Below are 217,910 nucleotides of genomic sequence, written 5' to 3' on the forward strand. Positions count from 1 at the left end.
ATCCCGTCAAATTGGAAGTACTTACCGTACCCGCTGATACTGTGCTAGTCACCGACAGGTTGCTCAGTTGTCCAACTTGTGTAATACCAGCTTGTGTGCCGTTTGACAAACTGCCACTGAATGTTCCACCCTGGATGGTACCGCTTACGCTTAAGTTAGCTAACTGACCAAGGTTAGTGATGTTAGCATTCGTAATATTAGCCGTTGTTGCAGTGATCGTATTTACACCGGCGATATTGGTGAGGTTCGCATTTGTTGCACTTACTGTACCCGCATCAACCGTTCCGGTTACAGACAGATTGTTCAGACCAGTCAGGTTAGAAGTACTTACCGTGCCTGCCGACACTGTGTTCGTAACAGATAAATTAGTTAATTGACCGACTTGCGTAATACCAGCTTGGGTGCCATTTGACAGACTGCCGCTAAACGTTCCGCCCTGGATGGTACCGCTTACACTTAAGTTACCAAGTTGGCCCAGATTCGAGATGTTGGCATTCGTGATATTAGCCGTTGTGGCCGTGATCGTATTTACTCCTGCAATGTTGGTGAGGTTAGCATTCGTTGCACTTACTGTACCCGCATCAACAGTTCCGGTTACAGAGAGATTGTTTAGACCGGTCAGGTTGGAAGTACTTACCGTACCCGCTGACACCGTATTCGTAACAGATAAATTGCTCAATTGGCCAACCTGTGTAATACCAGCCTGTGTGCCGTTTGACAAACTGCCACTGAACGTTCCGCCCTGGATCGTGCCACTCACACTTAAGTTAGCTAACTGACCAAGGTTTGTAATGTTGGCATTCGTGATATTAGCCGTAGTTGCAGTGATCGTATTTACTCCTGCAATGTTGGTGAGGTTAGCATTCGTAGCGCTTACCGTACCCGCATCAACCGTTCCGGTTACAGAAAGATTGTTCAATCCGGTCAGGTTGCCGATATTAGCAGTGGTCGCCGTCAGCGTAGCAGTGCTCACTGCACCGGCTGCAACGGCTCCACTCACCGCCAGACCCTGCAGACCGGAAAGATTCGTAATATTTGCACTCGTAGCCGTTAATGCAGCCGTACTGATCGTTCCTGCGGTTACCGCTCCGGTTGCACTTAGCTCCGTTCCACTGAACTTGCCGCCACCGATCGTACCACTGACATTCAGATTCGCAAAATTACCCGTCGTTGCCGTTACCGTATTCGCGGCAACCGTTCCGGTTACCGTCAGGCCCTGCACACCTGTCAGGTTGGTAATATTTGCATTCGTGGATGTCAGCGTAGAAGTGCTCACCGCACCTGCTGCAACGGTTCCGCTCACCGCCAGACCCTGCAGACCGGAAAGATTCGTAATATTTGCACTCGTAGCCGTTAATGCAGCCGTACTGATCGTTCCTGCAGTTACCGCTCCGGTTGCACTTAGCTCCGTTCCACTGAACTTGCCGCCGTTGATCGTGCCGGTTACATTCAGATTCGAAAAATTACCTGTCGTGGCCGTTACCGTATTTGCTGCGGCCGTACCGCTTACCGTCAGGCTCTGTAAACCCGCAAGATTGGTAAAATTCGCATTGGTGGCACTTACGGTATTGGCAGTCGCCGTTCCCGCTACCGACAAATTATTCAACGTTCCCAGTTGCGTTATAAAAGGCTGGTTCTGGGTGGTGATCGTAGCACTCAGGGTATTGGCAGAAATATTATTGGTGACCGTTAAGTTGGCAAGTCCGCCAAGATTCGTTACCCTGGCCGTATTCACACTCAGTATATCCGCCTGTACGGTGCCCGTCACCGATAAATTGCCAAGCTGTCCCAGCGCAGTGATGTTTGGCTGCACGGCAGTTGTGATCACACCACCCAATGTGGTTGCCGTAACAGCTCCGGATGCAACCACCGATTTGGGTGTGATATCACCCAGACCGATATACAAAGTGGGCGCACTCGTAGGACTCACCACTGTGGCCGAAATACCATTTGAAGGAACAACAGACAAGGCAGAAAGACTGTTTTTACGCATATAACCGCTCAGCATCTGCGCGGTATCGCTCAGTTTTAACAACCCGCTCAGCATACTGGCCGTATCGCTCACAAACAGGATATCGTTAGAGGATATTTTCCGCAGCGAACCGTTCACGATCGTTACCAGCGAATCGGTGCGCGCACCGGTTACCACATTGAAATTAAGATTGGAGGAAGGCACTTTCCGCAACACACCGTTTACAATCGTTACGATCGAATCGGTTGACTGTCCGTCACCGATATTGTACGAAAGACTGCCGGCCGCCACTTTACGCAGCGTACCGTTTACGGTGGTTACCACCGAATCCATCGGGCTTCCGTTACTCAGCACAAAGTTGAGGTTATTGGCGGGCGCCCATTCCGTTCCGTTCCATTGAAGCACCTGGCCGGTGGTGGGCACGGTATTCGAGAGCATTCTTCCCATCAGCCGGTTGGCATTCCACATGGCAGAATCGTAGTTGGCCTTTACCTGCCATTGCGTTCCGCCCGTATTCGTTACAAAAATGCTCCGGTTAGCATCACTGCCGATCTGTATATCGCCTACCTGGCCGTTCAGCGTGGTCACACCTCCGTTAAACGTGCCGAAAGTGATCCATTTGTTGGCCTGGCGGAAATAGAAAGTATTGTTGTTCTTACCATAGATCAGCATACCGTTTACGGGCGACACAATCTTTGTAGTGTCATCCACCCTCGATATCAACAAAGCCCTGGCCGCGGCATCAATCTGCAAGGCAATGCTGGTGTCATTGAGCAGTTGACTACTTCCGATGATAATGCCTTTCGCATTAACGATATAATTATTCTGCATACGCAGGGTATCCTTGGCCTGGTGCGTGCCCAGACCATCACCCAACCGCTGGGCGCTGGCATTGAATACGAACGAAAGGACTATACCCGCCACCAGCAGGATACGTTTTCCAAACTTTCTTTGTGTGTTGATGTGTGCCACTTGGATATTGTTAAATCAGTTAATGCGAATTCCGTAAAAGCGAAAAATGTTATTCTAGTTCTATTTGATCACGATAATCTTGTATTCACTCCCCTTCACATCCACCGGCTGCTCCGTGAAATTGGCAAACCGGATCTTTACCGTACCCGCTACGGAAACCCAGGCATTGTACACAGCCCAGTTCCGGTAATCGCCCTGCGCAGTCACCACGATCGGATCACCCGGCATCACACCGACTACCTGTACATCCACCACCGCCGTGGTATTGGGCTGTATGCTCAGGTTATTACCCGTTGATGTGGTTAAACTGAAATTGGTGACATTGGTAACCGTCTGGTTGGCGGCCTGGGGCAATGCCCAGTTCACATTGCCAAGACTGTCTGTTACCAGGAAGGTGTTCTTGGGGCCCGCCGTAATACTCGTATTCACATTGGTTACGCTGGCATTGCCGGCAAACAAAGCATAGGGTACACTCATCAGCTGGTTGGTGCCAATGTCTACATAGTTATTCGCCGCCACCCACCAGGATGCCGGAATAGAAGGAGACACAGCAATCTGCACATTGACAAAGAACGGACCGTTGGCCCAGTCCAGATCGCCAAGCGTTCTGGCAGGCTGCGTTGCCGCAATGGAACCAAGCCCGATGTTAACGGTATAGATCCCGTCTTCATTCGTGGTGGTTTCAAACGATTCGTTCCATACCCTGGTACCGTTGATCCTTCCCTGGATAAGCGCCACTTTTACAAACACTTTCCTGTTCTTGGCGGGATTGCCCACATTGTCTTTGGCAACCGCCTGAAAAGGCATTGCGGCCGGTGGCTGTGCAACCAGGGTTCCTGCCAGTAACAACAACGGCAGGATCAGCAGTTTTTTGATGGCATTTGTTTTCATGTTTGTGTTTTTAGGAATGCAGGGCATTCCGGTTAAATGGTTTTTCATAGGACACTGCTTTCAAAAACAGGTTTTTCATAGGATAAGGCTTCTAAAACTGTTTACCGGAACAGTGATGGGTTTTCATAGGACACTGCTTTCAAAAACAGTTTTTCATAGGATAAGGCTTCTAAAACTGTTTGCTGAAACAGCGATGGGTTTTCATAGGACACTGCTTTCAAAACAGTTTTTCATAGGATAAGGCTTTCAAATCAACCCGGCAGGTAGCCTCCTGCCTGCATTCCCGGCGTAACCGAACCCGATGCCAAGATGCTATTAAATATGTTGCTGATACACCTGAACTTAACCGAAAAATAAGTAGTGAATCAACTACAGATTTTTCACTACATGCTTCGGGCCGCCCCCTTCTTTCCTACATCTTCATCAGCTTCAGGCTGTATCGCTGGTTCATGAAATCTATCAACACCGCGTAGGTACCCACCGCATAGCTGGCCGCATTTACCTGGTAGCCCGCTTTCAGCTCTTTTATCGGCACCATCTTGCTGAACATCATCTTGCCATCCATACTGATAATGCGTATCTGGCAAGACAGGTTCTCATCAAACTGACCGCTGCATTTGATGGTAGCAGGACCATGTGTCGGGTTGGGATAGATATTCAATGAAATGGAAAACTCTTCGATAGTGGCAACCGGCGGCGTTTCCTTGCAGCCGTCGTTAAATGCACCCTTGCCGCTGTTGGCAACCATCATGGCAGAAAGACCCGAGCTGCTTACCACACATTTACCGCCATCCACAATGATCGGGTTGCTCGAAAACGTGGCGCCGTTAGACGACCCGGCCATCGGTACCATGCTGAATACCATCTGTGTCTTGCCATGTACAGCGGCAAGCACCAGGATCAGGATGATATAGACAGCTTTGTTAATACGCATTGTACAGCTCTTCCACTTTCGCGTTATTCTGCACGTAGTACAGGTTCAGCGTATTAGCAGTTAATGTGATGATGGTGTAATCGCGGTAGCCAAAACCCGTTCCGCCAATCTGCTGAAAAGTTTCCTGCAGGGCAGCAGCGCCTTTCATGTTCCAGTCGCCGAAATAATTATCCGAATCGGTAAAAGTGCCCTGCACTTTGCTCGGAGCGGGCATGGTGTAGGTCTTGGTATACTGAGCCTGGGTAGTGGTAAGTGTTTGGGGAATGTTATTGACTTTAACAGCTTTGAGCTTCCATACCCTGTTGCCGGTTCCGGTAAGCAATTGCGCAGCCTGCTCTTCCTTGCTGAGAGACGGACCATCGTTTTTTGTGCAGGCACTGAAGACCGCAACAATAACAAGCGCAACAATCAGATAAGCCGTTTTCATGTTTGCCTTGGGGGGCTTTGGGTTTTGACGGGATGGTCTCCCGGCGGATCGGCCTTGTGAAGGGATTTGGCTCAGAACCTTTTAGACGTTTTCCCGGAAGAGGGGTGGGAATGTCTGGATCGATCAAAAGCTGCTATACCTGACATGGCCAGCTTTCAATGGATATAGGATTTTTACACGGACAAATCTGTCCGCTGGATATGGTTGCTTCACCGGGTAGTGAATGCACTACAAATATAGGCTTAATTTTTAGGTTTGTAGTGTTTTATCTACAGATCATAGAGGTTTTACGATGTTTTGTAGACAACTTATTATTAACGCATTCATAATTAACTTATTACAAAATAAATAAAATGCTTAAAATACACTTAAAAAAACAGGAAAAACGGGGAAAATCCCGTTGCGGGATAGAATAGCAGAAAAACAGGGGCAAAAAAACAGGCCCTTTTCAAGGGCCTGCAACGGATTTGATATAGTAATTCAACTACACTTTGAAATGTGAGAAAGCCTTGTTGGCTTCTGCCATACGGTGGGTATCTTCTTTCTTTTTGAAAGCCGCACCTTCCCCTTTTGCAGCTGCGATGATCTCGTTGGCCAGTTTCTCAGCCATGGTACGACCATTGCGCTCACGGCTGTAACGGATCAGCCATTTCATGCTCAAAGAGATCTTACGGTCTGCACGAACCTCTGCAGGGATCTGGAAAGTGGCACCACCGATCCTGCGGCTGCGAACCTCAACAGCGGGTGTTACGTTCACGATCGCTTTCTTCCAGGTTTCATAACCGTCTTCGCCAGTTACCTGAGACACTTTGTCAACCGCATCGTAGAAGATGTTGATCGCAGTGCTCTTTTTACCCTGCCACATCAGGTTGTTGATAAAACGGGTAACCATTTTATCATTGAAACGGCCATCGGGCGCGAGTGGTAATTTCTTGGCTTGTGCTTTACGCATGATCTTGTATATTAATTAATTATATTATTTTTTAGCTTTCTCTTTCTTCGTACCGTATTTAGAACGGCTCTTCTTGCGGTCTTTTACACCGGCTGTGTCCAGGCTGCCCCTTACAATATGGTAACGTACACCCGGCAGGTCTTTTACACGACCGCCACGGATCAGTACAATAGAGTGCTCCTGCAGGTTATGGCCCTCACCCGGAATATAGGCGATCACCTCAACCTTATTGGTCAAGCGCACTTTGGCCACTTTACGAAGGGCAGAGTTTGGTTTCTTGGGAGTGGTGGTATACACCCTGGTACATACGCCACGACGCTGCGGACATGCATCCAGTGCCCTTGATTTACTTTTAGCCCTGATGATTTCGCGGCCTTTTCTTACTAATTGCTGTATTGTAGGCATTCTAATCCGTTTAAAAATTCGGACGGCAAAGGTAATGGCTGATTCTGAAAATCCAAAAAGTTTTCCCAAGAGTTTTCCCCTTTAACAGGGTTTTCGGCCTGTATCCGCATCAAATCTTCGTTCCTGCCAGTAAAACCCGGTCAAAAATACGCAATCCCATACCCGTTTTATGGCCGTTTCCGCGATTTCGACAGCAGTCTATTAGCCATCCCGGATACATTAGCAGCCCCCTTCACTGAAACCATTTGTTTACGAAAAACAGGCCGTTATGCTAAAATGGTTACCCCTTACCTGGATATGGGCAGGATCGATCGCCGGGCAGTCTCCGGCAGCGGCGCAGTCCGTCACCTACCAGACTGCCGGAACGGTGTATACCCAATCCTTCAACGACCTGCCATCCGCAGGCGGCCCGGCACTTTCCGGCAAGGGCCCTTTTGATCTTTCGGCCGCGCCGTTCTCCCTTGCCTCCTGCAGGGGCTGGCAGCTGTGGATGACCGCGGGCAGCAATGCCAACGCAGCATTTGCAGCAGCAACGGGTTCGTCAACCGGCAACGGCGTATACAGCCTGGGCGTTTCGGGCAGTACCGACAGGGCCCTGGGCTCCCTGTCTTCCAGCACCGGCGTCTACACCATAGGCCTGCTCCTTACCAATGCCACCGGCCAGCTGCTGAACCGTTTCCAGGTATCGTTCACCACCGAGCAGTGGCGCAGGGGCGGCTCGGGTAATAAGAACACCTGGACATTCAGCTATAAAACGGGATCGTTCACCCATATTGCCCAAAACGGAACCATCGCCAGGCCGGAACTGAATATGCAGTCGGTCATCACCGGCACAGCTGCGGGCAGTCTTAACGGCAACCTGGCAGAGAACCGTCAGCAGGTCTCGTTTACGATCGACAACATCCTCTGGAAACCCGGCGAACAACTGCTGCTCCGCTGGGATGATGCCGACGAACCCGGCAGCGATGATATCTGTGCGCTGGACGACCTGAGTTTTCGCGCAGAGCTGGTCAGCGGCCCTCCCTCGGCAGCTGCACTGCCTGCACAGTCGGTTACCACGGCTTCCGCAACCGTCTATGCAAGGGTTGACGGGCATTTTGGCGGCACAAGGGCAAAATTCATCACAGACACCAGTCGCTATTTTCTGCGACCGGATACCGCAACGGCAACGCCGGACAGCATCCCGCCCGGATCGGGTCTTACCACGGTATATGCCGATCTAAGCAGGCTGCAAACCAATAGCACCTATTATTATTTTTTACTGGCTTCCAACCAGAACGGCGTTGTACGAAGCGATACGCTCCCTTTCACCACCCGGGCAGGTCTGCCAATCGTCAGCACCCTGGCACCGGTTGCGCTAACACCGGCGATCGCCGAGGTAGGTGGCCGCCTGCTGTCAACGGGAGGAATGCCCGTAACAGGCAAAGGCATTAACTGGTGGTTCACCAACACGGCCGACAGCAACGGCAATACCCTGACGATACGCGACACAGCACCGGTCTACAAAGGAAGACTATACGGTTTGCCAAGGGGTATCGTTGTCTATACCCGGGCCTGGGCAACAAATGCAATGGGAACGGCTTACGGGCAGACAGAATCGTTTCGCATTCCACCGGACTCCATACCACCGGTTATCACGCGCATCGATCTTCCGCGCAATAAGACCTATATCGCGGGAGACAGCCTGCATTTCTGTTTTCATTTCAGTGAACCTGTTTTTATCACCCAGGCCGGAACAGCGTGCTCCTTTTCAATGACGCTTGGCTTCCGCACCAAAACAGTTATGTATGTTGCCGGCAGCGGAACCGATAGCCTGCTGTTCCGGTATATTATTCAGCCGGGAGAATCGGACGGGGACGGCATACGCATCGGCAGTCCTGTTGTCTTTGCTAACGGCGAGATCCGGGACAGTTCGGGTAACAAAGCGGTTACCAGCTACAGTTTTCCCTCTCTGGCTGGCATACGGGTAGATGCTGTAGCACCAACGGTAACAGCCGTTAAAACACCCCCTGCGGGAAATTACCTCACCGGCAATATGCTGGATTTTATTGTCGGCTACTCGAAGAAAATCTGGCTGCTTCCGCCGGACAGCAGTCTCTCCCTCTCACTGCTGATCGGCGACAGCCTGCGCAGGGCGGAATACCTAAGCGGTTCGGGCAGTACCGCACTGCTGTTCAGGTATGCTGTACAATATGAAGACGTTGATAAAGACGGCATCAAAATACTGTCTCCGCTTACCGGCAACCTGCAGCTACTCGATGAATACGGCAATAACGCATCATTTCAGTTAAACAATATAGGCGCTTTGAGTAAGGTGCTGGTTAACCCGCCCTCCATTGCTGTCACACAGGTACTGGTGCCCGATAATGGCTGGTATAAAGCGGGCGACCCGCTGCTGTTCTGCGTAAATACCAACGCACCGGTTTGGGTAACCACCGCCGGCGGAACGCCTTTGTTGAAATTTACGGCAGGCACAATGCCGAAGCAGGCTTATTACAGCGGCGGATCAGGCACTGCCGCGCTGTACTTCACGTATATTGTTGAACCCGGAGACCTCGACACAAACGGTATTGCGCTGAACACCACACTGGCATTTAACAATGGACAGGTAACAGACGAAAGAGGCAATAAGCTGCCTGCAACGCTCAACCAGGTGCCATCCACTGCCGGTATCCTGCTGGACGGCAGTAACCCGCAGGTAAAAAACGTGGTAACGCCGGCAAAGAAAACATACCGGATCGGCGACACACTTTTGTACCAGCTCATCTTCAGCGAAAACATCCTTGTGCGGAAATCGGCAGACACACCCTATCTCGGGTTGCAGGTGGGCGTCTTCAAAAAGAAAGTTTTTTACGAGTCATTTGACGGGTACGCCACGCTGCGGTTCCGTTATATCGTTGCGGATGGCGATATCGATAAGAACGGTGTATTTATCGATACCCTGCTCAGTCGCGCACCGCAATCGCTGACGGATCCGGCCGGCAATGACTGTTATCCGGTATTGCGGAATATCGCTGCGCAATCGGGTATTAAAATCGACGCTGTTGCACCCGCATTTGTTCGTGATACCGATAGCGCCGAAACATGCCAGGGGGGAGCCATTCTGCTGCAGTCGTTATTGCAGGTATCCGACAGGGAAGACAATGAAACCATCAGCTGCACAATCACCACAACCGGCAACGGGTCTGTTACCGAAAGCAGTATTACCCTGTACAGTAACGGGAATATTGTTACGCCCCGTAAACTCAGCTACACTCCCGCGCCGGGGTTTGCGGGAGTGGATTCTGTTTCTGTTGACATAACCGATGGCATTTACCGTTCGACGAAAAAGATTTTCATCACTGTGCTGCCACCGATCCGGAACAACCTTATTGCAGGCGCACAAACCATCTGCAGCAACAGCGCGCCCGATCCGCTGCAGGGATCCATTCCTGCAGGCGGTAATGGCCGTTACGGGTTTGTATGGGAATCGTCCGATAACGACAGCTCGGGGTTCAACAGGGCCACGGGTGTAAATGACACCCTTGCATTTTCGCCGGGAAGGTTATCCGCCGGCACCTGGTTTCGCAGGAAAACGATGTCCGGTCCCTGCGAAGCCGTTTCCGCGCCGTTGCTGATCACAGTACGAAAAAACGGCCTGTGGACGGGCGGCTACGACAGCAACTGGCATAATCCGAATAACTGGTGCAACAACCTGGTTCCCGACAGCGCAACGGATGTGCTGATACCTGCGCAAACGCGGTACATGCCCACCATTGCAGAACCTGCTTTTTGCAGAGATATCCGGGTGGGCGGACGCGCACAGCTGAACATCGGCCATAGCCTGTCTGTTTCTGGTAATTTACAAGCAACCAGCAGTGCACTGTCGGCAAATGGCACACTTGTTTTTACGGGTGAAACAAAGCAATGGCTATCCGGCGGTGTATTCAGCAGCAACCGGCTCGGAAACCTTATCGTGGGCAATGCCGCAGGACTGGAGATCAGCGACACCCTCGAAATAACAAACCAACTGGTTTTGCGGAACAAAGGCCTGCTGATCACCAACGACCACTTATGGCTGGGCCCCCAGGCCGTCATCGGCGGTTCGGATGAACAGTCCGGCATACTTGGCAATATTCATCTGCGTAGAAAACTGCCTGTGAAAAAAGACAGCTGGCAATTCATCGGGCATCCTTTCACGCAGGGCATCCCGCTTTCCATGATCTGCGACAGCATCGATGTTTTTGGCGATAACGGCATCGCCAACGGTTTCAGTCCTTCTGCCGCCAACCTGCCTTCCGCATTTCATTACGACCACCGCAACGGCACCGATTCAACAGGTTTTGACAATGGATGGATCGCCTTCACCGATACAAAACACACGCAGGGCAACGAATGGAGTTCTTTCTCGGGGATTCGTTTACTGACCACAACAAAAAAGCAACAGCCGCTGGCAAATGACTCGCTTTTATTTTTGTTACATGGCCCCGTCAATACCGGCCAGCAATCGGTCATACTGCCCGGAACCGCAAACGGCCATTACCATGTATTATCAAACCCCTACCCCTGCCCGATCGATCTGTCGGGCTTATCCGCAGGTTCCGCTATCAGCAACTGTTTCTGGTATTGGCATCCGGGCATTGGTGTACAGGGCGCTTATCTGGCCGTGCCATTCGGACAACCCTTTATCCTTCCGGTGCTGGGAACTTTTATCGTCAGAAGCAGCGATAGCAGCAGTAATGCCCTGTTGTTTACCGAACAGATGAAAACAACCGGCCTTCCCGATACTTCCTGGACTGTCGGCTCCTTTGCAGAACCGTTTATCGAGCTGCGTTTATTCAGCAACCGCCGCTTACTCGACCGCCTGCTGTTATGGGGCATAGACAGCGCCCGGCAGGGTTTTGACAGGATGGATGGCGAAAAATTCCCGAACCCCGGCGCCAATCTGTACAGTCTTTCGCGTGAACGAAAAAAGTTATCAGTTGATGCCAGGCGATTCTCCGGCGAACTGGTTATTCCGCTGGGCATCCAGCCCGGTCAGCCGGGAAAATACAGGATACAGATCGCTGCCATGCGATTACCGCCGACCAATGCCTGGCAGCTGCACGACCGTTACCTGAAAAAATGGGTATCGCTGCAAAAAGACAGCAGCTATGATTTTGAAACAACCATCGATACCGCCAGTTTCGGGGAACGGCGTTTTGAAATCGCTGCGTACTACCGGGAGCCGGATACCGCCACCGCAACAAGGCTTGTTATGCAGCTGTCGCCGGTTCCGGCGAATGGGTTGCTCCAAATACGATTCAATACCTGGGACAAGGGCAGCACGTTCATCCGTTTGTTTACAACCGACGGACAGCAGTTACGAAAGCAATACCTGGGTGTTACCAACCGCGGTGACATACAGATGGGTATGGCAGAGCTTACACCCGGTGTTTACCTGCTGGAACTGCGGTGCGGAGAACAGGTGGCAACACGTAGCTTCCTGAAACAGTAAAGCCGCGTACCCGTTTATAACCGGTACGCGGCTTATGCGTTTGATGGGCAGTGTTACCCGTTTACTTTTACCATCCAGCCATGCGTGTCGGCTGCCTTTCCTTCGCGGATGGCGGTGAGCCTTTTCTTGAGTTCACGCGCTGTGGCTGCGTTATCGGTATCAAAGTTCATGACATAGTCTTTGTACTTCAGTTCCTTGATCATGGAAATGGTGGCCGCGGTGCCGGTACCGAATACCTCGCGCAGTCCGCCTTTCTTATGCAGTTCTATCAGTTCGTCGACCGATATTTTTCTTTCCACCACGTCCAGTCCCATTTCCTTCAGCACCACGATCGCACTGTCGCGGGTAACACCGGCAAGAATGGTTCCGTCTTCCAGAGATGGCGTGATGGCCGTGTTACCGGCAATAAAGAACACGTTCATCGTACCAACTTCCTGCAGGTATTTGTGTTCGAATGCATCCGTCCACAACACCTGGTCGTAGCCCTGTTTTTTGGCCATAGCGGTGGCCAGCATACTGCCGCCGTAATTACCGGCGTTTTTGGCAAAACCCACGCCACCCGGAGCGGCGCGTGTGTATTTTTCTTCCACGTAAATTTTCATCGGCGCAGCATAGTAAGGACCCGTTGGACTGAGCAGTATGATGAACTTATAGCTGTCCGAAGGTTTTACCCCGATCATAGAATCGGATGCAAACATAAACGGACGGATATACAGCGAATGATCCGGCAGAGACGGCGCCCATTCCCTGTCTACATGGATCAGCATACGCATACCGTCCATAAAAATATCTTCGGGCACAACGGGCATATTCATGCGCTCGGCCGATAAATTGAACCGTTTGAAATTGTCTTCGGGTCTGAATATCGACACCTGCCCGTCTGGGCTCCTGTAGGCCTTGATGCCTTCAAAGATGGCCTGTCCGTAATGCAGCGCCGCGGTGGATGGCTCCAGCAACAGGGGCTGGTAGGGCTTGATCTCCACATTTTTCCATTCACCATTCTCATAATCGGCCTCCAGCATGTGGTCTGTGAAATGACGGCCAAAAGGAATGTTCTCCAGGTTGATGTCTTTCAGCCTGCTTGTTTCTACTTTTGTGATCGTAATGTCGAGCGCTCCTACCATAGTTTTATATTTGACGCAAATAAACGAAAAAATCGAAAGCTAACAGTTGTTATCATTGATGAACCCCGAAAAAACCATACTGCCGGATTTCCTGATCGCCGAACTGTACAAAAACAGCCTGGTGATACTTGATGGCGGGCAACCTGTTGAAGAGACAATCGTTAGGGAAGAACCTGTTTCCGTTCCGGAAAAGAAGGAAAAACAATGGTTTCTGGGAAGCAATGTACAAAAAATAACGCTTGTTGTAAACGAAAAAGAAGCGGCTTACCTGGCAGATGATTCGTTGAAATTCCTTACTTCCATTCTTGGCGCCTGCAAACTGAACCTGGGCGATGTGGCGATCGTTAACTACCGGGCAACCGCCGTTGACTATGCCCAAGTCAAAGAACAGCTGGCCCCGCGTTCGCTGATCCTGTTCGGCGTAAGCGCCCAGGCACTGCGGTTGCCGTTTACCATACCTGATTACCAGGTACAGTCGTACGACCAATGCCAGTTCCTGATTGTGCCGCCGCTCGAAAAAATGCTGGGCGACAGCCAGGAAGCCAAGCTGGAAAAAAGCAAACTATGGCTCTGCCTGAAAAAGATCTTCCATCTATGACCCACAGACAAACACTGGTATTCGCCACCAACAATGAACACAAAGTGACAGAAGCCCGCCAGGTCATCGGCGACCTGTTCCGTTTCGTTACACTCAAAGAAGCCGGTATCGATATCGATATTCCCGAGCCACATGATACCCTGGAAGCGAATGCAACAGAAAAATCGCAGACCATTTACCGCCTGACAGGACGCAACTGCTTCAGCGAAGACACCGGCCTGGAAACGGATGCGCTGAACGGTGAACCCGGCGTGAAAACCGCCCGTTATGCCGGCGATGGCCGGGACTTTCAGCAGAATATCGACAAACTGCTGCACAAACTCGAAGGGCAACCGAACAGACGCGCCCGGTTCCGCGCGGTGATCTCGCTGATACTGGATGGCAAAGAATACCAGTTTGAAGGTGTTTGCGAGGGAACGATCGCCGAAGCACAGCAGGGTCGCGAGGGTTTTGGGTATGATCCCGTTTTCATTCCCGAAGGCGCCGGTATCAGCTTTGCGGAAATGACGGTGGAGGAAAAGAACCGCTATAACCACCGGCAGAAAGCCATCACCAAAATGATCCATTTCCTGGATCAGCAGCACGCATGAACCGAATCAAAATAGAACTTCCCGGCATCTTTCATTTCTCTACCCTCATCACCATACGGATCACCGATCTGAATTACGGCGGCCATGTGGGAAACGATTCTTTTCTTTCGCTGATACACGAAGCAAGACAACAGTTCCTGCGCGCGCATGGATACGAGGAGCTGTCGCTGGGCGGCGTTGGACTGATTATGGCCGATGTGGCGATAGAATTCAAACGCGAACTGAATTATGCAGACACCATCCGGATTTCCGTTGCGGCGGACGGTTTTGACAAACTCGGGTTTGATCTCTATTACCTGCTGGAATATGTGAACGAAACAGAAACCGTGATCGCCGGAAAGGCAAAAACGGGCATGCTGTGTTTCGATTATACTACCGGCAAAAAAATGGTGACCCCCGAAGCGGTGATCCGCAAACTAGGCGGCCCGCCGGATGCCTGAACAACATAACAACGCGCAGCTTCTCTCAACCCGGTCCGCTACACCGGCTGGCTGTTCCAGATGTGCCAGCTTTCTTCCGCCTGCAGTTCCAGCATCTCCAGTCCGTTCTGTACCGTGGCCCCTTTTGCCCTGCCTTTCGCGAGGAACAGTGTTTCGGCGGGGTTGTAGATCAGGTCAAACAGGTGGTGTTCGGGGCTGATCAACTCATAGGGAATATCCGGGCATTCGGTTGTATTGGGGTACATACCCAGCGGCGTTGTATTGATCACCAGCAGGTGGGTACGCATCATGTCCGGCGTAAGCGATGTATAAGCAATGGCCTCCTCGCCTTCGCTGCGCGATACATACCGGCAGGCTATCTGCAGTTCATTCAGCACATATTCAACAGCTGCCGAAGCGCCCCCGGTTCCGAGTATCAATGCATGGGTATGTTGCGGCTTGAGGAATGGCAGCAATGACTGGCGGAAACCCACCACATCGGTGTTGTGCCCGGTTAATACCCCGTTCCTGATATCGATGCAGTTACAGGCGCCCATCTGCGAAACGGCAGGCGTCATCGCCTGCAGGAATGGCATTACCTGTTTTTTGTAGGGTATGGTAACATTCAGTCCGCGCAGGCCTTCCTGCTGCAACAGCGTACCGAGTTCGTCTATACCGGCCAGCGCATAATTTTCATATACGCAGTCGGCAATACCCTGTTTTGCAAATTTTTCCGCAAAATAGGTTTTGGAAAAAGAATGACTAAGCGGGTAACCAATCAGCCCGTAACGGCGCATGGGTTATTTTTTATTCAGGAATAGTTCAAACGTATCGCCGCGCAAACCTACGCGCATGGCTTCGAGGGGTATCACTTCGGTGGGGGCGATATTACCCAGGTTGGCATTGCAGCCGATCAGCTCCAGAAAATACAGCTGCTGCGCTTTCTGCGGCGCTTCCCAGATAATCTTCTCCGCCGGTATCTGTGTAAGGATCTCCTGCACAAGTCCCTCCCGCACTTCTCCGCTGCCGCGGTAGATGCCCACATTACCCGCCTCACGTGCTTCGGCAATCACATAGGAGGAACCGGCTTCCAGTTCAGCACGCATCAGCTCGATCCATTTGTAGGGTGGAATGATGTGCGCGGCATCTTTGCTTCCCACTTCGCTCAGCACCGTGGCATGCTGTGTGAGTTTTTCGATATAACCGCATTTCTCGGCATGCGGGATGCTGACAGATCCGTCGCTTACCTCCACGTATTTGATGCCGTAATCCTTGCAGACAGCGATATAGTCATCAAACTGGTTGCGGATCAGGAACGCTTCAAACAATGTGCCTCCGAAATAAATCGGCATGTTATACGAATGATATAATTCGATCTTCTCCCTCAGATTGGGCGTAACGAATGATGTACCGAAACCCAGCTTTACAATATCCACATGCGGGCCGCTTACACCGATGAAATTATGCACTTCGTTAATGCTGAGACCCTTGTCCATGACCATTGTCAATCCTGAAGTGCGGGGCTGCTGCGTGCGTTCGGGTATATTCGTCAGATTAAAGTTCATAGCGATACATCTAGATTTTGATCCGCGCAAAAATAAGCGAAACGAATGAAATAGGATTAGGAGAGCTGACAGGAAAGGAATACGGCTATCGACCAGGGGTACCGATTGAAGAAGTATGGATGGAAAATGGCTGCATGGTTAACTTCTCAGCATAGCCATAGAACAATACAGCCATGCAGCCATATTATCCTCATGTCTAAATCTTCCTTCCCTTCTTATACCGGGCAAGAATATCCACCACCTGGTTGTTCTGCAGGATGGACGGATTCAGCTCAAGGAATTTTTTAAGGAGACGCGGTGTTTTTGCCATGGCTTCTTCCAGCTTTATCAGCGCTTCTTTTGTTTTGCCCAGCGCAAACAATGCCGTGCTCTGGTAAAACAGGAACACGGGTTTGCCGTCTGTGGATTTCATGGCGGCCAGCGACTGCTCTACCGCTTCTTCGTATACTTCAGCTTTGAGCAGGCAGCGGATCAGCGCTTCCCATCCCGCTACGTTTTTGGGTTTGTGTCTTACCACCGTACCAAAATACTGGATGGCGTCCTTGTACTGACCCAGGTGCATCTTGCATTCGCCCATGGCCAGGTTGTATTCGGTAACGCTGCGGTGGATGCGCATGGCATTATCCAGTTGTTTGATCGCGCTCTGCCATTGCTGTTCGAGCATATAGGTAACGGCGATCTTATAATGCAGCTTGCTGTCGTCGGGATTCAGGTGCACCGCTTTTTTGTAATGAAACCTTGCCTGTGCATAATTGCCCATACGGTGGTAACAATGACCGATGGCTTCATAGATCACGTCTTCGGGCCGCGTAAGCTCCAGCACTTTTTCCAGCACTTCTATGGCTTCCTTGTATTTGCGCAAACGCAGGTAAGCATCGCCCATATTGCGGTAGGCATAATCGAATTTCTCGTCGATGGCCACGGCATACTGGTAAGCATCGATCGCTTTTTCGTACAGTTTCAGTCCCTGGTAAGCGGCGGCCAGGTTAAACCAGGCCAGTTCGCTGAAAGGAAAATCCTCGATGATCTGCTGGTGCAGGCGAATGCTTTCTTCGTTCCTGCCGGTGAAATCCGTCCAGAAACAGATCTTGTACAACGCCTCTTCGTTATTGGGTTCCGCTTCGAGTATGAGTTTGAGACAGTCGAATACCTTGTCAAATTCTTCGTAGTCGTCGTATACATCGGCCAGTTCAAACAACAGGTCGATGCGCTCTTCGCCCTCGAACGTCTGCAGTGCCGCTTCGAGCAGTTCCACCGCTTTGGGCTGCTGATCCAGCGCCAGGTAGGCGTCTGTTTTCAGGATATAGAGGTTCAGATCGGTGCTGTCGTACAATTCCGCGGTTTCCAGTACATCCAGCGCTTCGCGGTAGCGCCGGGTGGCCAGCAGCATATCCGCTTTTTTGATCATCAGCTGGGAAGAATAGGGAAATTGCAGGAGGCCGGTCTCGGCTGCTTCGAGCGCCTCGGGTATATCGTCTTTCTCATCGTAATAATCTATAATCCGCTCAAAATCATCCTCTTCTAAAAAAACATGGTTTCTGCCGTTTTTCAGATTCTGGTATTGCCGCAGCAGTTCCTTAAGCCCTTCGCGATCCTCGCGGTATTGATTTTCACGCATATTGGCTGGTGTTTATCCAATTTAGGCCAAAAAACCCGCTTTTTTTTGGGATGTGTGTAACTTTTCGGCTTTCATTAACGTCCGGTTAAGAAAATCAGAATTGTGTATTATTTAAGGAAATCTTACCTTTGTTACAGAATGAAAACAAAAGTATACATACAAAAAGCCGCATTCCTTGCCATACTGGTGCTGGGAATGCAGTTTGTATACGCTGCTTTTTCGTTCACTGGTCTTACGGGTGAGAAAGAACGAAGCAATAAATATTCGCTCAAAAACCTGAGCGCGCTTTCGCACAAAGGTTCCGTATCGATCAGTTCCATCAAATCCAATCTGCAGTACAAAGGCATGCAGCAGCTTTCTTCCAAAAACACCAATTCCGGTGTTGAGATGACTTCTTTGCTTCGCTACGAAAATGGCAACACCACGTTCGTATATCCTTACAAGTTCAAGATCAAAGTGTCTAAATTCAAGACACCCACTCCTTAATTCAGCAATCTGTAACCGCTGGTAGGTATGTCAAACCTCGAAGCCTGTACCGGGCTAAGGTTGATTTTTGTTGCGGTATAGCGTATCCGGCCCTTATCGCCTTCCTGTGATTCGTATTCGAGCACAAACCCGGGTACATCCCTGAACTGGTATTCAAACTCGCGAACGGAAGGAATGATATTGGCTGCATAGAACAACGTAAAATTACCGCCATCACGTAACTGTATCACCGCTTTCCTGCATTCATACCCGAGTATGGTACGGATTTCGCTGGGCACCAGCGTTACACTCATTCCCTCGTATTTTCTGTTCTCGGCGGCCCAGCGTGTGTTGTCCATTTTGGTCATGAATTTGTTCTGGCCGAATTCGCGAAGTATGGTGGCGGCGCCCGAAAGCTTATTATACAGGATGGTTTGCTGGTAGGTTGGGCTCACCAGGTCGCTACGGCAATCATTTGCCTTGATATAAACGGTTTTGGTGGTGGCTTTCAGCGATGCCAGTACATCCTTGTCAACACCCGCGGCGCTGTCGGCCGACATCGCATAGGTTACGGTACACTCTGCCACAACGCGCTGTTGTGCATGGGAAACGGTGATCGCCATCCCCAGGAAAAAAACAGTAAGCAGTTTCTTCATTGGTACCCGTTTGTTTGCGCTACAAGATAGGCAATCTTCTACAAAGCGCCCTGCCTAACAACGTATGGAGGGATGGCTGCCGCCTGCTCGGGTGGTGATCAACAAATCGCGGACCGGCATAAAAAACTTACGGAAGGTTTTCACACCTTCCGTAAGCCGATTCTTATTTTTTATTCTGCGTTTTGTTCTTCATATCCTGCAGTTTTTTCTGGGATTCCATCATCTGCGAATACCGTTCCTGCCACTTGCTTTGCTTTTTAGGCGCTTTCCGCTTCTCTTCTATCTTGGCAAGGATCTTATCGTGGTTGATGATATAATTCTGGATCACGAACTGCAGCGCAAGCGTGATGATATTGGATACGGTATAGTACCATGTCAATGCCGAGGGCAGCCTGTTAAAGATGAACAGCAGCATAAACGGAAAAATATACGGCATGTATTTCAGCGCCGGGTTGTCCTGCGACGGCGTCATGTTCATGTTATACAGCGAGATCAGGAAGCTTGTGAGTACGGCCGTGAGCGTGAACAGACTGATATGATCGCCGAATGCCGGTATGCTGAACGGCAGTTTTGCGATCGAGTCATATGCCGACAGATCGTGGCTCCACAGGAAAGCCTGTCCGCGCAGCTGTATGTTCGAGTTAAAGAAACTGTACAGGGCAAAGAAGATGGGGATCTGCAGCAGCGCCGGAATACAGCCACCCATCGGGTTTACGCCGGCTTCGCGGAACAATTTCATCTGCTCCATGGCAAAGCCCTGCTGGTCGCTGCCGAATTTCTTTTTCAGCTCATCCAATTCAGGGCGCAACACGCGCATCTTGGCGCCGCTCAGGTAACTGGTATAGGTAAGCGGCGCGGTCACCAGCCTGATAAACAGGGTAAGCAGCAATACCACCCATCCGAAATTGGTGACGAAACCTGCAAAGAAATCAAATACCGGTTTGATGATGTATTTGTTGATCGGGCGCACAAAAGAGTACATATCCCTTCCGAGGTTCACCATGCGATCCATTTCGGGCGCCTGGTTTTTCAGGATATTGTAATCGTTGGGACCGTAGTACATCTGCAGGGGAATGTTCGCCGTTGCCGCCATCGGCAGTTTTGCCTGCAGGGCCACATCGGCGCCGGCCAGCACACGGCTCGAATCGCTTCTTCTTACCCACTGAACCTGTCCGCCGGCAAATCCGTTCTTTGCCACCAGTGTCTGGTTAAAGAACTGCTGCACCACGCCTACCCACTGCACCGGTTTCTCGAATTTCCTTTCCGTTTTGGTCTGGATATAATCAAATTCGTTGTCTTCCGAATAACATACGTTCGACACCTGTCTTTCATAATCGGCTGTCTTTTCCTGCTGGTCCAGCTGTGCTTTCCATTGCAGGTTAAAAGCGCCCTGCGTCAGCAGTTTATCCGCACCGTTGATACCGATGTTCCAGTCGATCATAAAATCGTAGGGCCGGATGGTATACTGGTGCACGATGGTCTCGCCGTTTGCGCCGCTGAGCGTAAAACGGATGGTTTGTGCACTATCGGCATTGGTCACCGGCTGCGCCGCGGTAAAATACAGGCTTGCAGTGGAAACCGACTGGTTAGCGGAGGTATTGATATTGTAACCGATCGTATTGTTGGCTGCCAGCAATACTTTGCTGCCGGAAGGCGTGGGGTAATTTTTCAGCTCCACGGTTTTTACCTGCGCCCCTTTGTTGGTGAATACGATCTTCATCACCTTGTTCTCCACGGTAACCAGTTGTTCTGCGCCCATGCCGGCTGTGGTAAAATCGCCGGCGGCAGAGATACGTGTGGCGGAATCCCGTCTCAGCGAATCTGTTCTGAACGCCATCGTATCGATGGGTTTGCGGTTGGCGGCTTCCACCCTTGCGATGGAGTCTTTCTGTTTTTGCTGGAACGCAGCTATTTCGTGCTGCTGTTTGTTGTTGTACCAGAAATAAATAAAGAACAATGCGCCCAGCAACACAAAGCCAATGACCGTATTCTTATCCTTCATACAAGATTTTGTTGAGCCGCAAAGGTAATATTTGGAACCTAGATTGGCTGCGGCAAGTTGATAAGCCGTTAAAATAGCCATAAATCGGCCGGTATGGCTGGTGAATACCGGTTTTTCGGCTTTATTTTACGGTAGCCTCACTTCAGCCAGGGATCGTTCCAACTTCTACCCCTTAGCAGTAAAACCCAAATGTATGCCGGCAAACAGCACCCCTGTTTCCCAACGGGAAACCTATAACCCGTCCGCATGGACACGTTTTCTCTGGTGGTTGTCAACCGCCGAAAAAGAATTGCTGGCCGACTGTGTGGTCGACCGCAACCGGTACGCCATCGTGGGCATGACCGTTTTAGGCACCTGGGCCTTTGCCACGCTGGCCTGGACGTATTTTTTTACCACGGTCAGCTCCAGCCTGCTGGCAGCGGTTGCACTGGGACTGTTCATGGGCGGCATCGTGCTTACCATCGACCGTTCCCTGATCAAGGGTATCAACCGCACCAATAAGACCAGGCTGATCCCGTTGCTGTTCAGGGGTGTGCTGGCTATGACCATCGGTTTGTTTATGGCACAGCCTGCCTTATTGTACCTGTTCGATAAAGAAATACATGTACAGGTGTCGATCGACAACGAGCAAAGAAAAAAACAGAAACTGCAGCAGCAGGACTCCGTTTATTACACAGCGCGCACCGCGCTGCAGCAGAAAAAGAATGCGCTGCAGCTGCAACTGGCTGCACGCTATTCGGAAGTGGCTGCTTCACGCGATGCCTTTATCAGGGAAACCGATGGCACGGGTGGCAGCGGAAAAGTGGGTCTGAAAGATATTGCCCGGGCAAAAGAGAGCGAATACCGCAAACTCGATGCTGCCTACCAGGCTACGGAAGCAACCCTGCGCCCGCAGATCCAAAGTACAGACAGCGCACTGGCCGCGATCGATCTAACAATTCAGCAGGAGCAAAAAGCATTTGACACATTGCTGAACGACGGGTTTATTACCAGGATAGAGGCGTTGAATCACCTGGTGAAAGACAATGCCTCCGTTGCTTTCCGCTATTATTTGCTGGTGGCCATCTTCCTGCTGGTGGAGCTGATGCCCGTGATCTCGAAAATGCTGCTGCCATCCGGCAGCTATGAAGAAAAAACAATACTGAAAGAACAGTCAGAGAAAGAGCTTGCAGGAAACAACGACCGGCGCGAGCTTGCCCTCAAAGAAAATTATAACCAGACCGCTTTTGAGCAGGACATCCAGTTCATCAAAGAATTTTTCGCCGCCGCCGAGTCCGAACGCCGTGCCAAAATGCAGGAGAAATTCCAGTCCTGGAAAGAATCCCCCACCACCAGCTTCGACAGCGTCTGGGAAGAAATGAAGAAAGAGGTGTTGAGTAAGAGAGAAAATTAGGGAACAGATGAGCAAGGAACGGATGAACAAGGAGCAATAGATCGGAAGCCGATCCGATACTTTCCGATCCATTGTTCATCCGTTCCTTGCTCCTTGTTCATCTGTTCATCTGTTCCTCGCTCCTTGTTCTATTGTTCTTTCTGCCGTCCGCCCGGCGGGCACCACATTTTCAGGTAGTCGGTGTACAGTTGCTGCAGGTGCGCGGTGGTTCCTTTGCCCTCGGAGATGCCGTGGGTTCGGTTGGGATAGCTCATTAACTGGAACTGCTTGCCATTGGCGATGAGTTCATTGATAAGCATTTCGGCATTGTTGTAATGCACGTTGTCATCGCCTGTGCCATGTACATACAGCAGGTGCCCTCTCAGGTTTTTTGCGTGCGTAACCGGTGATCCGTTTACAAAATCTTCCCTGTTTTCCTGTGGCAGTCCCATATACCTTTCCTGGTAGATATTGTCGTAGGTGAGCTGGTTGCCAACGGCGGCGATGGAGATCCCTGTTTTGTATATCTCGGGGTACTGGAACATCAGTCCCAGTGTGGCAGACCCGCCGCCGCTCCATCCCCATACCGCAATGCGGGAAGTATCTACAAACGGCCATTTCATGATCTCCCTGGCACCCATCGCCTGGTCGCGGATATTGATCACACCCACTTTCCGGTAGATCGATTTGCGCCATTCCCTTCCCTTGGGGGCCGGGGTGCCGCGGTTGTCGATGGTCATGTAAATGTATCCGTCATCGGCCATACTGCCTTTGTACATCCGGTTGCTGCCTGCGCCAAACTGGTCTTTTGCATTGGCGCCGGCGGGTTCGGTATACACGAGGAACACAACGGGATATTTTTTGCTGGGATCGAAATTCGACGGTTTCGCCATCCAGCCATCCATCTCCACCCCCTCCGCTGTTTTTACTTTGAAGAACGACACATTGGATCTGGATTTATCTGCCCTGGCCACTGCATTGCTGACTTCGTTCCCGTTAAGCGATCTGTGGTCCGGCAGCGAAACCCACTCGCGCGAGGGCGCCGTATAATAGTTGGAAAAACTATGCTGCGCATAGTTACCCGTGGGCGACACATTGTAGGTATGCGTGCCGTTCTGGCTGGCGGGTGATAAACGCTCGGCACTGCCGCTTCCGTCCAGCCTGGTGCGATAGAGATAACGCTGGGTGGCATTGTCGGGAGAAGCGTAAAAATATACATACCCGCTTTTTTCATCAATGGCATTGGTTGAGATCACATCAAAATTGCCCGTGGTGATCAGGGTCTGCTTCTTCCCGTCGCGGCTGATCCGGTAAAGATGGCGCCACCCGTCTTTTTCGCTGGTGATCACAAATTCCTGTCCGTTGCTGAGCCATTCCCATGAGTCGTCGTCCACATCCACCCATGCCGGGTCTTTTTCCTGGTAGATGGAAGTTGACCTGCCGGAAGCGATATCACACAGCATGATATTGCTTTCGTTCTGCTTCCTGTTCAGGTGCTGGATGATGAGTTGGCTGTTACCGGCCGCCCACTCCATGCGCGGAACATAGGACTGCAGTACGGGGTCTGTGGGGATAGACATCCATTTTGTTTTTGCCGTGGCAATATCCGCAACGCCGATCTTGTAGGGAGACGGTGGCTCACCGGCGCTTGGGTACTCCACCGGCACCACAAAGGGATAAATGGAATCCGTGGTGTTCAGCATCAGGTAGTTCTTTGTTTTGCTTGCATCGATCTGCCAGTAGGCAATCTTCTTACCGTCGGGGCTCCACCGAAAACCGTCCCTGCAATTGAATTCCTCTTCGTATACCCAGTCGAACGTACCGTTAATGACCCTTCTGGAACCACCGGAAGTCAGCGCTGTGATTTTGCCCGTAGCCAGGTCTTCCACATACAGGTTGTACCCGCTTACATACGCCACTTTACTGGCGTCGGGCGAAAATTTCGCAAACATCATAGACGATGCGGGTTTGCCTTTGCCAAGCTGTTTCAGGCTATGGTTGTTCAGGTCGAGCACCCAGTAATCACCTTTTGTATCCTGCCGCCATACGCGTTTGGTGTTGTTGTAGATCAGTATCTTTTTATCGTCGTTCGAAAAAGTGAAATTGCGAACCGGTATGGCAGCGGAATCGCGGTGCGGTTTCAGCAGGTCCCTGGCAACAATTGTTTTTTTGGTGAGCCCCGGCAGTTCGTACAAAACGATCTCTCCGCCTTCAATGGCGAAATAACCATTGCCATCGCGGTTCCATTTCAGGCCTCCCTGTGACTGTGCAGCGGAAAAAAATGCGCAAACGGCAATCAACAGCAGGTATGCGTGTTTTCTCATGGTAAGTGATTTATTTATTGGCTTGTTATCGGTTCAAGATAAAGGCGCTGACAGCGTTAACCAGGTTTTTGTCAACCGGCAGCTGCGGGTTGTAATAAGCGGCCATATTTTCGGATTTTTCTGCGGAAACCTGTTTCAGCACATGGTTCATTTTCTCCAGCAATACCAGCTGCGCACCGGGTTTGGCCGCGGCCAGCCTGTTTGCATCGTCCACACTAACCTGGAGATCATGGGTTCCCTGCAGGATCAGAACAGGAATGGTCAGTTTCCTGATTTCAACCTGCGGATCGTACCGGAACCAGGAGATCAGGTAGGGCTGAACGCTTGGTCTGAACAGCGCTGCCAGCATGGGGTTTACAGTCACCACGGTCTTTCCCTGGCTTAGCGAATCGAGGATCGGCAGGGACAGGTCCCTTACAATAGCCGGCTGGCCGTTCATCTGTTCGCGCAGTGTTTTATCGGCCGACTGACCCGCGCCGGCGATGGATACAAACTTACCGGCATCCCGGGCAGCCATCATCCCGATCAGCGAGCCCTCGCTGTGGCCGATTACGGTAATACCGGAGAACCGGTTATCGATTCGCAACAGCGCGATCCATTGTTGTGCATCGGTAATATAATCGCCGAAACGGAGATCCGCCTCGCGTTTACCTGCACCCACGCTTTGGGCAATACCTCTTTTGTCGTACCGCAGCGAGGCGATGCCGTTTACCGCAAGCGCTTCGGCAAGTTGTTTAAGACCGTTGTTCTTCATCGCAGGAATGTTGCCATCCCTGTCTGTAGGGCCGGAGCCTGCAATAATCAGCGCCACAGGCATGCGGCCGGTTACCGCGGCGGGTACGGTAAGTGTGCCGTAAAGATCGCCGGTGGCGGTTTTAAGCACAAGCGGCGATGCCGTAAAAGCCGTATCGGCATTAGCAGCAAAAATCGGGGAGCTGTAAAACCCAAGCAAGACAACCAGTAGACAGTATCTGCGCATACGATTCATTTTTGGGTAAGGGAATACCTATCATGCTCAATAAAACAGACCCGAAAGATAACAACTCCCTCCGATCGGGCACAAACCGATTTTAACACAGACTATGCGGATTTTCACTCCGAAAAAACAAAGCCCCGTATCCACGGAACCATGGAACGGGGCTTTGTGCGATCTTGCTGTTATCAGATCAGCGCGTCCTGCAGGGGCGCTGTCTTAAAGGAGCTTTTCTTTTCGTTGTATTTTTTTGCCGCGTCGATAAAGCTGACGAACAATGGCGCAGGCTTCTCCACGGTACTTTTCAGCTCAGGATGGTATTGTACCCCGATAAAGAAAGGATGCGAGGGTATTTCGATAATTTCCACCAATCCTGTTTCGGGATTCGATCCGCTGGCGATCATGCCATTGGTTTCAAACTGTTCCAGGTAATCGCTGTTGAACTCGTAGCGGTGGCGGTGGCGTTCGCTGATATGCGTGGTACCGTAAATACGGTTGGCCAGTGTGCCGGGCTTGATCTCGCAGGGATAGGTACCCAAACGCATGGTGCCGCCCATCATCCTGATTTTCTTCTGTTCTTCCATCATATTGATCACGGCATGCTGTGTATTGGTATCCATTTCTGTTGAATGCGCGTCTTTCAAGCCGAGTATGTTTCTGGCATATTCGATCACCGCCATCTGCATACCCAGACAGATGCCGAAGAACGGCAATCCTTTCTCACGTGCATACTGAACGGCAATGATCTTTCCTTCGATACCGCGGTGGCCGAACCCCGGCGCTACGAGCAGGCCATCCAGCCCTTCGAGCTTCTCCGAAACGTTCTCACTTGTAATGAATTCGCTGTGCACATTCACCACCTGCACTTTTACTTCGTTGATGGCACCGGCATGTACAAAACTCTCGAGTATGGATTTGTAGGCATCCTGCAGTTCTATGTATTTGCCGATCAGCCCCACGGTCACTTTGCTGCGCGGGTATTTCAGTTTATCGAGAAACCCGATCCATTTGTCCAGCACGGGCTCCGAATAATGTTTGATATCGAGTTTTTTCAGGCAGATAAGATCCAGTTTCTCACGCAGCATCAGCAAAGGCACTTCGTAAATGGTGGAAGCATCCATGGCTTCTATCACCGCCTCCGGTTTTACATTACAGAACAGTCCGATCTTACGTTTGATATCGTCGTTCAGCGGCTCTTCGGTGCGGCATACGATGATATCGGGGTGCACGCCTGTTTCGCTCAGCATCTTCACGCTGTGCTGTGTGGGTTTTGTTTTCAGCTCTTTTGCCGCTTTCAGGTAGGGAATCAGCGTAAGGTGAACCACCATCAGGTCTTCTTCGGGAAGCTCCCATTGCAGCTGGCGCACTGCTTCGATAAAAGGAAGGCTTTCGATATCGCCCACCGTACCGCCTATCTCCGTAAGGATGATATCGTAATCGTTGTTCTCTCCCAGCAGCAGCATGCGGCGTTTGATCTCATCGGTGATATGCGGCACCACCTGCACGGTTTTTCCCAGAAAATCACCGGCGCGTTCTTTATTGATCACCGTCTGGTAAATACGGCCCGTGGTCACATTGTTTGCCTGTGAGGTATAGATGCCGAGAAAACGCTCGTAGTGACCGAGGTCAAGATCGGTTTCGGCACCGTCTTCCGTTACATAACATTCGCCATGTTCATAGGGGTTAAGCGTACCCGGATCCACATTGATATACGGATCGAATTTCTGGATCGTTACACGAAGTCCGCGCGCCTGCAGCAGTTTTGCCAGCGATGCGGCAATAATCCCTTTTCCTAAACTGCTCGTTACACCTCCGGTAACAAAAATGAATTTGGCCATACTGTTGTTTATTGGTTGATCTTATTATTAACCTGTTATGTAACCCTGTTACCGGCCTGCACCGCCTTAACGGGCCTGGGCGGATCAATAAAAAACAATCCCCATGCAAACTGCTTTGCGGCTGGGTACTAAAACATATGACCTGTAAATGGAATGTGGAAAATTCTCAGAGGTCGTACAAAGCTACACCAAAAAAACAAACTGCAAAAAACAGTCGGGCGCAGATCCCTTTTTCCCGCCCGGAAGTGTTAATTTGACGTGCAAATCTTTACCCTAAAATCCTTTGAAAATGAAAAAGCTGTTTTTCATTGCACTCTCGGCGCTTGCCGTGGCCGCATTTCTCGGTTACCGGTACAAAACGCCCGAACCCGAACTGCTTACCCCCGGCTGTTACCTCAGTTGCTTTAATGCCGATGTACGCGAGCAGTTTCGTCAGGAAGCCAATACCATGGCTTTTGCCGGCCTGCACCCCATACCGCTGGCATACCGGCTGCAGAACCCCAGCGGCAGGACCGTTGGTTTTAAAGCCGCCGACGGCTCGGAGGCCTCCGGTTACGAGATCAGGAGCCCGAAAAAATCCAACAAATGGATTTTCGTGATCCAGGAGTGGTGGGGACTGAACGATTATATCAAACGCGAGAGCGAAACCCTGTCGAAGGAACTGGATAATGTGAATGTGATAGCCCTTGATCTCTACGATGGCAAGGTGGCCGCCACGCCCGACAGCGCCATGAAACTGGTACAGGGGGCCAAAACCGATCGGCTGGAGAACATCATCAAAGGCGCCATTGTCTATGCGGGCGGCGATGCCCGGATCTATACCATTGGCTGGTGTTTTGGCGGTATGTGGAGCCTGCAATCTTCTATTCTTGCGGGCAAACAGGGCGCCGGCTGTGTGATGTATTATGGCCGCCCCGAGACCAATCCCGAAAAACTGAAAATGCTCAACTGCGATGTGATCGGTTTCTTCGGCAACAAAGACCGCAGCCCCTCACCCGAAATGGTCAGCAAATTTGAAGCGGATATGCAGGCCGCCGGTAAAAAACTGAGCACGCACAAATACGATGCAGGCCATGGCTTTGCCAACCCGAGCAATCCCTCCTTCAACAAAGAAGCCACCGAAGACGCACATGCAAAAGCGATTGCGTTCTTTAAAGCGCATATGTAAACCCAATTTTCAAATGGCAATCCTCAAAAGTGATGGATCCTGTCGCTTTTGAGGATTGCTTTTTTTACATATCGTTTACGATCTTCCGGTAGCTGGTTACCACCCCTTTTATCAATGAGGAACTGAAGCCCTGGTGTTCCATTTCGTTGAGACCGGCAATGGTACAGCCTTTGGGCGTGGTTACCTTATCGATCTCCTGTTCCGGATGGGTGTTCTTGGTCAGCAGTAGTTCCGCTGCGCCTTTTACCGTTTGAGCGGCGATCAGCGAAGCGGTGGCCGCGCTGAAACCGATCTCGATACCGCCCTGTATATTGGCACGTATGTAGCGCATGGCATAGGCGGTACCGCAGGCGCCCAGCACCGTTGCGGCATCCATCAGTTTTTCTTCTATGAACACAGACCTGCCCAGCTGGTCGAATAACCGGGAAGCATAACCTATCTGCTCCTGCGAGGCGTTCTCGGCGCAGATGCATGTCATGCTCTGCTGGATGGCGATCGCCGTGTTGGGCATGGCGCGGAAAACCGGTATCCTGTCTCCCACAATCTCTTTGATATCCTTGATCCATAAACCGGTAACCACACTTACCAGCACATGTTTTGCCGGGTCCAGTACGGGAAGGATTCCTGTTAACACCTCTTTTACCTGGAAGGGCTTAACGGCCAGCACCACCCAGCTGGCATTGCTTACCGCCGCTGCATTGTCGCTGCCGGTCTGGATGCCTTTTTGCTTCAGCGTCTGCAGCAATGCAGGGTTGCGGCGTGTAACGGTAATATTTTCCGCTGCTACGAACCCGCTGTCTACCAGTCCTTCTGCCATGGCGGCGCCAAGATTACCGCCGCCGATGATGGCGATCTTTGTTTTCATACGATTGCTTTGCGATGAAGTTACGGAAAAGCCGACAGTCTACTCAGGCTGTAGAATACAAATACCCGGTGGAGGGTGAGGTTTGGGGGACCAGGGGAATGGCCGACTAAAAATATTTCAGTCCAACCAGGTAATGGCGCACGTAATCCGCAATGCCTTCTTCCAGCGAGGCGAATGGCTGCGTGTATCCTGCGGATCTTAGTTTGTGCATATCGGCTTCGGTGAAATACTGGTATTTATCGCGTATGTCTTCCGGCATATCGATAAACACGATCCTGGGTTCCCTGTCAAGTCCGGCGAAAGTGGCATTTACCAGATCGGTAAACGAACGGGCTTTGCCTGTGCCCAGGTTGTAGAGGCCATTGTTAGCAGACGGCCATTGGTTACCGAGCATTTTGTCCATCATCCAGCCGATCACGCCGATCACATCCTTTACATAAATGAAATCGCGGAGCTGTTCGCCGTCTTTAAACCCTTCTTTATGGCTTTTGAACAGTTTCACGAAACCATTCTGATTGATCTGGTTGAATGAGTGCCAGATCACGCTGGCCATCCTTGCCTTGTGGTATTCGTTGGGGCCGTAGACATTGAAAAATTTCAGACCAGTCCATGCAGGCGGCGCTTCTGTCTGCCGCAGGGCCCATTTATCGAATTCGTTCTTGCTTACGCCGTAAGGGTTCAGCGGTTTGAGCCGGTCAACCAGTGCATGATCGTCTTGGTAACCAAATTCTCCGGCGCCATAAGTGGCTGCGGAAGACGCATAAATAAGGGGAATGGATTGCTGCACACAGTACTGCCAGATATCTTTTGAAAACACTAGATTCAGTTCTTCGTGAACGGCGTAGTCGAATTCTGTCGTATCGGTGCGGGCCCCCAGGTGGATAATGATGTCGAGTTTGGGCTTATTGGCTTCGAGCCATTCAAAAAGATTGTAGCGCTCAACAACATCAGTGTATTTCTTCGATTCCCAGTTCTTTCTTTTTTCTTCCGCGCCAAAATCGTCCACCAGTATGATGTTCTCATACCCTTTTTTGTTCAGGTATTCCACCATACATGAACCGATAAAACCCGCTGCGCCTGTTACGATGATCGAAGACATGGGAAAAAAGTAAAAAATTCAAAAATCAAAAGCGAATAAAGCAGTGCCGTTCGGCATTACACCCTGAGTGTTTTCTCTATCGCTGTATCGTATTTCAGTTTCCAGTCTGTTGTATTGCCCCAGTTCTGGCCGTTTACGCTGATATTGCCTGCGGTCACGGTGCCGAGTTCTGTAATGGCAATACCTGCCTGTTTTGCTTTTGCAATAACCAGTGCTGCATTGGCTGCGGAAACCACCACGCGCGACTGCGCTTCACCAAACCAATAGGCATCGTTACGCAGCCCGTTGCCGGCGGTAACATCGAATCCGAGCCCGGCGGGGAAGGCGCTTTCCAGCAGGGTAATGGCCAGTCCCCCTTCGCTGATATCGTGTGCGCTGCTGATCAGTTTGTCTTTGATAAGTGCTGCCACCAGTTTCTGTACCGCCAGTTCTTTTTCCAGTTCAAAATGCGGGGCGGGTGAGTATTCGATCCCGCGGATCTTGTGCAGGTATTCAGATGAGCCGATACAGTTCCTCGCCTCGCCGATCAGCAGTATCGCATCGCCTGTCTGCTTGAAATCGAGCGTCATCCGGTCTGCCAGCGTATCCAGGATACCAACCATACCGATGGTAGGTGTTGGGTAAACAGGACCGTTGGGGTTTTGGTTATAGAAGCTCACGTTACCGCCGGTAACGGGCGTATCGAATGCCCGGCAGGCATCGCCCATGCCGGTAACGGCTTTTACGAACTGGTAATACACTTCGGGATCGTACGGGTTTCCGAAGTTGAGACAGTTGGTTATGCCAATGGGTTCTCCGCCGCTGCAGACGATGTTGCGTGCCGCTTCGGCCACCGCAATCATACCACCTGTATATGGATCGGCAAATACGTATTTGCTGTTACAGTCAACGGTGATCGCCAGCGCCTTACCCGTGCCTTTGGCCAGTATCACGGACGCATCGCTTGGTGTATTGGTAGAGGTATTGGCCGTTCCCACCATGCTGTCGTACTGTGTATATACCCAGCGTTTGGAAGCAATATTCGGTATCTGCACCAGTTGCTCCGCAATTGCTTTCAGATCCGTCACATCGGCCACATTATCTATAGAAAAGGCTTTGATCTTTTCAAAATATTTCGGTTCCCTGTATTCGCGGGTGTATTGCGGTGCACCGCCGCCGAGTACGAGTTCTTCTGCGGGAATCTCGGCTTCGAGTTCACCGTGCATATAGAATTTCAGCAGGCCGTCGTCGGTTACATAACCGATCTCGCTGGCGCTGAGATCCCATTTTTCGAATACGTCTGTTACAGCCTGTTCTTTTCCTTTCTCCACTACCACCAGCATGCGCTCCTGGCTTTCGCTGAGCAGCAGTTCCCAGGCTTTCATATTTTTCTGACGGGTAGGCACTTTTTCCAGATCGATATGCATACCCACACCACCTTTTGCACTCATTTCGGCTGTGGAACAAATGATGCCTGCGGCGCCCATATCCTGCATTCCGATCACGGCGCCGGTATCGATCACTTCCAGACAGGCTTCCAGCAGTTTCTTTTCCTGAAAAGGGTCGCCCACCTGTACGGCGGGCAGTTCTTCGGCGCTTTCGGCGGTAATATTGGCAGACGCAAAAGAGGCGCCGCCGATACCGTCTTTACCCGTAGCACTTCCCACAAAAAACACCGGATTGCCGGTTCCTTTGGCGGTGGCGCTGATCATCCTGTCGGCTTTCATGATACCCACGCTCATGGCGTTTACAAGCGGATTGGTATGATAGCATTCTTCAAAATATACTTCGCCGCCAACGGTGGGTACGCCAAAGCAGTTGCCGTAATGACCGATGCCATGCACCACACCTGCAAGAAGACGTTGTGTTTTTTTATCTGCCAGGTTACCAAAACGGAGGCTGTTCAGCGAGGCGATGGGACGGGCGCCCATGGTAAATATATCACGCTGTATACCACCCACACCGGTTGCCGCGCCCTGAAACGGTTCGATGGCGCTGGGGTGGTTATGGCTTTCAATCTTGAATACCACGCCAAAACCATTGCCCATATCCATCAGTCCTGCGTTCTCCTCTCCGGCTGCCACCAGCATCCGGCCGCCGCTGCGGGGAAGGGTTTTCAGCCATTTGATCGAGTTCTTATAGCTGCAGTGTTCGCTCCACATGCCGCTGAAAGCGCAAAGCTCTGTAAAGTTGGGAGTGCGGCCGAGTTTCTGTTTGATAAGTTCAAATTCCTCGGCGGTAAGCCGTAACTGTTCGGCGGTCTTGGCGGTTATTTCCATGATGCCGCGAAGGTAGGAAAATGGCGGTAAATGGATGGATTGTTAAATGGCTGTATGGCTTACAGGTTGGACAAAATCATACCAACAATATAACCATACAGCCATAACGACTATTGGCAGGCAGTCCTTATATTTTCACCAGCCGTCCGCTTCCTGCCACATGCTTTTTTACTTCGGCGGCGGATCCTTTATAGGAAACATTGCCGCTGCCGCTGATGCTGGCATCCACGCTTTTGTTGGCGTTGAGTTTGATATTGCCGCTGCCGCTGATATGCGCTTCGGCATCGTTGGTGATGAGTTCCTGGCAATCCGCATTACCCGAGCCGCTTACCCTGGCATCGATGCGGTTGGCCGAACCGGCCAGTGTGATATTGCCGCTGCCGGATATGCTTACATCCGCATCGCCCACTTTATCCAAATCGATACGGATATTGCCCGAACCGGATACCTTGAAACTGGTGCTGCCCTCGTTCCTGAACCGGCCCTTGCCAATGATATCGCCGCTGCCGGAAAGCGATACCCCCGTCATTTTGGTGAGCGATACATATATGGTGATCTTTTTACGCGAGTGCAGGTTCGCCCTTTTTTTGGTGCGGATCTGCAGTTTGCCGTTCTCCACTTCGGTTTCTATATAAGGTAACAGGTTTTCATCACCCTCCACCTGTATGGTGCTGCTTTCGCCGTAGCCGATCATCACATCCCAGGCGCCCGCTGAGGATACTGCAGTATAACTGCCCACCTGACGGGATTCCTTCCGGATTTGCCCGTTGCCTTCAATTTTTTCCCAGGGCCACTGGGCAGATACCTGTATAACACCCAGCATCGCCGCCAGGAAGAGTAGTTTTTTCATAATCTTGGTTTTTTGCGATGAAACGGACGGAAAAAGAAGAAGTTACAACCGGCACAAAAAATACTCATATATCATTCTATATAAATATAAATTAATTCTATATTTAATTTTGAACATGTTTTCTCATTTTTTATCAATAAAATTCTGATTTCACTTGTTCCATTGCAGATTTTTAGCGTATTTTGGGCTGTCTAAAAATCAACCAGCTATGTCTTTACGCTTTGACGCAATTGGTGGTATCACCAACGAAACCGGGGCCCCGGCTCCTTCCGGTGCAAAAATCACCGGAATTTTCAACGAACATGTCTTTACCCTGAAAATCGCCCGCGAGTTCCTGAGCGACGAGGCTTATAAAAGTCTTGCCACCAGCATCCGTGGCGGTAAAAAGATCGACCGTATTGTTGCCAGCCAGATTGCCAGCGGTATTCGCGCATGGGCAGAAAGCAAAGGTGTTACCCACTTTACGCACTGGTTTCAGCCGCTTACCGGTACTACGGCCGAAAAGCATGATTCTTTCTTTACCCTCAAAAGCGATGGCACAGCGATAGAAGAGTTTGATGGTGCAGCATTGATCCAGCAGGAGCCTGATGCATCTTCTTTCCCCAGCGGCGGTCTGCGCGCCACTTTCGAAGCACGCGGCTATACTGCCTGGGATCCCTCTTCCCCTCCCTTTATCATCGAGATCGGCAAAGGCAAAACCCTTTGCGTGCCTACGATCTTTGTTTCCTATACAGGCGAATCGCTCGACTATAAAGCGCCTTTGCTGAAAGCACTGGAAGCGCTGAACAAATCTGCCGTTGAGGTTTGTAACTACTTTGACAAGAATATCACCAAAGTAACCGCTACCCTTGGATGGGAGCAGGAATATTTTGTGATCGACGAATCGCTGGTGAATGCACGTCCTGACCTGGTGCAGTGCGGCCGCACGGTATTCGGCGCTGCGCCTGCCAAAGGCCAGCAGCTGGAAGACCATTACTTCGGCTCCATCCCGGAAAGGGTGTATGCTTTTATGCGTGATTACGAACAGGAAGCCTACAAACTCGGTATCCCCTTACGTACACGTCACAACGAAGTGGCGCCCGCTCAGTTTGAGTGCGCTCCGATCTTTGAAGAAGTGAATATTGCGGTTGACCACAATACCCTGCTGATGGATGTGATGACCCGCGTGGCAAAACGCCATAAACTGGTGGTGCTGCTGCACGAAAAACCATTTGCAGGCATCAACGGCAGCGGTAAACACAATAACTGGAGCATGGCAACCGATACAGGCGTAAACCTGCTGGCTCCCGGAAAAACACCGAAGACCAACCTGATGTTCCTGACCTTCTTTGTGAATACCATCAAAGCGGTTCATGACCATGCCGATATATTAAGGGCAGCCATCGCTTCTGCACCAAACGACCACCGTCTGGGTGCCAACGAAGCGCCTCCTGCCATCATTTCCGTATTCGTGGGCCAGTACCTTGCCAAAGTGCTGGCAGATGTGGAATCGAGGGTAAACACCAAATTCGATGAGCAGGACGAAGCGATCCTGAAACTGGACCTGCACCGCAGCATTCCCGAGCTGATGCTCGATAACACCGACCGTAACCGTACCTCTCCTTTTGCCTTCACCGGCAACAAATTCGAGTTCCGCGCGGTGGGTTCTTCTGCCAACTGCGCCATCTCCATGACAGTTGTGAACACGATCATGGCCGATACGCTGAAGAAATTCAAGGCGGATGTGGATGCGCTGATTGAAAAAGGCGACAAGAAAGAGATCGCCATCATGCAGGTGATCCAGAAATACATTGTTGAGAGCAAGAAAGTATTGTTTGAAGGTGATGGCTACAGCGATGAATGGCACCATGAGGCCGAGCGCCGTGGTTTACCTAACCTGAAGACCACACCGGTTGCCCTGGATGCGATGATTACCGATAAAGCAAAAAAACTGTTCGAAGCAAACGGCGTTTACTCGCATACAGAGCTCGAGGCGCGTCATGAGATCGAACTGGAGAAATACATCAAAAAGGTACAGATCGAAGCGCGCATTATGGGCGATCTGGCGATCAACCATATCCTGCCCGCGGCTATCAAATACCAGAACGAACTGCTGACCAATGTAAACGGTCTGAAAGCGGCCGGCTTACCCGAATCTGCCTACAAAAGCCAGCTGACGCTGGTTACCGAGGTAAGCGAGCATATCCAGCAGGTGCACGACAAAGTGCATGAAATGGTGGAAGCCCGCAAAGTGGCCAACAACATCGAAAACACCCGCACCAAAGCCATCGCTTACGAAAGCCAGGTAAAGGCAAAATATTTCGATGATATCCGTTACCATGTTGACAAACTCGAACACCTGGTGGACGACGATATGTGGACGCTGCCCAAATACCGCGAGATGCTGTTCCTGCGTTAATGCATTACTTTTTGACTTGAGCAATCATAGCCCGCTTCTATTCTTAGAGCGGGCTTTTTTTAGTTTGGGATTTTGGAGTTGGGGAATTTTGGAATTGAAACGGAAACAAGCTGCTTTTCCAATTCCAAAATTCCCCAACTCCAAAATCCCCAATTCATCCCCCTCCTCCCGCCGAGTTCCTTCGCGCCTCCACCGATAAACCGGTATCTGGCAATAAAATTGTTTAGCTTTCACATACTTAATTCTAAAATCTAAACACAATGAAAAAAGTAATCGCATTATTCTCCATCGCAGTTTGCTTTGCGGCAACTTCTGCTATGGCACAGGGCCCCGGCGGTCAGCAGATGACACCCGAGCAGCGGGTAGCCATGATGAAAGAAAGGGTAAAAGGCCTGAACCTCGGTCTTACCGATGTTCAGACAGACTCGGTTGTTGCTATCTACACAGACAGAAGCTACATGAACGGTATCAACTTCCGCGAAATGGCCGATGCGGACAGGACTGCAAAAATGAAAGAGATCAGCGACGCAAGGGCAAAAAGACTGACCAAAGCAGGGCTCTCTGAAGACCAGGTTAAAAAAATAACCGAGGGAATGACTATGCGCCCAGGTGGCGGCGGTCGCCCGGGTGGGCAGAAATGAGCAATGAGAGTTGATCTGGTCGACGTGAGTTGGCGTGAGTTATTGTGAGTCGACGTGAGTAAAAATAAGGGCGGTGTTTGTATCAACAAACACCGCCCTTATTTTTTGTACGTTCGGAAACAAAAGTCTCCGAGCATGTATCATTCACTCTTTACACCAACTCACGCCCAACTCACGATAAAACACTCACGATACACAGCTTTTCACCCATCATTTCATTCTAAACGTCTCCAGGAATTTCGTGGTGAAATTTCCTTTGCGGAAATCTTCGTTCTGCATCAGCTGCAGGTGGAAGGGTATGGTGGTTTTTACGCCTTCGATCACGTATTCGCTCAAGGCGCGGTACATGGTGTCGATGGCTTCTTCCCTGGTTTGTGCGATGGTGATCAGTTTGCCGATCATGGAATCATAATAAGGCGGGATCACATAACCTGCGTATACATGACTGTCTACACGAACACCGTGTCCGCCGGGTGTATGCAGGGTGGTTATCCTTCCGGGAGAGGGACGGAAATCATTATACGGGTCTTCGGCATTGATACGGCATTCGATGGCATGCATCTGCGGCTCGTAGTTTTTGCCTGAGATCTTCTCGCCCATGGCGATCTTGATCTGTTCCTTGATCAGGTCGAAGTTGATCACTTCTTCCGTTACGCAATGTTCTACCTGGATACGGGTGTTCATTTCCATGAAGTAGAAATTGCGGTGCTTATCCACCAGGAACTCGATCGTTCCCACACTTTCGTAATTGATGGCTGCCGCAGCTTTGATGGCAGCTTCACCCATCCGCTTGCGCAGGTCGGGTGTCATAAACGGAGAAGGCGATTCTTCCACCAGTTTCTGGTGACGGCGCTGGATGGAGCAGTCGCGCTCGCTCATATGGCAAACCGTACCATACTGATCGCCGGCCACCTGTATCTCTATATGTCGTGGTTCTTCCACGAATTTCTCCATATAAACACCATCGTTCTTGAAAGAAGCCGCGGCTTCCATTTTGGCCGTGGTGTAGGCTTTTTCCATTTCCGCTTCTTCCCATACCACTCGCATACCTTTGCCCCCGCCGCCGGCAGTAGCTTTCAATATCACCGGGTAGCCCACTTCTTTGGCAATGGATTTGGCATCTTCCACGCTGGCCAGCAGTCCCTTGCCACCGGGTACTACCGGTACACCGGCCTTGATCATGGTTTCCTTGGCCGTAACCTTATCACCCATTTTATTGATCATCTCGGGTGTGGGTCCGATGAATTTGATACCGTGGTCGGCACATATCTGGGAGAATTTGGCATTCTCTGCCAGGAAACCATAACCCGGGTGTACGGCATCGGCGTTGGTGATCTCGGCCGCGGCCATGATATGCGGTATATTAAGATAGGAATCCGCGCCGGCCGGCTTACCGATACATACGGCCTCATCTGCAAACTTCACATGCAGGCTGTCTTTGTCCGCAGTGGAATACACCGCCACGGTTTTGATACCCATTTCGCGGCAGGTGCGGATTACGCGTAACGCAATCTCACCCCGGTTGGCAATCAATATCTTTTTAAACATCTGGATAATTTGAGAATTTGAAAATTTGAAAATGTGCTAGTGAAGAAGGAAGATGCACGGCGAGTGAAAACCTGAATATCATTTTCAGACTGTCAAATCACCTCATTTTCAAATTGCCTACGGTTCTACCAGGAACAGCGGCTGGTCGTATTCAACGGGGCTGGCATCTTCTACCAGCACTTTTACGATCGTGCCTTTGATTTCGCTCTCGATCTCGTTGAACAGTTTCATGGCTTCTATGATGCAAACCACTTTTCCGGGAGTTACTTCGGTGCCCACATCGGCCAGCAGCGGTTTATCGGGGGCGGGTCTGCGGTAGAAAGTGCCGATCATCGGGCTTTTGATGGTGATCAGGTTATCGGCTTTGGGAGCGGCTTCTGCCTTAGGGGCTGCCGGAGCGGCGGCGGGCTGGGGGGCCGGGGCGGTGGTGTAAACCTGCGGCGCGGGAGCTGCCACGGTAACCACCGGTTCTTCTTTTTGCTTGATGGTTACCTTACCATCCTTGTCTTCGATGCTGATCTCACCAATATTGCTTTTATTAACGATTTTGATCAGTTCGTGTATTTGCTTCAGGTCCATAATTTGGCAAGTTTTGAGGGTAAAAACAGGGATTTTCGGTCAAATTAGGGGGCAAAATAGCCATTTTTTGCTAAAACCGGGTTTTTCTTGATTGGCGATTTTCTGATTGCCGATGGCCCCGATAAGCAAAAAGCAGCCGGGGCTGCTTTTTGCTTATCGGCAGGGGTGCCTGAATAACAGAAATATCCCCGCAATCCGGTATCTCCAATCGGCCATCAACCAATCGGCCATCAAACCATCATTCTTTTACCCTTTCCACATAATCACCGGTTTTGGTGTTCACGCGGATCAGCTCACCGTCTTCCACAAACAGGGGTACCATTACGGTGGCGCCGGTTTCAACGGTGGCGGCTTTGAGGGCGCGGGTGGCGGTATCACCCCTTAACCCGGGCTCGCAATAGGTAATCTTAACCACGATCTTTTCGGGAAGTTCGGCGCCGATGGGTTGTTCGGTTTCGGTATTGATGAATACGAATACCTCGGATCCGTCTTTCAGGAACTGGGGTGCATCGATCATTTCCTCGGGCAGGGCTATCTGCTCAAAGGTTTCGTTATTCATCAGGTTATAGCCGGTATCGTCTTTATATAAAAACTGGAAAGCTTTCTTTTCCACGCGAACGGGAAATATGTTTTCGCCGCTGTTCCAGGTTTTTTCGATAGAACGTTTATTGTCTACTCCCTTCAGCTTTGCCCATACCTTGGCGGCTGCGCGCGCGGTTTTATTCTCCCCGAATTCCACCACGGAATACAGGCTGCCATCCAGCTTGAGGATCATGCCACGGCTGATGTCTGATGTTGTTGCCATTGTTGTGTTTTTTAATGAAATGTCTTTTTCGACAGGCGCAAAAGTAGGGAAAGAATGGCGAACAAGGAACAGCAGCAGGGCATTGGCAGACCGTTTTCTTATCGCATGAAAACCACACCAATAACCGCATTCAGCCGGTTGCTTGCCCTGTTGCCGCACCGGTTTTTTAAAAAAAGTAGCCGCCGGCAGGCTGCACCTAAAACCAACCCGGTATCTAACTGACCAGAAACATCCGGCATATGAAAAAACATGTACTCCTGATTTCCTTTATTCTCTGCTCCTTTTTATCGGCCAGGGCTTTTACCTTCTCGGTTGTTGTGAAAGGCTATATAAGAGACTCCTCCGGTTACGCGGTGGCGAATAAAGCGGTGAGGATTTTCAATAACGACAGCACCAATACCGCCTGCCAGGTGTCGCATACGGTGTATACCAATCCCAACGGGTATTATATTGATACCGTCAGCTGCACAAACCCCATCGGCAAATTGCTGGTTGTGGTAGAGGACTGTAAAGGACAGCGAATATTGCGAGACGCGATTACCACCTCGGTTTCCAATACCATCGAAGTGAATTTCAAGCTATGCACTGTGCCGGGCACCGTATCCTGCAAGGCATATTTCCGCGATACCCTTACACCCAACGGGGTAAAATTCATGAGCCAGTGGTCTTTTGCACCTGCAGGCGACAGCATCATCGGCCGCACCTGGTATTTTGGCGATACCACCCGGCCACTGACAGGCAACCGTGTTGATCCAACCCATTATTACAGCAAGCCCGGTATTTACAGTGTTTGTCTTGCCATCAGAACAAAGAATGGATGCGAGAATAAATACTGCACAACCATTACCATCAAAGACAACAGTGCACCGCCCGCAACCTGCAAAGCCTACTTCACCGACAGTACCGTCAGCAATGGTATCAGGTTCAACAGCAAACATGCTTATGAGCCCGTGGGAGACAGTATCATTAGCCGCACCTGGTATTTTGGCGATAGCAGCCAGCCACTGACCGGCAACCGGGTTGATCCAACGCATTATTACAGCAAACCCGGCATTTACAATGTTTGTCTTGCCATCAGAACAAAGAACGGATGCGAGAACAAATACTGTACAACCATCACCGTAAAAGACAGCAGACCGGTTAACTGTAAAGCTTATTTTACCTATTCGTTCAAAGACTCCGTTGTGTATTTTAACAGCGCCGGTTCTTCCGCGCCAGACGGAGACAGCATCATCAGCCGTACCTGGTATTATACGGACGTCGTTCAAAACAACCAGTTGGTACTGCAGGGAAATGTGATCGACACCTTCATACGGTATGCCATACCCGGTAACTATACGGTATACCTGGTGATCAGAACCCGGAAAGGCTGCGAAAGCAAAACAGCAGTAACCGTTGTGATACCCGCCAGGCCGGCCGAATGCACCCTACAGCCCAGGGTGGTGATCCATGAACGTGTCGGTGCCAGGAAATTCCGTTTCAGCAGCAGCATGAGCACGGCAGCGGGAGACAGCATCATCTCCAGGAAATGGAAATTCGGCGATGGCACCGCGATGGATGGCAACGAGATCAGCCCGCTGAAAGAATACAGGGATACCGGCGTATACGCTGTCTGCGTTCTGTTCAAAACCAAAAAAGGGTGTGAGAAAGAGGTCTTCATTGTGGCCGTGGTAAAAGACAGTACACTGGCAAATCCCCCGGCAACCGGTTGCAAAGCGGTGTTTACCTTCTCCACACAGGACAGGGCCGCTAAATTCAACAGCTCCGGTTCGGTGGGCACCACGCAGCAGGACAGCATCATCAGCAGAACATGGCTCTTCGGCGACAGCACGCAGCCCGTAACGGGTTCTGTTGACCCGCTGCACGTGTATGCAAAAGCCGGAACCTATACGGTTTACCTTTATATCAAAACAAAAAGCGGATGCGAAAGCAAATACGCTGCCACCGTTACCATCGCCCCCCTTACCACCGGGTGCCAGGCAAGCGCGCAGTTCACCGCCACACGGGTAAGTCCTAAAAAAGTACAGTTTAACAGCCTGCCCAGCAGCAGCGCAGCGGGCGACAGCATCGTGCAGCGCAAATGGAAATTCGGCGATGGCACCGTGCTGGAAGGAAACGCAGTAAGTCCTGTAAAAGAATATCCGTTCCTCGGTATCTATAACGCCTGTCTTACCATCAAAACAGCAAGAGGCTGTGCAGCAGAAACCTGTAAGCAGGTGACCGTGCAGGACACCACAGGCCTGAATGAATCCGCGATCAATTTCGTTAAGATCATTGCCATCAACCCCAACCCGGTGGTTACGCGCATGCTGGTAACCATCTGGAGCAGGAATGCCAATACCGAAGTTGAAATAGGCATCATCGATATCTATGGAGCGCCTAAAATGTCGATAAAGAAAGTATTGTCGCAGGGCAACAATATCATCGAGATACCGGTAGCCAACCTGTACCGGGGCCCTTATTTCCTCAGGGTAAGTTCACGCGGCAGCAAGGACTCAAAAATGTTCTACAAGCTATAAGCACCGTACACAGTATACCATCAACGCAGCGCGGAGATTCCGTTGCTGCGTTTTTATTTTGGCGTATTGCCATTTCGCCGATAAGCTGTTATATTGAAGGATGAAAAGACCAATACTGCTGCTGATCGGCATGCATGCGCTTATGGCGTTTGGTCAGGAAGGCTGGCTGTCTCCCGGCAAATTCTTTTTCCGGATCCGTGATGTGGCCACCATACGCTTTCGCGCCGGTGATCCTTTTTCCGCGCAAAACTGGAACGGCAACCGCGAAGATATTCACCGCCTGGCGCATTGCGGCCCTTCGGGCGGATTTGTGGATATGGCTGCGGCCGTATCAGCGGCCAAGGGTGATTCGGTAAGACTGCCGCTGAGCGAAGAAGGCACCCATATGGTGGTCTTCAACAGCACCAGCAGGTTCAGGGCCCTGTCCGCAGATTCATTCAACACTTACCTGGCAGCGGCAGGACTCGAAACAATCCTTGCCTACCGCCGCGCGCACAACGAAACCGATAAAACCGGATCGGGATACCTTCAGCAGAGCAGTAAGACCATTTTCCAGGTGGGCGGGCAGGTTACGGATGCCTGTTTGCGACCCAGCCTGCTGCCACTGGACATTGTTCCGGAAACCAACCCCTATATTATTCCTGTAGGCACGGACAGAACCAAACCGATCCGGCTGCGCTTCCAGCTACTGTTCCTGGGGAATCCGGTGGATGATGCGCTTGTCAAAACCTGGTACCTCGATTCCGCAGGCCGGACCCGTATGGATGCCGCCCGCACCGGCAAACGGGGATGGGTAACCCTGACCCGGCATCCCGGGCCCTGCGTGGTAAACTGTGTATATATGCAGCGGCTGGAGGGCGGGCAGGCGCAATGGCAGTTGTACCAGGCCAGTCTCAGTTTTGAATTTTCGAGGTTTTTCCCCGGTAACAGCGCTATATACACCCGGGAACACTAAAGTTTACCTTTTAATCAAACTTACTACGGTGTTTTAGCCTATTTTTGCCGCAATTTCAAACAACCGAAACAGAAACTTTTGCTATGGCAGTTCTAGTGAATAAACAGTCCAGGATCCTAGTGCAGGGCTTTACAGGTACCGAAGGCACTTTCCATGCAACGCAGATGATCGAGTATGGCACCAATGTGGTGGGAGGCGTTACCCCAAACAAGGGTGGCAGCACACATCTCGACAGGCCCGTATTTAATACCGTGGCCGATGCCGTAAAAGCAACCGGCGCCGATGTGAGCATCATTTTCGTACCGCCTGCATTTGCAGCCGATGCGATTATGGAAGCAACCGATGCAGGCATCAAACTGGTGGTTTGTATTACAGAAGGCATTCCTGTGCAGGATATGGTAAAAGTGAAAAATTTCATGCATGGCAGGGATACACGCCTGATCGGGCCCAACTGCCCCGGTGTGATCACGGCCGAGGAAGCAAAAGTGGGCATCATGCCAGGCTTTATCTTCAAGAAAGGACGTATCGGCATCGTATCCAAAAGCGGTACCCTTACCTATGAGGCAGCCGACCAGGTGGTGAAGGCCGGACTGGGTATCAGCACCGCAATCGGTATCGGCGGCGATCCGATTATCGGAACCCCTACGGTGGAAGCCGTTCAATTGCTGATGAACGATCCCGAAACAGATGGCATCATCATGATCGGCGAGATCGGCGGAAGTATGGAAGCCGATGCAGCCAAATGGATCAAAGACAATAAAACAAAACCGGTGGTTGGATTCATCGCCGGACAAACCGCACCTCCCGGACGCCGTATGGGTCATGCCGGTGCCATCATCGGCGGCGCCGACGATACCGCTGCTGCCAAAATGAAGATCATGAGCGAATGCGGCATTGCCGTAGTGGCAAGTCCGGCCGATATCGGCAAGACCATGGCCGAAGTGCTGAAAAAATAATACAAGACTTTTTGAAACCCGAGGCCATCTGAATCCAGATGGCCTTTTTGTTTGGGGAGTGACCGATTGCGGATGATGGATTTGCGGATTAGCCCACGCATACATCCTGGCCAAAGCTTTGTTAATACGGCAGGGATATTGTGTAATTGCGGCAACAATAACATCCTTCCAAACAAACTATCTTACATGAAAATCCGGAGAATGGCAGTACGTTTCGTTAGCATGGGGCTGATAGCAGCATTGTTTACCGTAAATATCCAAGCGCAGGTTTCTGATACAGCGTTTTCAAAAGAATGGGCGGTCATTGATTCGCTTATTGTAAAACAGGACCTGACCCGCTCTGCACTGGATAAAACAAAACAGGTTTACCAGAAAGCAAAAGACCGTAAGCTGTCTGCACAGGTTATAAAAGCCCTGCTGTACCGTTACAGTCTCGAGCAGCGCATCAATACCGAAGAGCCCGCCCTGGCGATAAAAACAGTCAAGACAGAAATCGGCAAAGCTTCCGACCCGGCAGAAAAAGCGATACTGCATGTATTACTCGCCAGGCAATACCAGCAATATTTTGAAAACCATCGCTGGAGTATTTATGGCAGAACGGAAACACCCGGAAATGTTCCCCTGGACCTGGCCACCTGGAGCACCAACGATTTCAACAATACCATTACCCGGCATTACCTGCTGGCGCTGGCCAGCAGATCGCTGCTGCAATCACAGAACCTCACGCGCTTTTCTGCCATTATCCTCAAAGGCAACCAGCCCTCCCTGCGCCCCACCCTGTTTGACCTGCTGGCACATGAAGCGCTGGATTTTTTTAAATCGGATATCTATTCCGTACGCGCCGCCGATCCTTTCCTGCTGAACGACCCAAAAGTATTGGAGCCGGCAGAAGTATTTATGCGCACATCATTTCTGCCGAAAGACAGTTCAGCGCAGTGGCAGGCCATACAGGTATTCCAGCAGCTGATCGCTTTTCACAGCAAAGACGCCGATAAAAATGCGCTGATAGATATTGATATCGAAAGAATACAATGGGCACATCAAAAAGCGGTTCTTTCAAATGCAGAACAGCTGTACGAAGCATCGCTGCGTGATGTGATCCGAAAATACCCCTCCGTTCCCACAACCGCTTATGCCTGGTATGCGCTGGCATCGTTACAGGCCGATAAAGCCCAACGCTATACACCCTTTGGCGATACCACCAACCGTTATGCATACAGGGAAGCCCTGCAACTTATCCGGGAATCCGGCAGATCGCTCGGCAGCAACCATTCCGCACAGGCCGAACTCGCCAACCTGCAGAACCAGATCCTGAGAAAAGAAATCGATACGCAGACAGAACTGATCAATATACCCGGCAAACCCGTTCTCTCTTCTGTACGGTACCGCAACACAGATACGCTCTACGCCAGGATCGTCCGCATCGGCAATATCAATACATACCGTACCGCGGAAAACCGATACGACTGGAAACGGGTGTTGTCTTTTCCCGTAATTCAGTCCATCAGCCAATCGCTCACCGGGGCATCCGATCACCAGTCGCACCATGCCCATTTTAAAATAGATGCCCTGCCCCATGGCTCCTATGCGGTCATCAGCAGTACAGGCAAAGGTTTTGACGAAACAAAAGACAGGCTTTCGCTGCAGCCGCTGTATGTTTCGTCGATCAGCTATATCAGAGACCAGCAGGATCTGTTCGTACTCGATCGCCAGACAGGCGCGCCGCTGCCCCGGGTGAAAGTAACGATATGGCGGAGCAAGTGGAACGCTGCGCTGCGCCGGCAAACGCCCGACACAGCGGGTACAAAGTTCACCGATGAGCATGGGCATGTACGTTTGGATCTTGCAGACGGCAACTGGACTTTCAGCTTCTCGATGAAAGGCGATACGCTTGAACTTCCGAGAGAGGATTATGTGTATGCCGATGCTCCGGAAATACCCGCTGCCGGTTCTGAAAGAAAAACCAACCGCGTCTTTTTTTTCACAGACAGGGCGCTGTATCGTCCGGGGCAGGAAGTATATTTCAAGGGGATCGGCGTTAGCAGGGACAGGGACTCCCGCCAGAGCGCAATCCTCACCGGAATGACAGGCGAATGGCTGTACCTGCGTGACGTGAATTTCAGGAAGATTGACTCGCTGCAATTCAAACTTAATGAATACGGTTCTTTCAGCGGAAAGTTTCTGCTGCCGGCAGCCGCGCTGACGGGCAGGTTCAGCATCAGCACCAGGAACTTTAACGGCTCATCCGTTTCCTTTTCCGTGGAGGAATACAAACGGCCGAAATTTGATGTAACACTCGACAAACCAAAAGGTGCGTACCGGCTGAATGACCCGATCAGCATAACAGGCAATGCGGTGTCGTATGCAGGCAACCGGGTTGATGGCGCCAAAGTGGTATATACGGTAACGCGCAACAAGCGTTTTATGGAGCCTTATTTTTTGCCGCGCCGTTATCCGGCAACACCCAGCCGGCAAATTGCACAGGGCGAAGCACGCACGGATGCAAACGGCAGGTTTTCCATCGCCTTCAAAGCCCTGGCGGATGATATCAATGACAGTATTGGCAATCCTGTATTCGAGTATACCATCCGTGCGGCTGTTACCGATATCAATGGAGAAACACGGAGCGCGAACACCATCGTCACCGTTGGGTACAGCGCGCTGAAATTACTGCTGGCGGCAACGCCGCTGGCGGAGAAAGACAGTGTTCAGAAATTTTCCGTTCGTACCCTCAATTTCAGCGAGCAGCCCGAACCCGCTTCCGTATCGATAAAACTGTATCGCCTGCAGGCCCCGCAGCGTATGATCAGGGAACGTTTGCTGCCCAGGCCCGACCAGTTTCTCATCAGCAAAGATGACTTTCTGCGCGATTTTCCTTCGGATGAATACGATAACGAACACGAACCGCTGAGCTGGTCCAGATCCGAAACCGTATGGGAACGAATTGTGCAGACCGGCACGCAGGACACGGTTCTGGTCAGTCCCGGCACACTTGCCGCAGGTTACTACCTGGCAGAGGCGGTTACAAAAGACAAATATGGTGTTACACTGAAGCAAACGCAGCTTATCCAGCTTTTCGATCGCAACCAGGCGAAACAGCCCTACCCGCAAAACAGGTTTGTCTATGCCCTGCAAACCTCGGCACAGCCAGGTGAAACAGCCGGCTTCCTCTCGGGCATACCGGCAGATAAGATATTTGTCATCAGTAACACAAAACGTGAAACAAAAAACAATGTCTATACGTATGCCTATCATAATGCAGGATTGAAAAAACTGCATTATGCCGTAACGGAAAAAGACAGGGGCGGCGTGCTGATCAATGAAGTGTTCGTTTACGATAACCGTGCCTATATCCAGGCGTTCCCGGTCAATGTTCCCTGGACCAACAAAGCGCTCACCGTGCGTTATGAAACCTATCGCAACAAAACCGAGCCGGGCAGCGCGGAAAAATGGACGGTCAGCATACAGGGAAGCAAGGGCGAAGCCGCTGCCGCCGAACTGCTGACGGCCATGTACGATGCGTCGCTGGATCAGTTCAGCGAGCACCGGTGGAATGTTCCATACGTATGGACAAACAATTACCTGCACTCCGGTTTCAACAGCCTGTACAGTTTTACCGTGGCTTCATCCGCATGGCAGAACGGATTGCCCGATCCGTACCTGCCGGTTAATTTCCGCCAGTACGATAAGCTTGCGGCAAACGGTTACGAACTCTGGTTTGACCGCCTCGAGAAACTGGCTTTTGACGGTACCCTCCCAAAAGCGGTGCGAGAGAAATACAACGCAGAACTTACCACCCTGCGCGACAATACCGCGATGATGCAGATGGACCAGGTGGCCTATAAAACCGCAATGCCGGCTGCAGCTCCGCCGGCAAGGCGCGAGGGACTGACAGAAACCTATAACAAATCCGTTGCCGGATCAGTCGCTGACGAAGCACTCACCGATGCCATGACAGAAAACCCGGCTACCGATGCAAAATCGAACATACCCGTTCAGGTGCGGAAAAACCTGAATGAAACAGCCTTCTTCTTCCCGCAGCTGTATGCAGATTCAACGGGTAAGTACAGCTTTCATTTCACCATGCCCGAGTCATTGACCCAATGGAAATGGATCAGCCTGGCGCATACCAAAGAACTTGCATTTGGAACAAACAGCACGTTGGTTACAACACAGAAACAGCTGATGGTTCAACCCAATGCACCAAGGTTCCTGCGTGAGGGCGACAATATGGAGTTCAGCAGTAAGATCGTCAATATGAGCGATAAGGAACTGAAGGGACAGGCAACCCTGGAACTGATCGATGCCGCCACCCATACCTCTGTGGATGGATGGTTCCAGAATGTATTTCCTTCGCAGTATTTCAGCATAGCGCCCGGACAAAGTGTGGCCGTGAAATTTCCGGTACAGGTTCCATTCAGTTACAACAAACCGCTTACCTGGCGCATGGTTGCCAAAACCGCCGATGCAGGCGACGGCGAAGAAAATACCTTACCCGTACTCACCAACCGCATGCTGGTAACCGAAAGCCTGCCGCTGCTGCTGAAGGGAGATACCACACAAACCTTCCGCTTCGACAAACTGCTGAACAACAAAAGCGAAAGTCTTACGCAACATGGCATTACCGTAGAATATACCAGTAACCCGGTATGGTACGCCGTACAGGCATTGCCTTACCTGCTTGAGTATCCTTACGAGTGTGCTGAGCAGACCTTCAACCGTTTTTATGCCAACACGCTGGCTTCTTTTATCATGAACAGGAACCCGCGTTTGAAACAGGTATTGGAACTATGGAAAAAAGATTCGTCGGCATTGCTCAGTAACCTGCAGAAAAACGAAGAGCTGAAACAGGTACTGCTGCAGGAAACACCCTGGGTATTACAGGCCGAGAACGAAGCGCAGCAGAAAAAATACCTGGCGCAGCTGCTTGATCTGACAAGACTCTCCGCTCAGTCGGATGCATTTATTGCCAGGCTCAGCCAGATACAATTGCCCGAGGGAAGTTTCAGCTGGTTTACCGGCGGTTATGCAGACCGGTACATCACCAATTACATCCTTACGGGTATCGGTCAACTGAAAAGACTCGGGGCGCTTACTCCGGACCTCGCCATCCGCATGCGGCCGATCATTACCAGGGCGATCGTTTACCTCGACAGCAAAACAGCAGATGACTATAGCCTGCTCCTAAAAAACAAAGCTGATCTTTCGCGGCAGCAGGTATCCGGCACACAGGTAGACTACCTGTATATGCGCAGCTTTTTCCGCGATCAGCAGCAACAGGCAAAAGAAGCGGCTGAATTCTACACCGCACAGGCCAACAAATACTGGACGGGCTTCAATAGTTATTACAAAGCCCGGATCGGATTGATCAGCTACCGTAACCAGGCACCGGCTTTTGCGCTGAACACCATCCTTCCGGCGCTTGTGGAAAATGCCAGCACCGATACCAAACAGGGTATGTACTGGAAAAATTCCTTTGCCTATTCCTGGTACCAGTCGCCTGTAGAGCACCAGAGCATGATGATCGCCTTTGTGTCTGAGATCAACCAGGACAAAAAAGACAGGCAGCTGACGCGGTATATTGACGATATGAAAACATGGCTGCTGCTTAACAAGCAAACCAATAACTGGCGAACCACCATGGCCACGGCAGATGCCTGCTACGCATTGCTGCTGAACGGCAGCGACTGGACAGGCAGCGGAAAAACCGTTACCGTTCGCCTGGGAAACACCATGGTCATCAGCGGCAACGACAAAACAGAAGCGGCCACCGGCTATATAAAGAAAAAAACCGAGGGCAGACTGGTGAACAGCGAGATGGGCAATATTACGGTTACGGTAAACAGCGCCGGCGGATCCACACAGGAAAAAGGTTCGCCATCCTGGGGCAGTGTATACTGGCAATATTTTGAAGACCTCGACAAAATCACACCGGCCGCCTCGCCATTGTCTGTCGTGAAAAAACTGTTTATCGAAAAAACCACCGATAAAGGCAAGGCACTGCAGGCCGTTGGCGACAACGAAGAGCTGAAGATCGGTGATAAGGTGGTTGCGCGTTTAGAGATACGCGCAGACAGGGATATGGACTATGTACACCTGAAAGATATGCGGGCAGCGTCGATGGAGCCGGTGAATACACTCAGCGGCTACAAATGGCAGGATGGTCTCGGGCACTACGAAAGCACCCGAGACGCAAGCACCAGTTTCTTTTTCAGCAGGCTTGGCAAAGGCACGTATGTATTCGAATATCCCATGTACATCAGCCACAGCGGTGTGTTCTCAGCCGGCATCGCCACCATACAGTGTATGTATGCGCCGGAGTTTACCGGGCATTCGGAAGGGATGAAGATCAGGGTGCAATAAAAATTATTGACGACCGGGCAGGGTGGTATCGGGTAAGAATCGGAGAAAACATACTCCTCTGTTCGGTATTCCCTGCGCGATAGTCGATATTTGCCCATGCATTTCGACTACCTCATCATAGGCCAGGGCCTGGCAGGCAGTTTTTTGAGTTGGAACCTCAACAGCAGGGGGAAAAAAATACTGGTGATCGACGAAGCCCGGCCATTCACTGCATCGAGGGTGGCCAGCGGCGTGATCAATCCCGTTACCGGCCGGCGGATGGTGCGCACCTGGATGATTGAAACGCTGATGCCTTTTGCAGTGGATGCCTATACGCGTTTCGGTCATGAACTGGGTACCGAACTGATCAGCCAGTGTAACATCATCGATTTCCATACCACACCGCAGATGAAACTGGCTTTTGCGGAGTGTTTGCCCGAAGAGGGCGAATACCTGCGCCCCGCCGCCGATGAAAACAAATGGCGTGCTCATCTCAACTATGCGTTTGGCTATGGCGAGATCGATCCCTGCTGGCTCGTGAACCTCTCGGCCCTGCTCCCGGCCTGGCGCAGCAAACTTTCTGCGCTTGGCGCACTGTCGGAAGAAAAATTCCGATGGGAAGACTGCATTATCGAACCCGGAAAGATCAGGTACCAAAACCATAGCGCCGAAAAGATCCTGTTCTGCGAAGGCGTGGCCGGTTTTGACAATCCCTATTTCCGCCTGCTGCCCTATGCAAGGAACAAAGGCGAGGCCCTGATCGTGGAGATACCCGGACTGCCCCGCAACCATATCTTCAAACAGGGTATGGTGATCGCACCCTGGAAAGACGATACATTCTGGGTCGGCTCCTCCTACGAATGGGATTTTACGGACGACAGACCCAGTGAAGCCTTCCGGAAAAAAACAGGGGATTATCTGCAGCAGGTGCTGAAACACCCTTACAAAACCGTAGACCATATCGCCGCAGAGCGGCCCGCCAATATGGAGCGAAGACCATTCGTGGGTCTGCATCCGCTTATGCCTTCGGTGGGTATCCTGAACGGCATGGGCACCAAGGGCTGTTCACTTGCGCCCTATTTCGCCGCGCAGTTCACAGACCACCTGCTCGGCAACACAGCTATCGAACCCGCGGCCAACGTTCAGCGCTTTTCCCGTATCTTAAGCCGTTAAAAAAGCCGGATCCCCTACCCGCCGGCAAAGCATTACCAACCATTCCTAACCCTTATCCATGCCCAACGCCCAATACACCATTCCCATCCGGTACCGCAAAATGGAAAACCTGCATATCGTATTCTGGCTTTTCAAGGACATTGCCTGGTGTATGATCCTGAAACCCCTGGGTATAGCGATGATCTTTCCCACACTCATCATTGCCATCGTGATCGCCTGGAGAACAAGACGGATGGTATCGGAGCGCTGCCATAACCTGGCCGTTGCGCTCTGGATCAGCGCCAATTCTTACTGGATGGTCAGCGAATTCCTTCATTTCGATTTTCTTACGGTATACGGGCCCATCACCTACAAACACCTGGCGCTGATACCGTTCCTCCTCGGACTGCTGCCGCTTGCCTACTATTACCTGTACTGGAGGCGCCGTCATCCCGACGAATTTGAAACCATGTAGCAATAAAGCCGAAAATCCGCTCATTTTACCGTTCATCATAGGTACTTTACCAATTATATGAACGCAAGTCCCGCTTGACCCGTATTCGCTTCAGCATGTGGGCCGCCTGGCTATATCTTTACTCCATCAAAATAAACGGAGCCTCGCTCCCATGTAATATGAACCTTCTGCTCGAATTCCTGCTTATCCGATTGCGCCAGCATATCAGGCCACCGGGAGTTCCTCTTTAACCGTTCCCCATCATCCCGTAAAGAAATCCCTTGCTGTTACACCATTCCGCCGCATCAACGGTGCCGGCCATGTGTATGGTGAACCGAAAGCTGTTATCTTTCCGATGGTCGCCGGTGGCGACAGGGACCCGTATTAACCAATTCCGGAAAATTCAACGTATGCATACAACAATGAAACCTATCGTTCTGGCGATACTGGGAGGCGCGGCGCTGCTGCTGCTGTTCTCCTGCGAAGAAAAAAAAGAAGATATCACCTACTCGGTCGATAAACACGGATCCATCGAAACCTCTGTACAGGTACAACACCTCGACAGCGCACATGATGTGCTGATCACCAAACACATTGTGTGGACAAAAAACGAGCCCGTGAAAAATATATATTATGCAGACACCATTCCCGCCCTCGGCCTGGAGAACACGGTTGCCGAAAACGAGGATGGCGAAACCAAACAGGTAACGGTAAAAAAAGATTACCAGGTATTCCTGACAGTGAAATGAGTTACACAATGAAAAAATCCACCTGTATCGAACTGGTGCTGATCACCGCTGCACTGGCCGGCTGTAACCAGCCGAAAAAAGACTGGGACGACAACACCAACCTGCATGTCCGCAGCGACTCAACAGCCCCCTATACCAGGGTACACCATCAGGGCGGCGGTATCAGTCCGCTGCTCTGGTATATGGCATTCAGGCCTTACGGTAATTACCGCAACGGCTACTACCAGCGTGCCGGATATTATTCCGATGCCATCAACCCCGCTTCGAATATCGGCCGCAGTCCTTTAAAAGCCGCTGTGTTGCGCGGCGGATTCGGGAGAGCCGGGTTCAGCGTAGGTTCGTAAGAGGACAAAATCAATTTCAACGCAAACATCAAATGTACCGGAAGCGTACGCGGAAAGTACACGAAAATATATGAAACGCATCAATATAAAACCGCGCAATAACTGGCAGAATGCCGTGGAAAAACTCGGGTTTGGTTTTCACACCACCAACCTGCCTTACTGGGATGAATCGGCCTGTTATGAAATGGATATGAAAGAAATCCTTTTCATTGAAAAAGCCACGGCGGAACTATGGGATCTCTGCCTGGGCGCCGTGCAGCATGTGATCGACACCCGCGGTTACCAGGCGTTCGGCATACCTGAGTGGGTGATACCGCAGATAGAAAAAAGCTGGACCGAAGACCATCCTGCCATCTATGGCCGTTTTGATTTCTGCTACAAGCAGGGTGAATTGAAAATGCTGGAGTTCAACGCCGATACGCCCACCAGTTTGTATGAAGCGGGCATCGTGCAATGGTTCTGGCTGCAGGATTTTGCAAAGGAAAAAGACCAGTTCAACAGCATCCACGAAAAACTCATCAACTACTGGCAATACCTCAAAAACTACCTGAACAGAGGTCCGCTGCATTTCAGTTGCCTGAAGGAGACGCTCGAAGACCTGACCAATACAGAATATATGCGCGACTGCGCCATACAGGCCGGGCTGGATACAAAACTCGTATTCATAGATGATATCGGCTGGCACGAAGGAACGCGCCAGTTTGTGGATATGGATGGACAGGCCATTCAGAATATCTTTAAACTTTACCCCTGGGAATGGCTGGTGAAAGATGACTTCGGGAAACACATACCCGAAGACAGCAACCGCGCATGCTGGATAGAACCCGCCTGGAAAATGATCCTGTCCAACAAAGCCATACTGCCTGTTCTCTGGGAGTTATACCCCGACTGCCCCTACCTGCTGCCTGCCTATTTTGAAGAAGGGAAATTGACCAACTATGTAAAGAAACCGATCCTGTCGAGAGAAGGCGCCAATATAGACCTGGTGATGAAAAATGTATCGATAGCAAAAACAACTGGTCAATACGGAACGGAAGGATTTGTGTACCAGGAGCTGTTCACGCTGCCCAATTTCTCAGATAATTATCCGGTGATCGGCAGCTGGGTAATCGGCCAGGAGCCAGCAGGCATGGGCATCCGCGAAGCCGGTACGCTGGTCACCGATAACCAGAGCCGTTTTGTTCCGCATTTCATCAGTTAACCGGTTGTTTTACTGCAAAAAAGAAGGACAAAAGAAAAAAGGAAAGTCCGCCGCCGGATTTCGGCAAAAACAACGGTTGACCTGTTTTTTCCCTGTCCTTCTTTTGTGTTAGAGCAATAACTGCACGGTTATACTGTCAAGTGGTTTTATGTCTGACGATATTTATCGGCCATTAAACAATGCGGCCATTTAACCGTTCAACACAGCGTTGCTTTTTAATTATTTCCGCCAACTGCTAATAATCCCGGTCAAATATGTACCGCGTAATCGTTCTTCCGTTATAGCTGGTGGCAACCAGGCTGTTACCTGTGGAAACAATGTTATCGAAGTACAGGTCCACGGAATTGTTGGTGTAGGAATCATACACACGCACACGGAACGCCTGGTGAACATCCTGGTGATAGTCGCCGTAACGATCGTAATAACCGTCGGATAAAGTCATGATATCCCAGTTGCCTGTCATGACATTGTAATTGTCTTCGTAACGTGCGGCGCCATTACCATAAAAGCTGAAGGTTCCCCTCTCCAGACCGGTGTTGATATAACTCCAGCCGGAACCGCTGTTCTGGGCGGCTTCTGCGATATACCAGTTACCGGTAACATCGGTTACGCCGAATGACCTGTCGGGAACCCATACGCCTTTTTTACAGCTTGCAAACAACAGAACGGGTATTACAAGCAAGTAGGGTAACATTCTTTTCATACAGTTATTTTTTGATGAATAATGTCTTCGCCCTACACTATTCAATTCTGTTACCAGATTTTCTGTTTGCCGAACATTTGTTTGTTTTTTTAGAAAAGATTAACGAAACCCCTCGGAGAGCAGGTGTTGAAGAAAAAACGGCGCCTAAGACGATCCGGATCGCCATTGGTTACATGCTTTCAAAAATATTTGCAAATCGTTTGCCGGCTCGGGCGGAAAAATAAACCGGTCAGTCCCATTTGATGAAAGTGGCCAGTACGGTGGTGCCGAATCCCAGTAGGGCGATAAGCGAAAAGGACCAGCGGAGGCTGGATGCTTCGGCAATAAAACCGATCACCGGCGGACCCAGCAGGAAACCGAGGAACCCGATCGTGGATACGGCGGCGAGGGCAACACCCGGAGACATTTTCTTCGATTTACCGGCGGCGCTGTAGACCAGCGGCACCACAGACGATACACCGAAGCCTACCAGTAAAAAACCGATCGTGGCGGGCACCAGCGAGGGAAAAACAACGGCCGTCAGCAACCCGGCCATGATCACCACACCGCTTGTCTGCAGTACTTTTTGTTTGCCAACACGGGTGGCAACGGCATCGCCGATAAAACGCCCGGTGGCCATCGTTCCCATAAAAGCCGCATAGCCGAGCGTGATCAGGTTTTTGGGCGCATGCACTTCGTACTGAAAATATACCCCGCTCCAGTCGAACATGGTACCCTCGCAGGCCATACAACTGAAGGCGATCAGACCCAGTTTCAGCAGGGCGGCATCGGGTTTGGAAAACAGCGGCTGGTCTGCATGACCCGCATCTTTACTGAATGCATTTTTCTGTACGGCCAGCACAACAGACAAACAGGCCATGAAGATGATCATAAAATGATACGGAGGCGTAATACCCAGCAGCACCATCAGGCTGCCGATGGCAGCGCCCACAAAACCCGCCATGCTCCAGAGCCCGTGAAAAGACGCCATGATGGAACGTCCGTATAAAGACTCCACGCCAACCGCCTGCGTATTAACGGATATATTGCACATGTTACCCAGGAACCCGAATACGAACAGAACGCCTACCAGCTGCCAGAAAGAGGCCGCCAACCCAAGCAGGATCAGCACTGCGGGATAGATGACCGCGGCGAATGTAATGATCCGCTTGCTGCCGAATCTGGCAACCAGCCAGCCCGAAAACGGCATACTGGCCATAGAACCCACGGGCATCGCAAACAAAACACTGCCAAGCAGGGCATCGCTGAGCTGCAGCTTTGTCTTTATCTCCGGGATACGGCTGGCCCAGCTGGCAAAACACAATCCCACGATAAAAAAGAAACAGGAAACCGCTATACGGTGCGCTCTGGGAGTGATGGCCTGTACAGTCATACGGCAAAGATGCCACCTAAATCGCATTTCGGCTATATTTGCGGACGCAGAATTTTGGGCCGGCACCCTTTCACGCCTCCCTTATCGCCTGCATTGAGTTTTTACTTTTGAATCTTTTCTATGTATCGCACACACACTTGCGGAGAATTAACGATCAGTAATGCCGGCCAGGAAATTACCCTGGCGGGATGGGTGCAGACCGTACGCAAATTCGGCGCCATCACTTTTATCGACCTGCGTGACCGCTACGGCATCACACAATTGTTGTTTGGAGAGGAGCTGAATACCGAGCTCGACAGCCAGCCTTTGGGAAGGGAGTTTGTACTGCAGGCCACCGGTAAGGTTGCCGAAAGAACCAATAAGAACCCCAACATGGCTACCGGCGATATAGAAATACTGGTCAGCTCTTTCCGGGTGCTTAACAAATCCGCACTGCCGCCTTTTACCATACAGGACGAAACCGATGGCGGCGACGACCTGCGTATGAAATACCGTTTTCTCGATCTGCGCCGTAACCCGGTGCGCCGTAACCTGGAACTGCGTTACGCAGTGAACCGTTCGGCAAGGAACTATCTGCACGAGAACAGTTTCATGGATATTGAAACGCCTTTTCTCATAAAATCCACGCCCGAAGGCGCCCGCGATTTTGTGGTTCCGTCGAGAATGAACCCCGGCCAGTTCTACGCACTGCCGCAATCGCCGCAGACTTTTAAGCAACTGCTGATGGTAAGCGGTTACGACCGGTATTACCAGATCGTAAAATGCTTCCGTGACGAAGACCTGCGTGCCGACAGACAGCCTGAATTCACGCAAATCGACTGCGAGATGGCGTTTGTGGAACAGGAAGATATCCTGAATATGTTTGAAGGACTGGTAAAACGGATATTCAAAGACGTAAAAGACATCGATTATACCGACGCCGTTGAACGCATGACCTGGGAAACGGCTATGTGGACCTATGGCAACGATAAACCTGATATCCGTTTTGGAATGAAGATCGGTAACCTGAAGTTCCCGCTTCATACCTTCCCGGGCAGACAGGCGCACCTGCAAACCATGATCGGCGCAGGAGAATCCGGTTTTGCTGTATTTGACAATGCAGAAACCGTTCTGGCCATCGCCGTGCCAGGCTGCAGTGAGTATACACGCAAACAGATAGATGAGCTCACGGAATGGGTGAAACGCCCGCAGATCGGGATGCAGGGTATGGTATACATCAAATGCAATACCGATGGAACCTACAAAAGCAGTGTTGATAAGTTCTTTACCGAAGACAAACTGAAAGCCATTGCCGATGCGGCAGATGCGCAGGCGGGCGACCTGGTACTGATACTGGCAGGTAAGGAAGAAAGAACCCGCAAGGCAACCAGCGAACTGCGCCTGGAATTGGGCAAACGGCTTGGTTTGCGCAGGGAAGATGAGTTCAGGCTGTTATGGGTGCTCGACTTCCCGTTGTTCGAATACGCGGAGGAAGATAACCGCTGGGTGGCACGTCACCATCCCTTCACTTCACCCAAACCCGACCAGATTGCGACGATGATCGACAACGATCCCCTGATCGCAAATGCAGATAAGTACCTGGAACATCCCTATGCCAATATCAAGGCCAATGCCTACGATATGGTGCTGAACGGAAACGAAATCGGCGGGGGCTCCATCCGTATTTACCAGCGGGAGCTGCAGGAAAAAATGTTCGCGGCCCTGGGCATGAGCCAGGAAGAAGCGCTGCATAAATTCGGTTTCCTGCTGGGTGCATTTGAATTCGGCGCACCCCCGCATGGCGGTATCGCCTTCGGGTTCGACAGGCTCTGTGCCATTTTAGGCGGAAGCGAGACCATCCGCGATTTCATCGCCTTCCCCAAAAACAACAGCGGCCGCGATGTAATGCTCGACGCCCCCAGCAGCATCGATGACAAACAGTTTGAGGAGTTGCAGATAAAACTGAACCTGAAGTAACCTTGTTCGATACCGGAAAGACACAGGAGAAGAAGCCAAGGGATATTTTCAGGCTTGTTCGCCTGTGTTTTTTTATGCGTGGCGGTTATGTGGGTTGCTGCGCTTTATTGCTGCATTGTTTTGCTGCATTGTTTTGCTGATTTTTTGCCGCAGATTCGCAGATGGCGCCTGAATCTGCGACGCTGCGGCTATCTGTCCGGGGATGCTTTACACTGTCCCGATACCGAGACGCCTCCCACCGCGAAAAACCGTTTTCAGAAACGATTCCTGAACCGATTATCGATATTTTTGCAGACCAGCGCAACAAGCCGGCTTATATGAAAACAGAACTGATCATTTTCCGCGTCATCACTTTTATCCTGTTACCTGTTTCCGTTTTATTCGGGTGTATGGACCTGATGATGTTTTTTATCGCGCTGAGGAATCCATCGCAGCTGTTCTCGGTGTTCCTGATAGCCGCATTCGTGGTGTATGTATTTGCGAGCCTCCGGTTTTTAACACGCCATATCGATACCAACCAGCCTGCCAAACATTCGCTGCGCGACTGGATAAGGGTGAACGGCTTTGCTTCCGTGCTGATGGCGCTGATGTCGTTTGCCAGCTCCGCGCTGCTGATCGCAACAGGTGATGAAAAGATCAGGGAGGCGATCAACACCATGCTCGAAGCACAACCAGACACACCGGCCACCCTGAACCCCGAGGCGTTTGTGGGCGTGGTCAAAACCGCTATCTGGTTCATGCTGGCCATCAGCGGCCTGCTGGCGATTCACCTGGTACTGAATTTCCGCCTCCTGAAGCGGTACAGGTATCTTTTCGAAGACAAACAACCATCCTGATGGTGTCAGTCCCGGTACGATTTTAGTAATTTTATGGAGTGAACAAGCATATCCCACTTGCAGAAAGAATGCGACCGGTAACGCTGGATGATCTGGCGGGACAGGAACACCTCACGGGCAAAGGAAGCATTCTACGTACCGCCATCGAACAGGGCAGGGTACCATCCATGATACTCTGGGGCCCACCGGGCGTTGGCAAAACCACCATCGCCCATATCATTGCGCATACTTTACAGCTGCCCTATTTTCAGCTGAGCGCCATCAGCAGCGGTGTCAAAGAGGTACGGGAGGTGATCGAACAGGCAAAACAGCAACAGGGAACCGTGCTGTTCATCGATGAGATACACCGTTTCAATAAAAGCCAGCAGGATGCCTTGCTGGGTGCGGTCGAAAAAGGAATCATACGACTGATCGGCGCTACCACCGAAAATCCCTCTTTCGAAGTAAACAGCGCCCTGCTCAGCCGTTGCCAGGTATACGTATTGAAACCCCTGGAGAATAAAGACCTGGTGAGGCTGTTGCACCAGGCGCTGGAAAAAGATACCATCCTGCAACAGCACACGATCGACCTGAAAGAAACAGATGCTTTACTGGGTATTTCGGGCGGCGATGCGCGCAAACTGCTCAACCTGCTTGAACTTGTGATCGAATCGCTGCCGGCCGGCAAAAACAAACCCGTGATCATTACCGATGAGCTGGTGATGGAAGTGGCGCAGAAGAAGATCGCTTTGTACGATAAAAAAGGAGAACAGCATTACGATATCGTTTCCGCATTCATCAAAAGCATGCGGGGCAGCGACCCCAATGGCGCGGTGTACTGGCTTGCCCGGATGATCGAAGGCGGCGAAGACGTAAAATTCATTGCCAGAAGAATGCTGATTTTTGCCAGCGAGGATATAGGCAATGCCAATCCCAATGCGCTGCTGCTGGCAAACGCAGCTTTTGATGCGGTCAGCAAGATCGGCTATCCTGAAAGCAACCTGATATTATCGCAATGCGCCACTTATCTCGCCTCGTCCGCCAAAAGCAATTCCGCCACCACCGCCATCGGCGCGGCCATGCATGCTGTGCAGCAGCAGGGCGATCTGCCTGTTCCGCTGCATATCCGCAACGCGCCCACCCGGCTGATGAAAGAACTCAATTACGGCAAAGGATACCAGTACTCGCATAACGGCGAGGGTAATTTTATCGACCAGGAATACCTGCCCGAAGAATTGAAAGGCACCCGCTTCTTTGAACCCGGCAACAACGCCCGCGAAAACGAACTGCGCCGGTTCCTGAAAGAAAAATGGAAAGACAAGTATCACTACTAAAGACCCTCCGTGTACCTCTGTCTCTCCGTGACTCTGTGTTGAACCTGTGTCTCCATCACCTCCCTCCCCGTTCTCGTCGGTTATTTCCCTGTATTGACCGGTTTATCAAAGTCTGCGGTTTTTATACCTATTAGCACTTAATTTTAACGATAACCCAAAGCAATGAGAAAAAAGTATTTCCTGTTCTTACTGCTGTGCGCTGCCTGCACGGCCTCCATTTCGCAAACCATCATCCACCGCGACGCGGAGATCGAGCAAATGGTGAAGGAAGTGTCCCCAGATTCGCTCAAATCCTATATCCACAAACTGGTTTCATTTGGCACAAGGAATACACTCAGCACACAAACCCAGCCCAACAGGGGCATCGGCGCTGCCAGGAACTGGGTGCTGTCCAGGTTCAATGAATTTGCCCGGCAGTCGAACGGAAGGCTGAGTGCCTTCATAGACACCACCACATTACAGCCCGGCGGTCGTGTAGACACCGCCACCCTGCTGGGCAATGTGGTAGCCACACTGAAAGGCACCGACCCAAACGATAACCGGATTTTCATCATCAGCGGTCACCTCGACAATATGCGCTCGAATGTACGCGACCGCGATGGAGATGCGCCCGGCGCCAACGACGATGGCAGCGGATCTGCAGCGGTGATCGAATGCGCGCGCATCATGAGCAGACACAGTTTTCCCGCCACGATCGTGTTCGTTACCGTAAGCGGTGAGGAACAGGGATTATTGGGCGCGCATTTTATGGCAGCCAGGGCCCGGAAAGAAAACCGCAATATCGAGGCCGTGCTTAACAACGATATCATGGGCAGCAACAATACCAGTGAGACCAATATCGTTGACAATACCCGTATCCGTGTATTCAGCGAGGGATTGTCGGTGCTCGATACCGGCAGGGTGGCGGTGAATATCCGCAACCTGGGACTGGAGAATGATGGCAGGGCAAGACAACTGGCACGTTACGTAAAAGAGATCGGGGAACGGTATGTGGAGAACCTCGAAGTGGTGATGATCTACCGCAACGACCGTTTTTTACGGGGCGGCGATCATTCCGCTTTTGTACAAAATGGCTATGCAGCCGTGCGCATTACGGAGATGAACGAGAATTATTATCACCAGCACCAGAATGTGCGCCTGGAAAACGGCATACAGTATGGCGATCTTCCCGAATTCATGGATTTTGAATACCTGCGCAAAAACACCGCCATGAACCTTTCCAACCTGGCCAACTTAGCCAAATCTCCTTCTGTGCCGGAAGAAGTAAAGGTAGAAACGGCACGTCTCACCAACTACACGCAACTGAGCTGGAAGGCGCCAAAAACCGGCAAAGTAAATGGATACTATGTGCTGATGCGTGAAACCACCAGCGCTTTCTGGCAGAAAAAATTCTTCACCACACAAACCGAATACAAACTGCCTTTTTCCAAAGACAATTATTTCTTCGCAGTGCAATCGGTAAGTGAAACGGGTAATGAAGGGCTGGCCGTGGTGCCGAAACCGGCGAGGTAGGGAGGCAAGTGTTGAAAGATTGGTTTGTTAGATGGCCGAATGGCTAAATTGTTAAATGGTTGGATTAATAATGGAAGGAAGTGAATAGGGTGTTTGCTGAAAAAGGACATCATGCTCTCTGACAGTCTTTTACCCATGTAACAATGTAACCATTTAGCCATGTAATCATTCCCTCACCCCTGCCCTACCTTCTGCGGTACCAGTCTTTCAGACACTTTTTCCTGGTTGTTGGCGCCACGCTCGCCGCCTTCGTGGTATTCGGCGTCTTCATTTACATCCCATAGATCGTAGATCTCTTTGCCTGCAATGATGTTTTTTGCGGCAAGCATAGCGGTCATCATACTGTGATCCTGGTTATTGTATTTATGCATGCCATTGCGGCCGATAAGGTATAAACCGGGATACTGTGCCAGCACCTCTCGTACCGCGGCTACGTTTTCCTTGTAGTCCTGGTCGTATACAGGATAAGCTTTTCTCTGTCGCACCACATAGCCATCCACCACCGCAGCCTGGCGCGTTAAGCCGATCTGCTGTATTTCCTTTTTACCCAGGGCGATCAGTTCTTCGTCGCGGCTGTTCCACAGACCGTCGCCTTCGAAACAGAAATATTCGAGTCCGTAGCAGGCCATGGAGGCATCGGGTACCATAAAAGGGCTCCAGGATTTGAAGTTCTGTATCCTGCCCACTTTTACACTGGGGTCGTGAATATAGATCCAGTTATCAGAAAATGCGTCTTCATCGCGGCAGATCAGTACAACCGTCAGGAAGTCGCGGTAACCGAGTTGCTGCGATGCATCAAATGCATGTGCGGGAAACCGCGGCGATACATGGGCAACCAGTTCGCGCATCGGTGCGGTTGACAATACATGATCGAAATCGCCGATCGTTTCCTTACTGGTTTGTACGGTCCATTTACCGTCTGAAAGCGTGATATGCTGTACATCGCAACCCATATCCACCTGCACGCCCATGGCCTTGCATTTGGCGGTACAGGTTTCCCACATCATACCGGGGCCATACTTGGGGTAACGAAAGGAATCGATCAGGGTTTTGATCAGTTTGTCCTTGCTTCCGCTTGGCCTGGGTTTGAATAAGGCATTCCATATGGCGCTGCTGAGCGACAGTCCTTTGATACGCTGGGCGGCCCAGTCGGCGGAGATCTCTTTACACGGTATGCCCCATACTTTCTCTGTATAGGTTCTGAAAAAAATATTGAAAAGCCGTTTTCCGAACTGGTTGGTTACCCAGTCTTCAAAATTCGTTGGGTTCTTCACCGGGAACAGCTTGGCGTTCAGGTAACTCAATACACAGAGCGCACTTTCCACGATACCCAGCTTACGCAGCGCCTCGAATGCAACCAGCGGATAGGAAAAGAATTTCTTGTTGTAATAGATCCGGGAACTGCGCGGGCGCTCCAGCATTTCATCGCCCAGTATCTCGGTCCAGAAATCCTCCACTTCTTTCGACTTGGAAAAAAAACGGTGCCCGCCGATATCAAAATGATACCCTTTGTAGGTTTCGGTGCGTGAGATACCGCCCACATACATGGGATCCTTTTCAAACACATGTACCTGCTGACCGTCTTTTCCAAGGAGATAAGCGGCGGTGAGTCCGGCAGGACCAGCTCCTATGATCGCGATTTTTTTCTGCATTTGCGCAAGGGTCTCCCGGGTATTTCGGGAAGGACCGCAAAGGTGTGAAATAATTCCGTACTTCCCTATTTTGGTCTCAAACCAGCGTATTCGGAAGATTCCCCCTTGCGAAACTCCCCTGACTCCGCGCTCAGCGGTAAAAAAGGTTCGGAAAATTTTCACCGCTGAGACGCAAGAGGGGCAGGGATACAAAGAGACAATAGCATAGATTTCTATTTACCCTATTTTTTCCGGGCAGGTATGGTCTCAACCCCGGAATCAAACGCTGAAAACGGAAAAATACCCGCAAACAGTACATTTGTCATCCGCTAACGTAAATCATGAGACCCATGTCCGACCGATTTGTCACAGACTGCAAACCCTTTAACACACTTACCCCACACGAACTGTATGCCATCATACAGCTTCGCAACGAGGTGTTCGTAGTGGAACAGCAGTGTGTTTTCCAGGACGCAGATAACAAAGACGCGGACGCTCATCACCTGATGGTATTTCACAACCAGCAGCTGGCCGCCTATGCCAGGTTACTGCCTCCGGGTATTGCGTACGAAGAAATGTCGATCGGCCGCGTGGTGAGTTCACCTTCCTGCCGCGGCATGGGCGCGGGCAGGCTGCTGATGCAAACGGCCATCGAATCCTGTTACACCCTGTTCGGCAAAGCCCCTATCCGCATCGGTGCGCAACTGTACCTCAAAAAATTCTACAGGAGTTTCGGGTTTGTGCAGGACAGTGATGTGTACCTCGAAGACGGCATCGAGCATATTGAAATGCGGATTCCATAAAACGGCGACAACCCGATGCGGCTGGCCCGTTACAAACCCATTTCTGTTTTCAAAAACTTCGCCGTATGGCTTTCCTTATGTCCTATCATGGTTTCCGGTGTTCCTTCAAATAAAATCCTGCCGCCGCCATCGCCGCCTTCCGGGCCGAGGTCGATGATATGATCGGCCACTTTGATTACGTCGAGGTTGTGTTCGATAACCAGCACCGTATTACCCCGGTCAACCAGCTTATTCAGCACATCGAGCAGGTGTTTGATATCCTGGAAATGAAGACCCGTGGTGGGTTCGTCGAGTATGTAGAAAGTCTTGCCTGTATCTTTTTTCCCGAGCTCCGTTGATAATTTCACACGCTGCGCCTCACCACCGCTAAGCGTTACCGCAGACTGCCCGAGGGTGATATAACCAAGCCCCACATCCTGCAGCACCTTGATCTTTCGGTAGAGATAAGCGATCGGCTGGAAAAATTCACAGGCTTCGTCAACAGACATGTTCAGCACATCGCTGATGGATTTGCCTTTATAGCGGATCTCCAGCGTTTCGCGGTTATACCGTTTGCCGTTGCATTTTTCGCAATGCACATATACGTCGGGCAGAAAATTCATTTCGATCACACGCATACCGCCGCCTTCGCAAACATCGCAGCGGCCGCCTTTTACGTTAAAGGAAAAACGCCCGGCATTGTAGCCCCGGATCTTTGCTTCGGGAATAGCAGCGAACAATGTTCTGATCTCGGTAAAAAATCCGCAGTAGGTGGCCGGATTGCTTCTCGGTGTACGGCCGATCGGCGATTGGTCTATCTCGATCACCTTATCAATATGCTCCAGTCCCTTGCTGTTTTTGAACGGCATCGGCGTTACCCGGCTGTCGTAACAATGTTTCGACAAAATGGGATACAGCGTCTCGTTGATCAGCGTTGATTTACCGCTGCCGCTGACACCGGTTACCACGATAAGTCTGCCCAGCGGGAATCTGACATCCACATTTTTCAGGTTATTGCCGCTGGCGCCTTTCAGTTCCAGTGATTTGCCGTTTCCTTTTCTTCTTTCCGAAGGTATTTCGATATGCTTGCCGCCGTTCAGGTACAGCGCTGTTTCCGATTTACTCTTCAGCACTTCCCCGGGTGTTCCCGCGGCAACGATGTTACCGCCATAGGCGCCGGCCTTGGGACCGATATCGACCAGGTGATCAGCAGCCATCATAATGTCTTTATCATGCTCCACCACCAGTACGCTGTTGCCGATATCGCGCAGGTTCTGCAGCGCCGTGATCAGTCGCTGGTTATCGCGCTGGTGCAGCCCGATAGAAGGTTCATCGAGTATATAGGTAATTCCCTGCAGCTGTGAACCGATCTGTGTGGCCAGCCTGATGCGCTGCGATTCGCCGCCGCTGAGTGTACGGGAAGGACGGTTCAGCGAAAGATAGGTTAACCCCACATCGAGCAGGAACTGCAGCCGTTCGCGTATCTCTTTCAAAATATCTTTTGCAATCTGGTTCTGCTTGTTGCTGAGCCTTTTCTCCACCTGTTCAAACCAGGTATAGAGCCGATCGAGGTTCATATCACTCAGTTCGGAAATATTTTTTTCGTCCACCTTGAACCAGAGACTCTCTTTTTTAAGTCTGGCCCCATTGCAGGAAGGGCAGGTTCTCAGCTCCATAAATTTCTCCACCCATTCACGAAGGCCTTCGCTGCTGTTAGCCGTCGCAAACCAGCGTTTGAGCATGGGAACGATGCCTTCGAATTCGCCCTCGTAGATACTGCCTGTAACTGCTTCATCCGCATCGTCCAGGTCCAGCGAGCTGCCTTCGGCATTGCCATGCAGCAACAGGTTCAGCGCCGATTCGGAAAGATCCCTGACAGGTTTGTCAAGACTGATCTTATGCTTTTTTGCAAACTGCTCCACATTCCGGAACATATAGGCGTCGCGCTGCTCGCCCAAAGGTGCAATACCGCCCTCTTTTACACTCAGCGACCTGTCGGGCAATATCGCTTCCATGCTTATCGTATATACATTGCCCAGCCCTTTGCAGCCCGGACAGGCGCCATACGGAGAGTTGAAGGAAAAGGCATTGGGCGAAGGCTCTTCGTAACTGATGCCGGTGTCTTCGCACATCAGCTGCCTGGAATACTGTACGATCTTATTGGTATCGTTCACCAGCAGGAACATCAGCTCCTTACCCATTTTCAAAGACTGCTGCACGCTCTGGCTCAGTCGCAGTTTCATCTCATCCGTAACCTGCAGCCGGTCTATCACCACTTCGATATCGTGTATCTTGTAGCGGTCAACCTGCAGTTTGGGCGTCAGGTCTGTCACCTCGCCATCGATCCTCACTTTCAGGAATCCTTTCTTGCGGATATCTTCGAACAACTCCCTGTAATGACCCTTACGCCCGCGCACCAGCGGCGCCAGCAGGCTGATCTTTTTGTTCCTGAAACGGGTGAAGATATTGGCCACGATCTCTTCCTCGCTGAACTTCACCATTTTCTTACCGGTGTTGTAACTGTATGCCTCCCCGATGCGCGCAAACAGCAAGCGGAGAAAATCGTATACCTCGGTAACCGTACCCACCGTTGAACGCGGGTTCTTATTGGTTGTCTTCTGTTCGATGGAGATCACCGGCGATAAACCCGTGATCTTATCCACATCGGGCCGCTCCATATCGCCGATAAACTGCCGGGCATAAGCGCTGAAACTCTCCATATAACGGCGCTGTCCTTCGTTATAAATCGTATCGAATGCCAGCGATGATTTACCGCTGCCGCTTACACCGGTAAACACCACCAGTTTATTTTTCGGGATGGAGATATCGATGTTCTTCAGGTTGTGCTCACGCGCGCCAAACACCTCGATTCTTTCTTCTTCCTGGATAGCGGTGACTGTTTTTTTTGCTGCTTTTGCCATACAAATTGACTGGATAACAAATGTACCAACATTTTGCTAATAATTTTAGTTTTTAGGGATGGCCAACATATTATACTTTTATGATCCCTATTAACTGCCATGAAAAACTGTCTTCTCCTGCTTTGCCTGCTGCTGACTGCCGTTGCAGAAGCCCAGCTTTCTCCGCGTACCTGGGTGATAGGGGCGCAGACCACGGTAATCAACGCCGATTTTTACGATACCTATCCTGTGCTGCAGCCGGGAAACACCGGGTTCAACCTGGTACCTTCTGTGTATTATGCCATCAGCACCAACTGGCTGGCCGGACTGGAACTGCAGGTGGGCTATTCAGCGGCAAAACAAACCTCGGCCGGAGGTGTTGTTACGCGTACGCATGTCACCGAGCTGGGTATTGCACCGGTAAGCAGGTTTTATATCGATATCACCCCTAATGGCCGGCTGAAACTGTTCGGGATGGCGGGGATGGCTTTTCAGACAGAACGCATTGTTGACCATTTTACCTACAATAAAACAACCACCCGGATCACGGACCAGACCGCATTTTTTGGAGGCGGCATCAACTGCGTGCTCAGGAAATGGATGGTGGATGTAAATGCATCTGCCATGGGGCTGCGTGCCGGTGTATACCGGGTATTGGGCGGTAAAAAATAAACCGGCTGAAACACCTTGTGGCAGCGGGTTTCAGCGCCCGTTAAAATGGTTTTGCAAATTTTCTTTGGCCGTTTGCTTTTTCGGCCCCTATCTTTGCAGCAGTTCTTTTCAGACACTTATCAAGAAAGGCAGAGGGAATTGGCCCGATGAAGCCTTGGCAACCCATACCGCTTACTCAGCTGTGTGAAGGTGCCAACTCCGGTCCCGCAAAAGCGGGAAGAGATAAGTCAGAGTATAGTTTGATCATTCGCGGTAATGCCGCCTACCATATTCAAGCTCATCTGACTTACCAGGTGAGCTTTTTTTTTGCTCATGGGTAAGTCCTGCCTGCACTCTTGTTAAGTCTCCGAAAGAATTTTTACAATCACCTGCCTTGTTCTCCGCCGGATGGCGGAAGCAAACGCAAAAAAACTTTTTAACAATGAGCACAGCCACAGAACTGATCCACAGCATCCCCGTTGATGCGCAAACCGGCGCGATATCCGTGCCTATTTACCAAACCTCCACCTTTGTTCAGGAAGCGCCCGGTGTAAACAGGGGATACGATTATGCGCGCTCCGGCAACCCTACCCGCGCCGCGCTGGAAGACCTGATAGCCACACTCGAAAAAGGCAGCACCGGCGCGGCATTCGCCAGCGGGCTTGCCGCCATCGATGCCGTGGTAAAACTGCTGCAGAGCGGTGATGAGATACTGGCTGTGGATGATATTTACGGCGGTGCGTTCCGTTTGTTCACCCATATCTACCAGCAGTTTGGCATTACGGTAAACTATGTGGATACAACCGATGCGGAAAACGTATTTAATGCCATCACACCGCGTACAAAACTTATCTGGCTGGAAACGCCCACCAACCCCACGCTGAAAGTTTCCGATATCGAAGGCATTGCCCGCATCGCAAGGGCCAACCGCTGTTTGCTCTGCGTAGACAATACGTTTGCCTCGCCTGCCTTACAGCAGCCGATTCTGCTGGGAGCCGATATTGTTGTGCACAGCGCCACCAAATACCTTGGCGGGCACAGCGACCTGATTGCAGGCCTGGTTGTTACAAAAGAGGCCGAGCTGGGGGCAAGGATCAAATACATACAGAATGCCAGCGGCGCGGTACTGGGACCGTTCGACAGCTGGCTGTTGATACGGGGCATTGAAACCCTGCACCTGCGTGTAAAGCAACATTGCGCCAACGCGCTGGCGGTTGCGGAATTCCTGCAGCAGCACCCGGATGTGGCGCAGGTTTTTTATCCCGGTCTTGCCACCCACCCCAATCATGGCATTGCAAAAAAACAGGCAAAGGGTTTTGGTGGCATTGTATCGTTTACCCTGAAAGAAAATACCGAAGAAGCCGCCTTGCGTTTTGTAACCAGCACGCAGCTGTTCCTGCTTGCGGAGAGCCTGGGTGGCATCAAAAGCCTGGTATCGCATCCCGCGAACATGACACATAAATCGATCCCCGCAGACAAAAGAAGGGCGGCTGGCGTTGCAGACAGCCTGATCAGGCTTTCCGTAGGACTGGAAGATGCCGAAGACCTGGTGCACGACCTGGAACAGGCGTTCAGGGCTGCCGCGCAGCGGTCAATATTTGCGAAACAGGGAATTTTATCCGTTCCCGAAACCGTTTAACCTTAAAACAAAGCAACCTGATAAAAAGTCTATTAATTTTATAGAATATTTTGACGGGCCTAAAGCAAACAACAAGCAATGGAAACACACAAGCAACTGACCATCGGATTATTCGGATTTGGCGTAGTGGGCGAAGGCCTGTACAAAGTGCTGCAGCAAACGCCTTCCTTACGTACCAGCATCAAGAAAGTATGTATCAAGAACCCCACGAAACCAAGAAACGCGCCTGCCTCGCTGTTCACCACGGAAAAAGAGGAACTGCTGCAGGATGAGGAGATCAACGTGATCGTGGAAGTGATCGATGATGCCAATGCTGCATTCGAGATCGTATCCACCGCGTTGCGCAACGGCAAATCGGTGGTAAGCGCCAGCAAGAAAATGATCGCCGAACACCTGCCCGAGATACTGGAACTGCAGCAGGAAACCGGTCTGCCCTTTCTGTGCGAAGCTGCGGCCTGTGCCTCCATCCCCGTGATCAGGAACCTGGAAGAGTACTATGATAACGACCTGCTGCATTCGATCAAAGCGATCGTGAATGGCTCCACCAATTTCATCCTCACCAAAATGTTTGAAGACAAGCTCAGTTTCCAGGCCGCTTTACTGCTGGCGCAGCAACTGGGTTTTGCCGAGAGCAATCCGAAGCTGGATGTGGAGGGATACGATGCGGTGAATAAATGGGCAATATTGCTGAACCACGCGTACGGTATTGTGGAACACCCGGATAACGTGCTGTTCAACGGCATACAGAATATACAGCTGAGCGATGCCCTGGTAGCGAAAGAAAAACACCTCGACATTAAACTGATCGCACAGGCAAAAAAAATGAGCAACGGCGAAGTGGCCGCTTTCGTACTGCCACAGTTTGTGAAGCTGGATGAACCGCTGTCGTTTGTAAAGAACGAATACAACGGCGTGGTGATAGAGAGTGGGTTTGCCGATAAACAATTCTTTTACGGCAAAGGAGCAGGCAGCTTTCCCACTGCGTCTGCCGTGTTGAGCGATATCAGCGCCTTACGCTACAATTATCGCTACGAATACAAAAAACTCTACCACCACAAACCGCTTGAACTGGCCACTGATTTCTACCTGAAAGTGTATGTAAGTTTCGACGACTGGAAATACATTCCCCGCGAAGATTTTGAATGGATAGAAGAATGGCATGCAGAAGCCGACCGCAAATACCTGGTGGGTGTGCTGCATGTTAAACAGTTGTCAGGAAGCAACTGGTGGAGGGAGAACGGCGTATCCCTGGTACTGACAGCGGATGCCGTTATCGACAATATAGACATCGTACACCTGAAAAAAAGAAGCCTTGAACTGGCAGGTGTGATATAACTGATTTCATTCTTGTATTTGTTTTTTTGTAAGTACGTCCCGCTGCACGGCGGGACTTTTTTATACATCCATTCCATCAAACAAAACGTAGATTTGTATAAACAGCCGGAGCTCATGCGCGAACAGCGACCCTATGCTTATGGGAATTTCAGAACGGGTGCGATACTGGCGGGTATTACCGGCATTGGCCTGATTGTACTTTCCTTCCTGCTTACCAAGCGCGAACTGTTTCTTGCCATGAATCATGACCTGGGCAGGTTTGCAGATTATCTTTTTACCCTTTTCACTCATCTCGGCGATGGCACGGTATGGGTGCCCGTTGCCTTACTGGTATTTATTTACCGGCGGGATAAGTTTCCGCTGGTATTCTGCACCGTGGTCATAGGCACCATCATTGTGCAGTCGCTGAAGAATGTTTTCATACCGGCACAGGTACGGCCGGGAACATTGATCACCGATCACAGTCTTTTTCATTCCGTTGAATGGGTTCCGCTGCTGACCAATTTCAGTTTTCCCTCGGGTCATACCACTACGGCTTTCAGTATTTTTTTACTGAGTTGCTTACTGATCCATAAAAAATGGATCGTGCCTGTTGGTTTTGTGTATGCCTGCCTGGTAGCGCATTCGCGGGTTTACCTCGCAGAACATTTTCCGCTCGATATCGGTGGCGGTATGCTCACGGCCCTTGTTACGCTGTGGATCTCCATCCTGCTGCAGCGCAAATGGGATAACAGACGGAGAAAACCGTAACCTAAGAACCCGGCAGCTGACCCGAACACAAACACCGCACTCCCAACGAAACAGACAGGAGGCTTAGCAAAAAAAAGACATGAGAACAGAAGTGCAGCACTTCTGTTCCCATGCCTTTGATCTGTTGTAAGCAATCATCACATCAGTCCTTCCATCTCCATTCCCCCGCTATCTCCAGCGGTTCTTTCAGGTTGTTTTTGATCAGGAATTCCCTGGTTTCTTCGTCGGTAAAGTGTTTGGCCTTGATCTCTTTTGCATCGGCAATACCGTAGAGCAGCATGCTGCTGAAGCGAACCGTGTTGCGCATGCCGGCTTCGTCAACAAGTTTAAAGTTGTCGCAATCCGCATGGTAGCAGGGACCCGCATTATTGGGCAATCCGCCCCCGGCGCCGCCGCCTGTAGGCACTCCGTGCAGCATAAATGGCTGGTGATCGCTGTGCAGACCCGCGCCCGCGCGGAATATATTTTTGAAAGAAGTGTCCAGCGACTGCGCAATGGCGCCGATGGACTGGAACAGTTCGCGGCTGTCTTCTGTTGTGGTGGAATAGCCCTTGGGATCATTGGTCATATCGTAGTTGAGCATATAACGCACCCGGTCGATGCTTTTGTTTTTCAGCGCCGCGGCAACATAGGCTTTGGATCCCAGTAAGCCTTCTTCCTCGCCCATGAACATCACAAATTCAACCGTGCGTACGGGCTGCAGTTTCAATGCCTGGAAAGTGCGTGCCATATCGAGCACGGAAAAAGAACCGATGCCATTGTCGATAGCGCCCGTGGCAAGGTCCCAGCTGTCAAGATGCCCGCCAACCACCACTTTCTCACCAGGTATTGTTTTTCCCTTGATCGTGGCGATCACATTACGCGCTTTGATCAGGCCGGAAAAATTGGTCATGCTGACATGACTGTACAGTTTGCCTGCAGCCAGTTTTTCCTTTAACTGCATCCCGTCTTCCTTACCGATACAAACGGCGGGAATGGGAATGAGTTTGCCGGTTACCGAGGCGGTACCGGTGAGCAGGATGCCCCCGGGAGGCGTATTGATGATGATGATCCCTTTTGCACCGTACCGGGTAGCGATCGCCGTTTTCTCTGAGCGGTGCAGGGTGCGGGTGCCTGGTTTTGAATTGGGCAATACACCCAGGTATACCAGTGCGATCTTTTCTTTTACCTTTTCCGGTGCAGCCTGGTAATCTTCGTCAAGGCCATTGCCCATATCGATGATCTCCAGGTTCACGTCTGATCTGACAGGCGAATGCGCCAGGGTAACCGCTTTAACGGGCTGCTGGCTGCCGGCATCCGCACCCACGGTTACGGAAAGCGTGCCCCGGCTCCAGCTTTCCACTTCGAATGGCTGGAATTTCACTTCCTTGAAACCATAAGACCGCAGCAGGTCATAGGCATACTGCTCTGCTTTTTTTCCGTTTTCCGAACCCGTAAGACGATGCCCGATGGTTTCGGTGGCATGCTTCAGCGAACTGTATGCTTTCGAATGGGACAATACTTCGTTGTTGATACGCGTAAATACCCCTTTCCATTCCGGTCTGGCCTGGGCGCTTACCAGTGTGCAGGAAAAAAACAGGGCGGGTAACATACACAAACGATGCAATTTCATGATAGCAGAAGTTTTAGCCGACAATATACCAAACAATCCGAAAAACTGCTCTCTGCGTGTCTCCGCAACTCTGCGTCTCTGCGGTGAAAAGATGGGGGTATTCACCGCAGAGACGCAGAGAAGGGGCGTTTCGCAGAGTTTACCTGGGTGACCTCAGCTTATTCTTCCGGGTGGCTGGTTATTTTTTCTCACCGGGTATCTGCAATGCCCCGCCTGTTTTTACCGGAATGCCAAAAAGCGGCGTTCCGTCCCGCGCCCAGCTGAACGGCTGTGCCCTTGGCGAGCGGTGACCGCCGCAGCCCTGGCCCTGCTGATCATTAGCGTGGTATAATATCCAGCTCTCCTTTCCGTCCGGTGAAACAAAAAAAGAATTATGGCCTGGAGCGTATACGCTGTTCTCCCTGGATTGTTTGAAAACGGGCTCGGCAGATTTTCGCCAGGAAGCGGGATCCATGGGATCGCTGTCGGCCGAAGCGCTGAGCATTCCCAGTGCATAGAAATCCGTCCAGCAGCCGCTGGCGGAATAGATCAGGAACAGTTTTCCGCCCCTGCTCAATACCTCGGGACCTTCATTCACATTCACATGCGGCGGGTTGTATTTATCGTGCAGATCGCCGTGCATTTCCCAGGGTAATTCGGGACTTGAAATCTTTGAACGTTGTCCTTCCACCGTCCAGGGATTTTTCATTTTCGCGATATAGATATTCTGCTGTCCGTTCACATCGCCTTCCCAACCAGACCATACCAGGTATAGCTGCCGTTTGTGTGCAAACAGGGAGCCGTCTATCGCCCATTTATCATCGGGTGTCACCAGTTTGCCCTTCATCTTCCAGCTGCCTTTGAACGGATCTGCCGACGCGTTTTCCAGTACCCATAAGCGATGGTCGTTGTTATTGCCGCTGTCTGCTGCGAAATAGATATACCATTTGTTCTGCAGAAAATGTATTTCGGGCGCCCATAATTCTTTTGAATAAGGACCCCCTGGGCGGCGGTACAAACACCGTCTTTTTCTCCGCGGTTTTCAGATCGGCTATCGACCGGGTTTTCCAGATGGTGATGTTGCGGCCCGTGGTATGTGTATAGTAATAAAATCCGTCTTTATATAGGCACCAGGGATCTGCACCCGAGGGCAGCAGCGGGTTGGTAAATGTTTTTGCCGTCTGCGCGTGCAATCCCGCCGCAAAGAGCAGGGTAATGAAACATACTGCGATCCTTGTTTTCATATTTAAGGCATTAGCTGTGAGCATAGGTATCCATCACATACTGCACATCGTTCAGCGATCCGGAGAATGCACCGGATGAGCGGATCTTCCAAGTGGCCATTGCCGCGGCAAATTCTCCGGAAGACTGTATATCGTTTTCTTTACAGCGCCGGGAAAGATAACCGGCCATATAAGTATCGCCGCAGCCGGTGGCATCGGTCAGCACCGGGGGCCGGTATGCGGGTATCTGGTAAAATATTCCATCAGAAAAAATCAGGGATCCCTTGCTGCCAAGAGTGAGTATGACTTCCTTAACGCCCCATTGCGCCAGCACCTGCGCACTCCTACGCGGATCGGAATAGCCGGTAAGCACTTTTGCTTCGTCTTCATTCGCTTTCAGGTAATGCACAAAAGGCAGCAGTTCTTTTTTCTGCTGCCAGTCGATCGCACGCACATCTTCTTCCACCACCTCGCGAAGAAATCCCTGCACATCGAGCGATATCCTTGCCTTGCCCGACAGCTCCCTGATCAGTTGCGCCGGCATATCATCCGCCAGCAGGGGTCCGAGATGGAATATGGCCGCATTTATCGCCGAGAAATCCGATGCCCGGAAGGGGTCTGCCTTACGGGACACTTTCTGCGTGCGATGATCCTGGTCTTCGCCATAGCTGTTTTCAAAACAAACGGTATGCTCACTGGGCAATACCTGCACATCGATACCAAGCGCTGCCAGATCGGCAACATACTGCTTTTCGGCATCGCCGACGGCAGTCACCAGCCGGTAGGCAATTCCCATATTGCGAACGGCGTGAGAAAAATAATACGCCGTACCACCGGGCAGGTGGGTGACTGAATGAGGGGTAACGATCCTGTCGGATGTGATATGACCAATACAGCAGAGCTCGTACATGTTTCGGATAAAAACAACTAATGTAAGCAATCACCGTCAATTCCTGAACTCCTGCGATACCATCAGGCCATGCAGTCCGCCGTCTGCGATACCGATGCCCACACGACCGTAGGAAGGATTCAGGATATTGGCGCGATGGCCGGGCGAATTCATCAAACCGGTATGCGCCAGTTTCAATGTTCGCGCAAGTGCCAGGTTCTCGCCGGCGGCGGTATACCTGATATGCGCTTTTTTCATGCGGTCGAACGGGTCTTTTCCCTCCGGCGAATTATGCGAAAAATAGCCACGTGCAAACATATCCCTCGAATGGGCGATGGCGACGGTTCGTAAAGCGGTATCGGCCCGCAGTGGTTTCAGTCCTGCTTCGGCGCGCTCCCTGTTCACCATTTCCAGCATCTCCGCTTCCAGGTCAAAACGCTCTTCCGTGGTGCTGTCTTTAAAATGCAGTTTTACCGTTTCTTCTGATCCGGGTTCAACGGTCAGCTTCGTCATCGAGCGCCTGATCGCTTCGTCAAATACGGGGGACAGTCTTTCCTGCAGCCATTCTGCCGGCGGTGTCAGCTGGGTGGCAAGACGGCTTTGCTCTGCGGCTTCCGATACCTGGTCCGATATCGGCACTGTCAGTAACAGCAAAGCCACCACGCTGGCAGCGATCAGTCCGTTGACCATACCGGGTATGATACCCAATACATGGTTGGCCCGGCTTTGCCAGACAGAAGGACTGAGACTCCGCAACAAAAAAACGCAGCAATAAAGCGATGAGTGCCCCGCTGAGCAGCAGTGCCAGCAGAAAACTAAGCGGCAGTAACCAGGGAGAGCTGCCCAGCCAGCGTTCTCCCGCTCTCGTTATATAGGGATAGAGCAAAAAAGCGAGAAAAACACTTCCGATCCAGGTAAACAGGTCTGCTGCGGCATGAATAAATCCCTTCTGCCACCCGAGCCAGATGGAGAACAGGGCGACCAAGATCAATACGATATCAATCCAGTTCATATGGGTATACTGTCTAACGGAAGGGTAACGCCACCGGCTTCCGCGACAGGGTGATTAAAAAACCGAAACACCTTTTGCCGCGCAGGCGGTTTCAATAGCCGCAACAATGGACTTGCCGAATCCCACGGGATAATGCTTTTCATTTACCGGAAAATCGAACAGGTCACGTCGCAGGTTGGAAGCTACGATAAACGGATCGGGAAGAAAGGACACGGACGGCTTTACCTGGCTGATATGGTACTCCATCACCGTTGTTTCTTTCCGCAATACTTCTGCATGGTAGATGGTGTTTTCAAAAGCAAACCGAATGGAAAAAACAGGTGTGGTAACAACGAGGGGCTCCGCTTCCGCGAAAGGCATTTCATAAGTGTTGCGCATTGACAGGCTTTTGCCTGAGTATAGAAAATAACATGCCAGGGATGATTGTTTAATATGATTTCTAAGAAAAATTCTGATTGTAGCGTAATTGCCACATAATTTCTCGGTTTTTGTCAAATCTTATCTATAATTCCTCCGGGGTATTCCCTGTTTTTTGTTTCCGAATAACTTTGCTGTTTAAACCTCGCAGGCACCATGATACGCATCTTTATTACCGGCGGCACTTTTGACAAGGAATACAACGAGCTGAACGGTGAATTGTATTTTAAAGACACCCATATGCAGGAACTGCTGACCAAGGGTCGCTGCCGGCTGGATGTTCAGATCCGCACACTGATGATGATCGACAGTCTTGAGATGACAGCCGAAGACAGGGAGCTGATTGCTTACCAGTGCAACCACTGCGAAGAAGACCGCATCGTGATCACGCATGGAACGGATACCATGGCCGTAACGGCAAAGATGCTGGCGGAAAAAGTACCCAATAAAACCATTGTGCTTACCGGCGCCATGATACCCATCAAATTCGGCAGCTCGGATGGATTATTCAATCTCGGCGGTGCACTGGCCTTTGTGCAAACGCTTCCCCCGGGCGTGTATGTTGCCATGAACGGCCGGTGGTTCAACTGGGATAATGTGAAAAAAAACAAGCTTACCGGCGTATTTGAAGAACTGAAATAACATCTCTACCAGTATACCGTGTACAATGCCGCGAGTATACCGAAGATGATCAGCGAGAGTATGAGAAACCCCGGCGTTACCCTGAACCAGCCCGCATCCAGCAAGATCTTCTTTTCCTTTTTTTCCCTGCCTTTCCCAGCCAGGCTAACGGCGATCATCGTAAACGCCACTGTGAAAAACGTGATCGTCATCCTGTCAAGAAACGGGTAATCCGGGAAGCTGCCGCCGCTCCACAGGGGTAAAAATTTCAACACAACCGACACGGGAATGGTGATCAGCGCGCCGATAAGCGCCGCTTTTGCACTGGTGGGTTTCCAGAACATACCCAGCAGGAAAATGGCCAGCACCCCGGGAGACAGAAAGCCTACATACTCCTGTATAAACTGGTAGGCCTGGTCGAGCGAACGCAACGAAGGGGCCACCAGCGCCGCCAGCAACATGGAAACAAGCACGGCCCATCTGCCCACACGCACCGTTTTTTGCTCCGATGCCTGTTTGTCGATGTATTTGCGGTAGATATCCAGTGAAAATATGGTAGAGATGCTATTGGCCTTTCCTGCAAGCGATGCCACCACGGCTGCTGTGAGCGCGGCAAACGCCACACCTTTCAGTCCGGCAGGCAGCAGGTTCATCAGCGAAGGATAGGCGCGGTCGGGCTTCAGGTTGCCGGCCGCATCCAGCATCTCCTGCCGGAACATTCCATTCTTGTGCAGCACATACATGACGATGCCCGGCAATACGGCGATCACGGGTATCAGCAGTTTCAGAAAAGCCGCGAACAATATTCCTTTACGCGCCGTTTTCAGGTCGGCGCCAAGCGTTCTTTGCACGATGTACTGGTTACAGCCCCAGTAAGCCAGGTTGTTCACCAGCATACCGCCGATGAGCACTGAGATACCCGGCAGCTCACGGTAATGCGGGCTGGATTGATCAAACACCATATGAAAATGCTGTGGCGCTTCGCTGCGGAGAACGGACAGTCCTTTCCAGATATCTTTTCCAAAACCAAACTGCTCGGAAAGCAATGTAAGCGCGAGATAGGTGGTGACCAGTCCGCCCGTCAGCAGCACCAATACCTGTATCACATCGGTATATCCGATCACTTTCATTCCGCCAACGGTAACGATTACCGCAAACACCGTAAGAAAGACCACCGACCATTCAAAACTTACCGGGCTGATGGAGGATATGGCCAGTGAACCCAGGTAGATGATGGAGGTCAGGTTTACGAATACATATACCAGCAGCCAGAATACGGCAAGCAGGGTGCTGACCGTATCGTTATACCGCACCGAAAGAAACTGGGGCATGGTATAGATGCGGTTACGCAGGTACACCGGTATCATGAATACGGCCACAAGCACCAGTGTGGCCGCCGCCATCCATTCGTAACTCGAGATGGCAAGGCCCAATGCAAAACCCGAACCCGACATGCCGATAAAATGCTCGGCCGAAATATTCGATGCAATCAGTGAAGCGCCTATTGCCCACCAGGTAAGCGACCCTTCAGCCAGGAAGAATTCCTTTGAACTGGTGCCGGCGGATCTCTTACGGCGATAGATATAATAGCCATAGGCGATCACCAGCACGAAATACCCGAAGAAAACAAAGTAATCGGCAAATTGCAGTTGGTTCATGGCAGCGGACTGAGTGCTGCTAAGATACAGGAAACCGCAAATCTGAACCGGAAGCGATGTTCCCGTGATTAAAGGGTGATGGCGTCTTTGGTGAGTTTCCCCTGGCTGTTGAAGTAGAGATAGTGTTTCCGGATATCGCTTTTGCTTACATAGATACGGTACGCGGTTTCCCTGTCTTTTTCACGCATTTCCCTGGTATCGCGGATATGCCAGTCGGTATACCTGCTTTTGCTGAAACCCTCTTTCACTTCTTTGGGCAGCGACTCGTATTTGCGTTCAATCCTGGTTTCTTTCCATTCGCCCCTGCCATTGTATTTTATTTCGCCGTGATCGCCGTCAAGGTCAAAGCTTGCCTCATAACTGCTGAACCCGCTTTTCCAGCTTACATTTTTGGCCGTTGGATAGCTGGCGGCAAAAGCACTGGTTACTTCTGCGGGTACTTTTTTAAACTGTGCCTGTGTCACCGCAGCCACGCAAAACAATCCACAGAATATCGCTGAGATCTTTTTCATGTCCTTTTTTTTACACAGTAACACAATCGTCATGCCATGGGAGCGGTGCTGATTATCGTGGCACGAAATTTTTTCTCACCGATAAAAAAGTTATGACAAAGAGACCGGAAAAAATCAACCAGAACAGCACGCAGGTTAATTTCAATGCTTCCAAAGAGATCATCTACTGGTCCAGGAAATACAATGTGAGTCAGGCCGAGATACAGGAGCTGTTTGCCCAGACAGGATACTCCATTGCAAAAACCATACAGGCGCTGCAGCAGCGGAAAATAGCGGCTTAACATCCGGGCAGGGATCAGTGGCAGATGCCAGCAGGCAGCCACCGGATCCCTCAGCCCATTGCCTCTTTATCCATAAACGATTTTCCTTTGGCGATGATATCCGCCGCGAGTTCTTCGAGGTTTTCTTCGATATCGCCCAGGTCTTTTTTGATGCGGGCAATAAACGCTTTTCCCTCTTCCGTATCAAGATAATGCATGATGGCGGCGCCTGCGGCCATGCCGGCAAGCAGTCCCAGGGTGAATTTTAAACTCATAGCTTCGTTTTTATCAGGGTTATGTATACAGATCGCCATTCAGGTATTTCAATCCTGAATCCACTATCACGGTTACGATTCTTTGTAATAGCCGGTACAAAACCCGAGCCAATGCCTGCCAAGGATGGTATTCATAGTTGTAAGGCAGCGGAATCGTTCCGTTAAATATACAAAATAGGCTATCGTCAGGGCACCCAGACCAGATAGATAAAATAGGCCAGCAGCAATCCCATTACCGCCAGTACCAACCCGCTGAAACGCCGCTTGCGCACAAAACAGATCAGTATGATTCCCGACAAAGATACAAGCGTCATCAGTATGGCAGACAGATCGATGATCACAGACCAGGCACCGCCGCTGTCCCTTCCCTTATGCAGGTCGTTGATGATGCCGATAAGTCCGCTGCGGGATTCATTGAGTTCGTATTCGCCGGTTTCGCGGATCACAAACGCATCGGCGCTGTATCCCGGGCCTTTGAAAGATACCGTACACTCGCGATCGTCGATGCGGAATTCCGTTACCGCGCCTTTGATACGATGCGTTTTGCGCAGGTATTCCACCATTTCCAGTTTGGCGATGGTATTCGTATCCTGCCTGTTCACCCATTGCGCATTGAGCCTGCCTTTTTCTGTTCTGGTTTTTGTTTCGCCGCCCCATTTATCTGCGTGGTTGAGCGTAAGCCCTGTTACGGCAAAGAACAACAGTATGGCAAAACTCACCATCGACAGGTAGATATGCAGCCAGCGGGATAATAATGCCAGTTGCCGTTTCCATCCGGTCAATGGTGTTACCTGTTTTTTCTTCGGGTATACTTTGGCCGGATGCGGATTATTTGTCTGTTCGTTTCCTGAGTTCAACGGTGGCTGAAGCGATTTCGACATTACCTGTCAGGTTAAAGATTTTCTCGGATGGTTTTCTTTTGATCTCTATCTCCTGTTTCATCAGTTGATAGGTGCCATGTTCCCGGGCGGCTTCTATCACCACCGTGTATTTGCCCGGCTTTGCCAGTGCGCCCTGGTCGTCAAGGCCATTCCATTTCATGGTGTATTTGCCGGGCGATCGGGTGGCGCTGCTCACGGAGGTTTTCAGCGCACTGCCTTCTGCATTGAACGCCTGCGCATAATTGCGATGCCATGATTTCAGATCCGGCAGCCAGCGCTCGCGGTTGTACCATACGCTGATATTGCGAACGGGATTGCCGTTACTGTCTTCGATCCAGATCGCCACAAACGGTCTGCGCACGCGTGTTCCCTCTATCAGTGCGATCTCAAAATTAACAGCCACTTCGTAGTTGCTGTTCCAGTCAGCCGCATTTGCCGAAATACTATTTCCGGCAACAGGTAATTCCCTGGCACGCCAGCCATCGCTGGTGATCTTTTTTCCGTCTTTTGTAACGAGCAGGTATTCCACACCCGGCATACCCGCTGCCAGCTGCCTGCTTTCTTCCGGTTTCAGCACATTGAATGCGGTAGCCAGCGCGCCTGCATCGGTTGCTTCGGGTGCGATCACGGTAGCGCTGATCACTTCAGAAGCCGGCATACCGGTGCGGGGATCCACAATATGCGAATACCATTGGTTACCGATCTGCACACCCCGGCGATAATTGCCGCTGGTGGCAACAGCCCTGTCAGCTACCCGAACCGCGGTCATGGGCGGATCGTTCTCCGCACTGGCCTTGGGATCCGTGATCATCACAGACTCGGACAACTGCCCTTTTAACACGATATCGCCACCGATATTGATGGCTACGCCATTTACATCCGCCTGGGCCATTGCCGCATCAGCGGCATGCTGGATGATATAGGTTTTTGCAAAAGAGTTCAGCGCCAGCGGAGCATTTGCGGTACGCGTGGCCGTCTGGTTTTTGCTGTCCAGTATCCATTGCTGTTGCTGTGCCGCTGTAACCGCACCGGCCAACTCGCGGTTACCGGGCAGGGCCTGGTTCTGCGAAGCCTGTTTCCATAACCTGTTGATCAGTTCTGCAGAGGCATTCAACGCACCGCCGCTGCGCACACGCCACTGATCAAACAGCGACAAGACTTCGAACAGTTCTTTTGACACGGCCACAGGCTGGTTCTGTGTTTTCCTCCACCTGCTGAATTCGCTTTTGGCATCGTATGCACTCAGGATCGTATTGAGCCGGGTGATCTCTGTCAAGGCAGCCTGCTCGGCCGCATCGGCCGCCTTCCCGGACAGGGCAGCAACTTTTACTTCGAGCGAAGTGCCCAGTACATTCTCGAAATGGGAAACAAACAGGCGGGGCTTAACAGGAGCGGCCTGCGCTGCAGCTACCACCAGCAAACCGGCAACCAGCCATTTTTTTATACCAATCATAAAGGATCGTTTAGGAAACAATTTTAAACGCGGCAATTTACCAAGCAGGGTGAAAGATTCTGTTGAGACAATACCAATTTCCGTATCCGGGAGCTTTTTTTCCGCAATTCGGCGATGCACAATCGGTCAGCAGCCGTTTTTTACCGCTGTTCTTTAATGATTTGTTTACGATGCCGTAACAGCCGGGTGATACTGCTGCAACAATTTTGGATAACCAACCCACCTGTCAATGGCACCCTGCCTATTGTTACGCATCTGTCTTTGGCTGTTTCTTCCCCTATCCATTCACCCTGTTATACCGGCAAAGAATATTACGCCGCTCGTTAATGGCTATGCACATAACGATTACTGGCATAAGCGGCCGCTGCTCGATGCACTTGAAAAAGGCTATACACATATCGAAGCGGATATTTTCAAGGTTGGCAGTGAATGCATCGTTGCGCACCTGTTTCCTTTTTTCAGGAAAGGAAAAACGCTGGAGAACCTTTACCTGAAACCTTTATACGGCCATATCCGCGAGCATGGCGGCGAAGTGTACCCTGGCTACGGCAAACCCATCGTGCTGATGATCGATATCAAACTGAACGCCAACACAACGTACCGGATGCTGCGTCCGCTGCTGGAAAAATACCGCAGCATGCTTACCAGTTACGAGAACGGTGTAATTACAGAACGACAGGTTACCATCGTTATATCGGGTAACAAACCTTACCAGCTGATGCAGCAGGAGCGTACGCGCTATGCTTTTATCGATGAAAGTCTTACCGCTATCCGCGAAAATAATTTTCCGAATTCGCTGTGCCCGATTGCCAGCTGCCATTACGGATCGTTGCTCAACTGGAACGGCGAAGGCGCCATGCCGGAAACGGAAAAAGCCAGGCTGATCGGTTTTGTCAATGCGGCGCATACACAGGGCAAGAAAGTGCGTCTGTGGGCTTCTCCCGAAAAAACCGCTGTATGGAATGAACTGCTGAACTGCGGCGTGGACCTGGTAAATACCGACCAGCTTGATGCGCTGCGGGATTTTTTATTAACCCGGAGGGATATAGCAGCAACAGCAGCATCCGACGATCACGGGCATCGTTACGCTATGGCAAAATAACCGGCGCCGGACAATCGCTCTCTCATGCTTACTGCGCCTGCAGCGGCAGAAATATCTGCACCGTACAGCCATTGCCGGGCGAACTGCTGATATCGATCGTACCGTTAAAGGTTTCTACGCGGTTGATCATATTGGACAGGCCGATGCCTTTGCGCCTGGCCGATATATCAAAACCAACACCGTCGTCGGAGATCACGATCTGTATCTCGCGGGGTTTTGCCTCCAGGATGAGGGTAACATGTTTGGCAGAGGCATATTTGAGAATATTGTTTACCTGCACCTGTGCCATCCGGTAAATATTCAGCTTCAGGTCGTCTTCGGGCTGCTGTTCTCCCATATCGTATGCGAGGTCGGCATCGATATGGTTCTCCCGCAGTTCGCTGATAAGCTCGCCCAGCAGTTCTTTCAGGTCAACATCCTTCAGGGGCGTAACATAACGCCTGCTCAGCAGTCTGATCTCTTCTATCGCCTTATCGATCAGCTGCAGCGGGTAACGGATATCTTCGGGAACATCTTTTTTTCCTCTTGTAAGGTATATTTTGGATGCGGTGAGTATCTGGTTGATATTATCATGCATTTCCTTACCAAGACGGTTGCGTTCGTTTTCCTGCGAGACAATGATAGCCCTGGTGATTTTTTTCTGGCTTTCGATGCGTTGTTCGGTCACTTTCAGCTCCATCCGCTTAACGGCTTCCTGGGCTTTCTTCTGCTGGGTGATGTCTCTGATAAAAATCGAAAGACCATCCGGCGAGGGATAGATATGGTTTTCCTGCCAAAGATCCAGGGGTTCAAAATAATCCACGCTGAATACGTATTTCTGCTCCTGCATCGCTTTCTGGAAAGAATAATAGGTTACAGAGCCCACCGCTTCGGGGAATATATCCCATACATTTTTCCCGATCAGGTCGCGCGGATCCCGACGGATCAGTTCACCCGCTTTTTCATTCAGGTAGGTGTAAATAAAATTATGGTCAACCGAAATAAATGCATCCGTGATGCGCTCAACCAGAGTCCGGTATTTTTCTTCGTTGAAACGCAGCAGATTGAGCGCTTCCTCTTTTTCTTTTTCGCGCTGCCTGATGATAATGGCTGTATCTATCGAAGCGGGCAAACGGACAAGCCTGTCTTTCAGAATATAATCATCCGCGCCAAGCCGGATGATCTCGCTGGCAAATTCCTCACCCACGGTACCCGATACCATGATAAAGGGCATATAGGGATACTTTTGCCTGCTGACCACCAGCGCCCCCTTGGCATCGATATCGGGCAGCGAATTATCAGACAGGATGATATCCGGAACCTGCTCTTCCAGTGCGGCAAGAAACCCGGCTTTGTTGGCGGCAAAGCGGATGGTTGCTTCGGGTATTTCCCTGTTCAGCAGTCTTTGTACCAGCTCCGAATCAAAGGGACTGTCTTCCAGCATTAATATGTTTAGTTGCTTCGGCATATCAACGATACTGACTTTCTGTTTGATTAACCAATAACCAGTAAAAACCCAATTCTTTTATCGTGGCGCTGAATTTGTCAAAGCTCACCGGTTTGACGATGTAGCTGTTGGCGCCAAGAGCATATCCCCTGCTTATATCCGGGCTCTCTTTGGAAGAAGTAAGGATGACGATCGGGATTTTCCTGAGCTGGTCATCCATCTTAATCCTTTCCAGCACTTCAAAGCCATTCACTTTGGGCATTTTGATATCGAGCAGGATCAGCTTGGGCAATACCCGTTTTGTTCTTTCAGGCGTTTCCTGCTCGGGAAAGATAAAATTGAGCGCCTCTTCGCCGTCTCGGAGATGCACCAGGTTGTTGATCACACCGTGTTTTTTTATCTCCCGTATTATCAACTCTGCGTCGAAGGCATCGTCCTCGACCAGTAAGACATCCACCGGTTGCTGGGTTATCATATGTTTGTTTTTTCTTCGTTAATGGGTAGACTGAAATAAAATATGGCTCCTGTATGGCCGTCCGACTCCGCCCATACCCTTCCGCCATGTTTGGATACGATCTTTTCCACGATGGCCAGTCCCACGCCTGTTCCCTCAAATTCTTCCTGCGAATGCAGCCGCTGAAACACCTGGAACAGTTTTGACTGGTAAGCCGGGTTAAAGCCAACACCGTTATCCCTGATATAATACACATGTTCAAAACCTGTTGTTGCCCCCCCGATTTCAATTTTCGCATCCGGCCGCCGGGAGGAATACTTAACGGCATTGCCGATAAGGTTCATCCATACCTGTCTGATCATGGTAAGATCGGCTTTTGTCTCAGGCATATCATGGATCTCCCATGCCACTTTGGGATAACCCTGGTGAAAAGCCGTCGCCAGTTCGTTCACCATAGCGGTCATGGATATATTGCTCCTGATGATATTCTGCCGGCTTGTTCTGGTAAATCCCAGCAGGTCATCGATCAGGTTACCCATCCGCTCGGTATTCGTTTTAATGATCCCTGTCAGCCGTCTGGCTTCACCGTCAAGCTGGCCGGTATATTCCGTTTCCAGTATATTGGTGAACCCGATGATGGCCCGTATAGGCGCACGCAGATCGTGCGATACCGAATAGGTGAATGCTTCCAGTTCTGTGTTCGCGGCACGCAACTGCTCTTCCAGTTTTTTCCGGTGCGAATAGTCCATACATACGCTGATATATCCGTCTACTCTTCCCTGCGGATCGCGGGTAACCGTGTTGGATACCGAAAGATACAGCGGCGCGCCGTCCTTACGCAGGTAGGTGATCTCTCCTTTCCAGAAACCGGCTTTGTGCAGTTCTGTCCTGATGTGTTTCCGTTCGTTTTCACCAACCTGCGGCCTGATCAGGTTTACCACCGGTTTACCCATCGCCTCCTTCTCCGTAAAACCAAACAAATCCTCTGCCGCTTTGTTCCAGCTCATGATCTTGAAGAATTCGTTGCTCGAAAAAACAGCTTCGGAAGTATTGTCAATGATCTTTGCCAGCGAAGCTATCCTTGTCTGCGCCTTCTTACGCTCTTCGATATCGCGGATAGAAGCCGATACCCATAAGCCTTCCTCCGTTCTGATAGGCGCCAGGCTGATCTCCACCGGAAACATACTGTTGTTCTTTCGCCTGGCGTTCAATTCCAGCCCGCTACCCATTTCGCGCATAGGCGATTCGTGGATAAAGTCCAGCCGGTGATCTGCATCCCTTACACCAATCCCCTCCGGCATCAGGGTCTCCACCGGTTTCCCAACCAGTTCCTCCCTTTTATAGCCAAACATCTGTTCTGTCTGAAGGTTCACCAACTGTATAATGCCGCGCTCATCGGTAATCACTTTGGCATCGGGAGCCGATTCGAGCAAAGCCTTGAACTTTTCTTCCGATTTTTCCCGGGCCAGGTAATTGTATCGCACTGCCACAAACAAACCGGTCAGCAGTACGCAGGCAAATACGATGAACACAAAAAAAATGCGGTTGGAAGAAACAATGCTTTTCTCGTTGTCCTCCTGTCGCTTCAGCAGCAGATTGTTTTCCACCGCCGCCATCCGTTCACTGATGTCTAACACCTGTTTGGCGCGTTCCCGCCCGAATGGTATTCCTTTTTGCGGGTGCAGCAGGTTCAGCAGGCTGTCAACCCGTTTCTGCTGCAACACATTATCGATCGTGAGCGTTTTAATCTTCTGCAGCTGGCTGAGGGCGGTGCCTGCAGCCGGCGATGCCAGTTGCCCGTGGTCATTGCCTGAAAAAAAATGAGCCGAGTCTTTCAGATCCGTTGCCGAGCCGATAAATTCGGATAAAGCCAGGATCACTTCGCTGGTATGTTTTATCCAGAAAGATTGTTTTATCCGTTCCCGGTTGTTAAAAGAGGTATATACGGCGATAACGATCACCAGCAGCAGCACCGATCCAAAACCCGTGTACAGCCGTCTTTCAAAACGTACCCTGTCGTGCAGCGCAGGCTGCAGGTACCAGGTTGCCATACTCAGTAAAATAAACCCCAGCGAAAGATGCAGCGCCATTTTGAGCATATGCGGTGCATCATTGATAAAATTGACGCCGACAAGCATCAGCGAAGAAATAAATCCGATCAGGGAAAGACAGGTGAACTGGTAAATGGCGGTAGCGCACCGGTTCCAGCAAAACAGGCAGGTTCCGAGAACCACAAACTGTACAGCCGCCAGCAGCGACATCCGCCCACCCGGATGGATCAGCCGCTCAAAAGAAGTATCCGTTACCACCAGCTCATCGATGCCAACATCACTGCCTGAAATATATTCCCATAAGGTAACTGCGCCTATCAGGCACATGAACAGCACCAGCCAGTAAGCGATCAGTCTTCGCCGGCCATTATGCGCGCCGGTGGCCAGCAGCCAGGTGGCGGCCGCGGCAAACAAAAGCCCCAGCGCCGAATTGAATTTCATGCTCACCTGGCCGGGGTATATACGTAGCAGAAAATCAATACGCCATATCCAGCCCGCAATGACAAGCAGGCTTAACGCCAGGGTAACTGCCACTGCTCCCAACGGAAGGCGCTCAGAAAAAAAATATATAGGCTTTTTTGTAAAATTTCTTTCCATATTCTATCATCAATAGATATGGTTAAACCATTACGAATGGACAACCAGCAGTGTTCAGGAATCAAACGGGGGAGATGCTCAGTTGTTTAACCTTTCCTAAAGGAAGATACTGATAAATTAAACAACTGCCAAATCACCGATTTTCAGCCGGGAAACTGTTTTTTCCTTTTGTTTATGCGGTCCGCACCGGGAGAATTTTACTGCAAAAACGGGGGCGACCATCCGGGCTCAGGATCGGGCACCAAAAAAAATACCTGATTTATTGTTTTTGTTTTTAGCGGTAATTTTCATTTCCGTCTGCATGAAAATATTGATCGCTGACGACCACACGGTTTTACGGAAAGGCATCAAAGATGCTGCTGCCGGAAACATTTGCTTTTGCAGTTATCATAGAAGTAAAGATGCCATCGACCTGGTGATTAGAATTCGCGGATTGCGGATTAGCGGATTATGGATTTAGATATTAAAGTTTTTTTTGACACCGAGATGTAGAGTGTCGAAACATACGGCCCCGTCTGTATGCCTCTTAATCAACGAATCCTCCGTCCCCTATTTCGCCAATCCTCCCCTCTCAAAATTTTACATACATCGACAGATTCGCTACCCTTCCGTCCAGCGGCGCCCATATTTCGGGGAAAGATGGGTTGGTGTACGGCGGAAATACAACCTGGTGATGTTTGTTCTGCCGGTAATCAAAAATATTCTCGCAGTTGAGTACAAAAGCCATTTTGCCAACGGCGTACCGGACCATGGCCGCTGTAAAAAGATAGGGTTGGGTGGTACTGCCGTCATCGAGGTACTGTCTGCCTGTATACGAAGATTCTATCCCTGCGCGCAAACGGCTGCTGAACGCATACGCAATAACCGTTGCAAATTTATGCCGCGCAATCAGGGGCAGGTTTGGATTAGCGGGCTGATAGTTGCGGCGGGCATGTGTGTATACATAACCCAGGTACAGCTCCAGCTCATCGTAGGCTGCCTGCACATAGGTCTCGGAACCGGTTGTCTGCAGACTGCCGTTCATGTTAACATACTGCAGCGCAGGCGGTGCAGGCTGCGTAAGCAACAGGGGATGGCTGACGGTATTGTAAAAAAACGCCTGGTTAACCGTGAGCTTCCAGTTGCTTAGCCTGGTATGGTAATTCAGATCGCTGTTTACGCCAAAAGCGCGTTCGGCCTGGGTACCCGGCAGATAACCTGCAAGAAAGCGGTAATCCCTTTCATCGATCTCGCTGTTGAATAAAGTGGGTGTTTTGTACCCCCATCCCCCTCCCACCCGCGCCGTAAGCGCACCGCTGATCCGGTACATTACCGACAGACGGGGCAATACAAAACTGCCGTACCGGTTGTGTACATCGGTGCGCAAACCGCCCTGGACAGTGAGTTTATCGTGCAGTTTCCAGTCGTCCTGTATAAAAAAACCGACTACATTATTCCTTTCGTCGGGCAGCAGACTGCTGTCGGGAAATTGTTTGGTAAAACGGTCTCCGTTGAAATTAACACCGGCCACCCAGCTATGGCGTTCGGTTTTCCGGGAATAGGCTGCTTCGGTGTACCAGGTAAACTGCCGGCCCTTCATACCAAATACATGGGTACTGATGTCGCGGTTAAAAAAACTGCCGCTTCCTTTTACGGTCAGCTGCGCGGAACCGGCCAGGCTTTTTTCCCAGGTAATATCAGCGGTATTACGCCAGCTTCTGTTTCGGATAAAAAACGGATGCTGGTCGTTCGCTTTCCTGTCGATCGCCAGCATATCGCCGCCGTTCCTGTCTTCGAAGCCAAGTGTATAGCCCAGTACAACCGTGGAAGAACGACCGCCATAAAGGAAGATGCGGGGATGAACAAACACATTCTTCACGGATGGCACATCGGAAAATCCGTCTTTGTTCACATCAACCGGATCCTGCAGCGTGCCCCCGGCAAACAGGGTATACCCGGCCCGCTCGTTGCGGCCGGAGAAAAAGAGGTTCGCATTGCTCTCGCGCAGACTGGAGTGGTTGAGTGTAAAACTTTTTTCCGGGTTCCCTGTCTTTGGTTTTTTGGAGATCAGGTTTACCATGCCGGCAATTGCACCGCCGCCGTATAAGGTAGAGCTTGCGCCTTTCACGAGTTCTATCTGCTGCAGATCGAGCGGTGGTATCTGCAGAATGCTGAAGCTGCCGGAGTAACCGCCAAACAACGGCATGCCGTCGCGCAGCAGTTGTGTGTATTTACCGGGAAGTCCCTGTATACGCATATCGGCGTTACCGGTGGCTGCACTGGTTTGCTGTATCTGTATACCGGCAATATCGCCCAGCAAACTGGCAATATTACCCGGTTTGATCCCGTTTTCTTCATGCACCTCTTCCATACCCAGCACTTCCACCCTGGTAGGCAGGTCTTCTATACGCGAATTGGTGCGCGAAGACGAAACGATCACCACGTCTTCCAACTCTTCTTCCACCGGCTCCAGGTTGATGGAAAGAGTGGCAGGACCTGTTATGTCGACAGCGGTATCTTTTTCGGTGTAGCCGGTAAAAGAAAAACGGAGAACCGTTTTCCCGGATACAGGAAGCGAAAAAAATCCGGCCGAATCGGTAAGCAGGGTTTTGTGAGCGGAGCGCACGGAGATGGTAACGCCCTGCAGTGGTTTGCCGTGACCGGTGACCGTGCCCGACAGGGTTTGTGCCAGGCCGAATTTGCAGGTAATACAGTAAACAATGATGATACCTATTTTTTTCATGTTGTAGCGGATTGATACAGCAGATCTTCAGGACGCTGAAAATCATGCAGGTTAGAAATAGAGAGAGAAAGCCCCCAGTTCTTTCAGGCAAATTACCTGCCGGAACGCAGATGCCGGGGCCATGGGGATCAGCGATGCATCATGAAACTGCGGGGGGATGGAATATACCGGGACAAAAATCTGCCGGATACCGGGTAATGTTATGAACCGGGTTGTTGGGTACGGACGGCACCGGGTACCCGATAACCATTTGCGGCGATTCGGGCTGGCACCATACGCCGCCCTGTATCTGTACGATACCGGTGGCGTCTTTTACAGGCTGGTTGGGATGATGACCCGGCTTTTCGTTTGCCTCGCCTGGATCAAACCCGCCCGCGAGCAATTTCTCCCCGATAAACTCAAAGAAATCCATATCCGAGTCCTGGCTCAGGCAATGATTGTACACGGCGCTCAGCGAACCGGTATCATCAAAATTTGCGTAAGGCATCACCAGTGTGGATAATGCAAACAGCAAAAGTGTGAGTGCCAGGGAGATTTTTTTCACAGCGGAAAGATAGTATAATAGCGGGTCAGGCAAACACCACAGATGTGCACATCATACGCCTGGTATTTTTTGTTTTTGTCTGCTGCGTTACGCAGTAAAAAGGACTGCCACTGTCATTTTTTCTTTTGTGAATAGTCAAAATCGCGCTGGGAAAAGGATAATTTGACTGAAACACACACTAAATAAGGATTTCAGCTTGTGATGGAATGATTGATATATCGAAATAAAAAAGCCCACCGTCGCTAAGGCTAAGGTGAGCAAGTCGGGAAGACAGGATTCGAACCTGCGACCCCCTGGTCCCAAACCAGGTGCGCTACCGGCCTGCGCTACTTCCCGTTCCATCCGCCTTCGCTGAAGCTGCGGCGGATGCATATTCCCGGTATCTGGGAGCGGTGAGGGCGGGATTCGAACCCGCGGTACAGTTTAACCCGTACGGCAGTTTAGCAAACTACTGATTTCAGCCACTCATCCACCTCACCGTTCCGCTCTTTTCAGAGAGGGCTGCAAAAATAGGTTGCAGCAGGGTATCTGCCAAAAATGTTTGCATCGTCTGCCTGGAAATTATTTTACCCGGCAAAAAACAAAGAACCCGCCCTGTTTCGGGGGCGGGTTCCTGTTATATGTTCAGCCATGGCCGATTTACATGGCGGCCAGCTGCACTTTCTGTGTTAGCTCCATCACATTCTCGCGGAAGATGGAATCGGTGTCCATCAGGTCTTTTACCGTCTGGCAGGAATGGATCACCGTGGTATGATCCCTGCCGCCAAAATGCTCCCCGATGGTTTTGAGCGAATTCTTGGTAAACGCCTTGGCCAGGTACATCGTGATCTGTCTTGCCTGTACAATCTCTCGTTTTCTTGTCTTCTGCAACAGCTTATCGTAAGACACATCAAAATACTCGCAAACCATTTTCTGTATGGCATCGATGGTGATCTCCTTGCTGCTGGTTTTAACGAAATTGCGAAGCACTTTCTTGGCCAGCTCCACATCGATCTCTTTTTTGTTCAGCGAAGACTGCGCCAGCAGCGAGATCAATGCACCTTCCAGCTCGCGTACATTGGTATTGATGTTATACGCCACATATTTCACCACTTCCCTGGGCATATCCAGACCGTCGTTCTTCATTTTCTTCTCCAGGATCTCGATACGTGTTTCGTAATCGGGTATCTGCAGGTCTGCACTCAGTCCCCAGCGAAAACGGCTCAGCAAACGCTCCTGCATACCATCGAGGTCCTTGGGCGGCTTGTCTGAAGTCAGCACCAGCTGCTTTCCGCTCTGGTGAAGGTGGTTAAAGATCGCAAAAAATGCGTCCTGGCTTTTTTCGGCCCGGCTGAAGAACTGCACGTCGTCGATGATCAGCACATCGATCAGCTGGTAAAAATGAATAAAATCGTTGATCGCGTTGTTCCGGCTGTGATCCTGGAACTGGTTGATGAATTTTTCACTGCTTACATACAATACCACTTTACCGGGATGCAGTCTTTTTACATCGTTACCGATGGCCTGCGCCAGGTGGGTTTTGCCCAGTCCCACACCGCCATAGATCACCAGGGGGTTAAACGAGTTGGCGCCGGGCTTCTCCGCCACGGTTTTGCCGGCACGCCTGGCCACGCGGTTGCAATCGCCTTCTATAAATGAGTCGAACACATACATATGGTTCAACTGGGGATCGATCTGCATTTTTTTCAACCCCGGGATAACAAAAGGATTCTTCACCGGGTTGTCGATCACCAGGGGAAAATTCATCTCATTGTTATTATAGGTCTTCATGCTGCTGGCGGGCACATCCATAGACCCGTTGCGGCCATTGGTGCTGCCGCTGTCAACCATAATACGGTATTCCAGTCTTGCCTCCTTGCCCAGTTCACGCTTCAGCGTTTTGGCAAGCAGTGTTACATAATGCTCTTCGAGGTATTCATAAAAAAACTGGCTGGGAACCTGTATCAGTAAAACATTGCCTTTCAGTTCAACCGGGGTGATGGGCTCAAACCAGGTTTTAAAATGCTGCCACTCTACAATGTCTTTGATGATCTTCAAACAATTGTTCCAGACAGTTTCAGCGCTTTTGGTCATCGTAGGTTAGTGATATTATAATGAGTTGATGTATTCGTACCTGTCTGCTCCCTGTTCTTTGCTTCAAACCTTCAAGTTATTTTATTTTCTCCATTTGTGGAAATGTTGAAAAAAATAAATTGGGGGTGCGAATATGTATACTTTATGTTGAAAAAAAAATTTTTTATTACCTTGTTTTTTTACGTCCGGTGACAGGTAAAATAATTACGGGGTTTTTCCCGTAAACCTTAAAAAATCATTGAAAAACACGCATTTCATTCCTGTCAGAAACCATGGCTCTGAACAAGGATAACAACGGGTTTCTCCTCGGAAAAAAACAAAACCGGTAAAAAGATTGGGGCGATGGTGGAAGGGTATTCGGGTGGTCTCAACCCGTTCGGTGTTTCTGTACGTGCACCGGAATGGTGCTGGTACAATCAGCAGTAACAGCGGAAACCGGCGATACCATCTTTGTAAGGGCTTTGATGCGAAAGATAATACTATTTCAATAAGCTCCCTGTATTTTTTTTAGCCAGCATACGGAATTTGGCATTACTTTGAGCCCAAGCAAAAAACAAGCGATATGTCGTACGAAATAACAGGCAAACTGGTGGCGGTTTTTGACATTGTTCAGCGAACCGAGACGTTTAAAACAAGGGAGTTCGTTATCGAAAAAACCGAAGATATTGGCGGCAGAGTAATTACCAATTATGTAAAGTTTCAATGTGTGCAGGATAAAACCGCTATGCCCGATCGTTACCATATTGGCGATGAAGTGCGTGTGCAGTTCAACATCAAGGGAACGAAATGGACAAAGGATGGCAGGGAGAATTATATCACCAACCTGGATGCCTGGCGTATGGAATCCGTTAAGCTCGGCGGCAGCGATTCTCCTGCGTACAATGATATGCCGCCGCCTGCAGATGTGGTGGATGACCTGCCTTTTTAGATCGCAGGCAGCGATATACACTATATAGTCAGCGCATTCTTAGGATAAATACCTAACTCCATGCAAAAAGAGCTTTCCCTAAAACTCAAACCTGCCGAAGCTGCGGATGACACCGGCATCCGGCAATACCTGTCGCAAACCCTGGGCGCGGATGAAAATGAGCTTACCGGCTTTCACCGCATCAGGCAGTCGATCGATGCCAGGGGCCGGCAGGTATGGATCAACCTTACCGTAAAAGCTTTTATCCGGGAGCCTTTTCAACCCAGACAGACACTACCCGTTCAGTTCAGGGATGTATCGCAGGCGCCGCATTCGGTGCTGGTGGTTGGCGCGGGCCCGGCGGGACTGTTTGCTGCACTCAGGCTGATCGAAGCGGGTATCAGACCCATTGTTATCGAGCGGGGAAAGGATGTAAAAGCCAGACGACGCGACCTGGCGGCCATGAACAAACAGGGTATCGTCAACCCGGAAAGCAATTACTGTTTTGGCGAGGGCGGCGCCGGCACCTACAGCGATGGCAAGCTGTATACCCGCAGCAGCAAACGCGGCGATATTCACCGCATACTTACGATCCTGCACCAGTTTGGCGCAGATGAGCGCATCCTGTACGAAGCGCATCCGCATATCGGCACCAATAAACTGCCGCATATCATCACGGCCATGCGTGAGCAGATCATCGGTGCGGGCGGACAGGCACTCTTCGAAAAAAAGCTGACGGATATTGTTATACACAATGGAATGGTTCAGTCGGTACACACCGCCGACGGCGATACACTGCACGCCGATGAACTGATACTGGCAACCGGCCATTCGGCGCGGGATATATTCGAGCTGTTTCACAGGAAAGACCTGCTGGTTGAGCCAAAACCCTTTGCGCTGGGCGTACGCATCGAGCATCCGCAGTCGCTGATCGATGCGATCCAGTACCACCAGGCGGTGCGGGACCAGTACCTGCCCCCGGCTTCTTACAGCCTGGTGGAGCAGGTACAGGAAAAAGGCGTGTTCAGTTTTTGCATGTGCCCCGGCGGCATCATTGCACCCGCCTCTACCGCTCCCGGCGAAATCGTGGTGAATGGCTGGAGTCCCAGCAAACGCAACAACCCCTATGCCAACAGCGGCATGGTGGTGCAGGTTAGCCTGGCTGATGCCATCGGTTATCTCTCCAAACACACCGATAAAAAGCAGGCGGTGATGTATGCGGAAGGCAGGCATCCGCTGACACTGCTGCATTTTCAGCAGGCGATCGAGAGAGCGGCCTTTGCAGCAGGGGGTGGCGGTTTACAGGCGCCTGCCGCCAGAATGGTTGATTTTACAGAACAAAAAGTTTCTTCGCAGCTACCCGGCTGCAGTTACCTGCCCGGTATTGTGTCTGCCGACCTGAAGACCGTGCTGCCGGCATTTGTTGCCCGGAGCCTGCAAAAGGGCTTTGTGGCTTTTGATAAAAAAATGCACGGTTACCTAACCAATGAAGCGGTGGTGGTTGCCACGGAAAGCCGTACTTCTTCGCCGGTGCGCATACCCAGGAACCCCGAGCTGCTCTGTCACCCGCAGGTGAGCAACCTGTATCCCTGCGGCGAAGGCGCTGGTTATGCCGGCGGAATTGTGAGCGCGGCGATGGATGGGGAGCGGGTGGCAAACCTGATCATACAAAAAAAGGAGAGGTAATCCTCTCCTTCCCCCCAAGTACAATTCTTCCTTTCTGCTAGCAGAAAAAAAACGGAAAAACTGTTGTAAAGAGAAGGAACAGCAGCAGCATTTCCCCCCGGTCATGGCTGCTATCCTTATCCAGCACGGTAGCGCTGTCTCTTTAACAGGGTAAAAGTATCGACCCCGTATTTTCCGGCATACGGGAAAAACCCCGTTTTTTTGTGGTTAAAGCACTACTATGCCGTTGCGGATGGCATACAGGGCAATGCCGATGCGTGATCTTACATTGAGTTTGGTAAAAACGGCATCGCGGTAGCCGTCGATGGTGCGCGGGCTCATACCCATTTCCCTGGCGATCTCGCGATAGGTTCTTTCGGTGCAGGCCCAGCGTATAAAAGCGATCTCCCGGGAAGAAAGTGTGGTTTCGGGCAGGTCGTTGTTCAGTTCTTTTCTGCGAAGCTGGTGGGTGATCAGGTTGTTGAAATGAAATCCCTGCTGGTAAACGCTTTTGATGGCGGTGCGGAGTTCTGGGGCTTCGCTGTCTTTCAGCACATATCCCTTTGCCCCGTTCTTGAGCATGCGGATAACCATATGATCGGTGTTGATCATACTGAGCACCACCACTTTTATTTCGGGATAATGTTCTTTCAGCCATTGGGCGGTGGCCACTCCGTCCATAACCGGCATGGTGATATCCATCAGAACGATATCGGGCAGCTCTTCGGCGTTAACCAGCTGTTCAATAAACTCCTGTCCGTTACTCGCATCCATGATCACCCGCTGGTCATCGAACATATGGATCAGTACGGCCAGGCTTTTCCGGAGTATCACATGGTCATCTACGATAGCGATTTTAATCATGTTAGTCTGGCTTGCAGATCAAATGTACGGCAGTGCCCTTGTTTTCTTCACTTTCAATAACCAGGCTTGCCTCTATCATGGCCGCCCGCTGCCGCATGCTGCTCAGACCGATACCCGGTGTAAAATGACGGCTTTGGACGGCGAAGCCTTTGCCGTTATCAGATTTACAAGAGTACATATTAAGCACTTTTAACAATTTTATGACTATATCTAATCAACTCATAGGAGATACCTCCATAAAGCACTATGGATAAATATCTGGCGATGATATTGTACAGTAGAGTATCGCCAACATAAATCGGGTCAGCAATAAAAAAAATTGCGTAAGCGATACTAAGTCCAGAAAAAAAGAAACTGATTGAAAAAGCGAAATAAAGGCCGTTTACTACATTAACATTGTCATTACTTACGAAATAGAAATACAAATAACTCAAACAAATCCCCGTAATTATAAATCCAGATATTTGAAACGCCAAAAAATAGGCATCGTGAGACTGTATAAAAATCGCCGCTAAGTAGCCGACAATTCCAATAGGTGACGCTATAAAAACCAGTTTTTTAAACAACTTGTTATTGCAAAACTTAAGGAAAATAGAAGCGTAAAAAAAAGACTCTACAATTCCAATAATGCAGTAAACGATATAGTTCTGCATATTCGATTCATCTAAATATTTTGCAACCAGCTCTGCAAAAAAAATAAACGCCAAAAATATCACCCAAGACCCCAAAAAAAAGTCGGCCTTCTTCCAATAGCAATAAATGGCTATAGAAAGTGCGATAAACTCTAAAATATTATGTAAATACATTTTTTTATATTCAATATTATCATCTCAAAAAATTTCAGTGACCAAATTCCCGTTAAATACCTTGTCGTGGAGAACAAACTAAATTTACAGTGGTACCATTATTTTCTTCACTTTCAATGATAAGGATCGCTTGTATCATAGCCGCTCTATTACGCATGCTACTGAGGCCTATACCAGGAACAAAGTGTTTATCCTCTATCGCGAAGCCTTTGCCGTTATCCTTTACAAGGATATGTATCTTATCTTCCTTAGCCAGCAGCTTCACAGTAATATGATCTGCCGCGGCATGTTTTACGACATTATTAAAGATTTCTTGCATCATTCGATACAAGAAAATCGTCTTACTCCTATCAATTACAACGTGATCAATTTCAGAATAAAAATTTATAGTATATAAGCCTGTTTTCTCTAGATGCGTAAGCTGGTTTCGAATAGCTGTTTGCAGGCCCATATCCGCAAGTTTCTCGCCATAGTACCCATTGCTTAAATTACGTAGTTCTGTGATCGCGTTGTTCACCTGCTCCTTAATCTCCATTAATTGCGGAGAAACCGATTGGCTTGCAGTGAGGATATTAAGATGCAATTTAACCAGACTAAGTATCTGGCCCACATTGTCATGGATTTCCTGACTGATGTTTTGAAATGTATGTTCCTGCATTTCGAGTTGAGTATGAAGCAATTCCTGTTTAAACTCTGACTCACGATTCTGCTTTTCTATTAGAAATTTCCGCTTTCGTTTGATATTATTAGATACCACCAAAAAAGTGAAAAAAACGAAAATAAGCACGAATGAGGTGCAGGAAAGAATGAGCAATATCACTGACGTTTTATCCATTTCTGTCCTATTTTACTTTTTTGTTACGCCGAGCAAAATATTCATTTAGCTTATTCACACCAACCGTTTTTTCACCCTCCCCTTGTAGTATTTCTACGTACCCCTTGTTTTCCCGGCCAGCCGCTTAGACTATTTTCTGGTATTTATACAGGGCGACTGTAATATTTCCTCTTTTCCGGCTACTAACCCCCAAAACCAAACATTCCCGAAACAGCTTACATTTGACCATAACCTATCCCTATGCCTACCATCCTTGAACTGCAGAACCTGAAGAAATACTATGCCACCCAGAAAGCGGTGGACGATATCAGCTTCTCCATAGAAAAAGGCAGCATATTCGGCCTCCTGGGACCGAACGGCGCCGGTAAGACCACCCTGCTGCGCATGATCACCGGTATTTTTTACCCCGACAGCGGGCATATCCGGCTTGATGGCAAAATATTTGATCCGCTGAATGATATCGCCAAGATCGGTTATATGCCGGAAGAACGCGGCCTCTACAAGAAAATGAAGATCGGCGAGCAGGCCCTGTACCTGGCACAGCTCAAAGGACTGACCAAGGAAAACGCCATGGAAAAAATCCGTTTCTGGTTCAAACGGCTCGAAATGGAAACCTGGTGGAACAAAAAAGTGGAAGACCTCAGCAAAGGCATGAGCCAGAAACTCCAGTTCGTAACAACAGTTTTGCACGAACCCAAACTTATCATACTCGACGAACCCTTCAGCGGGCTGGACCCGCTCAACGCCAATCTTATCAAGGACGAGATATACGGTCTGGCACAGCGCGGCTGTACGGTTATCTTCAGCACACACCGCATGGAACAGGTGGAGGAGATCTGCGATCATATCGTACTCGTGAACATGGGCAAAAAGATCCTCGACGGATCGGTTCACCAGGTTAAACAGCAGTTCAAGGAAAATAAATTCAGCATCAGCTTACACGAAGTTCCCGCCTCTGCCGAAGACGCTTCTTTTGAAGTGATCGACCAGAAAGCAAATGCGCTGGTGGTTAAGATCAAAGACGGATACCGCAGCAACGATGTACTGCAGTATTTCATCAACCAGCAGCATACCATCGAGAGCTTTCACGAAATACTTCCGAGCCTGAACGATATTTTCATCGGACTGGTGGAAGACACCCATGCCAAAACCCGCGCCTTCCAGGCTGTTTAACCTTCACCCACTCAACCACTGTTTATGAATAAGATATCGCTGATCATACAACGAGAATATTTTTCGAGGGTCAAAAACAAGACCTTTATCCTGACCACTATTTTCACACCCCTGTTATTCGTGGGCATATTTGCCGTATCCATCCTGCTCACCAACCAGGGAAAAAGCAAACACAAAGTGGCGGTGGTAGACGCCAACGGCTTCTTTAAAGGAAACCTGAAAAATTCAACCGATGTACACTTTGAATTTCCCGAAGGCGTGGATACCAGCAATTTTGTTGCAAAAGGATTTACCGATATCCTGATCATTCCGAAATTCGAGGGCGACAAGAAAACCCAATATCTGATCCGTTCTCAAAAGAACCTGGGCTTTTCTGTGCAGGAGGTTATTGAACGAAAGATCAACGCGGCCATCGAAGACCAGAAACTGCAGGAAAACGGTATCACCCGCGCGCAACTGGACTCCATACACAGCCAGTCGCAGTTTGCTGAAATGAAAACCGAAGAACTGGGCTCCAGCGGCGTAAAAGAGAGCAATGCGGGTCTTGCCATAGCCATCGCATACGGCTGTGGTATCCTTATCTATATTACCATGCTGGTATACGGCATGATGGTACTGAGGGGCGTAATGGAAGAAAAGACAAACCGCATTGCCGAAGTGATCATCAGCAGCGTAAAACCTTTTCAGCTGATGCTGGGCAAGATCATCGGCATAGGCGCAGTGGGCATTACGCAGTTCTTTATCTGGATCGTACTGATCATCGGTCTTACCACGGCTGCACAGTCTTTTATTTCTGCCGAAACCATGGAGCAGGTGCGTACACTGCAGCAGAATGGCGGCGCAATGCCTGCCGGCGGCGCTGTTCAGGCCAGCGAGGCGGCAATCAAAATGTATACCTTCCAGCATACCATCGGCACAGCCAACTGGCCGCTGATCATAGGATGCTTTATTTACTTCTTCATCGGCGGTTACCTGTTCTATGCTTCGCTATTTGCAGCAGTGGGCAGTGTTACCGAAGACGTGCAGGGATCGCAAAGCCTTACCGTTCCGATCACCATACCCATTATCTTCTCCTTTATCATTATGACCAGCGTGATACAGGCGCCCGACAGCCCGCTGGCAGTATGGTCGAGCATCATTCCGTTCAGCTCTCCCATTGTTATGATGGCGCGGATTGCCTTTGGCGTACCCGGAACGGTACCTTACTGGCAGCTGGCGGCAAGTGTACTCACGCTGGCAGGATCCTTTCTTTTTACCACCTGGCTGGCCGGAAAAATCTACCGCACAGGCATACTGCTCTACGGAAAAAAAGTTACCTGGAAAGAAATGCTGAAATGGGGTTTCAGAAAAAGCTGACCGAAATACGGTTTACAAAATAACGGGAGATACAGGATGGAATGCACCATCGTATCTCCCGTTATTTTATAAACCGCTTTCACTACTGCGCCAAAGACACCCGTATGTTGATACCCGCCCTTGTGGTGGTGATCGGCGCCGAGGTTGAGATATAAGGTATCACCCTTCTCTGATCGAAGAACAGTTTTATATTGATGCGGCTGTTGAGCACATAGTCGATCGAAGGCAGGATCGATATTTCTTTCTGACCGCCGGTGCCATAGGCATTGCTCTGGTCCAGCCGGCTGTTGCTGTTCGATACATCGCGCATAGACAGATCCAGCCGGAGGTTCAGATCGTTATCAAGTTTATTGGCTTTCATTCCGGGCAACCTGAACGGCAAAACAAATCCCTTCTTTCGCCAGTTCAGCCCGAATGTCCATTCGGTGCTGCGACTCTCGCTCAGCTGGTAATCCACCAGGCTCAGGGTAAGCAGCCGGCTCTTCCGATACTCGAATTTTACATTGAACTGGCTGATCGTTGTGATATCGATACCGATCAGCGGTTCAAAACTTTCCTTCATGGCGATATTCGGCACAAGGAAATAGGGAATATAGTTACCGCTCACCGTATCGATAAATCCCGGGGCGCTCAGCCGCAGCGGGTCCTGGTAAAAAAGAGCGCTGTTAAAACTGTTCATGCTCAGGTTTCCGTTATACCCGTGCGTCAGCGTGATGTTGCTGAATTTTGCCGCCACATCCGGTATCTGTGTCAGTCCGGTATACGTCAGCTTCCAGTTGGGTCTGGGCAAAGTGCCGCTGAAGGGGTTGGAACCTATTTTGGTGTTCGACTGGTTCAGCAGCGGTACATTGTTTGCATCCTTTCCCGTATAGGCCGCAAGGAAAGCGGGGATCAATACATCCTGTGCATACCGCCCATACCCTCTTGCGAAGCCGTCTGCGGTGAATTTCTGTCCGGGCGCCAACGCCTGCCAGTAAGGGTTCTGTTCCGCCACCCTGCGCGAAATGATCTGCCGGTTATTCTCGAATGTTTTGAAAGTGGTGGATATCTCGTTGGGATTGTATTTTCCAAAAAGCGTGTTGAACGAAACATAGGATATGCTGAACCCGCCGGTTGCCAGCGGATTCAGGTGACTGAATCCAGTTCTGCCCGTTGTATCCTTATAGAGTTCGGAATAATCCTTGGTGAAGGTTTTCTCGAGGTTGAGATCGATACGGAATTCCCGGAACGGTTCCAGCTGTGCGGTTACATTCAGCCGCTGTTCATAGCTCTGGCGGAAAAGGAAATTGAAACTGCTGTCGCGGCTCAGCACACCCTGCGCGGCTTTCTTTTCGAGCCATGCGGCATCGGGCTGTTTTCCGAATACATAATCCAGTCCGGGCTGCATGCTGTTCCAGTCCTGGCCTATATACCGTGTGCTATCCATAAAACCCGGAACCCGGCTCCGGTAATTTTCGGCATAATCGATCGTAATCGCTTTGATCATGGTGAGCAGTCTTCCCCCGGCTCTTGCCAGACCGCTCATAGCGGACGGCTGGCCCGCATTCTGCAAACGCATGGCGATATACGCATCTCTTTTCTGCTGCCGCCATTTTGTTAACGCTTCCCTGCGTTGTCTGCCCCTTAGTCCTTTGATCACTTCCGATCTTTCTGGAATAGGATTACCCAATGCATTCAAATTTGTTTTTGCCTGACCGGGGGTTGTATTCTGGGGCAAACGCACCAGCACATTATCAAGCGAACGCAGCCATTTCGATTTTCCGTACAGGCTCATAAAATTGAGCTGTGCGTTGAAATGGTTCTCCTGTACGTTTTCAATCGTATTGCCCAGGTTCAGTGCCAGCCTGCTGGCGCCGATCCAGTTATAACCCGCGCCGTAACTATAACTGGCCTGTATCCAGTCTGTGACCGGCAGTTTGGCCAGCGGCAAGGCATAGATCAGGGTTGCTTTCTGCTGGTATAATGTGTTACGTCCGCCGGAAAAGAGATTTCTGCGCACCGTATCCTTTTTCGCCTTTGAATCTATCCTTCCGTACGGCTCGTCAACGCGGGCATTGTTCACGGCATTGAAGTCGAGGTTGAGCGAGCGGGTAAGACCCCAGCGAAGATTGTAATAACGATCGAAGGTGAAATATTTATCGTACGTGGTATCCACCCGTTCTACCTTGCTGTCATAGGTATTTACGATACGCGGTATAAACTCGCCGAACTGCCGGTTGATATCCGCCCTGAAACTGATAAAAGACGGCTTGGGATTGATATTGAAATCCCTGATCAGCGATAACCAGGGTGTACTGCTGCGGATCAGTTTTTTGAAGGGTTCAATAAAAGTCGACTGGCCGTTGTAGGTATATCCCACACTGCCTCTCTGTCTTGTCACTTTGTTCTGCTGGATCACCGGGCTCGACTGTTCCAGTTCCGAATAGGCATAACTGAAATCGAGGTTGCCGGGGTTCAGCAGACCGGGCTTGCCTGTGTTTACAAAACGCACATTGGTGAAGTTGATCGTTTTGATCGTTGTCTGGTCAACCGCCGCCTTGCGTATCGAATCCTGTTTCTCTTTCGGACTGCTGTTGAGTTTGTCTTTGTACCTGACGTCTTTGTCGTACGGGTCGTACTCCGGCGTCAATATCGTTTTATTGATACTGGCAAACATCGGGATCGACAGTTTGGCTTCTTTGGGCAGCAATTTACCGGCATCTATGGTTGCCGCCGCATCAAACTGCATCAGGTTTTCCCGCGCGCGTTCGTTTACGCGCTGTTCTATGGTACCAAATCCCTGTGTGTGCATATTGGCCGATACAGAAATGGAACCCAGGTCGGCAAGCGTAAGGTCAACCCTTCCCGAAGCAGCCCATCCGCCGCGTTCATCGAGTTCGGACAAACGGAGCTCATTTACCCAAACCTCCGCTGTTACCGGCGGCTTATCTATCTTATAGGTGTTTTCGACAGCCACCAATATACCCCGCACTTCTCCCAGGTTGGGATTACCCATTACGGAGAAAGTCTTGTTGCCAATGGCCTCGCGGTAAATGCTGGTGACGGAATAACTGAGTTTGTTCCTTCTTATTTTCAGATCGATCAGATCGCGCAGGTTGAAATCGAGGTTATTGGCGGTTGGCCACACTTTTTCTTCCTGTCCTCTTGTATACACACCCGCCGCGGTTACCGTAAGCGGTATCTTGATTTCATAATAGTTGTTCAGGAAGTCCTGCCCTATCCTTACCAATGCGTACAGCTCGTTGTTCTGCACCGGGCGCTGTCCGGGGATCGATTCGGCATGCAGGTACATCGACAGTTTACCGTATTGTCTGATATCGAGGTTCAGTGTTTTGAATACGCCGCGCGCATCGCCGTTGAGCAGGCTGGTTACTTTAAGGCTCATCGCCTGCTCGTTCTGCTGCAGGTTCACGCCGTTATTGCTCAGCAGCTGCACGCGCTCCACGCCGGGAGGCATCAGGTAATTCACCGGTTGGCGGCTGCTGTTCTCCTCCAGGTTTACAGCCAGGGTATTGAAGGTGGTGCCGGAAGCATTGTTGATCGGTGTGTACGAACCGGTGGTATCGATATTGTAGGTGAACTGGCGCCACTGGTTACGCACAAGATCGAGCTTTGCCAGACGCAGCACGATGGAATCTTCGAAATCGGTCATGTACATACGCACAAAACGTATGGACTTAAAATCCGGAATACTGCCCACTTTTCTCGAATAACCGCGTATGGGTATGCGGAACAGGTACCAGTTTTCCGAGCGTCTGATGCCATCGGCAGAATTTACCGTTACCACCCGTTTGTCGGTGATATAAGGTGTATTGCCCACATCCATACCCGGACGCAGCTGCACCTGGTACTCATAATAAGCTTCTGTTTCGTTAAGCGTATTATCGCGGTTCAGGTCTTCGTTATCGGGATACAGGGTTGCCGCCGCAGTAAACTGGCTGCTGCCGCTTGCGATGGGCGAATTGCCCTGCGGGTTATTGATGTTCTTGTAACGGCCGAGTATACCCGTTCCCGCTGCATCGAAAGATCCATCGCGGTACCAGCGATAGTTATCGCTGGATGGATCCTGCACCGCCTGCTGGTAGGCCTGTGAAGCCTGACCGAAATTATTCTGCAATCTCTGCAGCACGGCAGATCTTTTACGACGTTCGGCAGCATCATCCAGTCCGTCCAGTCCCACATCCTGGTAGGGTCTGTCTGCCGGATCGTTACTGAATGCCTGTGTGATCTGAATAGGGTTCACCGGTGTTTTGCCCCAGGTATTGCTGCTGTCAACCGCCGCAGGAATATTCGGCGTGTTCATACCGTTCTCATAAAAACGTTTGCCGTCTTTGAGAATGTCTTCGCTGATATTACCCAGGTTGAAATACAGGGTACCGCCCCTGCTGGAGGGATTGCCGATAAACGGATCCTGCGCCCAGAATTCGATGTACTCGATGTTGTTTGTTTCCAGATCGGTCTGGTCTATCGAGCGCATCATACCACCCCAGCGTGCGGAAGGTCTTGACAAACGGCCGCTGCCGTTGATCTCTGTATTGCGGGTTTCAAAATTGTAAGGCCCTTTTTCCGTGGGATAAAAAGCAATATCGAATGTTGCGGCCTGTACGTCTGTGATATTGGTGGTGCGCTGCGGAAAAAGTTCCTGTGTGAACACCTGCCGCACACGCGGATCGCTCAATTCGGCCAGATTTCTGCGCAGCGGGTTGTTCTGGCTGTTTTTGTCCTGCAGGTTCGGTTCAATATTGTACCAGGCGATCTTTGCGCGGTTCTTATTGTAATCGATCGAATCTGTGAGTGTTGCCTCCGGAAATTTTGCAACCCCCTGCGGCGTTGACGCCAGCGCCCAGGCAACAAACGGAAACCGCAGATCGATATTGCTGCGCGCTCCCTCAAAATCATCGATAAAAATGAGTCCGTTACCACCCGAGCCGATCTGCTTGGGATGGCCCGGCTGCAATACCGCACCTTCGCCATAAGCGCTGATAAACGATTTTGCCTTTGTGGAATAGAAAGGAAGCTTATCCAGCATACGCGTAAGACCCGGCAGTTCGGAATTGTAACTGAAATCAAGCCCGTACATCGTATTCTTGATCGGGTCTTCACCATAACTCATCTTGGTGAAGAAAGGACGCTCACTGAGTTTGGCATAGGTGGCACCCCAGGTCATTTTTTTGCTTGCGAGATAATCCAGCCGCAGTCCTGTAAATCCTCTCTGCTGTATGCCAAATCCTGCATTGTTCTCGAACGAAACGTTTACCGGTATATTGGAACTGAGGATACCCTGGTTGATGATCTTTACACTTCCCAGGTTGTAATCCACAATGTAATCGCCTCCTTCTTTCAGCATTTGTCCGCCTGCCGTAACGATCACCGAACCCTGGGGTATATTGAAGGTATTGAGCATGATCTCCGATCCGCCGGCGCTTCCTTTTACCTGGCCCTGCATCACAAATCGGTTCACGTTGGCATAGGTCTGCGCAATCGCCTTGATCGAATCATACAACTGGTAATAAACATATTTGCGTTTGGTTGCCGCGGGCATGCCTGAAAACGCAAGCGTATCCAGATCGCGGCCAAAAGGCTCCAGCACGGGAAATATCACCCTGCCCATCTGGGGTAATATGGTAAATCCTTCTACATAATCAAACACACCGTCGGGCTGCGGATCGTTGCGGTTATTGAGCCTGTCGAGGTTGAGTATGCGCAGCAACGGACGGCCGTCAACAGACTGTGAACTCTCCGGCAGGTATCTTTTCAGTCCGCCGCTGGGTTCTTCGTACAGCACATTCAGTTTAAAATCCTCGCGCTGTATACCGCCGAACAGGTCCAGTGAATACACGTTCTTCATCATCCATCCCCATATCGGCAGGTCTACGCGTTGAGAGGTGGCTTTCAGCAATTTCAGGAACAGCACTTTCTGCACGCCCTGTGTTGAATCGAGGGCCACATCCTGCGAAAACTCACCTACCTGAAACACCCTGCCGTTATAGGTATACTGGTAAGCCACGGCAAGCACTTCATCCGACTGCAGCGGAACGTTCACCGAAATAAAACCTGCCTGCGGGTTAAAATAATAATCCGTTGGCAGCAGTTTGCGCGCAAATGTTTTTTCGTAGTCCTCCACCGGCCGCAGACCTTTTGACAGCAGCAGGCTGTTGATCACTGAGGGATTTCTTGCAGAAGGATTGGAAGCCAGCGACTGGTACAGATCGTTGGCGCCGTTTGCGGGTAAGGGATTATTGGTCTGAGAGCGCACATTGGGATTATAGGGCTGCGCCTCGCCGAGGTCCATCATACCCACGATATCCCTTGCATCCGTAGTGGCGCCGGTACGGTTGGTTACCCATACTTCCACACGCTGCACCTGTACCTGCGAGTTTACCACGGGCAGGTTAGACATGGTTTTGTTGAAGGTGTTACGGAAGTACTGGCCAAGCAAAAAATGCCTGTTCTCCTCGTAGTCGTCCAGTTTTTTTGAAAAATTCTGGATGCCCGCGCCGCCCTGCAGTTTAACGGACTGGCGGGTGGATTTCTGGTTGGCAAGTGCAGCGGTTACAAACAGTTTTCCGAACTGCAGCTGTGTTTTGATACCAAAGAGATTCTGTGCACTCGGTATCAGTGTACTCCTTGACTGAAAAGAAATATTACCTGCTTCCAGGCTTTTCAATATTTCGTCGTCCATTCCTTTATAATCCAGCTTCAGCTGGTTATCGAAACCGAGATTGGATATGGTGTTATAGTTGATGGGGAATTTCAATTTGTCGCCGATGTTCGCGTTCACATTCAGCTTGGCGTTCATATCGAAATCAAAACCGCCATTCTTGCGCGCGCGTTCGGGCAGGGTGGGGTTTTTGATATTCTGTCCCTGGTATCCCGCCATCACGTTCACTTCGCCGCTGGGGCGGATATCCACTTTCAGCCCGTTGCCCGATGTGCCGAAGATGCGGTCGAACAAACGGTCGTATACCCGTGTATGCGGTCTGGGCGATTTTAAATTGAGCTTGGTGAGTGCTTCGGCACGGCGTTTGAAGTAATCCGATTCTGCCTGCTGCGAGCGCAGCCGCCAGAATTCATCAAAACCGAGGGAGGTGGGAACACGGTAGTATTTACCGCCGATCCTTTCGATGATATAGTATTGCCGGGTTTTGGGATCATATTCCACTGCGCGTCTGATCAATCCGGTATCGCGTATATCGAAGGGGTTTCGGCTTTGGTTGGACATAGGATCGCCTCTCCTGTCGCTGATGGGAAAGCGGGTAGTGTCTTTTTGCTGGGCAATAGCCTGCACCCCCGAAAGGATCAGGATGGCAGCAGTGATTACATAACTAAGAGACTTCAAACAATACAGCTTGGTTAAGTAACAATGGGTCGATAATGTCAATCTTTGGTGAGTAAATCTTGCCTATGAACTACAGGTTTTTGAGTGATTGCTTGATGATGTCTTCCAGTGAACCGCCCTCTGCAGCGGCCATTGTTTTTTTGACGGCATTTTCCGCCATCGATCTGCCGATACCCAGCGCCACCAGCGCGTTGATGGCATCGTTATCGATGGAAGGAATGGCCGGCGCCGCCGTTGACGCATCGAATGACTGTTTCCCCAGCTTGTCTTTCAGTTCCACGATCAGTCTTTCGGCTGATTTTTTGCCTATTCCTTTGATCCCTTCCAGCTGACGGGTGTTGCCCTGCACAATGGCCCTGGCAATTTCATCGGGACGCATACCTGACAGCATCATCCTGGCGGTTGCTGCACCGATGCCGGACACGCTGATCAGCTGGAGAAACATTTCTTTTTCCGCCAGTTCTGCAAAACCGAATAAAGTGTGTGCGTTTTCCGTGATGTGCAGGTAAGTAAACAACAAGCCGCTGTCTTTGTTACTGATAGCCGAATAAGTGTGCAGGCTTACCTGCAGGTCGTATCCAACTCCATTTACATCCACCACGATGCGTGCCGGTGTTTTTACAGCAAACTGTCCCCGTACAAAGGCGATCATCCTGCCAAAAATATGGCAAAAAAGATGGTTCGGAATCGGGTTTGGACTATTTGCGGTTGATTATTCACAATAAATTGACAATCAACTCATTAAATTTATCTTAAAGCAGCCTGGAAACGGTTGACAGACCACAGTTTTTGCCGGCGGAAGACAAAATCGGCTCACCTGAAAACCATTTCAGGATAACCGGTCTCCGGGCTGCCTCCGCTATGCACGGCCAATTTTTGCTTCCGCTTATTTAATTCATGATATTTGCATTTTATTCAGCAGAAGATTCTAATTAACCGTATGAGCAAAATTACTGCAGCCATCACCTGTGTTGGCGGATATGTTCCAGAAACAAAGCTTACCAATTCTGATCTTGAAAAAATAGTTGATACCAACGATGAATGGATCCGGACCCGTACCGGCATCGAAGAAAGAAGGATCTTACGCGAGCCGGGCAAGGGCAGCAGCGCCCTGGCCATCCCTGCCGTTCAGGAACTGCTGCGCAAGAAAAACCTCGATCCCCGCGAAATCGATTGCCTGATCTGTGCTACGGTAACACCCGATATGGTATTTCCCGCCACCGCCAACATCGTTTGCGAAGCCGTGGGCGCCACCAATGCCTGGGGATTTGACCTGAGCGCTGCCTGCAGCGGTTTCCTGTATGCACTTACCACCGGCACCATGTTCATCGAAAGCGGCCGTTATAAAAAAGTGATCGTGGTTGGCGTAGACAAAATGAGTGCCATTGTAGACTATACCGACCGCACCACCTGTGTGCTCTTCGGCGATGGCGCCGGGGCGGTGTTACTGGAACCTTCCACCGACGAAACAGGGATACTCGACAGTATACTCCGCAGCGATGGCAGCGGCTGCAAGCACCTGCATATGAAAGCCGGCGGCTCTGTAAGACCGCCTTCGATGGAAACGGTTGCCAACCGCGAGCATTATGCCTACCAGGAAGGACCCGCCGTTTTCAAATTTGCCGTAAAAGGAATGGCCGATATAAGCGCCGAACTGCTGGAGAAAAACAATCTAACCGGTGATGATATCGCCTGGCTGGTGCCGCACCAGGCCAATCTCCGCATCATAGACGCCACAGCCAACCGCATGGGTCTGGCCAAGGAAAAAGTGATGATCAACATACAGCGCTATGGCAATACCACGGCAGCCACCATACCCCTCTGTCTGTGGGATTGGGAAAAACAACTCAAAAAAGGAGACAATATCGTTCTCGCCGCATTCGGCGGCGGCTTTACCTGGGGAGCTACCTGGGTGAAGTGGTCGTATTAGAAGAACGGGGGATGGGCGAACAGCCTATTGGTTTTGCATGGCTGAGGTGGATATGGGGATGACAAACCCTTACCCATTCAGCCATTAACCCTTTTTTCTCAACTTCCATTCCTGGTAAACGCAATATAATCCGTAACCGGGATCTTCTCTACCCCCAGCTGCCTGAGCATGGTAACCAGCTGGCCGCGGTGGTAGGTACCGTGGTTGGCAAGGTGCTGAATGATGAACCTGACGGGCTGAACAAATGCATCTCCTTTCATGGTGGTATAGGGCAGTTCTTTTACCAGGTCAGCCTCGGTTGCATGCTCGATCCATGCAAGCCATTGCTGGTTTTGCTCCAGCAGCTCCTGCGCCACCTCATCCATGGTAGGATGAAAACTGAGACTGGGCACCACAATCTGCGCTGCCTGATGCACCCGCTGCCACCAGATAAACGAGGCATCCCAGATATGCAGACAGGTTTTGTACAGCGACGGAAAACTGCTTACGATCTCCTGCTGCTGTTGCTCAGGACTAAGACTGCGGATCACCGTCAGCAACCTTTCGTTGGCCCATATTTCATAGGCTGTATAAGAGACCAGCATTTGTTTCATGATTCATGTAATTTTGAAATGGATACAGACCCTGTTCATCCTTCAAATCAAATTTAATGAATAAAGATTTTCCCCTTACAGGTATTGGATCAGTGGCCATGCATGCCGCGGGTCATGAGCATGCGGAATACGCGCATCTTACGCCGATATTCGCGACCTCCACGTTTACATTCGACTCGGCACAGCAGGGCTCCGACCGCTTTGCCGGTGCCGATAAGACGAGGATCTACAGTCGCTGGGGAAACCCCACTTTCACCGCTGCCGAAAAAACCATTGCCGCACTCGAAACATTCGGGTTAAAAAACCCCGACGGCTCACAGCTGGAAGTCAAAGCTCTGCTGCATGCCAGCGGTCAGGCTGCCATGACAACGCTTTTTCTGGGGACACTGAAGGCCGGCGACACCGTTCTTTCGCATTACTCACTGTATGGCGGCACCTATGAGCTGATGAACAAGGTACTGGCCGCCACCGGCGTGCATACCATACTGATCGATATGCACGATCTGAACCTGGTGGAAGATACCATCCGGAAAAATACATCGATCAAACTGCTGCATATAGAAACACCCGCCAACCCTACCATCCAGTGCGTGGATATCGAGGCGGTTTCGGGGATCGCCAAACAGCACGGGCTGCTGGTATCTGTCGACAACACTTTTGCAACACCTTACCTGCAGCAGCCCTTCCGTTACGAAGTGGATTTTGTATTTCACTCCACCACCAAATTTCTCAACGGCCACGGAACGGCCATTGGCGGTGTGCTGCTGGGCAGGGATCTTGCCCTGATGAATACCGCCATGTGGAAATGGCATGTGCTGCTGGGCGGCAACAGCAATCCTTTCGACGCTTTCCTGCTGGGCCAGGGTATGAAAACACTCGAGCTGCGTATGGACCGTCACTGCGATAATGCCATGAAAGTGGCGGAATACCTGTCTGCGCATCCGGCGATCGCGCATGTGAATTACACCGGACTGGCATCGCATCCCGATCATGCCATCGCCGCCAGGCAGATGAAACATCCCGGGGCGGTGATGAGTTATGAACTGAAAGGCGGACTGAATGCGGGAAAAAAATTCACGGATGCACTGCAGATGTGTATTCGCGCCGTATCGCTGGGCACCGTGGATACGCTGATATCACATCCCGCCAGCATGAGCCATCTGTCTGTTCCAAAAGAAGAACGTGAAAAATACGGCATCACCGATGGACTGATCAGGATGAGCGTGGGAATTGAGAATATCCACGACATCATAAGCGATCTTGAACAGGCGCTTGCCAAAGCCTGAAACAAAAACAAACTGCAACTATGGATATCCTGATCAGAAGAGCGGAAAAAAAAGACTGCGTAAGACTGATAGAACTTGTCAGAGAACTGGCCGAGTACGAACGTGCACCGGATGCGGTGACCGTTACACCGGAGCATTTTGAAGAAAGCGGATTTGGTGAAAAACCCGTGTGGTGGGCATTTGTAGCGGAAGTAGACGGAACCGTACAGGGATTTGCCATGTACTATATCCGCTTCAGCACCTGGAAAGGCCAGCGCATGTATCTCGAAGACCTGCTGGTAACAGAATCATTGCGCGGCAACCGTATCGGCAAAATGTTATTCGACCGGCTGATAGAAGAATGTAAGGATAAGAAATTCTCGGCCATGGTATGGCAGGTGCTCGACTGGAACGAACCGGCGATCAATTTTTATAAAAAATACGATGCCGTTTTCGAACCGGAATGGGTAAACTGTTCGTTACTGGTAAGCTAACCCGTTCCTCGCTTCCTTACCATTACTTTGGCACCGCGTTTTGCGCCGCTGTATCCGTTTGCGAAATATTTTTTGCAAGGAAAGTCCAGTCTTTTTGTTTTTTCCTGCCGGTATTCAATCCAACGGTAAGACTGGCGCCTGCTCCGTTATTGCGGTAGTAAGGGGTCAGGGCAACGATCTTGTCTTTGTTCCGTCTTTTGAACATCTCGGGAACCAGTATACCCGATGAAGCGCCTGCGATAAATCCTGCAATGATATCGGTCTTAAAATGCCGGCCCGATCTTTCGCGGTAGTACCCGGTAACCAGGGGTGGAATGGAAGCCAGCGCATACAGGCCTATGCGCTTCCAGCCTTTGATGTTATGGTAGTCGGTATAGGTTTTTACCGCAAAAAAAGTAGCGGTTGCCGCAAAGGATACATGCCCGCTGAAAAAAGATTTCTGCATACCCACACCCGAACGGGCAATGGAGTCTAGACCGGCATTATACGCAAGCGGTCTTGGTCTTTTAACCGCGAGGATGGAACTGAAATACAACATATTATCCACTGCGTGCGCAGCCAGGTACAGGGTCAGCAAATCAACCCAGTCCCTGCGCATATGTTTATCCAGCGCCAGCAGGGCGGGACTGGCAACAGAAAAATTAAGAAAGAAATCGCCGACGCTTGCATCTTTTTTAAAATTGGCCGGATCGCGCAGTGCAGACGAGCGGTCAAATGCATTGACATCATTTGGATTAAGTTTCATTGCTTCTGACGGAGTAAGTCTTGCTCTTTCATCCAATGCCCTGAACGCCATGGTAGATCCGATAATGGCTGCGCCTGCTATCGGCAACTGGTAGGCAGGACGCATATTGTACAGCCTGCTTTTTACTGTTGTATCCTTCCGCGATGAGTCGCTTTGTGAAAATACCTGATACGTGCACAATAACGTGCATAGCAATACAGCAATGGAATTTCTCATATCCCATGAATAAAAAAAACCATGCCATTGCAGTAAAACAATATCTGCTTAAATGTGTAAGGCCGGCGTCTAACTAACACCAGCTACCGATACATTCCTGTCGATTTTTTGCACAAGCCCCTGCAATACCTTACCCGGTCCCACCTCGATAAAGTTGGTGGCGCCATCGGCGGCCATTGCCTGCACGCTTTGCGTCCATCTAACGGCGGCGGTAAGCTGTTCTATCAGGTTGCGTTTTATTTCGGAAGCCTCGGTAACCGCTTTTGCCACCACGTTCTGGTAAACAGGGCAATGCGGATGTGCGAATACGGTTGATTCGATTGCCGCAGCGAGTTCCTGTTTTGCGGGCGCCATCAGCGGAGAATGAAAAGCCCCGCCAACAGGCAATACCAATGCTCTTTTGGCGCCTGCCGCTTTCATTCTTTCGCAGGCTGTTTCCACGCCTTTTACCGAACCGCTGATCACCAGTTGGCCCGGGCAATTGTAGTTGGCAGCCACCACGATCTCGCCTGTTTCGTTCTGTACCTCCGCGCAGATCTCCTCCACCTTTTCATCGGCCAATGCCAGCACGGCCGCCATCGTGGAAGGCTGCAGCTCGCAGGCTTTCTGCATGGCTTTGGCGCGTATGCTGACCAGCTTCAGCGCATCTTCAAACTGCAAAACCTTGTTGGCCACCAGTGCAGACAACTCACCAAGCGAATGACCCGCCACCATTTCGGGTGTTGCCGCTTCCCGTGTTTCGAACGCGATCACGGAATGCAGGAACACGGCCGGTTGCGTGATATTGGTTTGCCTCAGCTCTTCATCCGTACCGCTGAACATAACATCGCTGATACGGAAACCGAGTATATCATTGGCCTGCTCAAAAAGCTGCTTGGCTTTGGGCAGCGACTCATACAGGTTCTTACCCATTCCTGTAAACTGCGAGCCCTGACCGGGGAAAACATAGGCAAGTTTCATAGGGAAAAATTTACTTATTAAAAGACGGCCGCAGATGAGCAGGTCAATCCTTCCGCCTGCGCATCTGCGGTTAACAATCAATCCAGTTTGGCGCTGATCAGTTTCAGGAATTCGCTGCGTGTGGCGTTCTTCAGAAACTCTCCGTCAAATGCGGAAGTGGTGGTAACGGAATTCTGTTTCTGCACGCCGCGCATCATCATGCACAGGTGCTTTGCCTCGATAACCACAGCCACGCCCAGGGGATTGAGCGATTCCTTGATGGCCCCGAGTATCTGTGTTGTCAGCCGCTCCTGCACCTGCAGCCTGCGCGAGAACACATCCACCACCCTGGCTATTTTGCTGAGACCCGTGATCCATCCATTGGGGATATAGGCAATATGCGCTTTGCCGAAAAACGGCAGCATATGGTGTTCACACATCGAGAAAAGTTCGATGTCTTTTACAATGATCATCTCGCTTACATCTTCGTGGAACTTCGCGGAATTGATGATCGCATTTGCATCGAGATGGTACCCCTGGGTGAGATACTGCATGGCTTTGGCAACACGCTCGGGGGTTTTTAACAGTCCTTCGCGGTCAGGGTCTTCTCCCAATGCAGCCAGTACTTCGTGGTAACTCTTCATCAGGCTACTTGTTGCCTGCTCGTCGTAATGCTCGGTTCTTGAATATGCCATACAACAAAATTAAGGCCTGTGTCAGGCCGGATATTCTACAAAATTTCTTTCGGTCTCAAATAACCTCACCCACAACTGCAACCTGCTGTCCAGCCTGGGGCGCAGCAGTTCATATATCACCTTTACAATATTCTCCGCAGTCGGATTAAGATCGGCAAACTCCTTCGTATCAAGGTTCAGGTTCTTATGATCAAAGCGGTAGATCACTTCCGACCGGATCAGTTCGCTAAGCTGTTTCAGATCGATCACGTAACCCGTTTCCGGATCCGGCTCGCCCACCACTTTTATGATCAGTTCATAATTGTGCCCATGGTAATTGGGGTTATTGCAAAGACCGAATACCGCATCGTTCTTTTCATCGCTCCACTGCTTGTTGTACAGGCGATGCGCGGCGTTAAAATGTTCTTTCCTGAAAACGGCTACTTTTTCGGCCATGGTATTCAAGTTAGGAAATTAGCGGGAATTGAGGCTGGGTGTTGGTCGATAAGTTGATTTGTTGAACGATTGGGTGTTTTACCGGTTATATGGTCCGGCCGACGGCAATCCGGTCTGTTGCACACCCGGCAACCACCCTGCAGCCAGTAGATCCGTTCAAAAACACAACCCGCCAGCTTCCCTAACCAAAATACTCCACATATATCCTGGGTGTTTCATACAGCTTGATGCAATGCAGTTTTACCTCTGCCGGGAGGTGTGGCGTAAGCTGCTCCCAGATGGCGATGGCCAGGTTTTCCGTGCTGCACATCTTGTCTTTCATAAAATCCACATCCATGTTCAGGTTCTTATGATCCAGTTTATCGATCACATGTTTTCTGATCAGGACACTCAGTTTTTTCACATCATAGAGAAAACCGGTATCCGTATCAGGATCGCCCTTTATCGTCACAAACAGGTCATAATTATGTCCATGCCAGTTCTCATTGGCACATACACCAAATACCGCCTCATTCTGTTCCCTGCTCCATTTGGGATTGAACAGTTTGTGGGCCGCATTAAAATGTTCCTGCCTTGTCAGATACACCATCCCGCAAAATTTCGGCAAAGGTAGGGTGAATTTGAAAATTTGGGGATTTGAAAATTTGAAAATCAGCACCCGCACAACAACCACGCACTGGAAACAAAACAGCAGTAGCGGTTGACGCTTAACTATTTGTCTTCAATCCATTTTCAAATTCTCAAATCCCCAAATTTTCAAATTAAACGAACTCCCCATGCTACCTTTGTCCTATGCGTGTTATCATTACCGCCGCGACCGTTGCCGAGTGGATGCCGGCTTTCCTGGAAACAGACAACCTGTACACCAGCGAAAGCCAGCGTTTCAAGCTGCGTTTTCACCAGTCGGGCGTGGGTATGCTGGCAACGGCGGTATCGCTGACAAAACTGTTGTACGAAGAAAAACCCGACCTGGTGGTACAGGCAGGCATAGCGGGCTGTTTTGACAATAAAATACCCTTGGGCAAGGTGCTGGTAACGGCAGATGAATGCCTGGCCGATATGGGGGTGCAGGAAGACGGACGCTGGAAAGACCTGTTCGACCTGAAACTTGAAAAAAGCAGTTACCACCCCTTCGAAAAAAGAAAACTGCCCAATCCCTGGCTGGCACAGTTCAACCTGCTCAAACTGCCGCAGGTAAGCGCAGTTACGATCAACGAGGTAAGCACGGATGCACAGCGCATTCAGCAGATCCGGAAAAAATACGATCCTGTTATCGAGAGTATGGAAGGTGCTGCGCTGCATTATACCTGCCGCGAAGCGGGCGTGCCGTTTCTGCAGATCAGGGCCGTTTCCAACTACATAGGTGAGCGCAACAAAGAGAACTGGAAACTGAAAGAGTCGCTTGCCGCACTGAACGAAACACTGATCAGATACATCGAAAAGCTATACAAAATTCAATAACCATGGCCGGCACAACCTATACCCTTGGCTTTTCGCCCTGCCCGAACGATACCTTTATCTTCGACGCACTGGTAAATGGCAAGATCGATACCCACGGTATCTCCTTTGATGTGGCACTGGAAGATGTGCAGACGCTGAACGAATGGGCCATCAACGGCAAACTGGATATTTCCAAGATCAGTTACGGTGTGTTACCGCTGGTGGCGGAAAAATACCAGGTGCTGCAAAGCGGCGGCGCGTTGGGCAAAGGTGTAGGACCGCTGCTGATCGCCAAGGATGCGGGTATCCGCGTGGAAGATATCGATACCCTCCGTATTGCCATACCCGGGGTGAATACCACCGCGCATATCCTGTTCTCGCTGGCGTTTCCGGAAGCAAAACAAAAACAGTTCCTGGTGTTTCACCAGGTAGAGGATGCCGTGCTGAGCGGCAGGGCTGATGCCGGCGTTATCATTCACGAAAACCGCTTCACCTACCAGGATAAAGGCCTGCACAGACTGATGGATTTAGGCGAATACTGGGAAAAACACACCCATGCACCCATACCCCTGGGTGGCATAGTGGTGCATAACAGGATAGACAGGGCCCGTGCGGCGGAGATAGACGCGCTGATCAAAAAAAGCGTGGAATATGCATTTGCCGAATACCCGCATCTCTCCGAATATGTACAGCAGCATGCGCAGGAAATGAACCCGAAAGTAATGCGGCAGCATATCGATCTGTATGTAAACGATTATTCGCTCTGGCTGGGCGAAGACGGCAAAAAAGCCGTAAGACAGCTCTGTGAAGTGCACCACCGGTTGTATCCGCAGCAACCCTGCACCTCACCGGATATCTTTCTCTCTCCGGAATAAATCCCTGCCAATAGCCATCAACCTTCGGATAAGGGGTTGCTTTTTTCGAAAGAAAGATACAGTATGCCGCGAGCCCTTAACCGGCGTTTGCTTTTTGCAGGGCTTTGCCGTATACTTCCAATGCACGCTTCCTGGCCATCGCGTGATCAACAACCGGCTTTGGATAGGAAAAATCTTCGAACTCGGGCACCCATTTCCGGGTATACACCAGGTCTTTATCGAATTTCTGCGTCTGCAGAGAGGGATTGAATACCCTGAAATAGGGCGCTGCATCGCAACCGCTTCCCGCGGCCCACTGCCAGCCGCCGTTGTTGGCGGCAAGATCGTAATCAAGTAATTGCCGCGCAAAATAGGCTTCGCCCCAGCGCCAGTCGATCAGCAGGTGTTTGGCCAGAAACGAAGCGGTGATCATCCGTACCCTGTTATGCATATAACCTGTTGCATTCAGTTCCCGCATGCCTGCGTCAACGATCGGGTAGCCGGTGGTTCCTTCGCACCAGCGCCTGAATTCATTTTCATCGTTACGCCAGGGTATATGATCATAAGCGGGTTTAAAACTCTTTCCTTTACCAACCCGCGGAAAATGCCAGAGTATCATCTGGTAAAATTCACGCCAGATCAGTTCGTTCAGGTAAACGGCGTTTACATCCACCGCACGTTGTACCAATGCCCGTATGCTTACCGTTCCAAACCGGAGATGCACACCCATATGCGAGGTACCCGCTGCAAGCGCGGGAAAATCGCGGGTGCTGTCATATCGCCGTATAAGCGCATCAGGCAGATCGGCCGGTGGAAAACGTTCCGGGGTATCGATAAACCCGATTGCCGCAGCAGATGGAACCGGTTCCGACGTTCGGCGCAGAAAATTGGCTGCATATTTTTCTGCAGGGTAGGCCCGCATATAAAAGGCATCCAGTTTCTGCCGCCATTTCTTTGCATAGGGTGTGAACACCGTATACGGCGTACCATCGTCTTTCAGTATCTCCGTCTTATCAAAAATCACCTGGTCCTTGAAGGTGTGGAAGTCTGCACCCGCTGCAGCCAGCAGGTTCCCGACCGCCTGGTCGCGCTGAACGGCATAGGGCTCGTAATCGTGGTTGGTGTATACCGAGGCAATCTCAAATTCGGTCAACAGCTGCCTGAACGCATTTTCCGGATGATCGTGCAGTACGGTAAGCGAACTCCCAGCCTGTTCCAATACCCGTTGCATTTGGCGCAGGGCGAGACAGATAAAACTGACCCTTCTGTCGGCTTTTTCTTCCAGCCGGTCAAGAATGGTTTTGTCAAAAGTAAAAACGGGTAATACGGGATAACCGCTTCGCAAGGCATGGTAAAGCGCTGCATTGTCTGTAAGACGAAGATCGCGGCGGAACCACATCACAGCTACTTTCATGAAACGGGGTTATACAACAGATAACAACCAACCGGGCGGTTTGTTCAGCCGAGCGGCTGGATAAACTGATGGTAGACAGACCGGGCCATTGCATTCCCGAAAGATTTGCCATCCAGTTCTTTCACCCATCGCATTCCGTACAGGGCATTGGTCAAAAACAGTTCGTCTGCCTGCCGCAGCGCCTGTTCCGTTATCGGCTTCTCCGCAAAAGCAATACCGTTTTCCCTGAAACGGTTCAGCAGGTATTGCCGCATCACACCACCCACGCATCCATCCTGCAGGCGGGGTGTGAGGACGGTTTGCTCCTTTACGATAAACACATTCGCAATCGTTGCATCGGCCACACCATCGTATGGATTCAGCAGCAGTACATCGTCCCACTGCTCTTTTTTTGCAAACAGCGCGCCCATCAGGCTGGGCAGGTAATTGTTGTGTTTCAGGGATGAATAATCGTCGCATGTTTTTCTTGCCCCTCTGTACACGCCCATCCGCAGCCCTGTTTCATTCAGCAGGGCATAGGCCGGATCCAGCGGCCAGCTTTGGATGATATGGTTGGGGAAATGGTCCTTTGCATCAAACAAACCGCCTTCGCTGCGAAAAACCGTGATGCGGATACGGGCTGATGCGGTGTGGCCGTTCCTCTGCGCGAGACTCCCGATGCTTTCTTGCAGGTAGGCTTTTGTACAGGTGGCGGGACGGTTGAAATACATGGCCTGCAGCGAACGGAAAAACCTGTCGGTATGCAGATCAAACAAAGGGATCCGGCCGTTTACCATCCTGATCGTTTCAAAAAAACCGTCGCCGTAACGAAACGACCTGTTATCAGGCGATAAGCACAGCTCGTCGGCCGGCATGATCTCACCATTGTAAAAAACAAATTGCGGCAGGGACATAAACAAATATAATCACCGAATCCCGGCAAGCTTTGCTTATTTTGGGCATCCATAGTATTCATCCATGACGATCCAGGACATCATACAGGCACTCGAAGAAAAAGCCCCTGTTTCCCTGCAGGAATCTTACGATAATGCAGGACTGCTGACCGGTAGCCCTGCATGGGCTTGCACCGGCGTGCTTTGTACGCTTGATGCCACGGAAGCCGTGATCGCCGAAGCAAAAGAAAAAGGGTGCAACCTGGTGGTGGCCCACCACCCCATTATTTTCGGCGGGTTAAAAAAGATCACCGGCCGCAACTATGTGGAGCGGACCGTGATCGCCGCCATCAAAAACGATATCGCCATATATGCCATCCATACCAACCTGGATAACCTGATCGATGGCGTAAATGGCCGCATCGCCGACAAACTGGAACTGGTCAACCGGCGCATACTGCTGCCAAAGGAGGCGCAGCTGCTGAAGCTCTACACATTTGTACCCGAAGAACACGCCGAAAAACTGCGGTCGGCCCTTTTTGCCGCCGGAGCGGGGCATATCGGTGAATACAGCGAGGCCAGTTTCAACACGGCCGGCCTAGGTACCTTCAACGGATCCGAGCATACCAACCCCTTTGTGGGTGAACCGGGCAGGCGGCACGAAGAAAAAGAAACCAGGGTGGAAGTGATCCTGCCCCGCCAACGCCGTTCAGCGGTGCTGAAAGCCCTGTTTGCGGCCCATCCTTATGAGGAAGTGGCCTATGACCTAATTAGCTTACTAAATGATAATCAATACATTGGAAGCGGGTTGGTTGGCGAATTGCCCGAGCCGGCAGCAGAAGCGGTGTTTCTGGCCCGGCTCGGGGATGTTTTTGGATTGCAGGTGATCCGTCATACACCGCTGCTGGGCAAACCGGTCAGCAAAATTGCCGTCTGCGGCGGTTCGGGCAGTTTCCTGACCGGGCAGGCCATTGCCGCGGGGGCCGATGTATATGTTTCCTCCGACATAAAATACCATGAATTCTTTGATGCCGACAACCGGCTGGTCATCGCCGATATCGGTCATTGGGAAAGCGAACAATTCACCACCGGGCTGCTTTTTGAGCTTTTACAGGCTAAATTCCCTACCTTTGCCGTCCTCAAATCAGGGGTAAAAACCAACCCGGTGAACTATTTTACCTGATCTGTGGGTCCGCAGGTTGACAGCAACCATTAAAACGAATAAACCAAGAAACCATTATGGCAGCAGTTAAAGAGTACTCTGTTGAAGAAAAGCTGGTAGCGTTATTGCAGTTGCAGAAGATTGACAGCAAGCTTGATGAGATCAAGATCCTCAAAGGCGAACTTCCGATGGAAGTAAGCGACCTGGAAGACGAGATCCAGGGTTTACAGGCCCGCCAAACGCGTATCGAAGAAGAGATCAACGGCATCACCGAGTTCATGGAGAGCAAGAAAACAGCTATCAAGGACAGTGAATCGCTGATCGCCAAATACGAAAAACAAAGCGAGAACGTTAAGAATAACCGTGAGTTCGAGGCCATCAACAAAGAGATCGAAATGCAGCAGCTCGAGATCAAGCTGTCTGAAAAACATATCCGCGACGCCAACGAAGAACTGGCCGAAAAGGTAAAGACGCTCGAGGGCGCCAAAAAACAGGTATCGGTTAAAGAAGGTGTGCTGAACCACAAGAAAGGCGAACTGCAGAAGATCATTACCGATACGGAGAAAGAAGAAACCCATTTCAACAAACAAAGCGGGGAAGCACGCAGCCATATCGACGAGCGCCTGCTGTACAGCTACGACCGCATCCGCAAAAGCTATCGCAATGGCCTGGCCGTTGTACCGGTTGAAAGAGATGCCTGCGGCGGTTGCTTCAATTCCATTCCGCCGCAGCGCCAGAGCGAGATCCGTCTGCACAAAAAGATCATCGTTTGCGAAAACTGCGGCCGTATCCTGGTCGACGCTACCCTGAACGACAGCGTGGAAGCCAAATAATCTTTTTTTGAGTGATAGTAAAGGACAGCTTAACCGCTGTCCTTTTTTGTTTGTCAACTACGCGGAACGATATTTTTAGCAGCATCCTACACATGATTTCAGCCATTCATCAAAAGCAGTCCATCAATCGGCGGCATTTGCTATTTTCGGGTATGAAGTATATCGTGGTTCTGCTGCTGTTTGTGATCACCGGCCGGTCGGAGGCGCAGAAAGTATACGAATTCAACAGTGTCTGCCAGCAGGCCTACCAGGAAATATCCAAACTGAAGATCAGCGAAGGACTGGCGCTCGTGGAGAAAGCCAGGCAGCAGAATCCCGATAACCTGATTCCCGTTTTTCTGGAGAGCTATGCCGATTTTTACCAGTTGTTCCTCAACGAAGACCCTGCTGATTACCGCGAGCGGTACCCCAGGTTCGCGCAGCGTATCGAAGCACTGAAAAAAGGACCGGAATCATCGCCGTTTTATGGTTTTTGCATCAGCACGGTACGTGTTCAGAAAGCGGCCACTTCCATCAAATTCGGGAAATTCTGGGATGCGGGATGGGAGTTCCGCCGCGCATACCAGGATATCAAACAGAACAGGAAAGACTTTCCCACTTTTGTTCCCAACGACCTGATCTATGGTGCGCTGCAGGCCATCACCAGTACGATACCAAAAGGCTATAAATGGATCGCAGGCATATTTGGCATGAAGGGTTCGCTTGGCGAGGGTATGAAAACGGTGCGCGGTTTTGTGAACAGCAACGACCCCTGGGCAAAACTGTTTTTTAACGAAGCCGCATTCCTGTACCCCTACCTGCAGTTTTACATAGAGAACAAAAAGGATGAGGCGATCGCTTTTGCGCAGCAGAAAAGAATAGACCTGGTAAACAACCACCTGCACGCCTATATGGCCGCCAATCTCTGCATCAATAACCAGCAGTCCGAGCTGGCGCAGAAGATCATGCTGAACCGGAATATGTCTGATGATTATTTGCGAACACCTGTATGGGACTTTGAACTCGGCTTTACCCATCTGTACCACCTCGAAACACAGCCATCGGCCAGGCATTTTGAAAGTTTTCTTACAACATTCACGGGCAGTTTCTATGTAAAGGATGCATTGCAGAAACTAAGCTGGTGCTATTACCTGCAGGGCAATATGAGCCGTGCAGAAGAAACCAGAAAACGCATCCTGCAGCGGGGCGCCACCAATTCGGATGCGGACAAACAGGCGCTGAAAGATGCCCAGACAGGCCGCTGGCCGAATATGCTGTTACTCAAAGCAAGACTGTTGAGCGATGGCGGATACGCCACCGATGCCGCCGCGCTGCTGCACGGAAAAACAGAGGACGATTTTGGCACAGAAGAAGAGAAACTGGAATTCGCCTATCGCGCCGGGCGTATCTATGATGCGCTGGAACGCGACGACGATGCCATCCGCAATTACCTGATCGCGATCCGGATGGGAGAACACCGGAGAGAATATTTTGCCGCAAGAGCGGCGGTGCAGATCGGTTATATCTACGAAAAACGCGGGCAGAAAGCGATGGCCATACAGTATTACCAGCGTTGTCTTGCTATGGAAGACCATGAATTCAAAGACTCGCTGGACCAGCGCGCCAAATCGGGCATTGCCCGCTGCAAAGGGGAATAACCGCCTGTTGGGAATACCTGGTATTAATACCCTTTGCGGATACAATGGTTTCTATAAATTGCACACGATTTGGTTAAACCGTTATGCTGAAGAAACTCTCCATACAGAACTATGCCATCATCGACGAGATCAGTATTGATTTCTCTTCCCGGATGAACAGCATCACCGGCGAAACCGGCGCGGGAAAAAGCATCCTGATGGGCGCACTGAGTCTGATACTGGGCGAACGTGCAGACAGCTCCGTTCTCGTGAACAAGGAGAAAAAATGTTTTATGGAAGGCGTTTTTGCCGTGGGCAATAAACCCAACGTGGGCCGATTCCTGAAAGACAACGATCTTGATACGGATGAAGAACTCGTACTCAGGAGGGAGATCTCGGCGAACGGAAAATCGAGGGCATTTATCAACGATACGCCGGCCACTTTGCAGCAGCTCAAAGAACTGGCATCCATGCTGGTTGACCTGCACCAGCAATTCGATACCCTGGAAATAGGCGACAGCGATTTTCAGCGCGAAGTGCTGGATGCCCTGGGAGGCAATGAAAACGCACTGGCCGCCTACCGCAGCCGGTTTGGCCAATGGCAGGCAGTGAGCAGGGAACTGGCCCAACTTCAGCAACAGAAAACAGGTTTTAACAAAGAACTCGACTACAACCAGTTCCTGTTTGATGAATTAAATGAACTGGGTCTGAAAGAAAATGAGCTGGAAGAACTGGATACCGAACTCAAACTCCTCAGCAATGCCGAAGGCATCAAGACCACGCTGTCCAAAGCCTATTTCGACCTGCGGGAGAGCGAACAGCCGCTGGTGCAGTTGCTGAAACAAACCATCCAGCAGTTAAACGGCTATGCCGCGGTTCATCCTGATCTTGCGGCCATCATTCAGCGTCTGCAGAGTGCACAGATTGAGTTGCAGGATATCTCGGATGAAATAGAACGCATCAACGATTCGGTGAACTACGATGAAAAACGCATCGAGTGGATCAACCAGCGGATGATGGACGGATACAAACTGATCAAAAAACACGGTGTGCAGAACACCAATGACCTGCTGCAGATACAGGCGGGGCTGGAAAAAAAGCTCAGGGCCGTTCTGGATATAGATGATGCCATAGCAGCCAAAACAAAAGAAGCAGCTATCCTTTTTGCCGAAGCAGGTGAACTTGCCGCGGGGATCTCCGCCGTACGCGGCAAAATGATCAGGCCGCTCGAGGAAAAGGTGAACAGGCTGCTGGCGCAGGTAGGCATGCCCAATGCAAGACTGAAAGTGTCGGCAGCAGAAACCAGCCTGCACGAATACGGAAAGGATGCCATCGAGTTCCTCTTTGATGCCAATAAAAGCAACCGCTTCGAGCCGATCCGCAAAGTGGCCAGCGGCGGCGAACTGAGCCGTTTGATGCTCTGCATTAAATCGCTGGTTGCCCAATCGATCGATCTGCCCACCATGATCTTCGACGAGATAGATACCGGTATTTCCGGCGAAGCCGCCAGACAGGTTGGACTGATCATGAAAGACCTGGCTGCCAGCCGGCAGGTGATCTGCATCACCCACCAGCCGCAGATCGCCGGCAAGGCCGATGCACATTTCTTTGTGTTCAAGGAAGTGCGCGGCGAAGCCATCAAAACCAATATCCGTTTACTGAACCAGGACGAGCGCATCACCGCCATCGCCCGCATGCTCAGCGGCGAAAAACCCACCGCCGCGGCAATGGAGAATGCGAGGGAGATGATGAATTGAAAAAACGTGTAGAGCACGTGAGTCAGGAACATGAGTTATCGTGCGTTACCGTGAGTTGAGGGACGATACCAGCCAATAGCAGGCACAGGCTGAGATGCACCCGACCATACGCACGATAACTCACGCCGACTCACGACGTCCTACGTATGACGTCTCACGCTTTTCACCTATTTTTACGCCTCAAACCAACCCTATGGCTTATAATTTACTGAAAGGAAAACGCGGTATCATCACCGGTGCTTTGGACGAGAACTCCATTGCCTGGAAAGTGGCGGAGAAAGCGCATGAAGAAGGCGCTACGTTTGTATTGACAAATGCCCCCATCGCCATGCGTATGGGAGAGATCAAGAAACTGGCGGAAAAGACCGGCTCCGAGATCATACCGGCCGATGCAACCAGTGTTGACGAACTGACCACGCTTTTCACAAAATCGCAGGAGATCCTGGGTGGAAAGATCGATTTTGTACTGCATTCCATCGGCATGAGCGTGAATATCCGCAAGAACATAGCTTATACAGAGTCGAATTACGATTATTTCCAGAAAGGCATCGATGTATCGGCGCTTTCATTCCACAAAATGTTATCCGTAGCCCGCAAACTCGATGCCATCAGCGAATGGGGCAGCGTGGTGGCGCTTACCTATATGGCCGCGCAGCGTACCTTTCCTTTCTATACCGATATGGCCGATATCAAAGCCATGCTCGAGTCGATCGCGCGTAGTTTCGGCTATCACTACGGACTGGAGAAAAAAGTACGAATCAATACCGTATCGCAGTCACCCACCAAGACAACCGCGGGTACGGGCATCAAAGGATTTGGCGATTTTTACGACTATGCAAACGCGATTGCCCCGCTGGGCAATGCCACTGCAGAAGACTGCGCCAACTACTGTATTACCCTGTTCTCCGACCTGACAAAAATGGTTACCATGCAGAACCTGTTTCACGACGGCGGTTATTCCAATACCGGCGTAAGCATGGATGTGATGCAGAAACTGGGCATACAATAACCCGTATATACAACGATCATGCATACACTGCTGCTGATACCACCGGATTTTGTTGAGTACATCGGCTATTTTGGTTCGTTCCTTACGGCCATCACATTTGTACCGCAGGTATACAAATCCTGGCAGACAAAAAGCGTGGGAGACCTGAGCAGCTGGATGGTTGCGATCGTTATCACCAGCGCCATCGTATGGCTGGTGTATGCATTCGCCATCAACAGCGGCCCCGTGATCCTGGCCAACAGCATTGTGCTGATCCTGACACTGGTGCTGCTCTATCTTAAATTCCGTTTCAAAAAATAGGATTTCGGATTGATGGATTCCAAATTCGCGGATTACGGATTCGCGGATTTATAGTTGCATGAAGCCCGCTTCTTCCAAAAAAGCAGACCTCCAAAAAGAGCCCTACAATCCGGAATCCGCTAATTCGCGAATCCGGAATAACATAAAAAAGCCACCCAGACAATGAGTGGCTTTTTTTGCGGGGAATATTTTTGAACTAATACTCGTCTTCGTTGAACATAAAATCTTCCTGGCTGGGGTAATCGGGCCAGATATCCTCGATACTTTCATAAACTTCCCCTTCATCTTCGAGTTCCTGGAGGTTCTCCACCACTTCGATCGGCGCACCGCTGCGGATAGAGTAATCGATCAACTCATCCTTGGTGGCGGGCCAGGGCGCTTCTTCCAGGTAGCTTGCCAATTCTAAGGTCCAGAACATAGTCTAGCTTTTTAATTTTTTGCAAATGTAGCCGTATAAATGACATCTCCAAAAGGGAGTTGGTACCATAATGTAAACAAATACTGAAATTTTGTCCGCCCAAACGGCCTGGATCGTAGGTTTGTAGCCTTATTAGAAATCCTGCCATGCTCAAAGCGGAACATATTACAAAAAAATACGGCAACCTGGAAGTGCTGAAAGGCGTGGATATTTCCGTTCAAAAAGGGGAGATCGTGAGCATAATCGGCTCTTCCGGTGCCGGAAAAAGCACGCTTTTGCACATACTGGGCACCCTCGACGCCGCCGATTCGGGGGCTATCTGGCTGAATGAGTGGCGCATCGACGGGCTGAAAGACAGGAAACTTGCTGCTTTCCGTAACGAACATATCGGCTTTGTGTTCCAGTTCCACCACCTGCTGCCCGAGTTTTCCGCGCTGGAAAACGTGTGCATACCGGGGTGGATCGCCGGCAGGAACCGGAAGGAAGTGGGCAGCCGGGCGCTTGCCTTACTGTCCCTGCTAGGGCTGGCGGAACGGGCAGAAAACAAGCCACAGCAGCTTTCGGGCGGCGAGCAGCAGCGGGTGGCCGTGGCCAGGGCCCTGATCAACCAGCCCGATATTGTTTTTGCCGACGAACCCACCGGCAACCTCGACAGCAGCAATGCGCGCGACCTGCATCAACTGTTTGTGCAACTGCGCGCCGAATTCAACCAGACCTTTCTCATTGTTACCCATAACGAAGAACTGGCCGGCATGAGCGACCGCACCCTGCACATGAAAGATGGCCGGATCGTCTGAATGGCCTACCCTATACCGCTTTCCCCGAACCGTTGTATTTGTTGCGGTGTTTCGGTATATTGGGTTAACCAAAACACTGCCATATGAAACATCCTGCCGTGCGCTATGCCGTTTGCGCGCTTGTCTTTACCGTTATCTGGACCATGATCCAGCATGTTGCGGGGTGGAATACCACCCACCACGAAACGGGCCAGTATACCCGTATGGTTCCTGCAATTGTTTTTTATGTGTTCATTTTTATCGCGGTTTACCGGCAAAGAAAACAACAGGGGGGCTCACTCAGTTTTGGACAGGGATTCCGGACAGGCGCCCTGCTGTCGCTTTTATACAGTCTTGGATGCTGCCTCTGGTATGCACTTTATGGCGAAGTGATCAACAAAAACTTCAAACCAAGCCTGATGGCATTTGAGCGTGCCAGACTCGAAGCCGCGCAGGTTACACCCGGTCAGCTGGAAGAAGGAATGAAACACATCGATCTCACAACAGGCGGGTCGGTGGTATCCTATGTATTCCTGGTGGCTTTTATGTTCGCGCTGGGCTGCGTCATAACCCTGGTGGCATCACTGGTTTTTAAAAGGAAGCAACAGGCTTAGCCGACCCTGGGTTTCCAGGGTATTTCAGGAACCTGCAGCAGGTGGCCGGCATACCTTGCCAGTACAAAAAGATAATCGCTCAGGCGGTTGATGTATTTGATCACCAGCGGGTCTACAAACAGTTGCTGCTGCTGCATATGCACACAGCAGCGTTCTGCCCTGCGGCATACGCACCGTGCAATATGCGTGGTGGAAACAGTGGGGTGACCGCCGGGCAGGATAAAAAATTTCATGGGCGGCAGCAGCTCGTTCATCCTGTCGATCTCCTGCTCCAGCAGGGAAATGTCCGTTTCTTTGAGATCGGGCATTTTCATTTTGGGTTCTTTCTCGGGGTCGCAGGCCAGTGAAGAGCCGATCGTAAACAGCCTGTCCTGTATCTCTTTCAGAATGCCCCTCGCATGCGCATCTGCCAATTGGTCGGCCACCAGGCCGATATAAGAATTCAACTCGTCAACCGTACCATATGCCTCGATGCGTATATGGCTCTTGGGAACCTTTGTTCCGCCTATCAGTGAGGTCTTACCCTGGTCACCGGTCTTTGTATATATTTTGAGCGACATGGTGGTTGAATAGCTGATTGGTTGAATAATTGGTCAGGCGGGGGTGGATGGCTGAATGGCTGAACTGTCAAATGGCTGTATCATCATCTGCTGGAACCAACCCACTCATGCCAACTCACGAGAACTCACGTCAACTCACGACCGACGACTCCCGTCTCACCTCCCCCATCTCCCGCGTCTTATCGCTTTCGATAAGACCGTCGCGCAGGCGTACCACGCGGTGGGCATAGGCTGCGATGTCTTCTTCGTGCGTAACCAGCACCACGGTATTACCGGCCTGCTGTATTTTGCCGAATATCTCCATTACCTCGGCAGATGTTCTGGTATCGAGGTTGCCCGTAGGTTCATCCGCCAGCAGCAGCGAAGGGTTATTGACAAGTGCGCGCGCAATCGCAACCCGCTGGATCTGTCCGCCGCTCAGTTCGTTCGATTTATGGTGACTGCGTGAATCAAGCCCCACTTTTGTAAGTGCTTCCATGGCCCTTTCCAGCCGCTCTTTCTTTCCCACACCGGCATAGATCAGGGGCAGCGCCACGTTTTCAGCGGCAGTAAGCCTGGGCAGCAGGTTGAACTGCTGGAAAACAAAACCGATCTCGATATTGCGCACTTCGGCAAGATCGTCATCGGGCATCTTGCTTACATCTTTCCCGTTCAGTATGTATTTACCGCCTGTGGGAGAATCCAGGCATCCGAGGATGTTCATCAACGTGCTTTTACCGCTGCCCGAGGGGCCCATCAGTGCAACGTATTCATTCCGGAATATTTCCAGCGAAATACCTTTCAGCACGGGGATGGCCTGCGAACCCATAAAGTAACTCTTACGGATATCTTCAAGACGGATGATAACACTCATAATGATTGGTTTCTTTTGGACCGCGAATGGTTTATTTCCTGATCACTTTCGGCACTTTGAAGAACTGCCCGTCTTTTTCAGGCGAATTCAGCAACGCTTCTTCCCGGCTGACCGATCCCGCCACCACATCTTCGCGCAGTACGTTTACGGCATCGCTGATATGCAGCAGGGGCGCAACGCCGGCAGTGTCCACCTCCCCGAGCTTTTCTACAAAAGCCACCATTTTCTCCAGGTCGCCCCGGATGGCTTCTTTTTCCACCTCGTCAAATTTCAGCCTCGCCAGGTGCGCCAGACTGTCCACCATCTTTGCATCGATCTTCATACCAGACAAAAATAGGGTTTCCCGAGTAACGGACAGAGGTTTTGCGGATCAGCGGGTGGGGGGATAATGGATTAGCGGATTACGGATTAACGGATTGATGGATAAACGGCGCACAGTCGGTTGCCCGATCAATCAGACAGCTTCCGAGCGGATGTCATCGCATAGCCAGCATCCCTAATTCACTAATCCATCATTCCCTGATCCGCAATCATCTAATCCTCATCCTTTTTTCCTAATTTCGGATACAATTAGTTGCATAACTAACTATTTTTACCGAAAGCTTTTTATATGATCCGTTCTATTAAAAAACTGGCTGTATTGGGCAGTGGTGTAATGGGTTCTCGTATTGCCTGTCATTTTGCAGGCATCGGTGTACCGGTGCTGTTGCTCGACATGGTGCCTAAAGGCGCTGAAGAAAGCACCAAACCCGCGGAAAGGAATAAACTGGTGAACGAGGCCTTACAGGCTGCTGTAAAAAGCAACCCATCACCTGTTTTTACCAAAGAGGTTGTAAAGCGTATCACAACCGGCAACTTTGACGACAATATGAAAGACATCGCCGGCTGCGACTGGATCATCGAAGTGGTGGTGGAACGGCTCGATATCAAACAGGCGATCTATACCAGGGTTGAACAATTCCGGAAACCCGGCACGTTGGTTACTTCCAATACGTCGGGCATCCCCATTCACCTGATGGCCGAGGGCAGGAGCGACGATTTCAAAAAACATTTCTGCGGAACGCATTTCTTCAACCCGCCGCGTTACCTGCGCCTGCTCGAGGTTATTCCCACACCGCATACAGACCCCGCCGTCGTTGATTTCCTGATGCATTACGGCGATGTGTACCTCGGTAAAACAACGGTATTGTGTAAAGACACACCCGCTTTTATCGCCAACCGCATCGGTGTGTTCAGCATTATGAGCATCTTCCATATTATGGATAAGCTTGGTCTCACCATCGACGAGGTGGATGCGCTTACCGGACCGGTTATCGGCCGGCCTAAATCGGCCACTTTCCGCACGGCGGATGTGGTAGGCATCGACACCCTGGTTAAAGTGGCAAAAGGTGTGGCCGACAATTGTCCGGATGATGAAGCAAAAGCCGTATTCGGCATTCCTTCCTGGCTGGATAAAATCGTTGCCGGCAACTGGCTGGGCGATAAAACCGGACAGGGTTTTTTCAAAAAGATCAAATCGGCAGACAGTAAAGAAATACTAACACTCAACCTGCAGACGCTCGAATACGGTCCGCGCGCCAAACCCCGGTTTGCCAGTATTGATGCTGCCAAACCCGTGGAAGACCTGAAGCAACGCATCGTCATGCTCAACGCCGCACCCGATAAGGCCGGCGAATTTTACAGGCAGTTCCATTATGCCCTGTTCTCGTATATATCGCACCGCATACCCGAGATCAGCGACGAACTGTACCGGCTGGATGATGCCATGATGGCGGGTTTTGGCTGGGAGATCGGCGCATTTGAATCATGGGATGTGCTGGGCGTTGCAAAAACCGTGGAAGCGATGAAAGCCGCCGGCTACAGCGTGGCTCCCTGGGTGGATAAGATGCTGTCTTCCGGCGCAGCAGGTTTTTATACACTGGAAGCGGGTAAACGGAAATATTACGACCTCGGCTCCGGCTCCTACAAAGTGGTTCCCGGTACAGAGGCGTTTCTTGTTTTGAACCATCATACAGATAAACTGGTGTGGAAGAACAGCGCCTGCCGCTTATACGATATCGGCGATGGCGTTGCGGGTTTTGAATGGAGCACCAAGATGAACAGCATCGGCGGAGAAGTGCTGGAAGGACTGAACAAAGCCATCGGCCTTGCCGAGGAAAAATTCAAGGGGCTGGTCATAGCCAATGAAAGCGCCAACTTCAGCGCCGGCGCCAACGTAGGTATGATCTTTATGCTGGCCATTGAACAGGAATACGATGAGCTGGATATGGCCATCCGTATGTTCCAGAACAGCATGATGCGTGTTCGTTATTCCTCCGTACCCGTGGTTATTGCACCACATGGTTTGACACTGGGCGGCGGTTGCGAAATGAACCTGCATGCAGACAAGGTATATGCTGCCGCTGAAACATATATCGGTCTGGTGGAGTTGGGTGTGGGTCTGATACCCGGCGGCGGCGGCAGTAAGGAATTTGCGCTGCGCGCCGGCGATGAACTGCACGAAGACGAGCCGGAGACCATTACGCTCAAGAACCGCTTCTTTTCGATTGCCACGGCCAAAGTGGCCACTTCTGCCCAGGAAGCATTCGATATGGGCATACTCCGCAAAGGCAGGGATGAAGCGGTGATGAACATCAACCGCCGTATTGCGGAAGCGAAACAGAGTGTGATCAGCCTGTACGACGAAGGATATGTAACCCCTGTTCCGCGCAGCGATGTAAAAGTGCTGGGACGTATGGGACTCGGCGCCATGTATGCGGGCATCAACGGTATGTGGCGCGGCGGCTATGCCACCGACCACGACGCACTTGTTGCACGCAAACTGGCCTATGTAATGTGCGGCGGCGACCTTAGCGAACAAAGCCTGGTAACCGAACAATACCTGCTGGACCTCGAGCGCGAAGCCTTCCTCAGTCTCTGCGGCGAGAAAAAAACCCTCGAAAGAATACAAAGCGTACTGAAAAGCGGGAAACCCCTGAGGAATTAAGGGAACCCCTGGATTGAGGTGGTTTATCGTGAGTTGACGTGAGTTATCGTGAGTAAACGGGAAGGAATTACCCAACAACTCATGTCAACTCACGCCGACTCACGTTTTTCACGCCTCACGCCTCATGTCCCCCTGCGTCCCTGCTATCTCCCGTTTCGTCATAAAAGAAAAAAAATCCTGCGGAACTGATTATCTTCGGAAGACAATCAAAACGCAGTTATATGCAACCTGTTCTTTCCCTGAACGGTATTTCCAAATCATACGGTTCCATCCAGGCTTTGAAGAATGTATCGCTGGATATACCGCAGGGCTGTGTATTTGGCATACTGGGGCCGAATGGCAGCGGTAAAACCACCATGCTCAGTATCATCCTGGATATCCTGAAAACCGATAACGGCAGTTTTAACTGGTTTGGCAAAAAAGGATCACCCGAGACAAGGAAACACATCGGATCCCTGCTGGAAACACCCAATTTCTACCACTACCTGTCGGCTGTCGATAACCTTAATATCACCCATGCGATCAGCGGCCGAGGTTCGGCCGAAGAAATCGAAAGGGTATTGAAGATCGTGAAACTGGATGAACGCAAGACCAGCCGCTTCAGCTCCTATAGCCTGGGCATGAAACAAAGACTGGCGATCGCCGCGGCCTTGCTCGGCGATCCGCAGGTGCTGGTATTTGATGAACCCACCAACGGCCTGGACCCCGTGGGTATTGCGGAAATACGTGAACTGATCAAAGAACTGGCCAAGAGAGGAAAAACGATCATCATGGCCAGTCACCTGCTGGATGAGGTTGAAAAAGTCTGCACCCATGTAGCCATCCTGAAAAAAGGCGATCTGCTGACGGCCGGAAGCGTAGACGAAGTGCTGGCCAATGAAGACATCGTTGAAATTTCAGCCAATGATATCGGCCAGCTCGAAACCATACTGGGCGGTCTTTCGGGTTATTCCCATATCAAAAAAGAAGGCAGCAGGCTGCAGCTGTTTTTCCCCGTAGGCACGGCAAAACTGGAAGACGTGAACCGTTTCTGTTTTGAAAAAGGCATTACGCTGAACCTGCTGACGGTTAAGAAAAAAAGTCTCGAGACCAAATTCTTCGAACTCACCAACCAATAACCAAACCACTGCACAATGTTTTCCCTGATAAAAATCGAATGGCTTAAGATCAAAAGGTACCCGGCTTTCTGGTGGATGCTGGGCATCGTATCGCTTACCTACCCGGGTGTGAACATGATGTTCTATTACGGCTATTCACAGTCGCTTGCACAGAGCAAAGACGTGGGCGCCATTGTGAAAATGATACTGGGTAACCCGTTCACCTTTCCCGAAACCTGGCATTCGGTTGCCTATTTCTCCTCGTTCTTTATCCTGCTGCCGTCTATACTGGTGATTATGCTGGTCACCAATGAATATACTTTCCGTACGCATCGCCAGAATATCATCGATGGCTGGAGCAGGGACCAGTTCATCACCAGCAAACTGTGCGATGTACTGATCATATCGGTGGTGATCACCATTGTGTATTCGTTGGTGGCGCTGAGTTTCGGACTGTATGTAGACAGCAACACCAGTTATCGCTGGAGCGAGCAGCTGTACTATATACCGCTGTTTTTTTTACAGACATTCGCGCAGTTAAGCATCGCCTTCCTGCTGGGGTATTTATTGAAAAAGGCTTTTATATCGCTGGGTATTTTCCTTTTCTATTACCTGGTGGTCGAAAACATCGCCGTTACCTGGATGCAGTTCAAACTGAACGACCTGGGCCGGTTCCTTCCCTTCGAAATATCCGACAGGCTGATACCGCCCCCTGCCTTTATGGGTAGGTTCAACAAAGATTACGACAAAGTATTGCATGCGATACCCCAGTTCGTGGTTTATTCGATCGTGCTTACCGCGCTGATCTGGCTGTTGTGTTTCAGGGTACACAGGAAACGCGATCTGTAATCGCCTGACAAGGATTGGGATTGCAAGAGCAGGAACAATATGAGGTTCCCGGTGATATCTATACACAGGCCTGAAGTGCTTCCCTGATATTCCGATGCAGAAAGCTGAATCCCGTTGATTGTATTTTGTCTGCGTTCACCGTTGCGCTTTTCAGCACTTCGATACTCATTTCGCCCATGATCAGTTTCAGTGCAAATACCGGGATATGCAGGGGAATAAAGTATTTTCCGCGCATAAGCTCCGCCAGTGCCAGCGTGAGCGCCTTGTTGGTAACGGGATGCGGGGCCACGGCGTTATAAGGGCCATGCATCGATTCGTTTTCGATGGCGGCGATATACATGCGGCAGAGATCATCTACGTGTATCCAGCTCACCACCTGTTTCCCATCGCCCAGTATGGCGGCAATACCCGCCCTTACCGGTTTTTTAAATTCCTGCAAAGCGCCTCCGCCGGGACTGAGCACGATCCCTGTTCTGAGTATCACCAGTCTTTTACCCAGGCGCTGAACCGGTTGTATGCTTGCTTCCCATAAGCGGCAGGTTTCTCCAAGAAAATGACCATCGGCAGCTGCGTTCTCGTCAAATCCTTTTTTTCGGCTGCCAGCAGTATCTGCACCATACCAACCGATCGCAGATGCGCTGATCACCGATCTGACCCGATTGGGAATCTCTTCAAGCGCTTTTACAAGCAGGCTGCTGGTTCTGGTACGGCTTTCGAGCAGCTGTTGCTTGCGTTTCTCCGACCAGCGCTTATCGGCCACGCCTTCGCCAGCCAGGTGAATGATATGATCGCTTGCGGCAATGGCATCGCTGTCGATGGCTTCTTTGCCCGTATCCCATTGCGCATAACGCAGTCGGGGCAATGGCTTTTTGCCTTTTGCCTGCCGGGTAAGTATGATCACCTGGTGGCCTTTACCGGTAAGCATTTCCGAAAGCCTTGTACCGATCATACCGGTGCCGCCTGTTATGAGTACCGTTGCCATATCTGTACAACAAAATTACCTCTAATAAAGTTGCCTGCTGTTATAAAAACAAAACCCCCGGCTTACGCCGGGGGACACAACTAAAATCACCAGGTTAAAACACTCGATTTATAGCAAGCAAGGGTTAGTCAGGCTTCTTGCCATCAAGGAAGGTATTGATGGTGGAAATTTGCGTCTGATCATTGTCATCTTTACTCACCGTGTATTTGCTGTAGAAATTTTCTACAGATGTCAGCGTACTGCCAAACAATTCCATGTTGCGGCGCACATAGGCTGGCACGGCATCGAATTCGTTGTTCAGATCGGCTGAATTGTTCATGTTATAAGAGAGGTTACGCAGCTTCTGTATTCTTTCCGCCGCGCGTTTCTTTTGTTCTTCCACTTCATCCAGTTCCATGTCGTCGTCGAAAGAAACCACCGGCCTGGGTTGGGGTGTTTCCTTCATCACCAGCTGCATGGCGGGCTCTTCTTCCGGTTCGGCCGCTTTGGGAGCGGGTGGTGCGGGAGGAGGAGCCGGTGTTTTTACCTGCCGGGCAACAGGCTGCATAGCAGGTTCTGATTCTGCATAGATATTACGGGGCTTGCTGAGCAGACCCGGTATGTTCAGGGCAGGTTCAGCAGGCTTTTCATGCAGGCTGATCTCGGTCAACTGCTCGCCGATGGTTTTAACAACCGGGGCGGGTGCAGCCGCTTCAGCTTTTACTTCTTCACTGGTTTCTGTGCCGAACTCAAACTTAAGCACGCTCAGTTCCTTTTCCATAACGATCACTTCGGGCGTTGCATGGCCGTCTTCGTCGTTACCGAATATGCTGAGCATGGATTGCAGCTGCGTTGTTTCCTCTGTCATCATTGGCGCCATCGCCGGTTCGGGTGCTACAAAATCCTGCACCGTCATTACAGGTGCCGGAGCCGCCGGTTCTTCCTGTTTCGGAACGATCATTTTCGGTTGTTCCTGCGGGGTATCCATGGTAAGCGGCATCACGATTTTCTCGGGCGCCGGCTCGGGCTTTCTGACACTTAGGGGTTTGGCAAACGGGTCCTTGTGTTCAAAACCGGTTGCAATCAGGGTAATGCCGATCTTGTTGTCAAGCGTCTGGTCATATCCCATACCCACGATCACATCCGTGTTTTCTCCGGCCTGCATGCGCAGGAAATTATTGATCGTTTCGAGCTCGTCCATGGTGCATTCGTGCTCACCTTCTGCGCTGTTGATGTTGATCAGTATCCATTTTGCGCCCTGGATATCGTTATCGTTCAGCAGTGGCGAGGCCAGCGCTTCTTCAATGGCACGCTGTGCCCTGTTCTCTCCTTCCACCTCGGCCTTACCAAGAATGGCCACACCGCCGTTTTTCATCACCGTGCATACATCGGCAAAGTCTACGATAATATGACCGCGGCTGTTAATGATATCGGTAATGCATTTTGCCGCGGTGGCCAGTACGTTGTCCGCTTTGGAAAATGCTTCCTTCATTTTGAGGTTGCCGTATTGCATACGGAGTTTGTCGTTGCTGATCACCAGTAAGGTGTCAACATAAGGCTTTAACTGGCTGATGCCCTGCTCTGCCTGCTGGTGACGGCGCGGGCCCTCGAACCCAAACGGCGTGGTAACGATGCCAACGGTAAGGATACCCAGCTCTTTGCAGATCTGCGCAATGATAGGTGCACCGCCGGTGCCTGTTCCGCCTCCCATACCCACGGTAATAAAAGCCATCTTGGTATTCACTTCCAGGATACGCCTGATCTCGTCGAGCGATTCCTCCGTGGCCTTTTTCCCAACTTCGGGGTTGGCGCCTGCACCAAGTCCCTGTGTAAGATGCGGCCCGAGCTGTATCTTATTGGGGATATTACTTTGTTCAATTGCTTTCGCATCGGTATTGCAGATGATGAAATCAACGCCTTCGATATTCTGTTCAAACATGAAGTTAACGGCATTGCTTCCCCCGCCACCTACACCCAGCACCTTGATGATGGATGATTTCTGTTTGGGAAGATCAAAATGGATCATAACATGTGTTTTAAAATGCGTGAACGGATGAGTTGTGTTTAGTCGTTCTACTACAAACGGTGTAGAACAAGCATTTATTTTATAACCTGGTCTTCTTCTTCTTTAAACAGATCGATCAGGTTATTTTTGAACTTATCCCAGAACTTCTGCTTACGCGCCGATACGTCTACGGAGGCGGGGATGGTAACTGCTTCTTTTACGGGCACTGCTGCCTCTACCGTAAGGGTTCTCGGCACTTCCACTTTCTTGAATCTTTCCGTGAACTCCTTGTATTTATGGTCATAATCGCTGTAGCCTTTTAATATCAGTCCGATACAGGTAGAATACATGGGTTTCTTCAGCTCATCGATATGATTGGGTGCCAGGTGCTCGTTCGGAAGACCGATACGCGCGTTCAGCCCGGTGGTATATTCTGTCAGCTGGATCAGGTGCTTAAGCTGTGAACCGCCGCCGGTAAGGATGATTCCGCCGTTGAGTGCGCGGCTGTCGAGTCCCACCTGTTTGAGGTGGTAAGTGACAAAATCGAGTATTTCGCTCATCCTCGCCTGTATGATCGCCGCCAGGTTCTTTACACTGATCTCTTTTGCGGGCATTCCTTTCAGGCCGGGGATGGTGATGAAGGCATTGCTTTTTGCCTCGTCCGACAACGCGCTGCCGAACTGCACCTTCATTGCTTCGGCCTGGCTTTTCAATACACCCAGACCCATGCGGATATCGTTGGTGATGTTCTCGCCGCCAAACGGTATCACAGCCGTATGTTTTAGAATTCCCTCGTAAAACACAGCCAGGTCGCTGGTGCCGCCGCCGATATCGAGGATGGCCACGCCTGCTTCCATATCGATCTCACTCATAACGGCGCTGGCAGAGGCCAGTGGCTGCAGCACCAGGTCTTTTGTGCTCAGGCCGCTTCTTTCAACCGCGCGGTTAATGTTACGGATAGCATTGCGGTCGCCGGTGATGATATGAAAATTGGCGCCTACTTTCACGCCGTTGTACCCCACGGCATCCTTGATGTTCTGAATATTGTCTACATGAAAATCCTGCGGGATCACATCGATGATCTGGTCGCCCGCGGGAATAAATGTCTTGCGCTGGTTATTCACCAGCTGGTCGATCTCCGGCCGCTTGATCTCCGTTTCCGGGTCCTGGCGAACGATATCGCCGCGTGTTTGCAGACTTTTGATATGATGACCTGCTATGCCCACGTACACTTCGCTGATCTCGAGATCAGGGTTACTCTCATAGCAATTCTCCAACGCCTGCTGTATCGCTTTGATGGTCTGGTCGATATTCAGTACCTGGCCATGCTGCACGCCATTGCTGTTGGCACGGCCAAAACCGAGGATCTCGAGTTTGCCGTATTCGTTCTTCCTTCCCGCAATGGCCGCAATCTTGGTAGTTCCGATGTCGAGACCAACAATAATGGGCGCTTCGCTGTGATGCATAAAGTTGTGTTTTAGTTGTTATGGTTCTTTAGTTGTTGTGTCGTGCTTTGCCGGTCCCCGCTGCGGGACCCGGAATATTATCTTATTGTTTTACCCTCTCTTGTTTTGTTGTTCCATGTCAACTACACTATCTTACCGCTTTCTTAAGTACAGCCTTCGGCTGACGTTTGGTTGCCGGCTTCACCACTTTCGCACCTGTTCCGGATTTAGCCTTTACCGATAACGATTTTTTGTTTGTTTTATTGTTTAGTGTTGTCACAGTTTTTGATTTGACCGGTAGTGCTGACTGTGATCCCGGTGTTGCGTGCGGTTTCGATACCGTTTTTACCGAATCCTTTGCCGCTTTCACAGGCAGCCTGATGGCAACAGTTGCTTTATTCGTGCTGTCAGGTATCACCACCGGGTTATTGACCAGCGCATCCATGATCTGCTGGGCTTTTGCGGAATCAACCCGGGCCTGTGTTGTTCCTTTTTTGATGGCCACCACCTGGTTTGCGTACTGCGCATCCAGTTTCTCATAGGTACCGATACCGTTCTGCAGCCAGGCTTTTTTATAGAAAGTATACAAACGATTCAGCTTGCCGGCAATCTCTCCGTCGTTTCCCAGGCCGATGATGTGATCGCCGATAACGGGTACGATCTCGAATTTGGCTTCCGGCGTAATATCCACCTGTGCTGTCTGCGCCATCCAGAATGAATCTGCCAGTATGTTTTGTCCGATGTTTACCACGCTGTACAGTAAGGCGCTGTCGGGTTTGGACAGTATCGGTCTGCCTGTTGGAAAACCCGTGAAGGCCGGCACGCGTGCAGACAGTTTATCGCTTAACGGAAGCCTCAATGCGGCGCTGTCCACATAAAAAGAATACCCGTCTTTGGTGAACACCCTTGCCACCGGCTGCCGTTCGGTGATCCTGATCTGCAATACCTGGTTGTTATCAAGAAACATTTCGGCGTTCTTCACCCATGGGTTTCTTTCCACCACGGATTCCAGTGAGCGGAGGTTGATCGTGCTGAGTGCACTTCCTGTTGCCGTGCCGGTTACATGCAGCATATCCAGCACATCTTTCTCATCTATAAACATGTGCTTTTCGGCGCCGCTGATCTCCACACGGATATCGGTGCAGTGCCGACGGCTTTTTTTCTGCATGGCGGCACCCAGCAATACCATGGTACCGGCACCTACAATGCCCCAGGCGGTATTGGTCAATATTTTACGCCAGTTGTACTGCTTCATGTTCAGGGTTGTTCCAGTATCTGTTTAACGGGCTGCACCAGTGCATCTATATCGCCTGCACCGGCCATGACAACCAGCCCGGGTTTGTTTGTCTTCATCCATTGCTGCATCGATTCCTTGCTTATTACCTGTTTATTGCGGTTCTGCATCTTATCGAGCAATAATTCGCTTGTAACACCTTCCATGGGTAATTCCCTTGCCGGATAAATAGGCAGCAGCAACACTTCGTCCGCCATATCCAAACTGTGGGCGAACTGCTCCGCCAGGTCTTTGGTGCGGCTGAACAGGTGCGGCTGAAAAACCAGCGTGATCTTCCTGTCGGGGAAAATGCTTTTTACGCCGCTCAGCAACGCCCTCAGTTCTTCGGGATGGTGCGCGTAGTCATCGATCAGTACATGCCGGTCGCTTTTCAGCGCGTATTCGAACCGGCGGTGTACGCCTTTAAAATCTGCTATCGCAGCCCTGATCTTTTCGTCCTCAATGCCCAGGTACTTGCCCACCGTGATCGCCACCAGCGAATTTTCAATATTGTGCAGGCCTCCCATATGCAGCACCACATCCCTCAGTTCCCACTGTTTGCCGATTACGTGAAAATGATAACTGCCGTTCTTTACCGTTGTCTCCGCTGCGTACACATCGGCCTGTTGGTCGGAATAACTATAGGTGTACTGGTGCGCCGCCTGCAGCTCGGACTGGCGGGACAACCCATATTTTGTGATCAGGCATCCGCCGGGTTTTACTTTCCGGGAGAACTGTACAAATGCGTTCTCCACTTCCTCCGGCGTTCCGTAAATATCGAGGTGATCCGGATCCATAGCGGTGATCACGGCGATATCGGGAACAAGTTTCAAAAAGCTGCGGTCGTATTCATCCGCTTCCACCACCACCACATTTCTTTCACTGCTCCAGAAATTCGTCTGGTAATTGGCCGCTATACCGCCAAGGAATGCGTTGCAGCCATAACCCGAATGCCTGAGCAGGTGGGCCGTCATGGATGTTACCGTGGTCTTTCCATGTGTTCCTCCGATGCAGATATTGAAAGAGCTCTCTGTGATCCATTGCAGCACATCGCTGCGTTTCACCACTTCATAGTTGTGTTCCCGGTAATACGCCAGCTCCGCATGCTGCGCGGGTATGGCCGGTGTGTATACGACTACGTCCGCGTCTTTGGGTATCAGGTCGGTGTTCTCATCGTAATGTATCGGTATACCGGCGGCGGAGAGTTCCTTTGTTAACGGGGTCTCTGTTCTGTCGTAGCCGCTTACCGCTATGCCTCTCGACAGGAAATACCTTGCCAGCGCGCTCATACCAATGCCGCCGATGCCGATAAAGTAGGTGTTTTTTATATCGCCCAGTTTAGCCATGTACTGTTTTTAAAATTTCTTCCGCAACCAGCGTATCCGCGTTCCTGATGCCCAGCGGTTTGATTTTTTCGTGCAGTTGGGTCTGTGCCGCTTTATCGGCCGCCAATGCGATCACCGTTTTCACCAGGCTGTTTTTTGCATCGCTGTCTTTTACGATCAGGGCAGCCTGTTTATTTACCAGGCTCATGGCATTGGCTGTCTGGTGATCTTCTGCCGCCAGCGGAAACGGAACGAATACCGCGGGTTTTGCCACCACGCATACCTCAGCCACGGCCATGGCGCCGGCCCTGCTGACCACAATATCTGCCGCCGCATAGGCTTTTTCCATGTCTGTGATAAAATCATTCACCCATATATTGGCATGTCCCTTTCCTTTGGCGATATATTCCGCAGCCGTGGTTTTGCCTGTCTGCCAGATCAGCTGCAGGTTAGCGGCCGCAAATGCATCTATATGCGAGGCAATGGCTGCATTGATGCTGCGCGCGCCAAGACTTCCCCCCACTGCAAGAATGGTTGTTCTGGAAGGATCCAGCCCAAAAAAAGACAAAGCCTCTGCCCTGCTCACAGTGGCCTCCACAATGGATTTTCGTACCGGATTGCCACTTATGACAATCTTCTCAGGTGGAAAGAATTTTTCCATACCACCCGTTGCAACAAATATTCTCGTCGCCTTTTTTCCGAGCATGGTATTGGCCTTACCGGCGAAGGAATTGCTCTCGTGTATGAAGCTGGGAATATTTCTCGATTGTGCCAGGCGCAGTACCGGGTAAGTGGAATACCCTCCCACGCCCACCACCGCATCAGGCGGGAAATCGCGGAATATCTTTCTTACCTGAAAATAACTTTTGATAAGCTTGAACGGCAGGCCGGCATTCTTCCACAGTGCACTCCTGTTAAATCCTGCAATATCCAGCCCTTTTATCTCATAACCGGCCTGTGGTATTTTTTCCATCTCCATTTTTCCCTTCGCTCCCACAAACAATATATCCATACCGGCATCCAGCTGCTTCAGTGCATTGGCAATGGCTATGGCGGGGAAGATATGCCCGCCGGTGCCGCCGCCTGCGATGATCACCCGCTTTTTTTGTCCGTGAATATGTGTATCGTTTGTGCTCATTGTACTTTTTGTTCCGGAATATGTGCCGCAGCAACCGCAACCGGTTCTGCAATGGGTGTAAGCGGCAATGGCGGCGGTTCTTTTCCCTCCAGTTGTTCCACATTTCTTGCAACACTCAGTATGATACCGATAGCGCAGCAGGTAAATAAAAAGGAACTGCCCCCCATACTTACCAGCGGCAGCGTTACACCGGTTACGGGAACCAGGTTCACGTTCACCGCCATATTTGCCACGGCCTGTATCACCAGCGTAAAACTCAATCCCAATGCGAGAAATGCGCCGAATGCATACGGACATCGTCTGAATATGCGTATACACCTGAAAAGAAAAACGAGGTAAATGAATATCATGAACGCCCCGCCGAGCAACCCGTACTCTTCTATGATGATTGAATAAATAAAGTCGTTATACGCCTGCGGCAGAAAATTCCGCTGGCGGCTGTTGCCGGGCCCAAGTCCCACGAGTACGTTTCCATTGGCAATGGCTATCTTGGCCTGCTGCACCTGGTAAGGCGTTTCGGCGTCTGCGGCATAGATAAAATCCTGCACCCTTTTGACCCATGTGCCGAAGCGGCCAAATGATTTTACTTTCTCAGCAACGCCCGGCTTAGCCGTTTCTGCCTTCTGCGGACCGTTGTACGTGATCATCGCCACCATTACAATGATGGCAACGGGGATCAGCGCCACACCGATGGTCAGGAAAATGTGCTTAAGGCTTACCCGGCCGATAAACATCAGCAGCAATGCGGTGGCACCGGTAAGCAATGCATTGGACAGGTTGGCTGGCATAATCAACGCGCAGATAATGAGTACCGGTGTTACAATAGGTATGAACCCTTTTTTAAAATCCTTGACGATTTCCTGTTTCTTACTCAGCAGTCTTGACAGGTACATAAACAATGCCAGTTTTGCCACATCGCTGCTCTGTATCGTCATATTGATGATCGGAAGTTTGATCCAGCGGCTTCCGTCGTTGATCTTTGCCCCGAAGAAAAGGGTGTATAGCAAAAGCGGGATCGACAAAAGGAACAATATCGTAGCCACCCTTGAGAAGATGGTATAATTGATCCGGTGCAAAAAATAGATCAGCACCAGGCCAATGATCGAAAATGATAACTGTTTGAACAGGTACACATTGGTATTGCCCTTGTACATCTTATACGCCAGCGTACCCGTTGCACTGTACACAACCAGTATCGATATCAGCGACAACAGCACCACGATACCCCAGATATATTTATCGCCCCGGGTCCTGTGCACGATCTGCCCCCTGACATTGCTGATGCCGGGTATCTGTGAGAATAAGGTGTCTTTGATTTCAGACATGACCGATCGATTTACGATGTACGGTTTAAAAGCACAAAGCGGGAATACCTGTTTCGTACCCGGCAGACCGTACCTGCTAAAGTTCTTTTACCGCATCCTTGAATTGTGTGCCCCTGTCTTCATAATTTTTGAACAGGTCGAAGCTGGCGCAGGAAGGGCTCAGCAGCACCACATCGCCTTTCTCAGACAATTTGAAGGAAGCGTTCACGGCTTTCTTGGCAGAGTCTGTTTCCACAATTGTGGGCACAATGTCTTTGAAGGCGGCTATGATCTTTTTATTGTCCACACCCATACATACAACTGCCTTCACTTTTTCCTTTACCAGATCGGCGATCAGCGAATAGTCGTTCCCTTTGTCCGTGCCCCCGAGAACCAGCACCGTTGGCTTGGTCATACTTTCCAGCGCAAACCAGGTGCTGTTCACATTGGTGGCTTTACTGTCGTTAATGAATTCCACACCACGCACCATGGCAACGAACTCCATCCTGTGTTCCAGGCTGTGAAAGTCCTTTACAGCCTCCCGTATCTTCTCTTTTCTGATACCCAGCGTTGTCGCTGCAATTCCTGCTGCCATAGTGTTGTAGTTATTGTGTTTACCTTTCAACGCAAAGTCATAGATACTCATGCTTACGCGTTCTTCCTGGATTCTTAGCATCATCTGGTCTCCTTTGATGTAGCCGCCTTTTTTTACTTCGTGTTTCATAGAGAAGGGTAATGGGTTAGTATGGATGGTTAGTAAAGCCAGTTTTTGCATGATCACCGGATCATCTTCACAATAAATAAAATAGTCCTCCGCCGTCTGGTTCTGTATCACTTTGAATTTGCTGTCTATATAATTCTCAAACCTGTAATCGTACCTGTCCAGGTGATCTTCGGTTATATTCAGCAGCACCGCTATATCCGCCCTGAACGTTTTAATATCATCCAGCTGAAAAGAGCTGATCTCTGCCACATACACTTCTTTCGGATCCAGGGCCACCTGTTTTGCGAACGAGATGCCGATATTGCCTACCATCGCACAATCAAGTCCTGCCGTTCTGCAGATATGGTAGGTAAGCGCCGTAGTCGTGCTTTTACCGTTGCTGCCGGTGATCGCCACGATCCTGCTGTTGCCTTTGAAACGATAGGCCAGCTCTATCTCGCTGATCACGGGTATGTTCTGTGCCCGGATCTTTTTCACCATTTCGTTCTTTTCAGGAATACCCGGACTTTTCATCACTTCATCCGCGTTCAGTATTTTTTCTATTGTATGCGTTCCCTCTTCAAATGCTATCCCGTGATCAACCAGCTCTTTCCTGTAGTTGTCTTTCAGCATTCCGGCATCGCTCACAAACACTTCATAGCCCTGTTTACTGGCAAGTATCGCCGCGCCTACGCCGCTTTCGCCTGAACCGAGTATGACCAACCTGTGTTTCATTGTCAATTTCGAATTGTCGCTTATCTTATTTTTAATGTAACCATGGATAAAACGAGACAGATGATCGTAATGATCCAGAACCTCACTGCGATCTTGCTCTCATGGAATCCTTTTTTCTGGTAATGATGGTGCAAGGGGCTCATCAGGAATATCCTTCTTCCCTCTCCATATTTTTTCTTTGTGTACTTGAAATAACTCACCTGCAGTATTACGCTCAGGTTCTCTACCAGAAACACTGCACAGAATATCGGTATCAGCAATTCCTTGCGAACGATGAAGGCAAGCGATGCGATGATGCCACCCAATGCAAGACTGCCTGTATCGCCCATAAATACCTGGGCCGGATAGGCGTTGTACCAGAGAAAACCGATACAGGCTCCTACGAATGCACCTACAAAAATGGATAGCTCGCCAAGATTGGGTATGTACATCACGTTGAAATAATCCGCGAAGATGTAGTTACCGCTGATGTACACAAATACGCCGATGCCCACGCCCATGATCGCACTCACGCCCGCTGCCAGTCCGTCGAGACCATCGGTAAGGTTGGCGCCGTTAGACACTGCGGTAACAATGAACATCACGATAAGTATGTACACGACCCAGGTATACTTTTCTGCACCGGTGCCTATCCAGGTAATCAGCCTTGCATAGTTGAATTCGTGGTTCTTTACAAACGGGATGGTTGTGATCGGCGTTTTTACCTTGATGAATTTTTTCTGTATGCCGTTCAGCTCTCTTACAACCACATTGGTATCTTTTGCAAGACGTTCACCGCGCTGCAGCTGGGCGGCAGGACTTGTAATGATTTCTCTCTCCACCGTAACCGCATTACTGAAATAAAGCGTTACGCCAATAATAATACTGAGACCGATCTGCCCGATAATTTTTGAAACCCCCGCCAGTCCATCGCTGTCTTTCTTCTTATAGGCTTCCCCTTTTGCCTGGGCCGCTTTTCTTGCGCGTATTTTAAAAAGATCATCAAAGAAACCGATCAGGCCCAGCCATACGGTGCAAAGCACCATCAGGCGGATATATACTTTGTCAAGATTGGCAAAGAGAAGGGTTGGTATCAGTATACTGAGCAGTATGATGATACCTCCCATGGTGGGGGTTCCTTTTTTCTGGGTTTCGCCCTGCAATCCCAGCTCCCTCACCGTTTCACCTATCTGTTTTCTTTTCAGGAAAAGGATGATGCGTTTACCATACACCGTGGCGATCACCAATGACAGTATCACGGCCATCGCAATACGGAATGTCAGGAACTGGAAGAGTCCCGCGCCAGGTACGTGGAATTCCTTGTTTAGCCAGTTGAACAAATAGTAAAGCATGTTGGGTTGTATTATTTTTTTAACTGTTCAAACATTTCCTGCAACACTTCCTTATCGTCAAAATGAAATTTCACCCCTTTGATGTCCTGGTATTTCTCGTGACCTTTTCCGGCAACCAGGATGATATCTTCCTTATTGGCCATCGATATCGCCGTCCGGATAGCTTCCCTTCTGTCTGTGATCGAAATGTATTTTCGCTTGGCGGCGCTGGTAAGTCCCCGCTCCATATCCTGCAGAATCGCTTCCGGCTCTTCCGAACGGGGATTGTCGCTGGTAAAAATGACTTTATCGCTCAGGTCGCAGGCGGTTTGTCCCATGATCGGCCGCTTGGTTCTATCGCGGTCGCCGCCGCAGCCCACCACGGTGATCACCTGTTCATGCCCCTTACGCAGTTTTTTGATGGTCATCAGTACATTCTCCAATGCATCGGGCGTATGTGCATAGTCAACGATACCGATGATCATCTCGCTGCTGATGATATAGTCGAACCTCCCCTCCGCTCCGCTTAGAAGACTTAAAGCTGTAAGCACCGTATCGCTTTCTTCGCCAAGACAAACCGCAGCGCCGTACACCGCCAGCAGGTTATACGCATTGAACTCACCTATCAACCGGAAATGCACTTCTTTTTCGTTCACCAGCATGATCAGCCCGGTAAGCGCATTCTCCAGTATTTTTCCCTTGAATGAGGCAGGCGATTTCAGGCCGTAATAATATTTTTTGGCAGCCGTGTTCTGCAGCATCACTTCCCCGCGCTTATCGTCTGCGTTGGAAACGGCGAACGCATCGGAAGACAGATGGTCAAAGAAGGACTTTTTGACACGTATATACTCTTCAAACGTTTTATGGTAATCCAGGTGATCGTGCGTGATATTGCTGAATATTCCCCCTGTAAACCGGAGACCCGTGATGCGGTGCTGGTGAATGGCATGACTGCTGCATTCCATAAATACATGCGTGCAACCCTCGGTGGCCATCTGCGCAAGCAGGGCATTCAGGCTTACTGCGTCGGGCGTGGTATGTGTGGCGGGGATGATCTTGCCTGCAATCTGGTTCTGCACGGTGCTTACCAGCCCGCAGGTATACCCCAGCTGCGTAAACAATTTGAATAACACGGTGGCGATCGTGGTCTTGCCGTTTGTTCCGGTTACACCCACGAGTTTTACCTTGTGTGAAGGCTCATCATAAAAATTATGCGCCATACAGGCAACCGCTTCATGCGTATTGTTTACGAGCAGGTAAACCACATGTTCCGAAAGAGTGGCCGGCATCTCCTCGCACACGATCGCGCTGGCACCAAGTGAAATCGCCCTGTCAATAAAATGGTGCCCGTCTGACTGCACACCGCGTATGGCGACAAAAACAGCACCCTGCTGCACTTTTCTCGAGTCGATCTCAATGGAAGACACTGGAATGCCGGTATTGCCCGTCACCTGCTTCAGGTGCACTTTGTATACGATATCCTGCAGTTTTCTCATGATCAATGATTGTCTTAATTCAGTTCTATATTGACCAGTTGTCCCTTTGCGATCATCTGTCCGGGTTGAACAGACTGTGCCGACACTTTTCCTTTTCCTTTCACCGTTACCCGCAAGCCCATGTTCTCGCACAGGTATACCACATCTTTCAATCCCATGCCCTTCAGCTGTGGCATGGTGTTATTGACGATCTCCTTTCTGTTCATCACCAGCCGCGCATCTTTTGCGTTCATATTCGTCCATTCATCAATCCGGTTCGTGGAATCCGTATATCCAATCGACAGCTTGGAGGCAATCAGTGCCATATCCTGCCTGCTGCCGCTGTAGGCAAAAGCAGTGCTGTCCGTTTTTCTTTTCTGAACAGCTGCTGTATTGCTTTGCAGAATATAGGTGCTGTACAGGCGGTCTGCGATCTCTTTGAAAACGGGCCCCGCTATCGAACCGCCGTAATACACTGCAGCATGCGGTTTGTTTTTGATGATCACCACGCAGGTATACTGCGGGTTTTCTGCAGGGAAATAACCGGCAAAAGACGACTGGTATATCTTATCTGCATAACCCCTGTTACCATCGGCCACCAGCGCGGTGCCTGTCTTTCCCGCCACCTGGTAAGGCGTTCCTTTAAACAGTTCCTTGGCAGTGCCGTTGGTACATACACCCTCAAGACAGGTCTGCAATTGTTTCAGGGTGATATCGCTGCATAATTTCTCATCTATAACGGCCGGTGCAAATTCCTGCAGCAGCACACCTTCTTCTTTTACCGCACTCACCAGGTAAGGACGCATCATTTTCCCGTTGTTGGCAACCGCATTGTACAGTGTGGTTGTTTGCAGGGGCGTAACAGAAAGATTGTATCCGAATGCCATCCAGGGTAATGTGGTCGGGCCCCAGAAACGTCCGCCGGGTTTGTAGATCACGGGGCGGCCTTCTCCGCGCAGATCGATGCCCGTGAGTGTGTCCATGCGCATTTTTTTCAGGTGACGGATGAACTGATTGGGGACTGCCGAATAGTAGATCGAAGCCAGTTTTGCCATAGCCACGTTCGAGCTTAATTCAAAAGAATGCTGCACGGTGGTTTCGTTCTCTTTATGCACTTCGGAATCGTATACGGTCTGCCCTGCTATTTTCCAGGCGCCATGTTCAAGATTGATACCCTGGTTAAGGGTCACTTTTTTATCTTCCAGCAATGCCATCATGGTTGCCAGTTTGAAAGTGGAGCCCGGTTCGGTCGGACTGATCGCATAGTTGTAGTCTTCCCAGTAAGTACCGTCGGATCTTTTGCCGAGGTTGGCGATGGCTTTGATCTTTCCCGTTTTCACTTCCATCACGATCACGCAGCCATGCTGCGCATCGTTTTTGACCAGCATTTTCATCAATGCGTTTTCAGCGATATCCTGTATAAAAACATCGATCGTACTTACAATGTCCTTGCCTGTCTCGGGTTCTATTTCGTACGTATCATCCACCGGAACGCTTACACCGCCGGCAATGGTGCGAACGGTGCGTTTGCCATTGCGTCCGCGCAGCAAACTGTCGTAGGTCATTTCCAGTCCAACCTTATTCGAGTCCCTGGCCAAACCGATGGTTCTGAATGCCAGCATCTGGTATGGGTTGAGGCGGATGGTTTTTTCGTTGGCGATCATGCCGCTTTTGTATCTGCCCAGCCTGAACAGCGGAAATTTCCGCAGTTGCTCATACTCGCGAAAGCTTGCTTTCTTGTGCAGCAGAAAATAGCCTTCTTCGTTTTTATACCCCTGCTGTAACAGCGTCTTGTACGCGCCTGCTGTCTGGTCCTGGAACAAAGCAGCCAGGCAATGACTCAATGAATCGATATTATTCCGGAACAGCTGCCCGTTCTTCTCCCGCAGTGCATCCACGCGGAAGTCCATGTATATATCAAACTGTGGAATGCTGGTACTGAGCATCTGCCCGTCTTCGCTGTAAATGGTGCCGCGCTCCGCTTCGATCTCGTCCATTCTGAGGTGAAGGCTGTCGCTCATGCTGCGCCAGTGCGCGCCCTGTACCTGCTGGATATAGATGGCCTTGCCAAAAATGGCAACACAGGCCACCACCACCAGTATGTAACTGAGGTAGACCCTCCAGAGTATGTCGCGTTTTACATCCAAGCGTTGGTTATTAGTAATCAGGAAATCGAATTAATTGGTGTGTATTCTTTTCAGCCGCTCAGGCATGTCCCTGCTTACCTTCAGTCCCAGTGGCTCTGCCGCTTTAACAATCTGGGCTTCCTGGCTGCGGAACATCACTTCACTCTTCAGCGTTTTGTATTCGTATTGCAGTTCCTTCAGTTCACTCGAGGTATTGTTGATCCTTCTGATCGTTTTATCCGACCGATGGCCATTGGCGATATATAATACAGCCAGTACCGAGAGGAAAAGAAAGAACGGGATATTCTTTACAATCCATTGGTAGTTGAACATCCCCTTTAAAGGATTTTTACCGGTGGTATTTTTGGTTTCTTCTGCCAATGCTGTGTTTGTTGGTTGGTGGTTTTCGGTAATGGTTGCTGCAGTCGGGCCGCGACCGGCAACTCAGCATCTTTCCGCAACCCGCAGTTTGGCACTGCGGCTGCGGGGATTGCGTTTCAGTTCTTCTTCAGAAGCAGTTATTGGTTTTTTGGTAACGATCCTGAACACCTCTTCTTTCGCAACGGGCATGAAGGGGTTATCAACCGTTTCTTCAAAACTGCCCTGGCGGAAGAAATTCTTCACAACCCTGTCTTCGATGGAATGAAAGGTGATGATGGCAACACGGCCACCCTTTTTCAGCACAGCAGGAACCTGCTGCAGCATGTCTCTCAACGCACCCATTTCGTCGTTCACCCCGATCCGAAGAGCCTGGAATACCTGGGCCAAGTACTTGTTGGGATTTCCTTTCACCGAGGGGCCGATCAGCGCTTTAAACTGTTCGATGGTAGCATAGGGCAGGTTTCTTCTTTCCTGCACGATCTGTTTTGCGAGTGTTTTGGAATTGGTTACCTCTCCAAACTGCTCGAACAGTTTATGCAGCTGCTGTTCGCTGTAATCGCGGATGATATCAACGGCAGACGATGCCTGTCTTCTATCCATACGCATATCCAGCGGACCGGCAAAGCGTGTTGAAAAACCGCGCGCTCCTTCATCGAACTGGTGACTGCTTACGCCCAGGTCGGCCAGAATGCCGTCTACCTGCGTTATTTTATGCAATCGCAGCATTCGCTGCAGGTGACGGAAGTTCTGCGGCACAAATACCACGCGTTCATCGTCTGGCAGGTTGCGCTGCGCATCCGCATCCTGGTCAAATGCAAAGAGCCTGCCCTGTTCGTTCAGCTTCGCCAATATTCCCCTGCTATGGCCGCCGCCCCCAAACGTGCAATCCACATACACGCCATCGGGCCGGATGGCCAGGCCATCGAGAGATGCTTCGTACAGTACAGGAATGTGATACATCAAATTTGAAAATTTGAAAACCTGCCTCGCCGGCAGGCTGGTTTGAAAATTGGAAAACTGAGGACGGAACGAGCAGATCGGAAAACCGGAAGAGTTGGTTTGAAAATCACTGTCATCACGTTTGTCATTTTCAAATTTTCAAATCTTCAGATTTTCAAATTTTGTTCTCCGCCATCACCTGCTGGGCGAGATCACTGAAAGCCTCGGGTGAGAAATCCTCAAAGAGCTGTTTGTACTTACCTGCATCCCAGATCTCGAACCGGTCTACGGCGGCCGCAAGAACAATGTCTTTGGCCAGCCCGGCAAACTCCTTCAGTGTAGGCGGAAGCAGCAAACGGTTGGCGGAATCGAGTTCCACTTCCGTTGCCCCACCCAGGAACTGGCGGCGAAATTGACGTACCTTGGGGTCGAAATCATTCAACTGGCTGATTTTGGCAATAATCTGTTCCCAACTTTTGAGCGGATACAACGTGAGGCATTTTTCGAACCCACGGCTGAGGATGAAACGCGTCTCCCCTTCCGGCAACTGTTTTTTCAGTCCGCCCGGAAGCAGGAAGCGACCTTTCGCATCTACCGTAGCCTCGTATTCTCCGTGAAAACTGCTCATTGGTGAATAAATATTGTCAGAATTACCACTTGTTGACACAAAATAACACTTTTTCCCACTTTTAAATTGAAAATGGGCGATTTGTATTTATCCACTAACGGCCGTTCGGCTCAAATGCAGCAGGGATAAGGATTTGCGAAGATTCGCTACAGTCACCCACTCAAACCCATGTGAATTACTGTGGATAACCCCTGCACAAACGCCTCGCGACTGTGCATTACCGTCTCAATTGAAAACCAACTGCTGCGGTTTGTTATCCGCCAAATTCATTTCCGTCCCCATAAAATACTGTAAATCAATTTGTAAAGCAGGAATGCAGATCAATGTGTTTATAGCGGATAAGCAACCGCCGGGCTCTGGTGCCCTGTGAACAACACCGCTAAGCATTGCCGCCCAAGTGCGGAAAAGGGAGCGGACGGAAGACTGGCAAGCCGTTTCAACCAGTCCAGTTTTTCCGGCGGATTACACCGATTAGACGGATTTTTGCAGGATGCATCCAAGGTTTCTCTCCATCCGGGATTTTACCTACGAATTACCGGAAGAACGTATCGCCAGGTACCCGCTGCCACAACGCGACCAGAGCAAATTACTGGTCTGGAAAAAAGGGTTGATTTCTGAAAACAGCTATGCCTCGGTGGCTGATGAAATTCCGGAAGGCAGCCTGCTGGTCTTCAACAATACCAAAGTGGTGGAAGCCAGGCTGCAGTTTCGTAAACCCGGCGGCGACAGCATCATCGAAATTTTTTGTCTTGAGCCGGGCAGCCAGTACGCAGATATCACCACTGCCATGCTGCAGAAAGGAAGTGTTACCTGGAAATGCCTGGTAGGCGGTGCAAAAAAATGGAAAGAAGGCAGGCTTGCGAACACGGTTAACACCGCGCAGCGATCCGTTACACTGACGGCAACCAAGCTGGAAAAAAACAACGATCATTACCTGATCGAACTCAGCTGGGATGACACTTCACTCAGCTTTGCGGAGCTATTGCATCTTGCGGGTGCCATACCGCTTCCGCCATATCTTAACAGAGCGGCAGAAGCATCCGATAAAGAACGGTACCAGACCATCTACGCACGACACGATGGTTCTGTTGCCGCGCCCACGGCAGGACTTCATTTTACCGATACCGTTTTTCAGTCGCTGAAAAAAAAAGGCATCGGGCATGAATTTGTGACGCTGCATGTAGGTGCGGGCACTTTCAAACCTGTGAAATCCGAAACCATGCAGGACCATGATATGCATTCGGAATTCATCGATGTCACTGCGGCATGTATTGAACACATTCTTCAGCAGCTTCCGGGAAAGATCATCGCCGTTGGCACCACTTCGCTGAGAACGATCGAGAGCCTGTTCTGGCTTGGACGGAAAGTGCTGGCGGATGAACGCATACAACCCGAAGCACTTTTTCTTTCCCAATGGGAGGCCTACGAAATACCCGCACAGGAAAATAATGCACGGACCGCATTACAGGGTCTGCTCGACTGGATGAAAAAACACCAGTGCAGCCGGCTGCTTACCAAAACACAGATCATTATTGCACCCGGATATACTTTCCGGATCGTTGGCGGACTGATCACCAATTTCCACCAGCCACAATCCACTTTATTGCTGCTGGTTGCCGCCATCACCGGCAAGGAATGGAAGACCGTTTACGGCTATGCACTGCAGCACGGGTTCCGTTTTCTGAGTTATGGGGATGGGTCGTTGTTATGGGTGTAAGCTGACCCCACTCTGCGGATTAATAGCAGTTTTTTTACCGCAGAGGAGGGGGGAGTTTCGCAGAGGTTTTTGGGGGGATTACTTATTTCCGTGCTTTAGCTTTCCACTTTTTCCGCCAGGGGCATTTCGATGGTGAAGGCGCTGCCCTTGCCCAGGGTGCTTTCAACCTTGATCTTTCCCTTATGGGTGTCTACCACCGTTTTTACATAGCTCATACCCAGGCCAAAGCCTTTAACATCATGAAGGTTGCCGGTATGCGCGCGGAAGAATTTCTCGAAGATGCGTTTCACGGTTTCCTTATTCATACCGATGCCGTTGTCTTCGACACGCATCACAAAAAATTTCTTGCTGCAATGGGTAGAGATGGTGATCCGCGGCTTCTCCTTTGAATACTTGATCGCGTTATCGATCAGGTTGGAGATCATATTGGTGAAATGCACTTCATCGGCCTTGATCAGGTCTGATTTGGCATTGAGCTGCACCCGTATCTCTCCTTCTTTTTCCTTTAGCTGCAGCTGGTAGTTATCGAGTATATCCGTAATCAGAACATGAACATGCAAAGGCTGAAAGTTCAGCTGCAGCTGTTGCCGTTCCATCAAACCCGCCTGCAGTATCGTTTCCACATGTTTGTTCATGCGCACATTTTCTTCCTTGATGATGCCGCTGAAGTACCTGGTTTTTTCCTTGTCCTGCTGCACTTTTTCATTCCGCAGCGCATCCACGGCCAGCGAGATCGTGGCCAGCGGGGTTTTGAACTCGTGGGTCATGTTATTAATGAAATCGCTTTTGATCTCGCTCAGTTTGCGTTGGTCAACCAGTGATTTCACCGTAATGTAAAATGCGGCAATGATGATCAGCATAAAGGCTACGGCTCCTATCAATACCCATTTCAATGATGCCAGCACCGGCTTCCGGTAGTCGGGAACGATCACCAGCAATTTTTCGGAGTCAGCGATCCCTTCCAGTTCAGAACCGCTTTCGGGTACGATCGGAAACCATACCTGCTTGAAATTTACGGTATCCAGCAACTGCTGGTTAAACCGCGATGTGGACATCTCCAGCTCCTCCTTGCTGTTGGCCACCCCGAATTCGAAGGACATGTCCTTGACATTCCTGTTTTCAAGCGCCATTTTTATCTTGGAGGCCACTTCCTGCAAAGAAAATTTTTCGCTTACAGTGGGTGCGTTGAGTATATGCAGGTGGTAATCGGGACTGAAGGTCATGCCATTCCTTCTGGGCAACCGCAGCTGCCGGCTGTAGGTATTATTGGCCAGTTCGTTGGCAACGTCTTTTACGGCAGTCTCCACTTTGGAGGCAAACTGGTTTTCGGTTACCTCCAACAGGTTATCAAACCAGGATTTCTGCAGCAGTATCAATCCGAGGATAGACAGTGAGATCAGTATGATGATAGCGGGGAAAGTTCTCTTCATCCTCACAAATATAACCTGAACGGGAAACACCGGAAGAGGTTTACCAGGATTTTAACTCTGGAAAAGCAACCCGAAAGCTGACTTACTGATCCAGATTTCCGTTTTTCCCGTTTGATATTTGACTTTTCATTTTCCTGCTTTTGGTTTATCTTTTACCTATGGTTGAACCCGGGCCAGGCATATTACTGATCTCCGATCCATTCCTCAAAGACCCCAATTTTGCCCGGACCGTCGTGTTCCTCTGCGAGCACCATCCCGAAGGAACTTTCGGTTTTGTGCTGAACAAGAACGCCGACCGCGAACTGCGCGACCTGATCCGCGATGCAGAAAACATTCATTTCCCGGTATATGAAGGCGGACCGGTTCAGAAAGACACACTCCATTTTCTTCACCAGCGGCCGGAGCTGATCGAAGGCGGGCTGGAAGTGACCGATGGTATTTACTGGGGCGGTAATTTTGAACAGGTGCTGGAACTGCTGCGCGAAAAACAGCTCGGTAAAAAAGACATCCGTTTTTTTCTCGGGTACAGCGGCTGGTCGGACGGACAGCTCGAAAACGAATTGAAAGAAAAAAGCTGGATCACAAAGCAGGCCAGCCGGCAACTTGTATTCAATATGGATGCAACAAAAGTCTGGAAACTGGCGTTGGAGGACATGGGTGGGGAATACAGCCAGATGATCAATTATCCCTTAGATCCGCAGTTGAATTAACACGTACTGTTACATTGTTATATGGCTATGGGTGGCCGTTGGATCGTTTGAGCAGCTTATTTGCATTTGCCAGGTCTAAAAACAAAAATCCCCGGCGCAGGCCAGGGATTTTCAGTAATGCTTTTATTCTGCTCAGGCTGCAGAAGCACCTTCCACCAATACCGTTACCTTGTTGTTCAGTACTTCTACAAAACCACTCTGGATGGTATAGCTTTCGGAGCTCTTGCTTTTGTCTTTCAGTATTTTCAGTGTACCCTTACCCAGTGCACTTACCAGTGGCGCGTGTTTATCGAGTATTTCGAATAAACCCGTGATGCCCGGCAATACCACGCCGTACACATCGCCGCTGTAAAGCTTTTTTTCGGGTGTTAATATTTCCAGTGTCATGATATAATTTGAAAATTAGGGAATTTGAAAATTCTAAAATGCGTTGTTTTCATCTGCACATCTTCAAATTTTCAAACCTGCCGGCAGGCGGGTTTTCAAATTGCCTACGCTTTCGCGGCGTCGAGCATTTTCTTTCCTTTTTCGATCGCGTCTTCCAGTGTACCTACCAGGTTGAAAGCTGCTTCCGGATACTCGTCCACTTCACCGTCCATAATGGCGTTGAAAGCGCGGATGGTATCGTTGATGTCAACGAACACACCTTTCAGACCGGTAAACTGTTCTGCCACGTGGAAGGGCTGTGAAAGGAAACGCTGCACTTTACGCGCACGCTGTACGGTCATTTTATCTTCTTCGCTCAGCTCGTCCATACCGAGGATGGCGATGATATCCTGCAGTTCCTTATAACGCTGGAGGATCAGTTTCACGCGGTCGGCACATTCGTAGTGTGCTTCGCCCACGATTGCGGGTGTCAGGATCCTTGATGTGGAATCCAGCGGATCCACCGCAGGATAGATACCCAGGTCGGCGATCTTACGGCTCAATACGGTAGTGGCATCCAGGTGTGCAAAAGTGGTTGCCGGAGCCGGATCGGTCAGGTCATCCGCAGGCACATATACCGCCTGTACGGATGTGATCGAACCGTTCTTGGTTGAAGTGATACGCTCCTGCATCAGTCCCATCTCGGTAGCCAGTGTTGGCTGGTAACCCACCGCAGAAGGCATACGTCCCAGCAGCGCCGATACTTCCGAGCCGGCCTGTGTGAAACGGAAGATATTGTCTACGAAGAAAAGGATGTCCTTACCTTTTCCGGTGCCGTCGCCGTCACGGAAATATTCCGCGATAGACAGACCGCTCAATGCCACACGGGCACGTGCGCCGGGAGGTTCGTTCATCTGTCCGAATACGAATGTTGCTTTGGATTCTTTCAGGTCTTCGAGGTCCACTTTGCTCAGGTCCCATCCGCCTTCTTCCATGCTGTGTTTGAAGCCCTCGCCGTATTTCATGATACCCGCTTCGATCATTTCACGCAGCAGGTCATTACCCTCACGTGTACGTTCACCCACACCGGCGAATACCGAAAGACCACCATGGCCTTTGGCGATATTGTTGATCAGTTCCTGGATCAATACGGTTTTACCCACACCCGCACCGCCAAACAGACCGATCTTACCACCTTTTGCATAGGGCTCGATCAGGTCGATCACTTTAATACCTGTGAACAGTATTTCGGTGGCTGTGCTCAGGTCTTCGAACATGGGGGGTTTGTTGTGGATCGGGCGGCCATTGGTCTTATCCACCTGGGGCAATCCGTCGATCGCATCACCGGTTACATTAAACAGGCGGCCATTGATACCCGCACCGATAGGCATGGTGATCGCTCTGCCGGTATCGGTTACTTCCATACCGCGAACCAGACCTTCCGTACCGTCCATAGCGATGGTACGCACGCTGTCCTCACCCAGGTGCTGCTGTACCTCAAGTACCAGCTTCTCACCGCTTGTTTTGATGATTTCCAACGCGTTATAAATTTCAGGCAATGTCCTGTCATCGGGGAAATGAACGTCAACTACCGCACCGATGATCTGTTTGATCTTACCTTTTGTAGCCATATCAGGGGATATAAATTGGTTTAAAAATACGGTTTGAATACACGGAAACAGCCCGTTTTCCAAACTTGGCGGCAAAGGTAAGGGGATGCAGGATAAAATGGGAAAAACAGCAGCTGAAATTGGGAAAAATCTGGGAAAACGGGGCCAGCAGACAAATTGACCATTCAACCCGGCCAGCCAACCCTACTTCTGCCGCTTCAGCCAGGATTCGGGGTCCTGGGGAACGCTTTTATCGTTCATGATCATAAACAGCAGCAATCCCTCCCCGTCTATGCCCGTACCGGTTTTGCCCAGGGCCGAGCCGGCTTTTACTTCCTGGCCCCTGGAAATGCTGATCGAGGATAAGTGGTTATACCCGCTGAAATACTTGCCATGCTGTACCACCACCATCTGCTCCCCGTCTACCTCGCTGGCGTACACCACCAGCCCGTCGGCTATGGACCGTACGGTAGACCCGATGGGTAAGGATATTTCAATACCGTCTGTTCTGCGGGTCAGTTTGGTGCCGGCGATCTTTTCGATGCCAAAATGCGCGGTTACCACCCCGGTTGATACCGGCCAGGGAAGGCCGCCCCTGCTTCTTTCGAAATTGATGGACATTTCCCTGCCTTCGGGTGTGGATTCAAGTGGCGTATAGGCCCTGTTTTTTTCGGTGGACGTCATGCCCGTAACCGGTTCGTTGCTTTTAGGCCGGGTTGAAGGGGTGGTGGCGGGTGCGTTGGCCTTGCCCGCGGCATCGGCCTGCTGCTGCGCTTTCAGGCGGGCGGCGGCCTCTCTTTTTTTGGCTTCCTCGATCTCCCGGCGGATAATGGTATTGAAAGCCTGCTGTACCCGCTGGCGCTGGCGCTCTTTATCGCGTATCTGGGTGCTGATCTCTTTCTCCCGGCCCTGCAGCTGTTTTACCACGGCATCCTGCTCCAGTTTATCGTCCTGCAGCACTTTTAACTGCTCACTTTGCACCTGCAGCGTAGCCAGGCGGTCTTTTTTGTTGGAACTGAGCATGCCGATCTTATCCTGCAGCAGTCTGTCGGATTTTACGATGGTTTCTGCCTGTGTTTCCCTGTTCTGCCGGTAGCTTTTCAGGTAGGCCACGCGTTTGACGGCGTCATTGAAACTGCTGGCGGAGAAAAGAAAGTTCAGGTATTCGTAACTGCCCCTGTTCTTATAGGCAAACACAATGCTCTGGGCATATTTTACTTTCAGGGTATCCAGTTCGCGGCGGAGGCGGTAAATATCCCGTTCGTTCAGGAAAATGGTCTCATCCAGCTGACGAACCTGCTTATTGATGCCGTTAACCAGTTCCTGGCGTTTGTTGATCTTGTTTTTGATGATCGCCAGCTGTTTCAGGGATACTTTTTTATTCTTCTGCGTTTCCGCGTATTCTTTGTTCAGTTGAATCAGCTCCCGCTGCAGGTCCTGTTCTTTTTTCTGCAATTCCTCCCTTGACTGCGCATACGCGGATACCGATGCAGCTGTCATGCATAGGATTACGATCAGCACCCTGAACCTGCGTATATGGTATGTAACAATCTGGTATGTACTCATGCTATTGCGTTGGCGAACTGCGGTAAATTACAATCGCTTCAGGTTTTTGGGGATATCGAAATTATATTTTAACGGTTCGTTTAATCCATATTCCTTGAAGTCGAGCGAGATATCGAGTTTTGATTTCTCGGCAAGGGATATTTTCCTGTACGTAGAAAACTGGAAGGGCCCCATGGGTCTGTATTCCCCGAACGTAATATCACCCGTGCGGTTGCGCTGGGTATTTACATCGTCCAGTTTGCTGTGCAGTACTTTATAACCGTTGTTGTCCAGCGTAAGCAGGTGTTTGAAAATATCTCCCACCAGCAATACCAGCAACTGCGTGGGACCTGCTTTATAGGACACCAGGTTGCTGTCTGCGAATACCGGGTTACCGATGATCAGGTCCTGCAGCGTATAAAAATCAAAAGGCAGCTGGGTCACTTCCTGCAGGTAACCGATGGAACGGTAGGTTACGGATTTCTGTCCCACCAGCTGCGCCACCACTACGCTGTCCTTCCTGATCTTGGCTTCCAGCCCCACGGCCGATATCCCCAGAAAACTTCCTTTGATCTTGATCAGGATGATGCTGTCTTTTTTCATGCTCACATAAGCGGTATAGCTATCGCTTTTTTCCGGGCCTTCGTAATCAACCTTGATCTTGGCGTTAAACGTGTTGAAATCAATTTTATTGTGCAGGGCCTTATCGAGTATATCCCTCACAATGGCGCCCGAATCAACACTTGGCTTGGCGGAAATAATGACGGTTTGCGTGGTGTCTTTTTTGGTGATCGCTTCCTGTATCTGCTGTGTTTTCTTAACGGTTTTACAGGATGCTGTCAGCAATAATGCCAGTATAAAAACGATCAGGGGGGTCTTCATAATTTACTGTTTTCCGGTATGCCCGAATCCTCCGGCACCTCTTTGTGTTTCATTAATGGTTTCTGCGGGCAGCCAGTTTATTTTTTCCACTTTCTGCAATACCATCTGTGCGATCCTGTCGCCGTTATGCACGGTCTGCGGTTCGCCCGACAGGTTGATGAGTATCACTTTGAGTTCGCCGCGATAATCGGCATCCACCGTACCCGGGGAGTTGAGACAGGTAATTCCCTGCTTGATCGCCAGACCGCTGCGGGGACGGACCTGTATCTCATGACCTTCCGGTATTTCCACGAATAAACCAGTGGGTATCAAAGTTCGTTCCAGGGGTTGCAGGGTAACCGGCGCCTCCAGGCTGGCGCGTATATCCATTCCGGAAGCGCCTTCTGTTGCATAATGGGGTAAGGGGTTGGCCGACTGGTTAACAATCGGAATATTGATCGCTCCTTGTGACATGGGGCAAAAATAACCCTTCCGGGGCTATCGGCCGTTTTCGTTTGCTAACCGGACGGCCGCGGGTTTCGGGGAATTACCGGGCCGGTTATCCTTCCGACCGATATTCTTTGTTAAAAACCCCTGCCGATCCGGTTATCTTTGACGGGATATGCACCTGAATAGCCAAGCCGCCAAAGCGTTGATCCGAAGAAATATTCAGACCGTCCGCAATTTCTTTCATCTGGGTCTTATACAGGGCAGCAACGCGCTGATACAGATCCTGCTGATACCGGTGATCACAAGAACGATCGGCCTGGGAGAACTGGGGCATGTGTCTGTAGCGGCATCTGTTGCGCTGGTGGCGGCCATACTGGTGAATTATGGCAGCAATCAATCCGGTGTAAAAGATGTGGCCCTGCTGCGGCAGGACCCCGAAAAACTCGCCGGGCTTTTCTTTTCCGTCTATTATGTACGGCTGCTGATCTGCTCAGTCTGTATCGTTGCTGTGCTGGTATGGCACTGCTGGTTCCGTTCTTTCTACAGTCTGTATTGCCTTCTTGCCCTGCCAATTGTGCTTACAGAACTGTTCAACCCGTTTTTCTTTTTTGTGGGTATACAGCAGCTGGGGCTTTACAATATCATGAACCTCTCGGGCAGGATCGTGTCGGCGGTCTGTATCCTGTTTTTCGTTCATTCGGCCGACGACGGTCCCTGGGTAAATTTTTACCTGGGAATCGGCAACAGCATAGCCTATGCCCTGATGTTGTGGTACGCGCTGAAAAAGTTTGGAATACACTTTACCCGTTTTTCTTTTTCCTCTGTTTGGCCCCTGCTTAAAACCAACGCGTATTTAACGGGGAACAATCTTTCGGTTCAGCTGCAGCAGTCTTTTTTCCTGTTTACGATCTCGGCTACGGCGGGCAGCCTGGTACTGGGTGCCTACTCCCTCTGCGACAGGATCATCATGGCGGCAAGAATGATTATTATTTCGTTTTCCAACGCCATTTATCCGAAAGCTGCCCTGGGTTTCCGCCAGGAAAGACAAAAATGGTCCCATCAAAAACGGATGATGAACATCGGCCTGTTCTTTGTCTTCAGCATGGCCGGCCTGTTTGTTTTTGCACTGGCGCCCCTGCTCACAAAAATCATTACCGGAACCGATGAGGCACTTACTGTCTATTATATGCGTTGTATCAGTTTTGTACCCCTGGTTGCCGCGCTCAACTCGCTCAACGTAATCGACCTGCTGTTGAAAAGCAGGTATGACTATATTTTCCGGATCTCTGTTATGCTGCTGCTGATAACCATCACCAGTTCAATGCTGTTCTATCACCTGGGCAGTGTTTCGCAATATGGCTATTACCTTCTGTCGGTTGAAGTGTTCAGTATTCCCCTGTACCTGTATTATATTGCCAGGACCAACGCACAAAAAAGCAATCCGGCGTTTTTTGGCTAATTTGCCGGAGATTTGTACAAGACCGGGATCCTGTCATCCCCTCATTCAATAATTTATATTGCATGCTTTCTGATCTGAAAAAAGGCATTGGCGTATCCATACTGGCTATATTGACTATGGCAACCGGCGGTTGTTTTAAAAACCTGCCTTCAAAAAATATTATTTACGACAATAATTTTGAAAACGGAGACACTTCCTATATCCGCGTTTCCAATGTCAACGGCCCCGTCGACTCCCTGAAAGTGGTTACGGTAAACGGGTCAAAAGTGCTGGGACGTTTTAACAACCACCTGGTTATTCTGACATTAAAGAACCTGCCGGAACACAATGCACTGAAATTCGAATTCGATCTCAACATTCACGACAACTGGAACGGCGAGCATTTACTGCCGGGCAACAGTGTACCGGATGTATGGATCATGAAAGTGGACGGCTATCCTGTTTATATCACCACCTTTTCCAATGGTCCTTATAACCAGTCTTTCCCCGACAATTACAAAAACGGAACTTCAAAAAATCCGCCCCGCAGCAATGCATGGGAAGTATTGCCCGGGGCCTGCGCCGCAGCTTCGCAGTCCAATGGCACCACCCGGTATAAAATAGAATACACAACGGCCCATACCGGAAATATGGAGCTGTCTTTGAGTGATGCCCTGCAGCCTTTCAACAGTATGTGTCAGAAAAGCTGGTCTGTCGATAACCTCCGCATCACCGCGGTAAAGTATAATTAGGGCAAGCTGTCAATGATCCCCGGCTCGGGATAATCCATTATTTTGCATCCTTATTCAACAAATATTCGCGGCACTATGAATTACCAGGCATTTGAGAACCTGTTGCTTTGTCCGGAATGCAGAAACCCTGTTAACAAAGCCGAGAATGGTTTTCAATGCAGCAACACGGGTTGTGGATGTTTTTACCCTGTTTACTTCGGCATCCCCGTTATGATCAGCTGTCATAACAAGGTTTTCCAGTCGACTGATTTCTCCCTGCAGGCTCCGCCCGATATTTTCTTTAAGCGATACAAAAACCCGCTGATCCGTACGCTGAAACGCCTGCGGCCCGATGTTACGCTGAACCTCGAAAGCAAAAAAAATTATCGCCAGATCGGCGAACAGTTGAGCAATATGGCCGGCTGCCGGGTACTGGTGATCGGCGGCAGCATCGACGGCACCGGCATCGGCGAACTGAAAAAACGGCTGCCCCCCGACGCGGTGGTGGTTGAATCCGATGTGGCACACGGCCCCAATACCAACATCATCCTGGACTGCCACCAGGTACCTTTTACAGATAATAGTTTTGACCTGGTGATTGCACAGGCGGTACTCGAACACGTGCTGGATCCTTTTGTGTGCGTGGCGGAAATTTACCGGGTACTCAAACCCGGGGGGCAGGTATACGCCGAAACGCCTTTTATGCAACCGGTGCATGGCGGCAAATACGATTTTCACCGCTTCTCTTTTCTGGGACACCGCAGGCTTTTCAGGCACTTCAGGGAAAACGCCAGCGGGCTGCTGGCCGGACCCGGGTCTTCGCTGGCATGGTCCTTACGCTATTTCATCACCAGTTTTGCGCCGGGCAAGAAAATCGACAAATACATCAGCTATGTGGCTAATTTCCCGGTTTTCTGGGTAAAATATTTTGACCTGCTGCTGAACCGCAACAAAGGATCTATGGATGCGGCCTGCGGTTTGTTTTTTCATGGCACAAAAGAGCCGGGATATGTTTTGCCCGATCATGAACTGCTGCGGCAATACCGTGGATACCGTTATTAATTGAACAACAGATTTTTTCTGCATGACAACACGCGTCGCGGTCATACTTGTTAACTGGAATAGTTTTGACGTTACCAATGATTGTATTTTATCGCTTAAACAATGCAGCGGTCCCGCGTTTACCGCCATTGTGGTAGACAACGGATCGATCGATGGTTCTGCAGACAGGCTGGCCAAATCGCATCCCGATATCGTATTGCTGCGATCAGAAAAAAACCTGGGGTTTACCGGGGGTAATAACCTGGGCTTCGCCTATTCCCTGGCAAACGGGTTTTCGTTTTCGATGATGCTCAACAACGACACATTTGTAGCGCCCGATTTCATACAGCACCTGGTGAACTATATGGACGCCCATCCTGAAGCCGGAATTATTCAGCCGAGAATTCATTTCAACCACAACAGAAACCTGCTCTGGAACGGAGGCTCTTACTATAACCGCTGGCTGGGATATTTTTATACAAGCGGTGAAAATAAACTGCCTGCGTCCAAACACCTGGTCATAAAGCAGGTTGACTGGATAACAGGCTGCGCATTTTTTGTACGCAACGATATACTGCGAAAAACAGGATTGCTGGCGGATAATATGTTTATCTACAGCGAAGATGTGGACCTCTCTTTGCGGATCCGCTCACTTGGATATAAACTGGTATACCATCCCGACTCTATCGTTTACCATATAGCGGGAATGTCGAACAAAAGCAAGGTGAAAGGAAAGGAAGGAGTTGTAAATCCGATCGTGCACTATTTGAACCAGCGTAACAGGATATGGGTGCTGAAAAAATACACACCCTGGTATTTTGCACCGTCTGCGCTGCTGTTCAATTTATTTTATATTACAGCTATTATGGGGTATTTTGCGTCTCGCGGCAGATTTCAAAAACTCAGGGCAGTGATAAGGGCAACCAGGGATGGAATCGCCGGCAAAATTGAAACCAAACAAGTATGAGCAAAAAGGTTCTGATAACAGGTGTGGCAGGTATGATCGGGTCAAGAATGGCTGAATGGATAGTACAGCACCAGCCGGATTACCAGGTAATAGGCATTGACGATCTCAGCGGCGGTTACCCGGAAAATGTTCCCGGTAAGGTCGATTTCATCCGGATGGATCTTGTCAGCGGAGATCTGGACAGTATTTTTTCGCAGCAGCGGATAGACTATGTGTTTCATTTTGCCGCCTATGCGGCCGAAGGACTCAGTCCTTTCATACGCAGGTTCAACTATAACAGCAACCTGATTGCCACCGCCAACGTGGTAAATGCCTGTATCAAATACGAGGTAAAACGCCTGGTATTTACCTCCAGCATGGCCGTGTATGGCATTGGCAATCCGCCTTTTTCCGAATCATCCGTTCCCAATCCTGTAGACCCTTACGGTGTTGCCAAATTTGCCTGCGAAATGGATATACGCATTGCAGGCGACCAGCATAACCTGGACTGGTGTATCATCAGGCCGCATAATGTTTACGGACGGAACCAGAATATCTGGGATAAATACAGAAATGTACTCGGCATCTGGATGTACCAGCACCTGCACGGAGAAGGGCTGACGATCTTTGGAGACGGAAGCCAGAAGCGCGCCTTCAGCTATGTGGATGATTGTCTTGAGCCATTGTGGAAAGCTGCAGTATCGGAAAAAGCGTCCAGGCAGATCATCAACCTCGGCAGCGATGTGGAAACCTCGGTGTTGGAAGCCGCACGGATGCTGAAAGGCATTATCGGTGAAGAGGCCGAAATCGTATTCCTGGAGCAAAGACACGAGGTAAAGAATGCTTACTCCACACACGAGCGGGCTACGGAATTACTGGATTACAAAGACAGCACTCCGTTACAGGAGGGTCTTGCAGCCATGTGGGCATGGGCCAAACAACAACCGGCAAGAGAAAGAAAAGAATGGTCTGACTACGAAATAGACAAGGGCATGTATGCATTCTGGAAAAAATAATGTTCCTCTTTCCGATCATATATACAACCGTATTTGCATTTTCTTTTTTCAACATCCTGAAGGGGAAAGCTGAATGGTTGTTGGTTTTTGTCATTTTCGGTCTTCCCATCTACCTGGTATCCCTGTCTTCTACTTTATTGTATGGGCTTGAACCGCTGGTGCCGGTGATGCAATGGTTCAAGGAAATTCTGGCCGGGCTGGCGTTTATCACGGTTGTTTTTTCGCTGCGGCAGAAGCCACGGCTTTCTCTTACCGACAAACTGGCACTTGCCTATTTTCTGTACGTTTTGATTTACCTGTTACTGCCCATTGGCAAGATAGGTTTCAAAGACAAACTCGTGGCGTTGAAAAGCATCGCCTTCTTTCCCGTTCTGTATTTTACCGGGCGATTCATCGACCCGAAAAAAGTTAACCTGAACCGCTGTTTTCAATACATCTGCGTGATAGCGATCCCGGCCGCGATCATTGTTGTATGGGAGAAAATCACCTACACGCATTTCCAGACCTATACCGGATATGCAGACTATATGTGGCATTTTTACGGCCTGGAATCCTCCGGCCACCACAACCTCAACTGGACCTTTGAAGCCGAAAACGACGGCCCCAAACGTTTTGCGAGTTTTTTCGCCAACCCGCTGGATCATGCCGCTGGCACCCTTACCGTTATCTGCGCAATCCTTGCATTGATTACCACCAGCACAAAAAAGATACGGCTCACCCGTTTCTGGATCTTTGTATTTTTCTGTTCCCTGGCATCTATCGTTTTTGCGCTGTCGAGAGCCTCCTTCGCCAGCTATTTTATCATACTGTATGCATATGCCTATATCACCAACCGCAGGGCATGGTTACAGGTTTTTCATTATGGCGCGCTGCTGGTTGTTTTACTCGCGCTCAGTTTTCTCACAGGCGATATTTACCAGTTTATCGTTGCTACGCTGAATTTCACCAACAGTTCCAGCATCTATCATATCATGCAATGGGTGGAAGGCATACAGGCGGTTATAGCCAACCCGCTGGGCATCGGGTTAGGCACCTCGGGTGGGGGGGCCGCCATGAGCGGAACCAATGTGGGTGGCGAAAGCGAAGTAATCATCATTGCTGTCCAATGTGGACTTGCAGCCCTTGGATTGTTTATTGCCATCTATACAGCTGTTATACGAACCGCAATCGGCATGATAAAAATCCGCAGGGGAAAAGCCAGGCGCCTGGCCATTTTTGTACTTTTACTGAACTGCGGCATGATCATTCCCTATCTTACCGCAGAAGCCATGTCGTACGTTTATGTCCTGTACCTTTCCTGGTTCTTCACGGGTTTGATGATGAATATAAAACAATATGAAAATGATCGTTGGAGTAGACATTTGGGATCTTCGGGTAGCTAAGACAGGACAAAAAACAGTAACCGAAGAATATTGCAGGCAGTTCAAAAAAAACAGGGGTACGGATATCCGCTATGTTTTTTTTGATCCCAGGTGGCCCATATATACAGGAAAAATGAAATGGCGCATCATGTTTGAGCATATGCGTTACCAGTTCTGGAAGCAGGTGCAGGTTCCGCTCAAAGCCTGGTATCATAAATGCGATATTGTTTTCTGCGGCGACTATTTTGCTCCGTATATCCATTTCGGATATAAAACCGTTGAAATATTTTATGACGCTTTCTTTTTTGAAAATCCCGAACACTGCAATAAACTCTGGCTGAAACTGTTTCATCATCTTGCCATGCCTGCCGCCCGCAGATGCAAAAAAATTGTTACGATCACCGATTATTCCAAAGGCCGGCTGCACGAACTTGCCGGGTTCCCCCTCGAAAAACTGGTAACGATATATCCTGCGCCAAAAACATTTCAGTCAGATACTGCTGATATAAAAAACAGCAGCAGGTTTATCCGTCCGGGAAAAAGATACCTTCTTCATGTGGGTGTGATGGAAAAACGCAAGAACCTGCCCCGACTGATCGAGGCATTCGCGATGCTTACCCAAAAAGGGTTTGAAGATGTAGACCTGATACTGGTAGGCCAGGGCAACGGCAAGATCAACTCAGACGATTCGGCAAATGTGTACCAGGCAATTGCCGACCATGGTCTGAAGGATCGTGTGATACTGACAGGTTACCTGCCCGATGAGGAAGTGGCCCCGCTGTACAGAAATGCGTTTATGTATGTGTTTCCTTCCATCAACGAAGGCTTTGGCTTACCGATCCTGGAGGCATTTCGCTTTGGTCTTCCTGTGATAGCCGCCAACAATACCTGTTTGCCCGAAGTTGGCGGAGATGGCATGCTTGTCTTTAACCCGTTTGATCCGGCGGATATCTGCGCCAAAATCGAAGCCGTTGTTTCAGATAATGCGCTTCGTACCGAACTGATCCGAAAAGGCAGGGACAGACTGCATTTTTTTTCCTGGGAGAAAGCAACGGCGCAACTAACCGATGTATTCAGGGAGGTCTGCAAAAAAGCCTGATATCGGATAAGGACCCATACAACCTCGGCTATTCCTAGTATCTTCGCAACTATGCGCAAAGTTGCCCTGATTACAGGAATTACAGGACAGGATGGTTCCTACCTAAGCAAATTGTTGCTCGAAAAAGGCTTTCATGTGGTGGGTGTTACCAGAAGTTATACCACGGCCAACGTAAAAAATCTCTCTTACCTTGGTATACAGGAAGATGTGGAAATAGCAGAATGCGATCTGTTCGATATCGTGGGTATTATTCACCTGCTCAGAAAGTATAAGCCGGCTCACATCTACAATCTTGCCGCGCAGAGTTCGGTGAGTCTTTCTTTTGATCAGCCCATCGGTACCATTAAATACAATATCGAGAGCGTTCTCAACCTTCTGGAAGCCATCCGGCTTTCCGATCCTACCATACGTTTTTACCAGGCGTCCAGCAGCGAGATGTACGGCGCAGTGAACAGTTTACCTGTTTCGCTGTCTACCCATCTCAACCCGGTAAGTCCGTATGCGGTATCCAAGGCATCGGCATTTATGCTTACCAATAACTACCGGAATGCCTACCAGTTATTCGCCGTCAACGGAATCCTGTTTAACCACGAATCCTACCTGCGCACGGAAAACTTTTTCGTAAAAAAAGTGATCACACAGTGCCTGCAGATCAGACAGGGAAAAAAGGAACAGCTGGGAGTGGGTAATATTGATATCAAACGCGATTTTGGTTATGCACCCGATTATGTTGAAGCCATGTTCCTGGCGATGAATCATGACAGTCCGGGCAACTACCTGGTATGCTCAGGCAAATCCATCTCTCTGAGAGAAATCGTATTGCATGTATTCAGCCGACTGGGTATCGATCCTGAACGGCTTGTTATCGATCCTTCTCTGTACAGGCCTTCCGAAATTGAAGACCTGTATGGCGACAATACCGATACCAGGTCAATCCTGCAGTGGAATTATGCAAAAGATTTCACCGGTGTGCTTGACCTGCTGATTGAAGAGGAACTGGCCAATAGTTAACCATCCAACCGACAAGCCATTCACATGAGAATCCTGGTATTGGGTCAGACTCCCCCACCCTACGGCGGCCAATCCATCAATATCAAAAAAATGCTGGATGCAATGGCGCATGCGGGCGTCGGTCACCGGTTTGTACGTCTTAACTTCAGCGACGAGATCCAGGATATGGGCAGTTTCAGCCTGAAAAAAATGGCAAGACTGGCAGGTATTTTTCTCCGGCTGTTATGGAACCTGCTGGTCTATCGCCCGTCTTTTGTGTATTATCCGCCCGCCGGACCGCTGATGACGCCGGTATTGCGCGATATCGTCCTTTTATTCCCGGTGCGTTTATTCGGGGTGAAGCGCATTTTCCATTTTCACGCAGGAGGTGTTTCCCATATCTATGCCCGATGCAACCCGGTGCTCAAAGCACTGTATCGTTTTGCTTATTACCGGGCTGAACATTCCATCTGCCTCAGCGAATACGGCCGGAAAGATGCCATTGCCCTGCAAAGCCGGGCCATTCATATCATACCATCCGGTGTGGCCGATATCGGTACACACCCATCCACGATAACCGGTCACCAACCCTTTTGTGTGTTGTTCATGGGTCTTTGCTCGGAAAGCAAGGGTATCCTGGATTTTATAGATACCATCCGCCTGGCAAGACAGGATCATCCGGGTATTACCGGAAAAATACTGGGCGCTGTCTTTTCTGAAAAAGAGAAACGGGCCATTGAGGCCGCCGTGGCCGAAGGAATCATCCGATATGAGGGGGTGCAGACAGGCCCAGCCAAAATCGGGCATATCAGGGAAGCACAGGCATTGCTGTTCCCCAGTTTTTTTGAATCGGAGAACTTCCCCACGGTCATACTGGAGGCTTTTTCTGCAGGGCTCCCCGTGGTTGCCACCCGCTGGCGCGGCATCCGCGACCAGGTGCATCCGGCAAAAAACGGGTTTCTGCACGAGGTGCACGACACAAAGGGCATGGCCGCCTCCCTCGTGCGGCTGGCCCGGGATCCGCAATTGTATACAGGACTGTCGGCAAATGCCCGGCATGATTTTGAAACTTACTATACCTTGAATAATTTTGACGCGGCAATTGTTAACTTTTACAAATCGACAGAATGATGCGGTTCCTGATCACCGGCGCAAATGGATTTATCGGCACCAACCTGTTTGAAGCTTTACGGAAGGCTGGGTTTGGCATTTATTCTGCCGCTCTGGTAGATATTGCGGAGCCAAAAATCGAATTACAATCGCATGAACGCTGGTACCGGACCGATATACTCGATACAAAAGCAGTGGACGCCGTTTTTGCAGAAGTAAAACCGGATATCGTGATACACCTGGCGGCTGAAACCGCCTGTTTACCCGAGATGTCGATGGATGATTATGTGGTGAATACCCGGGGCTCGGAAAATATTTTCAACGCCTGTGAAGCCTGTGGCGTCCGGTTCCTGGTGCACACCTCTACGCAGTTCGTTAACCAGAAAGATGCCCCGCTTACGGATACCGATTACGCACCCCATACCGTATACGGCGAATCGAAAGTGATTGCGGAACAGATGCTGCGCAACAACGGCTATCATTTTAACTGGTGCATCATACGTCCCACCAATATCTGGGGCTCCTGGCATTTGCGGTACCCCTATGAATTCTGGCGCGTACTGCGTGAGGGCAAATACCTGCACCCCGGCAACCGGAAAGTGGTTCGCTCCTATGGGTATGTAGGCAATGTATGCTGGCAGATCATCCAGCTTATCAAAAGAAGGGAGGAGCAGCATTTTTCGAAAACTGTTTTTTATGTGGGTGATAAGCCCGTGAATATGCTGGAGTGGACAAACGATTTTTCTCTTGCGATCGTCAACAAACCGGTGCGTATCGTTCCTTCCTCGTTCGTTTATATGCTGGCGCTAACAGGCTCGGCGCTGCGTTTGCTGCGCATCCGTTTTCCGATCACCCTGTCGCGCTACAAAAGCATGACAACGGATAATCCTGCACCGATGGATAAAACATTTACGGTACTCGGACATCCGCCCTATACACAAAAAGAGGGTGTGCAGCATACAGCCGCCTGGTTGCAAACATTTTGGCAGAACCAGAAAAAACAAGGGTAATGAACGAGCAGGTTGCGCCAAAAGTCAATATCGCCGGCACCGGTATCAGCAATGTAACACTGGAAGAAACACTCGGTCTGTTCGACGAATGGATCCGCAACGGCAGCAAAAAACGTGTCTGCGTAACACCGGTGAACTGTGTTGTATGGGCCGACGCCAACAGGGAGCTGCAGCATATCTACAATACCGCCGATCTTACCTTATGCGATGGTGTGCCGCTTATCTGGGCATCGAAGTGGCTGGGACAGACATCGCTGCGGGGAAGGGTTACCGGGCTTGACCTGCTGCCCGCGTTTGTGGATCATTGTTACCAAAAAGGCTATTCCATGTTCTTCCTGGGATCTGCGCCCGAAACCAACACCCTTCTCAAAAAGAAACTCGATACCGCTTATCCCGGAATCCGCGTTGCAGGCATGTACAGCCCGCCCTTCGCCAAAACATTCAGTGATGCGGAAAATGAAAAAATACTTGCCCTGATCAACCAGGCAAAACCCGATATCGTCTGGGTCAGTCTTACCGCCCCCAAGCAGGATTACTGGATCTACGGCATGTTTGAGCATATGAACACCCATATCGCCGTCGGCATCGGCGGCGCACTCGATGTGTTGGCGGGCAATATAGCGCGCGCCCCCCGCTGGATGCAAAAAAACGGACTGGAATGGCTATTCCGGTTCTGTAAAGAGCCAAAACGGCTGTTCAGACGCTATTTTGTCGAAGCCCCCCGGATCATCCCCCTGATTTTACGGCAGAAAACCGCCCTGAAACATCCGGAACGATAATTGCATAGTGCAATGTTGTAATATGTTTTGTCCGGCAAGTTTTCGCGCTCTATCTTTGACAGAGGCCACGCCAACCCAATTGAGACAGATTATAGTATGATTGTGCGATAGCATCCCAAGAACCTTGCTAAATTTTTGGTTTGCAAGACTAATTATATGCAGAAGAAATACAATAAGTATACCGTTCTCCGCTATATACTGGACGCTCCCATTGTCTGTATTTCTTACCTGCTTACCGCCTATATTACCAAAGGCAACCAGCTGACCGCGGGCGCCGGGCATTTACTGACCATATTGTTTATTTCGCTGTTGCTCTGGTACCTGGCCACTTCTTTTTCGCATCTGTATGCCGACAGGCGCTCGAACAAATTTTCGGAGGAGATCATATTCATCCTTTACACGCTGATCATCTATATGGTTATGCTCAGTTCAGGTTTTTTTTTCCTTAACAGCCTGATCCAGATAGAGCACACACTTGGTTTTTTCCTGGTGCTGGTGATCATGCTGTTTCTGGTGCTTACGCTATCCAAATACATCATCCGCAAATACCTGCACTCGGCCATTTTTCAGGGAAAACTTTTTGACAATGTGCTGATAGTGGGTGGCACCGCCTCGGCTTTTGATTTTTACGAAACCATCAACAAATATTACTACTACGGGTATAAATGCATAGGCTTTGTAGACAATACCACCAAGGCAATGAATGGCTGCCCCTATAAAGGAAAGATCGAAAACCTGCCTGCAATTTTGCAGGATCAGCGGATTGACGAGGTGGTGATTGCACTGCCCGCCACGGAGAGCGAAAAGATCCAGGAATGTATCGAAACCTGTGATATCTATGCGATCAGAACACGGATCATCCCCGATTTGCCACAGTATACCTCCTCCAGCATACAGATGAACAATATCGGGCTGCTGCCGGTGATCAATATTCGCGCCCTGCCCCTGGACACTTTCTCCAACCGGCTTTTGAAAAGGGTATTTGATATTGTTTTTTCGTTTCTGTTCCTGGCATTGATCGGTATCTGGCTTTTTCCGCTGATTGCCATCATCGTGAAACTGACATCAAGGGGCCCGGGCTATTTTAAGCAGGAAAGATGGGGGTTAAACAACGAAAGGATCACCTGTTATAAGTTCAGGACCATGTACGCCGATAACCACGATATCGACGCACGCGGTTTTTACAGACAGGCCACCCGCCATGATCCTCGCATCACCCGGTTCGGGACTTTCCTGCGCAGGTCCAACCTGGACGAATTGCCACAGTTCTGGAATGTATTGCTGGGTAATATGTCGGTGGTGGGCCCCAGGCCGCATCCCACTCCCCTGAACCTTGAATCGATCCATACGGTTGAGAATTATATGCTGCGCCACCTGGTAAAACCGGGCATCACCGGCTGGGCCCAGGTAAACGGCTGCAGGGGCGAGACAAAAGCGCTTGGCGCCATGCAGAAACGGGTAGACCTGGATCTGTACTACATACACCGCTGGACTTTCTGGATGGATTGCCAGATCATCCTGCAAACAATAATCAATATGATCCGCGGGGATCAGAATGCTTATTAATGACAAATTTTTCATGATGCGAACCCTCAAACCTTATCATATTGCGCTGAGCATTTGCCTGCTCTTCGGTGTCTTTGCTTCCAGTAGCCTCAAAAGCCAGGCTGTATGGGAAAACCAAACGGCAGAAGTGTACCAGTTTTTATACCGCATGTCTCAAAAAGGCCTGCTGGTATTCGACGATATGGTAAGGCCTGTGAGCAGAACCTATATCGCCGGTTGCCTTGATACACTTGCTGCAAAGAGCGGCTCACTGTCATCGGTTGAAAAAAAAGAGCTGGCTTTTTACCAGAGAGAATATACCGACCGGGCACTTAGCGACAGCGCTGCAAACGGCCGCCTGTTCAGAACAGATCCCTTCAACCGCTGGCGGATGGTGGATGTTAACAGCAATCATTTCATGCTGCGCATAGATCCGGTTTTCAGCGCCTTTACGATCGGCGGCACCAACAAATCCGTGACACGGTACAGTTCGGGTATCAACCTGTACGGCTATGGCGGAAAACACTGGGCATTTTATTTCTCCTATAATGATTTTACGGAAAAAGGCACCGGCATCGATACGCTCCGTTCTTTTACCCCGGAGAGCGGTTTTGTGACCAAGATCTCAGGCAATAAAAAAAGCCATAATTTCAGCGAGATCCGTGCGGGCATCAGCTACCAGTTTAAAAATGGATCGATCTCCTTTAACCACGACCGTTTTTTGTGGGGCTATGGAGAAAACGGCCGTATCGTACTTTCCGATAAGGCGCCGGCATACCCATATATACGCCTGGATTACCAGCCTTTACCCTGGCTATCGTTCAATTACATGCATGCCTGGTTAAACTCCAATATCCTTGATTCGGCGCGTACCTACCCCACCGGCATCGGAACACCAACTTTTGGTGCAAGAAGGGAATTTTTTATACCCAAATTCATGGCCGTGCACAGCATCCGCTTTACACCCGTAAAAGGGCTGGATATTGCGCTGGGAGAATCGATGGTGTACAGCGACCGGCTGGATATGGGCTACCTGATGCCACTCAATTTCTACAAGGTATACGATAACCTGCGGAATAATAATAACATCAACGCTGGCTCCAACGGGCAACTCTTCATGCAGGTAAGTTCCCGGAACCACCTGCCCAAAACCCATCTCTATGCCAGTGTGTTTGCCGATGAGATACGCATGTCTGCCATATTTGATAAACAAAAAAGCAGGAACCAGATCGGCTATACCGTGGGCGCTTCCGTTACGGATATCGTGGTGCCTTATCTGACCATGGGACTGGAATATACCCGCATCAACCCATTTGTTTACCGGAACCTGCTGCCGGCACAGGACTTTACCAACAGCCGGTTTACGCTGGGCGACTGGATGGGCAGCAATGCAGACCGTTTTATCTGGTCAGTGAGGTATACACCGGCGGCCCGTCTTAAATTTCTTTTCCGGTACCAGTATATCCGCAAGGGCGGGGCTGGAACACTTGACCAGCAGTATTTTCAGCAACCCCAGCCGCCTTTTCTCTTTGACCTGCAGAACAAACAATCCTGGATCAACACGCAGGTCAGTTATGAGTGGATCAACCGCCTCGTTTTCATCGGAACGCTCGATATGCGCAGTATCAAGCAGGGAACGGCAGGCACCTCCGTAAAAGACAATACTTTTGGTTTAGGGCTGCGCTACGGTCTCTGATCTGCAACCCGGTGCCTCTCAGCGATGCGTTGCCTGCTGAGTTTTAAGTTGCTATATTTGACCAATATATCGTAAATGAAACAGAATCAACATCTGCGTGTGAAAAAGTACCTGGCATTGGTGATAGCGTGTTTACTGGTTGGTTTTGTGCAGGGACAGAAATCCACCGGCTTCGGTAACCCCGCACAAATGTCTGACCAGGATGTTTTGATGATGTGGCAGCAGGCGCAGCGCAGCGGGCGTTCGGACAACGAAGCCATTCAGCAGCTTATCCGCAGCGGGATGAACCCCATGCAGGTGAACAGTTTCAAGAAACGACTTACCCAGGCGCAGGCATCTTCTAAAACCACCCGGAAAGGCCAGATAACGGATACAGCGGCATTTATGCGCGACAGCGGCTGGGTGAAAGCCGTTCCCCAGCTGCGCACTGCCTCGCCCTATTACGGCTTCGATTTCTTCAATAACCCGAACATTTCTTTTGAAGAGTCGATGAACATCAACCCGCCGAAGACCTACCTGCTCGGTCCGGGCGATGTACTGACGGTTACCCTTACCGGTCTTAACGAAACATCCGTTACTGACAGGATCGCCCGGGATGGCGGCTTCCAGGTACCGCATGGCGATATCATCAACCTCAGCGGACTTACCCTGGACCAGGCCCAGCAAAAGATCAGGGAAAAAATGAGGCCGGCTTACCCTGCGCTCGGCAGCGGTCAGACAAAGCTTTTCATTACACTCGATAATGCGCGTTACATCAATGTATACATCATCGGCGAAGCGGTAAGACCGGGTAAGTACACGGTTTCCGCACTGTCGGGTTTCTTCAATGTGCTGTACCTTTCGAACGGTCCTTCATCGCAGGGCTCGCTGCGGAAGCTGGAACTGATCAGGAACAACAAACTGGTTACAACGGTGGATTTTTACAGCTTCCTGCAGAAGGGAATATTCAATAACGAGATCAGGCTGGAAGACCAGGACATCATACGCATACCGGTGTATGCAAAAAGAGTTACGCTGAACGGACATGTAAAAAGACCGGCCATTTATGAAATGCTGGAAAAAGAAACCCTTGCCGACCTGATCGGTTATGCCGGCGGCTTTGAAGGCGATGCCTATACGGAGGTGGCGAAAGTAACGCAGGTGGGCGGAGGCGAAAGAAAGATAAGGGACATCAACAGGATCGACTACCCCAATTTCATTCCGCTGAATGCAGACTCGGTTTATATCGGCCAGGTACTGTCTACCTTTGAGAACCGCGTAATTGTTGAAGGCGCCGTGCGCAGACCCGGATCTTATGAATTGACAAACGGTCTGACGCTGTCGAAACTGATAGACAACGCCGCAGGTCTGCGCGAAGATGCTTTTACCGCGGTTGGCTATATCAAGCGACGTAAAACGGATAATGCCGAAAGAGAACTGATCTCGTTCAACCCGCGAGACCTGAAAAATGCAGCGGCGGATATTGCCCTGCAAAAAGACGATTCCGTATACATTGCTTCAAGAGACAGCCTGCGGGATATCCCAAGGATTACCCTTGCAGGCAATGTAAGAAATCCCGGCGTTTTTGAATTCAGGAAAGGCCTGACGCTTGAAGATGCGATACTGATGGCAGGCGGTTTTACCAATGACGCCGCCAACCACAAGATCGAAATCTCGAGACTGGAGAAGAACAAAGCCGACACCCTGGCCAACCAGCTGGTGAAAACCATTATTGTCGGCGTTGACTCATCGCTTGCCGGCACGCCAAGAACCGCACTGCAGCCCCTTGATTATATTTTCGTGCCCAGGCTGTTGAACTACCGTGTACTGGGCAATGTACAGGTTAGAGGAGAGGTATTGAATGCCGGCGATTACACGCTGGAAAGACGGGACGAAACTGTTCAGGATGTGATCGCAAGGGCAGGCGGAATTTCGCCGTACGCTTCGGTAGCCAATACCCAGGTATACCGCAACGGGGTGCGTGTTGCCACCACTATTTTTTCCGGCGATAAAAGCAGCGACCGGTTCCTTCTCTTGCCTGGCGACAGTGTTTTTATTCCGAGAGAAATTCCGTTTGTAGAAGTGCAGGGTGCGGTATTCAACCCGCAGATGCTGCGTTATGACTCTGATAATTTCCTTTCGTATATTTCGGAAGCGGGCGGCACCACTGATAAAGGCAACCTGAAAAAAGCCTATGTGCAGTATAGCAATGGCATCAACAAAAAGATCCGCCATTTTCTGTTTTTCAGGAACTATCCGAAAGTGCGGCCGGGAAGTAAGATCATTGTTCCGGAAAAAACACCGGGAGAAAGAAGAGGATTATCTGTTGTAGAAGTATCAGCGCTCGCCGGTGTATTGTCGGCACTGGTGGGTATGATCGCCGTATTGAAAAAATAACCCAATCAAAAAGGAATCTGTGCCATTCATGAATACAGCAAGTACGAACCACCCTTTGCTTCCGGAGGACGAGTCTTTTTCGATAAAAAAAGAACTGCAGAGCCTTGCTGTCACCACCCGCTCGATACTTATTGAGCGGTGGCGTTTGCTGGCTGTTGTCGCTTGCCTTGGCATCGTAGGGGGACTGCTGTTTTACTGGATAAAACCCGTTTCCTATACATCGCGTACAACATTTATCGTGGAGGAATCAAAAGGTGCTGGATCACTGGCATCTCTTGCCGGCCAGTTTGGTTTTGACCTGGGAAGTTTAGGCAGCAGCTCAACAAGTGGGTTATTGGGTGGAGACAATGTGATGGAACTGGTAAAAAGCCATTCGCTTATTCGCAAAACATTACTTACTTCCTATGACAGCGCCGCACCGGCCGTTTCCATTGCAGATAAATACGCGGAATTGATGAAATGGAAAACCAAGTGGGCAAAAAGCGGCAAAATAGGAAGAACCATCAATTTTACAGCGGGCAGCCAGTCGCTCGACAGAACCACCGACAGCCTGCTTCAGAAGATGATCGCCCGGATCATACAATCGGATATCGACATTTCCAAACCGGATAAGAAACTTGGTTTCTTTGCGTTGAACGTGACCATGCGTGATGAGAGAGCGAGTCTGCTGTTCTCCCGCCGTTTGCTGAAAGCGGCTGCAGACCTGTATATAGAAACCAAAACAAAACGGATCGTAAATAACGTAAACAGGCTGCAGGCAAAAGCGGACAGTCTTGAAAGAAACCTGAACAGGAAGACCTATTCAGCCGCAACCACAGACCGGTTGCTGCTTGATGCCAATCCTGCCTACGCTGCACCCGAAGCCTCTGCTGAAATATCCAGCCGCGATAAATATATGCAGGCGACCATATATGCGGAGATCGTTAAAAATCTTGAAATCAGTAAAACAGCGCTGATGCAGGAAACACCCACCATACAGGTTGTGGATTCGCCCGAGATACCGCTTAAAGACAATAAGGTAGACTGGTGGATCTTTGCTATCAGCGGGTTGCTGCTTGCCGATTTTGCGGCACTGATCTTACTGATGATAATGCGAAAAGCAAGTTGATAGCCCGTGTATGAAGGAACTGGTCAAAAAAATAGGTGACAATACCGATAAACACTCCATAGCCCACCAATTCAGGGCCCGGCGTTTTGCATTTTTTCTGAGCCTGCTGAACAAACTGCCCAGGCCTATATCGATACTGGACATAGGCGGCACGCTTGCTTTTTGGGACGCCATGGAGTTCAGGGAACCGGATGTTGAAATAACCCTCCTGAACCTGTCTGCGGAACCGGTAAACAGGGCGGGCTTTCGAAGCATACAGGGGGATGCCACTGCGCTGTCCTTTACAGACAAATCATTTGATATTGTTTTTTCCAACTCCGTGATCGAACATCTGTACGATACAAGATCACAGGAAAAAATGGCCGGTGAAGTGCGGCGGGTTGGCAGACATTATTTTATTCAAACACCCAATTACTGGTTCCCTATGGAGCCACACTGGCTGTTCCCATTCTTCCAGTTCCTGCCTGTTACCATGCGGGTATTTCTCACCAGGCATTTTGCGCTCGGGCACATAAAAAAAATCCGCAACAAAACTGCTGCGGAAAAACAGGTATCGGAAATTAAATTACTTACACGGGCAGAAATGGAAATGCTGTTTCCTGAAGCCGGTATCCATTCTGAAAAATTCCTGGGGCTTACTAAATCATTTGTGGCTTATCGCTTCTAATCAGAATCGGTAGCTCAGACCCAGCTTACCGGAAAGATTGAGCACTTCATTACCCGGAACAAAAAAATCGTTGGGGTTAACCTGTATGATCAGCCACCTATAGTTGTAGGAACGGATAATGCCCAGTTGTGCCGAAACATACAAGGGACCAAAATTCCAGTCTGCCTTACATGTGGCGGAAAGATCAATCCAGTGACGGCGGAAGTCCTGGGTATATTCAAAAGCGTAATAATAGTAATCGCTGTTATACCGAACACGTTCCAGCTGCAGACCAATGCGTTTCAGTCCTTTTACCCAGCTTATTTCCATGGTCTGGCTGTTGCTGCCCGGCCCTATCCCGGCGCCGATCACCTGTCCCATCTGCGTATATCCCTGGCGAACATACCGATCCGTATACCAGCTGTCGGGATCGCGTATCAGCTCGGCCGTGGGTGCCTGCATCTGTGTGAATTCTGCAACAAGCTGTATATATGCCTGGTTGCGGGTTGGAAAAAGTTTTCGCAGTCCCGCAACGTATGCCCTCCTATAATCTTCTGTCTGTATCACATTCCATGGCATCAAAGAAATATCTTTTCTGCCCAGCTCGATATACACTTCTGCGTGCTCGGATGGCAACACATAGCGAGCGAAAAGAGAACCCATGGAAGCTTTTTTTCGCTCTCTTTCAGTTTTGGTACGCACACGTCCGAAAAATCCCTGTAACGGCAATACATCAAGTATGCTGGAAATATCTGAATGATAGAGATAGGAGGTCTTGGCGAAGCCGAGGTACAGGTTAGGCAGCCATTTGGGCTGCCAGGAAAGCGTCATGCCGGTGATATAACGCCATTCATTGCGCTTTGGCTGGTACAAAAAATTACCGGCAGTGTCGATACTGAAAAGACGCGGCGGCAGCATACCGCTTTCTTCGAGCCTGCCTGCGATAACCTGTCCTTCAAATGTCCCGATGCCGGTCTTAACAGGTCGTATGGTATTAAAGGTCAGGTGTCCGAAGCCGGGTGCATTGGTGCCCATCACAAGCGCGTTACGCCAACCCGGTCCCCACCACATATTCTCGGTAGAAACGCCTGCCTCAAAAGACCTGAACCGGTACTTGATATGCGACTGACCCAGAAATATTTTCTGGTATGTTTTCTCACCAAACCCTGACGGGATATCTGATGTATTGAGAAAACGATAGTAGTTTGCCCAGGCGCGTGTTCCGAGTTGCTGCGAAAGCTGTTCAAAGGGGGGATTGGCTGCATATACGAACTCAGGCATCAGCTGCACCGAAATATGTTTTCCCAACTGCGCATAACCACCTGCGGATAATAAGGACTGGTATCCTTTTGCCGGGATCATTGCGCCATCATTCCATTCATAGGGAAGCCTGGTATTGTACTGCTGGACAGCGGAAACCGGAAGAAATCCTGCTTTCACAAAACCCGAAGAAACAGAAAGGGGTTTTGTGATCCCGACCAGGGAATCGAATGCATCCAGTGAGACGCGGTTGGGGTTAAGAGCGTAGGACCATCCATGCTGAAAACCGGATACCAGCTGCAGGTTACGTCCCTGGTTACGCAATACCTCACTGGAGAACGATTGTGCAGACAGCAATACAGGAAACAGCATTCCGATACCGCAAATGATACCGTGCCGGATGGTCTTGCAAAAAGATTGCGTATATGCTCTGTAAAATATTTTCAATTACCTGATATTGTATTGTATCGCCAGCCGTGCATGCATATTCAATACGCTGTTTCCCGATTGCCAGATATAACTGTTTGTTTTGATCAATTGCAGCAGTCCCGAGAAAACAAATTGCCTGTACTGCCAGCGGGGTGCAACACCCAGGCCGAGATCAACCCATTTAACGCTTCTGTTCACAGGATCGCGATTAATTCTTTCCAGGATAAAACCAAGTCGTTTGGGGCCATTCACCCAGGTCATATCCACGGATAATACATTTGCACCGTATCCTGCCCCGGCGCCAAGTATCTGGTTATAGTGGGTGTACCCCTCAACCAGCTGGCCATGCACATACCAGTTACCGGCGTTACGAACCATCCAATCCGGCGTCTGGCTCATTTGCGTCAATTCCAAACCCAGTTCGATCCTTTTGCCGGCTGATCTCGGGATGATCTTTCTGAACCCTGCGAGGTAGGCGGCAGAATGACTGGGTCCCATAGCGTAATCCCTAAAGTTCACGCCGTAATCGTTAAACCCGTATTCTGCGTATACTTCAAAATGCGCTTTGGGAAATACCCAGCGAAAGAAGAACGAAGCCAGCTGGTCACGGCTGAGAGAGTCCTCGCTGAGTGCCCCATTCTTTTGCACCGACAAAGCCAGCACGGGAAAATAGCGTTCAAAGAAAGCCGATGGCGCACCGGAATTGGTACCCGTATAGGTCTGTATCGACCTGGTAAAGCCAAGAAACAAACCAGGAACCCATTTGGGTTGGTAACTGATCACGAGACTATTGAGGTAACGCCTGTTAGCGCCAACCTTGCTTAACCTAAAATTGGTGTTCTCAAATGCATAAGTGGAATCGGCAGAAAGCCATCCACCCATAAGCTGCCATTCAAAACTGCCGATAAATGTTTTGCCCGGCTTACGAGATCTAAAGAACAGATGCGGGAAACCCGGTGCGTTATTGCTCATCAGAAGCGAGCTGTGCACGCCCGGTCCCCACCACATATTTTCGCTTGAAACACCGGCGGCAACTTTTCCAACATTCAGTTGAAGATAGGATTGACCGGGAAAGAGTTTCGTAAAGTTTTTGGATTTGCCGGTTCCATATTCAGCAGAGGAAGGGAACGCAGGATTGGCGGCGAAAACAAATTCGGGCTGGAGTTGTATCTCAACAGGCCCGATTACAGAACGAATTCCTGCGCTGAACATCGCCTGGTAACCCTTCGCGCCGATCATGGCACCATCGTTCCAGCCATAAGGGTGATGGCTGTTAAATTGCTGCACAAAAGACAGCGGAAGCACCACCAGTCTTTTACGGATTCCTGGCAGCAGACCAACACTATCCGGTTCAACAACCGCACTGGTACGGTTGATCGTGAAAGAGGATGCAGAATCCGAGTTGTTCAGCAACTGTGAAGTCCGGAGATCGAGGATATTACCCGGCAATCCGTGCATTTCCTGCGCACTAACCATGCAGGGCAATCCGGCAAGAAGGCAACAGGTGAATAGGACTGAAAAAAGATTTGGCTTCACTTAAGTCTAAATTGCCCGCGTAATGGAGACTACTTTGTTTTCCTGTTTATCCAGGCTTTCAAAAATGGAGTTGTTACTGACAAATTCGGGGACAAGTTCTTTCATTCTGGCAACGATCTGCATGGTGCTTTGTTTTGTCCGCGCCAGCTGAATCAGATCATTGAATTCGTGTTCAATCGAGTCTGAAGACGGCTGACGGACCTTGGCGATCATGATTTTCTCATGATAGGTAGGCAATGTGTTCTCAGAATCCATCAGCAGTTCCTCGTACAGTTTTTCGCCGGGGCGCAAACCGGAATATTTGATCTCAACGTCCACTCCCGGGATCAGTCCGTACAAACGGATCATTTTCTTGGCAAGATCAACAATGGGAACGGGTTTACCCATATCAAAAACAAAGATCTCACCGCCCTTGCCCATGGAGCCGGCCTCCAGCACCAGCTGGCAGGCCTCTGGGATTGTCATAAAGAAACGGGTGATATTCGGATGCGTAACGGTAACCGGACCGCCTTTTTCAATCTGTTCCTTAAAACGGATGATCACCGATCCGTTTGAACCGAGCACATTGCCAAAACGGGTTGTGATGAATTTGATAGGCGGACGATTGTTCTCCTTTGGTTCAAGGCTAACGCTGTGATGCAGATACTGTACGTATGCCTCAGCCAGTCGCTTAGATGCACCCATTACGTTGGTAGGGTTGACGGCTTTATCAGTGGATACCATCACAAAACGCTGTACCTGGTGTTTTACTGCAAGGTCCGCCATCATCTTTGTCCCCATCACATTTGTCAGTATCGCCTCTGTGGGCGATAATTCCATCATGGGAACATGTTTATAAGCAGCAGCATGGTAAACATAATGAGGTTTAAATTCCTCGAACAGTTCTCTCATACGGTGTTCGTTCCTGATATCTCCCAAGTAGGAAATACAGTTCACATCCGTTTTTATTTCTTTTAATTCAAGTTCAAGCTGGTGGAGCGGCGTTTCGGCCTGATCGCAAAGAATAATAATTTCAGGATGGTATCGCAGCAACTGCCTGACAATTTCACTGCCGATAGAGCCGGCGGCCCCTGTAACCAGGATACGCTTGCCGCCGATCTGTGCATCGATCTCGTCGTTGTTTATGCGTATAGGTTCTCTTTCAAGAAGGTTTTCGATTTTGATGGTCTGAAGTTGACGGGCCGAGAACTGGCCATTTATCCAGCGATCGATGGGGGGGACATTTAGAACTTTGATATTGTGATCAAGACAAAAATCAACCAATTCGTTCTTCTTTGCCGGTGGAATGGTAAACGCAGCAATAATGAGTTCATCGATCTTCTGTGCGAGAGTAAGTGATTGTAATTCTAAGGTATGATGAATTTTTATACCATCAACTACTTTCCCCACTTTTCTAACATCGTCCTCAACGAATGCAACAATCGTAGTATTAGAAGAAGAATCGTGTTCCAGAACACGTTTCGTAGCAAATCCCGCCTCTCCCGCGCCGTAAATAATCACGTTCTTGCGATCCATTTTATAACTACGCAAATATGAAAATGCATATTTGACCAGTACACGATATGATATCAGGAACAGAAAACTGAAAAGCGCATTAATAATCAGAGTAACTGGTGAAAACGAAAGTGCACCACCAGAGTTGGAAGATACCAGAGTGATAATAAACAACACGAAAGTTGTCATCAATATCGCATAGCAAATGCGAAGTGCATCCTGCAAACCCGTATATCGGATAATACCGGCGTAGGTGCGCACATTAATGAAAACAATAGAGCTGATCAGGGAGAGAATTAATACGTTACCGCTAAGCTCTCGAAAATTGATCGCCTCCATGGAAAGGTTATAGCGAATCAGGTTGGCAAATATCAGAGCAAAGCAACAAATGCCGAGATCGATCAAAAAAATGATCCAACGAGGTACAAAATTAATTTTTTTAATCATACCGGATCTATATAATCACAAAATAAGTAAAAAAAATGAATATTAAAAACAATATAAATCAATACAATTCATCGATGGATTCAGCAACCCTTGTCAATTCCTCCGCAGAGATATTTGACCCAGATGGCAAACAAAGTCCATTTTTGAATAATTTTTCCGAAACAGTTCCTCCATAGTAACGTGTCCCGGAAAACACGGGCTGCATATGCATTGGTTTCCACAGGGGTCGGCTTTCAATATTCTCAGCTTCCAGTTTTTCCCTTATATTCTCTCTGGTTATACCATTTGCTTTATCAGGGTCAACCGTAATACATGTTAACCATCTATTACTAGACGAACCACTCGGTTCATCAAGAAAATCAAACCCGGTTCTCTCTCTAAAATATGACCTATAGAACTCAAAAACCGCTCTTCGCTGTCTTACCCGTTCATCTAAAACCTCCATTTGACCACGTCCAATTCCAGCGCAAATATTACTCATCCGGTAATTATACCCGATCTCTGTATGTTGATAATGGGGTGCTGGATCTCTTGCTTGCGTAGATAAAAAACGGGCCTTCTGAATAGCCATCTCATCTTTAGATACCAGTGCGCCTCCACCGGATGTGGTGATTATCTTATTTCCATTAAATGATAATATTCCAAAACGGCCCAGCGTGCCACATTTTCTTCCAAAGTAAATTGATCCTAATGCTTCTGCAGCATCCTCGATAATAGGAATATCAAATTCTTCAGAAATGGCCAAAATTTCATTCATGTTTGCCGGCATTCCATAAAGATGCACCGGAATAATGGCTTTTGGTTTTTTCCCGTGAGCAAGTCTATCTTCAATCGCCTGTCTTAAATAGACAGGACACATATTCCATGTTTCTTCCTCTGAGTCAATAAATATGGGCGTGGCCCTCTGATATAAAATAGGATTTGCCGTCGCTGAAAACGTAAAACTTTGACATAACACTTCATCTCCGGAGCCGACCCCAAGTAAAATTAAGGCCAAATGCAGTGCAGCTGTACCCGAACTCAAAGCTGCAGCGTGTGAAATAGATAAATAATTCTGTATGTCCTTTTCAAAACCATCAACATTGGGACCTAAGGGCGCCACCCAATTCGAACTAAATGCGTCATTTACAAAATCCAGTTCTCTTCCACCCATGTGTGGCGAGGAAAGCCATATTCTATTCTTCATCCTTGCTTTTTTTTATTATGCGTCCAGGAACACCGACTACAACTGAGTAATCAGGAATATTTTGTATGATAACTGCGCCCGCACCAATAACACACCATTTACCAATAGAAATTCCCGGTATTACCGTGGCACCAGCTCCGATCTGTGTTCCCTCTTCAATAGTTACATTGCCACACAGCAGGGAACCCGGAGAAATATGCACGAAATCGTGTACACAGCAGTCATGATCTATCGAGGCCGAAGTATTTACAATACAGTGTTCGCCTATTATCGTATCCCGTTGTATAATTGCTCCTTGAAAAACAACTGTACCGGCTCCTAATTTTACATTTCTGTCTACAATGGCCGTGGGGTGAATTAATTTTCCAAAAAAATGATGACATTTTTTGCTTATCGCCCGTCTTGCTTCATTACTCCCAATAGCTATAATCAGCTCTTCCCCCTGAAAAGAGAAAGGCTCATAAGGTCCCGAAACGCAATACTCTCCAAGTTTGTTAATAGAGCTATTATCATCATATATAACATCTACTTTTTGATCAAGAGATTCTACAATACTACATATAACTTTTGCGTGACCGCCTGCACCAATCAAAATCATGATTAATTCCCTTTAAAAGGTAGCGTAGTTGAGTATCCTTCCATGTTAATTCCTTTTGCCAGGAATACATTTCGAATCGTTAATAACATGATTTTAATATCAACTAAAAAAGAATAATTATCAACATACCAGACATCCATTTCGAATTTCCTCTCCCAAGGAAGCGCATTACGACCATTTACTTGTGCCCACCCTGTTATACCAGGTCTCACCTCATGCCTCCTAAATTGTGTTGAATCATAAAGAGGTAGATATTCAGGCAACAACGGCCTTGGACCAACTACGCTCATATCTCCTTTAACAACATTAATAAGTTGCGGCAGCTCATCAAGAGAAGTCCTGCGCAGAAAATATCCGAATCTTGTTAATCTCTTCTCATCGGGAAGCAATTGCCCAAAACGATCCTTTTGATCCGTCATGGTTTTGAATTTGATCAATTGAAAAATTCTTCCACCTTTTCCTGGTCTCATTTGAACAAAAAAAGGGTTACCTGAATTGATCCAGAAAAATAAGAGAGCGATAGGTACGGTAATCGGCAGCGTTATGACTAATAACAATAAAGCAAATAAAACATCACCAACCCGTTTTATGACATCATACATCTTTAACTCATATTTCGTAAACAATCCAGATACCGCCGTGCCAATACGGTTCTATCAAAATTCGCTTTTGCATAATTATATCCATTCAATCCCTGATTTTTAGCCAGGCTTTCGTCTTGAAGATACATACGCACTTTATCTGCGAAATCCTTTGGATTTTCAGGATCCACAAAAATTCCAGCGTTTGCATTCTCCACCAATTCTCGGGAAACACCATCAATTGCCATCAAAATCGGTTTCTTGCAGCTCATGTAATCAAATGTCTTATTCGAATAGACCGTTTTAAAAGTATCTGCCTTTTTCAAAACCGACGCACCCATGTCTGACGCAAGGATGTACTTAAACACCTCCTGCTTAGGCACCGAGTCAATAAATCTTACATTAGTAAGACCACGTAAAGAAACCTGTTCAATAAGCATCTGCTTTTGCATACCATCGCCTATAAGCAAAAAAAGAATCGGAGTGTCCTTTAGCAATTCAGCTGCTTCAATTATTTGAATTAAATGATTAGCCACTCCATGTGCTCCCACATAAGTAATTACAAAATTCTCATTTAAACGATGCTGCTTACGGAAAAAATCACCATTAAAATTCTGAAGTAATTCCTCAGATAGCTTAAAATCAGCTGCATTAGGAATTAAAATAATTTTATCAGGTGATACATTTTTATTACGAATCAATAGTGTGCGGAAGGCTGGGGTCAACACACTTATGAGTTTCGCCTTCTTATAAATGAATGCTTCTAAAAGATAGGCGATTTTAATAACAAATTTATTAGTTACAACTCCGGTATCAATTGCCGATTCCGGCCAAAGATCCCGAATTTCAAAAACAAGTGCAGCTCGTTTAATTCGTGAAATAACATACCCTGATATTCCGATAAATAAAGGAGGTGAAGACACTATAACAATATCGAACTGCCCCCTGACTTTAAACAAGCCCGCCCAAACCGACGAAAAAACAAAACTGAAATAGCCCCAAAGTCGACCAAGGAAGCTAGAATTGTAATGCTCTGATACGTGACATCGAAAAACCTTTATACCAAGCTGATCATTAACAACAAAATATTTTCCTTTGTAACGTGAGGCTTTTTCAAATCCGTTATAATGCATCATTCCAGCAATAACTGTAACCTCACATCCCATAGATTTCCACACTTGTGTAATCTCATTCCATCTCGAACCTCCTGGATCGTCAACTTCCAAGTAATACTGATGAATTAATAGTATTCTCATATAATCTTAGCTCAGTTTTGATCACGGGTTCCGTGGTTTGACATTCAAAGTATGGCGCATGCTCTTTAATACCATAGTAATTGCTAACATACCCGTTTTTTACCTGAGGAACAACTCTTTTTCCGCTTCCGGCTGTAGAACTGCTAATTTTCAAGCTTTCATCAACATGCCATATTTGCTTTATCTGCAATCCTTCTGGTAAACCATGAACAATATCTGATATTTTCCAAACCAACTCTCCCTTCTTTTTACAAACAACTCTTTCATGGACAATTCCCTTTTTTACAAAACGAAATGCATTTATCCCACCTTTAAAAATAAAACTGTCATCGGTTTCACTCACAGCTACGCTTTGCACAGATGTCCAAAAGTACCAAATGAATCTCGGCCCTTTAAGCATCTGATCGTAATCATTCAACATCACTGAATTATGAGATCTGGTTCCACAAAAATATTCAATTGTGGATCTATCTGTATTGTACTGATAGGAACCACCATCATATAAAATATTCCTTCCCTCATGCCAAATGTCGATATGCAAATTGTCGGCTTGTGCGGGTCTGTCTTTATATCCACCGCACCTTATAACGGTAACTGTTGATTGCTCTCTAAGAATATAGAACCCGCCAACAGGATAGCTATTCCAACCACCTCTACGGATTATCGGCTTGAAGAAAACAGGCGAATGGAGTTTGGCATTCATAAAAAAAACTTCTTCATTCCAGGGCCCATCCTCATAAAGAGCTTCTCCCGTCAAAAAAATATGCAATGTCTGCAGTTGCGGGCGAAAATCTCTAAAATCACATTCTGTGAACGGGAAAAAAAGAGCACCATCATTGGATCCATAATTTGATAAGTAACCCGTATATTCATCTTGAGCATGATATAAAAAATCGAGAGAGGCATATGCACGATCATATACCAACTGGTGGAAATAATCCTTAGTCTTTTCGGCTATCATAAACGCCATATTCAATAACTGAACAACTACGCGATGATAATTATGACTAAATTGTAAATAGGTGCCGTCTTTATATATCTGATAAATTATCTCTTTCTCAAACCATTTTTTACCCTTGTGTCTCCATTTTAATGCGCAATCAAAGGATGGAAATAATGATCCTACTATATATAATGCCAGCGTTTCAGTAATAGCATGATTATTTCTTACTGCGACCCGAGAAAAATGTATATTATCATAAACATGTTTCATTTGCCAATAAATGGCATTGAGTATTATTTGATACTTTTCTTCGGTTAATGAGCCTGAATATCTATAATAATTTAAACCGTAAACCCAGTTTAGTACCCGTAGAGAAATTTCTTGGCTGCACTTATAATTTGGTCCCCTGTTTATTGGATTAGCGGCAATCCATGATTCAATTTGCCCCCATACCCAGGCGCTATGATCTGTCTTATTATGTTGATCATATCGTATTACATCGTAGATAAACGAGAATCTAGATGGCTCCCATACATATTTAATATCTCCATCCTTTTCACTGTAATCTCGGATCTTCGTCCAATGAAGATTTTTGTTGTACTTATACCCATTTAGTGGGTTAGTCATCCAATCATAATGATCTCCAAGAAAATACCACTGCTTACTAAAATATAAGCGGTACCCATCTAATACACTATTTACTCGAGAATTGGCAGATGGATTACTTAGTATACCATTATTTAGTAACCCAGCATATGACTGCCAAAGATCTAATGACTCAAATTTTTTCGTTGGCGGGTCCACTGGAAATTTTCTCTCATAAATCCTAAAGCGGATTAAGAAAAAAAGATAAAGCCGATACAGAACATATCGAAGTCCCATATTAGCAATTAGGTTAAAATATTTTCTACCTATCATTGCTTTAATCTTCCTTGAATTGTGTCATCCATTTTTCTTTATTCTGCCATTCGACTTGCTCTATCTTAAAGAAAATATAGTCATCTATAACCAAAATATCCATATCCGTACTCATAAAGCATCTGAAAGCATCTTGTGGAGTGCACACAATTGGCTCCCCTCTAACATTAAAACTTGTGTTAACAACCATCCCCAGCCCGGTTATTTCCTTGATCGATTGAAGTAGCTGCCAATATCTTGGATTCATTTCTCTGCTCACTGTTTGAATTCTAGCCGAATAATCCATATGAGTAACAGGTTGAATTTGACTCCGTTTTACGGATAACTTTTCTCTTAGAGATTTATCCATATATTCTCGTGGCAGGTCAAATCGCCATTCTGATTGAACAGGGGCTACCATAAGCATGTATGGTGAAGTAGTATCAATCTCGAAAAAATGATCGGCATCCTCTTCCAAAACGGAAGGAGCAAATGGACGAAATCCCTCTCTATATTTTATTTTCTTATTAATCCGCTGCTGCATATCCATATTACGCGCATCTCCAAGAATGCTTCTATTACCCAATGCGCGAGGACCGAACTCCATTCTCCCTTGAAACCAACCCACTACATTTCCCTCAGCTATTTTTTCAGCAACAATACTACACAACTTGCCAATTTCACCCACTTTCGTAAACACCGCTTTGTTTTTTCTACACATCAACTCAATCTCCTTATGAGAATATTCCGGCCCCAAATAAGTCCCCTGCATTAAATCAAATGAACTTACTTGAGGCTTAACATTTCCAAAATAGATATAGTGTGCAGCCAACGCGGCTCCCAGCGCCCCCCCGGCATCCCCTGAAGCAGGTTGTATGTATATCCTGTTGAATATCCCGCTTCGCAATAATTTTCCATTAACCACACAATTTAAAGCCACTCCGCCAGCCATACACAAATTAGTAGCGCCAGTAATCCGCTTGGCTTCATTTGCCATTCTAATAACAATATCTTCAGTCACTGACTGCACGGCTAGTGCCAAGTTACAATGTTGCTGTTTAAGCTCACAGTTTGACTCACGCCTGGGAAACCCAAATAGTTTCTCCCATAAATCATCTTTAACCATAGTTAAACCTGTAGCATAATTGAAGTAAGACTGATCTAACCATACAGACCCATCATCTTTAATATCTACAAGTTTTTCCTTAATTGTCTGGATAAATGCTCTTGTTTGGGAGCTGTCTGGATTGCCAAAAGGAGCCAATCCCATCAACTTGTACTCACCAGAATTTACCTTAAATCCAAGAAAATATGTGAAAGCTGAATACAGTAATCCCACAGAATGAGGAAAGTTCATCTCTTTGAGCATAGACAACTCACTGCCTTTACCGTGGCAAATAGATGCAGTACACCATTCCCCCACACCGTCAACTGTCAAAATTGCAGCTTCACTAAACGGTGAAACATAGTAAGAACTAGCAGCGTGCGACAAATGATGCTCGGTAAATAACAATGTAAGCTTTCGCTTATCGTAAGTTCCAACCTCCTCAAGAGAATCACGAATTATTTTCTTCAGAAACAATTTCTCTTTCATCCATACGGGCATCGCCTTAAGAAAAGACAATAATCCTTTCGGAGCAAACGAAAAGTATGTTTCGAGCAATCTCTCAAACTTGAGTAAAGGTTTATCATAGAAAACAACGGCATCCAATTCATCGATCGAAAGACCCGCTGTTTCCAGACAAAATCGAATGGATTGAGTAGGAAACTCCGAAGTATGCTTCACACGGGTAAACCTTTCCTCCTGGACTGCAGCCACGACGGTTCCATCTATTACCACGGCCGCGGCAGAATCATGGTAAAAGGCAGATATTCCTAATATTTTCCTCATGATGTGGTTTAAAAGCAACTCACCTTAGCAAGGCAACCGCAAAATAGATAATGACTATTTAAGCGATTTTATTATCGCATCAGCAACAAATTCATTGCCATAGGTATTGAAATGAATATCCTGTTTGATATAAAAATCCCTAGGGCTAGTCCCCTTCATCATTTGTTGTCGGAATACATCAAAACAGTTTACAAAATGAATCCCGTTTTTTGCAGCAAATGAACTCCAATGCTTTTCCCAATTAAAAACTCGTTGCTCTACTAACAGCTGCGCCGGCCATGGATAAATTACCAGATACACTTCTGAACTACTTTTCTTAGCCAGCTCGTGAATTCTTTCCAAGTTACGCTCTATCTTTTTTAAACCACCAAGAACACCAAGAGGTTTATATCCCACTTCATCAGCTGAATCGAGCACATTCCATGAAATATGTGTAACACCTGACCTGTATAAATAACGATTGGCATCGAACGCCTTCACTTCTTCATCGATCAGAGCTTTTTTATACACTATCTTTTTAAAAGCCACATAAACATATGACGTCAATAACATATGATTACTGACAAACTCCTTTATGCCACCGTCACCAAATATCTTTCGAGTTCGTTGAGGCGCCTCTTTGGCTTGTCGTCTGCCTGTAGGCCCAGTTCTGAGAATTGGGTATATGATGCCATTAGCATCCATGTTCCCAATCATTGAATCCGGGTAAATCCACCTAGTGCTTTCATCCTGAACATCGCTGATGTCCAAACAAATAATGACTTTATGCTTTTCCTTTACTTTCCCAGTAATTAAAGCCTTTCTATATTGATATAAGTATACTGAGGGGCTATAACTCGGAACGCCACAATTAAATAACCTGGCATTTAGTCTTTTTTCAAAAATTCCTACGAAGGATTCGTTCCATTCTCCTTCCCCATACGTAAACGAATCCCCCAAGAAAACGTAGTCCACAGAATCCTTGGTTAGGCTTTCAGTTTTGCCGCATCTGAAGCCATACTCATTGGTATAAATCGGAAATTTCAGCCCGCCAAATGTATAATTACCTTTATTAATCAAAGTATCGAGCCAATAGAACCCAAAATTATTTTGCTTATGCAGTCCGCTGTTAGGATCTCGCACCTGCTGGTCGTGCTTCTTCCTGAAATAGCTATACCCAATATCAGCTACAAAGAAAAAGACAAGAAATATGCACAACTGAACAAGTGTACTCTTAACAATACTACGCAAGCTCATTACCATGGATTTAAAAAATCGTCTTTTCTATAAGACTTATTCCTTATCAAAAAAGTGGTTGATTTGGAATTTCTCAAAGCCATTGAATCTGTGCGTCTAAAGAATCTGGCCAATTGCGCTATCGGAAAAAGAAGAACAAAGTAGATAATCGTCAATAGAATATTGGGTATGAAATGACCAAGCAATTCAGACAAATTCATCCATCCTAAGTGAACCCAGAGACTAAACCAGTCTGATATCGAGGATAAAGCCACCAATATTATAATAGCTACAAGCAGCGTTCTCTGGGGCTTAAAAAAATACCAAATCAGAAGTCCCAATGCAATTACAAGTATTGTTTTATATTTCTCATCATTTTTGCTCATATCGGAGATTAAAAAAGCGTGTAAACAAACGGAGCAAAAGCGCTACCGGCCCCAAGTACAACTAAAATAGCAACAAGTAACAAGGCTAAAATTACAGGAGCCAGCCAGAGTTTTCTTCTCTGTCGAAGAAACTGAAAAACATCCTTTAATGTATGCATAATCGCTTTTTATTGAAGGGATGAGTTTAAAGTCATTAAAATGCTTACTATCCTTTCAGAGGTCTTACCATCCCAAAATTGGGGAATACCTCCTTTTTTCCAAAGCCCAAGAAAAATCTTATTCATTGCCGGGAATATATTTTTCGGGTTGGTTCCAATCAATTCATTGGTGCCAGTTGTAACGGTTTCTGGGCGCTCGGTGTTATCGCGTAGAGTTATACATGGCACTCCCATCACAGTTGTCTCTTCCGTAATTCCCCCGCTATCTGTAATCACGGCCTTAGCATGCTTAACTAAAAAGTTAAATTCAAGATAAGAAAGCGGTTCCACAAAAAAAAGATTACCGGCTTTTATTCCGATCTCTTTCAAATTTCTCTCCGTACGTGGATGTACGGGAAAAATAACAGGCAACCCTTTAGTCGAACTAATAATCTCATTCATCAACTCTTTTAAATTGGAAGCATTATCCACATTTGCTGGTCGATGCAATGTCAGTACAAAGTAGTTTCTCTTGGTCAATGAAGCCGTTTCCCATACTGGTGGAGGTTGAAATCTCGATTCATTCTTAAGTAAGGTATCAATCATTGTATTACCCACAAAAAAGATCCTGTTATTGTCAATTCCGGATTTACTGAGATTATCATTGGCCATTTCGCTGGTAGTGAAAAAATAATCTGCCAGAGCGTCTGTCACAACTCTGTTTACTTCTTCGGGCATACTAATATCACCTGATCGAATTCCTGCTTCAACGTGAGCAACCTTTGTAACGAGTTTCTTTGCCACAATTGAACATGCCATCGTCGACGTCACATCTCCGACAACCAACACCAAATCAGCAGGATTAAGCAGTAACTCTTTTTCGAAGCGAACCATAATATTTGCCGTTTGCTCCGCTTGTGAGCCACCTCCACTTTCCAGATTTACGTCTGGATGAGGAATACCCAATTGAGTAAAAAAATTATCACTCATGTTCTTATCATAATGTTGTCCCGTGTGTACCAGTCTATAGCTAATATTGGCACCATTTGTAGCAGCCAGATTAATAGCTTCAATTATTGGCGCAATCTTCATAAAATTAGGTCTCGCACCTGCGATAATCGTGATCTTCATAGTTATCTTACGTTATATAAAAATAGTTTGTCCGCTCTTTAAACTTTCAATAGCCGATAGACTGGCTCGAGAAGTGTTTACAAGAGAGTCAAAATCGATTAATGACTCCCCTCCCTTCAATAAATGAGACAACAAAGATGTGAATTGTTCTTTATGTCCCTTATCTATCGAACTACTCATGGAAGAAAACGACTTAAATCCATATCCTTTCATACTCCTAAAGTTATCAATCACCAATGTCCTTTCCTGAGCATAAATTTCTATCCGTTCTTTGGGATATCGTTTATTACCATTAGCAAAATAACTTATAACTCCCTGAGAACCATTATCGAATTTCAACGTAATAATCGCATTGTCAGTATTCTCCACGGGATTAATTCCGAGTGCCGACATATGCACACTCTTGACATAAGATCCCGAAAAAAAAGACATCAGATCTATAAAATGACAAGCTTCGCCGATGATTCTTCCGCCCCCCGTCTTCATATCATGCACCCAGACATCTAGAGGAATGTGACCAGCATTTATAGTTGCTATCATATTGATGGGTGGGGTATCGATACCGAGCAACTGCTTAGCCTTAATGCTGAATGCAGAAAATCGTCTATTGAACCCCACTGTTACAGATAAGGGGCTGGTCAACTGGTGATAAACTGAAATAATTTCATCGAGTTCCGATTGAGTGATAGCTAGCGGCTTCTCCACAAAAACATGCTTCCCTGCTTTAAGTGAATTCACCACCATCCGCGCATGCTGATCATGCCTTGTAGTAATCAATACCAGGTCAACTTCAGTATCTTTGAGAATAGTCTGATAATCAGTCGTGCTTACCTCAAATCCATATTTACCAGCCAACGATTTTGCTGTCAGGCCACCCGCACTAGCAATGTATCTTAATGACGCCCTGGTTCTTTTAATGGCAGGCATCATTGTCATTTTTGTAAAGTTCCCAGCCCCGATTACACCAATAATACCTCCGGTGGGGCTGCTCGTCCGCTTTACAGAAGTATGTACCTTACTGGCGGATTCTTCTATAGAAGGATTCGGATATTCAATGATAGATGCAACGGACCTTCCTTTTAAATTATTATAAATATCCAAATAATTATCTAATGAAACCTTATCCGTGATTAATGACGCTACATCAATCTGCCTTCTGCTAATTGCCTGAAGAACAGTCTCGAAATTTCTCTTCTCAGTCCATCTTACAAAAGCGATCGGATAATCCGATCCTTTAAACTCATATTCTTCATCATATCTTCCCGGACCATAGGAACAAGAGACCTGGAACGTCAATTCCTTTTTATAAAATTCAGATCTTTGAATATCAAGGCCAATAACGCCAATAAGAATTATACGGCCACGCTTCCGGCTCATTTGAGCGGACTGACTAATGACTCCGTTATCCTTTGTTGACGCCGTAATGATTACAGCATCCGCACCGATGCCACCCGTCATTTGATCTACTACTTTAACTGAATCACTTACACCGCTGTTAAATGCCTCTATTCCATTTTTTTTTGCCAAAGCAATTTTACTCTCATCGAAATCAAACCCTAAGACACGGCAACCATTAGCCACTAACAACTGGGCAGTTAAAAGACCAATAAGACCCAGTCCAATCACAACAAAGGTTTCTCCAATAGTAGGAGCCGCCAAACGAATGCCTTGCAATCCAATTGATCCAATAACTGTAAAACAAGCCTCGTCATATGAAACGTCATCCGGTATCTTTGCCGCCAAATTCTTTGGAACACAAACAAACTGGGCATGAGCACCATTAGATGCCACTCTGTCGCCAATTGAAAACTCCGTAACACCATCACCAACTGAAATAACTTCACCTGCATTACAATACCCTAACGGTAATGGTTCATCCAACTTATTAAATACCGCTTCCAACGTTGGTATCAACCCTTCCGTTTTGATTTTATCCAAAACTTGTTTTACCTTATCTGGTTGCTGTCTGGCCTTTGATATCAAGCTACTTTTACCAAATTCTACTAGCATTCTCTCTGTGCCTAAACTTACAAGACTTCTATGTGTCCTAATAAGAACATGCCCACTTTTCACTAAGGGGGCGGGTACATCCTCCAATATAGTTCTCCCGTTTTTTAGGTCTTGTATAATTTGCTTCATTATATAACTATCTATCTTATTTAGATCAAATAATATTCAATTTCTCCTGCTTGCTCGGATAACTAATTAATACGGCGCGATACTTCCCTTTAAAAACAAATAGGCTTCCCGCAGCCGCTCCGATAATTTTATATCGTTCAATCATTTTTTTCATATCATCAAAATCACATGCTCCTCCCATTATCGTTATAGGCATATCGGTTAATGTACGAACCATATCTGCCAATTCATAATCATAACCAGACATTGTCCCATCTCTATCTATTGAATTAATTACAATTTCTCCCACTCCGATTCTGTTCAAATCATCTAGAAACTGCCTCAATTTCAGCTCAGTTTTCTCCTTACCGTTCCGGATATATATATCATAACCTCCCAACAATGACTTCTTTTTTACATCAATAACTACAATTACACTTTGCATCCCCACGGCCTGGCCAATCTCGCTCAATAATGAAAAATTTCGAACAGCCGCCGCGCTGATTGCAAGTTTCTCTGCTCCTAAATTAATAATTGTCTTAGCCTGATCAACCGTTGTAATCCCGCCACCATAACAAAATGGCATTCGACACTCGGCCGCCAGATTTTTTATAAGTTCGAAATCAGGTCCGCGATTTTCTGCAGTGGCATCTATATCAAGAACAATCAGTTCATCCACCTCCTTCTCATTGAAAATTTTAACAGCATTGATAGGATCTCCAACGTATTTCGGATCTTTGAACTTAATTGTCTTGACTAGACCACGTCGATGCACTAACAAACAGGGGATGATTCTTGATCGAAGCATAGCTAAATAGATACAAAATTTTCCAGTAATGATATCCCATTATGATGGCTCTTCTCTGGGTGAAACTGCACACCGTATATATTATCACGATTAACTGCTGAAGAAAAATCATTGCCGTAATGTGTGGTCGCCAAAATATCTTGTTCGTGAGTACATTTAAAATAATAACTATGAATAAAGTAAAAGCCCTGCGCTTGATCAATGCCATTAAAAAGATTAGAAGTCTTTGCCGCACAAATGGAATTCCATCCCAGATGAGGTATCTTAGGTTTATGTGCAATAGTCTCTTTATCAAATTTTTGAACTCTTCCCTTGATCCAACCTAATCCATCAAGCACGCCTTCTTCACTTCCTTCTGCCAAAATTTGCATACCTACACAAATCCCCAAAACAGGTATATTTTCCTGAATTACCCTCCTCTCAAGTACCTCTCTAAAGCCCGATTTATTTAACATATCCATAGTCTGATCGAATGCACCAACACCCGGAAGTATAATTCTTTCGGCTGCCAACAGCTCAGAGGGTCTAGCAACTATAGAATAAGGCACCTTTAAACGATCGTATATATTTCCGATTGCCCTTACATTACCGGACCCATAATTGATTATGCAGGTCATCGTTTAATAGATTTTTCAGCCCCGATAAACTTTAAAACCTTTGCTCCAAAATTGAATACCTTCTCCTGATTCTTATAATCCCAGTAAAATTTTTTGGGTATAGTAAAATAGTTTCTTAACTCTTCACTACTAATTCCAATCTTTGTAGCTATATATTTAAACTCATCCTCTATTGTTTCCGGGTTATAAGCCGGTTTACTTAACAATTCCAGGGCTTCGTCTCTGGTCATCTGTCCAGTTAAAATCAAACTTGAATATTGAACACGCCGTGTATCAAAACCGAATCGCTCAGGCAGCCAATATCCTTCATAAAATTTTGTAAATCGTGATTCAAAATGCTTCTGAGGATAAGGCTTCCATCCGTATTCTGTTTCTAATAACTTCAAAGCCTCTGCCTTTATATAAGGCATATAATTTAAAGATCGAATTACTTTTAAGCCTCTAAAATATCGGAGATAAAATTTGTGACGAAAAATAGAGCTGAACGGATAGGTTTTCATATCAACAGTTCCAAACCGTCTAATTATATCTTTAATCTGAACCATATCAGTACCATAATAGAGATACTCCATTGGATTACGCACACACTCAGTAGATATGTTACCACCATTGAGTATATACTTGATATTATACTTGTATGCAAAATTATACAAAGTGGCCACAAAGGCATGATCTTGTGGTATATCAATATGAGGAACTCCCGATTTGAAGAAAGCTAACTGAAAATCACGCATTTCTTCCCAATTAATCACTTCAGTATATAAATCTAACCCAAGTTTATCTACCAACATCTGAATATTATGTACAGCCAACTCAGAATTCCATCCGCCATCTACATGAAAAACTAACGGACGTAGACCAAACTCCTTAACGGCGATATGTAACATATAAGAGCTATCCACACCGCCGCTTAAGCCAAGAATACAATCAAAATCCCTCCCCTCACCTTCATTTTTGATTTTCTTTATGATGCTTGTTAATTTAGCTCTACCAGATTCATCCGTATGCCAATTAGGTTTTATATTATAAATAAAATCGTTACAGTGATCACAAACACCCTTTTCATCAAAAACGATTCGCGTGTCAGAGGTATCCATTACGCAGTTTGTACAAATTTGATATGTTCTCATCATCCATTTATTTTAATTAATACATTTAGCAACGTTCTAATGTGAGACTCAGTTGAAAAAGATTTTTTTGCCGTAGAATAATTAGTCAATGCCATAATTTTAATCTTATCGACATCTTCAATACAACATTTTAATAACCTAGCTATTTCTTTTGGGGTATCATTTGCCAATGCATATCCGTTAATATCAGGTTTAAAAATATCTGGAATCCCTCCTAACATTGTTACTAAGACTGCGCAACCTGAAGCATATGCCTCAAGAATTGAAATAGGCTGTCCTTCATTATATGAAGTAGGTAATACAAAAACATGAGCATTTGCCAATAATTTCGCTTTCCCCTCACCTGAAACCACACCATGGTATTTAATATTACCTATTCCTTCAATTTTATTTCTAAAAATATTCTCATCCGTTGCAGAATTAAAGTGACCAGCAAAATCAATCTGTATTCTTTCTTTTAAGCGCTCATTTAAGATCAGAAATGCATTTAAAAGATGCATATATCCCTTTTTATCAATCATATTACTCAGAAATAAAAATTTAATTTTTTTTGGGAAATTAAATTTTCTGAAAACTTGTTCTTCTTGAATTAAAAATTCTGGGAGATAAAAATTAGGTATTATATGAATCTTACTATTATCTAAGTATCTTTCAAAATATTTAGTATGGCTAGGACCAAGAACAATAACTCCATTTAATCTCCTGAGAAAAAAAGCATTTATTTTTTCAAGGAAAAAATTATTACATAGTATTTGCTTACCAAAAGTTCCTCCGTGCAAATGGATGTAGAATTTATTTAATTTATTTCTACATAAAAAGTATATTACTAGATCCTTTATATTGCCAAATATGGACTCTGAAATATGCAAATAAATAACATCTGCTATTTTATTATACTTATTAATTTTTTTAAAAAAACTAATTACTTCTAAGACCCTTCGAAAACTAGTCAACCCGTCTTGATGAGTAGATTTAGTCATATTAACAACATCTACATCTGTACTGTTTTTAATATGCTCTAGAAGCAAGTTTGCTGCAATAGATTGTCCGTTTATAGGTGGTGGCAGTGGCGCAATAAATAATACTCGCATATTATGCATCAATTATTCTGTTTTCTTGACTACATAAAACACACTAGCCGGAGCTATTTTTTGGAATTTATTTCTCGCGTGATAATGTATATTAAATGTAAATATTCTTGAAATTACTTTATCGATTTTTTGATAAAATATCGAATCCCGTTTAACAGGTAAAATTTTAGATATTATCTGATAAGCAAAATTGGAATCGCAAAATGTTTTCTTAATAATTTCTATTTTTTTTTCATTAAAGAATGAATCAAAATACTGATATGGTATACCTCTTTCATTTTTGGTTAACCCATTACGGGCATATCTCCAATCACCCATTGTTCTAATAGGTTCTCGAATGATCATAGTACCTCCTGGCTTTAAAACACGAGTCAATTCATTTAATACAAAACGAACGTTTGGTATATGATGCAGAGCGCTAAAACACGTAATCAAATCAAAGCTATTATCGGCAAATGATAATTTCCCGCTTATTTCGGGTTTTACATACTTAGGTTGTAAGTGTCCTAAAATCTCACTAATCAGATAATCTGACGGCTCGACAATTGTCAAGTTATCGATTTGACTAATAATTGGAAAGAATTCATGTCCGAAAGCTGATCCAAATCCTAAAGCATTAGTAAATTTCTCATTTTTATCAATATAATTAAAACCAAAAACAATGTTCATAGAATTGTAAACATACCTATAGTCATCTTTTGAAATTTCTTTCTTCTTTTTAACTAAGTCAGCATATCCCTCTTCTTCCGAGAGATACCAACATTTAATTTGATCAATTGTAAAGTCATCTCCATATAATTTTTTTCCCGAAAAAAAATCTTCAATATTATTCATAAGTTTAGAATTTATTTGAACAAACAGTTTTTACTGCATTCTTTATTTGATCAACCATATTTTGGGAATTGAACTGAGTTAAAATTAAATTATGACAAGAATCACTAATATGATCTAGTTCTACCTTCGAAAGTTTTGCAAAATACTGTATCCCACTTTTAAAGTCGTCAATTGCGCCGTTTTCCAATATAATTCCAGTTTCCCCTTGTTTAATAAGGTCATATTCGGTTCCATCAGCTTGATAAACAACTACAGGAACCCCAAAAGCTAGAGCTTCAGAAATTACAATGCCGCCCCTGCCAGGTATAATTAAGACATCCGTTGCATTCAAGTATGTATATAGTTCGGAATTTACTTTCCCAACCAAATACACATTATCTAATTTCAACTTCTTTATTCTAGTTTCTAAATATTCAAACATAGGCCCGTCACCAGCTATCACATAATTATATGTACCGAAATCATCACCTTCCTGAGCTAATTTCAACAACAACTCAGGTCTCTTATTTTCATCTAAGGTACCGAGGTACAAAACTGTAAATCGATTATTTATTCCAATTTGATTTCTAGATTCCTCTTTCGAAAAATTGAAATCTCTATAAGCTTTTGTCATTTTCTCCGTATTCCCAACATTTGTAGCAATAAACATTTTCTTATCAGAGACACCTCCAATTTTCTGTAACCTCCTTTTACTATAAGAGGAATATAATAGAAACCCACTAAAAAAATTTCTAAAAAAAGATTTAAGAAAGGCTGTCATCCGTTTTTTGGATAAATCTTCGCCAGGCAATGCTATAAAACACCAATGAATAAGTTTTACATTTCTATTATAAAATATTCTATAAATAATTGCTTGTAAATATCCAAAAAAATTACTTTCTCCTTCACATATAATTACTTCTGGATTATACTCTTTAAGTTCTTTTATAAGATCTGCATGAATTGGAAAATAATGGCCTCGCAATTTCACAAACTTAGTTTTTAACTTAAAATAATTAATACCACAGATATCATCGGCATTCTTAACCTTACTTTCAGGTATATTCTCACCGATGAAAAGTTTAAACTCAATTTCCTTATCATTAGATAATTTTTTAAATAATGGAACTCGATAAGAGGTACATACACGTTGTAATATTGCTACTCTCATTTTTCACTTTTGTTCTTGTCAATAAATAATCTAAACCAGAGTTCTGTACTCAACAAACGGAACAAAAGTGTAGAATAATCATATTTTTTTGAAATATGCTCTTCTACAATTAGATTGAGCTGTGCTTTATCAAAGAGACCCCGATTGATTGTTTTATTGGATAATAGTATTTGCACGGCCTCGCTATTTCGGTTCATAAAAAAAATTGATAGCGGGGTATTGAATCCAAATTTTAGAGGATTATGCAAAATGAAGTCAGGCACAACTCCTTCAAGTGCCTGACGATGTATTATTTTGCCAACGCCATTGTGCATTTTATATTCAAAAGGAAGTTTAAAAACAAATTCAACTAACCTATAGTCCAGAAAAGGCAATCTACTTTCAATTGATTTAGACATAGATATAGCATCCCCATAATGCAACAAATTAACTAACCCACCAATATGTGATTTATATAACACTTCATTAAACTTCTCATCGAAGGAGATTTTTTCCTTAGGGTAGTCATTAATTCTTTTATAATTTTTCATTGGTCCAATAAATATTTTATCAATACCAAGAGTGCGATGATAAATTTTTTCTAGGATTTTAGAGTTAAATAGTCTCACAAATTGAATAATCGCGAACTTTATCGAATAAAGTTTACTAAACGCTACTATCTCATTAATAGCTTGTCGATATTTCCATTTTCTGATTAACTCAAAAATTAATGCAGGGAACGTATTAACAATATAACCACTCAATAACTCATCTGCCCCTTGCCCCTCTAATACAACTTTAACGTCATTTGAAGCTTCATCTAAAACTTTTGTAAGTGGTAGAACAGCCGGGGAAGAATGACCAGATTCTAAATGGTAAAGAACAAACGAAAGTTCTTTGATTAAATTAATATTACTACAATCAATAAAATTCGCTTCAAGATTTAATTCTTTCGCCAATTGCCTAACCAAGCTACCTTCATCAATTTCAATATCTGAACTATACACTTTTTTTTCTCTCTTATCATAATCTTTCTTATCAAAGACAGCAGTATACGTTTTATGATTGTCAGAGTTCCACTCACGTAATACAGACACAATAGATCCTGAATCTATTCCTGAAGACAATGTTGTCCCAACCGGCACATCACTTCTCATCCGAATCTCCAATGCTGACTTAAAAATTTGAAGATATTCATCTCTTGCTTCAGAGATAGACAAAGCGGGATCTACCTTTATTGGGTAATTCCAATATCTTGTTATTGTAACATTACCATCTTCAATCACCAAATTATGCGCAGGCTTTAATCGAAGAATATCTTTGAACCAAGTTTCATGGTGCTGAGCTCCCAAACTATTTCTACAATAATTATTAATTACGTTATAATTTGGAACCTTTAGTTCCGGAAAATAATTAATAATCGCCTTAATCTCAGATGAAAACGAAAACCCCCGATCGAATATAGTATAGCAAAATGGCTTTATTCCAAATCGATCTCTTGAGCAAAAGATGCGATTTTTCTTAACATCATATATACAAAATGCCCAATCACCGTTAAATTTCTCAACACACTTATCACCCCAAATTATATATGCATTTAACAAAACCTCTGTATCGCTGGTCGTTCTAAATTCAACTTTCCGGCTTTCTAGCTCCCTTCTCAGCTCAATATAATTATATATTTCTCCATTAAATACCACTACAAAATTACCACAGTCAGAGATAAAGGGTTGGTTACTTGCGGCAGCCAAGTCAATAATAGATAATCGAGCATGCGCTAACTCGATTACTCCATCTATACCCCATTGGCCATATGCATCAGGCCCCCTATGCTTCATCAAAAGTGCCGACTCCCTGACCTTCTGCTTATCAATTACCAGGTTAGCAGTTCCAAATACGCCGAAAATTCCGCACATAATTCAACAATTAATTATTCTATTTTATTATATGTGATGCTGCTATTTCACTCGGTTTTGTAAGCGACATGGCCAAATGATTAAAAATCAAACTCAATAATATCATCTCCTTAGAATTTGAGAACACAGACAGCAGAATTATAAAAAAAGAAAAAGAAAAAATGTCTCTTCTTTTGAATAACAGAATAAGTGCTCTTAAATAAATAATTGTACCTAGAAGACCGGCTTTGACAATGACTTCGAACAAAGGCAGATGAAAACGTGTAAACTGGTCACGAGCTAAATCCACTTCGCTATACCCCGCGCCTGGGCCTACATACGTGGCCAAATAACCATTGGTATCATTAAGCCCTCCTCCAAAACCCTTACCAATAATAAACTGAAAAAAGTTTTTATCCATCCAATGAATAATAGTAACTGCCTCCGCCACTATATTACCCATGCTAGTATTCGAAAATGCTATGAGATCAATGTCTACAATTTCAAAGACACTAAAAATCTGATTGAATTTATAAGAAACTACAAGGTCCGGATCAATATTCTGAGATATCCAACTGGTTAGAGGCTGAACCAAAATAACCAAAAAGAGAAGAACAAAAAGAAAATACTTAAAAGCCCTATACGAAGAAGTAACTATCCAAAGCAGCAAAAAAATAATCAACATAATTGACTTACTGCCAATAAAGACTTTCCCCTGAATTAATAAAAACAAAATGGAAGCCAAAAAAAAATAAAGATGCTTTTTCGTAAATAGGTCCTTAAAAAAATAAATCGGGAATATGATTGAAAACGAAAAAGAATTCATTAAAACAAAGGTATGCCCCTCGCCGTAATCAAATAGCTGACCTGAAAAATACGAGATCAACATGGCAATAATCGATAGCGCTATTCCATATTTCAAAATTATTTTTGAATCTTCGGCACTTAAGAAACTAATCAGAAACAAGTACAAAAAAAAAGGCAAATAGACCAGGAAATCTTTTATGAAATTGTCATAATAGTTTTTTGAAGCCAATGTAAATACCCCTCCTAGCAAAAACGAGTATACAATGAAAAATATATAGAATTGGCTTGCTAAATTTTGTTTGTTCAATCGTACTCTAAATCGATTGGAAATCAACAAATAGAATGAAATACCAATACAAAATAAAATATTTGCAGAGAACCCAAATACCCGCAATCCCCAAAAATTGTATGGAAGTGACTCCTGAGTTACGTAACTCCAAGCGCCCATAGACAGGAGGGTAAATGAAATCAAATACATAACCCCAACCCTCCTATTAATAATGATGGAGGCTAATATAAAAGTATATTCAATAACTGAAATTACTGCCTGTGCAACGGGCAATTTATCATAAAGAATAACCTCAAAAAAAACAAATAAAAATAGTACATCAAATCTATATCGTATAAAACCCTTCTGAGGAGACATTACACGCAGCATTAGTTAACGTTTGTCACTATAGTTTCCAAGGTAGGGTTCAATAATGCAGTGTTATTATATGGATTACCTACAATCAAATCTTTTCTTGCAATTGAGATCTGAATTAACTCAGTTAATTTCTCAATAGAATTATAATAGGGATCATAATTAAAATAAGAGTTGAAAACACGAAACGCCTCAATGTCAGATAAAAAACATGGCTTATTATTAGAAAAACATTCAAAAAGAGAAGCACTAACTTTATACTTAAAAGAATCAGGATATTGTAACACTAAGAAATCAGATTTCATGAAAATTGCCTGATACGTCTCATCATTCAAAAAACTTTTCACCTGACAAATATTCGGATGAGTTATGTCAATAGAATCATCTTTAATTACAAATAGAACTCTATTCTCCAATAAAAAATCGAGAAATGACTTACTTGAAAGCAATTCCCACAAAAAATGATCTCGGTACTTGGAAACAGTAGGAATAAAAATTGTAAGCCGAAAATCTAACGTACTTAGACGAGGGTCAACTTTCTCCAAAAGGTTTTTATGACGCTCCAAATCATTATAGTAGGGTAAGCTGAGACCAAGTGGCTCCACGATCACCTTATTCATGCCAAAGTCTGCGAACCGTCTACGAATCATCTCATGAAAAACCAAAATTGTGCCCATTCTTTCAATACGTCTCAAGAAAAAACACTTAAGTGTATTCTCCAGACCAGACACATTTGAATGGTTCATAAAGAAAAGATTGCCCTTGATGCCAGATAAGGAAAATACAATTTCATCAAAAAAAGAAAAAAAAACTACATCATATTTCCTGAATGAAATCCTCTTCCTAATAAAACGGAGTATTAGCCACTGGCGCAATCGATCCTTGATACTACCAGCATTGTTAACATAATAAGATTCAGGAATCTTTAATGCAATATCCTCGTTAGAAATCTGAAGCTCATCCAAATAACCAGCACGAGCAATTACTGAAACCGTAAACCCCTTATTTTTAAAACCATTAATAAATACCTTATTCAAATTGGTATGTCCGAATTGTGAAAATGTGTCTATATATAAAATAGTCCTCATCTGCTAATTGTAAAAAAAATATTCGAAACTAATTTCAACATATCCTTAATTGCTGCCCACACTCCAATTAAAAATAAAGACAATGAATCATCAGTAATACTCAATGCTCTTTTTACGACATAATACACTAGCAATATATCAACAAATAAAATTGAGAGAGGAATATACCGTACCTGTTTAATGATTGCCAATACTAAAAGACTGGCAATAAATATCAACATAGCAGCAAAAAGATAAAAAAGCGAAAATTTTTTATGGTTGTTCGTAGCCTGGAGTAATACGGTACTTGAACTCCAAATTGTATTTGCTATTAACGAAACTAATAGTAGTGTAAATAAAATAGGATCAAATTTGACTGCCCCTCTTGTCCAAGTGGTGTAAAGAAGATTTCCCAAAAAGAATAATACTATCGTAGTTATAATGGCTAATACAACAGAATACGCCATCGTACGATAATGAATCTTCCTCAGTCTCAAAATATCCATTTTACCATAAGTTATCGAAATTTCGGGCCAAACAGACTTATGAAGAATGTCTATAGAAGATTTACAAAAGTTTACCAATGTTCGAGTTGTATTGAAAATAACCACAGATGTGCTCCCCAGAAAAAAATTAATTAGAAGAGTCACTCCTTGAAAACTAAGAGAATTGGCGATCGGAAATGAAAAAAAAGACAATGCCGGCAAGAATGTTTCTTTTAATTCAGCCCTACGTAAATAACGAATGCCCAACGAAAGTTTATAAAACCTTGACGAATCAATAAACTTTCCAATAAATCCCACTAGTTTAACCAACACTCCAAATAAAAGCACATAAACAATAGAAAATTTTAAAACAACCGACAGAAGGAGAGCAGCATACTCTGAAAAACGAATAAAATTATCAATCATTATGCCCCTGGCATAATTACCAGTTGCGGTATAAAAAGTATTGAGCAGATTATTAAACGTACCGATCATTACCTGAAAAAACAAAAGGAATAGACAAGTATCAACTTCAGAAGATTGTATTAAGGAGAAATGAAACAAATGTACAAAAACGCCTGCTCTACCCAGCCCAACGACAAACAGAAATATGGCTATAAAGGCTATCAGAATAAAAAAAATATTATTGTTAATCAAAATTGTACACTTTTCAAATTGACCTCTCACATAGTTAAATGTAAAGCTATTGCCGGTAGCGGTATTTAACCCTATGTCTGTCATTTGAAAATAGGCCGTCAATGTGTTCAAAGTAATCCATTCACCATATAATTCTACTCCCCAGTATTTCAAAAAAACGGGGACAGAGAGAAGTTGAAACAACGTCATCAACCCCATTGTTATTGAATTTGCTGCGACGTTTTTAAGAAGACTTTTATTTTTAAACAAAAAAGTAAAATTAAAAAAAATAAAAAACTATACAGCGATGGAACTATGAATCATTAAATAAGCTAACTTATCAATATCAGTCACATAATTCCATCCTAAGCTATTAATTAAAGTAGGATCACTAACCAACCTTCTATAGTCAGGCTGAAAATTTGGATTACGTGTTACATGATCATGCCAGTCCAAACCAAATTCACCGAAACAGATCTCAATCCACCTCTGAATTGAATAATCCACACCAGTACCAATTACAGCTTCGTAAACCTCAGTCTGATTAATTAATATCCAGACGCCCTCAACAATATCACCTGCAAATGCAAATTCTTTTCTTACGGACAAATCACCAATCTCAAATTTTTCTTTTGATCCTTTTGCTATTCTCTTAACGGCTGAAACAATTTTTTGATTGATATGCCGCTCTGATCGAAATGGGCTATCATGATTAAAAAAATATCCGACATACACGTGCATCGAAAACTTGTTTCGATAATACCTAGCGAGGTATATTGATTGTATTCTAGCTACAGAATAAGGGCTCGATGCATCAAAAGGCGTTGATTCATTAATAGGCACCCCGGTATTACTAAACTGCATGGCACTTCCAGATAGAAATACCTTACAGTTTATGCAATACAACCGAACAGATTCAAGTATGTTCAACGTACCCGTCGAAATCGTCAGGTGGTTTTCAAAAAGGGCATCGTGTTTAGTGGTAGAATTAGCCGCAAAAGAAAAAATATAATCAGGCTGAATTGCTTGTATTAAACCGGATACAAAGGAATAGTCTGAGACATTTCCAATATAACTCCTGCTGGAACGCGAAGACTCAAAAACCTCAATTCCAGATCTTCTAAGTAATAAGCCAAGATAATACCCATCCTGGCCGTTAGAGCCAAAAATGATTGCTTTCAAAATGATTAATAAATAAAATCTTAAATTATTTCTATTTCAGGCAGAGGAAAAATAAATTTTCCGCCATTTTCCAAATATTCTTTCTCTCTTGAAAGAATATTGTCTTTAAAGTGCCATGGCAGCACCAAAAAATAATCAGGCTTCATCGCCTTTGCTTCTTCTTCTGAAATAATCGGAATCAGTGTACCCGGTGTGTATGCACCAAATTTCTCCTCATTTACTTCTGCAATAAAAGGAATTTCCTTTGATGTAAATCCGCAGAATTGAAGTAGTACATTGCCTTTTGTACTAGCACCATACCCAAAAATCTTCTTTCCATCTGCTACCAATGCCTCTATTAATTCTTTCAAATTCTTTCTATGCCGAAATACTCTCTCTTCAAATTCCCGGTATGGTTTTTCAGTGTCAAGCCCCATATCGCTTTCCTGGCGCAACAACCAATTAATTATAGGCAAGTTCGACTTATATGAGGCCTTTTCCTTGCACGCCGTAACTGCAAAGCTACCGCCGTTAATCGCATTCATTTGTACGTCTATAACCCTCATGCCGCACTGTTCAAGCATATTTTTAACTACCCTAAATGAATAAAATTCCAAATGTTCATGACAAATTGTATCGTAACTATTTGTACGAAGCATACTAGGCATATAACTTTGCTCAAAATGCCATACACCCTCATCTGTAAGACATTCTTCAATGTCTGTAACAAAATCTAATGGACTTTCCAAGTCGTAAAACATTGCAATAGACGTTATAATCTTGGCTTTTTCGTTTGGAAAATGTGCGTGAAATTTGCTGGCACTAAAAAAGTCTGGGATCAGGTCAATTCCCTCTTTGTAAAACTGACGGAATTTGTTTCCTGTTGGATCAATTCCGACTTTACGGTGATTTCCCGAATACGCTTTTAAAGAAGTAGCATCGTTACTGCCTATGTCAATAACCAAATCTAAATCAGTTAAATTAACCAATTTTTCAAGAAATCTGATTTTATGCTGAAGGTGTTTGACCATTGAAGTGTTTAATCCCGATCGATACCCATAGTTATCTCCATACATTTCATCCAGACTATAGGATTGCTTCATTTGCAATAACCCGCTGTCAGGACACCATACCAGGTCTACAGGTCCCTTTGTTACAGATTCCTCCCTTTTTTTCGGAAAAACACCAGTTAAATATTGTTCTCCCAGCGACAATACAGTTACTAAATTCTCACTTTGGCTTATTCTACATTTTTTAATTTCGGTATACATATTATGGTTACATTGTAGGTTACAAAATAATTACAATCGTGCGTCAACAATATCCCTGTCTAAAAAAGACTTTATATCATATATAACAGTTCTGTCACCTTTCCTTAATGAGTTAAAATCAAATGATCTAAACTCATCATGCGAAACGGCAAGGACAATAGCATCGTATTTATCCAATTGATCAATCATTTCTATTCCATACTCATCCATTACCTGATGTTTATCAGCATGGGGATCATATACATCGACAGAAAGACCAAACTGCTGTAATTCACTATAAATATCAATTACTTTAGAATTTCTGATATCGGGACAATTCTCTTTAAACGTAACGCCCAAAACGAGAGCCTTCGAGCCTTTGATCACTGATCCGTTTTGGATAAGCAGCTTAACTATTTTGTTGGCTATAAACATTCCCATATTATTATTAACACGACGTCCACTCAAAATCACTTGTGGATGATATCCTAATGATTCTGCTTTATGAGCCAAATAGTATGGATCTACACCTATGCAATGTCCTCCAACCAGTCCCGGTTTAAATTTCAGAAAATTCCATTTTGTACCTGCCGCCTCGATTACATCTGTGGTGTCAATCCCCATCTTGTCGAATATTAAAGCCAACTCATTGACAAAGGAAATATTTAAATCCCGCTGCGCATTTTCAATAGCCTTAGATGCCTCAGCTACTTTAAGACTGGGGGCTTTATGTGTACCGGCATTAATAATGAGATTATATAATGAATCTACTATATCGGCAATTTCTGACGTGGAACCAGATGTAACTTTCTTGATTTTAGTGAGTGTATTAACTTTATCTCCCGGATTGATTCTTTCTGGAGAATATCCGCAAAAAAAATCCTTATTAAATCTTAGACCGCTCATTTTTTCCAAAACAGGAACGCAATCTTCTTCTGTGCATCCGGGATAAACGGTACTTTCATAAATAACAATATCCCCTTTTTTTAGAACTGTTCCAACCATCGAAGACGCCTTTAATAGCGGCTTGAGATCAGGCACATTAAATTGATCGATAGGAGTTGGCACTGTCACTATGAAAATATTAACCTCCTTAAGAATATCCATACTTGAGGAAAAAGTTAAAAAAGTCGCCGACTTCAATTCCCGCTCATTAGATTCCAAAGTCCTGTCAATACCCTGAGTTAGTTCACTAATTCGATCTTCGTTGATATCGAAGCCGATAACAGGAATTTTCTTACCGAATTCCACCGCTAAAGGTAATCCCACATAACCTAAACCAATAACACCGATTTTTGCCTTTTCTAAATTCATAACTAATTATTCAATTTCTTGTTTTATAATTTTTATTCCAGCCATACCTACTATTGCAATAAAAAAACCCAAAAAACCACCAACTAATAAAGCTTTCTTTTTCCCAAATTTTTCAATCTTCAGTGGCAAAATAGGTTTGTCAATGATTTGAATTAATGGCGTTTCCTTGCGCAAAGTAATGCGAGCCAGTTCTAAATTGGTAACCAGCTGTGTCAAAATGGCCGTATTTGCCTGAACATCAACCTGCTTTTTTGTAGAAGCTACCCGTTGGCTATTATAAGCCGAATTTAGATTAAATGTGACATCGTTTGCAACGGCAACTCCGCCAATTGCCCTGTTTAATTCACTTCGAATAGAATCAGCTTGTCTTTCCAAGATTTGAACATTCATTCTGGCTTTCTTGCTCTTGGTGTCAATGTAAAAATCCGAGACCTCTTTAGCCAAAGATTCCACAAAGTACTTTGAGCATAATTCATTTCCTGTTTTGGCTTCTATCGAAATAATACTGACTTTCTTATCCTTTTGGGTAACAACCAACCCCGACTTAATAGTCTCATAAATTACACCGAGGATACTGTCTTTTTGCAACGTAAATGTTGATCTTTCATCGGTGGGCAGATAGGCTATTTTTTCAACTAAAGGTTTCCCTTTCCAATTATCTCTCATTTTAGTATAGGAAATATAGTATTCCACCAATGACTGCTCTTTATTACCAACATAGATAGGACTTAGCAATGCCCTTTCAATGATGACCCTGGACTTAATTAACTCAGTAATATTCGCACCACTAAACGCACCGCCAGCACTTGTTCCCAAGTCAATTCCAAACTGACTTGCCAATCCCAAAGCTCCATTCAGACCACCACCAGCCTTATCATCCTCTAATGCAAAACTTAATGTCGCTATATATATGGGCTTTTGCAAAAAGGAATACCCAAGAAACAAAGCCGCTGACAACGCAGAAATTAATAAAATTTTAGCCCATCGTACTTTAAAAAAAACAAACCATTCCTTTATTTTTCTTATTACATCTTTAATAGAAATTTCTTCTTTGTTACTCACATGAGGATTCATAAGAATATTTGTATATGCTATAAAGTAACCTGAAAGTTTATAATCTCAGTATTGCAATAACAACCCCAGCCAGACTAGCCATTGCACTAGAAATACCAATAATCTCCCCAGTTGACATACTTCTTTTCTCGACTTTTTTGGGAACAATCAATTCGCTTCCCGGCATTATTTTTGGATAAAATTTGAGGAATAAAAAATGTTTGGTTGTTGCCGCTTTGCCGTTGGCATATACGACATATGCTTTTCGGCGCCAAGCATCTCCATTAAATCCGCCTGCCTCGCTAATATAATCTTTAAAGCTATTTTTTCTTTGATATGGAACCTGCGTAGCCAACAAAACAGCTCCGCTGATTTTAACCTGCCCGTCAAATTTGGGTATAAACAATTCATCTTTAGCACGAACCACCAGATCTTCCACGGAGCCCGGCGCTTCCAAAATTTGTAACAGATCAAGGGGAATCTGGTCATATTCACGGGTGATTTCCTCTGAGACGAGTTTTCTGGTTGCCAAGGAAGTGTCCTTCAGATTCTTCTCTGCCTTCTTAGCAACCTCCTGAGACCTTCTTCTTTCCTCATCTGTTTTAAATCGCTTTAAATAGACCCCCTCCGGATATGCATCCGGTGTATACCCCCCTGCCCTTTTCAAGATATCACTTACCCTTTCATTCCTGCTACTCAAGGCATAAGGCCCAGGATACTGCACTTGTCCCGCCACTGTAACAGTTTCAGGTATAGTATACCCTGCCTTCTTTCGTACCGTGACCACATCAAAAGCCTGCAGAACAAGATTAGCGGCTGAAGAACTTAGGCCGCCATTAAGTTCGGTATTGATAATAGTACTGGCGCGATTATCGGTAGCTGATATGGAGTCCCGTTTAATCAAGCGAGCGATTTCAATGTTTTTAAAAGCTGCATCCGTAAAACTTCCGGCCTGCAGGATTAAATCCTTCAGAGTCAGATTATCGACATATTCGTATTGACCAGGCAACCGCACTTCACCCTGAATCGTTACTTTAAAAGAATCTCGCAAATCCAATATGGAAGATATAAGCACTTCATCTTCTCGCTTTAACAATAAATTATGCTGTGGGTCATTGGCCAGGGCTTTCCGAATATCGAAGGATGCCATGGAACGGGTGAGGTTTTCCTCTAAGCGAATTATTTGGCCTCTCCCTGTAAAAGCGTCCTCTTTCAAACCATCAGCTTTACGGATCAGGTCGGCTACAGTTAGCCCGGTGCTCAATTGATATACATCAGGCCTGAAAACCGCGCCAGAAATACGTACCCGGTTTTCGAACCGATTCAATATTTTAGAAACAACAAACACATCACCCGTTTGTGGATGATATGTGGTATAACCACTAGCACCCAGATCGGCAATTTTTCGCTCTTTTTCGCTACGCTGGAAAATTTTAACCGAAGCACGGTAAGCCGTATCGGTAAATCCAGACGCGAATTGCAGAATCTCATCAAAACTGTCTCCCGGCAGCACTTCAAAATATCCGGGGCGCTTTACCTGTCCTTGTAATTCCACCCGGGTTTTATAGGCTGGGATACGGATCACATCATTGTCTTTCAGTCCGATATTGTCGGATTGATCACCATGCAGCAATAACCGATATAAATCGATTTTTCGCTCGAGTTTATTATTGCGCATCAGCTCAATTTCACGAAAACTACCCAGCGCGGTGGGACCTCCTGCAACATACAAGGCGTTAAACACAGTAGAAAGCGACGATAGCGTATAAGTAGCCGGTCTGTTGGCTCCAATGATCAGCACTTTGATGCTGCGGATTTTACTTAACGTAACTGAAAGCTTCGCGCCTCCTGATTTCAGATAGGCATAGACCGTATTGGCCATAGCCGATTTGATTTTCTGTGTAGCTGCTTCAATATTTAAACCTGCCACCTTTACTTGACCGACATTGGGGATGGTAACGAAACCCTCAGCGGACACTAATAGATCGCCGTTATATTCCTGCATCCCGTACACACTTACTAATATCTGATCATCTGGTCCCAATACATAATTCAATGGTGTGGCCAGCTTCATGTTGGGTTCAAAACTGGGTGATACGGTAGTATATAATTCAGATCCAAAGATCAGCTGATCTATCAGCGGCTTGGGTGGCTTTTCCTTATACTTACCTGTATCTAGTGAATCAGAGCTGTTGTCCTGTTTTTCAGCAGAATTTTTGTCTATTTTCAATTTGCCAAAGGCTTCCTTATTTGCATCCGCACTTGATTCCAATCGCTTTTTCAATTTGGCAATTTCAATGGGCGACATGCCCTTTGCCAATGCAGCCTGTTCGACCTGTTCAATCGTCGTACCTGCGCTGTTTAACTGCGCTTTCAGCTTGGCTATATCCGCATCGCTCATTTGGTCTACTCTCACCTGACTAAGGTCCTTTCCCTTCAGTAAATCCTGAGCTTTTAGCGTTTCACTACCGGTAAAAGCTAAGAAAAGAAAGAAAAGTATTTTAATGATTGCTTCTTTACACATTGATGAGGAAATTCTGGTTATAAATGTTCTGAGTTTTGTACTAATTAACACTCCTGAAGACTTATGTGTTGTTAGCTTAATTTTTTATTTATGGAAAACCTGCACGACCAGTTGATGGCTGCCTAATAATGCCTACTCACGAAAATCACCTGTAAAATCCATTAGGTTCACCACTGCCCCCAAGTCATGCAATTCCTGCAAATTCGTCTGACCAAATTCAGTTGGACCGAAAATCCCTACTCGTATTTTTTTTCCGATCAAGGTTTCGGCTTTGGCAATCAGGTTGTATAGATAGGATCTGTCTATATTTCCAACAAGTACCAGATCTACAAAACTCGAATTCCTACCTGCTGCTAGATCGCCGGTAAGATATACTTTATCTACGTTCCCCAATTTACGGATCACTTGCTCTAGTATCTGGTCTATACCTACATATTTCAGTATGATATTACGTAAAGATGCATATAACGGGTGACTGGTATTTACTACGTATTGTTTTTTCTTAATATCTGATTGATCTGCACGGGACTCGATCAGGTGCATTTCAGATAATTTATTCAACTCCAGCCGCACCGTATTGCTGCTAACACCCAGGTCTTTTTGGAGCCCTCGTAAATACACGCTATTCCCAGGGTTTAATAAAAGCTTGGTCAGCAGTTTGACACGGATTTTACCGGAAAAAAGATGATTGAGGGACATCAGTCGCTTAGTTACTGGATAACATGGCTTCGCCACAGTGACTCACAAAAGCGAGAGTCAACTGATATAATATTGAGTAGCTAAACTAGCTAATTTTATAACATACAATATTAATTTAATGAGATTTTATTGATTTTTCATCAAAAACCGAAATTGATAATCAGCTGGTTAAAATCTGATTATTCACAAACTAGTGAAGATTGGCAGCGCTGCCACAAATTTAGCGCATCGCAGATCATTAAAATGCTTAAATTAACGACTTCGCACATGTAACCGAGAGGATTTGGGAGCGACAGTATGGACATACAACGCAAAGTGTGGCATGAGGCTCTTTAAATCCAATCCTTCAAGCGACTTTCCTTATTGGGTTTGAAAAAGAATCTGAAGACAATTTTTGAAGACGTGAGTTCGGAAATGAAGCGCAAATAACCAATGCTCAATCGAAATGCAGTGTAAAGACTTAACTGATCACAGAGGGAGAGTGTAAAATAAACTGTGTCAGGAGTTAAGTAATTAACTTTAAAACACAGAAAATGGAAAACAACAATCCTGGAAGCCTCGATTATGAGGCAATGAAGCAAAAGCTCAAAGAGCAGTTCCGGACGGGTAAATCATTGTTCAGTAAAGGCGGCGCCTTTGCCCCCTTGCTGGAGGAGTTGCTCAATTCTA

General features: G+C 48.3%; 177 protein-coding genes, 2 tRNA genes, 1 pseudogene and 1 riboswitch. Of the genes and pseudogenes, 68 read left to right on the plus strand and 112 right to left on the minus strand.

What is annotated here, in order from left to right; all coding sequences use genetic code 11:
- The 6 genes from GWC94_RS14730 to rpsL form a co-directional block, all read right to left on the minus strand.
- Window positions 1-2,944, minus strand: a 2,944-nt coding sequence (locus GWC94_RS14730) for a beta strand repeat-containing protein (protein WP_161835853.1), incomplete at its 3' end; no start/stop codon positions are given.
- 60 nt (window positions 2,945-3,004) lie between these two features.
- Window positions 3,005-3,835 carry a hypothetical protein gene (locus tag GWC94_RS14735; RefSeq protein ID WP_161835854.1) on the minus strand — a complete coding sequence of 277 codons (831 nt, stop codon included), beginning with the start codon at window positions 3,833-3,835 and terminating at the stop codon, window positions 3,005-3,007.
- Between the two features lie 412 nt (window positions 3,836-4,247).
- Window positions 4,248-4,769: a T9SS type A sorting domain-containing protein gene (locus tag GWC94_RS14740; protein WP_161835855.1), complete on the minus strand. Its 522-nt coding sequence runs from the start codon at window positions 4,767-4,769 to the stop codon at window positions 4,248-4,250.
- Window positions 4,759-5,196, minus strand: coding sequence for a hypothetical protein (locus tag GWC94_RS14745; protein ID WP_161835856.1), 438 nt, complete (start codon window positions 5,194-5,196; stop codon window positions 4,759-4,761). Before GWC94_RS14745 ends, GWC94_RS14740 begins: the two co-directional genes overlap by 11 nt.
- A gap of 484 nt (window positions 5,197-5,680) precedes the next feature.
- On the minus strand, window positions 5,681-6,148 hold the full coding sequence (gene rpsG, locus GWC94_RS14750; RefSeq protein WP_161835857.1) for a 30S ribosomal protein S7: 468 nt from the start codon (window positions 6,146-6,148) through the stop codon (window positions 5,681-5,683).
- 24 nt (window positions 6,149-6,172) lie between these two features.
- Window positions 6,173-6,553, minus strand: a complete 381-nt coding sequence (gene rpsL / locus GWC94_RS14755) for a 30S ribosomal protein S12 (RefSeq protein WP_026767866.1) — start codon at window positions 6,551-6,553, stop codon at window positions 6,173-6,175.
- A 268-nt stretch (window positions 6,554-6,821) separates the two neighbouring features.
- Here rpsL and GWC94_RS14760 point away from each other — a divergent pair, with 268 nt between their 5' ends.
- Entirely contained in the window at window positions 6,822-12,029 is a 5,208-nt protein-coding gene (locus tag GWC94_RS14760) for an Ig-like domain-containing protein (protein ID WP_161835858.1), read from the plus strand.
- 53 nt (window positions 12,030-12,082) lie between these two features.
- On the opposite strand, the gene GWC94_RS14765 is transcribed toward GWC94_RS14760, so the two are convergent.
- Entirely contained in the window at window positions 12,083-13,153 is a 1,071-nt protein-coding gene (locus GWC94_RS14765) for a branched-chain amino acid aminotransferase (protein ID WP_161835859.1), read from the minus strand.
- A 58-nt stretch (window positions 13,154-13,211) separates the two neighbouring features.
- On the opposite strand from GWC94_RS14765, the gene GWC94_RS14770 reads away from it, so the two are divergent.
- Genes GWC94_RS14770 through GWC94_RS14780 form a run of 3 tightly spaced genes read left to right on the plus strand, consistent with a single transcriptional unit; the run spans window position 13,212 to window position 14,781 of the window.
- Window positions 13,212-13,751: a hypothetical protein gene (locus tag GWC94_RS14770; RefSeq protein ID WP_161835860.1), complete on the plus strand. Its 540-nt coding sequence runs from the start codon at window positions 13,212-13,214 to the stop codon at window positions 13,749-13,751.
- Window positions 13,748-14,341, plus strand: coding sequence for an RdgB/HAM1 family non-canonical purine NTP pyrophosphatase (rdgB, locus tag GWC94_RS14775; RefSeq protein ID WP_161835861.1), 594 nt, complete (start codon window positions 13,748-13,750; stop codon window positions 14,339-14,341). Before GWC94_RS14770 ends, rdgB begins: the two co-directional genes overlap by 4 nt.
- Entirely contained in the window at window positions 14,338-14,781 is a 444-nt protein-coding gene (locus GWC94_RS14780) for an acyl-CoA thioesterase (RefSeq protein ID WP_161835862.1), read from the plus strand. Before rdgB ends, GWC94_RS14780 begins: the two co-directional genes overlap by 4 nt.
- 38 nt (window positions 14,782-14,819) lie before the next feature.
- On the opposite strand, the gene GWC94_RS14785 is transcribed toward GWC94_RS14780, so the two are convergent.
- The 3 genes from GWC94_RS14785 to GWC94_RS14795 all read right to left on the minus strand — a co-directional run bounded on the left by GWC94_RS14785 (window position 14,820) and on the right by GWC94_RS14795 (window position 17,943).
- Entirely contained in the window at window positions 14,820-15,557 is a 738-nt protein-coding gene (locus GWC94_RS14785; protein ID WP_161835863.1) for a shikimate dehydrogenase family protein, read from the minus strand.
- A 3-nt stretch (window positions 15,558-15,560) separates the two neighbouring features.
- A complete protein-coding gene (locus GWC94_RS14790; RefSeq protein ID WP_161835864.1) occupies window positions 15,561-16,325 on the minus strand; it encodes a phosphosulfolactate synthase in 765 nt (254 codons plus the stop codon).
- Window positions 16,326-16,521: 196 nt separating this feature from the next.
- Window positions 16,522-17,943 carry a tetratricopeptide repeat protein gene (locus tag GWC94_RS14795; RefSeq protein WP_161835865.1) on the minus strand — a complete coding sequence of 474 codons (1,422 nt, stop codon included), beginning with the start codon at window positions 17,941-17,943 and terminating at the stop codon, window positions 16,522-16,524.
- 138 nt (window positions 17,944-18,081) lie between these two features.
- On the opposite strand from GWC94_RS14795, the gene GWC94_RS14800 reads away from it, so the two are divergent.
- Window positions 18,082-18,429 carry a hypothetical protein gene (locus GWC94_RS14800; RefSeq protein WP_161835866.1) on the plus strand — a complete coding sequence of 116 codons (348 nt, stop codon included), beginning with the start codon at window positions 18,082-18,084 and terminating at the stop codon, window positions 18,427-18,429.
- Here the strand turns inward: GWC94_RS14800 and GWC94_RS14805 are convergent.
- Both GWC94_RS14805 and yidC read right to left on the minus strand, forming a co-directional pair.
- Window positions 18,426-19,064 (minus strand): hypothetical protein, encoded by a 639-nt coding sequence (locus GWC94_RS14805; protein WP_161835867.1) that lies wholly within the window; start codon window positions 19,062-19,064, stop codon window positions 18,426-18,428. The two genes, GWC94_RS14800 and GWC94_RS14805, sit on opposite strands and share 4 nt — an antisense overlap.
- Before the next feature lie 163 nt (window positions 19,065-19,227).
- The gene (gene yidC / locus GWC94_RS14810; protein WP_161835868.1) at window positions 19,228-21,066 is read right to left on the minus strand and encodes a membrane protein insertase YidC; all 1,839 of its coding nucleotides are present in this window, start codon (window positions 21,064-21,066) and stop codon (window positions 19,228-19,230) included.
- A 193-nt stretch (window positions 21,067-21,259) separates the two neighbouring features.
- Between yidC and GWC94_RS14815 the strand changes: the two genes are divergently transcribed.
- Window positions 21,260-22,459 carry a DUF4407 domain-containing protein gene (locus GWC94_RS14815; protein WP_161835869.1) on the plus strand — a complete coding sequence of 400 codons (1,200 nt, stop codon included), beginning with the start codon at window positions 21,260-21,262 and terminating at the stop codon, window positions 22,457-22,459.
- 128 nt (window positions 22,460-22,587) lie between these two features.
- On the opposite strand, the gene GWC94_RS14820 is transcribed toward GWC94_RS14815, so the two are convergent.
- The 3 genes from GWC94_RS14820 to GWC94_RS14830 form a co-directional block, all read right to left on the minus strand.
- The gene (locus GWC94_RS14820; RefSeq protein WP_161835870.1) at window positions 22,588-24,762 is read right to left on the minus strand and encodes a S9 family peptidase; all 2,175 of its coding nucleotides are present in this window, start codon (window positions 24,760-24,762) and stop codon (window positions 22,588-22,590) included.
- A 25-nt stretch (window positions 24,763-24,787) separates the two neighbouring features.
- The gene (locus GWC94_RS14825) at window positions 24,788-25,741 is read right to left on the minus strand and encodes an alpha/beta hydrolase (protein ID WP_161835871.1); all 954 of its coding nucleotides are present in this window, start codon (window positions 25,739-25,741) and stop codon (window positions 24,788-24,790) included.
- 182 nt (window positions 25,742-25,923) lie between these two features.
- On the minus strand, window positions 25,924-27,573 hold the full coding sequence (locus GWC94_RS14830) for a CTP synthase (protein ID WP_161835872.1): 1,650 nt from the start codon (window positions 27,571-27,573) through the stop codon (window positions 25,924-25,926).
- 289 nt (window positions 27,574-27,862) lie between these two features.
- On the opposite strand from GWC94_RS14830, the gene GWC94_RS14835 reads away from it, so the two are divergent.
- A complete protein-coding gene (locus GWC94_RS14835; RefSeq protein WP_161835873.1) occupies window positions 27,863-28,741 on the plus strand; it encodes a dienelactone hydrolase family protein in 879 nt (292 codons plus the stop codon).
- Window positions 28,742-28,805: 64 nt separating this feature from the next.
- Here GWC94_RS14835 and proC read toward each other — a convergent pair whose 3' ends face one another.
- From proC to GWC94_RS14855, 4 genes are all read right to left on the minus strand, one after another.
- On the minus strand, window positions 28,806-29,606 hold the full coding sequence (gene proC, locus GWC94_RS14840) for a pyrroline-5-carboxylate reductase (RefSeq protein WP_161835874.1): 801 nt from the start codon (window positions 29,604-29,606) through the stop codon (window positions 28,806-28,808).
- 106 nt (window positions 29,607-29,712) lie between these two features.
- Window positions 29,713-30,705 carry an ADP-glyceromanno-heptose 6-epimerase gene (rfaD, locus tag GWC94_RS14845; protein ID WP_161835875.1) on the minus strand — a complete coding sequence of 331 codons (993 nt, stop codon included), beginning with the start codon at window positions 30,703-30,705 and terminating at the stop codon, window positions 29,713-29,715.
- A gap of 56 nt (window positions 30,706-30,761) precedes the next feature.
- Complete coding sequence (gene purL / locus GWC94_RS14850; protein WP_161835876.1) at window positions 30,762-32,963, minus strand: phosphoribosylformylglycinamidine synthase subunit PurL; 2,202 nt, start codon at window positions 32,961-32,963, stop codon at window positions 30,762-30,764.
- Between the two features lie 127 nt (window positions 32,964-33,090).
- Complete coding sequence (locus GWC94_RS14855) at window positions 33,091-33,813, minus strand: head GIN domain-containing protein (RefSeq protein WP_161835877.1); 723 nt, start codon at window positions 33,811-33,813, stop codon at window positions 33,091-33,093.
- A gap of 208 nt (window positions 33,814-34,021) precedes the next feature.
- Between GWC94_RS14855 and GWC94_RS14860 the strand changes: the two genes are divergently transcribed.
- Both GWC94_RS14860 and GWC94_RS14865 read left to right on the plus strand, forming a co-directional pair.
- Window positions 34,022-36,211 (plus strand): glutamine synthetase III family protein, encoded by a 2,190-nt coding sequence (locus GWC94_RS14860; RefSeq protein ID WP_161835878.1) that lies wholly within the window; start codon window positions 34,022-34,024, stop codon window positions 36,209-36,211.
- A 260-nt stretch (window positions 36,212-36,471) separates the two neighbouring features.
- Window positions 36,472-36,852, plus strand: a complete 381-nt coding sequence (locus GWC94_RS14865; RefSeq protein WP_161835879.1) for a hypothetical protein — start codon at window positions 36,472-36,474, stop codon at window positions 36,850-36,852.
- Window positions 36,853-37,062: 210 nt separating this feature from the next.
- On the opposite strand, the gene accC is transcribed toward GWC94_RS14865, so the two are convergent.
- The 3 genes from accC to efp all read right to left on the minus strand — a co-directional run bounded on the left by accC (window position 37,063) and on the right by efp (window position 39,784).
- A complete protein-coding gene (gene accC, locus GWC94_RS14870) occupies window positions 37,063-38,400 on the minus strand; it encodes an acetyl-CoA carboxylase biotin carboxylase subunit (RefSeq protein ID WP_161835880.1) in 1,338 nt (445 codons plus the stop codon).
- Between the two features lie 117 nt (window positions 38,401-38,517).
- Window positions 38,518-38,979, minus strand: a complete 462-nt coding sequence (accB, locus tag GWC94_RS14875; RefSeq protein WP_161835881.1) for an acetyl-CoA carboxylase biotin carboxyl carrier protein — start codon at window positions 38,977-38,979, stop codon at window positions 38,518-38,520.
- 238 nt (window positions 38,980-39,217) lie between these two features.
- Window positions 39,218-39,784 (minus strand): elongation factor P, encoded by a 567-nt coding sequence (gene efp, locus GWC94_RS14880; RefSeq protein WP_161835882.1) that lies wholly within the window; start codon window positions 39,782-39,784, stop codon window positions 39,218-39,220.
- 239 nt (window positions 39,785-40,023) lie between these two features.
- Here efp and GWC94_RS14885 point away from each other — a divergent pair, with 239 nt between their 5' ends.
- The 9 genes from GWC94_RS14885 (at window position 40,024) to GWC94_RS14925 (ending at window position 54,456) form a co-directional block, all read left to right on the plus strand.
- The gene (locus GWC94_RS14885) at window positions 40,024-42,303 is read left to right on the plus strand and encodes a carboxypeptidase-like regulatory domain-containing protein (RefSeq protein ID WP_161835883.1); all 2,280 of its coding nucleotides are present in this window, start codon (window positions 40,024-40,026) and stop codon (window positions 42,301-42,303) included.
- Between the two features lie 100 nt (window positions 42,304-42,403).
- Window positions 42,404-43,258 carry a DUF4198 domain-containing protein gene (locus tag GWC94_RS14890; protein WP_161835884.1) on the plus strand — a complete coding sequence of 285 codons (855 nt, stop codon included), beginning with the start codon at window positions 42,404-42,406 and terminating at the stop codon, window positions 43,256-43,258.
- An 83-nt stretch (window positions 43,259-43,341) separates the two neighbouring features.
- Window positions 43,342-44,214, plus strand: coding sequence for a succinate--CoA ligase subunit alpha (gene sucD / locus GWC94_RS14895; RefSeq protein WP_161835885.1), 873 nt, complete (start codon window positions 43,342-43,344; stop codon window positions 44,212-44,214).
- Window positions 44,215-44,415: 201 nt separating this feature from the next.
- The gene (locus GWC94_RS14900) at window positions 44,416-50,577 is read left to right on the plus strand and encodes an alpha-2-macroglobulin family protein (protein WP_161835886.1); all 6,162 of its coding nucleotides are present in this window, start codon (window positions 44,416-44,418) and stop codon (window positions 50,575-50,577) included.
- 96 nt (window positions 50,578-50,673) lie between these two features.
- Window positions 50,674-51,729: an NAD(P)/FAD-dependent oxidoreductase gene (locus GWC94_RS14905; protein WP_161835887.1), complete on the plus strand. Its 1,056-nt coding sequence runs from the start codon at window positions 50,674-50,676 to the stop codon at window positions 51,727-51,729.
- Window positions 51,730-51,787: 58 nt separating this feature from the next.
- Window positions 51,788-52,183, plus strand: coding sequence for a hypothetical protein (locus GWC94_RS14910; protein WP_235918585.1), 396 nt, complete (start codon window positions 51,788-51,790; stop codon window positions 52,181-52,183).
- A gap of 389 nt (window positions 52,184-52,572) precedes the next feature.
- Window positions 52,573-52,911 carry a hypothetical protein gene (locus GWC94_RS14915; RefSeq protein WP_161835888.1) on the plus strand — a complete coding sequence of 113 codons (339 nt, stop codon included), beginning with the start codon at window positions 52,573-52,575 and terminating at the stop codon, window positions 52,909-52,911.
- Between the two features lie 8 nt (window positions 52,912-52,919).
- The gene (locus GWC94_RS14920; protein WP_161835889.1) at window positions 52,920-53,255 is read left to right on the plus strand and encodes a hypothetical protein; all 336 of its coding nucleotides are present in this window, start codon (window positions 52,920-52,922) and stop codon (window positions 53,253-53,255) included.
- Window positions 53,256-53,325: 70 nt separating this feature from the next.
- Window positions 53,326-54,456, plus strand: coding sequence for a glutathionylspermidine synthase family protein (locus GWC94_RS14925; RefSeq protein WP_161835890.1), 1,131 nt, complete (start codon window positions 53,326-53,328; stop codon window positions 54,454-54,456).
- A gap of 235 nt (window positions 54,457-54,691) precedes the next feature.
- Here the strand turns inward: GWC94_RS14925 and GWC94_RS14930 are convergent, their stop codons facing one another.
- Entirely contained in the window at window positions 54,692-55,159 is a 468-nt protein-coding gene (locus GWC94_RS14930; protein ID WP_161835891.1) for a hypothetical protein, read from the minus strand.
- 229 nt (window positions 55,160-55,388) lie between these two features.
- On the minus strand, window positions 55,389-56,531 hold the full coding sequence (locus GWC94_RS14935) for an MFS transporter (protein ID WP_161835892.1): 1,143 nt from the start codon (window positions 56,529-56,531) through the stop codon (window positions 55,389-55,391).
- A gap of 120 nt (window positions 56,532-56,651) precedes the next feature.
- On the opposite strand from GWC94_RS14935, the gene aspS reads away from it, so the two are divergent.
- The 4 genes from aspS to GWC94_RS14955 all read left to right on the plus strand — a co-directional run bounded on the left by aspS (window position 56,652) and on the right by GWC94_RS14955 (window position 62,148).
- Window positions 56,652-58,487 carry an aspartate--tRNA ligase gene (aspS, locus tag GWC94_RS14940; protein WP_161835893.1) on the plus strand — a complete coding sequence of 612 codons (1,836 nt, stop codon included), beginning with the start codon at window positions 56,652-56,654 and terminating at the stop codon, window positions 58,485-58,487.
- A 317-nt stretch (window positions 58,488-58,804) separates the two neighbouring features.
- The gene (locus GWC94_RS14945) at window positions 58,805-59,323 is read left to right on the plus strand and encodes a hypothetical protein (protein WP_161835894.1); all 519 of its coding nucleotides are present in this window, start codon (window positions 58,805-58,807) and stop codon (window positions 59,321-59,323) included.
- Between the two features lie 38 nt (window positions 59,324-59,361).
- Window positions 59,362-60,636: a replication-associated recombination protein A gene (locus tag GWC94_RS14950; RefSeq protein WP_317163485.1), complete on the plus strand. Its 1,275-nt coding sequence runs from the start codon at window positions 59,362-59,364 to the stop codon at window positions 60,634-60,636.
- A 162-nt stretch (window positions 60,637-60,798) separates the two neighbouring features.
- A complete protein-coding gene (locus GWC94_RS14955; RefSeq protein ID WP_161835895.1) occupies window positions 60,799-62,148 on the plus strand; it encodes a M28 family metallopeptidase in 1,350 nt (449 codons plus the stop codon).
- A gap of 173 nt (window positions 62,149-62,321) precedes the next feature.
- Here the strand turns inward: GWC94_RS14955 and GWC94_RS14960 are convergent, their stop codons facing one another.
- Window positions 62,322-63,962: an NAD(P)/FAD-dependent oxidoreductase gene (locus GWC94_RS14960; RefSeq protein WP_317163486.1), complete on the minus strand. Its 1,641-nt coding sequence runs from the start codon at window positions 63,960-63,962 to the stop codon at window positions 62,322-62,324.
- Between the two features lie 167 nt (window positions 63,963-64,129).
- On the opposite strand from GWC94_RS14960, the gene GWC94_RS14965 reads away from it, so the two are divergent.
- Window positions 64,130-64,582, plus strand: a complete 453-nt coding sequence (locus GWC94_RS14965; protein WP_161835897.1) for a GNAT family N-acetyltransferase — start codon at window positions 64,130-64,132, stop codon at window positions 64,580-64,582.
- 29 nt (window positions 64,583-64,611) lie between these two features.
- Here GWC94_RS14965 and uvrA read toward each other — a convergent pair whose 3' ends face one another.
- Complete coding sequence (gene uvrA / locus GWC94_RS14970; RefSeq protein WP_161835898.1) at window positions 64,612-67,482, minus strand: excinuclease ABC subunit UvrA; 2,871 nt, start codon at window positions 67,480-67,482, stop codon at window positions 64,612-64,614.
- A gap of 99 nt (window positions 67,483-67,581) precedes the next feature.
- Between uvrA and GWC94_RS14975 the strand changes: the two genes are divergently transcribed.
- The 4 genes from GWC94_RS14975 (at window position 67,582) to GWC94_RS14990 (ending at window position 71,836) form a co-directional block, all read left to right on the plus strand.
- Entirely contained in the window at window positions 67,582-68,133 is a 552-nt protein-coding gene (locus tag GWC94_RS14975; protein WP_161835899.1) for an outer membrane beta-barrel protein, read from the plus strand.
- A 113-nt stretch (window positions 68,134-68,246) separates the two neighbouring features.
- Window positions 68,247-68,362: riboswitch (SAM riboswitch) on the plus strand.
- 192 nt (window positions 68,363-68,554) lie between these two features.
- Complete coding sequence (locus GWC94_RS14980; RefSeq protein WP_161835900.1) at window positions 68,555-69,751, plus strand: trans-sulfuration enzyme family protein; 1,197 nt, start codon at window positions 68,555-68,557, stop codon at window positions 69,749-69,751.
- Window positions 69,752-69,829: 78 nt separating this feature from the next.
- Complete coding sequence (locus tag GWC94_RS14985) at window positions 69,830-71,086, plus strand: homoserine dehydrogenase (RefSeq protein ID WP_161835901.1); 1,257 nt, start codon at window positions 69,830-69,832, stop codon at window positions 71,084-71,086.
- A gap of 114 nt (window positions 71,087-71,200) precedes the next feature.
- Window positions 71,201-71,836 (plus strand): phosphatase PAP2 family protein, encoded by a 636-nt coding sequence (locus tag GWC94_RS14990; RefSeq protein ID WP_161835902.1) that lies wholly within the window; start codon window positions 71,201-71,203, stop codon window positions 71,834-71,836.
- Window positions 71,837-71,978: 142 nt separating this feature from the next.
- Here the strand turns inward: GWC94_RS14990 and GWC94_RS14995 are convergent, their stop codons facing one another.
- From GWC94_RS14995 to GWC94_RS15015, 6 genes and pseudogenes are all read right to left on the minus strand, one after another.
- Entirely contained in the window at window positions 71,979-73,448 is a 1,470-nt protein-coding gene (locus tag GWC94_RS14995; protein WP_202628837.1) for a M28 family peptidase, read from the minus strand.
- A gap of 178 nt (window positions 73,449-73,626) precedes the next feature.
- Window positions 73,627-74,445, minus strand: a complete 819-nt coding sequence (locus GWC94_RS15000; protein ID WP_235918586.1) for a glycoside hydrolase family 43 protein — start codon at window positions 74,443-74,445, stop codon at window positions 73,627-73,629.
- Window positions 74,446-74,681: 236 nt separating this feature from the next.
- A complete protein-coding gene (locus GWC94_RS15005) occupies window positions 74,682-75,560 on the minus strand; it encodes a PfkB family carbohydrate kinase (protein WP_161835903.1) in 879 nt (292 codons plus the stop codon).
- 36 nt (window positions 75,561-75,596) lie between these two features.
- Entirely contained in the window at window positions 75,597-76,298 is a 702-nt protein-coding gene (locus tag GWC94_RS15010) for a CAP domain-containing protein (protein ID WP_235918587.1), read from the minus strand.
- A gap of 58 nt (window positions 76,299-76,356) precedes the next feature.
- Window positions 76,357-76,551, minus strand: a pseudogene (locus GWC94_RS17125) (CvpA family protein); the annotation flags it as partial.
- A 54-nt stretch (window positions 76,552-76,605) separates the two neighbouring features.
- A complete protein-coding gene (locus GWC94_RS15015; protein WP_161835904.1) occupies window positions 76,606-76,929 on the minus strand; it encodes a hypothetical protein in 324 nt (107 codons plus the stop codon).
- A gap of 195 nt (window positions 76,930-77,124) precedes the next feature.
- On the opposite strand from GWC94_RS15015, the gene GWC94_RS15020 reads away from it, so the two are divergent.
- On the plus strand, window positions 77,125-77,610 hold the full coding sequence (locus GWC94_RS15020) for an asparaginase domain-containing protein (protein WP_161835905.1): 486 nt from the start codon (window positions 77,125-77,127) through the stop codon (window positions 77,608-77,610).
- A 5-nt stretch (window positions 77,611-77,615) separates the two neighbouring features.
- Here GWC94_RS15020 and GWC94_RS15025 read toward each other — a convergent pair whose 3' ends face one another.
- Entirely contained in the window at window positions 77,616-79,247 is a 1,632-nt protein-coding gene (locus GWC94_RS15025) for a sodium:solute symporter family transporter (RefSeq protein ID WP_161835906.1), read from the minus strand.
- A 68-nt stretch (window positions 79,248-79,315) separates the two neighbouring features.
- Window positions 79,316-79,759 (minus strand): PepSY-like domain-containing protein, encoded by a 444-nt coding sequence (locus GWC94_RS15030; protein WP_161835907.1) that lies wholly within the window; start codon window positions 79,757-79,759, stop codon window positions 79,316-79,318.
- 92 nt (window positions 79,760-79,851) lie between these two features.
- Between GWC94_RS15030 and GWC94_RS15035 the strand changes: the two genes are divergently transcribed.
- On the plus strand, window positions 79,852-80,040 hold the full coding sequence (locus GWC94_RS15035; protein ID WP_161835908.1) for a DUF3606 domain-containing protein: 189 nt from the start codon (window positions 79,852-79,854) through the stop codon (window positions 80,038-80,040).
- A gap of 50 nt (window positions 80,041-80,090) precedes the next feature.
- Here GWC94_RS15035 and GWC94_RS15040 read toward each other — a convergent pair whose 3' ends face one another.
- The 3 genes from GWC94_RS15040 to GWC94_RS15050 all read right to left on the minus strand — a co-directional run bounded on the left by GWC94_RS15040 (window position 80,091) and on the right by GWC94_RS15050 (window position 82,628).
- A complete protein-coding gene (locus tag GWC94_RS15040; RefSeq protein WP_161835909.1) occupies window positions 80,091-80,294 on the minus strand; it encodes a hypothetical protein in 204 nt (67 codons plus the stop codon).
- Between the two features lie 185 nt (window positions 80,295-80,479).
- Window positions 80,480-81,175 carry a PepSY-associated TM helix domain-containing protein gene (locus GWC94_RS15045; protein ID WP_161835910.1) on the minus strand — a complete coding sequence of 232 codons (696 nt, stop codon included), beginning with the start codon at window positions 81,173-81,175 and terminating at the stop codon, window positions 80,480-80,482.
- A complete protein-coding gene (locus GWC94_RS15050; protein ID WP_161835911.1) occupies window positions 81,123-82,628 on the minus strand; it encodes a DUF2271 domain-containing protein in 1,506 nt (501 codons plus the stop codon). The genes GWC94_RS15045 and GWC94_RS15050 overlap by 53 nt, the downstream gene beginning before the upstream one ends.
- 229 nt (window positions 82,629-82,857) lie before the next feature.
- On the opposite strand from GWC94_RS15050, the gene GWC94_RS15055 reads away from it, so the two are divergent.
- On the plus strand, window positions 82,858-83,730 hold the full coding sequence (locus tag GWC94_RS15055; protein ID WP_161835912.1) for a phosphatidylinositol-specific phospholipase C/glycerophosphodiester phosphodiesterase family protein: 873 nt from the start codon (window positions 82,858-82,860) through the stop codon (window positions 83,728-83,730).
- 28 nt (window positions 83,731-83,758) lie between these two features.
- Here GWC94_RS15055 and GWC94_RS15060 read toward each other — a convergent pair whose 3' ends face one another.
- The 8 genes from GWC94_RS15060 to dnaA form a co-directional block, all read right to left on the minus strand.
- A complete protein-coding gene (locus tag GWC94_RS15060; RefSeq protein WP_161835913.1) occupies window positions 83,759-85,177 on the minus strand; it encodes a hybrid sensor histidine kinase/response regulator in 1,419 nt (472 codons plus the stop codon).
- Between the two features lies 1 nt (window position 85,178).
- Window positions 85,179-85,631, minus strand: a complete 453-nt coding sequence (locus GWC94_RS15065; RefSeq protein WP_161835914.1) for a response regulator — start codon at window positions 85,629-85,631, stop codon at window positions 85,179-85,181.
- Complete coding sequence (locus GWC94_RS17030; RefSeq protein WP_161835915.1) at window positions 85,628-88,195, minus strand: PAS domain S-box protein; 2,568 nt, start codon at window positions 88,193-88,195, stop codon at window positions 85,628-85,630. The genes GWC94_RS15065 and GWC94_RS17030 overlap by 4 nt, the downstream gene beginning before the upstream one ends.
- Before the next feature lie 634 nt (window positions 88,196-88,829).
- The gene (locus GWC94_RS15075) at window positions 88,830-90,980 is read right to left on the minus strand and encodes a TonB-dependent receptor (RefSeq protein WP_161835916.1); all 2,151 of its coding nucleotides are present in this window, start codon (window positions 90,978-90,980) and stop codon (window positions 88,830-88,832) included.
- A 139-nt stretch (window positions 90,981-91,119) separates the two neighbouring features.
- Window positions 91,120-91,524, minus strand: a complete 405-nt coding sequence (locus GWC94_RS15080) for a hypothetical protein (RefSeq protein ID WP_161835918.1) — start codon at window positions 91,522-91,524, stop codon at window positions 91,120-91,122.
- Between the two features lie 262 nt (window positions 91,525-91,786).
- A tRNA-Pro gene (locus GWC94_RS15085) sits at window positions 91,787-91,860 on the minus strand.
- A 54-nt stretch (window positions 91,861-91,914) separates the two neighbouring features.
- Window positions 91,915-92,003 (minus strand) — tRNA-Ser (locus tag GWC94_RS15090).
- 160 nt (window positions 92,004-92,163) lie between these two features.
- Window positions 92,164-93,597, minus strand: a complete 1,434-nt coding sequence (dnaA, locus tag GWC94_RS15095; RefSeq protein WP_161835920.1) for a chromosomal replication initiator protein DnaA — start codon at window positions 93,595-93,597, stop codon at window positions 92,164-92,166.
- Between the two features lie 562 nt (window positions 93,598-94,159).
- Between dnaA and GWC94_RS15100 the strand changes: the two genes are divergently transcribed.
- Window positions 94,160-94,525, plus strand: coding sequence for a DUF3127 domain-containing protein (locus GWC94_RS15100; RefSeq protein ID WP_161835922.1), 366 nt, complete (start codon window positions 94,160-94,162; stop codon window positions 94,523-94,525).
- 60 nt (window positions 94,526-94,585) lie between these two features.
- Window positions 94,586-96,190, plus strand: a complete 1,605-nt coding sequence (locus tag GWC94_RS15105) for an NAD(P)/FAD-dependent oxidoreductase (protein WP_161835924.1) — start codon at window positions 94,586-94,588, stop codon at window positions 96,188-96,190.
- A gap of 207 nt (window positions 96,191-96,397) precedes the next feature.
- On the opposite strand, the gene GWC94_RS15110 is transcribed toward GWC94_RS15105, so the two are convergent.
- Genes GWC94_RS15110 through GWC94_RS15125 form a run of 4 tightly spaced genes read right to left on the minus strand, consistent with a single transcriptional unit; the run spans window position 96,398 to window position 98,674 of the window.
- Window positions 96,398-97,033 (minus strand): response regulator transcription factor, encoded by a 636-nt coding sequence (locus tag GWC94_RS15110; protein ID WP_161835926.1) that lies wholly within the window; start codon window positions 97,031-97,033, stop codon window positions 96,398-96,400.
- A 1-nt stretch (window position 97,034) separates the two neighbouring features.
- On the minus strand, window positions 97,035-97,211 hold the full coding sequence (locus GWC94_RS15115) for an ATP-binding protein (protein WP_161835928.1): 177 nt from the start codon (window positions 97,209-97,211) through the stop codon (window positions 97,035-97,037).
- A gap of 1 nt (window position 97,212) precedes the next feature.
- On the minus strand, window positions 97,213-97,839 hold the full coding sequence (locus GWC94_RS15120; RefSeq protein WP_161835930.1) for a hypothetical protein: 627 nt from the start codon (window positions 97,837-97,839) through the stop codon (window positions 97,213-97,215).
- A 52-nt stretch (window positions 97,840-97,891) separates the two neighbouring features.
- Complete coding sequence (locus GWC94_RS15125) at window positions 97,892-98,674, minus strand: sensor histidine kinase (protein WP_161835932.1); 783 nt, start codon at window positions 98,672-98,674, stop codon at window positions 97,892-97,894.
- 240 nt (window positions 98,675-98,914) lie between these two features.
- Between GWC94_RS15125 and GWC94_RS15130 the strand changes: the two genes are divergently transcribed.
- Together GWC94_RS15130 and GWC94_RS15135 are read left to right on the plus strand one after the other, a co-directional pair.
- Entirely contained in the window at window positions 98,915-99,847 is a 933-nt protein-coding gene (locus GWC94_RS15130) for an ABC transporter ATP-binding protein (protein ID WP_161835934.1), read from the plus strand.
- A gap of 24 nt (window positions 99,848-99,871) precedes the next feature.
- On the plus strand, window positions 99,872-101,203 hold the full coding sequence (locus GWC94_RS15135; protein ID WP_161835936.1) for an ABC transporter permease: 1,332 nt from the start codon (window positions 99,872-99,874) through the stop codon (window positions 101,201-101,203).
- Between the two features lie 82 nt (window positions 101,204-101,285).
- Here GWC94_RS15135 and sov read toward each other — a convergent pair whose 3' ends face one another.
- Window positions 101,286-108,542, minus strand: coding sequence for a T9SS outer membrane translocon Sov/SprA (gene sov, locus GWC94_RS15140; RefSeq protein ID WP_161835938.1), 7,257 nt, complete (start codon window positions 108,540-108,542; stop codon window positions 101,286-101,288).
- A 70-nt stretch (window positions 108,543-108,612) separates the two neighbouring features.
- Window positions 108,613-109,194, minus strand: coding sequence for a Holliday junction branch migration protein RuvA (gene ruvA, locus GWC94_RS15145; protein WP_161835940.1), 582 nt, complete (start codon window positions 109,192-109,194; stop codon window positions 108,613-108,615).
- A 288-nt stretch (window positions 109,195-109,482) separates the two neighbouring features.
- Between ruvA and GWC94_RS15150 the strand changes: the two genes are divergently transcribed.
- Window positions 109,483-110,472: a beta-ketoacyl-ACP synthase III gene (locus tag GWC94_RS15150; RefSeq protein WP_161835942.1), complete on the plus strand. Its 990-nt coding sequence runs from the start codon at window positions 109,483-109,485 to the stop codon at window positions 110,470-110,472.
- 98 nt (window positions 110,473-110,570) lie between these two features.
- Here GWC94_RS15150 and GWC94_RS15155 read toward each other — a convergent pair whose 3' ends face one another.
- The gene (locus GWC94_RS15155; protein ID WP_161835944.1) at window positions 110,571-111,065 is read right to left on the minus strand and encodes a DinB family protein; all 495 of its coding nucleotides are present in this window, start codon (window positions 111,063-111,065) and stop codon (window positions 110,571-110,573) included.
- A 56-nt stretch (window positions 111,066-111,121) separates the two neighbouring features.
- Between GWC94_RS15155 and GWC94_RS15160 the strand changes: the two genes are divergently transcribed.
- Both GWC94_RS15160 and GWC94_RS15165 read left to right on the plus strand, forming a co-directional pair.
- Complete coding sequence (locus tag GWC94_RS15160) at window positions 111,122-112,351, plus strand: trans-sulfuration enzyme family protein (protein WP_161835946.1); 1,230 nt, start codon at window positions 111,122-111,124, stop codon at window positions 112,349-112,351.
- Between the two features lie 20 nt (window positions 112,352-112,371).
- Entirely contained in the window at window positions 112,372-112,824 is a 453-nt protein-coding gene (locus tag GWC94_RS15165) for a GNAT family N-acetyltransferase (RefSeq protein WP_161835948.1), read from the plus strand.
- A 22-nt stretch (window positions 112,825-112,846) separates the two neighbouring features.
- On the opposite strand, the gene GWC94_RS15170 is transcribed toward GWC94_RS15165, so the two are convergent.
- From GWC94_RS15170 to GWC94_RS15190, 5 genes are all read right to left on the minus strand, one after another.
- A complete protein-coding gene (locus GWC94_RS15170; protein ID WP_161835950.1) occupies window positions 112,847-113,785 on the minus strand; it encodes a phosphatase PAP2 family protein in 939 nt (312 codons plus the stop codon).
- Window positions 113,786-113,854: 69 nt separating this feature from the next.
- Complete coding sequence (gene fabD / locus GWC94_RS15175; protein WP_161835952.1) at window positions 113,855-114,745, minus strand: ACP S-malonyltransferase; 891 nt, start codon at window positions 114,743-114,745, stop codon at window positions 113,855-113,857.
- A gap of 77 nt (window positions 114,746-114,822) precedes the next feature.
- Complete coding sequence (gene folE / locus GWC94_RS15180; protein ID WP_161835954.1) at window positions 114,823-115,419, minus strand: GTP cyclohydrolase I FolE; 597 nt, start codon at window positions 115,417-115,419, stop codon at window positions 114,823-114,825.
- A gap of 21 nt (window positions 115,420-115,440) precedes the next feature.
- The gene (locus GWC94_RS15185; RefSeq protein WP_161835956.1) at window positions 115,441-115,854 is read right to left on the minus strand and encodes a 6-pyruvoyl trahydropterin synthase family protein; all 414 of its coding nucleotides are present in this window, start codon (window positions 115,852-115,854) and stop codon (window positions 115,441-115,443) included.
- Between the two features lie 181 nt (window positions 115,855-116,035).
- The gene (locus tag GWC94_RS15190) at window positions 116,036-116,443 is read right to left on the minus strand and encodes a 6-pyruvoyl trahydropterin synthase family protein (protein ID WP_161835958.1); all 408 of its coding nucleotides are present in this window, start codon (window positions 116,441-116,443) and stop codon (window positions 116,036-116,038) included.
- A 203-nt stretch (window positions 116,444-116,646) separates the two neighbouring features.
- Between GWC94_RS15190 and mqnB the strand changes: the two genes are divergently transcribed.
- Both mqnB and GWC94_RS15200 read left to right on the plus strand, forming a co-directional pair.
- Window positions 116,647-117,315: a futalosine hydrolase gene (mqnB, locus tag GWC94_RS15195; RefSeq protein ID WP_161835960.1), complete on the plus strand. Its 669-nt coding sequence runs from the start codon at window positions 116,647-116,649 to the stop codon at window positions 117,313-117,315.
- 2 nt (window positions 117,316-117,317) lie between these two features.
- Window positions 117,318-118,169 (plus strand): 1,4-dihydroxy-6-naphthoate synthase, encoded by an 852-nt coding sequence (locus GWC94_RS15200; protein WP_161835962.1) that lies wholly within the window; start codon window positions 117,318-117,320, stop codon window positions 118,167-118,169.
- Between the two features lie 76 nt (window positions 118,170-118,245).
- On the opposite strand, the gene GWC94_RS15205 is transcribed toward GWC94_RS15200, so the two are convergent.
- Together GWC94_RS15205 and GWC94_RS15210 are read right to left on the minus strand one after the other, a co-directional pair.
- Entirely contained in the window at window positions 118,246-119,562 is a 1,317-nt protein-coding gene (locus GWC94_RS15205; protein ID WP_161835964.1) for a cryptochrome/photolyase family protein, read from the minus strand.
- 44 nt (window positions 119,563-119,606) lie between these two features.
- On the minus strand, window positions 119,607-120,455 hold the full coding sequence (locus tag GWC94_RS15210; RefSeq protein ID WP_161835966.1) for an aminotransferase class IV: 849 nt from the start codon (window positions 120,453-120,455) through the stop codon (window positions 119,607-119,609).
- Window positions 120,456-120,519: 64 nt separating this feature from the next.
- Here GWC94_RS15210 and GWC94_RS15215 point away from each other — a divergent pair, with 64 nt between their 5' ends.
- The 6 genes from GWC94_RS15215 (at window position 120,520) to GWC94_RS15240 (ending at window position 127,111) form a co-directional block, all read left to right on the plus strand.
- Window positions 120,520-121,617, plus strand: a complete 1,098-nt coding sequence (locus GWC94_RS15215) for a Nif3-like dinuclear metal center hexameric protein (protein WP_161835975.1) — start codon at window positions 120,520-120,522, stop codon at window positions 121,615-121,617.
- Window positions 121,618-121,673: 56 nt separating this feature from the next.
- Complete coding sequence (locus GWC94_RS15220; RefSeq protein ID WP_161835977.1) at window positions 121,674-122,429, plus strand: zinc ribbon domain-containing protein; 756 nt, start codon at window positions 121,674-121,676, stop codon at window positions 122,427-122,429.
- Between the two features lie 152 nt (window positions 122,430-122,581).
- Window positions 122,582-124,066, plus strand: coding sequence for a tetratricopeptide repeat protein (locus GWC94_RS15225; protein ID WP_161835979.1), 1,485 nt, complete (start codon window positions 122,582-122,584; stop codon window positions 124,064-124,066).
- Window positions 124,067-124,149: 83 nt separating this feature from the next.
- Window positions 124,150-125,802 (plus strand): DNA repair protein RecN, encoded by a 1,653-nt coding sequence (gene recN / locus GWC94_RS15230; protein ID WP_161835981.1) that lies wholly within the window; start codon window positions 124,150-124,152, stop codon window positions 125,800-125,802.
- 193 nt (window positions 125,803-125,995) lie between these two features.
- Entirely contained in the window at window positions 125,996-126,811 is an 816-nt protein-coding gene (locus GWC94_RS15235; protein WP_161835983.1) for an enoyl-ACP reductase FabI, read from the plus strand.
- 18 nt (window positions 126,812-126,829) lie between these two features.
- Window positions 126,830-127,111 (plus strand): SemiSWEET family sugar transporter, encoded by a 282-nt coding sequence (locus tag GWC94_RS15240; RefSeq protein ID WP_161835985.1) that lies wholly within the window; start codon window positions 126,830-126,832, stop codon window positions 127,109-127,111.
- Between the two features lie 196 nt (window positions 127,112-127,307).
- Here GWC94_RS15240 and GWC94_RS15245 read toward each other — a convergent pair whose 3' ends face one another.
- Window positions 127,308-127,529: a DUF2795 domain-containing protein gene (locus tag GWC94_RS15245; RefSeq protein ID WP_026767946.1), complete on the minus strand. Its 222-nt coding sequence runs from the start codon at window positions 127,527-127,529 to the stop codon at window positions 127,308-127,310.
- A gap of 146 nt (window positions 127,530-127,675) precedes the next feature.
- Here GWC94_RS15245 and GWC94_RS15250 point away from each other — a divergent pair, with 146 nt between their 5' ends.
- Both GWC94_RS15250 and GWC94_RS15255 read left to right on the plus strand, forming a co-directional pair.
- On the plus strand, window positions 127,676-128,326 hold the full coding sequence (locus tag GWC94_RS15250; protein ID WP_161835987.1) for an ABC transporter ATP-binding protein: 651 nt from the start codon (window positions 127,676-127,678) through the stop codon (window positions 128,324-128,326).
- An 83-nt stretch (window positions 128,327-128,409) separates the two neighbouring features.
- Window positions 128,410-128,919, plus strand: a complete 510-nt coding sequence (locus tag GWC94_RS15255; RefSeq protein ID WP_161835989.1) for a DUF4199 domain-containing protein — start codon at window positions 128,410-128,412, stop codon at window positions 128,917-128,919.
- On the opposite strand, the gene GWC94_RS15260 is transcribed toward GWC94_RS15255, so the two are convergent.
- From GWC94_RS15260 to gatC, 3 genes are all read right to left on the minus strand, one after another.
- Window positions 128,916-129,479 carry a cob(I)yrinic acid a,c-diamide adenosyltransferase gene (locus tag GWC94_RS15260; RefSeq protein WP_161835991.1) on the minus strand — a complete coding sequence of 188 codons (564 nt, stop codon included), beginning with the start codon at window positions 129,477-129,479 and terminating at the stop codon, window positions 128,916-128,918. The two genes, GWC94_RS15255 and GWC94_RS15260, sit on opposite strands and share 4 nt — an antisense overlap.
- Before the next feature lie 130 nt (window positions 129,480-129,609).
- Window positions 129,610-130,332, minus strand: a complete 723-nt coding sequence (locus GWC94_RS15265; RefSeq protein ID WP_202628841.1) for an ABC transporter ATP-binding protein — start codon at window positions 130,330-130,332, stop codon at window positions 129,610-129,612.
- Between the two features lie 31 nt (window positions 130,333-130,363).
- Window positions 130,364-130,654 carry an Asp-tRNA(Asn)/Glu-tRNA(Gln) amidotransferase subunit GatC gene (gene gatC, locus GWC94_RS15270; protein WP_161835993.1) on the minus strand — a complete coding sequence of 97 codons (291 nt, stop codon included), beginning with the start codon at window positions 130,652-130,654 and terminating at the stop codon, window positions 130,364-130,366.
- 288 nt (window positions 130,655-130,942) lie between these two features.
- Here gatC and GWC94_RS15275 point away from each other — a divergent pair, with 288 nt between their 5' ends.
- From GWC94_RS15275 to GWC94_RS15285, 3 genes are all read left to right on the plus strand, one after another.
- Complete coding sequence (locus GWC94_RS15275; RefSeq protein WP_161835995.1) at window positions 130,943-133,318, plus strand: 3-hydroxyacyl-CoA dehydrogenase/enoyl-CoA hydratase family protein; 2,376 nt, start codon at window positions 130,943-130,945, stop codon at window positions 133,316-133,318.
- Window positions 133,319-133,539: 221 nt separating this feature from the next.
- On the plus strand, window positions 133,540-134,436 hold the full coding sequence (locus tag GWC94_RS15280) for an ABC transporter ATP-binding protein (protein WP_161835997.1): 897 nt from the start codon (window positions 133,540-133,542) through the stop codon (window positions 134,434-134,436).
- 15 nt (window positions 134,437-134,451) lie between these two features.
- Complete coding sequence (locus tag GWC94_RS15285; RefSeq protein WP_161835999.1) at window positions 134,452-135,264, plus strand: ABC transporter permease; 813 nt, start codon at window positions 134,452-134,454, stop codon at window positions 135,262-135,264.
- A 58-nt stretch (window positions 135,265-135,322) separates the two neighbouring features.
- On the opposite strand, the gene GWC94_RS15290 is transcribed toward GWC94_RS15285, so the two are convergent.
- The 14 genes from GWC94_RS15290 to mraZ all read right to left on the minus strand — a co-directional run bounded on the left by GWC94_RS15290 (window position 135,323) and on the right by mraZ (window position 153,012).
- A complete protein-coding gene (locus GWC94_RS15290) occupies window positions 135,323-136,246 on the minus strand; it encodes a TIGR01777 family oxidoreductase (protein ID WP_161836001.1) in 924 nt (307 codons plus the stop codon).
- Between the two features lie 124 nt (window positions 136,247-136,370).
- Complete coding sequence (ftsZ, locus tag GWC94_RS15295) at window positions 136,371-138,251, minus strand: cell division protein FtsZ (protein WP_161836003.1); 1,881 nt, start codon at window positions 138,249-138,251, stop codon at window positions 136,371-136,373.
- A gap of 74 nt (window positions 138,252-138,325) precedes the next feature.
- Window positions 138,326-139,696, minus strand: a complete 1,371-nt coding sequence (gene ftsA / locus GWC94_RS15300; RefSeq protein ID WP_161836005.1) for a cell division protein FtsA — start codon at window positions 139,694-139,696, stop codon at window positions 138,326-138,328.
- A gap of 127 nt (window positions 139,697-139,823) precedes the next feature.
- Entirely contained in the window at window positions 139,824-140,930 is a 1,107-nt protein-coding gene (locus tag GWC94_RS15305) for a cell division protein FtsQ/DivIB (RefSeq protein ID WP_161836007.1), read from the minus strand.
- Between the two features lie 2 nt (window positions 140,931-140,932).
- Window positions 140,933-142,294, minus strand: coding sequence for a UDP-N-acetylmuramate--L-alanine ligase (gene murC, locus GWC94_RS15310; RefSeq protein WP_161836009.1), 1,362 nt, complete (start codon window positions 142,292-142,294; stop codon window positions 140,933-140,935).
- Entirely contained in the window at window positions 142,287-143,411 is a 1,125-nt protein-coding gene (murG, locus tag GWC94_RS15315; protein WP_161836011.1) for an undecaprenyldiphospho-muramoylpentapeptide beta-N-acetylglucosaminyltransferase, read from the minus strand. The genes murC and murG overlap by 8 nt, the downstream gene beginning before the upstream one ends.
- Entirely contained in the window at window positions 143,408-144,736 is a 1,329-nt protein-coding gene (locus GWC94_RS15320) for an FtsW/RodA/SpoVE family cell cycle protein (RefSeq protein WP_161836013.1), read from the minus strand. Before GWC94_RS15320 ends, murG begins: the two co-directional genes overlap by 4 nt.
- A 76-nt stretch (window positions 144,737-144,812) precedes the next feature.
- Window positions 144,813-146,153: a UDP-N-acetylmuramoyl-L-alanine--D-glutamate ligase gene (murD, locus tag GWC94_RS15325; RefSeq protein WP_161836015.1), complete on the minus strand. Its 1,341-nt coding sequence runs from the start codon at window positions 146,151-146,153 to the stop codon at window positions 144,813-144,815.
- A gap of 20 nt (window positions 146,154-146,173) precedes the next feature.
- Complete coding sequence (gene mraY, locus GWC94_RS15330; RefSeq protein WP_161836017.1) at window positions 146,174-147,484, minus strand: phospho-N-acetylmuramoyl-pentapeptide-transferase; 1,311 nt, start codon at window positions 147,482-147,484, stop codon at window positions 146,174-146,176.
- An 11-nt stretch (window positions 147,485-147,495) separates the two neighbouring features.
- Window positions 147,496-148,959, minus strand: coding sequence for a UDP-N-acetylmuramoyl-L-alanyl-D-glutamate--2,6-diaminopimelate ligase (locus tag GWC94_RS15335; RefSeq protein ID WP_161836019.1), 1,464 nt, complete (start codon window positions 148,957-148,959; stop codon window positions 147,496-147,498).
- Window positions 148,960-148,973: 14 nt separating this feature from the next.
- Entirely contained in the window at window positions 148,974-151,085 is a 2,112-nt protein-coding gene (locus GWC94_RS15340; protein WP_161836021.1) for a penicillin-binding protein, read from the minus strand.
- Window positions 151,086-151,115: 30 nt separating this feature from the next.
- Window positions 151,116-151,445, minus strand: a complete 330-nt coding sequence (locus tag GWC94_RS15345; RefSeq protein WP_161836023.1) for an FtsL-like putative cell division protein — start codon at window positions 151,443-151,445, stop codon at window positions 151,116-151,118.
- 63 nt (window positions 151,446-151,508) lie between these two features.
- Window positions 151,509-152,405, minus strand: a complete 897-nt coding sequence (gene rsmH, locus GWC94_RS15350; RefSeq protein WP_161836025.1) for a 16S rRNA (cytosine(1402)-N(4))-methyltransferase RsmH — start codon at window positions 152,403-152,405, stop codon at window positions 151,509-151,511.
- A gap of 154 nt (window positions 152,406-152,559) precedes the next feature.
- Window positions 152,560-153,012: a division/cell wall cluster transcriptional repressor MraZ gene (mraZ, locus tag GWC94_RS15355; RefSeq protein ID WP_161836028.1), complete on the minus strand. Its 453-nt coding sequence runs from the start codon at window positions 153,010-153,012 to the stop codon at window positions 152,560-152,562.
- 490 nt (window positions 153,013-153,502) lie between these two features.
- Between mraZ and GWC94_RS15360 the strand changes: the two genes are divergently transcribed.
- Window positions 153,503-154,729 (plus strand): S-adenosylmethionine:tRNA ribosyltransferase-isomerase, encoded by a 1,227-nt coding sequence (locus GWC94_RS15360; RefSeq protein ID WP_161836030.1) that lies wholly within the window; start codon window positions 153,503-153,505, stop codon window positions 154,727-154,729.
- A 95-nt stretch (window positions 154,730-154,824) separates the two neighbouring features.
- Here GWC94_RS15360 and GWC94_RS15365 read toward each other — a convergent pair whose 3' ends face one another.
- Complete coding sequence (locus GWC94_RS15365; RefSeq protein ID WP_161836032.1) at window positions 154,825-156,159, minus strand: sensor histidine kinase; 1,335 nt, start codon at window positions 156,157-156,159, stop codon at window positions 154,825-154,827.
- Between the two features lie 158 nt (window positions 156,160-156,317).
- Between GWC94_RS15365 and GWC94_RS15370 the strand changes: the two genes are divergently transcribed.
- Window positions 156,318-156,869 carry a YqgE/AlgH family protein gene (locus GWC94_RS15370; RefSeq protein WP_161836034.1) on the plus strand — a complete coding sequence of 184 codons (552 nt, stop codon included), beginning with the start codon at window positions 156,318-156,320 and terminating at the stop codon, window positions 156,867-156,869.
- A gap of 132 nt (window positions 156,870-157,001) precedes the next feature.
- Here the strand turns inward: GWC94_RS15370 and atpC are convergent, their stop codons facing one another.
- The 5 genes from atpC to dut form a co-directional block, all read right to left on the minus strand.
- Entirely contained in the window at window positions 157,002-157,256 is a 255-nt protein-coding gene (gene atpC / locus GWC94_RS15375) for an ATP synthase F1 subunit epsilon (protein WP_161836036.1), read from the minus strand.
- Window positions 157,257-157,360: 104 nt separating this feature from the next.
- Window positions 157,361-158,866 (minus strand): F0F1 ATP synthase subunit beta, encoded by a 1,506-nt coding sequence (atpD, locus tag GWC94_RS15380; protein ID WP_161836038.1) that lies wholly within the window; start codon window positions 158,864-158,866, stop codon window positions 157,361-157,363.
- 183 nt (window positions 158,867-159,049) lie between these two features.
- Complete coding sequence (locus GWC94_RS15385) at window positions 159,050-160,411, minus strand: murein hydrolase activator EnvC family protein (protein WP_161836040.1); 1,362 nt, start codon at window positions 160,409-160,411, stop codon at window positions 159,050-159,052.
- Between the two features lie 27 nt (window positions 160,412-160,438).
- On the minus strand, window positions 160,439-161,272 hold the full coding sequence (locus tag GWC94_RS15390) for a DUF4292 domain-containing protein (protein ID WP_161836042.1): 834 nt from the start codon (window positions 161,270-161,272) through the stop codon (window positions 160,439-160,441).
- 3 nt (window positions 161,273-161,275) lie between these two features.
- Window positions 161,276-161,725: a dUTP diphosphatase gene (gene dut, locus GWC94_RS15395; RefSeq protein ID WP_202628843.1), complete on the minus strand. Its 450-nt coding sequence runs from the start codon at window positions 161,723-161,725 to the stop codon at window positions 161,276-161,278.
- A 148-nt stretch (window positions 161,726-161,873) separates the two neighbouring features.
- On the opposite strand from dut, the gene GWC94_RS15400 reads away from it, so the two are divergent.
- The 16 genes from GWC94_RS15400 to GWC94_RS15475 all read left to right on the plus strand — a co-directional run bounded on the left by GWC94_RS15400 (window position 161,874) and on the right by GWC94_RS15475 (window position 180,614).
- Window positions 161,874-163,160 (plus strand): lipopolysaccharide biosynthesis protein, encoded by a 1,287-nt coding sequence (locus GWC94_RS15400; protein WP_161836044.1) that lies wholly within the window; start codon window positions 161,874-161,876, stop codon window positions 163,158-163,160.
- A 62-nt stretch (window positions 163,161-163,222) separates the two neighbouring features.
- Entirely contained in the window at window positions 163,223-163,891 is a 669-nt protein-coding gene (locus GWC94_RS15405) for a hypothetical protein (RefSeq protein ID WP_161836046.1), read from the plus strand.
- Between the two features lie 75 nt (window positions 163,892-163,966).
- A complete protein-coding gene (locus GWC94_RS15410) occupies window positions 163,967-164,932 on the plus strand; it encodes a class I SAM-dependent methyltransferase (RefSeq protein WP_161836048.1) in 966 nt (321 codons plus the stop codon).
- Window positions 164,933-164,954: 22 nt separating this feature from the next.
- Entirely contained in the window at window positions 164,955-165,878 is a 924-nt protein-coding gene (locus tag GWC94_RS15415; RefSeq protein ID WP_161836050.1) for a glycosyltransferase family 2 protein, read from the plus strand.
- Window positions 165,875-166,873, plus strand: coding sequence for an NAD-dependent epimerase/dehydratase family protein (locus GWC94_RS15420; RefSeq protein WP_161836052.1), 999 nt, complete (start codon window positions 165,875-165,877; stop codon window positions 166,871-166,873). The genes GWC94_RS15415 and GWC94_RS15420 overlap by 4 nt, the downstream gene beginning before the upstream one ends.
- An 80-nt stretch (window positions 166,874-166,953) precedes the next feature.
- Window positions 166,954-168,255 (plus strand): hypothetical protein, encoded by a 1,302-nt coding sequence (locus GWC94_RS15425; RefSeq protein ID WP_161836054.1) that lies wholly within the window; start codon window positions 166,954-166,956, stop codon window positions 168,253-168,255.
- The gene (locus GWC94_RS15430; RefSeq protein ID WP_161836056.1) at window positions 168,209-169,333 is read left to right on the plus strand and encodes a glycosyltransferase family 4 protein; all 1,125 of its coding nucleotides are present in this window, start codon (window positions 168,209-168,211) and stop codon (window positions 169,331-169,333) included. Before GWC94_RS15425 ends, GWC94_RS15430 begins: the two co-directional genes overlap by 47 nt.
- 51 nt (window positions 169,334-169,384) lie before the next feature.
- Window positions 169,385-170,344 carry a GDP-mannose 4,6-dehydratase gene (locus GWC94_RS15435; protein ID WP_161836058.1) on the plus strand — a complete coding sequence of 320 codons (960 nt, stop codon included), beginning with the start codon at window positions 169,385-169,387 and terminating at the stop codon, window positions 170,342-170,344.
- Between the two features lie 24 nt (window positions 170,345-170,368).
- The gene (locus tag GWC94_RS15440) at window positions 170,369-171,454 is read left to right on the plus strand and encodes a glycosyltransferase family 4 protein (RefSeq protein WP_161836060.1); all 1,086 of its coding nucleotides are present in this window, start codon (window positions 170,369-170,371) and stop codon (window positions 171,452-171,454) included.
- Window positions 171,451-172,443 (plus strand): NAD-dependent epimerase/dehydratase family protein, encoded by a 993-nt coding sequence (locus GWC94_RS15445; RefSeq protein ID WP_161836062.1) that lies wholly within the window; start codon window positions 171,451-171,453, stop codon window positions 172,441-172,443. The genes GWC94_RS15440 and GWC94_RS15445 overlap by 4 nt, the downstream gene beginning before the upstream one ends.
- Window positions 172,443-173,222, plus strand: coding sequence for a WecB/TagA/CpsF family glycosyltransferase (locus GWC94_RS15450; protein ID WP_161836064.1), 780 nt, complete (start codon window positions 172,443-172,445; stop codon window positions 173,220-173,222). The genes GWC94_RS15445 and GWC94_RS15450 overlap by 1 nt, the downstream gene beginning before the upstream one ends.
- 156 nt (window positions 173,223-173,378) lie before the next feature.
- Entirely contained in the window at window positions 173,379-174,788 is a 1,410-nt protein-coding gene (locus tag GWC94_RS15455) for an undecaprenyl-phosphate glucose phosphotransferase (RefSeq protein WP_161836066.1), read from the plus strand.
- A gap of 16 nt (window positions 174,789-174,804) precedes the next feature.
- Window positions 174,805-176,463, plus strand: coding sequence for a hypothetical protein (locus GWC94_RS15460; RefSeq protein ID WP_161836068.1), 1,659 nt, complete (start codon window positions 174,805-174,807; stop codon window positions 176,461-176,463).
- A 75-nt stretch (window positions 176,464-176,538) separates the two neighbouring features.
- Window positions 176,539-178,839 carry an SLBB domain-containing protein gene (locus tag GWC94_RS15465; protein WP_161836070.1) on the plus strand — a complete coding sequence of 767 codons (2,301 nt, stop codon included), beginning with the start codon at window positions 176,539-176,541 and terminating at the stop codon, window positions 178,837-178,839.
- 28 nt (window positions 178,840-178,867) lie between these two features.
- Window positions 178,868-179,947, plus strand: coding sequence for a hypothetical protein (locus tag GWC94_RS15470; RefSeq protein ID WP_161836072.1), 1,080 nt, complete (start codon window positions 178,868-178,870; stop codon window positions 179,945-179,947).
- Between the two features lie 10 nt (window positions 179,948-179,957).
- Window positions 179,958-180,614 (plus strand): class I SAM-dependent methyltransferase, encoded by a 657-nt coding sequence (locus GWC94_RS15475; RefSeq protein ID WP_161836074.1) that lies wholly within the window; start codon window positions 179,958-179,960, stop codon window positions 180,612-180,614.
- Here GWC94_RS15475 and GWC94_RS15480 read toward each other — a convergent pair whose 3' ends face one another.
- The 29 genes from GWC94_RS15480 to GWC94_RS15615 all read right to left on the minus strand — a co-directional run bounded on the left by GWC94_RS15480 (window position 180,615) and on the right by GWC94_RS15615 (window position 217,241).
- Entirely contained in the window at window positions 180,615-182,225 is a 1,611-nt protein-coding gene (locus GWC94_RS15480; protein WP_161836076.1) for a capsule assembly Wzi family protein, read from the minus strand.
- Between the two features lie 75 nt (window positions 182,226-182,300).
- Complete coding sequence (locus tag GWC94_RS15485) at window positions 182,301-183,758, minus strand: capsule assembly Wzi family protein (RefSeq protein WP_235918589.1); 1,458 nt, start codon at window positions 183,756-183,758, stop codon at window positions 182,301-182,303.
- A 66-nt stretch (window positions 183,759-183,824) separates the two neighbouring features.
- Complete coding sequence (locus GWC94_RS15490) at window positions 183,825-185,759, minus strand: polysaccharide biosynthesis protein (RefSeq protein ID WP_161836080.1); 1,935 nt, start codon at window positions 185,757-185,759, stop codon at window positions 183,825-183,827.
- 58 nt (window positions 185,760-185,817) lie between these two features.
- Window positions 185,818-186,945 (minus strand): DegT/DnrJ/EryC1/StrS family aminotransferase, encoded by a 1,128-nt coding sequence (locus GWC94_RS15495; RefSeq protein ID WP_161836082.1) that lies wholly within the window; start codon window positions 186,943-186,945, stop codon window positions 185,818-185,820.
- Window positions 186,935-187,543, minus strand: a complete 609-nt coding sequence (locus GWC94_RS15500; protein WP_161836084.1) for an acetyltransferase — start codon at window positions 187,541-187,543, stop codon at window positions 186,935-186,937. Before GWC94_RS15500 ends, GWC94_RS15495 begins: the two co-directional genes overlap by 11 nt.
- Window positions 187,544-187,545: 2 nt before the next feature.
- Window positions 187,546-188,145: a sugar transferase gene (locus tag GWC94_RS15505; protein ID WP_161836086.1), complete on the minus strand. Its 600-nt coding sequence runs from the start codon at window positions 188,143-188,145 to the stop codon at window positions 187,546-187,548.
- A 2-nt stretch (window positions 188,146-188,147) separates the two neighbouring features.
- Entirely contained in the window at window positions 188,148-189,380 is a 1,233-nt protein-coding gene (locus GWC94_RS15510) for a glycosyltransferase family 4 protein (protein ID WP_161836088.1), read from the minus strand.
- A complete protein-coding gene (locus GWC94_RS15515) occupies window positions 189,340-191,241 on the minus strand; it encodes an alginate lyase family protein (RefSeq protein WP_161836090.1) in 1,902 nt (633 codons plus the stop codon). Before GWC94_RS15515 ends, GWC94_RS15510 begins: the two co-directional genes overlap by 41 nt.
- A 4-nt stretch (window positions 191,242-191,245) precedes the next feature.
- The gene (locus tag GWC94_RS15520) at window positions 191,246-193,111 is read right to left on the minus strand and encodes a carbamoyltransferase family protein (RefSeq protein WP_161836092.1); all 1,866 of its coding nucleotides are present in this window, start codon (window positions 193,109-193,111) and stop codon (window positions 191,246-191,248) included.
- Between the two features lie 54 nt (window positions 193,112-193,165).
- The gene (locus GWC94_RS15525) at window positions 193,166-194,347 is read right to left on the minus strand and encodes an SGNH/GDSL hydrolase family protein (protein ID WP_161836094.1); all 1,182 of its coding nucleotides are present in this window, start codon (window positions 194,345-194,347) and stop codon (window positions 193,166-193,168) included.
- Between the two features lie 373 nt (window positions 194,348-194,720).
- Window positions 194,721-194,870 carry a DUF5989 family protein gene (locus GWC94_RS17130; protein ID WP_394367116.1) on the minus strand — a complete coding sequence of 50 codons (150 nt, stop codon included), beginning with the start codon at window positions 194,868-194,870 and terminating at the stop codon, window positions 194,721-194,723.
- 9 nt (window positions 194,871-194,879) lie between these two features.
- Complete coding sequence (wecB, locus tag GWC94_RS15530; RefSeq protein ID WP_161836096.1) at window positions 194,880-195,980, minus strand: non-hydrolyzing UDP-N-acetylglucosamine 2-epimerase; 1,101 nt, start codon at window positions 195,978-195,980, stop codon at window positions 194,880-194,882.
- 12 nt (window positions 195,981-195,992) lie between these two features.
- Window positions 195,993-197,990: a bi-domain-containing oxidoreductase gene (locus tag GWC94_RS15535; protein WP_202628844.1), complete on the minus strand. Its 1,998-nt coding sequence runs from the start codon at window positions 197,988-197,990 to the stop codon at window positions 195,993-195,995.
- Window positions 197,991-198,144: 154 nt separating this feature from the next.
- Entirely contained in the window at window positions 198,145-198,906 is a 762-nt protein-coding gene (locus GWC94_RS15540) for an AglZ/HisF2 family acetamidino modification protein (protein ID WP_161836116.1), read from the minus strand.
- Window positions 198,907-198,908: 2 nt separating this feature from the next.
- Window positions 198,909-199,523, minus strand: a complete 615-nt coding sequence (gene hisH / locus GWC94_RS15545; protein ID WP_161836118.1) for an imidazole glycerol phosphate synthase subunit HisH — start codon at window positions 199,521-199,523, stop codon at window positions 198,909-198,911.
- Window positions 199,520-200,656: an N-acetyl sugar amidotransferase gene (locus GWC94_RS15550; protein ID WP_161836120.1), complete on the minus strand. Its 1,137-nt coding sequence runs from the start codon at window positions 200,654-200,656 to the stop codon at window positions 199,520-199,522. The genes hisH and GWC94_RS15550 overlap by 4 nt, the downstream gene beginning before the upstream one ends.
- Window positions 200,653-201,744, minus strand: coding sequence for a glycosyltransferase family 4 protein (locus GWC94_RS15555; RefSeq protein ID WP_161836122.1), 1,092 nt, complete (start codon window positions 201,742-201,744; stop codon window positions 200,653-200,655). The genes GWC94_RS15550 and GWC94_RS15555 overlap by 4 nt, the downstream gene beginning before the upstream one ends.
- A 12-nt stretch (window positions 201,745-201,756) precedes the next feature.
- Window positions 201,757-202,578, minus strand: coding sequence for a class I SAM-dependent methyltransferase (locus tag GWC94_RS15560; protein ID WP_161836124.1), 822 nt, complete (start codon window positions 202,576-202,578; stop codon window positions 201,757-201,759).
- A gap of 4 nt (window positions 202,579-202,582) precedes the next feature.
- Window positions 202,583-203,728, minus strand: coding sequence for a glycosyltransferase family 4 protein (locus GWC94_RS15565; RefSeq protein ID WP_161836126.1), 1,146 nt, complete (start codon window positions 203,726-203,728; stop codon window positions 202,583-202,585).
- On the minus strand, window positions 203,725-205,623 hold the full coding sequence (gene asnB, locus GWC94_RS15570; protein ID WP_161836128.1) for an asparagine synthase (glutamine-hydrolyzing): 1,899 nt from the start codon (window positions 205,621-205,623) through the stop codon (window positions 203,725-203,727). The genes GWC94_RS15565 and asnB overlap by 4 nt, the downstream gene beginning before the upstream one ends.
- A gap of 19 nt (window positions 205,624-205,642) precedes the next feature.
- Window positions 205,643-207,067, minus strand: coding sequence for a hypothetical protein (locus tag GWC94_RS15575; protein WP_161836130.1), 1,425 nt, complete (start codon window positions 207,065-207,067; stop codon window positions 205,643-205,645).
- Window positions 207,067-208,089 carry a glycosyltransferase family protein gene (locus GWC94_RS15580; protein WP_161836132.1) on the minus strand — a complete coding sequence of 341 codons (1,023 nt, stop codon included), beginning with the start codon at window positions 208,087-208,089 and terminating at the stop codon, window positions 207,067-207,069. The genes GWC94_RS15575 and GWC94_RS15580 overlap by 1 nt, the downstream gene beginning before the upstream one ends.
- Window positions 208,090-208,136: 47 nt before the next feature.
- Window positions 208,137-209,510 (minus strand): lipopolysaccharide biosynthesis protein, encoded by a 1,374-nt coding sequence (locus tag GWC94_RS15585; RefSeq protein WP_161836134.1) that lies wholly within the window; start codon window positions 209,508-209,510, stop codon window positions 208,137-208,139.
- Between the two features lie 27 nt (window positions 209,511-209,537).
- On the minus strand, window positions 209,538-210,422 hold the full coding sequence (locus GWC94_RS15590) for a GDP-mannose 4,6-dehydratase (RefSeq protein WP_161836136.1): 885 nt from the start codon (window positions 210,420-210,422) through the stop codon (window positions 209,538-209,540).
- A 20-nt stretch (window positions 210,423-210,442) separates the two neighbouring features.
- Window positions 210,443-211,672, minus strand: a complete 1,230-nt coding sequence (locus GWC94_RS15595) for a class I SAM-dependent methyltransferase (protein ID WP_161836138.1) — start codon at window positions 211,670-211,672, stop codon at window positions 210,443-210,445.
- 30 nt (window positions 211,673-211,702) lie between these two features.
- Window positions 211,703-212,965 carry a nucleotide sugar dehydrogenase gene (locus tag GWC94_RS15600; RefSeq protein ID WP_161836140.1) on the minus strand — a complete coding sequence of 421 codons (1,263 nt, stop codon included), beginning with the start codon at window positions 212,963-212,965 and terminating at the stop codon, window positions 211,703-211,705.
- A 6-nt stretch (window positions 212,966-212,971) separates the two neighbouring features.
- Window positions 212,972-214,039 carry a GumC domain-containing protein gene (locus GWC94_RS15605; protein ID WP_161836142.1) on the minus strand — a complete coding sequence of 356 codons (1,068 nt, stop codon included), beginning with the start codon at window positions 214,037-214,039 and terminating at the stop codon, window positions 212,972-212,974.
- A gap of 37 nt (window positions 214,040-214,076) precedes the next feature.
- Window positions 214,077-216,542, minus strand: coding sequence for an SLBB domain-containing protein (locus GWC94_RS15610; protein ID WP_161836144.1), 2,466 nt, complete (start codon window positions 216,540-216,542; stop codon window positions 214,077-214,079).
- A 132-nt stretch (window positions 216,543-216,674) separates the two neighbouring features.
- Complete coding sequence (locus GWC94_RS15615; protein ID WP_161836146.1) at window positions 216,675-217,241, minus strand: ArsR family transcriptional regulator; 567 nt, start codon at window positions 217,239-217,241, stop codon at window positions 216,675-216,677.
- Between the last annotated feature and the right edge of the window lie 669 nt (window positions 217,242-217,910).

The organism is Sediminibacterium soli (assembly GCF_009939225.1).
In the GTDB taxonomy this organism is placed as follows: Bacteria; Bacteroidota; Bacteroidia; order Chitinophagales; family Chitinophagaceae; genus Sediminibacterium; species Sediminibacterium soli.

Coding starts and splice junctions, on each gene's coding strand:
- GWC94_RS15260 (WP_161835991.1), bottom strand. CDS start 129,479: ATGTCGCTCAAAATATATACAAAGACCGGTGACCAGGGTAAGACCTCA.
- GWC94_RS15420 (WP_161836052.1), top strand. CDS start 165,875: ATGAGCAAAAAGGTTCTGATAACAGGTGTGGCAGGTATGATCGGGTCA.
- rpsL (WP_026767866.1), bottom strand. CDS start 6,553: ATGCCTACAATACAGCAATTAGTAAGAAAAGGCCGCGAAATCATCAGG.
- GWC94_RS15105 (WP_161835924.1), top strand. CDS start 94,586: ATGCAAAAAGAGCTTTCCCTAAAACTCAAACCTGCCGAAGCTGCGGAT.
- dut (WP_202628843.1), bottom strand. CDS start 161,725: ATGTCACAAGGAGCGATCAATATTCCGATTGTTAACCAGTCGGCCAAC.
- GWC94_RS15575 (WP_161836130.1), bottom strand. CDS start 207,067: ATGCTGCGTGTAATGTCTCCTCAGAAGGGTTTTATACGATATAGATTT.
- GWC94_RS15410 (WP_161836048.1), top strand. CDS start 163,967: ATGAATTACCAGGCATTTGAGAACCTGTTGCTTTGTCCGGAATGCAGA.
- GWC94_RS15290 (WP_161836001.1), bottom strand. CDS start 136,246: ATGGCAACGGTACTCATAACAGGCGGCACCGGTATGATCGGTACAAGG.
- GWC94_RS15170 (WP_161835950.1), bottom strand. CDS start 113,785: ATGAGAAATTCCATTGCTGTATTGCTATGCACGTTATTGTGCACGTAT.
- GWC94_RS15050 (WP_161835911.1), bottom strand. CDS start 82,628: ATGATTGGTATAAAAAAATGGCTGGTTGCCGGTTTGCTGGTGGTAGCT.
- wecB (WP_161836096.1), bottom strand. CDS start 195,980: ATGAAGATCACGATTATCGCAGGTGCGAGACCTAATTTTATGAAGATT.
- GWC94_RS15505 (WP_161836086.1), bottom strand. CDS start 188,145: ATGTATGATGTCATAAAACGGGTTGGTGATGTTTTATTTGCTTTATTG.
- GWC94_RS14920 (WP_161835889.1), top strand. CDS start 52,920: ATGAAAAAATCCACCTGTATCGAACTGGTGCTGATCACCGCTGCACTG.
- asnB (WP_161836128.1), bottom strand. CDS start 205,623: ATGTGCGGAATTTTCGGCGTATTTGGAACTGCTAACCTGGTAATTGAT.
- GWC94_RS15520 (WP_161836092.1), bottom strand. CDS start 193,111: ATGAGGAAAATATTAGGAATATCTGCCTTTTACCATGATTCTGCCGCG.
- GWC94_RS14885 (WP_161835883.1), top strand. CDS start 40,024: ATGAAAAAACATGTACTCCTGATTTCCTTTATTCTCTGCTCCTTTTTA.
- GWC94_RS15500 (WP_161836084.1), bottom strand. CDS start 187,543: ATGATTTTGATTGGTGCAGGCGGTCACGCAAAAGTTATATGTAGTATT.
- rsmH (WP_161836025.1), bottom strand. CDS start 152,405: ATGTATCACATTCCTGTACTGTACGAAGCATCTCTCGATGGCCTGGCC.
- rdgB (WP_161835861.1), top strand. CDS start 13,748: ATGACCCACAGACAAACACTGGTATTCGCCACCAACAATGAACACAAA.
- GWC94_RS15515 (WP_161836090.1), bottom strand. CDS start 191,241: ATGATAGGTAGAAAATATTTTAACCTAATTGCTAATATGGGACTTCGA.
- GWC94_RS15025 (WP_161835906.1), bottom strand. CDS start 79,247: ATGAACCAACTGCAATTTGCCGATTACTTTGTTTTCTTCGGGTATTTC.
- ftsZ (WP_161836003.1), bottom strand. CDS start 138,251: ATGATCCATTTTGATCTTCCCAAACAGAAATCATCCATCATCAAGGTG.
- GWC94_RS14805 (WP_161835867.1), bottom strand. CDS start 19,064: ATGAAGAAACTGCTTACTGTTTTTTTCCTGGGGATGGCGATCACCGTT.
- GWC94_RS15605 (WP_161836142.1), bottom strand. CDS start 214,039: ATGAATCCTCATGTGAGTAACAAAGAAGAAATTTCTATTAAAGATGTA.
- GWC94_RS15415 (WP_161836050.1), top strand. CDS start 164,955: ATGACAACACGCGTCGCGGTCATACTTGTTAACTGGAATAGTTTTGAC.
- GWC94_RS14770 (WP_161835860.1), top strand. CDS start 13,212: ATGAACCCCGAAAAAACCATACTGCCGGATTTCCTGATCGCCGAACTG.
- GWC94_RS15595 (WP_161836138.1), bottom strand. CDS start 211,672: ATGTATACCGAAATTAAAAAATGTAGAATAAGCCAAAGTGAGAATTTA.
- GWC94_RS14985 (WP_161835901.1), top strand. CDS start 69,830: ATGGAAACACACAAGCAACTGACCATCGGATTATTCGGATTTGGCGTA.
- dnaA (WP_161835920.1), bottom strand. CDS start 93,597: ATGACCAAAAGCGCTGAAACTGTCTGGAACAATTGTTTGAAGATCATC.
- GWC94_RS14890 (WP_161835884.1), top strand. CDS start 42,404: ATGAAAAGACCAATACTGCTGCTGATCGGCATGCATGCGCTTATGGCG.
- GWC94_RS15030 (WP_161835907.1), bottom strand. CDS start 79,759: ATGAAAAAGATCTCAGCGATATTCTGTGGATTGTTTTGCGTGGCTGCG.
- GWC94_RS15555 (WP_161836122.1), bottom strand. CDS start 201,744: ATGCGAGTATTATTTATTGCGCCACTGCCACCACCTATAAACGGACAA.
- mraY (WP_161836017.1), bottom strand. CDS start 147,484: ATGCTTTACTATTTGTTCAACTGGCTAAACAAGGAATTCCACGTACCT.
- yidC (WP_161835868.1), bottom strand. CDS start 21,066: ATGAAGGATAAGAATACGGTCATTGGCTTTGTGTTGCTGGGCGCATTG.
- GWC94_RS15130 (WP_161835934.1), top strand. CDS start 98,915: ATGCCTACCATCCTTGAACTGCAGAACCTGAAGAAATACTATGCCACC.
- GWC94_RS15280 (WP_161835997.1), top strand. CDS start 133,540: ATGCAACCTGTTCTTTCCCTGAACGGTATTTCCAAATCATACGGTTCC.
- murD (WP_161836015.1), bottom strand. CDS start 146,153: ATGAAACACAGGTTGGTCATACTCGGTTCAGGCGAAAGCGGCGTAGGC.
- GWC94_RS15060 (WP_161835913.1), bottom strand. CDS start 85,177: ATGCCGAAGCAACTAAACATATTAATGCTGGAAGACAGTCCCTTTGAT.
- GWC94_RS15540 (WP_161836116.1), bottom strand. CDS start 198,906: ATGCTTCGATCAAGAATCATCCCCTGTTTGTTAGTGCATCGACGTGGT.
- GWC94_RS14865 (WP_161835879.1), top strand. CDS start 36,472: ATGAAAAAAGTAATCGCATTATTCTCCATCGCAGTTTGCTTTGCGGCA.
- GWC94_RS15220 (WP_161835977.1), top strand. CDS start 121,674: ATGGCAGCAGTTAAAGAGTACTCTGTTGAAGAAAAGCTGGTAGCGTTA.
- GWC94_RS15390 (WP_161836042.1), bottom strand. CDS start 161,272: ATGAAGACCCCCCTGATCGTTTTTATACTGGCATTATTGCTGACAGCA.
- murG (WP_161836011.1), bottom strand. CDS start 143,411: ATGAGCACAAACGATACACATATTCACGGACAAAAAAAGCGGGTGATC.
- GWC94_RS14930 (WP_161835891.1), bottom strand. CDS start 55,159: ATGAAAAGAATGTTACCCTACTTGCTTGTAATACCCGTTCTGTTGTTT.
- folE (WP_161835954.1), bottom strand. CDS start 115,419: ATGGCATATTCAAGAACCGAGCATTACGACGAGCAGGCAACAAGTAGC.
- GWC94_RS14910 (WP_235918585.1), top strand. CDS start 51,788: ATGCCCAACGCCCAATACACCATTCCCATCCGGTACCGCAAAATGGAA.
- GWC94_RS15320 (WP_161836013.1), bottom strand. CDS start 144,736: ATGTCTGAAATCAAAGACACCTTATTCTCACAGATACCCGGCATCAGC.
- GWC94_RS15400 (WP_161836044.1), top strand. CDS start 161,874: ATGCACCTGAATAGCCAAGCCGCCAAAGCGTTGATCCGAAGAAATATT.
- GWC94_RS15040 (WP_161835909.1), bottom strand. CDS start 80,294: ATGAGTTTAAAATTCACCCTGGGACTGCTTGCCGGCATGGCCGCAGGC.
- GWC94_RS15185 (WP_161835956.1), bottom strand. CDS start 115,854: ATGGCCGAAAAAGTAGCCGTTTTCAGGAAAGAACATTTTAACGCCGCG.
- GWC94_RS14765 (WP_161835859.1), bottom strand. CDS start 13,153: ATGGTAGGAGCGCTCGACATTACGATCACAAAAGTAGAAACAAGCAGG.
- GWC94_RS15165 (WP_161835948.1), top strand. CDS start 112,372: ATGGATATCCTGATCAGAAGAGCGGAAAAAAAAGACTGCGTAAGACTG.
- GWC94_RS15235 (WP_161835983.1), top strand. CDS start 125,996: ATGGCTTATAATTTACTGAAAGGAAAACGCGGTATCATCACCGGTGCT.
- GWC94_RS14800 (WP_161835866.1), top strand. CDS start 18,082: ATGAAAACAAAAGTATACATACAAAAAGCCGCATTCCTTGCCATACTG.
- GWC94_RS15155 (WP_161835944.1), bottom strand. CDS start 111,065: ATGAAACAAATGCTGGTCTCTTATACAGCCTATGAAATATGGGCCAAC.
- GWC94_RS15205 (WP_161835964.1), bottom strand. CDS start 119,562: ATGAAAGTAGCTGTGATGTGGTTCCGCCGCGATCTTCGTCTTACAGAC.
- GWC94_RS15600 (WP_161836140.1), bottom strand. CDS start 212,965: ATGAATTTAGAAAAGGCAAAAATCGGTGTTATTGGTTTAGGTTATGTG.
- GWC94_RS14820 (WP_161835870.1), bottom strand. CDS start 24,762: ATGAGAAAACACGCATACCTGCTGTTGATTGCCGTTTGCGCATTTTTT.
- GWC94_RS14835 (WP_161835873.1), top strand. CDS start 27,863: ATGAAAAAGCTGTTTTTCATTGCACTCTCGGCGCTTGCCGTGGCCGCA.
- GWC94_RS14830 (WP_161835872.1), bottom strand. CDS start 27,573: ATGGCCAAATTCATTTTTGTTACCGGAGGTGTAACGAGCAGTTTAGGA.
- GWC94_RS15075 (WP_161835916.1), bottom strand. CDS start 90,980: ATGAAAAAAATAGGTATCATCATTGTTTACTGTATTACCTGCAAATTC.
- GWC94_RS14740 (WP_161835855.1), bottom strand. CDS start 4,769: ATGCGTATTAACAAAGCTGTCTATATCATCCTGATCCTGGTGCTTGCC.
- GWC94_RS15385 (WP_161836040.1), bottom strand. CDS start 160,411: ATGAGTACATACCAGATTGTTACATACCATATACGCAGGTTCAGGGTG.
- ftsA (WP_161836005.1), bottom strand. CDS start 139,696: ATGCATCACAGCGAAGCGCCCATTATTGTTGGTCTCGACATCGGAACT.
- GWC94_RS15150 (WP_161835942.1), top strand. CDS start 109,483: ATGAGCAAAATTACTGCAGCCATCACCTGTGTTGGCGGATATGTTCCA.
- GWC94_RS14935 (WP_161835892.1), bottom strand. CDS start 56,531: ATGACTGTACAGGCCATCACTCCCAGAGCGCACCGTATAGCGGTTTCC.
- GWC94_RS14825 (WP_161835871.1), bottom strand. CDS start 25,741: ATGCGCAGATACTGTCTACTGGTTGTCTTGCTTGGGTTTTACAGCTCC.
- GWC94_RS14860 (WP_161835878.1), top strand. CDS start 34,022: ATGTCTTTACGCTTTGACGCAATTGGTGGTATCACCAACGAAACCGGG.
- GWC94_RS17130 (WP_394367116.1), bottom strand. CDS start 194,870: ATGCATACATTAAAGGATGTTTTTCAGTTTCTTCGACAGAGAAGAAAA.
- GWC94_RS15565 (WP_161836126.1), bottom strand. CDS start 203,728: ATGAGAGTAGCAATATTACAACGTGTATGTACCTCTTATCGAGTTCCA.
- GWC94_RS14945 (WP_161835894.1), top strand. CDS start 58,805: ATGAAAACAGAACTGATCATTTTCCGCGTCATCACTTTTATCCTGTTA.
- GWC94_RS15265 (WP_202628841.1), bottom strand. CDS start 130,332: ATGAGTGTTATCATCCGTCTTGAAGATATCCGTAAGAGTTACTTTATG.
- GWC94_RS15125 (WP_161835932.1), bottom strand. CDS start 98,674: ATGGATAAAACGTCAGTGATATTGCTCATTCTTTCCTGCACCTCATTC.
- GWC94_RS15365 (WP_161836032.1), bottom strand. CDS start 156,159: ATGAAGAGAACTTTCCCCGCTATCATCATACTGATCTCACTGTCTATC.
- GWC94_RS15005 (WP_161835903.1), bottom strand. CDS start 75,560: ATGTACGAGCTCTGCTGTATTGGTCATATCACATCCGACAGGATCGTT.
- accB (WP_161835881.1), bottom strand. CDS start 38,979: ATGGACCTGAAGCAAATACACGAACTGATCAAAATCGTTAATAAAAGC.
- purL (WP_161835876.1), bottom strand. CDS start 32,963: ATGGAAATAACCGCCAAGACCGCCGAACAGTTACGGCTTACCGCCGAG.
- sucD (WP_161835885.1), top strand. CDS start 43,342: ATGGCAGTTCTAGTGAATAAACAGTCCAGGATCCTAGTGCAGGGCTTT.
- GWC94_RS15305 (WP_161836007.1), bottom strand. CDS start 140,930: ATGAAGCAGTACAACTGGCGTAAAATATTGACCAATACCGCCTGGGGC.
- rfaD (WP_161835875.1), bottom strand. CDS start 30,705: ATGTCTTCGATCATCGTAACAGGCGCAGCGGGTTTTATCGGTTCATGT.
- GWC94_RS15160 (WP_161835946.1), top strand. CDS start 111,122: ATGAATAAAGATTTTCCCCTTACAGGTATTGGATCAGTGGCCATGCAT.
- GWC94_RS15055 (WP_161835912.1), top strand. CDS start 82,858: ATGGCACCCTGCCTATTGTTACGCATCTGTCTTTGGCTGTTTCTTCCC.
- GWC94_RS14815 (WP_161835869.1), top strand. CDS start 21,260: ATGCCGGCAAACAGCACCCCTGTTTCCCAACGGGAAACCTATAACCCG.
- GWC94_RS14975 (WP_161835899.1), top strand. CDS start 67,582: ATGAAAAACTGTCTTCTCCTGCTTTGCCTGCTGCTGACTGCCGTTGCA.
- GWC94_RS15495 (WP_161836082.1), bottom strand. CDS start 186,945: ATGAAGAATAGAATATGGCTTTCCTCGCCACACATGGGTGGAAGAGAA.
- GWC94_RS15490 (WP_161836080.1), bottom strand. CDS start 185,759: ATGATTAAAAAAATTAATTTTGTACCTCGTTGGATCATTTTTTTGATC.
- GWC94_RS15455 (WP_161836066.1), top strand. CDS start 173,379: ATGCAGAAGAAATACAATAAGTATACCGTTCTCCGCTATATACTGGAC.
- GWC94_RS15100 (WP_161835922.1), top strand. CDS start 94,160: ATGTCGTACGAAATAACAGGCAAACTGGTGGCGGTTTTTGACATTGTT.
- GWC94_RS15470 (WP_161836072.1), top strand. CDS start 178,868: ATGAATACAGCAAGTACGAACCACCCTTTGCTTCCGGAGGACGAGTCT.
- accC (WP_161835880.1), bottom strand. CDS start 38,400: ATGTTTAAAAAGATATTGATTGCCAACCGGGGTGAGATTGCGTTACGC.
- GWC94_RS14780 (WP_161835862.1), top strand. CDS start 14,338: ATGAACCGAATCAAAATAGAACTTCCCGGCATCTTTCATTTCTCTACC.
- GWC94_RS14785 (WP_161835863.1), bottom strand. CDS start 15,557: ATGCGCCGTTACGGGCTGATTGGTTACCCGCTTAGTCATTCTTTTTCC.
- GWC94_RS15190 (WP_161835958.1), bottom strand. CDS start 116,443: ATGGTGTATCTGACAAGGCAGGAACATTTTAATGCGGCCCACAAACTG.
- GWC94_RS15435 (WP_161836058.1), top strand. CDS start 169,385: ATGCGCAAAGTTGCCCTGATTACAGGAATTACAGGACAGGATGGTTCC.
- GWC94_RS15460 (WP_161836068.1), top strand. CDS start 174,805: ATGCGAACCCTCAAACCTTATCATATTGCGCTGAGCATTTGCCTGCTC.
- GWC94_RS14965 (WP_161835897.1), top strand. CDS start 64,130: ATGTCCGACCGATTTGTCACAGACTGCAAACCCTTTAACACACTTACC.
- GWC94_RS15215 (WP_161835975.1), top strand. CDS start 120,520: ATGACGATCCAGGACATCATACAGGCACTCGAAGAAAAAGCCCCTGTT.
- GWC94_RS14915 (WP_161835888.1), top strand. CDS start 52,573: ATGCATACAACAATGAAACCTATCGTTCTGGCGATACTGGGAGGCGCG.
- aspS (WP_161835893.1), top strand. CDS start 56,652: ATGTATCGCACACACACTTGCGGAGAATTAACGATCAGTAATGCCGGC.
- GWC94_RS15275 (WP_161835995.1), top strand. CDS start 130,943: ATGATCCGTTCTATTAAAAAACTGGCTGTATTGGGCAGTGGTGTAATG.
- GWC94_RS14790 (WP_161835864.1), bottom strand. CDS start 16,325: ATGAACTTTAATCTGACGAATATACCCGAACGCACGCAGCAGCCCCGC.
- GWC94_RS15480 (WP_161836076.1), bottom strand. CDS start 182,225: ATGCTGTTTCCTGTATTGCTGTCTGCACAATCGTTCTCCAGTGAGGTA.
- GWC94_RS14745 (WP_161835856.1), bottom strand. CDS start 5,196: ATGAAAACGGCTTATCTGATTGTTGCGCTTGTTATTGTTGCGGTCTTC.
- GWC94_RS15360 (WP_161836030.1), top strand. CDS start 153,503: ATGCATCCAAGGTTTCTCTCCATCCGGGATTTTACCTACGAATTACCG.
- GWC94_RS15245 (WP_026767946.1), bottom strand. CDS start 127,529: ATGTTCTGGACCTTAGAATTGGCAAGCTACCTGGAAGAAGCGCCCTGG.
- GWC94_RS14990 (WP_161835902.1), top strand. CDS start 71,201: ATGCGCGAACAGCGACCCTATGCTTATGGGAATTTCAGAACGGGTGCG.
- GWC94_RS15065 (WP_161835914.1), bottom strand. CDS start 85,631: ATGATAACCCAGCAACCGGTGGATGTCTTACTGGTCGAGGACGATGCC.
- GWC94_RS15335 (WP_161836019.1), bottom strand. CDS start 148,959: ATGAGAAAACTGCAGGATATCGTATACAAAGTGCACCTGAAGCAGGTG.
- rpsG (WP_161835857.1), bottom strand. CDS start 6,148: ATGCGTAAAGCACAAGCCAAGAAATTACCACTCGCGCCCGATGGCCGT.
- efp (WP_161835882.1), bottom strand. CDS start 39,784: ATGGCAACAACATCAGACATCAGCCGTGGCATGATCCTCAAGCTGGAT.
- GWC94_RS15045 (WP_161835910.1), bottom strand. CDS start 81,175: ATGTCGAAATCGCTTCAGCCACCGTTGAACTCAGGAAACGAACAGACA.
- GWC94_RS15370 (WP_161836034.1), top strand. CDS start 156,318: ATGGTTGAACCCGGGCCAGGCATATTACTGATCTCCGATCCATTCCTC.
- GWC94_RS14955 (WP_161835895.1), top strand. CDS start 60,799: ATGAGAAAAAAGTATTTCCTGTTCTTACTGCTGTGCGCTGCCTGCACG.
- GWC94_RS15510 (WP_161836088.1), bottom strand. CDS start 189,380: ATGAGAATACTATTAATTCATCAGTATTACTTGGAAGTTGACGATCCA.
- uvrA (WP_161835898.1), bottom strand. CDS start 67,482: ATGGCAAAAGCAGCAAAAAAAACAGTCACCGCTATCCAGGAAGAAGAA.
- ruvA (WP_161835940.1), bottom strand. CDS start 109,194: ATGATCGCCTTTGTACGGGGACAGTTTGCTGTAAAAACACCGGCACGC.
- atpC (WP_161836036.1), bottom strand. CDS start 157,256: ATGACACTGGAAATATTAACACCCGAAAAAAAGCTTTACAGCGGCGAT.
- GWC94_RS14760 (WP_161835858.1), top strand. CDS start 6,822: ATGCTAAAATGGTTACCCCTTACCTGGATATGGGCAGGATCGATCGCC.
- hisH (WP_161836118.1), bottom strand. CDS start 199,523: ATGACCTGCATAATCAATTATGGGTCCGGTAATGTAAGGGCAATCGGA.
- GWC94_RS15035 (WP_161835908.1), top strand. CDS start 79,852: ATGACAAAGAGACCGGAAAAAATCAACCAGAACAGCACGCAGGTTAAT.
- GWC94_RS15560 (WP_161836124.1), bottom strand. CDS start 202,578: ATGAATAATATTGAAGATTTTTTTTCGGGAAAAAAATTATATGGAGAT.
- GWC94_RS14925 (WP_161835890.1), top strand. CDS start 53,326: ATGAAACGCATCAATATAAAACCGCGCAATAACTGGCAGAATGCCGTG.
- atpD (WP_161836038.1), bottom strand. CDS start 158,866: ATGGCTACAAAAGGTAAGATCAAACAGATCATCGGTGCGGTAGTTGAC.
- GWC94_RS15440 (WP_161836060.1), top strand. CDS start 170,369: ATGAGAATCCTGGTATTGGGTCAGACTCCCCCACCCTACGGCGGCCAA.
- GWC94_RS15225 (WP_161835979.1), top strand. CDS start 122,582: ATGAAGTATATCGTGGTTCTGCTGCTGTTTGTGATCACCGGCCGGTCG.
- GWC94_RS15445 (WP_161836062.1), top strand. CDS start 171,451: ATGATGCGGTTCCTGATCACCGGCGCAAATGGATTTATCGGCACCAAC.
- GWC94_RS14855 (WP_161835877.1), bottom strand. CDS start 33,813: ATGAAAAAACTACTCTTCCTGGCGGCGATGCTGGGTGTTATACAGGTA.
- fabD (WP_161835952.1), bottom strand. CDS start 114,745: ATGAAACTTGCCTATGTTTTCCCCGGTCAGGGCTCGCAGTTTACAGGA.
- GWC94_RS15550 (WP_161836120.1), bottom strand. CDS start 200,656: ATGATGAGAACATATCAAATTTGTACAAACTGCGTAATGGATACCTCT.
- GWC94_RS14900 (WP_161835886.1), top strand. CDS start 44,416: ATGGCAGTACGTTTCGTTAGCATGGGGCTGATAGCAGCATTGTTTACC.
- GWC94_RS15120 (WP_161835930.1), bottom strand. CDS start 97,839: ATGTATTTACATAATATTTTAGAGTTTATCGCACTTTCTATAGCCATT.
- GWC94_RS15255 (WP_161835989.1), top strand. CDS start 128,410: ATGAAACATCCTGCCGTGCGCTATGCCGTTTGCGCGCTTGTCTTTACC.
- GWC94_RS15250 (WP_161835987.1), top strand. CDS start 127,676: ATGCTCAAAGCGGAACATATTACAAAAAAATACGGCAACCTGGAAGTG.
- GWC94_RS15525 (WP_161836094.1), bottom strand. CDS start 194,347: ATGAGCTTGCGTAGTATTGTTAAGAGTACACTTGTTCAGTTGTGCATA.
- mraZ (WP_161836028.1), bottom strand. CDS start 153,012: ATGAGCAGTTTTCACGGAGAATACGAGGCTACGGTAGATGCGAAAGGT.
- mqnB (WP_161835960.1), top strand. CDS start 116,647: ATGCGTGTTATCATTACCGCCGCGACCGTTGCCGAGTGGATGCCGGCT.
- GWC94_RS15200 (WP_161835962.1), top strand. CDS start 117,318: ATGGCCGGCACAACCTATACCCTTGGCTTTTCGCCCTGCCCGAACGAT.
- GWC94_RS14995 (WP_202628837.1), bottom strand. CDS start 73,448: ATGAAATTGCATCGTTTGTGTATGTTACCCGCCCTGTTTTTTTCCTGC.
- GWC94_RS15020 (WP_161835905.1), top strand. CDS start 77,125: ATGATACGCATCTTTATTACCGGCGGCACTTTTGACAAGGAATACAAC.
- recN (WP_161835981.1), top strand. CDS start 124,150: ATGCTGAAGAAACTCTCCATACAGAACTATGCCATCATCGACGAGATC.
- GWC94_RS15405 (WP_161836046.1), top strand. CDS start 163,223: ATGCTTTCTGATCTGAAAAAAGGCATTGGCGTATCCATACTGGCTATA.
- GWC94_RS15240 (WP_161835985.1), top strand. CDS start 126,830: ATGCATACACTGCTGCTGATACCACCGGATTTTGTTGAGTACATCGGC.
- GWC94_RS14905 (WP_161835887.1), top strand. CDS start 50,674: ATGCATTTCGACTACCTCATCATAGGCCAGGGCCTGGCAGGCAGTTTT.
- GWC94_RS14735 (WP_161835854.1), bottom strand. CDS start 3,835: ATGAAAACAAATGCCATCAAAAAACTGCTGATCCTGCCGTTGTTGTTA.
- GWC94_RS15015 (WP_161835904.1), bottom strand. CDS start 76,929: ATGCGCAACACTTATGAAATGCCTTTCGCGGAAGCGGAGCCCCTCGTT.
- GWC94_RS15115 (WP_161835928.1), bottom strand. CDS start 97,211: ATGTACTCTTGTAAATCTGATAACGGCAAAGGCTTCGCCGTCCAAAGC.
- GWC94_RS15430 (WP_161836056.1), top strand. CDS start 168,209: ATGAAAATGATCGTTGGAGTAGACATTTGGGATCTTCGGGTAGCTAAG.
- proC (WP_161835874.1), bottom strand. CDS start 29,606: ATGAAAACAAAGATCGCCATCATCGGCGGCGGTAATCTTGGCGCCGCC.
- GWC94_RS14795 (WP_161835865.1), bottom strand. CDS start 17,943: ATGCGTGAAAATCAATACCGCGAGGATCGCGAAGGGCTTAAGGAACTG.
- gatC (WP_161835993.1), bottom strand. CDS start 130,654: ATGAAGATCGATGCAAAGATGGTGGACAGTCTGGCGCACCTGGCGAGG.
- GWC94_RS15285 (WP_161835999.1), top strand. CDS start 134,452: ATGTTTTCCCTGATAAAAATCGAATGGCTTAAGATCAAAAGGTACCCG.
- GWC94_RS15465 (WP_161836070.1), top strand. CDS start 176,539: ATGAAACAGAATCAACATCTGCGTGTGAAAAAGTACCTGGCATTGGTG.
- GWC94_RS15475 (WP_161836074.1), top strand. CDS start 179,958: ATGAAGGAACTGGTCAAAAAAATAGGTGACAATACCGATAAACACTCC.
- GWC94_RS15450 (WP_161836064.1), top strand. CDS start 172,443: ATGAACGAGCAGGTTGCGCCAAAAGTCAATATCGCCGGCACCGGTATC.
- GWC94_RS15135 (WP_161835936.1), top strand. CDS start 99,872: ATGAATAAGATATCGCTGATCATACAACGAGAATATTTTTCGAGGGTC.
- GWC94_RS15485 (WP_235918589.1), bottom strand. CDS start 183,758: ATGGTTAGTGCGCAGGAAATGCACGGATTGCCGGGTAATATCCTCGAT.
- GWC94_RS15110 (WP_161835926.1), bottom strand. CDS start 97,033: ATGATTAAAATCGCTATCGTAGATGACCATGTGATACTCCGGAAAAGC.
- GWC94_RS15535 (WP_202628844.1), bottom strand. CDS start 197,990: ATGCTAGTAGAATTTGGTAAAAGTAGCTTGATATCAAAGGCCAGACAG.
- GWC94_RS14980 (WP_161835900.1), top strand. CDS start 68,555: ATGAGCACAGCCACAGAACTGATCCACAGCATCCCCGTTGATGCGCAA.
- murC (WP_161836009.1), bottom strand. CDS start 142,294: ATGGCTAAACTGGGCGATATAAAAAACACCTACTTTATCGGCATCGGC.
- GWC94_RS15210 (WP_161835966.1), bottom strand. CDS start 120,455: ATGTCCCTGCCGCAATTTGTTTTTTACAATGGTGAGATCATGCCGGCC.
- GWC94_RS15610 (WP_161836144.1), bottom strand. CDS start 216,542: ATGTGTAAAGAAGCAATCATTAAAATACTTTTCTTTCTTTTCTTAGCT.
- GWC94_RS15615 (WP_161836146.1), bottom strand. CDS start 217,241: ATGTCCCTCAATCATCTTTTTTCCGGTAAAATCCGTGTCAAACTGCTG.